Origin of the sequence: Lysobacter sp. GCM10012299, assembly GCF_042649405.1 — a bacterium.
In the GTDB taxonomy this organism is placed as follows: Bacteria; Pseudomonadota; Gammaproteobacteria; order Xanthomonadales; family Xanthomonadaceae; genus Lysobacter_J.
In genome coordinates this window covers 1-192887 of record NZ_JBHRZC010000006.1, presented here as the reverse complement: position 1 = coordinate 192887, position 192887 = coordinate 1, and the positions used below count along the sequence as shown (strand labels likewise).

The 192887-nt window shown below is 65.7% G+C and carries 171 protein-coding genes, 3 tRNA genes and 1 pseudogene; 101 read left to right on the top strand and 74 right to left on the bottom strand.

What is annotated here, in order from left to right; genetic code table 11:
• The 8 genes and pseudogenes from ACFOPO_RS15845 to galE form a co-directional block, all read left to right on the top strand.
• Positions 1 to 812 (top strand): annotated as a pseudogene (locus ACFOPO_RS15845) (UDP-glucose dehydrogenase family protein); the annotation flags it as partial.
• 21 nt (positions 813 to 833) lie between these two features.
• A complete protein-coding gene (locus ACFOPO_RS15840; RefSeq protein ID WP_386704443.1) occupies positions 834 to 1865 on the top strand; it encodes a glycosyltransferase in 1032 nt (343 codons plus the stop codon).
• Between the two features lie 46 nt (positions 1866 to 1911).
• Positions 1912 to 3060 carry a hypothetical protein gene (locus tag ACFOPO_RS15835; RefSeq protein ID WP_386704434.1) on the top strand — a complete coding sequence of 383 codons (1149 nt, stop codon included), beginning with the start codon at positions 1912 to 1914 and terminating at the stop codon, positions 3058 to 3060.
• On the top strand, positions 3053 to 4150 hold the full coding sequence (locus ACFOPO_RS15830) for a glycosyltransferase (protein ID WP_386704432.1): 1098 nt from the start codon (positions 3053 to 3055) through the stop codon (positions 4148 to 4150). The genes ACFOPO_RS15835 and ACFOPO_RS15830 overlap by 8 nt, the downstream gene beginning before the upstream one ends.
• Positions 4134 to 5279, top strand: a complete 1146-nt coding sequence (locus ACFOPO_RS15825) for an O-antigen ligase family protein (RefSeq protein WP_386704430.1) — start codon at positions 4134 to 4136, stop codon at positions 5277 to 5279. The genes ACFOPO_RS15830 and ACFOPO_RS15825 overlap by 17 nt, the downstream gene beginning before the upstream one ends.
• Complete coding sequence (locus ACFOPO_RS15820) at positions 5279 to 6493, top strand: glycosyltransferase family 4 protein (RefSeq protein ID WP_386704429.1); 1215 nt, start codon at positions 5279 to 5281, stop codon at positions 6491 to 6493. Before ACFOPO_RS15825 ends, ACFOPO_RS15820 begins: the two co-directional genes overlap by 1 nt.
• Positions 6494 to 6660: 167 nt before the next feature.
• Positions 6661 to 7077 (top strand): acyltransferase, encoded by a 417-nt coding sequence (locus ACFOPO_RS15815; RefSeq protein ID WP_386704428.1) that lies wholly within the window; start codon positions 6661 to 6663, stop codon positions 7075 to 7077.
• Positions 7078 to 7129: 52 nt separating this feature from the next.
• Positions 7130 to 8143: a UDP-glucose 4-epimerase GalE gene (galE, locus tag ACFOPO_RS15810; RefSeq protein WP_386704426.1), complete on the top strand. Its 1014-nt coding sequence runs from the start codon at positions 7130 to 7132 to the stop codon at positions 8141 to 8143.
• 71 nt (positions 8144 to 8214) lie between these two features.
• On the opposite strand, the gene ACFOPO_RS15805 is transcribed toward galE, so the two are convergent.
• Both ACFOPO_RS15805 and ACFOPO_RS15800 read right to left on the bottom strand, forming a co-directional pair.
• Positions 8215 to 8868 (bottom strand): phosphatase PAP2 family protein, encoded by a 654-nt coding sequence (locus tag ACFOPO_RS15805; RefSeq protein WP_386704424.1) that lies wholly within the window; start codon positions 8866 to 8868, stop codon positions 8215 to 8217.
• Between the two features lie 31 nt (positions 8869 to 8899).
• Positions 8900 to 10609: a histidine kinase gene (locus ACFOPO_RS15800; RefSeq protein WP_386704423.1), complete on the bottom strand. Its 1710-nt coding sequence runs from the start codon at positions 10607 to 10609 to the stop codon at positions 8900 to 8902.
• Between the two features lie 97 nt (positions 10610 to 10706).
• On the opposite strand from ACFOPO_RS15800, the gene ACFOPO_RS15795 reads away from it, so the two are divergent.
• Positions 10707 to 11330 carry a response regulator gene (locus tag ACFOPO_RS15795; protein ID WP_386704422.1) on the top strand — a complete coding sequence of 208 codons (624 nt, stop codon included), beginning with the start codon at positions 10707 to 10709 and terminating at the stop codon, positions 11328 to 11330.
• Between the two features lie 95 nt (positions 11331 to 11425).
• Here ACFOPO_RS15795 and ACFOPO_RS15790 read toward each other — a convergent pair whose 3' ends face one another.
• Positions 11426 to 12280, bottom strand: a complete 855-nt coding sequence (locus tag ACFOPO_RS15790; protein ID WP_386704420.1) for a hypothetical protein — start codon at positions 12278 to 12280, stop codon at positions 11426 to 11428.
• Positions 12281 to 12443: 163 nt separating this feature from the next.
• Between ACFOPO_RS15790 and ACFOPO_RS15785 the strand changes: the two genes are divergently transcribed.
• Positions 12444 to 12716, top strand: a complete 273-nt coding sequence (locus ACFOPO_RS15785) for a hypothetical protein (RefSeq protein WP_386704419.1) — start codon at positions 12444 to 12446, stop codon at positions 12714 to 12716.
• 162 nt (positions 12717 to 12878) lie between these two features.
• Here the strand turns inward: ACFOPO_RS15785 and ACFOPO_RS15780 are convergent, their stop codons facing one another.
• Both ACFOPO_RS15780 and ACFOPO_RS15775 read right to left on the bottom strand, forming a co-directional pair.
• The gene (locus ACFOPO_RS15780; protein ID WP_386704417.1) at positions 12879 to 13505 is read right to left on the bottom strand and encodes a TetR/AcrR family transcriptional regulator; all 627 of its coding nucleotides are present in this window, start codon (positions 13503 to 13505) and stop codon (positions 12879 to 12881) included.
• Between the two features lie 61 nt (positions 13506 to 13566).
• The gene (locus ACFOPO_RS15775; protein ID WP_386704416.1) at positions 13567 to 13824 is read right to left on the bottom strand and encodes an acyl-CoA-binding protein; all 258 of its coding nucleotides are present in this window, start codon (positions 13822 to 13824) and stop codon (positions 13567 to 13569) included.
• Positions 13825 to 13977: 153 nt separating this feature from the next.
• On the opposite strand from ACFOPO_RS15775, the gene ACFOPO_RS15770 reads away from it, so the two are divergent.
• Entirely contained in the window at positions 13978 to 15969 is a 1992-nt protein-coding gene (locus ACFOPO_RS15770) for an SDR family oxidoreductase (RefSeq protein ID WP_386704414.1), read from the top strand.
• A gap of 9 nt (positions 15970 to 15978) precedes the next feature.
• Here ACFOPO_RS15770 and ACFOPO_RS15765 read toward each other — a convergent pair whose 3' ends face one another.
• The 3 genes from ACFOPO_RS15765 to ACFOPO_RS15755 all read right to left on the bottom strand — a co-directional run bounded on the left by ACFOPO_RS15765 (position 15979) and on the right by ACFOPO_RS15755 (position 19030).
• The gene (locus ACFOPO_RS15765) at positions 15979 to 16947 is read right to left on the bottom strand and encodes a restriction endonuclease (protein WP_386704413.1); all 969 of its coding nucleotides are present in this window, start codon (positions 16945 to 16947) and stop codon (positions 15979 to 15981) included.
• A 203-nt stretch (positions 16948 to 17150) separates the two neighbouring features.
• Positions 17151 to 17690: a phasin family protein gene (locus tag ACFOPO_RS15760; RefSeq protein WP_386704411.1), complete on the bottom strand. Its 540-nt coding sequence runs from the start codon at positions 17688 to 17690 to the stop codon at positions 17151 to 17153.
• Between the two features lie 98 nt (positions 17691 to 17788).
• Positions 17789 to 19030, bottom strand: a complete 1242-nt coding sequence (locus tag ACFOPO_RS15755; protein WP_386704409.1) for a patatin-like phospholipase family protein — start codon at positions 19028 to 19030, stop codon at positions 17789 to 17791.
• A 112-nt stretch (positions 19031 to 19142) separates the two neighbouring features.
• Between ACFOPO_RS15755 and ACFOPO_RS15750 the strand changes: the two genes are divergently transcribed.
• Positions 19143 to 19892, top strand: coding sequence for a hypothetical protein (locus tag ACFOPO_RS15750; protein ID WP_386704407.1), 750 nt, complete (start codon positions 19143 to 19145; stop codon positions 19890 to 19892).
• A 13-nt stretch (positions 19893 to 19905) separates the two neighbouring features.
• Here ACFOPO_RS15750 and ACFOPO_RS15745 read toward each other — a convergent pair whose 3' ends face one another.
• Entirely contained in the window at positions 19906 to 20181 is a 276-nt protein-coding gene (locus ACFOPO_RS15745) for a polyhydroxyalkanoic acid system family protein (protein ID WP_386704406.1), read from the bottom strand.
• An 82-nt stretch (positions 20182 to 20263) separates the two neighbouring features.
• Here ACFOPO_RS15745 and ACFOPO_RS15740 point away from each other — a divergent pair, with 82 nt between their 5' ends.
• A complete protein-coding gene (locus ACFOPO_RS15740) occupies positions 20264 to 21061 on the top strand; it encodes an FHA domain-containing protein (protein ID WP_386704404.1) in 798 nt (265 codons plus the stop codon).
• Here ACFOPO_RS15740 and msrQ read toward each other — a convergent pair.
• Complete coding sequence (msrQ, locus tag ACFOPO_RS15735) at positions 21030 to 21677, bottom strand: protein-methionine-sulfoxide reductase heme-binding subunit MsrQ (RefSeq protein ID WP_386704402.1); 648 nt, start codon at positions 21675 to 21677, stop codon at positions 21030 to 21032. The genes ACFOPO_RS15740 and msrQ overlap by 32 nt on opposite strands.
• A gap of 13 nt (positions 21678 to 21690) precedes the next feature.
• Complete coding sequence (msrP, locus tag ACFOPO_RS15730) at positions 21691 to 22659, bottom strand: protein-methionine-sulfoxide reductase catalytic subunit MsrP (protein WP_386704400.1); 969 nt, start codon at positions 22657 to 22659, stop codon at positions 21691 to 21693.
• 196 nt (positions 22660 to 22855) lie between these two features.
• Between msrP and serC the strand changes: the two genes are divergently transcribed.
• From serC to ACFOPO_RS15705, 5 genes are all read left to right on the top strand, one after another.
• The gene (gene serC, locus ACFOPO_RS15725; protein WP_386704398.1) at positions 22856 to 23941 is read left to right on the top strand and encodes a 3-phosphoserine/phosphohydroxythreonine transaminase; all 1086 of its coding nucleotides are present in this window, start codon (positions 22856 to 22858) and stop codon (positions 23939 to 23941) included.
• 26 nt (positions 23942 to 23967) lie between these two features.
• On the top strand, positions 23968 to 25164 hold the full coding sequence (pheA, locus tag ACFOPO_RS15720; protein WP_386704396.1) for a prephenate dehydratase: 1197 nt from the start codon (positions 23968 to 23970) through the stop codon (positions 25162 to 25164).
• The gene (hisC, locus tag ACFOPO_RS15715; RefSeq protein ID WP_386704394.1) at positions 25161 to 26336 is read left to right on the top strand and encodes a histidinol-phosphate transaminase; all 1176 of its coding nucleotides are present in this window, start codon (positions 25161 to 25163) and stop codon (positions 26334 to 26336) included. Before pheA ends, hisC begins: the two co-directional genes overlap by 4 nt.
• Positions 26333 to 27655: a 3-phosphoshikimate 1-carboxyvinyltransferase gene (gene aroA / locus ACFOPO_RS15710; RefSeq protein ID WP_386704392.1), complete on the top strand. Its 1323-nt coding sequence runs from the start codon at positions 26333 to 26335 to the stop codon at positions 27653 to 27655. The genes hisC and aroA overlap by 4 nt, the downstream gene beginning before the upstream one ends.
• 69 nt (positions 27656 to 27724) lie before the next feature.
• Positions 27725 to 29254, top strand: coding sequence for an O-antigen ligase family protein (locus ACFOPO_RS15705; RefSeq protein ID WP_386704390.1), 1530 nt, complete (start codon positions 27725 to 27727; stop codon positions 29252 to 29254).
• Here ACFOPO_RS15705 and ACFOPO_RS15700 read toward each other — a convergent pair.
• Positions 29232 to 29855, bottom strand: a complete 624-nt coding sequence (locus ACFOPO_RS15700; protein ID WP_386704388.1) for an energy transducer TonB — start codon at positions 29853 to 29855, stop codon at positions 29232 to 29234. The two genes, ACFOPO_RS15705 and ACFOPO_RS15700, sit on opposite strands and share 23 nt — an antisense overlap.
• Before the next feature lie 184 nt (positions 29856 to 30039).
• On the opposite strand from ACFOPO_RS15700, the gene serS reads away from it, so the two are divergent.
• Positions 30040 to 31332, top strand: coding sequence for a serine--tRNA ligase (gene serS, locus ACFOPO_RS15695; RefSeq protein ID WP_386704386.1), 1293 nt, complete (start codon positions 30040 to 30042; stop codon positions 31330 to 31332).
• Between the two features lie 238 nt (positions 31333 to 31570).
• On the opposite strand, the gene ACFOPO_RS15690 is transcribed toward serS, so the two are convergent.
• Positions 31571 to 32152, bottom strand: coding sequence for an FMN-dependent NADH-azoreductase (locus ACFOPO_RS15690; RefSeq protein WP_386704385.1), 582 nt, complete (start codon positions 32150 to 32152; stop codon positions 31571 to 31573).
• A 104-nt stretch (positions 32153 to 32256) separates the two neighbouring features.
• Here ACFOPO_RS15690 and ACFOPO_RS15685 point away from each other — a divergent pair, with 104 nt between their 5' ends.
• Positions 32257 to 33273 carry a LysR family transcriptional regulator gene (locus ACFOPO_RS15685; RefSeq protein WP_386704441.1) on the top strand — a complete coding sequence of 339 codons (1017 nt, stop codon included), beginning with the start codon at positions 32257 to 32259 and terminating at the stop codon, positions 33271 to 33273.
• A gap of 80 nt (positions 33274 to 33353) precedes the next feature.
• Positions 33354 to 33443, top strand: a tRNA-Ser gene (locus ACFOPO_RS15680).
• A gap of 78 nt (positions 33444 to 33521) precedes the next feature.
• Here the strand turns inward: ACFOPO_RS15680 and ACFOPO_RS15675 are convergent.
• Positions 33522 to 33827 (bottom strand): helix-turn-helix transcriptional regulator, encoded by a 306-nt coding sequence (locus ACFOPO_RS15675; RefSeq protein ID WP_386704384.1) that lies wholly within the window; start codon positions 33825 to 33827, stop codon positions 33522 to 33524.
• Between the two features lie 111 nt (positions 33828 to 33938).
• Between ACFOPO_RS15675 and ACFOPO_RS15670 the strand changes: the two genes are divergently transcribed.
• The gene (locus ACFOPO_RS15670) at positions 33939 to 34607 is read left to right on the top strand and encodes a hypothetical protein (protein WP_386704382.1); all 669 of its coding nucleotides are present in this window, start codon (positions 33939 to 33941) and stop codon (positions 34605 to 34607) included.
• Positions 34579 to 36477, top strand: coding sequence for a caspase domain-containing protein (locus ACFOPO_RS15665; RefSeq protein WP_386704381.1), 1899 nt, complete (start codon positions 34579 to 34581; stop codon positions 36475 to 36477). The genes ACFOPO_RS15670 and ACFOPO_RS15665 overlap by 29 nt, the downstream gene beginning before the upstream one ends.
• A gap of 102 nt (positions 36478 to 36579) precedes the next feature.
• Here the strand turns inward: ACFOPO_RS15665 and ACFOPO_RS15660 are convergent, their stop codons facing one another.
• From ACFOPO_RS15660 to ACFOPO_RS15645, 4 genes are all read right to left on the bottom strand, one after another.
• Positions 36580 to 37125, bottom strand: coding sequence for an HNH endonuclease signature motif containing protein (locus ACFOPO_RS15660; protein ID WP_386704380.1), 546 nt, complete (start codon positions 37123 to 37125; stop codon positions 36580 to 36582).
• The gene (locus ACFOPO_RS15655; RefSeq protein WP_386704379.1) at positions 37122 to 37670 is read right to left on the bottom strand and encodes a hypothetical protein; all 549 of its coding nucleotides are present in this window, start codon (positions 37668 to 37670) and stop codon (positions 37122 to 37124) included. Before ACFOPO_RS15655 ends, ACFOPO_RS15660 begins: the two co-directional genes overlap by 4 nt.
• 208 nt (positions 37671 to 37878) lie before the next feature.
• Complete coding sequence (locus ACFOPO_RS15650) at positions 37879 to 38172, bottom strand: hypothetical protein (protein ID WP_386704377.1); 294 nt, start codon at positions 38170 to 38172, stop codon at positions 37879 to 37881.
• Between the two features lie 88 nt (positions 38173 to 38260).
• The gene (locus ACFOPO_RS15645) at positions 38261 to 38929 is read right to left on the bottom strand and encodes a recombinase family protein (RefSeq protein ID WP_386704439.1); all 669 of its coding nucleotides are present in this window, start codon (positions 38927 to 38929) and stop codon (positions 38261 to 38263) included.
• Positions 38930 to 39909: 980 nt separating this feature from the next.
• On the opposite strand from ACFOPO_RS15645, the gene ACFOPO_RS15640 reads away from it, so the two are divergent.
• Entirely contained in the window at positions 39910 to 40881 is a 972-nt protein-coding gene (locus tag ACFOPO_RS15640; RefSeq protein WP_386704376.1) for a DUF2806 domain-containing protein, read from the top strand.
• Here ACFOPO_RS15640 and ACFOPO_RS15635 read toward each other — a convergent pair.
• Together ACFOPO_RS15635 and ACFOPO_RS15630 are read right to left on the bottom strand one after the other, a co-directional pair.
• Complete coding sequence (locus ACFOPO_RS15635) at positions 40871 to 42043, bottom strand: tyrosine-type recombinase/integrase (protein ID WP_386704375.1); 1173 nt, start codon at positions 42041 to 42043, stop codon at positions 40871 to 40873. The genes ACFOPO_RS15640 and ACFOPO_RS15635 overlap by 11 nt on opposite strands.
• A 173-nt stretch (positions 42044 to 42216) precedes the next feature.
• Positions 42217 to 42852, bottom strand: coding sequence for a hypothetical protein (locus ACFOPO_RS15630; RefSeq protein WP_386704374.1), 636 nt, complete (start codon positions 42850 to 42852; stop codon positions 42217 to 42219).
• 167 nt (positions 42853 to 43019) lie between these two features.
• Here ACFOPO_RS15630 and ACFOPO_RS15625 point away from each other — a divergent pair, with 167 nt between their 5' ends.
• The gene (locus tag ACFOPO_RS15625; protein WP_386704373.1) at positions 43020 to 43367 is read left to right on the top strand and encodes a GFA family protein; all 348 of its coding nucleotides are present in this window, start codon (positions 43020 to 43022) and stop codon (positions 43365 to 43367) included.
• A 113-nt stretch (positions 43368 to 43480) separates the two neighbouring features.
• On the top strand, positions 43481 to 45031 hold the full coding sequence (locus ACFOPO_RS15620) for an arylsulfatase (protein WP_386704371.1): 1551 nt from the start codon (positions 43481 to 43483) through the stop codon (positions 45029 to 45031).
• 48 nt (positions 45032 to 45079) lie between these two features.
• Here the strand turns inward: ACFOPO_RS15620 and ACFOPO_RS15615 are convergent, their stop codons facing one another.
• Complete coding sequence (locus ACFOPO_RS15615) at positions 45080 to 46105, bottom strand: AraC family transcriptional regulator (RefSeq protein ID WP_386704370.1); 1026 nt, start codon at positions 46103 to 46105, stop codon at positions 45080 to 45082.
• Positions 46106 to 46259: 154 nt separating this feature from the next.
• Here ACFOPO_RS15615 and ACFOPO_RS15610 point away from each other — a divergent pair, with 154 nt between their 5' ends.
• The 6 genes from ACFOPO_RS15610 to ACFOPO_RS15585 all read left to right on the top strand — a co-directional run bounded on the left by ACFOPO_RS15610 (position 46260) and on the right by ACFOPO_RS15585 (position 51828).
• Entirely contained in the window at positions 46260 to 47240 is a 981-nt protein-coding gene (locus ACFOPO_RS15610; protein ID WP_386704368.1) for a quinone oxidoreductase family protein, read from the top strand.
• Between the two features lie 11 nt (positions 47241 to 47251).
• Positions 47252 to 48100 carry a TauD/TfdA dioxygenase family protein gene (locus tag ACFOPO_RS15605; protein WP_386704366.1) on the top strand — a complete coding sequence of 283 codons (849 nt, stop codon included), beginning with the start codon at positions 47252 to 47254 and terminating at the stop codon, positions 48098 to 48100.
• Positions 48101 to 48183: 83 nt separating this feature from the next.
• Complete coding sequence (locus tag ACFOPO_RS15600) at positions 48184 to 49239, top strand: 3-keto-5-aminohexanoate cleavage protein (protein WP_386704364.1); 1056 nt, start codon at positions 48184 to 48186, stop codon at positions 49237 to 49239.
• Positions 49240 to 49283: 44 nt separating this feature from the next.
• Positions 49284 to 50609: an MFS transporter gene (locus tag ACFOPO_RS15595; protein WP_386704362.1), complete on the top strand. Its 1326-nt coding sequence runs from the start codon at positions 49284 to 49286 to the stop codon at positions 50607 to 50609.
• Positions 50606 to 51259: a DsbA family oxidoreductase gene (locus ACFOPO_RS15590; protein ID WP_386704361.1), complete on the top strand. Its 654-nt coding sequence runs from the start codon at positions 50606 to 50608 to the stop codon at positions 51257 to 51259. The genes ACFOPO_RS15595 and ACFOPO_RS15590 overlap by 4 nt, the downstream gene beginning before the upstream one ends.
• On the top strand, positions 51256 to 51828 hold the full coding sequence (locus tag ACFOPO_RS15585) for an RBBP9/YdeN family alpha/beta hydrolase (RefSeq protein WP_386704360.1): 573 nt from the start codon (positions 51256 to 51258) through the stop codon (positions 51826 to 51828). The genes ACFOPO_RS15590 and ACFOPO_RS15585 overlap by 4 nt, the downstream gene beginning before the upstream one ends.
• 91 nt (positions 51829 to 51919) lie before the next feature.
• On the opposite strand, the gene ACFOPO_RS15580 is transcribed toward ACFOPO_RS15585, so the two are convergent.
• From ACFOPO_RS15580 to ACFOPO_RS15550, 7 genes are all read right to left on the bottom strand, one after another.
• A complete protein-coding gene (locus ACFOPO_RS15580) occupies positions 51920 to 53560 on the bottom strand; it encodes a 3-(methylthio)propionyl-CoA ligase (RefSeq protein WP_386704359.1) in 1641 nt (546 codons plus the stop codon).
• A 1-nt stretch (position 53561) separates the two neighbouring features.
• Positions 53562 to 55967, bottom strand: coding sequence for an RND family transporter (locus ACFOPO_RS15575; RefSeq protein ID WP_386704357.1), 2406 nt, complete (start codon positions 55965 to 55967; stop codon positions 53562 to 53564).
• A 25-nt stretch (positions 55968 to 55992) separates the two neighbouring features.
• Positions 55993 to 57075: a WD40/YVTN/BNR-like repeat-containing protein gene (locus ACFOPO_RS15570; protein WP_386704356.1), complete on the bottom strand. Its 1083-nt coding sequence runs from the start codon at positions 57073 to 57075 to the stop codon at positions 55993 to 55995.
• A gap of 85 nt (positions 57076 to 57160) precedes the next feature.
• On the bottom strand, positions 57161 to 58519 hold the full coding sequence (locus tag ACFOPO_RS15565) for a DUF1329 domain-containing protein (RefSeq protein WP_386704354.1): 1359 nt from the start codon (positions 58517 to 58519) through the stop codon (positions 57161 to 57163).
• 31 nt (positions 58520 to 58550) lie between these two features.
• On the bottom strand, positions 58551 to 60416 hold the full coding sequence (locus ACFOPO_RS15560) for a DUF1302 domain-containing protein (protein WP_386704353.1): 1866 nt from the start codon (positions 60414 to 60416) through the stop codon (positions 58551 to 58553).
• A 360-nt stretch (positions 60417 to 60776) separates the two neighbouring features.
• Positions 60777 to 61586: an isocitrate lyase/phosphoenolpyruvate mutase family protein gene (locus tag ACFOPO_RS15555; protein WP_386704352.1), complete on the bottom strand. Its 810-nt coding sequence runs from the start codon at positions 61584 to 61586 to the stop codon at positions 60777 to 60779.
• A gap of 62 nt (positions 61587 to 61648) precedes the next feature.
• Entirely contained in the window at positions 61649 to 62599 is a 951-nt protein-coding gene (locus ACFOPO_RS15550) for a M28 family metallopeptidase (protein WP_386704351.1), read from the bottom strand.
• Between the two features lie 140 nt (positions 62600 to 62739).
• Here ACFOPO_RS15550 and ACFOPO_RS15545 point away from each other — a divergent pair, with 140 nt between their 5' ends.
• Positions 62740 to 63387: a response regulator gene (locus ACFOPO_RS15545; protein ID WP_386704350.1), complete on the top strand. Its 648-nt coding sequence runs from the start codon at positions 62740 to 62742 to the stop codon at positions 63385 to 63387.
• A gap of 105 nt (positions 63388 to 63492) precedes the next feature.
• Here ACFOPO_RS15545 and ACFOPO_RS15540 read toward each other — a convergent pair whose 3' ends face one another.
• Positions 63493 to 66621 carry an Rne/Rng family ribonuclease gene (locus tag ACFOPO_RS15540; protein ID WP_386704349.1) on the bottom strand — a complete coding sequence of 1043 codons (3129 nt, stop codon included), beginning with the start codon at positions 66619 to 66621 and terminating at the stop codon, positions 63493 to 63495.
• A gap of 430 nt (positions 66622 to 67051) precedes the next feature.
• On the opposite strand from ACFOPO_RS15540, the gene ACFOPO_RS15535 reads away from it, so the two are divergent.
• Positions 67052 to 68047, top strand: a complete 996-nt coding sequence (locus ACFOPO_RS15535; RefSeq protein WP_386704348.1) for an RluA family pseudouridine synthase — start codon at positions 67052 to 67054, stop codon at positions 68045 to 68047.
• A 53-nt stretch (positions 68048 to 68100) separates the two neighbouring features.
• Here the strand turns inward: ACFOPO_RS15535 and ACFOPO_RS15530 are convergent, their stop codons facing one another.
• Together ACFOPO_RS15530 and ACFOPO_RS15525 are read right to left on the bottom strand one after the other, a co-directional pair.
• Complete coding sequence (locus ACFOPO_RS15530; protein WP_386704346.1) at positions 68101 to 68535, bottom strand: energy transducer TonB; 435 nt, start codon at positions 68533 to 68535, stop codon at positions 68101 to 68103.
• Positions 68536 to 68595: 60 nt separating this feature from the next.
• Entirely contained in the window at positions 68596 to 68937 is a 342-nt protein-coding gene (locus ACFOPO_RS15525; protein WP_386704345.1) for a 4a-hydroxytetrahydrobiopterin dehydratase, read from the bottom strand.
• Positions 68938 to 69045: 108 nt separating this feature from the next.
• On the opposite strand from ACFOPO_RS15525, the gene ACFOPO_RS15520 reads away from it, so the two are divergent.
• Complete coding sequence (locus tag ACFOPO_RS15520) at positions 69046 to 69642, top strand: NfuA family Fe-S biogenesis protein (RefSeq protein WP_386704344.1); 597 nt, start codon at positions 69046 to 69048, stop codon at positions 69640 to 69642.
• A gap of 19 nt (positions 69643 to 69661) precedes the next feature.
• Complete coding sequence (locus tag ACFOPO_RS15515) at positions 69662 to 71452, top strand: hypothetical protein (RefSeq protein ID WP_386704342.1); 1791 nt, start codon at positions 69662 to 69664, stop codon at positions 71450 to 71452.
• A 201-nt stretch (positions 71453 to 71653) separates the two neighbouring features.
• Here the strand turns inward: ACFOPO_RS15515 and ACFOPO_RS15510 are convergent, their stop codons facing one another.
• Positions 71654 to 72088 carry a c-type cytochrome gene (locus tag ACFOPO_RS15510; RefSeq protein ID WP_386704341.1) on the bottom strand — a complete coding sequence of 145 codons (435 nt, stop codon included), beginning with the start codon at positions 72086 to 72088 and terminating at the stop codon, positions 71654 to 71656.
• 11 nt (positions 72089 to 72099) lie between these two features.
• A complete protein-coding gene (locus tag ACFOPO_RS15505) occupies positions 72100 to 72480 on the bottom strand; it encodes a c-type cytochrome (protein WP_386704437.1) in 381 nt (126 codons plus the stop codon).
• 305 nt (positions 72481 to 72785) lie between these two features.
• Here ACFOPO_RS15505 and ACFOPO_RS15500 point away from each other — a divergent pair, with 305 nt between their 5' ends.
• The 10 genes from ACFOPO_RS15500 to ACFOPO_RS15455 all read left to right on the top strand — a co-directional run bounded on the left by ACFOPO_RS15500 (position 72786) and on the right by ACFOPO_RS15455 (position 87451).
• Positions 72786 to 73925 carry an efflux RND transporter periplasmic adaptor subunit gene (locus ACFOPO_RS15500; protein WP_386704339.1) on the top strand — a complete coding sequence of 380 codons (1140 nt, stop codon included), beginning with the start codon at positions 72786 to 72788 and terminating at the stop codon, positions 73923 to 73925.
• An 18-nt stretch (positions 73926 to 73943) separates the two neighbouring features.
• Positions 73944 to 77414 carry an efflux RND transporter permease subunit gene (locus ACFOPO_RS15495; RefSeq protein WP_386704337.1) on the top strand — a complete coding sequence of 1157 codons (3471 nt, stop codon included), beginning with the start codon at positions 73944 to 73946 and terminating at the stop codon, positions 77412 to 77414.
• 13 nt (positions 77415 to 77427) lie between these two features.
• Positions 77428 to 80535, top strand: a complete 3108-nt coding sequence (locus ACFOPO_RS15490) for an efflux RND transporter permease subunit (RefSeq protein ID WP_386704336.1) — start codon at positions 77428 to 77430, stop codon at positions 80533 to 80535.
• A 131-nt stretch (positions 80536 to 80666) separates the two neighbouring features.
• The gene (locus tag ACFOPO_RS15485; RefSeq protein WP_386704335.1) at positions 80667 to 80909 is read left to right on the top strand and encodes a Tfp pilus assembly protein FimT/FimU; all 243 of its coding nucleotides are present in this window, start codon (positions 80667 to 80669) and stop codon (positions 80907 to 80909) included.
• Complete coding sequence (locus ACFOPO_RS15480; RefSeq protein ID WP_386704334.1) at positions 80906 to 81268, top strand: hypothetical protein; 363 nt, start codon at positions 80906 to 80908, stop codon at positions 81266 to 81268. The genes ACFOPO_RS15485 and ACFOPO_RS15480 overlap by 4 nt, the downstream gene beginning before the upstream one ends.
• Positions 81249 to 81731 (top strand): type IV pilus modification protein PilV, encoded by a 483-nt coding sequence (gene pilV, locus ACFOPO_RS15475; protein ID WP_386704332.1) that lies wholly within the window; start codon positions 81249 to 81251, stop codon positions 81729 to 81731. The genes ACFOPO_RS15480 and pilV overlap by 20 nt, the downstream gene beginning before the upstream one ends.
• Complete coding sequence (locus ACFOPO_RS15470) at positions 81728 to 82711, top strand: PilW family protein (protein ID WP_386704330.1); 984 nt, start codon at positions 81728 to 81730, stop codon at positions 82709 to 82711. The genes pilV and ACFOPO_RS15470 overlap by 4 nt, the downstream gene beginning before the upstream one ends.
• Complete coding sequence (locus ACFOPO_RS15465; RefSeq protein ID WP_386704328.1) at positions 82708 to 83307, top strand: PilX N-terminal domain-containing pilus assembly protein; 600 nt, start codon at positions 82708 to 82710, stop codon at positions 83305 to 83307. The genes ACFOPO_RS15470 and ACFOPO_RS15465 overlap by 4 nt, the downstream gene beginning before the upstream one ends.
• A gap of 66 nt (positions 83308 to 83373) precedes the next feature.
• Complete coding sequence (locus ACFOPO_RS15460; RefSeq protein ID WP_386704326.1) at positions 83374 to 87015, top strand: pilus assembly protein; 3642 nt, start codon at positions 83374 to 83376, stop codon at positions 87013 to 87015.
• A 4-nt stretch (positions 87016 to 87019) separates the two neighbouring features.
• On the top strand, positions 87020 to 87451 hold the full coding sequence (locus ACFOPO_RS15455) for a type IV pilin protein (RefSeq protein ID WP_386704325.1): 432 nt from the start codon (positions 87020 to 87022) through the stop codon (positions 87449 to 87451).
• Positions 87452 to 87475: 24 nt separating this feature from the next.
• On the opposite strand, the gene ACFOPO_RS15450 is transcribed toward ACFOPO_RS15455, so the two are convergent.
• The 8 genes from ACFOPO_RS15450 to ykgO form a co-directional block, all read right to left on the bottom strand.
• Positions 87476 to 88696, bottom strand: coding sequence for a TraB/GumN family protein (locus ACFOPO_RS15450; RefSeq protein ID WP_386704324.1), 1221 nt, complete (start codon positions 88694 to 88696; stop codon positions 87476 to 87478).
• A 204-nt stretch (positions 88697 to 88900) separates the two neighbouring features.
• A complete protein-coding gene (locus ACFOPO_RS15445) occupies positions 88901 to 89827 on the bottom strand; it encodes an alpha/beta fold hydrolase (RefSeq protein WP_386704323.1) in 927 nt (308 codons plus the stop codon).
• Between the two features lie 20 nt (positions 89828 to 89847).
• Positions 89848 to 90459: a TetR/AcrR family transcriptional regulator gene (locus ACFOPO_RS15440; RefSeq protein ID WP_386704322.1), complete on the bottom strand. Its 612-nt coding sequence runs from the start codon at positions 90457 to 90459 to the stop codon at positions 89848 to 89850.
• 75 nt (positions 90460 to 90534) lie between these two features.
• A complete protein-coding gene (locus tag ACFOPO_RS15435) occupies positions 90535 to 91077 on the bottom strand; it encodes a GNAT family N-acetyltransferase (RefSeq protein WP_386704320.1) in 543 nt (180 codons plus the stop codon).
• Positions 91078 to 91082: 5 nt separating this feature from the next.
• The gene (locus ACFOPO_RS15430; protein ID WP_386704318.1) at positions 91083 to 91970 is read right to left on the bottom strand and encodes a carbon-nitrogen hydrolase; all 888 of its coding nucleotides are present in this window, start codon (positions 91968 to 91970) and stop codon (positions 91083 to 91085) included.
• A gap of 102 nt (positions 91971 to 92072) precedes the next feature.
• Positions 92073 to 93107 carry an agmatine/peptidylarginine deiminase gene (locus ACFOPO_RS15425; RefSeq protein ID WP_386704317.1) on the bottom strand — a complete coding sequence of 345 codons (1035 nt, stop codon included), beginning with the start codon at positions 93105 to 93107 and terminating at the stop codon, positions 92073 to 92075.
• 4 nt (positions 93108 to 93111) lie between these two features.
• Positions 93112 to 93447: a hypothetical protein gene (locus ACFOPO_RS15420; protein ID WP_386704315.1), complete on the bottom strand. Its 336-nt coding sequence runs from the start codon at positions 93445 to 93447 to the stop codon at positions 93112 to 93114.
• Positions 93448 to 93628: 181 nt separating this feature from the next.
• Positions 93629 to 93754 (bottom strand): type B 50S ribosomal protein L36, encoded by a 126-nt coding sequence (gene ykgO, locus ACFOPO_RS15415; RefSeq protein WP_010342887.1) that lies wholly within the window; start codon positions 93752 to 93754, stop codon positions 93629 to 93631.
• Between the two features lie 154 nt (positions 93755 to 93908).
• Between ykgO and cmk the strand changes: the two genes are divergently transcribed.
• The 9 genes from cmk (at position 93909) to ACFOPO_RS15370 (ending at position 102676) form a co-directional block, all read left to right on the top strand.
• Entirely contained in the window at positions 93909 to 94595 is a 687-nt protein-coding gene (cmk, locus tag ACFOPO_RS15410) for a (d)CMP kinase (RefSeq protein WP_386704313.1), read from the top strand.
• Positions 94596 to 94808: 213 nt separating this feature from the next.
• Positions 94809 to 96497, top strand: coding sequence for a 30S ribosomal protein S1 (gene rpsA, locus ACFOPO_RS15405; RefSeq protein WP_386704311.1), 1689 nt, complete (start codon positions 94809 to 94811; stop codon positions 96495 to 96497).
• A 116-nt stretch (positions 96498 to 96613) separates the two neighbouring features.
• Entirely contained in the window at positions 96614 to 96916 is a 303-nt protein-coding gene (locus ACFOPO_RS15400) for an integration host factor subunit beta (RefSeq protein ID WP_158731172.1), read from the top strand.
• A 107-nt stretch (positions 96917 to 97023) separates the two neighbouring features.
• Complete coding sequence (locus ACFOPO_RS15395) at positions 97024 to 97296, top strand: LapA family protein (RefSeq protein ID WP_386704309.1); 273 nt, start codon at positions 97024 to 97026, stop codon at positions 97294 to 97296.
• A gap of 3 nt (positions 97297 to 97299) precedes the next feature.
• Complete coding sequence (gene lapB, locus ACFOPO_RS15390; RefSeq protein WP_386704308.1) at positions 97300 to 98478, top strand: lipopolysaccharide assembly protein LapB; 1179 nt, start codon at positions 97300 to 97302, stop codon at positions 98476 to 98478.
• Between the two features lie 3 nt (positions 98479 to 98481).
• Entirely contained in the window at positions 98482 to 99462 is a 981-nt protein-coding gene (locus ACFOPO_RS15385; RefSeq protein WP_386704306.1) for a lipopolysaccharide biosynthesis protein, read from the top strand.
• 31 nt (positions 99463 to 99493) lie between these two features.
• The gene (locus ACFOPO_RS15380) at positions 99494 to 101404 is read left to right on the top strand and encodes a polysaccharide biosynthesis protein (RefSeq protein ID WP_386704304.1); all 1911 of its coding nucleotides are present in this window, start codon (positions 99494 to 99496) and stop codon (positions 101402 to 101404) included.
• Positions 101404 to 102303 (top strand): UTP--glucose-1-phosphate uridylyltransferase GalU, encoded by a 900-nt coding sequence (gene galU, locus ACFOPO_RS15375; RefSeq protein WP_386704303.1) that lies wholly within the window; start codon positions 101404 to 101406, stop codon positions 102301 to 102303. Before ACFOPO_RS15380 ends, galU begins: the two co-directional genes overlap by 1 nt.
• 31 nt (positions 102304 to 102334) lie before the next feature.
• On the top strand, positions 102335 to 102676 hold the full coding sequence (locus ACFOPO_RS15370; RefSeq protein ID WP_386704301.1) for a tRNA-binding protein: 342 nt from the start codon (positions 102335 to 102337) through the stop codon (positions 102674 to 102676).
• Positions 102677 to 102748: 72 nt separating this feature from the next.
• Here the strand turns inward: ACFOPO_RS15370 and ACFOPO_RS15365 are convergent, their stop codons facing one another.
• The 3 genes from ACFOPO_RS15365 to ACFOPO_RS15355 are packed head-to-tail and all read right to left on the bottom strand — an operon-like array spanning position 102749 to position 107035.
• Positions 102749 to 103957, bottom strand: coding sequence for an acetyl-CoA C-acyltransferase (locus tag ACFOPO_RS15365; RefSeq protein WP_386704300.1), 1209 nt, complete (start codon positions 103955 to 103957; stop codon positions 102749 to 102751).
• Positions 103958 to 103983: 26 nt separating this feature from the next.
• On the bottom strand, positions 103984 to 106359 hold the full coding sequence (locus tag ACFOPO_RS15360) for a 3-hydroxyacyl-CoA dehydrogenase/enoyl-CoA hydratase family protein (protein WP_386704298.1): 2376 nt from the start codon (positions 106357 to 106359) through the stop codon (positions 103984 to 103986).
• 43 nt (positions 106360 to 106402) lie between these two features.
• Positions 106403 to 107035: a TetR/AcrR family transcriptional regulator gene (locus ACFOPO_RS15355; RefSeq protein ID WP_386704296.1), complete on the bottom strand. Its 633-nt coding sequence runs from the start codon at positions 107033 to 107035 to the stop codon at positions 106403 to 106405.
• A 269-nt stretch (positions 107036 to 107304) separates the two neighbouring features.
• Here ACFOPO_RS15355 and ndk point away from each other — a divergent pair, with 269 nt between their 5' ends.
• The 10 genes from ndk (at position 107305) to moeB (ending at position 117161) form a co-directional block, all read left to right on the top strand.
• A complete protein-coding gene (gene ndk / locus ACFOPO_RS15350) occupies positions 107305 to 107730 on the top strand; it encodes a nucleoside-diphosphate kinase (RefSeq protein WP_386704294.1) in 426 nt (141 codons plus the stop codon).
• A gap of 19 nt (positions 107731 to 107749) precedes the next feature.
• The gene (rlmN, locus tag ACFOPO_RS15345; protein WP_386704292.1) at positions 107750 to 108997 is read left to right on the top strand and encodes a 23S rRNA (adenine(2503)-C(2))-methyltransferase RlmN; all 1248 of its coding nucleotides are present in this window, start codon (positions 107750 to 107752) and stop codon (positions 108995 to 108997) included.
• Positions 108984 to 109856, top strand: a complete 873-nt coding sequence (pilW, locus tag ACFOPO_RS15340) for a type IV pilus biogenesis/stability protein PilW (RefSeq protein ID WP_386704290.1) — start codon at positions 108984 to 108986, stop codon at positions 109854 to 109856. Before rlmN ends, pilW begins: the two co-directional genes overlap by 14 nt.
• Complete coding sequence (locus tag ACFOPO_RS15335; protein WP_386704289.1) at positions 109853 to 110659, top strand: RodZ domain-containing protein; 807 nt, start codon at positions 109853 to 109855, stop codon at positions 110657 to 110659. The genes pilW and ACFOPO_RS15335 overlap by 4 nt, the downstream gene beginning before the upstream one ends.
• Positions 110660 to 110768: 109 nt before the next feature.
• Positions 110769 to 111398 carry a YfgM family protein gene (locus tag ACFOPO_RS15330; protein ID WP_386704287.1) on the top strand — a complete coding sequence of 210 codons (630 nt, stop codon included), beginning with the start codon at positions 110769 to 110771 and terminating at the stop codon, positions 111396 to 111398.
• Entirely contained in the window at positions 111398 to 112597 is a 1200-nt protein-coding gene (gene bamB / locus ACFOPO_RS15325; RefSeq protein WP_386704285.1) for an outer membrane protein assembly factor BamB, read from the top strand. Before ACFOPO_RS15330 ends, bamB begins: the two co-directional genes overlap by 1 nt.
• A 166-nt stretch (positions 112598 to 112763) precedes the next feature.
• On the top strand, positions 112764 to 114164 hold the full coding sequence (gene der, locus ACFOPO_RS15320; RefSeq protein ID WP_386704284.1) for a ribosome biogenesis GTPase Der: 1401 nt from the start codon (positions 112764 to 112766) through the stop codon (positions 114162 to 114164).
• Between the two features lie 39 nt (positions 114165 to 114203).
• Complete coding sequence (locus tag ACFOPO_RS15315) at positions 114204 to 114770, top strand: molybdenum cofactor guanylyltransferase (protein WP_386704283.1); 567 nt, start codon at positions 114204 to 114206, stop codon at positions 114768 to 114770.
• 27 nt (positions 114771 to 114797) lie between these two features.
• The gene (gene glp / locus ACFOPO_RS15310; RefSeq protein ID WP_386704281.1) at positions 114798 to 116018 is read left to right on the top strand and encodes a gephyrin-like molybdotransferase Glp; all 1221 of its coding nucleotides are present in this window, start codon (positions 114798 to 114800) and stop codon (positions 116016 to 116018) included.
• A gap of 18 nt (positions 116019 to 116036) precedes the next feature.
• On the top strand, positions 116037 to 117161 hold the full coding sequence (gene moeB, locus ACFOPO_RS15305; protein WP_386704279.1) for a molybdopterin-synthase adenylyltransferase MoeB: 1125 nt from the start codon (positions 116037 to 116039) through the stop codon (positions 117159 to 117161).
• Between the two features lie 14 nt (positions 117162 to 117175).
• Here moeB and ACFOPO_RS15300 read toward each other — a convergent pair whose 3' ends face one another.
• On the bottom strand, positions 117176 to 117946 hold the full coding sequence (locus tag ACFOPO_RS15300; protein ID WP_386704278.1) for an alpha/beta hydrolase: 771 nt from the start codon (positions 117944 to 117946) through the stop codon (positions 117176 to 117178).
• Between the two features lie 2 nt (positions 117947 to 117948).
• A complete protein-coding gene (locus ACFOPO_RS15295) occupies positions 117949 to 118260 on the bottom strand; it encodes a DUF1244 domain-containing protein (RefSeq protein WP_386704276.1) in 312 nt (103 codons plus the stop codon).
• Positions 118261 to 118332: 72 nt separating this feature from the next.
• On the opposite strand from ACFOPO_RS15295, the gene folD reads away from it, so the two are divergent.
• From folD to tadA, 4 genes are all read left to right on the top strand, one after another.
• Positions 118333 to 119232 (top strand): bifunctional methylenetetrahydrofolate dehydrogenase/methenyltetrahydrofolate cyclohydrolase FolD, encoded by a 900-nt coding sequence (gene folD, locus ACFOPO_RS15290; protein WP_386704275.1) that lies wholly within the window; start codon positions 118333 to 118335, stop codon positions 119230 to 119232.
• Between the two features lie 102 nt (positions 119233 to 119334).
• Complete coding sequence (guaB, locus tag ACFOPO_RS15285; RefSeq protein WP_386704273.1) at positions 119335 to 120792, top strand: IMP dehydrogenase; 1458 nt, start codon at positions 119335 to 119337, stop codon at positions 120790 to 120792.
• A 79-nt stretch (positions 120793 to 120871) separates the two neighbouring features.
• Positions 120872 to 122437 (top strand): glutamine-hydrolyzing GMP synthase, encoded by a 1566-nt coding sequence (gene guaA, locus ACFOPO_RS15280; protein WP_386704271.1) that lies wholly within the window; start codon positions 120872 to 120874, stop codon positions 122435 to 122437.
• Positions 122437 to 122940 carry a tRNA adenosine(34) deaminase TadA gene (gene tadA / locus ACFOPO_RS15275; protein ID WP_386704269.1) on the top strand — a complete coding sequence of 168 codons (504 nt, stop codon included), beginning with the start codon at positions 122437 to 122439 and terminating at the stop codon, positions 122938 to 122940. The genes guaA and tadA overlap by 1 nt, the downstream gene beginning before the upstream one ends.
• 57 nt (positions 122941 to 122997) lie before the next feature.
• Here tadA and ACFOPO_RS15270 read toward each other — a convergent pair whose 3' ends face one another.
• The gene (locus ACFOPO_RS15270; RefSeq protein WP_386704267.1) at positions 122998 to 123483 is read right to left on the bottom strand and encodes a DUF2721 domain-containing protein; all 486 of its coding nucleotides are present in this window, start codon (positions 123481 to 123483) and stop codon (positions 122998 to 123000) included.
• Positions 123484 to 123563: 80 nt separating this feature from the next.
• On the opposite strand from ACFOPO_RS15270, the gene orn reads away from it, so the two are divergent.
• Positions 123564 to 124121, top strand: a complete 558-nt coding sequence (orn, locus tag ACFOPO_RS15265) for an oligoribonuclease (protein WP_386704265.1) — start codon at positions 123564 to 123566, stop codon at positions 124119 to 124121.
• Between the two features lie 94 nt (positions 124122 to 124215).
• Here orn and ACFOPO_RS15260 read toward each other — a convergent pair whose 3' ends face one another.
• Positions 124216 to 125094, bottom strand: a complete 879-nt coding sequence (locus ACFOPO_RS15260) for a mechanosensitive ion channel family protein (protein WP_386704263.1) — start codon at positions 125092 to 125094, stop codon at positions 124216 to 124218.
• Between the two features lie 103 nt (positions 125095 to 125197).
• A complete protein-coding gene (gene ppsA, locus ACFOPO_RS15255) occupies positions 125198 to 127585 on the bottom strand; it encodes a phosphoenolpyruvate synthase (protein WP_386704261.1) in 2388 nt (795 codons plus the stop codon).
• Between the two features lie 159 nt (positions 127586 to 127744).
• On the opposite strand from ppsA, the gene ACFOPO_RS15250 reads away from it, so the two are divergent.
• The 12 genes from ACFOPO_RS15250 (at position 127745) to ACFOPO_RS15195 (ending at position 141207) form a co-directional block, all read left to right on the top strand.
• Complete coding sequence (locus ACFOPO_RS15250) at positions 127745 to 128566, top strand: pyruvate, water dikinase regulatory protein (protein WP_386704259.1); 822 nt, start codon at positions 127745 to 127747, stop codon at positions 128564 to 128566.
• A gap of 169 nt (positions 128567 to 128735) precedes the next feature.
• A complete protein-coding gene (locus tag ACFOPO_RS15245; RefSeq protein WP_386704436.1) occupies positions 128736 to 129251 on the top strand; it encodes a DUF1249 domain-containing protein in 516 nt (171 codons plus the stop codon).
• Positions 129252 to 129298: 47 nt separating this feature from the next.
• Positions 129299 to 129374, top strand: a tRNA-Ala gene (locus ACFOPO_RS15240).
• A gap of 54 nt (positions 129375 to 129428) precedes the next feature.
• Positions 129429 to 129504, top strand: a tRNA-Glu gene (locus tag ACFOPO_RS15235).
• A 243-nt stretch (positions 129505 to 129747) separates the two neighbouring features.
• Positions 129748 to 130464 carry an FkbM family methyltransferase gene (locus ACFOPO_RS15230; protein WP_386704257.1) on the top strand — a complete coding sequence of 239 codons (717 nt, stop codon included), beginning with the start codon at positions 129748 to 129750 and terminating at the stop codon, positions 130462 to 130464.
• Between the two features lie 59 nt (positions 130465 to 130523).
• Positions 130524 to 131045, top strand: coding sequence for a redoxin domain-containing protein (locus ACFOPO_RS15225; protein WP_386704256.1), 522 nt, complete (start codon positions 130524 to 130526; stop codon positions 131043 to 131045).
• Between the two features lie 7 nt (positions 131046 to 131052).
• Positions 131053 to 131583 (top strand): DsbA family protein, encoded by a 531-nt coding sequence (locus ACFOPO_RS15220; protein ID WP_386704255.1) that lies wholly within the window; start codon positions 131053 to 131055, stop codon positions 131581 to 131583.
• A gap of 142 nt (positions 131584 to 131725) precedes the next feature.
• Positions 131726 to 132502, top strand: coding sequence for an alpha/beta fold hydrolase (locus tag ACFOPO_RS15215; RefSeq protein WP_386704253.1), 777 nt, complete (start codon positions 131726 to 131728; stop codon positions 132500 to 132502).
• Between the two features lie 212 nt (positions 132503 to 132714).
• Positions 132715 to 136014: a YadA-like family protein gene (locus tag ACFOPO_RS15210; RefSeq protein ID WP_386704251.1), complete on the top strand. Its 3300-nt coding sequence runs from the start codon at positions 132715 to 132717 to the stop codon at positions 136012 to 136014.
• Positions 136015 to 136085: 71 nt separating this feature from the next.
• Positions 136086 to 137864 carry a S8 family peptidase gene (locus ACFOPO_RS15205; protein WP_386704249.1) on the top strand — a complete coding sequence of 593 codons (1779 nt, stop codon included), beginning with the start codon at positions 136086 to 136088 and terminating at the stop codon, positions 137862 to 137864.
• 85 nt (positions 137865 to 137949) lie between these two features.
• Positions 137950 to 138723 (top strand): protease inhibitor I42 family protein, encoded by a 774-nt coding sequence (locus ACFOPO_RS15200; protein ID WP_386704247.1) that lies wholly within the window; start codon positions 137950 to 137952, stop codon positions 138721 to 138723.
• A 117-nt stretch (positions 138724 to 138840) separates the two neighbouring features.
• Entirely contained in the window at positions 138841 to 141207 is a 2367-nt protein-coding gene (locus ACFOPO_RS15195; RefSeq protein WP_386704245.1) for a tetratricopeptide repeat protein, read from the top strand.
• 4 nt (positions 141208 to 141211) lie between these two features.
• On the opposite strand, the gene cueR is transcribed toward ACFOPO_RS15195, so the two are convergent.
• On the bottom strand, positions 141212 to 141691 hold the full coding sequence (gene cueR, locus ACFOPO_RS15190; protein WP_386704243.1) for a Cu(I)-responsive transcriptional regulator: 480 nt from the start codon (positions 141689 to 141691) through the stop codon (positions 141212 to 141214).
• Positions 141692 to 141716: 25 nt separating this feature from the next.
• A complete protein-coding gene (locus ACFOPO_RS15185) occupies positions 141717 to 143921 on the bottom strand; it encodes a heavy metal translocating P-type ATPase (protein ID WP_386704241.1) in 2205 nt (734 codons plus the stop codon).
• Between the two features lie 121 nt (positions 143922 to 144042).
• Here ACFOPO_RS15185 and ACFOPO_RS15180 point away from each other — a divergent pair, with 121 nt between their 5' ends.
• The 5 genes from ACFOPO_RS15180 to ACFOPO_RS15160 are packed head-to-tail and all read left to right on the top strand — an operon-like array spanning position 144043 to position 146469.
• Complete coding sequence (locus ACFOPO_RS15180) at positions 144043 to 144384, top strand: ArsR/SmtB family transcription factor (RefSeq protein WP_386704239.1); 342 nt, start codon at positions 144043 to 144045, stop codon at positions 144382 to 144384.
• Positions 144381 to 144872, top strand: coding sequence for an ArsI/CadI family heavy metal resistance metalloenzyme (locus ACFOPO_RS15175; protein WP_386704237.1), 492 nt, complete (start codon positions 144381 to 144383; stop codon positions 144870 to 144872). The genes ACFOPO_RS15180 and ACFOPO_RS15175 overlap by 4 nt, the downstream gene beginning before the upstream one ends.
• Positions 144873 to 144884: 12 nt before the next feature.
• Complete coding sequence (gene arsN2 / locus ACFOPO_RS15170; RefSeq protein ID WP_386704235.1) at positions 144885 to 145322, top strand: arsenic resistance N-acetyltransferase ArsN2; 438 nt, start codon at positions 144885 to 144887, stop codon at positions 145320 to 145322.
• Complete coding sequence (locus ACFOPO_RS15165) at positions 145319 to 145717, top strand: arsenate reductase ArsC (protein ID WP_386704234.1); 399 nt, start codon at positions 145319 to 145321, stop codon at positions 145715 to 145717. The genes arsN2 and ACFOPO_RS15165 overlap by 4 nt, the downstream gene beginning before the upstream one ends.
• On the top strand, positions 145717 to 146469 hold the full coding sequence (locus ACFOPO_RS15160; protein ID WP_386704232.1) for an aquaporin: 753 nt from the start codon (positions 145717 to 145719) through the stop codon (positions 146467 to 146469). Before ACFOPO_RS15165 ends, ACFOPO_RS15160 begins: the two co-directional genes overlap by 1 nt.
• On the opposite strand, the gene ACFOPO_RS15155 is transcribed toward ACFOPO_RS15160, so the two are convergent.
• From ACFOPO_RS15155 to ACFOPO_RS15120, 8 genes are all read right to left on the bottom strand, one after another.
• On the bottom strand, positions 146400 to 147251 hold the full coding sequence (locus ACFOPO_RS15155) for a copper resistance protein B (protein WP_386704230.1): 852 nt from the start codon (positions 147249 to 147251) through the stop codon (positions 146400 to 146402). The two genes, ACFOPO_RS15160 and ACFOPO_RS15155, sit on opposite strands and share 70 nt — an antisense overlap.
• Before the next feature lie 2 nt (positions 147252 to 147253).
• On the bottom strand, positions 147254 to 149050 hold the full coding sequence (locus ACFOPO_RS15150; RefSeq protein ID WP_386704228.1) for a copper resistance system multicopper oxidase: 1797 nt from the start codon (positions 149048 to 149050) through the stop codon (positions 147254 to 147256).
• Positions 149051 to 149183: 133 nt separating this feature from the next.
• Positions 149184 to 149612 (bottom strand): CopL family metal-binding regulatory protein, encoded by a 429-nt coding sequence (locus ACFOPO_RS15145; RefSeq protein ID WP_386704227.1) that lies wholly within the window; start codon positions 149610 to 149612, stop codon positions 149184 to 149186.
• Between the two features lie 39 nt (positions 149613 to 149651).
• Entirely contained in the window at positions 149652 to 151766 is a 2115-nt protein-coding gene (locus ACFOPO_RS15140; RefSeq protein ID WP_386704225.1) for a glycogen debranching N-terminal domain-containing protein, read from the bottom strand.
• 9 nt (positions 151767 to 151775) lie between these two features.
• Positions 151776 to 152831 carry a glycosyltransferase family 4 protein gene (locus tag ACFOPO_RS15135; RefSeq protein WP_386704223.1) on the bottom strand — a complete coding sequence of 352 codons (1056 nt, stop codon included), beginning with the start codon at positions 152829 to 152831 and terminating at the stop codon, positions 151776 to 151778.
• Positions 152832 to 152939: 108 nt separating this feature from the next.
• Positions 152940 to 154766, bottom strand: coding sequence for an ATP-binding protein (locus ACFOPO_RS15130; protein ID WP_386704221.1), 1827 nt, complete (start codon positions 154764 to 154766; stop codon positions 152940 to 152942).
• A 1-nt stretch (position 154767) separates the two neighbouring features.
• Entirely contained in the window at positions 154768 to 154977 is a 210-nt protein-coding gene (locus ACFOPO_RS15125; RefSeq protein WP_386704220.1) for a hypothetical protein, read from the bottom strand.
• Entirely contained in the window at positions 154974 to 156299 is a 1326-nt protein-coding gene (locus ACFOPO_RS15120) for a sigma-54-dependent transcriptional regulator (RefSeq protein ID WP_386704218.1), read from the bottom strand. Before ACFOPO_RS15120 ends, ACFOPO_RS15125 begins: the two co-directional genes overlap by 4 nt.
• Before the next feature lie 276 nt (positions 156300 to 156575).
• On the opposite strand from ACFOPO_RS15120, the gene ACFOPO_RS15115 reads away from it, so the two are divergent.
• Entirely contained in the window at positions 156576 to 156929 is a 354-nt protein-coding gene (locus ACFOPO_RS15115; RefSeq protein ID WP_386704217.1) for a hypothetical protein, read from the top strand.
• Positions 156930 to 156994: 65 nt separating this feature from the next.
• Here ACFOPO_RS15115 and ACFOPO_RS15110 read toward each other — a convergent pair whose 3' ends face one another.
• The 5 genes from ACFOPO_RS15110 to ACFOPO_RS15090 all read right to left on the bottom strand — a co-directional run bounded on the left by ACFOPO_RS15110 (position 156995) and on the right by ACFOPO_RS15090 (position 163885).
• Positions 156995 to 157408, bottom strand: coding sequence for a CBS domain-containing protein (locus ACFOPO_RS15110; protein WP_386704215.1), 414 nt, complete (start codon positions 157406 to 157408; stop codon positions 156995 to 156997).
• Between the two features lie 185 nt (positions 157409 to 157593).
• A complete protein-coding gene (locus tag ACFOPO_RS15105; RefSeq protein WP_386704213.1) occupies positions 157594 to 158217 on the bottom strand; it encodes a response regulator in 624 nt (207 codons plus the stop codon).
• Between the two features lie 133 nt (positions 158218 to 158350).
• Positions 158351 to 161797: an SbcC/MukB-like Walker B domain-containing protein gene (locus ACFOPO_RS15100; protein WP_386704211.1), complete on the bottom strand. Its 3447-nt coding sequence runs from the start codon at positions 161795 to 161797 to the stop codon at positions 158351 to 158353.
• Positions 161784 to 162449, bottom strand: coding sequence for a DUF4194 domain-containing protein (locus ACFOPO_RS15095; RefSeq protein WP_386704209.1), 666 nt, complete (start codon positions 162447 to 162449; stop codon positions 161784 to 161786). Before ACFOPO_RS15095 ends, ACFOPO_RS15100 begins: the two co-directional genes overlap by 14 nt.
• Complete coding sequence (locus ACFOPO_RS15090) at positions 162446 to 163885, bottom strand: Wadjet anti-phage system protein JetA family protein (protein ID WP_386704208.1); 1440 nt, start codon at positions 163883 to 163885, stop codon at positions 162446 to 162448. The genes ACFOPO_RS15095 and ACFOPO_RS15090 overlap by 4 nt, the downstream gene beginning before the upstream one ends.
• Positions 163886 to 164559: 674 nt before the next feature.
• On the opposite strand from ACFOPO_RS15090, the gene ACFOPO_RS15085 reads away from it, so the two are divergent.
• From ACFOPO_RS15085 to ACFOPO_RS15070, 4 genes are all read left to right on the top strand, one after another.
• Positions 164560 to 167796 (top strand): TonB-dependent receptor, encoded by a 3237-nt coding sequence (locus tag ACFOPO_RS15085; protein WP_386704207.1) that lies wholly within the window; start codon positions 164560 to 164562, stop codon positions 167794 to 167796.
• Positions 167797 to 167987: 191 nt separating this feature from the next.
• Entirely contained in the window at positions 167988 to 168731 is a 744-nt protein-coding gene (locus ACFOPO_RS15080) for a SapC family protein (RefSeq protein ID WP_386704205.1), read from the top strand.
• A 5-nt stretch (positions 168732 to 168736) separates the two neighbouring features.
• Positions 168737 to 169762: a cupin-like domain-containing protein gene (locus ACFOPO_RS15075; RefSeq protein WP_386704204.1), complete on the top strand. Its 1026-nt coding sequence runs from the start codon at positions 168737 to 168739 to the stop codon at positions 169760 to 169762.
• A 39-nt stretch (positions 169763 to 169801) separates the two neighbouring features.
• Complete coding sequence (locus ACFOPO_RS15070) at positions 169802 to 171322, top strand: tryptophan halogenase family protein (RefSeq protein WP_386704203.1); 1521 nt, start codon at positions 169802 to 169804, stop codon at positions 171320 to 171322.
• 22 nt (positions 171323 to 171344) lie between these two features.
• Here ACFOPO_RS15070 and ACFOPO_RS15065 read toward each other — a convergent pair whose 3' ends face one another.
• The 8 genes from ACFOPO_RS15065 to ACFOPO_RS15030 all read right to left on the bottom strand — a co-directional run bounded on the left by ACFOPO_RS15065 (position 171345) and on the right by ACFOPO_RS15030 (position 177001).
• Positions 171345 to 172670, bottom strand: a complete 1326-nt coding sequence (locus tag ACFOPO_RS15065; RefSeq protein WP_386704202.1) for a sensor histidine kinase — start codon at positions 172668 to 172670, stop codon at positions 171345 to 171347.
• On the bottom strand, positions 172667 to 173407 hold the full coding sequence (locus ACFOPO_RS15060; RefSeq protein ID WP_386704201.1) for a response regulator: 741 nt from the start codon (positions 173405 to 173407) through the stop codon (positions 172667 to 172669). The genes ACFOPO_RS15065 and ACFOPO_RS15060 overlap by 4 nt, the downstream gene beginning before the upstream one ends.
• 27 nt (positions 173408 to 173434) lie before the next feature.
• Positions 173435 to 173983, bottom strand: coding sequence for a thioredoxin family protein (locus tag ACFOPO_RS15055; protein WP_386704200.1), 549 nt, complete (start codon positions 173981 to 173983; stop codon positions 173435 to 173437).
• 2 nt (positions 173984 to 173985) lie between these two features.
• Positions 173986 to 174708: a cytochrome c biogenesis CcdA family protein gene (locus tag ACFOPO_RS15050; RefSeq protein ID WP_386704199.1), complete on the bottom strand. Its 723-nt coding sequence runs from the start codon at positions 174706 to 174708 to the stop codon at positions 173986 to 173988.
• Between the two features lie 85 nt (positions 174709 to 174793).
• A complete protein-coding gene (locus ACFOPO_RS15045; protein ID WP_386704198.1) occupies positions 174794 to 175213 on the bottom strand; it encodes an organic hydroperoxide resistance protein in 420 nt (139 codons plus the stop codon).
• Positions 175214 to 175367: 154 nt separating this feature from the next.
• Positions 175368 to 175661: a hypothetical protein gene (locus ACFOPO_RS15040; RefSeq protein ID WP_386704197.1), complete on the bottom strand. Its 294-nt coding sequence runs from the start codon at positions 175659 to 175661 to the stop codon at positions 175368 to 175370.
• Complete coding sequence (locus ACFOPO_RS15035) at positions 175658 to 176350, bottom strand: NAD(P)H-binding protein (protein ID WP_386704196.1); 693 nt, start codon at positions 176348 to 176350, stop codon at positions 175658 to 175660. The genes ACFOPO_RS15040 and ACFOPO_RS15035 overlap by 4 nt, the downstream gene beginning before the upstream one ends.
• 78 nt (positions 176351 to 176428) lie before the next feature.
• Positions 176429 to 177001 carry a TetR/AcrR family transcriptional regulator gene (locus ACFOPO_RS15030; protein WP_386704195.1) on the bottom strand — a complete coding sequence of 191 codons (573 nt, stop codon included), beginning with the start codon at positions 176999 to 177001 and terminating at the stop codon, positions 176429 to 176431.
• Between the two features lie 164 nt (positions 177002 to 177165).
• Here ACFOPO_RS15030 and ACFOPO_RS15025 point away from each other — a divergent pair, with 164 nt between their 5' ends.
• From ACFOPO_RS15025 to ACFOPO_RS15000, 6 genes are all read left to right on the top strand, one after another.
• Positions 177166 to 177684, top strand: a complete 519-nt coding sequence (locus tag ACFOPO_RS15025; RefSeq protein WP_386704194.1) for a DUF2975 domain-containing protein — start codon at positions 177166 to 177168, stop codon at positions 177682 to 177684.
• Positions 177685 to 177699: 15 nt separating this feature from the next.
• The gene (locus tag ACFOPO_RS15020) at positions 177700 to 177930 is read left to right on the top strand and encodes a helix-turn-helix domain-containing protein (protein ID WP_386704193.1); all 231 of its coding nucleotides are present in this window, start codon (positions 177700 to 177702) and stop codon (positions 177928 to 177930) included.
• Between the two features lie 228 nt (positions 177931 to 178158).
• Positions 178159 to 183546, top strand: a complete 5388-nt coding sequence (locus ACFOPO_RS15015; protein WP_386704192.1) for a HAMP domain-containing protein — start codon at positions 178159 to 178161, stop codon at positions 183544 to 183546.
• Complete coding sequence (locus ACFOPO_RS15010; RefSeq protein WP_386704191.1) at positions 183531 to 185249, top strand: response regulator; 1719 nt, start codon at positions 183531 to 183533, stop codon at positions 185247 to 185249. Before ACFOPO_RS15015 ends, ACFOPO_RS15010 begins: the two co-directional genes overlap by 16 nt.
• The gene (locus tag ACFOPO_RS15005; RefSeq protein ID WP_386704190.1) at positions 185246 to 185929 is read left to right on the top strand and encodes a sensor histidine kinase; all 684 of its coding nucleotides are present in this window, start codon (positions 185246 to 185248) and stop codon (positions 185927 to 185929) included. The genes ACFOPO_RS15010 and ACFOPO_RS15005 overlap by 4 nt, the downstream gene beginning before the upstream one ends.
• Positions 185930 to 186011: 82 nt before the next feature.
• Positions 186012 to 186761, top strand: a complete 750-nt coding sequence (locus tag ACFOPO_RS15000) for a response regulator transcription factor (protein ID WP_386704189.1) — start codon at positions 186012 to 186014, stop codon at positions 186759 to 186761.
• Here the strand turns inward: ACFOPO_RS15000 and ACFOPO_RS14995 are convergent.
• Positions 186758 to 188707, bottom strand: coding sequence for a PAS domain S-box protein (locus ACFOPO_RS14995; protein ID WP_386704188.1), 1950 nt, complete (start codon positions 188705 to 188707; stop codon positions 186758 to 186760). The genes ACFOPO_RS15000 and ACFOPO_RS14995 overlap by 4 nt on opposite strands.
• A gap of 381 nt (positions 188708 to 189088) precedes the next feature.
• On the opposite strand from ACFOPO_RS14995, the gene ACFOPO_RS14990 reads away from it, so the two are divergent.
• Together ACFOPO_RS14990 and ACFOPO_RS14985 are read left to right on the top strand one after the other, a co-directional pair.
• The gene (locus ACFOPO_RS14990; protein WP_386704186.1) at positions 189089 to 189403 is read left to right on the top strand and encodes a hypothetical protein; all 315 of its coding nucleotides are present in this window, start codon (positions 189089 to 189091) and stop codon (positions 189401 to 189403) included.
• 300 nt (positions 189404 to 189703) lie between these two features.
• Positions 189704 to 190174, top strand: coding sequence for an Hsp20/alpha crystallin family protein (locus ACFOPO_RS14985; RefSeq protein WP_386704185.1), 471 nt, complete (start codon positions 189704 to 189706; stop codon positions 190172 to 190174).
• Between the two features lie 511 nt (positions 190175 to 190685).
• Here ACFOPO_RS14985 and ACFOPO_RS14980 read toward each other — a convergent pair.
• On the bottom strand, positions 190686 to 191528 hold the full coding sequence (locus ACFOPO_RS14980; protein ID WP_386704183.1) for a cupin domain-containing protein: 843 nt from the start codon (positions 191526 to 191528) through the stop codon (positions 190686 to 190688).
• Positions 191529 to 191642: 114 nt separating this feature from the next.
• Here ACFOPO_RS14980 and ACFOPO_RS14975 point away from each other — a divergent pair, with 114 nt between their 5' ends.
• Entirely contained in the window at positions 191643 to 192416 is a 774-nt protein-coding gene (locus tag ACFOPO_RS14975; protein ID WP_386704181.1) for an alpha/beta fold hydrolase, read from the top strand.
• Positions 192417 to 192887: the final 471 nt, after the last annotated feature.

Genomic DNA, 192887 nt, shown 5'->3' with positions numbered 1-192887 from the left:
TCGGTGCCAGCAGCGCCGCGGCGGTGGACAAGCTCAAGCGCCTGTACGCACCGTTCAACCGCAACCACGAGCGCATCGTGGTGATGGACGTGCGTTCGGCCGAGCTGACCAAGTACGCCGCCAACGCGATGCTGGCGACCAAGATCAGTTTCATGAACGAGATCGCCAACATCGCCGAGAAGGTCGGTGCCGACGTGGAGATGGTGCGCCAGGGCATCGGCTCGGACCCGCGCATCGGTTGGCACTTCATCTACCCGGGCGCCGGTTACGGCGGATCGTGCTTCCCCAAGGACGTGCAGGCGCTGGCGAAGACGGCGCAGCAGTACGGCTACGACGCGGAGCTGCTGGGCGCGGTCGAGTCGGTCAACGACCGCCAGAAGGCGCACCTGTTCGAGCTGATCGGCCGCCATTACGACGGTGCGATTGCTGGCAAGACCTTCGCGGTGTGGGGCCTGGCGTTCAAGCCCAACACCGATGACATGCGCGAGGCTTCGAGTCGGCGCTTGTTGCAGCTGCTGTGGGACGCGGGCGCCAAGGTGCGCGCGTACGATCCGGAGGCGAGCGAGGAAGCACAGCGGATCTTCGGCGATCGCGATGACCTGGTGCTGTGCGATTCCGCGCGGGCGACCTTGGCCGATGCCGACGCGCTGGTCGTGGTGACCGAGTGGAAGCAGTTTCGCAGCCCGGATTTCCAACGCCTGGGCCAGTCGCTGGCCGACCGCGTGATCTTCGATGGGCGCAACCTCTACGATCCCCGTGAGGTCGAGTCTGCTGGGCTCGTTTACTACGGCGTTGGACGTGGAAGGAGCGTTAAGGATCACCAGCCAATTGCGGTGAGCGAGCGCGGTCAGCGACCGTGCGTGCTGTCAGTGTTGGTTCCGGTGTTCAATGAGCGCCATCATATTCGCGCCTGTTTGGATTCAATCTTGGCGGCGCGACTTCCTGCCGGGAGCGAGATACTGCTAATTGACGGCGACTCGACGGACGGTACTTCAGAGATTTTGCGAGAGTACGCGGATAACTTCTCTTCAGTCCGAATTGTTCGTAATGATCGCCGCAAGCAAGTGTATGGCCTCAACGTGGGTCTCGGTGTGGCTCGCGGTGAGTACATCGTCAGGTGTGATGCCCATTCGACCTATCCTACCGACTACTTTGCCAACTTCATCGCGTTCTATCTCGCGAACGGAGATGGCTACGGAAACATCGGGGTCGGGTGCATCACGAGGAACGAAGCCGACGGCTTGCGGGCCGGTATCGCCGACGCCATGCAGAGCGCGTTCGGAGTCGGCGGCAGTCATCGCGTTGGTGGCTCGGCCGTGAACGAGCCGCGACCCGTGGACACGGTATTGTTTGGCGCGTGGCCGGCGGCAGTATTCGCGGAGGTGGGAGTCTTCGACGAGAAGTTCGTGCGCGGCCAGGACTACGAACACAATCTGAGGATTCGCCGTTCGGGTCTATTGGTAGCGCAGGTTCCCGGACAGGCGTTCACCTACTACACCCGCAGTTCATTCCGGAAGCTAGCAAGAATGATCTATCAGTATGCGTACGTTAAAGGGCAGTTGGCTGCACGTGATAGACGGTTGACCAACGTCCGATCAGTAGTGCCTGCTGCATGTATGGGCATCGGCGCGCTGCTCGTATTGCTATCGCCAATTCTGGCTCTCGGGCTGGGAGTGACCTACGCAGTTTGCGCCATTGGGGTCGGCGTTCGCAGCTACATTCAGAACGGTGGGCTGCTGAGATCGCTTGGCATGTCCGCCGCCTTCCCGGTAATGCACCTGGCACACTCTATCGGCTTCAATTCTGGACTCCTTCAGGCGTTCGCATTGGGACGTGACACGAGCAATATGGAATCCACGAGGTGATGAGATGCAACACCTCGAGTTACGCTACGGACCTCGGTGCGTTCTGTTGAACAGGAAGGTCGTCACCATAATCCTGTTTTCCGGCATGCAGAGCGCTGCCGCATTTCTGGCTGTCACCTATCTTTCGTACTTCCTAGGCGCAGAGGCGTATGAGCCGATTGCCTGGCGCCTCGTGATCTTCCAGATCGCAGCGTTGGGCTTGGACCTGGGATTGAACTCGTTGGCATTGCGCCTCCTTGCCCGGACTGGGTCGGCCGGGGCGACGCGATCGGTATTGCAGATCAAGTTTACAATCTTGGCCGCCCTCGGCTTGGTTGCGGCAATTCTGCTGCCGTTTGGTGGTTGGAGCCTGCTACCGGTACTCGCAGGAGCGCTTCAAAGTTTCTCGGTCAGTGCGCGCGTTCTATGGGCGGGGGAGAAACGCTTGGTAGACGCGCTGCCAGGCATCGCCATGCTGTGCTCGGCGGCAGTTCTTGTTCCGGCAAGCTCGCTAGTCGATGGAGCAGATGCCAAGTTTGCGATGGCGTTCTTGTTACCGCACGTTGTTCAAGCCATCACGTTCGCATTGGTCTGCCGAGTCGGGATGTCTCCAGCTTCACTGCTGCGTTTGAAGGGTATTCGCTTTGGCGAATGGCTAGGTGTGTTCGTGTCCGGAATCGGCTTCGCGATGGCACCTCAGATTCTGGCGCTAATTGCGAAGGATTCCAACAAGTCATACTTCGTTGAGCTTAGCTTGGCCTTGAGCTTATCGGCGGCCCCGGCTCTGCTCCTGAACTCGTATAGGCTTGCCAAGTACGTCGATGTATCTGGAAGGACGTCAAGTCTAGTCGCGGCGGCAGAGCGACTAAAGGTGGTTCTGGCAGACTTGCGCAACTTCGCGGTCATTTACTTTTCCGCCGTCGTGGCAATGACCATTGGGGCGATGGTCGTCTACTCGGGTCGTTACGGCGACATGCCATTAGCCCTGTTGGTGATTTGCCTTGGCACGTTCTCAGTGTTTACGGTTGGCTTGATAAATGTAAAAGCTCAGGTCGACGGGATGGTGGTTGCAGATGCTTTGGTTAACGTGCTCAGGGTTGCGCTGGCGGCGCTACTTGCGCTCGTGATCGACCATCTGCTGATTCTGTTGATCTGCTACTACACTATGATGGTTTGTGGGGAGATGTTGATTGCGACGGTCAGGCGAAATGTTTAACGATCGGACCGTCTTGCAGGTCATTCCGACACTTGAAGTGGGTGGCGCAGAGCGGGTATGCATCAACTTGCATTCTGGTCTGGAGCGGCTTGGTGTTCGAGTCAAACTGATCACTCTGGTTGAGGCTAAACGCGCGACATTCTCCGCCGTCCCAGAAGTCCTGGGGCTCGGGGGGGCGCGCGCTAGGAACGCGTTAATCTCTCTGACGCTGCAACTCCGTTCTTCAGAAGCAGTCGGCGTGATCTCGCATCTGCATCACGGCGTCGCTGTATCTCAAATTGCGATCTTGCTTTGCAGGCTCGTCGGCCGAAGGTTCCGGCATGTGGCTGTTCTCCACTCTTGCATAATTTCCACTCGCGACGCTTATTGCCGGACGTTTCGTGGAAGGATTGCTTGGCGACTATTGGCATACCTTTATAGGCGTGCGGATGTCGTGGTCTGCGTGTCGTCTGGTGCGCGAGATCAGGCGCGGGCTACGCTTCGGCTAAAGGAGAGTCAACTGCGGCTGATATACAACCCGGTGATCGATGAAAGGTCCGCGCCCTTCCGTGCCGCCGTTCCCGGGCGAGGGTGTAGTTTTGCTTTCCTCGGTCGCCTTGAGCATGTCAAGGGATGCGATCTCTTGCTCGATGCGTTCTCGCTGGCGAGGTTCACGAGTGCGCCTCGTCTGCTGGTGGGTGGGGACGGTTCCATGCGCGCCGAACTGGAGCAAATGAGCGTGGACCGCGGAATTTCCGGCCGCGTTGAATTCTGCGGGATGGTTGATGCGAGTTCGTGGCTGGAGGGGGTGTCGGCCCTGGTAGTTCCCTCAAGGTCCGAGGCGCTTCCCACTGTCATGATCGAGGCTGTCGCCAGAGGTCTGCCAGTCATCGCATTTGACTGCTCACCTGGAGTGCGCGAGTTGGCGCGGATGTACCCAAGCATCGTGCTTGTGCAGAATGGTGATACCGCCTCGCTTGCAAAGGCCATGGAAGAGCTAGAGGTGAGCCTCTCGGCGGCTGGGAACAGCGCAGATGATGTCCTTGCTACCTTTGGTTTCGACGTGGCTGCAAGAAAGTACTTAGAGGCTCTCGGTGCGTCCGGTCATTAAGCTGCGACACCTCCTCTATCTGGTGCTCTTCTGCGTTCCTTGGGCAGCGGGAATAGAGCTTCCTGTTGTCGGGAACAGTCTAAAACTAGCATTTGCAGTTCTGCTTGGCGGCTATGCTCTCGTCGCGCTGGCGGGCAGGTCGCGTCCCTCTGTCCCGGGCATCGGGTGGTGGGCCGGAGCACTGGCTGCGTGGTCCCTGGTCTCTTGCTTCTGGGCGATCAGCCCGGAAGATGCCCTAACCAAGGCGGTCAGCCTCGCGCAGTGTGCGCTGCTCCTAATACTGCTGCGTACGCTTCTTTCCTCCAGTAGCTACACAATGAATGCATGCCTTGCGCTGATCGCAGGCGGGTTGGTCACGCTGGCTTTAACTCTCAACCAGTTCGGTGCTAGCGAGCATCTCGGAGATTACCGATACTTTCCCGAAGGATTCGATCCGAATGAGTTGGCAGTCAGCTTCTCGACGCTGGCGATGTTGTCATTCGCAATAGCGACCGTCCACGAAAGTAGGATCTCGCGCCTCTTCTGTTGGCTGATCGGGATCGGCCTTCTGGTAGGCACGCTATTCACCGGATCACGAACCGGTTTGATCGTAATCGGTGTAGGTATTCTCACACACCTGGCAATCGCCCTACGAGGCGCGAAGGTGTCCGTGATCGTCGGCGTTGCAGTTGGACTGTTCGCATTGGTGGCTGTAATCGCGAACATCCTGCCTGAAGAAACCATTGCCAGACTCTCCTCCATTGAAGGTGAGGTTCAGGGCGGTACCCTTAATCAGCGCTCGTCGCTGTGGCAGGTGGGGATCAACTCGTTTCTGAATCACCCTTTCTTCGGGGTCGGTAGCGGAAGTTTCCCCCGAATTTCCGAGCGAGACTATGGCATTGCCTTCGTTGCTCATAACACTTTCATTTCCGTGCTGGCCGAGTTGGGCGTGATTGGGTTGCTTCTTCTGCTCGCGGCGGTCACCTCCTGCTTCCGGACCTTCTTTGTAGAACGTCAGACGCTTGTGATGCTCCCAGCGGTCCTTTGTCTGCTTGTTGGAGCACTTGGTTTGACCTGGGAGCACAGGCCGATCTTCTGGGTAGTTCTGGCGCTTCCTTGTTTGGTGGTAGCAAGACGCAGGTTTGGCTGATGCGCATCCTATACATTACGTCCGGCTTGCCTTTCTCGAATGGCGAGACTTTCATCTATCCTGAACTGGATGCGCTAGAGCAGCTAGGTCACTCAGTTCATGTATGTCCGAGAGATCGAGGCCGTGGTTCCTCGGCGCATGGTCGGTCGACTCATTGGAGTGAGCGAGCTTGGCGTGCGGGCCTGCTGTCGCTAGAGGTGATAGTTGCTGCGGTTCGCGTCGGCGCAACCCGCCCAAAGGCGGTCGCGAGGGCGCTCGGATTGATACTCCAAGATCCGAGGCCCAGGGTTCTGGTCAAGAATCTTGCAGTCTTGCCAAAGGCTCTTTGGCTCGGTGCCCGAGTGCATTCGGAGAGGATTGATTTCATTCACGGCCATTGGTGCGCGACAACCGGAACCATGGCTGCTGTCGCCTCTTTGGTATCCGAAGTTCCGTATGGGATAACTTCGCATCGATGGGATCTGGTAGAGGGAAATCTTCTGGATGAGAAGGTTAGGACCGCGAGATTCTTTCGGCTCATCTCCAAAAGTGGCCGAGCTCTTGTCTCAGCACATGGCGTGGACCCGGTGCGTACCACGCTTCTGCATATGGGGGTCGAGCTCTGTTCGAGTTCTGCTTCAGTACCGATTTCAAGGTCGCGGATAGAGATTGTCTGCGCGGCAAATTTCTTGCCAGTTAAGGGCTTGGACATCCTCCTTGAGGCGGCCGAGCGAATGAAGAGAGCAGGGTTGCACTTTGGGGTCACTATTTTTGGCGACGGCCCTTTGCAGGGCCAACTGGCGGCTATGCGCGACCGTCTTGGAATCGACGATGTTGTTAGTTTCCCTGGCAGGATTGATCATTCTGATCTATGTGCGCGCATGAAGGGTGGGGAGTTCGATATTGCGGTTCTCCCAAGTCGCGACCTAGGCGAAGGCCTGCATGAAGGTATTCCGGTTTTCCTGATTGAGGCTATGGCCGCGGGACTGCCTGTTGTATCGACGCACACGGGTGGCATTCCGGAGCTAGTCGTGCCTGGTAGTGGCCTGCTCGTCGCGGATGGAGACAGTGCCGAGCTTGCCAACGCCATTGGTGACCTGATCGGATCCCCGACGCGAAGGGCTGGCATGGGGCAGTGCGGGCGTGAACTGGTTGGACATAAGTTCAGTGCTGCCAGCGTTTGTAGGGAGCTCGCGAGCCTCATGGCCGCGGGCGCTAGCAGTGGGTGCTCATGAGGCACCCTTTGCTCAGCTGTTTCCCATGTATGGAGGCATTGCTATGAGAATGCTGACGAATCTCCTGCGGCACATCCGAGCTCGGCTTCGACCTTCCCCGTTAGGTCATTCGTTGACTAGAGGTCTTGATTGTAGGCGGGACTTCTCGATGCAGTCCGAGGTGATCGTTGATCACCTGGCTTATCGAAATTGGAGACGATGTGACGCTCGCACCCCGGGTTCATGTCCTGGCTCACGACGCCAGTACGAAGCGAGCGCTCGGATTCACGCGGATTGGTCGAGTCAGGATCGGCGAGCGGGTCTTTGTAGGAGCCGGTTCGATTATCTTGCCAGGCGTGTCGATTGGTGACGACGTGATTGTTCGGGGCGGCAGCTTCGTTACAACAGACATACCCGCTGGATCCGTTGCAGTGGAAATCCTGCGAGGTCATATCCACGACCGCGCTGTATCTGGACAAGCGACGAGCCGAGATGGATTCGCCCCAAGATTCGATGCGGCCTATACCCTCCGAGGCGGGGTGACCGCGGCAATGCGACGTGAGATGAACGAGGCGATTGAATCTGGGTTTGGCTACATCGAATGAATTGGATTGACCGTGTCTAGGACGCTGCGATGCGGACGGGAAAGGAGTTAGCGTGAAGATTCTGGTTTGCGGTGGTGCAGGGTACATCGGGAGTCATACGTGTGTTGCGTTAGCCGCGCGAGGCCATGAGGTTGTGATATTCGACAACTTGAGCAACGGCTCGGAGGACGCGGTTCAAAGGGTTCGGAAGTTGTCCGGACGGCCATTGGCTTTTGTCGAGGGTGACGTCCGCAGCCTGGAAAGCCTGAGGATGGTCTTGAGTGACGGAGTCGACGCCGTTATCCACTTCGCGGCTCTCAAGTCTGTCAGCGAGAGCTGTTCGGAGCCGCTGGCATACTTCGACAACAACATCTGCGGCACCATTAGGCTCTTACAGGCGATGGATGGCGCCGGAGTTCGAAATCTCGTGTTCAGTTCGTCTGCGACGGTTTATGGGGATCCTCAGGTTGTTCCAATACACGAAGGGGCCGTGTTGCAGGTGACTAATCCGTATGGACGCTCAAAGTTGGTCGCGGAGGATTTGATCCGAGACTTGTGTGGCGCCCGGAAGGATTTCAATGCCACATTGTTGCGGTACTTCAACCCAGTTGGCGCACACCCTAGCGGGTTGATCGGCGAAGATCCGTTGGGCACCCCATGCAACCTAATGCCCTACGTGAGTCAAGTGGCTGTGGGGCGTCGTCCCCGTCTGAATGTGTTCGGAGGTGACTACTCCACGCCCGACGGAACCGGTGTTCGGGACTACATTCATGTCATGGATCTCGCAGACGCCCATGTGAAAGCTGTTGAGCAATTGAACTCAAGTTCGGGTTGCCAAGCGATCAACCTTGGTACGGGGCATGGTGTGAGTGTGCTGGAGCTCGTTCGCGCCTTTGAGCAAGCTTCTGGACGCGATATTCCGTACACAATCGTGGATCGACGTCCGGGGGATGTTGCCGCCTGCTGGGCGGATCCGTCTAAGGCTTTTGAGGTACTTGGTTGGAAGGCGAAGTACGGCGTCCGAGCTATGTGTGAGGACGCGTGGCGGTGGCAGTTGGCCAACCCGAATGGCTATCGAAGGCATTAGGGTGTGACCTTGTGGGAGATTGAGGCTACTAAACGCACGCCGGAGAACGACGTCGATATCCCGTCAGCAGGCTAATTCGCCCGATCGCGTCCTGCTTTGTTGTTCCATGTATCCCGGTGAACGGGCTTGTCATTGCCCGAGAGACTTGTGCCCCAGTTCGCGAGCCAACGCTCGGTGGGGAAGTTAGGAAGAATGCTCCCTACCCAAACGCCAATCGAAACCGTAAGTGATACTGCGATCAGGACTTTTCTTGCATTGAGGTAAGCCTTATCCAGTGCATTCCAGGGCAATGTCGCCACCGCGAGTCCGAGTGCCAGACCGGCCATGATTTCCGACGTCGGATGGGTGTCGAGCTGCACGCGCGAAATGCCTACGAGAGAACCGATCAGACTACCCGCTAGCCAGGCGACGCGACGACCTCGTGCGAACCGCAGCGGAACTAATAGCGCGACGAGCACCGGCCAGAATCCCATCGCCAACACACTATGCCCACTGAAGCAGGTCAGATTCCACGCACGGATGCCGGTTCCCCAGCCATAGAAGGCGATTTTGCTCGCGCCAACCAGCAACGAAGCGACGGCCATTGATCCCAGCCAGATCGAGACTCCACGCAAGTTCGCAGACCCGTTCGGACGCGCGACAAGCAATGCCGCAATCGCAACCATCAGCGGCCACACCACGGCGATATGTCCTAGCGGCGTGAGCCAGTTCCAGTCCCAGCTCATGCCGCGCATCCGTCGCTGAGAGCCCACGCCCTCACTCAAACTCCGCAAACGGCTGCCGAATCAACGCATGCACCCGCAACCCGGGATGCATGTCCGCCAGCTTCAACGACCCGCTCAACGCCACCACGCGGTCAAAGATGTTGGTCAGGCCATTGTTCGCCCGCATGCCATCGACACCGCCGACGCCATCGTCGCGCACATGGATGAACAACCAGATCGCGTCGTTTCGCAGGTTGATGCGCAACCGAACTTCGCAGCGACTTGCACGGGCATGGCGGACGACGTTGGTAACGGCCTCCTGCACCACGCGATAAGCGGCATGCCGATGCACCGGCGCCAGCATCGACAACAGCCGCGCGTCACCTTCCAGGTGCGCATCAAACTCCAGCCCAGCCTCCTCGACCAAGCGCCGAATCTGCCCGCGCTCGATCGACGCATACAACCCCAGCTCGTCCAGCGCCGCCGGTCGCAATGACTCAAGCACGGCGCCGATGTTGCGGCGCATATTGCGGGTCAGTTCAAGCAGGTTATCGACCACGGCAGTGCGACCGCTCGCGACAAAATCCCGCTGGGCCAGCTTGAGGTGGGTCTGCAACGCGGTGAGGTTCTGACCAAACTCATCGTGCAGGTCGGCGGCAAGACGCCGGCGCTCCCGTTCCTCTGCCTGCAGGTTGCGCAGTGCCGATGCGTGAAGCTTTGTGGTCAGCGCTGCTGCCTCAGCATTGGCCTGGCGGAGCAGGGCGGTGCTGCGGCGCATGTCGTCGACGGTGACGCCGAACAGCAGCGCCATCGAGCCGGTGATGGCGATGAACATCTGCAAGCGCAGTGGTGTGTAGACGGGCAGGCCGACATGCTCTTCCACCGCGATCGCGATGCTGGCCACCAGCACTGACACCGCCGCGCCACGCCAGCCGTGGCGCATGGCGAACACGACCACCGCGACCATCAGCAGCAGCCGCAACAGTTCGCCGAGGTTGCTGCCGGGGCGGCTGAGGCTCAGCACCAGGTACAGCGCCATGGTCGGCAGCAGGTAGCGGATGGCGCTCTTGATGATCGGCTTGGACGGCGAGTAGTGCGCCGGCTCGCAGATCCATGCGCCAAACGGCACGATCAGGATGAATCCGATGAAGTTGCCGAGGAAATTTTTCAGCATGAATGCCGCGAGCATGGCGCCAAGGCTCGGGCCCACCAGCGGTTCCATGTCGATGATGCGGTCCAGGCGTACGTCGCCGATGCGGCCGTCGACCAGCACGTAAGCAAGATCCTTGCTGACGACCGCCAGCGCGGAGAGGGCGGTGGCGATGTGGATCCGTGTCATGGAATCCAGGCTCATCGGTTCCCTGGGGGAAACGCGCCACTGCTGCAGCAGTACCACGCCGGTGGCGAGCAGGACAGGTTCAAGGACATTGGCGAGCACGAACTGCACCGGCCCCGGCCAGTAATGCAGGAAGACGCCGGGGTCGCCCGAATTGGCGCTGATGAATGCGGAGGTGAGTGTGCGCGCGAGGATGGTGCCGGCGAACAGCCAGGGCCACCAGCGTCGTGGCATGCACCACAGTGCCGCGAACAGGACGCCGTTGGTGATCTTCCAATGGAAGAAGGCGCCCAGGCCCAGTGGTACGTGCACCGCCACCAGCGCGGCCATCACCAGGATGCCGAGGCCGAACTCGCGCAGTGCGCCGTTCAGACGCGCCGGAGCGGTTGGCGATGCGGGCAGGCGAGGCAGGTCGGACGGGCGCAATTTCTGATCCATCGGCAGGCAGGGTACCCGGGTCCCCATACGCCAGGACGGAGACTTTTTCTAACCCGCGGGGCGCGAGGGCTGTCAGACTAAGGGCATGGTCAGGGTATTGCTAGTCGACGATCACGCCATCGTCCGAGAGGGTTTCAAGCGCCTCTTCGAAAACACCGAAGGTTACGAGGTCCTCGCGGAGGCTTCGACCGTGTCCGATGCGGTTGCGGCCGCTCGTGCCCATTCGCCCGATATCGCGGTCCTGGACCTGAGCCTGAGCGCCGGCAACAGCGGCCTGACCCTGCTCGGTCAGTTGGCCGCGGTGGTGCCGGACGTGCGACGGGTGGTGCTGAGCATGCATGACGACCCGGGCCTGGTGCTGCGTGCGCTGGACCTGGGCGCCCATGGTTACGTGACCAAGGCCGCCGCCGTCGATGAGCTGGTCGGCGTGCTCGACCGGGTCATGCAGGGCGAGGTGGTGCTGAGCAGTGACCTCAACGCCACTGTCCACCGGCCGCTCGCCTCGCGACTGACACCGCGCGAAGCCGAAACGCTGCGCGGTTTGCTGTCGGACCTGCCGCCCAAGGCGATTGCCAGTGAACTGGGCATCAGCGTGAAGACGCTGTACCGCCACCGCGCCAACCTGATGGAGAAGCTCGGCGCGCGCACCGTCGGCGAGCTGGCACGCATCGCGCGCGAGCGCGGCCTGCTGGCCATGTGGGGCCATTGAGGCTTCTGGTTCCCGGGTGCGCTTCGCTTACCCGGGCTACGGTTGGCGGCGAGTAGGCCGGGTAAGCGAAGCGCACCCGGGGTCCACCGCCGCGCCTACTCCAACTGCGACGCCGCAAACGCCGCATCCAGCGCTTCCATCGCATCCACCGGCTTGAGCTTCGCAGCCTTCTCGTAAGCCGCCGCCGCAGCGTCTTCCTGCTTGTCACCGTGCAGCAGCATCAGCACGTTGCCGTGCTCGATATGCGCGATGGGCGAATCGGGCGTGAGCTTGAGCGCGGTCTTGATGTGCTTCTCGGCCTCGGCGGTTTTGGCGCCGTAGGTCAGGCCGCCAATCATGCTGCCCACCTTGCCAATGATCTCCGCGTGGTACAGCGCCATCGCCGTATGCGCCTCGGCATGCTTGGGCGACAACTCCAGCGTCTTGTCGAGCGCGCCGCGGACCTTGCCGGCGATGCCGGCCTTGAGCGCCTTGGCGATGCTCAGTCCCTGGCTGTAGCGGCCCAGTGCAAAGGCATGGCGATAGTGGCTGTTGGCGTCGTCTGGCAGCGCCTTGACCGCGCCTTCGGCCAGCTTCGCTGCCTGTTCGAAGCGCTTGAGTTTTTCCGCGTCGTCATCGACCAGATACGTCGCGTGGATGCCGATCGCCTTCACCGCGACCGATGCGCCCACCGCACCCAGCGCTTCACCGGCGTCGAAGGCGGCCTTGAAGTCGCCATGGTGGAACTTGCGCCAGGCGTCCTGCAGGGCGTCGGCGAGGGCGTCGGCGTCGAGGCCCTTGGGCGCGGCCTTGCCTGCGGCGGCGATCAGGGCCGCGGCGCGCTTGCTGTCCGGGTAGGGCTCGGTGTCGCCGGCATGCAGCCTCGGCCAGGCCTTCTTGAGCGCGTCGCCTGCGTAGGCGTAGCCCTTGGCGTCATGCGGAAACGCTGCCCAGCTGGATTTGGCGGCCATCTGCGGTCCTTGTCGGCGGGTCGGGACGGGCAGCATCTCGCTTGCGGCCGGAACATGGCAAGAGGGGCGCGCAAGTCGGGCAGGGCCTAGTGTGTTTGCTCGATCGCCCGCCCCGACAGTGTGCACCTGAGCCGGACTTCCGTCCGGAGGTGGAGTCCCCCTGATGGCGGCTGTGAAGCGTAAATCCAGCGCAGCGAGCAAGACCACGTTGCGTCATGTCTGGTTGGCCGGCCTCGGCCTGGTCGCGGTGTCCCGGCGCCGTGTGCGGGCGTTGGTGGGTGATGCCGGGGCGCGGGTGCGCCAGGTCGAGCCGTGCGTGGTGCAGTTCAGCAGCGATGTCGAAGCGCGGCTGGCACCGGTGCTTGACAAGTTGGGGTTGAAGCAGCAGGCCAAGCGTCCGGCGCGCAAGGCGACGAAGCGGGCGGCGCGCGCGTAAGGCGTGGTTGGCGGTTTAATTGCAATTCCCGGGTGCGCTTCGCTTACCCGGGCTACACCACTGGATTGACGTTGCGGGACCCGGGTGCGCTGCGCTTACCCGGGCTACGGGATGGGTGTAGCCCGGGTAAGCGAAGCGCACCCGGGGCGAACGCGTCCGACCTCAATCCAGATACGCCCGCGTAAGCGTATTGAGATGCACCCGTTCCGCATCACGCAGGAACGGTGCCAGCAGCATCATCACCTGCACGATGCCGTCGCGGATCGCCGCATGCTCGTCCTTGTCGCCGCGCGCGGCGGCATAGTTCAGCCAGAACGTGGCGATCACCAGCACGTTGGTCGCGGTCGCGGCCACTTCGTCCTTTGAAGCACGCATGATCCCGGCCTGCACCAGGCCGCGCATGACTGCGTGCGCCTGTTCGTCGGCGCGCCGAAGGATGCGGGCGAAGCGAAGTCGCAGGCGGCGATTGCGGCTGAGAATCTCGACCAGGTCGCGGTGCAGGAAGCGGTAGTCCCAGATGCACTCGAACACCAGGTGCAGCTGCAACCAGATGTCCTCCAGGCCGGGCAGTCGTCCCTGCGGCGCGGCGAGCGCGCCGTCCATGCGCTCCTCGAAGCGCGCGAACAGCTGCTCGATGATGTCGTCCTTGTTGCGGAAGTGGTAGTACAGATTGCCCGGGCTGATCTCCAGCTCGTCGGCGATATGGTTGGTGGTGACATTGGGCTCGCCCAGCGCGTTGAACATGGTCAACGCGCTCTCGAGGATGCGCTGGCGGGTCTGCTTCGCCATCAATCAACTCGTCGGGCGGGGAGGGGGGCGCGACGCGTCGCGCGTGATTGCCAGGTGAAAATCAGGACCGCAGCCTTTTTACCAGGTCGATGTACTTCTTCTTGGCGTCGTCGCTGCCGGTGCCCTTGAGCTTGGCCCAGGCCTCGTACTTGGCCGTACCGACGAAGTCGAAGAAACCCGGTTTGGGGCCGCTGACATCGCCCTCGGAGCCTTGCTTGTAAAGCGCGTACAGGCGCAGCAGCGTGTCGTTGTCGGGGCGCTCGGTGAGCGTCTTCACGTCCTTGGCGGCTTGCTCGAAGTCAGTGTGCAGATCGGACATGGGTCGCCCCTCCTGGCGGCCAAGGTGGTGGCGGCATTACCGCATCAACCGCAGGGGTGGTCAATACGCCCGGGAATTGTGGCGCGACACCGGCTCTGGCAACGTAGGCGCATTACGCCGCCCAGCGGCATGCTCAAGGTCAGGGAGAGGGACATGAGTTATTTCGTCACGGGCGCGACCGGCTTCATCGGACGCTTCCTTGTCAGCAAGCTGCTCAAGCGCAAGGGCACCGTGTACGTGCTGGTGCGCAAGGACTCGCACAAGAAGCTCGAAGCCATCGCCAAGAAGATGGGTTGGGACAGCAAGCGGGTGGTCCTGGTCGACGGCGACATGACGCAGCCCAAGTGCGGCGTCAGTGCCGCGCAGCTGCGCGCGCTCAATGGCAAGGTCAAGCACTTCTTCCACCTGGCGGCGATCTACGACCTCACCGCCAATGCGGAATCGCAGCGTGCGGCCAACATCGACGGCACGCAGAACGCGCTCGACCTGTCGGTCGCGCTGAAGGCCGAGGTGTTCCACCACACCAGTTCGATCGCGGCAGCGGGCCTGTACCAGGGCGTGTTCCGCGAGGACATGTTCGACGAGGCCGAGGGCCTGGACGATCCCTACCTGCGCACCAAGCACGAGTCGGAAGGACTGGTGCGGCGCGAAACCCGGATCAAGTGGCGCGTCTATCGCCCGGGCATGGTCGTGGGCCACTCGCAGACCGGCGAGATGGACAAGATCGACGGGCCTTACTACTTCTTCACCTTCCTCAAGAAGCTGCGCGAAATGCTGCCGCCGTGGATGCCGATGCTCGGCCTGGAAGGCGGCCGCATCAACATCGTGCCGGTGGATTTCGTCGTCGATGCGATGGACCACATCGCGCACAAGCCGCGCCTGGACGGTCATTGCTTCCACCTGACCGACCCCGAGCCGATGCGCGTCGGTGAGGTACTCAACACCTTCGCCCGCGCCGGCCATTCGCCGGAGATGACCATGCGCATCGACGCGCGCATGTTCGCCTTCATCCCCGGCAGCGTGCGCGGGATGGTCGGCAACCTGCCGCCGGTGCGGCGTTTCGTCGGCATGCTGCTGCGCGACTTCAAGATCCCCAAGGCGACGCTGAAGTTCCTGACCTATCCGACCCGCTTCGACAATCGCGAGGCCGAGCGCGCGCTTAAGGGCAGCGGCATCCACGTTCCGAAGCTGGATGGCTACGCCTGGCGCCTGTGGGATTACTGGGAGCGCCACCTCGATCCGGACCTGTTCATCGACCGTTCGCTCAAGGGCAAGGTGCGCAACAAGGTCGTCGTCATCACGGGTGGTTCGTCGGGCATCGGCCTGGCGACCGCGCAGCGCGTGGCAGAAGCCGGCGCGATCACGGTAATCGTGGCGCGCGGCGAGGACGAGCTGTTCAAGGCGCGCGACGAGATGAAGGCCAGGGGCGGCAAGGTGTTCGCCTACACCGCGGACCTGGCCGACATGGAAGACTGCGACCGGCTGGTGAAGACGGTGCTCGAGGAGCATGGCCGCGTCGACGTGCTGGTCAACAATGCCGGCCGTTCGATCCGCCGCTCGATCGAGCTCAGCTACGACCGCTTCCATGATTTCGAGCGGACCATGCAACTGAATTACTTCGGCAGCCTGCGCCTGATCATGGGCGTGATGCCGGGCATGGTGCAGCGGCGCAAGGGCCACATCATCAACATCAGTTCGATAGGCGTTCTGGCCAATTCGCCGCGCTTCTCGGCCTATGTCGCCTCGAAGGCGGCACTGGATGCTTGGAGCCGCTGCGCCCAGGGCGAGCTGTCGGGCAAGGGCATCAGCTTCACCACGATCAACATGCCGCTGGTGAAGACGCCGATGATCGCGCCGACCAAGATGTACGACTCGGTGCCGACGCTGACGCCGGACGAGGCCGCCGACCTGGTGGTGAAGGGGATCATTGAACGTCCCAGCCGCATTGCCACCCGCCTGGGCATCACCGCGTCGGTGCTCAATGCGCTCGCGCCGAAGGCTTACGAGGTGATCATGAGCACGGCGTTCGAGCTGTTCCCGGACTCGGCCGCCGCGCGCGGCGACAAGCAGGCGCTACGCGGCGAGGTCAAGCCGAGCAACGAGCAGATCGCCTTCGCGTCGCTGATGCGCGGCGTGCACTGGTAGGTCTGAGCCTCAGTAGCTCCGGCACTGCAGGAAGCGCACCGTCCGCTGGCTACCGGCGGGCGGCTGCAGCTGCAGGCGTGAGGCGCGCAGCGAGTCGTAGCGGTTGAGCACCGCGCAGACTTCGTCCACGTGCACCTGCTCGACGTCTTCGCTCTGCTGGATCACCAGCGTGGATGCCGTCGACCACATCACCCGTTCGACCCAGGGCAGGGCGGAGACGGCGTGGATGACTTCGCCGCGTTCGAACTGCTCGCGGTTGGGGTCCGCCGGTGCTGCCGCGGTCAGGGCCGGATCCGGCGCCGGTGCGGCCGAGGAGGGCTTGGCCGGGCTGGACGTCGGAGCCGGTGCGGCATCGACGACCGCTTCGGACTCGCTCCCGCCCTTGATCATGCCGGGGACCAGGCCGACCGCCAGGCCAAGCAACAGAGCACCGCCCCAGGCCATGGCAACCTCGCGGACGCTGCGCTTGCGCGCGTTCGCGGTGAGGTCCTCGCGCAGCGAGGACGGCAGCATCTGGCTGACCAGCGCCCACAGCGCGGTGCCGTCGTAGAGGTCCAGGTCGCCGGCCAGCTTGCGTGCGTCGGCTTCGATCCGGGCCGGCGTGGCGAGGATGCCGCCGGCGGCACCGTTGAAACGCACCGCTTCGCTCAGCTCGCGCACACTCGCCGCGCCCAGGCGTGACTTGGCCCCGGCCTGCTTGCAGGCCAGCAGCCAGGTACGGCCTTCGCGCAGGAGGCGGATCTCGGCCTGCGGCCCGTGTTCGAGCGTCTGCTCGACCGATTCGGCGACAAAACCGCGGGCATGCAGGGCTTCGATCACCAGTCGAGTGAACTCGCGCCAGCGCATCGCGGCCAGTGCCTCGATGCCGGCTGTCGTTTCTGCCTGGCGCTGTCGCACCAGCCACAGGTATGCCGTCGCCAGGGCGCCGGAAAGGACAACGACGACGGTCGCAATCAACGGTGAAAAGCCGGCCAGCATGCGCAACTCTGTTGGGTCAGGGCCCGCGAATATACGCCAGCTTCATGCCGTCTCGTGTGGCGACGATCACGCCGGTGGCGGCGCCAATGGAAAGCCCGCCAGTCCGAAACCGTAAGGGGAGGGGAGCATACGGAAGCACGGACTGGCGGGCTTAGGTTGTACGCGCGGCGGTCGGCCGCGCGCTAAAGCGTTGAAGCGTCAGCTCAGGTCGCAGCGGACTTGCGCGGCTTGCGCGCGGCCGGCGCCTTCTTTGCTGCCTTCTTGGCCGCCGGTGCCTTGCGTGCGGCGGCCGGCTTGCCGCCCTGGCGGCGCAGTTCGGCGGTCAGCGCATCGACCTTGCGGCTGAGCTCGGTGAGGTCATCGCGGCCCGGGACGCCAAGCTTGACCAGGGCGCGGTTGACGCGCTCCTCGAAGACCTTTTCCAGACGGTCCCAGGTGTCGGCGGCGCGGTCGCGGGCCTGGCCCACCTTGGACTCGACCGCATCGCGGACGACATCGGCCTGGCCGCCGGCGAACTTGCGCGCGGTCTGCTCCAGAGTCATGCCTTCCTTGATCAGCGCATCGAACAGCTTGGTGCCTTCGGCCTGTGCGCGCGAGAACGCGCCGACGCCGGCCAGCCAGATCTGCTGCGCCGATTCGCTCAGGCTGCGAGAGAGCTGCTCGGCCTGCTTCTGGGCATCGGCCTTGCTGGCCTTGCTGCGGCCGGCGCTGGTCTTCTTGGCTGCCTTCTTGAACTTCGCCATGCGGGTTCCCTCGGTGGGAGTGGCTGATGTGCTCCCACCTTCGCGCCGCGCTCTAGAGCTTTCACACCAGCGAGGGGCTGCACCAGCGAAGGCTGCACTCAGCGCCGGCGGCGGGTAGCGACCAGGCGGCCGACGTCGTCCAGCGCACGTTCCAGCCGGGCGGTGGTTTCGGTGTGGCGGGTCGCGGTGTCCAGGCCGTCGAGGATCGAGCGCCCGCTGTCGGCGATCAGTTCGGTGCGCAGCCGGATGCCGTGGGCGGCCAGCTGCGGGCCGAGGGTGTCGGCGCGGCGGTGCAGGTCGGCCATGGTGTTGCGGTAGGCGATCTCGCAGATGCGCCGGCGCGCCGAGAAACTGAAGGCGTTGGTGAAGAACAGCTCGCCGTCCTCGGCATTGGGCTCGAAGATCAGCTGGTCGATGTCCGGGTACTGCTGGGCATAGCGGGCCAGGCCGACCTGCATGCGCGACTGCAGCAGGGTGCGGAAGGTCTGCGACAGCACCGCCGGCAATCCGCCGGCGGCGAGGCTGCGCTCGCGGCTGACGGCAACGCCGGCATCGCCCTGGTTGAAGGGCACTAGCGGGTTGACGCCGATGAGCAGGTCGATGCCGCGGTCCAGCAGCACCGAGGCGTTCATGGTCCGGCGCAGGGCGCCATCGACGAAGTGGCGACCGCGAAGCTCGACCGGCGGATACAGGCCGGGCAGGGCGGCACTGGCCTGGACCGCGGTGGAAATCGGCACGTCCTTCCAGCCTTCGCCGCCGAAGCGCACGACTTCGCCGCTGTCGAGGTCGACGGAGATCACGTAGAGGGCGGCCTCGAGGTCGCGGAAGTCGTTGCTGCGCCCGCGCCGGGTGAAGACGTCGCGCAGGAATTCCTCGACCCGGCTGTTGTCGAACAGGCCCGTCGGCACCAGCCCGCCGAAGCGCATCAGCAGGTCCGACCAGCGCGCTTCCTTGCGGGAGAACAGCATGTCCTGGCCCCACTGCGCGGCCAGGCGCGGCAGGCCGGCCGCACGGCGCAGGTACTCGAAGATCGCCGGGCGCAGGAAGGTCTCCGGGCGGAACTGGACGTCGTCGCTGTCGCCGGTGATGAAGATCCGGCACATCTGCGCGGTGTCCATGCGGTTGGCCAGGCCGGCCGCGAGGAACGCGCCGCTGCTGACGCCGACATAGCTGTCGAGGCGGGTCAGGTCGAGGCCTTCGAGGGCTTCGTCGAGCGCGCGCAACGCGCCCAGCTCGTACATGCCGCCGATGGGGCCGCCGCCGGCGACCGCCAGGCCTATGCGGCTCGGGCGATCGGAATGGTTGCGCGGCCGGTGCCGGGCGGAATGGACTGACAGCATGGAAGCACGTGTCGCGGGAATGACCCGAGTGTAGCCGGGTTCGGCGGGCCGGGTGCCGCCGTCAAGGAGCGCTCACAGCCCCTGGGCGGGCCGAAGGTATCATCGCCCCCCGATGCCCCCGCACACCCCCCAAGGCCGCCACCGTCGCCGTCCACTGGCGCAGCGGTTGCAGTGGCTGCTGAGCGAGCACCACGCACTGCACGACCCGGCGCAGGAGCCGCGCAACAAGCTGCGCTGGCTGCCGGAAGTGAGGCGCTGGCAGGCGCGGCGGCTGGAAGCCAGCTTCGACCGGTTCCTGAGCGACCCAAAGCGCCGGCCGGCGGCCCAGTTCTTCCTCAGCGACATCTACAACGACCACGACTTCAGCCGCCGCGATGCCGACATCGCCAAGGTGTTGCCGATGATGCAGCGCCTGTTGCCGACGGGCCTGCTGGAGACGGTGGCCGATGCGATCGAACTGGGCCTGCTGACCCATGCCTTCGACCTGCGCATGGCCCGGGTCCTGCAGGAGGTCGGCGGGCAGCGGCGCAAGCTCGATGCCGGCCTGTATGCACGGGCCTATCGGGAGGCGGGGCTGCCGCGGTTGCGCTCCCACCAGATCGACCTGATCGCCCGCGTCGGACTGGGCCTGGGGAATGCGCTGCGCCTGCCGGGCATTTCGATGCTGCTCAAGCTCTCCCACGGGCCGGCCAGGGCGGCCGGTGTGTCGGAGCTGCAGGGGTTCCTCGAACGGGGCTTCGACGCCTTCTCCAAGCTCGGCGACGTGCGCAGCTTCATCGCCGAGATCGAGGCCGACGAACGCGACGTCTCGCGGCGGCTGTTCGCCGGCGATCCGGATCCGTTCCGCGGCCAGATTGTCTAGCCGCACTGCCTGGTCAGGCGAAACGCTCGTCGAGCACGCGCTTGATCTCGGCCTCGATCGGGCCTTTCATCGTGCTCAGCAGGAAGCCCAGCTTCGCCGTGACGTGCAGCTGATCCGGTTCCAGCGCGATGTGGCCGTCGACGCCGCTGCGGTTGAAATTGAGGACGTCGCCGTCCCAGGCGTACTCCATGCCAAAGCGCTCGGACAGTTTCTCGGCGACCTCGGTGACGGCCTGGCGGGCCTGGTCGGGCGAGAGCGAATGGGCGTGGTGGATATCGATGTTCGACATGGCTGGGTCCTCCGAAGTGCCGGTATTGTGCGGGCACCACCCCCTGCATCCAAGTGTGTGACGCATGCTAGATTGCGCGGGCGTGAATTCCCTCAGACTGCGATTCCAGAACCGAGAACATGCCGACCTGGCGCTGAGCCCGGGTGTGCATGCCATTGGCTACGACAGCCAGGGCGCGCTGCGTCCGGGCTCCATCGATGCTGCCCTGGTGCAGTTCTGCGTGGACCGCCGCGGGGTCTGGCTGCAGGTGCGCGAAGGCGCGCGCGGCCTCCACGTCAACGGACGCCCGGTGCGGCGGATGGCGATGCTGCGGGTCGGTGACGCCATCTTCGTCGACGGCATCGAACTGCTGCTGCTCGCCGCCGATCCGCTGCCGGCACCGGTCGACTACGGATTCTCCGGCGGCGCCGACACGCGCATGCTGCTGCGCGGGGTCGGTGGCCCGCACCATGGCCGCAGTTTCACCCTCGACCGTGCGCGCACGGTAGGCCGCGCCGGCGAGTGCGACATCCGCATCAACGAAGCCTCGTTCGCCGATCGCCATGCCCGTCTTGAGGCCCATGCCGACGGCGTCGTGTTGCGCGACCTGGGCTCGGTCGAAGGCAGCATCGTCAACGGTCGGCCGGTACGGCACGCGCTGCTGCAGCCCGGCGACCAGCTGGTGTTCGGCAACCAGCACCGCTTTGTGGTCGAGGCCCCGGTGCAACGCCTTGCCGGCGTCGAGGCCAATGCGCCGACGCCGGTGCGGTCCTTGCCGGTGGAAGAGGCGCGGGCACCTTCGGCCTTGCCGCGTTCGGTCCGGCGCATGCCGTGGCTGCTGCTGGCGGCGCTGCTGATCGCCGCCGCGCTCAGCCTGCTGTTGCTGTACGGCGCGCGTTGATCGCCCGCAGCTTCTTCCACGCACGCCAGCCCAGCAGCACCGCCAGGATGCCGGCGTACAGCGCCGGTTCGCGGATGTCGGATTTCACCAGCCACCAGAAGTGCAGCACCGCCAGCACGGCGATCACATACACCAGCTGGTGCAGGCGGGCCCAGTTGCGGCCGAGCCTGCGGATCGCCGCCTGCGTCGAGGTGATTGCCAGCGGCAACAACAGCAGCCACGCGGCGAAGCCGACGGTGATGTAGGGGCGTTTGACGATCTCCTCGAAGATCTGGGTCCAGTAGCCGCGCAGGTCGAGCACGAGGTAGGCGCTCAGGTGCAGCGTCGCGTAGGTGAAGGCGTACAGCCCCAGCATCCGGCGGAAGCGCAACAGCGCCGGCTGGTTGCTGAGCTGCCGCAGCGGTGTGATCGCCAGAGTGATCATGAGGAACCGCAGCGCCCACAGACCGAGCCGGTGCTCGATCGCCGCCACCGGGTCGGCGCCGAGGCCGCCGCTGCCGGTCAGGAACTCGTCGCGGATCTGCCACGCCAGGATCGCCGCCGGCGTGAGCGCCAGCAGGTGCACCAGGGTCTTGCTGGCGAACAGGGCCCGCGGGCCGGGTCGCCACACTTTCATGCCAGCCACGCCGTCAGAACCACTTCTTCAGGTCGAGACCGGTGTACATGCCGGCGACCTGCTCGGCGTAGCCGTTGAACATGCGTGTCGGGATGCGTTCGGCGAACAGCTTGCTGGCGGTGCCGGCGATGCGGCGCTCGCTCTTCTGGCTCCAGCGCGGATGGTCGACGCTCGGATTGACGTTGGAGAAGAATCCATATTCGCTGGGCTGGGCCTCGTGCCAGGCCGTTTCCGGCATCTTCTCGACGAAATCGATCGCGACGATCGACTTGATCGACTTGAAGCCATATTTCCACGGCACGACCAGCCGCAACGGCGCGCCGTTCTGCTGCAGCAGCGGCTTGCCATAGAGGCCGGTGGCCAGCAGCGTCAGCGGGTTCATGGCTTCGTCGATGCGCAGCCCTTCGCGGTACGGCCAGTCAAGCGCGGAATAGGCCACGCCCGGCATCTGTCGCGGATCGGCCAGGGTGGTGAAGGCCACGAACTTGGCCTGCGAGGTGGGTTCGAAGCGCTTGAGCACCGCGGCCAGGGGAACGCCCAGCCATGGGATCACCATCGACCAGCCCTCGACGCAACGCAGGCGGTAGACGCGTTCCTCGGGAGTGAGGCCCTTGATCAGGTCGTCGAGCGACAGTTTGCCGGGTTTGGCGCAATGGCCGCCGACCGTGACCGACCACGGGCTCGTGCGCAGGGTGCGCTTCGCCTTTGACGGGTCGGCCTTGCCGGTGCCGAACTCGTAGAAATTGTTGTAAGTGGTGACGTCCTCGAAGCGGGTCAGTTCCTCGCCGGTCCGGAAGCCGCTGCGCGCCTGCGCAGGCGTGATGGCGGTCTTCGGTGGCGGCGGTGGCTCTGCTTCGGAGCAGCCTGGCAGGGCCAGCGCCGGTACCGCGGCGAACGCCGCGAGGAATTGCCGCCGATCGCGGTAAACCGCTTCGTCGGTGATGTGCGATGAGGGGATCTTCAATGCGTCACGCAGCGACATGTCCTGCTCCGGATCGGTACGGCGGTGCGCGGGGGAGTGCACCGTTCGTTGACTATAGAGGGCGCGAACGGGGGAAAAGTTGCGCGGGTAACCATGAATCCGTTACCTGTTGCAGTGCGGCATACTTGGCCGGGCCACGCCATCGGCGTCTGGCTGTCGTGCCTTCCAACCCCCTGTTTTCCTGACTGGAGCGTTCATGTCCCGAGCCTTCAACTTTGCCGCCGGCCCCGCGACCCTGCCGGAGCCGGTGCTGCGACAGGCCCAGGAAGAAATGCTCGACTGGCACGGCGTGGGCGCTTCGATCGTCGAACTGAGCCATCGCGGCCCGGAGTTCATGAAGGTCGCCGCCGAGGCCGAAGCCGACCTGCGCAGGCTGGTCTCGATCCCGGATGACTACGCGGTGCTGTTCCTGGCGGGCGGGGCGACCACCCAGCAGGCGTTGATGGCACTCAACTTCGCCTCGCCGGGTCAACGCGTCGACTACGTGGTCACTGGCCACTGGGGCAAGACCGCAATCCGGCAGGTGCGGCCGTACTGCGATGTCAACGTGGCCGCCGACGGCGAGCCCGGCGGATTCCGCGACATCCCGGCACGCGACACCTGGCAGCTTTCGCCCGACGCGGCCTACGTCCACTACACCGCCAACGAGACCATCCATGGCGTCGAGTTCCGTGACATCCCGGACGTTGGCGACGTCCCGCTGTTTGCCGATTTCAGTTCGTCGATCGCCTCCGAGCCGCTGGATGTCTCGCGCTTCGGGCTGATCTACGGTGGCGCGCAGAAAAACCTCGGCCCGGTCGGCGTCTCGGTGCTGATCGTGCGCCGTGACCTGCTCGAGCGCAGCGGCCAGCCGCGCGCCGACATCCTCGATTACCGCGCCCACCTCAAGGGCGAATCGATGCTCAACACGCCGCCGACCTGGAACTGGTACCTGGCCGGCCTGGTGTTCAAGTGGATGCTGGCCGAAGGCGGCGTCGAGGAGTTTGCCCGGCGCAATGCGCGCAAGGCCGGTCTGCTCTATGACGTGATCGACCACTCCGGTGGCTTCTATCGCAACGAAGTGGCGCTGGCGGCGCGCTCGCGCATGAACATTCCGTTCTTCCTGCATGACCCGAAGCTCGACGCCGCATTCCTCGAGCAGGCCGCGCAGAACGGGCTGATTTCCCTCAAGGGCCATCGCGTGCTGGGTGGCTTGCGCGCATCGATCTACAACGCGATGCCGGAAGAGGGTGTGCAGGCACTGGCCGCGTTCATGCGCGACTTCCAGGGCCGTAATGGTTAGCTAGAGAAACAAGGCGACACATCGACATGAGCAGCAACAAGAAGACGCCGGCAAAGAAGCAGGCAACCAAGAAGGTGCCGGCCGCAACGAGCAAGGCCGCCAAGCCCGCCAAGGCGGCAGCCACTGCCGCCCAGGCCACGCCGGCATCGCCGGACCTGCTCGCCCTGCGCGAGCGCATCGACGGTATCGACCGCCACATCCAGCAGCTGATCGCCGAGCGCGCGCAGTTTGCCAACCAGGTCGGCAAGGCCAAGGGCAAGCTGGCCGCGGCCGTCGACTACTACCGCCCGGAGCGCGAGGCGCAGGTCCTGCGTCGCGTGGTCGACCGCAACGACGGCCCGCTCAACGACGAAGTGCTGGTGCGGCTGTTCCGCGAAATCATGTCGGCCTGCCTGGCCCAGCAGGAGCCGCTGAAGATCGGTTACCTCGGTCCTGAAGGCACGCACTCGCAGCAGGCGGTGTACAAGCACTTCGGTCATTCGATCCATGGCCTGCCGCTGAGCAGCATCGAAGAGGTCTTCCAGGAAGTGGAAGCCGGCCATGCCGACTTCGGCGTGGTGCCGGTGGAGAATTCCACGCAGGGCACCATCCAGTCGACGCTGGACATGTTCCTGACCTCGAACGTGAAGATCTGCGGCGAAGTCGAGTTGCGCGTGCACCAGCACCTGCTGTCGCGCAGCGGCCGCATGGAGGACATCGAGCGTGTCTACTCGCACCCGCAGTCGTTCGCCCAGTGCAAGGCCTGGCTGCGCCAGTACCTGCCCAAGGCGGAGAAGATCGCGGTGGGCAGCAATGCCGAGGCGGCGCGGCGCGCGCGCAACGCCGATGACGCGGCCGCCATCGCCGGCATCAGTGCCGCCAATGTCTATGGCCTGAAGTCCATTGCCGGCCCCATCGAGGATCGGCCGGACAACACCACCCGCTTCCTCGTGCTCGGTCGCGAGCTGTTCCCGACCTCGGGCAACGACCGCACCTCGCTGCTGGTGTTCATCAAGGACCAGCCCGGCGCCCTGCATCACGTCCTGGCGCCGTTCGCCAGGCACGGCCTGAGCATGAACCGCATTGAGTCGCGCCCCGGCCATACCGGCCTGTGGCAGTACGCGTTCTTCATCGATGTCGGCGGCCACGTCGACGACGAGGCGATGCGCCGGGCGCTGGACGAGCTGGACGAGTACGCGCAGGAAGTGAAGGTGCTCGGCTCCTACCCGGTGGCGATCGCATGAGCCTGGCGGCTGGCCGCAATGGGGCAGGGCAGGCACGACCGGCGTTTGACGAGGCCTGGTTCGCTTCGCGCGCGAGTGCCGGCGTGCAGCGTTTGCGCGCATACGACCCCGGGCACGACCTCGTCGCCCTGCGCAAGCGCTTTGGCGAGGCCAACCTGGTCGAACTGGGTTCCAACGAGAATCCCTACGGTCCGTCGCCGGCCGCCCGCGCGGCCATCGTGGGCCAGCTCGACTCGCTGCACCGCTATCCCGACCCGCTTGGCGCCGACCTGAAGCGCGCGCTGGCCGCGCGGCACGGCGTCGACACCACGCAGATCCTGCTGGGCAACGGCTCGCACGAGCTGCTGATGCAACTGGGGCAAGTGTTCGCCGGGCCGGGCGATGAAGTCGTCTGCTCGCGCTATGGATTCGCCGTGTTCGCTTTGGCCACCCAGGCGGCCGGTGCGACGCTGCGCATGGTCGATGCCCGTCCGCGCGACGATGCGTCGATGGCGCTGGGCCATGACCTCGACGCGATCGCCCGGTCCATCACCGCGACGACCCGACTGGTCTATCTGGCCAATCCCAACAATCCGACCGGCACCTGGTTCGGTCGCCAGGCATTTGCAGCGTTCATGGCGCAGGTGCCCGACGAGGTGATCGTGGTGATGGACGAGGCCTACGCCGAGATGGGCGATTCCGACGCCGATGCGGCCACGGCGTTGCCGCTGCTGGCCGCCCATCCGAACCTGCTGCTGACGCGCACCTTCAGCAAGGCCTACGGGCTGGCCGGCCTGCGCGTGGGCTACCTGATCGGTGCACCGGGGCTGGTTGCCGTGATGGAGCGCCTGCGCGAGAGCTTTAACGTCAACGGCCCTGCGCTGGCTGCCTGCGAAGCCGCACTCGGCGACGAAGCGCACCTGCAGTGGGCCTGCGCGCGCAACGCCGAACAGCGCACCGCGTTGGCTGCGCAACTGGGCCAGCGCGGGCTGCGCGTCTATCCGTCGCAGACCAATTTCCTCCTGGTCGAGTTCGGCGACCGCACACCCCGCATCGAGGCCGAGCTGGTGGCGCGTGGCGTCGTCCTGCGGCCCATGGGCGGCTACGGATTGCCCGATTGCCTGCGCATCACCGTCGGCACCGAAGACGAGAACCGCCGCCTGCTCGCGGCATTGGACGCGGTGCTGGCATGAGCGGAGTTCACGGCAGGCAGGACTGGATCGCCCGGGCGGGCCAACCGCTGCGTGGCAGCGTGCGTGTTCCCGGCGACAAGTCGGTGTCGCACCGCGCGATCATGCTGGCAGCGCTGGCCGAAGGCTCGACCCGCATCAGCGGCTTCCTCGAAGGCGAGGACACGCGTGCGACGGCGCGGGTGTTCGAACAGCTGGGCGTGCGTATCGAGACGCCCAGCGCCAGCGAGCGCGTCGTCCACGGCGTGGGCCTGCACGGCCTGCGCGCCGCACGCGACGCGCTCGACTGCGGCAACGCGGGCACCGGCATGCGACTGCTCGCCGGCGTGCTCGCCGGCCAGGCGTTCGACAGCGTGCTGGTCGGCGATGCTTCCTTGTCGAAGCGGCCGATGCGCCGCGTGATCGACCCGCTGGCGACGATGGGCGCGGTGATTGCCTCCGAAGAGGGCGGCCTGCCGCCGTTGCGAATCCAGGGCGGCGCAGAGCTGCAAGGCATCGACTACACATTGCCGGTCGCCAGCGCCCAGGTGAAATCGGCGTTGCTGCTGGCCGGCCTGTACGCGCAAGGCGACACGGTCGTGCACGAACCGCATCCGACGCGTGACTACACCGAGCGCATGCTCGCCGCGTTCGGCTGGCCGATCGAGTTCTCGCCCGGATACGCGCGCCTGCCAGGCGGACACCACCTGCGGGCGACCGATGTCGCCGTGCCGGCGGATTTTTCCTCGGCGGCGTTCTTCCTGGTGGCGGCCAGCATCATTCCCGGTTCCGAACTTCGCCTCGAAGCAGTCGGCATGAACCCGCGCCGCACCGGGCTGCTGACCGCGCTGCGGCGCATGGGTGCCGACATCCGCGAGGAGAACCCCAGCGAGCAGGGCGGCGAACCCGTTGCCGACCTGGTCGTCCGCCATGCGCCGCTGCACGGCATCGAGGTGGGCGGAGACCTGGCGCCGGACATGATCGACGAGTTCCCGGCGCTGTTCGTCGCGGCCGCGTGTGCCCAGGGCAATACCACCGTCCGCGATGCCGCCGAGTTGCGGGTCAAGGAGTCCGACCGCATCGCCACGATGGCGACGGGGCTGCGTGCGCTCGGCATCGAGGTGGAGGAGCATCCCGACGGCGCGACCATCGTGCCGGGGCCCATCGGAGCGGGAGAGGTGGACAGCCATGGCGACCACCGCATTGCCATGAGTTTCGCCGTGGCCGCGCAGCGGGCCTCCGGGCAGGTCCGGATCCTCGACGTTGCCAACGTGGCGACGTCCTTCCCGGGTTTCGACGCGCTGGCCACCGGTTCAGGCATCTGGCTGGTTCAGTCGCGCTGACTTAGACTCAGACTTGTCTTGTCTGTGCCCACAACTACGCAAGTGTCCCAACAGACTTTTGACACGGACATGGCCGACCGCCGCGATGGCGGGTCGATCCCCGTGGCGCCATTGACCCAGATCGACGTCACCCCGCGCCTGCTGCGGGTGGCGCTGTGCGCCCTGGGATTCCTGGCGTTCTTCGCAATGACCGATTTCGACCTGTACATGCGGCCGGAATTCGGCGCGCTGGCGGCCCTGGTGGCGATGTTCTTCGCCGGTCGTACGCCCTGGCGGGAGCTGGCTGCGCTGCCGGTGGTGCGCATGCTCGGGATCTTCATCGCGTTCCTGATCGTGCACAGTCTCTACGCGACCTGGGTCGTCCCCGACATCGGCTACTCCGATCAGCTCTCCACCGCCGCCAAGCTGGTGCGGCTGGGCGTGTTCTGCTGCGTGGTGGGCTGGTGGCTGTCGGTGTGCCCGCGTGCGATACCTGGGCTGCTGGGATTGATGGTGCTCGGTCTGCTGGTGGCCGTGCTGTACCACATGCCGTGGCATTCGTTGCCGGAGATTTGGGACGGCAAAATGCGTCCGCGCTTTGGCATTCCCGAGAACCTGAGCGGGCAGCTGGCCGCGGTGGGTGGCTGGCTGGCGCTGTGCCTGTTGATCGGCATCTGGCGCGACCATCCCCATGGCAGTCGCCGCAACTGGTTGCTTGCCGTCGGCTTCGTTGCCTATGCCGGAAGCTTCTGCGTCCTGCTGTTTTCGCAGTCACGCGGCGCGTGGCTTGCGTTCCTGTCGGCCACGCCGCTGGCGATCCTTGGCTATTGGTTGACGCGACGCCCGCGCGGGATCCGCACGCTGCCCTTGCAACCTCTGGTGCTCGCGACCGTCATATCGGTCCTGCTCGTGCTCGGCGCGCGCGATATCTTCGCGACCCGTTTCGCCGGCGCCGATCGCATGTTGCCGGCCGCCGAGGAGGCGGCCGAACAGGCGGCCGAACAGGCGGCCGACTCCGTTCTCCCCGCCGATGCCCAGCCCGTTGTCCACGTCCCGAAAAAGGCATCCAGCGAAACCGCGGCACCCGCGCAATCCGCTGCAGTGGCAGAACCGGCGCCGGTCGCGGATGTAGGCTCGACCATCGACATGACGGTTCCTGGCAACAAGGCGATCGGTATCCGTGTCCGCCTTTACGAGCTGGGCGTGGAAAAGTTCAAGGAGCGTCCGTGGCTCGGCTGGGGCCTGGACTCGACGGGATCTCTGATCGAATCCGCGCACCTTGACCTCGCCGGCGAGCGCCATGTCCACCTGCACAACTCATACCTGGACGCGCTGGTGGGCATGGGACTGGTCGGCTCGCTGCTGCTGTTGACCCTGTTCGTGCTGGTCATGCGCGAGCTGGTGCTGGCCTGGCGCGGTGGGATCATCTCCACTGCCAGCTTCTGGGCGCTGGCCGGCTGCGTGGGCATCGTGCTGGTGGCCAATGCATTCGATTCGCTGCTGTGGCGCTTCGAGTACGCGCGTGCGCCGCAGGAACTGCTGTTCGGCTGCTGCATCGCCTACGCATTGATCCGGCGCCGCGGCGCGGACGCCGCGGTCACCGCTGCGCGTCGAACCTGATCGGAACGATCACCGAGCCGCTGACCGGCTGGCCGTTGCTCATTGCCGGGCGGAAGTGCCAGCGCCGTACCGCATCGACGGCTGCGCGATCCAGATACCGCGAGCCGCTGCTGCCTTCGACGCTGACCTGTGCCGGCGCGCCGTCGGGGCCGATCTCGACGCGGACATTGACCGTGCCGCTTTCGCCCCGGCGAAGGGCTTGGGTGGGATACCGGGGCGCAGGCGTCTGCCCGGCGATGGGCTCAGGCCGGCTGGTCGCAACCGCGGTTGGCGCGGGAGCCGGAGTTGACTGCGGCAAGCTCGGCGGCGGTACCGGCGGTCGCGTTTCGACCAGCCGGGGCCGTTCCTCACCCTCGCCAGAATCCGTACCCGTCGGCTTGGCCGGACGGCTGGCGCCACCCGCCCCGGCAGCGGGCAGTGGCGCGGGCAGGGGGGCGTATTGCGGTGATGCCGCCGTCGGCAATGACGCTCCGCCACGCTCCGCCGTACGGTCGCGCCCCAGCGACAACACCAGGACGAACAGCAACAGGCCTGCGACAAAAGCGCCCAGCACCCATAACAGCGAGCGTCGGCCAGGCAGCCATCTGGACAGGGAAGCCATCACGGAGCCTGCCGAGCCTGCCGATATGGGGTGCGGTGTCGCAGGTGCGGATAGGGACATGGGCCGTCCGGCTGGGATTCTCAGGCGATTCTGAGGGTCGGGTCGTTAATGATTCGGCAACCGGTCGCCGTTGCAGGCGGTTACACGCGATAATCGCGAACTCGATCACCCCACGCCCCTGACAATGCTCGATCCGAACCTGCTGCGCCAAAACCCCGCCGAACTCGCGCAGCGCCTGCGCCAGAGCCGGGGTTACGACCTCGACGCCGGTGCCCTGGAAGCGCTGGAAGCCGAGCGCAAGCAGATCCAGATCCGCACCCAGGAGCTGCAGAACCTGCGCAATACCCGCTCCAAGGCGATCGGCATGGCCAAGGCCAAGGGCGAGGACGTCGCGCCGCTGATGGCCGAAGTCGCCGGCTTCGGCGACGAGCTCAAGGCCAGCGAAGCGCGCCTGGAAACCATCCGCGGCGAGATCGAGGCCCTGGCGCTGACGATCCCCAACCTTCCGCACGAGTCGGTGCCCGCCGGCCAGGACGAAAGCCACAACGTCGAACAGCACCGTTGGGGCACGCCGCGCTCGTTCGGTTTCGCGGTCAAGGACCATGTCGAACTGGGCGCGCGCAATGGCTGGCTCGACGGCGATACCGCCGCAAAGCTCAGCGGTGCACGCTTCACCGTGTTGCGCGGCCAGCTCGCCCGCCTGCACCGTGCACTGGCGCAGTTCATGCTCGACCTGCACACCAACGAACACGGCTACCAGGAAACCAGCGTGCCGCTGCTGGTCAATGCCGACAGCATGCGCGGCACCGGCCAGCTGCCGAAGTTCGAGGACGACCTGTTCGCGACGGTGGTCGGCGATGGCGAGAACGCACACAAGCGCTATCTCATCCCGACGTCCGAAGTGCCGCTGACCAACATCGTGCGCGACGAGATCGTCGAAGCCGATGCGCTGCCGTTGCGCATGACCGCGCATTCGATGTGCTTCCGCGCAGAAGCCGGCAGCCACGGCCGTGACACGCGCGGCATGATCCGCCAGCACCAGTTCGAAAAGGTTGAGCTGGTCACCATCGCGCAACCGGAAGAGAGCTACGCCGAGCACGACCGCATGACGCGTTGTGCCGAGGTGGTGCTGGAGAAACTCGGCCTGCCGTACCGTCGCGTGCTGCTGTGCACCGGCGACATGGGCTTCGCCGCGACCAAGACCTACGATCTCGAAGTATGGCTGCCCTCGCAGGACACCTACCGCGAGATTTCCTCGTGCTCGAACTGCGAGTCCTTCCAGGCGCGCCGCATGCAGGCCCGCTGGCGCAATCCGGCGACCGGAAAGCCGGAGCTCGTGCACACCCTCAACGGTTCGGGCGTGGCCGTCGGTCGCGCGCTGATCGCGGTGATGGAGAACTACCAGAACGAGGACGGCTCGATCACCGTGCCCGAAATCCTGCGGCCGTATATGGGCGGCCAGGACAATATCTCCTGATCGTTTCCAGGAACCCGGGTGCGGCCTTCGGCCTTACCCGGGCTACGTAGCCCGGGTAAGCGCAGCGCACCCGGGACGGCGTCACGCAAAAAAAAAACGGGCCCGCACTGCGGGCTTCGCAAAAAAAACGGGCCCGCAATGCGGGCCCGTTGCGTTCCCCCGGCCCAAGCGGGGAGGGATGGGCCGGGAACGCCTAGTCAGACAGCCTGAATCAGGGAAGGGGAGTCCCCGGGGGTTATCAGGCGGCCTGTGCCAGAGGCGAACGGATGGACGCATGGGCAGCGGCCAGCGCGTCGGTGCGGTGCTGCTCCGAGTAGGCCACGCCTTCGGCGCGGACGATCTCCAGCTCGGTCACGCCGAGGAAGCCGAACACCTGGCGCAGGTAGGCCTCCTGGAAGTCAGCCGGGCTGACATCGCCATAGATGCCGCCACGACCGCTGGCGATGATCACGCGCTTGCCACCGGCCAGGCCCTCGGGGCCCGCTTCGGTGTAACGGAAGGTGCGGCCGGCGACGGCGACGCGGTCGATCCACGCCTTCAGCGTCGAGGGGATGCTGAAGTTGTAAAACGGGGTGCCAATCACCACTACATCGGCATCCAGGAACTGCTGGATCACGGCTTCGCCGGCGTCCGCCTCGGCCTGGTCGGCCTTGGACAGGATGCGGCCGGTAAGGTGCGGGATCGGATCAGCGTCCAGGTCGCGATACTCGACCGACAGGTCGGCGTGCGATTCCTGCCAGCGCTTGACGATGGCGGCGCTGATCTCGCGGGTGATGGAATTGGCGCCCAGGGCGCTGGAGTCGAGGTGGAGCAGTTTCATGACGGCCTCTGCAGCTGGATTCGGCGGGGGTGCCGGGTTGGACGCCAATCTATGCCGTTGCAAATGTGGGATAAAGCTGGTCAACTATCACTAACTGTTCTGGAATTGGAATTATCGCCATGCAGGACCTGAACGACCTCTACTACTTCGCCATGGTGGTCGAGCACGGCGGCTTTGCCGCCGCGGAGCGCGCACTGGGCATCCCCAAGTCGCGCCTGAGCCGCCGCATCAGCCAACTGGAGACCGACCTCGGTGTCCGGCTGTTGCAGCGTTCCACCCGCCGGTTCGCCGTGACCGACGTCGGCAACAGCGTCTACCGCCACGCGCAGTCGATGCTGGCCGAAGCCCAGGCCGCCCACGAAGTGGTCGATCGACTGAGCGCCGAGCCGCGTGGCGTGATCCGCGTCAGCGTGCCGGTCGGCATGGCCCAGCAGCAGATGCCCAAGCTGCTGCCCGAATTCCTCGCACGCTTCCCGCAGGTGCGGGTGCAGTTGCTGGTCAGCAACCGTCGCGTCGACATCATCAACGAAGGCATCGACGTCGCCCTGCGCGTGCGAGCCAAGCTCGACGACGACGGCAGCCTGGTGATGCGCAGCTTCGGCCAGATCCAGGAACTGCTGGTCGCCAGCCCCGATTACCTGCGCCGCATGGGCCGGCCGAAGAACCCGGATGAGTTGGGCGACCACGTCACCCTCAGCATGAGCGAGGACGACGCGCGCCAGCGCTGGGAGTTGCACGGCCCCGATGGCGACGTGCGCCGGGTCGAACTGAAGCCGCGGGTGATGGGCTTCGACTTCCCGATGCTGATGTCGCTGGCCCAGCAGGGCGTGGGCATCACGCTGCTGCCGGAAACCGTCTGCGCAGAAGCCGTGCGCCGCGGCGAGCTGGAAGTGGTGCTGCCGAACTGGCGATTGCCGCAGGGCATCTTCCACGCCGTGTTCGCCTCCCGCCGCGGCCTGCTGCCAGCGGTGCGGGTGTTCATCGACTTCATCGCCGAAAAGGCCCCGGGCCTGGTCGAATCCGCGCGACTGCAGTGCAAGGAGATCAAGGGGATGTCGTGCCCGGAGGACGGCACCGCGCCGGTACCGCCGGCGGAGATCCGGATTCCGACGCAAGCGTGAGCGTGCAGGCGTGAGAGCTTGCCGGGCGGCTATGCGACAATGCGCGGCCCGCCAGGCGGGCCAGCAGTCGCCAGACAATCGGAGAGATGGCCGAGTGGTTTAAGGCAGCGGTCTTGAAAACCGCCGTGGTAGCAATACCACCGTGGGTTCGAATCCCACTCTCTCCGCCATATTCTATAGAATGTCGTGAATAATCAAATAGTTACGTGTTCACGTCCGTAACTATCCACAAGATCATTCCACAGAAATCAGCTCGCTGTCGCGTCCTCTATCCACGCGGCAACTTCGCCCTCGCGCCATCGTTTTGCGGTTGTCCCTTTGACTGACACTGGGGGAGGGAAGCTGCCTTCTTTGACCCGCTGATAGATCGCCGATTTCTTCAGGCCTACCAGCGCCTCGACTTCTTCCAGCTTAAGCAAGCGCGAAGGGTAGGATGAATTCTGCTGCGCCATCTCCATCGCCTTGGCCAGCATGGGGAGGTCGGACTCCTCAAGCTCTATCCGGTCCGGCTGGTCGCCTTTTCCTTTGAGAATAACTAGTTCGCGCCTACTCACTTTCTACTCCCTTCATTTGCGGAACTGCTTCGTTCACGTGCCAGGCGTTTGGTGCTGAGCGCGGTTGCCAAAATCATGCGATAAGTCCTCCAACTTCAATCCGAAATGCCGATGAATAAAGACGAGAAGCCCGTAACCCGGGTGTATGTCCCAATGCCACGACAATTCAAGGAGTTCATGTCGGCGGTCTCCGAGAAGATCGGTGAGATCCACGAGGCCAACACACAGCTGTACGTAGCACCAGAAAACATACAACGGCTCCGTCACGGGAGATCCTGGAATGTGCATCCAGCCGAAACTGGAACGGCTGGCAGCTTCCATTCGCTGTCAACCACCCACGAAATAAAGTTCGACGATCTGCTGGCGAACAACATAGAAAGGCTGCCTCAAGCGGTGGCGCAATGCGCAGAAGGGATGCATTCGGAGATTGCAAGGAGCATCTATTCAACCATAGGGGAAGCGGCTGACGCGGTGGGGAATAGCGTTTCCTCGGCGGATCACGGCAACAACTTGCTTGAGGCCATCTATGCCGTCATCGAGAAGGTCGAGTTCAGCGTGGACAAGTTTGGCAACGTGTCGCCTCCAACGCTTCACGTACCACCGGACATCGGTCGAAAGCTGGAAGAGTTGAAGAGTCAACTGAATCCGGAGTTCGAGGCCCGATTTGAAGCGCTTATGGCTGCTAAAGCCGAGAGTGCGTTAACCGCAGAGGAGGCTAGAAAGGGAAAGTTCATCAACTATGGGGGGTCAGATGAGGCTTCTGTTGGCAATCGGCTGTGACACTTACGATCATGTGTCGTCGCTAAATGGGGCAGAGGTGGATGCCAATCGAATATTCGAGCGTCTAACATCTCCTTTAGTCGGAGCATACGATCCGAGCCTTTCCCGCCTCCTCCGCTCCCCAACATCGGATGACATTCGCTCGGCGCTCCGCGAGCTCCTTCTTATTGGAGCCTCAATTGATGAGTTGACGATCTACTTCGCCGGTCACGGCTCCGTGGGGCCGGCAAGCTTCTATATGGCGACCCGGGATACTCGGCTGGACGCGCTCTCCATGACCGCACTTTCTCTTGGAGACGTTTTGCGGGCGGTTGCAGAGTCTAAAGCGCTGCACACGAACATCATCATCGATGCCTGTCAGAGTGGAGGATTGATTGAGGATCTGAATGTGATCCTTAAGAGCACCTTGATTGGAGGTTCGGGGTCACCTGGAATCACGCTTCTCGCAGCTTCCGCTAGTAACGAGTACGCAGCGGAAACGACTTCCGGTGGGCTTGCGACCAATGCATTGCTCGAATGCATTTCAGGTACTCAGCTTGTTCGGGATGACGTTCCGACTCTGGAGTTGGTCGAGATTGGCCGCGTAGTTGCCGCCAGATTGGTCGATTCAGGGCAAGCGCCTGTCGTATGGGGGTTGAATCTGCATGGTCCGTCTCGGTTCTGTTCCAATCAGTTGTATTCAAAACAAGATGTCGACTTGCGAAATGCGCTTACTAAGAATGCCGGTAGTTCGCACGTAGTCGCATCGAAAGATTCGGCAGAGCTTTGGAAGCTGTACTACTCCGTGCTAGATGATTGGGATGCTCGAAGGTATGCGCTTTCACTTCGCAAAGCGCTCAAAGGCATCGAGTCGAGCTCCGTTGGGCAAATCAGTGACTTAGCTTATCGGTTCTGCACATCAGTGCTCTCGCGTTCCTCAGCATCGACGGATGCGCTGCTTCAGTTAGAAATTCGTGGTGCAACCCTGTCGTCCCTGTTGCCGTGGATGCATCAGCCAGAGGTTCGCGTCACGGCCTCACTAATTGCAACGGATTTGGTGTCGGCATCTCGCGAGGTGTGCGCCAAGCTGCTTGCAGATCTTGCCGTGGATAGGTATGTGCTGCTGTACGGTCGAGGAGGGCTTCCTGACTTGTACTATCTTCCGATTAGGGTGTCCCAGATTGTTGGCTGGCTGGCTCTCTCGATCTTCGATAAGAGTTCCTTCGATCCAAAGGAGTCGCCAGACTCTTCGCGGTATCTAATGCTTTGCCGTCAGGTGCTGGACCTTTATCCAGGTGCATTCACCGCAATGAGCGAGTCACAAGCTCCGTTCTTGGTTGTTGCAGTTCGAGCAACAGAGGAAGCAGGGTCGCGCGAAACTAGCGAAGAGATGCTTGGATACTTTGTGAAATCGGCTATTGAATGCAACGCGTTGTTTGGCGATGCCGAGCTAAGCGGTGGTGACGCGTTCACCTATCTCTATGCGCGGGCATCCGATGAGTTGGCGACTGTGCGAGATCTCGTGTCCAATCCGTCGGAACTCTTGACTGTGATCTTGCGTCTTGGGCAAGTTCTCGGGTTGGACGATGTTTTGGATCAAGAGTTATGGAGTCTTGACGGTAGGTCGTGTGTGGCATTTGTCAGCGACGCGCTCTCTGAGTACGGCGACGAGAAGATCGAGTCAGGCCAGAACCAGGTTTGGCAGGTTGGAAGGAATATCTTCCGGGTTGCAGATTTTGGGGGCGCTTGGTTGCCGCCGAAATCTGTTGATCCAGACGCTCTTGTCTCACTGAGCATGGCTTGCGCTTGCTTAGTGCTCAAGGATCGGGTTCCTTGGCAGCTAGTTGATGAGATCCTCGTAAGAGACGGAGTGGCTGAACTGCCATCCTAGTTGCAGGGCGGCCGAGCCTCAGCCTAAGCGCGATGGGCGGCGTTGATTTGAGCCACGCGGTGCAGCGTGCGGGAGCCGGAGCCCCCGCGCGCTGGACGTGCCTTAGTGGGTTCTCCTGGAAACTTTCGCATCGGGCCTTTGCTTGAAGTACCACTGCGCTTCACTCTTGTCTGTTAGCGCAACGTCTGCGTACTGCCGAACAAGAAAAACAGTCCAAGGCGAAACGTCCAGTTCTTCGCCCCATTCCCATTCCGTTTTCAGATGCTCCGTCTTGATGATTTCCAGGCGTTCGCGGAAGCACAACCGCGCGACTTCCTTCTTAGCGCGCGCCATTCCGAATGCCAGAGATGCATTCTCGGCCCGAGTTACGAGTTGGAGGTTAGATAGGCGGTTGTCAGCCTTGATCCCATTTCGATGGTCAATCTCTTGCCCTGTGGGAACTGAGACCCCATTCGCGGCTTCCCACACAAGGCGATGTACCGTTACAGACGTAGTGCCACCTTTAGGGCCGACTGGAACGACCGCATAGCCCGAATTGTTGAGAGTCATCGCAAGCGGCACCAAACCCTTGCGAATGTACTTCCGGTAGATGATCCCGCGTTCCACGTCCACCGGGTGCCCGGTGCGGAAGTGGGTAATTACGGTCATGAGCGCTTCTCCGTCGCCAGCGAGAGGGAACTGGCGATCAGATGAGCGTCCAGCTTGAGCGCGTCGTCCATCCCCAGCTTACGTAGCAGGTCGTGCTTCGTTCCGAGCACATCGCACAGCACATGCGTTGCCACTAGATCAGCAGGCATCTCGTCCTCCAGGCGCATTAAGGTGTCAGCCGATCCCTTAGGAACGTATGCCCAGCCATAGCGCTCATGTGGGATGACGCAGTGCTGCCAACCCTCGCGCTGGCTGTAGCCTTGCCGGCCACGGACAAGCAGCGATTCCAAAGAACTGAACGCTTGGAGCGTGCGGCCAATGCTCAGCGCCTCCCCATCAAGCTCGGAAACATCGGGGGTGCTCTTGGATAATGCCTCCATGAAAGCCCGATTGACGCAGCTAGCGGAGCCGATGCCGGTGGACGATGCCAAGGTTGCCGCTAGCTCCGAACCGTCGCCTGTCGAAACAATCACCGCCGACCGCACACGCGTGTTGCCAAGACCACATTTCGAGTGATGCGCTTTGACGCTGTAGATCACAGTCAACGAGGGTCTAGCTTGGAGCCTCCCTTCCTCGGATGTGATTGCCCCGCGCTTCCAAGTGGCCGTCCAGTGATCGGAGCCCGTAGCCTTCGGTAACTTGCTCACCTTTCCTGCCTCTGCTACCGTCATAGTTGAGTCCTCCGGTGTTTGCGCATAGGTTGATTTGTCAGAGAGCCTCCGGCTGCAACCGGGGGCTTTCGCTTTGTTGGGGTTAGGCATTCCAGATGTCCTCCCCGCTGCTTGCATCTCCATCCAGCGCCTTCAGCACAGCGGCGTGAGCTTCGGGGTCAGTCTCTGCCAGCCTGCGCAGCTTCTCGGCCAGTTCCTGCTCATTTCCGGTCGCCTTTGCTGTGTCGGGGTTAGCCTTCCGCCATCGCTCAGTCAATGGACTGCTGGTGTTCTTTCGCCAGGTCTCGTTGCACTCCTGCTCTGTCCTCTGTCCGGCACTTCGCCATGCGGCAAGCAGGCCTTCCGTGGTCGACTTTTTGAACCTTTCACTACTCATCTTTGTCTTCCTCTTGTTGGTATTGGAGCCATCACGTTGCGACCGCAGTCGCTGCTAGCCACCGGCTCCACCGTGGCGTAGCAATCCCTTAGGCGCAGCTAGCACCAATTGCTCGCGCCACGCTGGTGGGGTGCCAACGTTTGCCTGTCGCGGTTTGGATGCCTCTAGCGTTCAACTCATCGGCAATCGCACGAAGGGTTGTCAGCCCTCGCTGCCTTATCTCTTCTATGACCGGAGTGAGCGTGGCCGCCCTCACCGCAGCCCGTCGCTGCTTTGCTGCTGTGGCTGCGTGGTTGCCCTTGCCAGCCCGTCGCAGGGCTGCTGCCCCGTTGGGGTTGCCCAAGGTTTGCCCGCGCCTCTTGGCGGCTGCTAGAGCGTCCCTTGTGCGTCGGCTTATTGCCTCGCGCTCTTGCTGAGCCACGAGCGCGAGGACTCCAATGGTTAGGGAGTCTGCGTGCGGCATGTCCGCGCACACGAAGGACACCCCGCTATCGCGAAGCGTGAGAAGGAAGGCTGCGTTACGGCTGAGCCGGTCTAGCTTGGCGATGACAAGGGTTGCCCCTGTCAGCCTGGCGAGCCTCAGAGCCTTGGATAGCTCGGGCCTGTCGTCCCTCTTGCCACTCTCCACCTCTGTGAAGGTGGCCACCAACTGCGCGCCATTTGTCCTGGCGTAGTCCTGTACGGCTGCCTGCTGCGCCTCAAGGCCCAGCCCCGAGGCTCCCTGCTGCCTCGTACTGACCCGGTAATAACCCACCATCTTCATGTTTACACCTCACCTAACGAGCGTTAGGCGAAGTGATACAGGGCGGATCAGATTAATTGAATTGCACTAATGACACTAGGCAAGTCATTGAAAAGACTAAGAATGTGTAATTATGTGGCGTTTAGTGTGACCCCCGGTAGGGCGGGGGATGGGGGGTGTCGAAAGGGTATGAAATAGGGGGCGGGATTACGACAAAAAAACTATACAGTTAGGCGATCTCATACCCAGAACCCTTATTACACAGCGTTCCTAAGAACATTCCGGCTTGCCGCTAGCTGGCCGGGCCAGTGTGGCAGGGGCTCGGATGCAATTCAACAAGGCGGAATCGCACAAGCGATTGATATAAATGGAAAATAACCCTAGAAAAGACAAAGGGCCGGCTTGTATGCCGGGAAAGACGGCAAAACAAGCCAAGCCCCTTGGAGCTAGGCGTCACCTTTGGTGAAAGTGCAGCCTGCTACTCGTTAACCGTGAGTCTTTCCCATCACGGCTGATTGTTTATTGGTGGTTTTGTTGCTGATGTGCGTCGCATCCTCTGGTCGGGATGCTCGCTAAGAGTGTTTTTAATAACGAACTAAGCTAGAAGCTTGTTCCTTCGTCTGTTTTGGACAGACTCGGGACAGGGGAGAGAACCTGGGCCCCACCTAGCTAAGTTGTCTTCGCCTCTCTCGATCTGTCCGACCCGCGTTTACGGCTCTAGCCGATGGTGCGTCACTCCGCGCCGTAGCGCTCTCTGTCGGATTTAATCGCGACCCCTGTCATAACCGCTGAGGGAGACGTAGCCAGTAAACACGCCCTACTGGTGGCGTTATTCCCCTAATACTATGATTATATACACACCGTCTCAATAAGTCAAGAGACGAGCTGTAAGCTATTGATTATAAACATAGACTTAGGCCTAACGTGCATGCTATAACAGGCAAACTGCGCGAAACCTGAACGGGTGCAAGATGGTCGATGGGCCTTACGAGAAGATGATCATTCGTCTCTGGGAAACTGTCGAGAAAGGCGGGGCTGGGTTATTCGGTCCTTGGCAGGCCCGCCGGGCTGGTCGAGCGGCATCAGAGGTTAGGCGCGATGAGCTCCTGATGCTGGCTCAGGCGGAGAAGGACGCCGAGGCGATCCGAAACGGAGAGTTGCGTTTTGATCCGACGAACCATGTCTTGCGGCTCTCTCACTACAAAAGTCAACCTCCTTCGGGTGAGGCCTCCTCCCTGCTACTAGCAGCTGCTGCTTCTGCCGATGTGGCAGATCGTCTACGGCGTGAAGTGAACGTGGCCAAGGCTCTTCACCATGCTGAGGCGGCGCTTGAGAGTGATGTACAAGAGCCGCCACAGGAGCGGCCAGACGAGGATTGGTTTTTCAGGTGGCGTGAGAACGCGAGTCAGGTGGGAGCGGAGGAGCTCCAGTACCTCTGGGGACGCGTGCTTGCCGGAGAAGTAAGCGCTCCAGGCAGCTATTCACTTCGAACCCTTGAGTTCCTCCGAAACCTCTCCAAGCGGGAGGCTGAGACTGTGGCTGTTGCGTGTCGCTATGCAGTGGAGGGATTCATCTTCAATGAGCTTGGTAGCGACCGCCTGGAGAAGGCGGGGCTCGATTTCGACTCCCGTTTGGAGCTCGAAGCGATGGGTTTTCTGGCTGCGGCGCAGGACGGCATTTCAACAAACATCGGCGGGACCAGATCTGATAGGAGAATCCTCCTCCGATGCAATGACCTTGGCCTAGTTGTAAAGCTTAAGGAGGGGGGCGACTCGTTCTCTGTTCCTAGCCATCCTCTCACTCAAGTTGGAAAGCAGATATCGAAGCTCGGCGACTTTAGTGCCGATCAGGATTACGTGCGCGCACTTGGGGAGCAAGTGAAGTCGCAGGGTCACGAGGTCATGCTTGCTCGATGCAAGTCAGTCGGTCCCGACGAAGTGTCCTATACCCATCTTTTCACTTTGTAGAAGTATAAGTTGCCCAATCCTGCATCAGTCTCTTGCGTTTCTCTAGCAGACCACCGCGTCTATAGGCCGCTTCCGACCTATTCTTGATCGTATGGGCTAGGGCAGCTTCACTAACCTCGTTGGCGTAGCTGGTCGTTTCACTAGCCCAGTCTTTGAACGTGCTGCGGAATCCGTGGACTGTCACGTCCACTTTCATGCGCCTGAGCACTGCCGGCATTGCCATATTGCTCAGATGCCCCTCGCTGCCTCCGGGAAAGATGAATTCCTCGGGGTTGTGCGGCTTGGGAAGCTCCTTGAGCAGCTTCAATGCCGCTTCTGGCAATGGCACTACATGCTCCTTGCCAGCTTTCATCCTCTCGGCGGGGATGGTCCATAGCTTTCCGTCGATCTCCTTCCACTTCGCGCCAATAGTCATGCCCGTGCGGGCAGCGGTGAGGATGGTGAATGCCAGGGCGATGGATGCAACACCCTCCTGCTTATCAAGCTTGGTCATAAAGCCCGGAAGCTGCTTGTAGGGCAGGGCGGTGAAGTGCTCAACCTTCTTCACCTTGGACGGCTTAGGGAGTTTGTGGCTCAGGACGCCTCTCCATTGAGCGGGGTTGGGCTTGGCCCATGCTTTGCCTACGCTGGCGCTGCTGATGACTGCCTCCACGCGCATGCGGACACGGCTGGCCGTCTCGTTCTTTGTCTCCCAGATGGGGGTTAGTGCCTTGAGCACGTCATCAATGCCAATCTCGTTGATTGGCAGGTGCCCTATGTAGGGCTTGGCGTATTCCCGTAGGGTGCTGGTCCATTGAGCGACGTGCTTGGGGTTAGCCCATCCCGCTTTGTGGCTAGTGATGTGTGCCTCTGCCGCCTCCCAGAACGTGGGAATCTCGCTCTGTGCGGCCTTCTGCGCTGCGCGAACCTTCAACGGGTCTTGGCGCTTGGCCGTCTTATCGCGTGCCTCCTCGGCCTTCTGGCGAGCTTCTGCGAGGCTGACAAGCGGGTAGGAGCCTAGCCCCATCTCCCGCGCCTTGCCTGTCTGCATGTAGCGGAAGACCCATGACCGGCTGCCAGTCGGGGCGACGAACAAATAGAGGTTCCCTCCTAGTCCGTGCTTGCCGGCAGCGGCTACCTTCACCTGCTTGTCTGTGGTGATTGGTTTCTTCTTGGTGGCCATGTTCCACAACTCAGTTCCACAAATTGTTGTGGATGGTAGCGGAAGCTGGTGGAGCGTGGTGGAAGGCTTAGTGAACTAGGTGGCTGTTTTTGTAAGATTTTGCGGAAGGCAACGGACGGCTATGGACAGTCTATGGCAGACACTCTCTCCGCCAATGCTTCCTTTGGCGCGACCTACTTGGCGCGCTCCGAAACATTGATCGAGTTCCACTCCCAGGTCTTGCCCTCGTCAGCCGAGAAGGCCTGGCTCCAGATCGGGTGCTGGGGATCGCGGACGTCCCAGCGGAACACCACGATGATCTTCTTGCCCTGGTAGGTATCGCGGGCGAAGAAGTGGCCGATCTTGTTCTCGAACGAACCGACGACCGGCGGATCCAGCTTGCCGGAATTGCCATCGGCCCAGTAGATGCTCCACAGCCGCGTCTTCGGATCGAACAGGCGCAACGCCACGCCCTCGTATGGCTTGTCCGCGGACTGTTCGGTGTACTTGTCGATGTTGCCGATGCCGTCGAGGATCTGGTGCATCTCCACGCGCGACTCGAAGTCGATCCATTCCTTAGAACCGGTGAGCCGGGATTTCAGCTTGCGATTGCGCAGGTTCCAGTTCCCGACGAGGTAATCGAAGTCGTGTGGCGAGGAAGTTGCCGACGGGGTGATCGCGAGCGCTCCGTCGCTGTCGAAATGCAGCGCCGGGATCGCGATCGTCGTGTCGGGAACCAGCGGGTCACGTGCAGGCGTTGCAGCAGTGCACAAGACGGGCAGCGAGGACAGCGCCAGTGCAATCCAGACGAGTATCGTGCGTGCTCTCATGGTGCGTGCCCTCATGGGCCTTCCTCCGATGTCGGCGCGATATCACACACCCTTGCCGTTGAGATACTGTGAAGGATGGCCGTCTTGCCTGTTCCGCGCGGAGAGGAATCATGATCACGGGTCGATGCCTTTGCGGTGCCTCCGGATACGAATCGCCCGGACCCGCCTTGTTCTCCACCGTCTGCCATTGCAGGGATTGCCAGCGCGCTTCGGGAAGCGGCGGCGTACCCGTGCTGGGTGTTGCCCGGTCTTCGTTCGTCTCCCGGGGCCCAATCAAGCAGGTGCGTACGAAAGGCGGAAGCGGACATGCCGCGGTACGCAACTTCTGCATGGAGTGTGGAAGCCTGCTGTACGGAACGCCGGAATCGGCACCCGAGCTGGTGACCATCTATGCCGGAACGCTGGATGACCCGGCGGATTTCCACCCTCACGATGCCATCTTCGTCGCCCATCGGCCAGCGTGGGCGAAGCTGGCGATGGAGCTTGTCGAGCATTCGGAATTCCCGGGCACGTAGCCTGTAACTCCATCGACCTTCATCCTTCACGCTGGGCAGACGCCATCTATAAACAATCCATGAACCGCTCTCCTCGGCCCGATGTGAGCGGCTGACCCGCATCGGAGATCGTCATGGCCCAGAAGAAAGCCCCCGCCAAGAGCGGGCGAAGCGCATCCAAAGCCGCATCCTCCAGCAAGCCCAACATCCTCGTCATCTTCGGCGATGACATCGGCATTCCGCAGATCAGCGCCTACACGCGCGGTCTCATGGGCTACCAGACGCCCAACATCGACCGCATCGCCAACGAAGGTGCGCTGTTCACCGACTCCTACGGCCAGCAGAGCTGCACCGCCGGGCGCGCCTCGTTCATCCTCGGCCAGGAGCCATTCCGCACGGGCCTGCTGACCATCGGCATGCCGGGCGACCCGCACGGCATCACCGACTGGATGCCGACGATTGCCGACGTAATGAAGACCCAGGGTTATGCGACCGGACAGTTTGGCAAGAACCATCTCGGCGACCAGGACCAGCACCTGCCGACCAATCACGGCTTCGACGAGTTCTTCGGCAACCTTTACCACTTGAATGCGGAAGAAGAGCCCGAGGGCTACTTCTATCCCAAGGATCCGGCGTTCAAGAAGAAGTACGGTCCGCGCGGCGTGATCCATTCGCATGCGGGCGGCAAGATCGAGGACACCGGTCCGCTTAACGTCAAGCGCATGCCGACGGTCGACGAGGAATTCCTTGGTGCGGCGCAGAAGTTCATCAAGAAGAGCGTCAAGGACGACACGCCATTCTTCGTCTGGTTCAACACCACGCGCATGCACGTCTTCACCCACTTGAAGAAGGAATCGCTGGGCAAGACGGGCAAGGGCCTGCACGCCGACGGAATGGTCGAACACGATGGCCACGTCGGCCAGCTGCTGGACTTGCTCGACGAGCTCGGCATCGATGACAACACGATCGTCGTCTACACCACTGACAACGGCGCCGAGATCGCGCTGTGGCCGGACGGTGCGATGACCATGTTCCGTGGCGAGAAGGGCTCGACCTGGGAAGGCGGCTTCCGCATCCCGATGGCGATCCGCTGGCCGGGCGTGATCAAGCCGGGCACGGTCATCAACGACCCGATCTCGCTGCTCGACATGTTCCCTACCTTGTGTGCGGCCGCAGGCGCGCCCGACATCAAGGAACAGCTGGCCAAGGGCACGACTTTGGGCAAGAAGAAGTTCAAGGTGAAGCTCGACGGATACAACTTCATGCCGTACTTCCAAGGCAAGGAGAAGAAGGGGCCGCGCGACGCCATCTTCTATTTCGACCAGGCCGGCAACCTCAATGCCCTGCGCTTCCAGGACTGGAAGCTCAGTTTCGCCGCGCAGGCGCACGGAAACATTGCGACAGGTTCACGCACGGTGACCAACTGGGCCATGATCTACAACCTGCGCATGGATCCCTACGAGCGCGGACTGGAAGATGGTGGCGGCGCGATCGATTTCCTGGCCAGGCAGATGTGGCTGATCGTTCCGGTGATGGGGGCAATCAAGACCTTCTTCTCCGACTTCATGGACTACCCGTATCAGGCAGGCAGCAATCTCAATGCCGGCTCGATCAACTACGGGCTGTTGAAGCAGGCCGACGCGCTCAAGCGTTTGAAGCAGATCGAATCCCTGCATCCCAACTGATGGCGCTACTGCCCCGGGCGCGCCTTGCGCCCGGGGCAGGCCGGGCCATCAACGATTCTTCGGCAGCTCGCTGCGCGAGCGAAGGTCCTTGCGCCATGCCCGTGGCGCCATGCCGAACTCGGCCGAGAACCAGCGCGTGAACGAACTGGGCGCCGAGAATCCCAGTAACCGCCCGACCACCTGCAACGAGTAGTTCCGGTTCTCCATGTAGCGGACCGCCAGGTCGGTGCGGACTGAATTGAGGATGTCGGAGAACGTCTCGTTGGCTTCTTCGAGGCGGCGCTGCAACGTCCGTACGTTCATGCCGCGGCCGTGCGCGACCTGCTCGATGGTGGCCTGGCCCATCGGCATCAGGATGTAGAGATCCTTGCGTACGTCGGTGGTGATGGAGTTCTTGTCGGGGGTTGGCAGCGACTCCACGAGGCGTTTGACATACACGGCCATCGCCGGGTCGGCGGATGGATTGCGGTAGGTGAGGTCGGCGGCGTCGCAGACGATACCGTTGAAGTCGCGGTTGAACTCGGTGGCACAGCGGAACACGCGGCGGTGGACCAGCAGGTTCTCCGGCGGGCCGTGGGTGAAATGCACGCTGTGCGGCTTCCAGTGCGGCCCGAGCAGGAACCCGCACAGCCGGTACAGCGCGCCCATCGCCAGTTCGATGGCCTGGCGCGAGGTCGGGCCCGGGCCGGGCACGAACTCCTCGCGGATCACCACCGTGCGCCCTCGCTCCTCGACATGGATCGCCAGCAGCTCGTTGAGCAGGTGCCGGTACTTCATGGTCGTCATCAGCGCATCGCGCAGCGTCGGCTGGTGGATCAGCAGCAGGCTGACCACGCCGAAGTCCGACAGCTGGCGCGATTCGGCCATGCGCAGGCCAAAGGTGTCGCACTCTGACTGCCGGGCGGAATCCTCCAGCAGCTTGACCGCGGCGGCGGCGGGGATACGCCGCTCGGGGTCGGACAGCATGGTCCGGCTCAGTCCGGCCGTGCGCAGTAGCGGCTGCGGATTGAGGCCCAGTTGCTGCGCCACTTCGAAATAGTTTTTCAGCGTGGCGGCACGGATGAGGCTGCTCATGGACCGGTTCCAGGGCTCGGACGCCTTGTCATGATATGAGAAATCGGTGTCGCCGTTTGGAAAGATTTGCGCCCCTCCGCCTGCCTATAGTCGAAGCCGTCAGCCCCCTTGAGGGGTGCCCCGATTCATAGTTGAGAGGTTGCAGAAAACTGCCATGGCCCACGCTGTTCGATTCCATGAGGCCGGCGGCCCCGAGGTCCTGCGCTACGAGTCCGTCGCGGTCGGCGAGCCCGGCCCGGGCCAGGTGCGGCTGCGCCACGTCGCGGTCGGCCTGAACTACGCCGACACTTATTTCCGCAACGGCACGTACGTGATCCCGCTGCCGGCCGGCATCGGTGTCGAGGCGGCGGGCGTGGTCGAGGCCGTGGGCCCTGACGTCGACCAGGTCGGCGTCGGTGACCGCGTCACCTATACCGGTTTCATCAACACGCTGGGGGCTTACAGCACCGAACGCCTGGTGCCGGCGGCGCCGCTGATCAAGCTGCCCGAGGCCATCGCCTGCGAGACCGCGGCCGCCATGACCATGCGCGGCCTGACTGCGGCCTACCTGATGCGCCGCATTCATCCGTTCAAGGCGGGTGATTCGATCCTGCTGCATGCCGCCGCCGGTGGCGTCGGCCTGATCGTCGCGCAGTGGGCGAAGCTGCTTGGCCTGACCGTGATCGGCACCGTGTCGACCGAAGCCAAGGCCGAGATGGCGCGTGCCCATGGCTGCGACCATGTCATCAACTACAGCCACGAGGACGTCGCCAAGCGCGTGCGCGAGTTGACCGCCGGCGAAGGCGTGTCGGTGGTGTTCGATAGCGTCGGCAAGACCACCTTCGAGGCCTCTATCGATTCACTCAAGCGCCGCGGCCTGATGGTCTGCGTCGGCACCGCATCGGGACCGATCCCGCCGTTCAATCCGCAGCTGCTGGCCATCAAGGGTTCGCTCTACATGACCCGTCCGGCGCTCGCCGATTACATCGCCGACCCGGCCGAGAAGGCCGAACTGGCCGCTGAACTGTTCGACCACGTTGCCGCTGGCCGCATCCAGATCGGCATCAACCAGCGCTACGCGCTGCAGGACGCGGTGCAGGCGCATCGCGACCTGGAGTCCCGCAAGACCACTGGCTCGTCGATCTTCGTGATCTGAGGAAGGCCGACATGCGCGCCGAACTGCTGACCTGCGCCATCGGAGCCGAGCTGGTCGGCGTCGACCTGGCCGATGCCATCCACGACGACGGCCTGTTCCAGGAATTGCGCCGCTTGCTGGTCCAGCACAAGGTGCTGTTCCTGCGCGACCAGGACATCACCCGCGCCGAGCACGTCGCGTTCGCGCGGCGCTTCGGCGAGTTGGAGGATCACCCGGTCGCGGGCAGTGACCCGGAGCACCCGGGCCTGGTGCGCATCTACAAATCGCCCGAGCAGCCCAACGAACGCTACGAGAATGCCTGGCACAGCGACGCGACGTGGCGCGTGGCGCCGCCGTTCGGCTGCGTGCTGCGCTGCGTGGAATGCCCGCCGGCGGGCGGCGACACGATGTGGGCGAACATGGTGCTGGCCTACGAAAAGCTGCCGGAGCACATCAAGCAGCAGATCGACGGCCTGCGCGCCCGGCACAGCATCGAGGCAACGTTTGGCGCGGCGATGCCGGTCGAGAAGCGTCTCGCCTTGAAGCAGCAGTTTCCCGATGCCGAGCATCCGGTGGTGCGTATCCATCCGGACACTGGCGAGAAGATCCTGTTCGTCAACGCCTTCACCACGCACTTCACCAATTTCCACACGCCCGACAACGTGCGTTATGGGCAGGACTACACGGCCGGTTCGCAGCAACTGCTGCAGTACCTGATCAGCCAGGCCCATGTCCCCGAGTACCAGGTCCGCTGGCGCTGGACGCCCAACAGCATCGCCATCTGGGACAACCGCAGCACCCAGCATTACGCAGTGATGGATTACCCGCCTTGCCATCGAAAGATGGAGCGCGCGGGAATCATCGGCGACGTGCCTTGTTGAGCGGGCCTTCAACGTCCTGCACCTGACCCATCCGGCACCGCCGATCCGACTGCACCACCGCCGCGCATTTCACGGAGATACCCATGAACTTCCTCGATGGATCGTTGTTCCCCGAGAACCAGCCCAAGCTGGTGATCACCGCCGCGCCGTACGGCCCCGAGTGGCTGCCGGCGGACTTCCCGGAAGACATCCCGGTGACGATGGAGGAGCACATCCAGAAGGCGGTCGACTGCTACAACGCCGGCGCCACCGTGCTGCACCTTCACGTGCGTGAGCTGGACGGCAAGGGCTCCAAGCGCCTGTCGATGTTCAACGAGCTGCTGGCCGGCATCCGTTCGCGCGTGCCGGACATGATCCTGCAGGTCGGCGGTTCGATTTCGTTCGCGCCGGAAGGCGAGGGCAATGTCGCCAAGTGGTTGTCGGACGACACCCGGCACATGCTCGCCGAGCTGACGCCGGCGCCGGACCAGGTGACGATCGCCATCAACACCAACCAGATGAACGTGGTCGAGCAGATGTGCGAGGCCGACCTGGCCGGCACCAGCCTGGGCACGCCGGAGGGCTACCGCGCCTATCGCGAGATGACCATCCCGGCCGGTCCGGAATGGGTCGAGGAGCACATCCGCCGGCTGTCGGCCAATGGCATCCAGACCCACTTCCAGCTCGCCAACATCACCCAGTTGGAGACGGTCGAGCGCATGATGCGCAAGGGCACCTGCAACGTGCCGCTGATCCTGACCTGGGTGGCGATCGGTGGCGGCTTCGACGCGCCGAACATCTACAACCTGGCCAACTTCGTCCGCGGCTGCCCGGATGGGTCGGTGCTGACGCTGGAGTCGTCGATGCTCAACGTGCTGCCGCTGAACATGATGGCGATCGCGATGGGCCTGCACGTGCGTTGCGGCAACGAGGACAACATCTGGACCCAGCGCCGCGACCGCAAGATGGGCAGCGTCGAGCAGATCGAGCAGCTGGTGCGGATCTCGCGCGAGTTCGGCCGCGAGATTGCCACGCCGGCGCAGGCGCGCGAGATCTACAAGATCGGCACGTTCTACAAGAGCGCCGACGAGACGCTGGCGGAGAATGGTTTTGCGCCCAATCGCCGTCCTGTCTGGAAGGGCGTGCCGCAGCCTGCCTGACGCACACCGCATGACCTCCGCCTACTGAACTGCAGGTTCGAACCATGGCCTACCACTCCCTTCCGGATCACGGCAACGACGACCCCGGCGCACGGATTCCGCGACGGTACGCCTGGGTCGTGTTTGGCCTGAGTTTCGGCCTGCTGCTGTCGGACTACATGTCGCGGCAGGTGCTCAATGCCGTGTTCCCGCTGCTCAAGCAGGAGTGGGCGCTGACCGATGCACGGCTCGGGTTGTTGAGCGGCATCGTGGCGTTGATGGTGGGCGTGCTGACGTTCCCGCTGTCGCTGTTGGCCGATCGCTTCGGGCGGGTGAAGAGCCTGGCGCTGATGGCGGGCATCTGGAGCCTGGCGACGCTGGGCTGCGCGGTTGCGCAGCAATACCCGCAGATGCTGATCGCCCGTTTCTTCGTGGGCGTGGGCGAAGCGGCTTACGGCAGCGTCGGCATCGCCGTCGTGCTTTCGGTGTTTCCGAAAGACATGCGGGCAACGTTGACGGGTGCCTTCATGGCCGGTGGCATGTTCGGCTCGGTGCTTGGCATGGCGCTCGGTGGGGCCGTGGCCGCGCACATGGGCTGGCGTTGGGCATTCGCGGTGATGGCGCTGTTCGGCCTGGCGCTGGCGCTGCTGTATCCGATCGTCGTCCGGGAGAAGCGCATAGCGCCGCCCGTGCCGACGACCAAGGCCGATCTTGAAGCGCTACCGGCTGCACGCGTTCCGCTGCGCAGCCTGGTCAACAGCCGCTCGGTGGTGGGGGCCTACATCGGCAGCGGCCTGCAGCTGTTCGTCGGCGGTACGGTCATCGTCTGGATTCCGAGCTACCTCAATCGCTATTACGGCATGGCCACCGACGTCGCCGGCGGTGTCTCGGCGATCATCGTGCTGGTCAGCGGCATCGGCATGATCGCCTGCGGCATGCTCAGCGATCGCATGTGCCGCAATGCGCCGCAGCACAAGTTCAACCTTGCCATTGCCTACGCCCTGGGCAGCTGCGTGTTGCTGTCGCTGGCGTTCGCGCTGCCACACGGCACGCCGCAGCTGGTCATGATCGCCATGGGCATGTTCCTGGCGGCCGGCACCAGTGGGCCGGCCGGCGCGATGGTCGCCAACCTGACGCCGCTGCCGATCCATGGCACGGCATTCGCGACGCTGACGCTGGCCAACAACCTGCTTGGCCTGGCGGCCGGGCCGCTGGTCACCGGCCTGCTCGCCGATGCACTGGGCCTGGCGAAGGCCTTCCAGCTGGTGCCGCTGATCAGCGTGGCCGCGGCCGCGGTGTTCTACTTTGCGAAACGCCATTACCTGAACGACGTCCAGCACGTCGGAACCCAATCGCGCAGCTACGGGGCTGGCATGCAGGCGCAGACGTGAGCACCGGCAACAAGCTCACGATCGGCATCCACTTCGACCTGATCTGCCCCTGGTGCTTCATCGGCAAGCACCAGTTCGCGATGGCGCGGGGCAAGTACACGCAGATGTTCCCGACGGTCAACGTGGAAACCTTGTGGCACCCGGTGCAACTGCTGCCCGATGTGCCAACGTCCGGCCTGCCATTCGCCGAGTTCTACGAACGACGGCTGGGCTCGCCGGAAGCGGTGAAGCGCCGCCAGAAGCAGGTGGCGCAGGCGGCCAGCAGCGTCGGGCTTGAACTCGACCTGTCCGCCATCAAGCGCATGCCCAACACCGCCAGGGCCCATCACCTGCTTCGCCGGGTTGCGACATCAGGCGGGTTGGCGGTGTACGAGGCGCTGCTCGATCGCCTGTTCGCCGCGTACTTCCAGCGTGGCGAGGACATCGGCGACGCGGCGACGTTGCAGGCGCTGGCGACCGAAGTTGGCGTGCCTTCGCATGTGGTCGACGCGGCGCAGACGGACGTGGGCAATGTCGCCACCACCGCCGCCGTCGAGGGCGTGCCGCATTTCGAGTTCAACGGGCGCCTGTCGCTGTCCGGCGCGCGCGATGCCGCGATCCTGCTGATGGCCATGAGCAAGGCCATGCCGGGCACGAAGGAGCTGCCATGAGCATTCAATCGACCATACTGATCGTTCCCGGGCTGCGCGAGCACGTGCCGGAACACTGGCAGACGCTGCTTGCCGCCGGGCTGCCCAAGGTGCACACGGTGCCGCCGCTGGAGCAGGACAAACTCAGTTGCGCCGCGCGGGTGGAGGCACTGGATCGTGCGTTGGCCGCCATCGACGGTCCGGTGATCCTCGTCGCCCACAGTGCCGGCGTGATGATGGTGGCGCACTGGGCGCTGTCGTCAGCAGGGGATCGGCCGATCAAGGGCGCGCTGTTGGCCACGCCTGCCGACGTGGAGATCCCGTTCCCGGTCGGCTATCCGACACTGGACACGTTGCGCGAAAACGCGTGGTTGCCGATTCCGCGCAGCAGGCTCGGCTTCCCGAGCCTGCTTGCGGCCAGCCGCAATGATCCGCTGTGTTCGTACTCGCGCGCAGAATCGCTGGCGCACGACTGGGGCAGCGAACTGGTGGACCTGGGCCAGGTCGGCCATCTCAATCCGGCCGCAGGTTTCGGCAAGTGGCCGCAGGCGATGGAACTCATCGCCCGCCTCGACGACCAGTACCTGTAGCGCCGTAGCCCGGGTAAGCGAAGCGCACCCGGGTTGATGCATGTCCGATCCCGGGTGCGCTTCGCTTACCCGGGCTACCCCGGGCTACGGGTCAGGCCTCTTCGGGGAAGCGATAGTCGCGGTACTGCTCGCGCAACACCGCCTTGTGCAGCTTCCCGGTCGCCGTATGCGGCAGATGGGGCACGAACAGCACGTCGTCCGGCAACCACCATTTGGCGACCCGGTCCTCCAGGTAGCGCAGCACGGTCTCGCGTTCCATCGTCTGGCCAGGCTTGACGACCACCAGCATCAACGGCCGCTCCTGCCATTTCGGGTGGGCGATGCCAATCACGGCCGCCTCGGCGATGGTCAGATGCCCCATCGCGGCATTCTCCAGCGCGATCGAAGAGATCCACTCGCCGCCGGACTTGATCACGTCCTTTGCACGGTCGGTGATCTGCATGTAGCCGTCGCTGTCGATCGTCGCGACGTCGCCGGTGTCGAAGTAGCCCTCGTCGTCGAGGATCGAGCCGCTGTCGTCACGGTAGTAGGCGCCAGCGATCCACGGGCCACGGATCTTCAAGTGCCCGGCAGCCTGTCCGTCGTGTGGCAGGCGACGCCCTTCCTCGTCGGTGAGCTTGAGGCTGACGCCGAACACCGGCCGACCTTGCTTGGCCTGCACCTGCAGGCGTTCGTCGAGGGGCAGGGCAGTGTGCTTCGGCAACAGGTTGCACACGGTGCCCACCGGCGAGGTCTCGGTCATGCCCCAGGCATGGACCACGAATGCACCAAAGTCGCGTTCGAATGCTTCGGCCATCGCCCGTGGTGCCGCGGCGCCACCGATCACGACCCGGCGCAGCGCCAGTTCGGCGGACGGCTGCAGGCCTTCGGTCGCCACATGCTGCAGCAGCATCATCCAGACCGTGGGCACGCCCAGGGCGAGAGTGACCCGCTCGTCGCGCAGCAGCTGATAGACGCTGGCGCCGTCGAGGGCCGGACCCGGCAGGACCAGCTTGGCGCCGCTCATGGCGCCGGCGTACGGCATGCTCCAGGCGTTGACGTGGAACATCGGCACGACCAGCAGTGCCGTTTCGTTGCGCGATACCGCAAGGCTGTCGACGGTGCAGGCGCCGTAGGCGTGCAGCACGGTGGAGCGGTGCGAATACAGCACGCCCTTGGGCATTCCCGTGGTGCCCGAGGTGTAGCACAACGATGCGGCGGCGCACTCATCCAGGTCCGGCCAGGCAAAGTCGCCGGTCTGCGCCGCGAGAAGTTCCTCGTAGCACAGCAGGTCGGGAATGGCGGATTCGGGCATGTGTGCGCGATCCGTCATCACCACGAAGTGGCGAACGCTTGCCAGCTTCGGCAACAGCTTCTCGACCAGTGCCACGAAGCTCAGGTCGAAGAACAGCACCGTGTCTTCGGCGTGGTTGATGATGTACTCGAGCTGTTCGGGGAACAGACGCGGGTTTGCGGTGTGCAACACCGCGCCCATGCCGGAGACGCCGAAGTACAGCTCCGTGTGGCGATAGCCGTTCCACGCCAGCGTGCCGACGCGATCGCCGCGCTGGACGCCCAGGGCGGTGAGGGCGCTTGCGGCCTGGCGCGCGCGCCGATGGACATCGCGGTAGGTGCAGCGGTGCAGCGGGCCTTCGACCGTGCGCGAGACCACCTCCGCATCCGGGTGGCAGGCCACCGCGTGTTCGATCAGGGACGAAACCAGCAGCTTGTGGTCCTGCATCAAACCCAGCATGTCATGCCTCCACTTTGCGCAGCAGGAAGTGCGAGAGCGCGGGAATCAGGACCAGCGCGCCGATCATGTTCCACAGGAACATGAAGGTCAGCAGGATGCCCATGTCGGCCTGGAACTTGATCGGCGAGAACGCCCAGGTGATGACGCCCGCGGCCAGGGTGATGCCGACCAGGGCAACAACCTTGCCGGTGAACATCACCGCATGCCGGTAGGCGGCGGCGAGCGGCACGCCCGCACGCTGCTGGCCCAACTGCACGCTCAGCAGGTACAACGCATAGTCGACGCCGATGCCGGCACCGAGCGCGATCACCGGCAGCGTGGCGACCTTGACGCCGATGCCCAGCCCCACCATCAGCGCCTCGCACAGGATCGAGGTCAGGATCAGCGGCAGCACCGCCACCACGACCGCGCGCCAGCTGCGGAACGCGACGAAGCAGAGCAGGGCGACCGCGCCATATACGTACAGCAGCATCGAGCGGCTGGCGGCGTGGACCACTTCGTTGGTGGCCGCCTCGATGCCCGCCGAACCGGCGGCCAGCTTGAACGTCACGTCGCGGTCGTTGTGGCGCGCGGCGAAGTCCTCGGCAATGGCGGCAACACGCTTGAGCGAATCGGCCTTGTGGTCAGACAGGTAGGCGATCACCGGCAGCACCGAGCACTCGGTGTTGAACAGGTCCGGGTTGAGCACCGTGGCCTGCTGGCCGGAGTAGTTGATGACGTCCTGGTTGCGATTGATGGTCAACCACTTGGGATTGCCCTCGAACGAACCGGCGGTGATGTTGCGTACCGCGTCGACCAGCGACACGGTGGTCTGCACCGCCGGGTCCTGCTGCAAAGCCCAGCCCAGGCGGTCGGCCTGGATCAGGGTCTTGTAGTTGAGGCAGGCATCCTTGGGCGTCTTCACGATCACCGCGAACAGATCGCTCGACAGTGCGTAGTTGGCAGTGATGAAGGCATTGTCCTGGTTGTAGCGCGAGTCCTTGCGCAGCTCCGGCGCGCCCGGATCGAGATCGCCGACCTGGAGGCCGCGGCTGACCCACAGGCCACCGGCCGCGAGCAGCACCGCGCCGGTGATCGCCGCGATCGCCCAGCGCCGTTCGGTGAACTTGTCCAGTACGTTCCAGAAGGCGCCAAAGCCGCGTCCGCTGGCTTCCTCGCGCTCTTCGCGCAGGCTGCGCGTGGCGGCCGCCGGGCTGACGCCGACGTACGACAGCAGCACCGGCAGCAGGATCAGGTTGGTGAACACCAGCACGCCGACGCCGATGCTGGCGGTCAGCGCCAGCTCCTTGATCACCGGGATGTCGATGGTCATCAGCACCGCGAAACCGACCACGTCGGCCAGCAGCGCGGTCAGGCCGGCGAGGAACAGGCGGCGGAAGGTGTAGCGCGCGGCAACGAGGCGATGCGTGCCGCGACCGACGTCCTGCATGATGCCGTTCATCTTCTGTGCGCCATGGCTTACGCCGATGGCGAAGATCAGGAACGGCACGAGCACCGAGAACGGGTCCAGCTCAAAGCCGAGCAGGCGCACCAGGCCCAGCTGCCAGATCACGGCGACCACCGAGCAGGCGACCACCAGCACGGTGCTGCGCACGCAGCGGGTGTACAGGAAGATGATGAGTGCGGCGATCAACGCTGCACCGAGGAAGAAGCTGGCGACCTTGACCAGGCCTTCGATCAGGTCACCGGCGAGCTTGGCGAAGCCGATGACGTGGATCTTGACCTTGCCCTTGCCGGCGGCCTCGTACTTGGCGCGCACGCGCTGCTCGAGCTGCTGCGAGAACGCGTGGTAGTCCAGGCGCTCGCCGGTCTCCGCATTGCGCTCGAGCAGTGGCACGAACACCATCGTCGAACGGAAATCGTTGGCGACCAGGTTGCCGACGATGTTGGCGCGGCGGATGTTGAGCTTGAGCGCATCCACGGATGCGGGCGTGCCGTCGTAGTTGTCCGGCATCACCGGCCCGCCGACGAAGCCTTCCTCGTTGACCTCGCTCCAGCGCACGGCCGGGGTCCAGATCGACTTCATCCAGGCGCGGTCGACGTCCTGCATCAGGAACACTTCGTCGTTGACCTGCTTGAGGACTTCGAGATATTGCGGATCGAAGATGTCGCCTTCAGTGTTCTCGACCACCACGCGCACCGAGTTGCCCAGGCCGCGCAGGCTGCCGCGGCTCTCCAGGTAGTTCCTGATGTAGGCGTGGCCGTGCGGAATCATCTTCTCGAAGCCGGCATTGATCGCCAGCTTCGTCGCCTGGAATCCGAGCAGCACGGTCAGCAGCGCACAGGCGACGACGATCAGCAGCCGGTGGTTGAAGATGGCGCGCTCGAAGAACTGGCCCGAGCGGTGGTCGAATTCCTCGATCGAGCGGACGACCGGCATGTCGAGGGGGGTGTCTAGCTTGTTCAAGCGCAAATCCTCTCGGACAGTCGGTTTACAGTTCAGGGCGTACGACGCGCACGCCACGAAGTCCGGTGAGGACCACGGCATCGCCGGAAACGGCCAGGCCGGTGCAGGGCATGGCGCCCTTGAGATCCAGGCGACGGAATGACGCGCCGTCGTCGCTGCTAGTCAGTACGTCACCCGCCATCGAGCACAGCAGCAGGCGCCCGTCGGGCATGACCTGGCCGGCGGTGATCGACGCGGTGGTGCCGGTGTTCACAGGTTCCCAGGTCTTGCCGCCATCCAGCGAGCGAAAGGCGGTTCCCTTCAGCCCATAGGCGAGCACCAGCCCGGGCTTGGTGAGCAGGCCGAAGTAGCTGCCTTCGTACGGCGTATGCAGCGCGTTGAAACGCGACGTTGCCGGATCGAAGCGCAGCGCCAGGCCCAGTTCGCCGACGATGTACAAGCCGTCACTGCTGCCGCGGATGCCGTACAGGTGGTAGAAGCGATCGTTCTGGGTGTGGTCGATCCATGGCTGCCAGGTCTGGCCGCCGTCGCTGGTGTGGAAGATCAGGTTGTAGGCGCCCACGACGAAGCCTTCGTTCGCGTTGGCGAACCAGACATCGAGGAACGGCCGGCTGGGGCCCTCCGTTGATGCACGGTCGGTCTCGGCCTTCAGCGCGTCGAGCAGGGAAACGTCGGTCGTCGCCGGCAGCTGCCGCACGTACGAGAGCATCAGCGTGTTGGCGCGACGGCCATCGAGCTGGACAGACCAGGATGCGCCGCCGTCGGCGGTGTGCAGGACCACGCCTTCGTGGCCGACTGCCCAGCCCTGGTTCGCGTCGACGAAGTGCAGCGCGGTCAGGTCGGCACTGACCGGAACCTTCGCCTGGTGCCACGACGCACCGAGGTTGTCTGAGTAGACGATGTGCCCGCGTGCACCGGCAACGACCAGGCGCTTGCCGGCCACGGCGCTTGCCTGCAGCGTCCGCTGCGTGGTGAGCGCGCTGGTCTTTGCCGGCTGGTCGAGCACATCGGTGAACGTGGTGCGGCCCGTGGCCGACGACGCGGTGGCGGTGACCAGCAGGGTCGCCAGTGCGGCCAGGGCGACGTGTCTGTAGCGAAGATGGTTCATGACTTGGTTTCGTTCAGCGACAGGACTTTGAAACGCTGACCTCCGGCGGCGGAAGAGCGCCGCCGGAGATCGTGTCCGTCAGGACTCAGCGCACGCCGGCGCCGGCCAGTGCGTCGGGCGACCACTGGTTGACCGGCAGCGGGTTGGTGTAGCGGATGCCGTCGTACGGACCCATCAGGAAGCTGATGTTGTACACGCCCGAAGTCAGGTCGTAGAACACCTGGGTCTCGGCATTGGGCGTACGCGTGTCGTAGCTGGGCGACATGTGCGCGAACGATGCACGGTACAGGCGGCCGTTGGCGTCGTACTGGTCGGCGGCCAGGGCGGTCCAGCTGTCCTCATCGAGGTAGAAGGTGCGCTTGGCGTAGATGTGGCGCTTGCCCGGCTTGAGCTTGGCTTCCACGACCCACACGCGGTGCAGTTCCCAGCGCACCAGGTCCGGGTTGACGAACTGCGGCGTGGTCACTTCCGCGGCCTTCTTCGCGTAGGTCAGGCGATAGGTGTTGTACGGGACCAGCACCTCCTTCTTGCCGACGAGATTGAAGTCGTAACGGTCCATCGAACCATTGAAGATCCAGGCGTCGTCGTAGGTGGCCGAACCGGCGGTGCCGGGGTTGGGCGTGTCGTAGGAGATGTCGGGTGCGAGCTTCACGCGGCGCTGGCCGGGCAGGTACAGCCAGGCGCGGCGCGGACGCTTGAACGGATTGACCACGTCGACCGCCATCAGCGCTTCGCCTGCGCGGCGCGCCGGTGCGTTGTAGAAGATCTTGGTGCGGAAGTAGACGTCGGTTTCTTCCGCCGGCTTGGTGGCGGCCGGATCGTAGTAGGGGTATTCGACGAACAGCTTGCCGCTGGTGGCCAGCGCCGGCGTGCCGGACGAATCGACGTTCCAGTTGTCGTACTTGAAGTTGCTGGCGACGCCGACATAGCGCAGCAGGTGGTTCCACATCGCCTCGTAGCCGCTCTTCGGGATCGGGAACGGATAGCCGCCGATGGCGCCGGAGATGCCCAGTCCGCCGTCCTTGGTGCTGGCGCGGGTGGCATTGGCGGCAGTGTTGTCGAGCACGCGATCGGGCAGGGCGACGGTGCGGTGGGTCGGGTACACGTCGATGCGGTAGTTCGGGTACTTCTTCAGCAGTGCACGCGCGCCGACGGTCAGCTGGCCCTCGTACTGGGCCATGTTCTTCGAGGTGATCGTGAGGCGCGGCTTTTCGCTGGCGAACGGATCAGGACGGATCGAGGTGCCGGCCTTGAAGCCGGCCGGTGCCGTGATCAGCCCGCCGGTGTAGGCGGGGATGGTGCCGTCGGCGTTGGCGCCGGTCTCGGCGCCGACGCGGGTCAGGCGGGTGCCGAGCTGCTTGGCCTCATCGGCGGTCACCGCGGCTGCTGCGTTGCCGATTACGGCCAGCAGTGCACCGGCGAGGAGGGTCTTGGCGAATGTCATGGTGTGTTCCTCTGCAAATGTCTGGAGTGCTTCAGAGCGTGGTCTTGAAGGTGAAGACCACGAAGCCGCGATCCGTCAGCAGCGAGTTGGCGCCACCGTACGAGGTGATGGCGTTGGCGGGATTGGTGGTGGCGTTGCCGAGGAAGTCGACGTACTTCAGGTCGAAGCGGTACTTCGAATGAAGATCGACCGCGACGCCGACCGAGTAGCTGCCGGCGCCTTCGTTGCCACCCAGCAGCACCGCGGAATTGCCGCTGATGCCCTGCGAGTAGCTGATCGGCACCGACAGGTCGGCACCCGGGAACACCTGGTACTTGGTCGGCGTGAAGTTGACCGCCAGGCCGTAGTAATCCTTGGTGACCTTGTCTTCCGGCGTGACCGGCGTGCCGCCGGGGCCAATGACGGTGTAGTTGCTGCGGCCCTTGAACACGGCAGCGCCTTCCTTGACGTCGCTCCAGTGGTTCCAGGCCAGTTCGACGATCAGGTTCGCGGCATCCCAGACCGGGGTGTCGGCGAAGCTGGCGAAACCGTTTAGCACGCCGTGCCAGGTCGAGCCGCGCGCGCCGCCGGTTTCGCCTTCGGTGGGCGGAGCGAACAGGCTGCCTGGCGGCAGCGAGGCGGCCAGCGGTGCCAGCGATGCCGGCAGCACGCTGACGGTGTCGCTCAGCAGCGGCATGTTCTCGCGGTAGTTCAGGTCGGCACCGACGCTGACGCCCCACAGGTTCTTCGACAGGCTCAGGCCGTAGATCTTGATGTCATCGGCGTAGGCAGCGGCATAGCGACCGATGGTGCCGCCGAGCACTTCCGGAACCGTCGCGGCCGTCGGATTGATGTAGCAGGTGGTCGCGTTCAACGGCACCAGGCCCAGTGCGCGGCACAGCGTTGCCGGCGTGCCCGGGCGCACCGCCGGAGTGGCGTTGCCCTGCGGCAGCACGTCGGCCGTCTCGCGGTAGTAGGCACCCAGCGTGCCGTCGAGCCACATCGGGCTCCAGCGCGCGGACAGGCCGAAGTCGCCGTGCTTGTCCGGCTCGCTGTCTTCGCCACGCACCAGGCGGTTCACGCCCAGCGGGTTGGCGGCGGTCACCGCCGCGGCACTGAAGATGAAGGACTCGCCGCCGCGCAGCAGGTGGTCGTTGAAGCCCAGGAACGAACCGGCCTCGGGAATGCGGGCCTGTTCCCAGTCGAAGAAGTACTGGCCGGCGAAGGAAAGCTCCGGCGTGACCTGCATCTGCGCCGACAGCGCTTCGCGCGGCAGGAACAGTTCCTTGGCTTCGGTGCCGGGCACCGAGAACAGCTTGCCCAGGTCCAGTGCCGACTGGCCGTAGCTCAGGCTGTGCACCGGGCTGAGCATCGCCTCGCCCCAGAACACGGTGTGGCGGCCGAGCTTGACGTTGACCGGCATCGAGCCGACGTCGAACTTGCCGAACACGAATGCATCGAGGATTTCCCCCGACGGGCCGTGGAAGTAGCGGTCGGTTTCATCGCTCAGGCCGATCGCGGCGCGGCCATCGCGCATGTGGTTGGACGAGACGAGGTGCGTGTTGTCGATGTCCTCGTAGGCCAGGTCGTACCAGCCGGCGGCGCTGACGCGGAAGCCGAGGCGGTCCTGGTAGACGAAGTCCAGTTCGCTCAGCAGGTCGAAGCGCTCCGAAACCATGCCAGTGTCGAAATTGCGGTCGCCGTCGTCGTAGTTCGGGCTGTTGAGGATCTTGGCGTCCGGGCTCTCGACGCGATTGGCCAGGTTGACGCGGATGGTGTTGTCCCAGCGGAGGACGATGTCCGGATTGCCGGTGTTGATCTCCACTGCGCCTGCGCTGCCGGCAGCGGCCAGCGTGGCCGTGATGATGGCGCTGAGCAGGCGCCTGGGCGCCTTCGATACTGCCTTCGTTGCGTTCATTGACTTCACTGCACCCCGCCCCCGTGGTTGTGTTCGAAAGTCCATCGGGCCGACCGTTCTTTCGCGGCGGCAACCGAATGGAGCGATCGACTATAGGGAGGCAGCGGGCTGCAGATTTTTACAAACAGCGTCAGCGACTTGTCATTTCATGACAAGGCCACCGGAGCGTTTTCATGAATAGCGACGGCGTGCAGCGGCGCCTGTCCACACATGCGCCATGTGCGAAAACGGCTTGAATTCAAGGGTATTCCGGGTCGCCCGCGACACGGTGGATGGGCCCCGGAAACACCCGTTCAGGGAGCCAGAAACCGCCCTCGACGGACTTTGCGTCGACGGGCGCCTTTACCAGGTCCGCGGCGCTCAGCGATCCGCGAAAAGTCCGTTGATCGCCCCATACCCCATGGCATCCGTCGACGCAGGACTGCGACCGCTGCGCAGGAACTCCCGTGCGCCGGCGCGCGTGTGGGCGAACGCCTCTTCGGAGAGGTTGGACCCGGCACTGAGCCGGCGCACGCCCAGCGACTCCAGCGTCGCCGTATCGGGCAGGTTGGGGCGCAGCATCACGTTCAGCGGCATGCCGGCGCGGGCGGCTACCGCACCGATATCGTCGGCCTCCGTCAGGCCCGGCACGAACAAGCCGTCGGCGCCGGCGTCGCGGTACTGCGCGGCGCGGGCGAGGGTGGGCTCGACACGCTCGCCGGCGGGCGCGAGCCCCCGCAGGTACACGTCGGTCCTTGCGTTGACATAGACCTCCAGCCCGCGCTGCGCGCATTCGCGCTTGATCCGCTCGATCTTGGCGCAGAGCAGTTCCGGCGCGCCGGCGCCGTCCTCGAGATTGATGCCGACCACGCCGTTGCCCGCCAGGCGCACGACGTTGTCGGCCACGGTCGCCGGATCATCGGAGTAGCCGCCCTCGACATCGACGCTGAGCGGAATCGCGATCACGCGCGCGATCGAGGCCGCCGTGGCCACCAGTTGCGCAACAGGCAACTGGTCGCCGTCGGCATAGCCGTTCGCCCAGGCAACGCCGGCACTGGTGGTGGCGATGGCCTTGGCCCCCAGGCTCTCGATCAGCCGCGCACTGCCGGCATCCCAGGCATTGGGCAACAACAGCAGTCCAGCTGCATGAAGTTGACGGAACCGCGCTGCGTGGCTGGCGTTGCTCGACATGGAAGCCTCACGATTGAATGGGGGCGAAAGCGTTGGACCAGAGTGGCAGGAACAGCTGGCGATTACTGGCCGTTTGCGGACGTCGTAGTGCCTGCCGCCGGTGCCGTCGCGTCCCAGCCACGCAATGCCTTCTCGACGGCATCCACGCCGCGCACGGCAGCGGTCGCATCGACCTGGTCGACGGTGTCCTTGTCGCTGTGGATGACCTCCATGACTTTCGCAGGCGCGGTCGGCTTCTTGCCGGCGTAGGCCTCAAGCACCAGCTTGATCTCATCGGCGCCGACCAGCGAATACGACACCGCCGGCCAGCCTGCGCGGATGAAGGGCAGGTGGTCGGTGGGCGGGTACTGCTCGCCCGGCGAGAAGCCGATGCCAACCGCCTGCGTTGCGGTTTTGCTGCTGTCGACCAGCGCCTGCTGGCCCGTTGCCGGCGCCATCATCCACAGCGTGTCGCCCCAGCCGAACACGTCGAAGTTCACGTACAGCGCGGGCTTGGTCTTGCCGGCCGCGACGTATGCCTTGGAGCCGAGCAGCCCGAGTTCTTCCAGGTCCCAGAATGCAATCGCGACGCGATGGTGCTGCAGCGGTTGCGCACGCAGTCGCTGCGCGAGCGCGAGCACGGTGGCGCTGCCGGAGGCGTTGTCGGTGGCGCCCTTGCCGTGTTCGACGCGGTCGGAGTGGGCGCCGATCAGCAGCAGCGGTGCACCTTCCGGACCACCCAGATCGGCAATCAGGTTCTCGCCTTCGCGCTTGCCGTCGACGAAGGCTTCCTTGCGCCAGGCGATGCCCATCGCATCCATCCGCTGTGCGATCGCGGCGCGGCGCTGTGCGTTCTCGCCGGCGTCGGAAATCGCCTGGACGTCGCCGAGCCACTGCCTTGCCGCGGCGGGCTTGGCTGCAGGAGTAACCGGCACGGGCGCAACGACCGCGGCGGCGCTTGCGCGCGTTGCCTGCGAAGTCGGCGCACATGCGGCAACGAGGAGCACGGCGAGAGCGGGGGCGAGCTGACGCATCTGGTGGAATCCTTGTCGGGAAAACCCGCAGTGTGCCCAAGCTTGCGCCCAGTGCAATGGGCCATTGGGCCTGGCGGGTTGCGCCCCCCGAACGTGGCGCGTAGCCTCGGGACCCGGCGAGAAACTGCCCGGGGAAAAGGATGAGCATCCGAGTTTTCATCGTAGACGACCATGCGCTGGTCAGGACGGGCATGCGCATGATCCTGTCGGCTGAGACCGACATCGAAGTAGTGGGGGACGTGGAGAACGGCGAGCTGGCATTGCCGATGATCCGCAAGCTGCAACCCGACGTCGTGCTGTGCGACCTGCACCTGCCCGGACTGAGCGGGCTGGAGGTCACCGAGCGCGTCGTGCGTGGCGATCACGGCACGCGCGTGATCATTGTTTCCGTGCTCGAGGATGGGCCCATGCCCAAGCGCTTGCTCGAGGCCGGCGCGTCGGGATACGTGGGCAAGGGCGGCGATGCAAGCGAGCTGGTGCGGGCCGTGCGCGATGTCTCGCGCGGCAAGCGTTACCTGGCCAGCAGCATCGCGCAGAACCTGGCGCTGTCAGGCATCGCCGGCGATTCGTCTCCGTTCGACGAGCTGTCGCCGCGTGAACTCGAAGTGGCGCTGCTGCTCGTGCAGGGCTTGCGCCAGGACGACATCGCCAAGCGCCTGAGCCTCAGCGCCAAGACCGTCAACACGCACAAGGCACGGCTGTTCGAAAAGCTCGAGATCCACGACAACATCGCGCTGGCACGCATGGCCAGTCGCTATGGCCTGGTGGATCCGGTCAACGCGCTCTAGAAAGTCGCGCCTGCACGGCAGGCGCTGATTCGTACCGCTGAAACAAGACTGGCCGCCAATGGCGGCCAGTTTTGCTGGTGCGAAAACCGGGAAGGCGAACGCCGGTCAGGCGTGGCCTTCCTCGTGCTTGGGCTCGCTGCCGCGCTTGTCGGGTTCGTGCGCGGCGACGTCGGCAGGCTCTTCCACAGCAGGCTCGACCGCGGTCTGCTCGACAGCGTCCGCTTCCGCGGTGGCATCGGCACCCGCGACGGCGGCATCGGCCGCAGCGGCGACCGGTTCCACTTCGACCGGTGCAATGCCTTCCTGCGGCAGGGCGTCGAACAGGCCGGCCGTGCGCGGAATGTCCGCGACCGGGGCAACCGGTGCGACCGGGCGCGAGTCGGTGATCTGCACTTCGTCGACGCGGGCCGGCTCTTCCTGCACGTGATCCTGCAGGGACGGCGCTTCCGGCTGTACCGGTGCGACCGGCGCTTCGACCACCGCCGGCGCTTCGACAACGACCGGTTCCGGCACGGTTTCGACGACTGTTTCTGCTACCGGTTCGGCGACAGTTTCTGCGACAACGTCGGTCACCACGACAGGCGCTTCGACGACCGGCGCTTCGACCACCGCAACCGGGGCAGGGGCCACATCAGCAACCGGTTCGGCCTTCACGGCCTCGACCACCGCCGGCGCAACCGCTGCCACTGCCGCAACCGCGACCGCGGCCGGAGCGACGGCGGCGGGCCTGGTCGCCTGCGTGCCGACATCGGCTTCGTCATCGAAGTCGAACTCGGGCTGCGAACGGTTCGCGGCGACGGCCGGCGCCGGAGCGTGCTCGCCGCCAGCGTCGTCTTCGTCATCGAGCAGATGCTCATCCTGCATGCCGGCTTCTTCACCGCCGGCCGTGCCTTCACCACCACCGCCACGACGACGGCGACGACCACCACGACGACCGCGGCGACGACGACCACCGCCTTCACCGGCGGCTTCGCCAGCGGCAGCGTTCTCACCCGGGGCGGCAGCGGAAACAACGCCTTCAACCTTGGCGGCTTCGACGGCTTCACCCGCCACTGCGGCGGCGGCGATCGCCGGTGCTGCGGCAATGATCGCGGCTTCCGCTACCGGTGCTGCTTCCGGCTTGGCTGCGGCAGGCCTGGGCTCGCGCGGCGGACGCGGGGCGGCTTCGCCCTGTGCCTGCTGGCGGTCATCGGCCTGCGGCTTGGGCGGCCTGGGCTGCTGCTGTTGCTTGGGCTGCTGCTGTTGCTGCTGCTTGGGCTGTTGCGGCTGCTGCGCCTGCTTGGGCTGGTTGCCCTGGGCCTGCTGCTTGTCGCGGCGCTGCTCGTCCCGACGCGGCTGCTCGTCACGGCGTGCCTCGTCGCGACGCGGCTGCTCGTCACGGCGGCCGTCGCGGCCACCCTGCTTGCCATTGCGGCCGTCGCGGCGCTGCGCGCTGCGGTCATTGCGCTCGTTGCGACCGCGACCGTCCTGCGGACGCGCGGCCGGAGCCGGTTGCGCCGCAACCGGCTGGCTGCCACGGAAGAAACGCAGGATGCGCTCGACCACGCCGATCGAATGCGTCGGCGTGGCGACCACCGGGGCCGGTGCCTGGACCTGCTCGACCGGCTGCTCACGCGGCTCGCGCAGCGGGGCAGGCTGGGCCGGCTTGACGTTGGTCACGGCCGGGGTCGGCGGGATGTTGAGGTGGGCCTTGGTCAGCGCGTGCGTCGGCAGCTTGCGCGGCGTGCCGCGCTGGTAGCTGGGCTTGCTCGACTCTTCGCCCAGCTCATTCTCGCGGATGCGCGTGACTTCGTAGTGCGGGGTGTGCAGCTGCTCGTCGGCGACGATCAGGATCGGCGCGTCGTGGCGCTTCTCGATCTCGCTCAGGGCGCGGCGCTTCTCGTTGAGCAGGTAATTGGCGATCTCGGTCGGAGCCTGCACCAGCACCTGGCCGGTGTTTTCCTTCATCGCATGCTCTTCGGCCAGGCGCAGGATCGACAGCGACAGCGACTCGACGCTGCGCATGCGGCCATGGCCTTCGCAACGCGGGCAAACAATCTGGCTCGACTCGCCCAGCGACGGACGCAGGCGCTGGCGGCTCAGTTCGAGCAGGCCGAAGCGCGAGATGCGGCCGATCTGCACGCGCGCACGGTCCTGCTTGAGGGCGTGGGCGAGGCGGTTCTCGACGTCGCGCTGGTGCTTGTTCGACGCCATGTCGATGAAGTCGATCACCACCAGGCCGCCGAGGTCGCGCAGGCGCATCTGGCGTGCGACTTCCTCAGCCGCTTCCAGGTTGGTGTTGAACGCGGTTTCCTCGATGTCGCCGCCCTTGGTGGCGCGCGCCGAGTTCACGTCGACCGCGGTCAGCGCTTCGGTCTGGTCGATCACCAGCGCGCCGCCCGACGGCAGGCGCACTTCGCGCTCGTAGGCGTTCTCGATCTGCGATTCGATCTGGAAGCGGTTGAACAGCGGGGTGTCGTCGGTGTAGTGCTTGAGCTTGCGCAGGTTGTGCGGCATCACCTGCTCGACGAAGTCGCGCGCCTCGGAGTACATCTCGGGCGTGTCGACCAGGATCTCGCCGATGTCCGGGCGCATGTAGTCGCGCAGGGCGCGAATGATGAGGCGCGATTCCTGGTACAGCAGGAACGGAGCCGGCTTGGTCAGCGCGGCCTCGGCAATGGCCTTCCATACCTGCAGCAGGTAGTCGAGGTCCCACTGCAGCTCTTCGGCATCGCGGCCAACGCCGGCGGTGCGGATGATCACGCCCATGTCGTCGGGGATGTCCAGGCTGTCCATGGCCTGCTTGAGCGCGGCGCGGTCATCGCCCTCGATCCGGCGCGAGACGCCGCCGGCGGTGGGCGAGTTGGGCATCAGCACCATGTAACGGCCGGCCAGGGAGATGAACGTGGTCAGGGCGGCGCCCTTGTTGCCACGCTCTTCCTTGTCGACCTGGACCACCACTTCCTGGCCTTCGCGCAGCAGTTCACGCAGGCCGGCCTTGTTGTGGTCGACGCCAGCCTGGAAGTAATCGCGGGAAATCTCCTTCAGCGGCAGGAAGCCGTGACGCTCGCCGCCGTATTCGACGAAGGCGGCCTCGAGGGAGGGTTCGAGCCGGGTAATGCGGCCCTTGTAGATGTTGGACTTCTTCTGTTCTTTCGCCGGTTGCTCGATGTCGATGTCGTACAGCGTCTGGCCATCGACGGTGGCGACGCGCAGTTCTTCTGCCTGCGTCGCATTGATCAGCATTCGCTTCATTGTTGCGTTCCTCGCGCGCTCCTGCGCGTGGTCGGCGCAGGACGCATGCGTCCTGCAGCCGCGGAACGCCGTGGGCGTTTCGCCTCTGGATACCGCAAGCCTGCCTCTGCCAGGGAATGTTCCGGGCGCGGCGGCTTCAAGTTTTCCAGCGCTACGACACCACGGCACGCCGCGGGAGCGCTTATCTCGTGTTTTCTGGTACTAGGGCCGGCGGCGCGAACGCCGCACGGGACGTGTTCATCACAGGTGGTTTGACCCACCGGGCGGGAACCGGTTCCGCCGGACCATCGCTGCTAACATGGCTACCCCGGGGGCAGTGGTTAGACGCGGACCGGAATCGCAGGACAGGGGCTTTCGGCCTTTGAGTGCAAGTTCCTGCGAAATCAAAACCTTATCTCGCGTCGCGAGTGTATCAGATAACCTCCCCCGGATGACCCATTCAGCTCCCCCCAACCCCGGCCCGGCGCCTCGCCAGGACGCCAGCCAGGTCCGCACCGTCCGTGTCCCCGAAGATCGGGACGGGCAGCGCCTGGACAATTTCCTGCTCGGCCAGCTCAAGGGCGCGCCGAGATCCCTGGTCTACAAGCTGGTCCGCTCGGGCCAGGTCCGGGTCAACGGTGGCCGCGCCAAGGCCGAGCGCAAGCTCGAGGCCGGCGACGAAATCCGGATCCCGCCGGTTCGTCTCAGTGAGGTCGGCGACAAGACTCCGCCGCCGAAGGGCCTGCTCGACGCCCTCGAGGCGGCGATCGTGTTCGAGGACGCGCGGCTGCTGGCCCTGAACAAGCCGGCCGGCCTGGCCAGCCATGGCGGCAGCGGCATCAGCCACGGCGCGATCGAATCGCTGCGGGCGCTGCGTCCGAACCAGAGCCTGGAGCTGGTCCACCGCCTCGACCGCGATACCTCGGGGTTGCTGGTCGTGGCCAAGAAGCGTTCGGCCCTGACCGAGTTGCAGGCGCTGATGCGCGAGGACCGCGACTACGACGGCATCGGCATCCGCAAGCGTTACCTGGCCCTGCTGGCCGGGCGCATGCCCGACGGCGTGATGACCGTCGATGCCCCACTGCACGTCGGCCTGCGCCAGGGCGGCGAACGCCACGTCCAGGTCAATCCCGCGGGCAAGGCGTCACTGAGCCATTTCAAGGTGCTCGAGCGCCGCGGTGGTCAGTCCTATTGCGAGGTGCGGATTGAAACCGGCCGCACCCACCAGATCCGCGTCCACGCCCAGCACATTGGCCACGCGATCGCCGGTGACGACAAATACGGCGACGCCGAGGTCAACAAGCGGCTGCGTGATCAAGTGGGCCTGAAGCGGATGTTCCTGCACGCCTCGACGCTGGAGTTCTCGCTCGACAACGGCAAGACGCCGTACCTGCTCAATGCGCCGCTGGCGCAGGAGCTGATCGACGTGCTCGATCGCCTGGCATAGCCGCTACCGTCATCGCGGCGAACGCCGGGACCCACTTGCCCTTGCGGTCGCGACTACTTCCCGCCAGCCCGGCGCCGCTGCTCATCCAGCACGAAGCACGCCTGCGGCCGCACCGCCGGCGGCCTGAACGTCACCGGCACCTGCAGCTTCGAAGACTGCGCCACGCCACCGCGCGTGGCCGGCTTGAACTTCCAGTTGCGCACGCCTTCCTGTGCGGCCTTGTCCAGCGCCGCGATGCCGCTGCTGCGGAACACGTCGGCCGCGCCCGGCTTGCCGTCCGGCCCGACCGTCAGCAACAGCACCACCTGGCCACCGACGTTGTCGCAGGCGAGCTCTTCGGGATAACCCGGCGCCGGCGTGTCGACCGCCATCAGCTCGGTCCGTGCAATGGCGGCGGGCGCGTTGGTGTCCGGCCCCTTGTGGCAGGCGCCGAGGAGCAGGGGCAGGGCAACCGAGGCCAGGGCCGCGGAACGATAACGACGAAACATGCTCATCTTGTCCATGGCTGTCTGCCTCCGGTGAGTTAGGGTTGTCGCGCCTTTGCTGGATCAGTCCGCCAGGGTGTCGGCCTTGGCCGCGCAGATGAAGTCGTTCTCGCTCAGGCCACCGACGTCGTGGGTCGAATAGCGCACCACGCAGCGGTTGTAGTGCACGCCAAGGTCGGGGTGGTGGTCTTCGCGGTGGGCCATGAATGCCAAGGCATTCACGAACGCCATGGTTTCGTAGTAGTTGCCGAACGAGTAAGTCCTGGAGAGCGCATGCCCGTCTTCGACCAGTTCCCAGCCCGGAACCTGCGGCATCAGCTCGCGGACGCGCGCTTCACTGAGCCGGTGTTCGCTGCCACGGCGGGCGAGGCAATGGGCCTGGGCAAGGGGGACGAGGTCGTTCATCGGCAATGATTCCTTTACACGTCCCGCCGACTGAACGGAAGCCATCGTCGGCGGTCATTCCAGAGGGGCGCACCATCGTGCTGCGCGGACCCCGGTAGAATAGCCCCCATGATCAACATTTCCGAATCCGCCCAGCGCCACTTCCTCAAGCTGATCGAGCGCGAGGCCCTGCCGGGCCTGGGCGTGCGACTGGCCGCCGTCCACGCCGGCACGCCGCGCGCGGACGTGCGCCTGGAGTTCGCCGAGCCCGGTGACCTCCAGGGTGACGAGTGGGCGGTGGACTGCGAAGGCTTCACCGTGTGGCTCGATGCCGCCAGCGTGAAGTACCTCGACGGCGCCCAGATCGACTACGAAACCCAGGCCACCGGCGGCCAGCTGCAGATCCGCGCGCCCAAGATCAAGGGCGAGGAGCCGGCCGAGTCGGCCTCGCTGGTGGAGCGTGTGCACTGGATCGTCGAGCACGAGATCAATCCGCAGCTCGCCTCCCACCGCGGCAATGTCGCGGTGCAGGAAGTCACTGCCGAGGGCGTGGTCGTGCTGCGCTTCGGTGGCGGCTGCCACGGTTGCGGCATGGCCGACGTGACGCTGAAGCAGGGCATCGAGAAAACGCTGATGACCAAGGTGCCCGGAGTGACGGCCGTGCGTGACGCCACCGATCACGAGACCGGCGACGCACCCTACATCCGTCGCGATTCGGCGGCCTGAGCAGGGCGCGGCGACGTAGATGTTCTCCGCCGCCGACCTGATCCACGCCCTGCAGCGACGGCTGCAGCTGATTTCGCCGCACCTGCGGCGCGCACCGGGTGAGTTTCCGCCAGGCTGGCAAGCCTGGTTCGCGAGCATGCACGAGCGCACCGGTGCGGTGCGCGGCGCGACCGCGCAGGCGTTCATCGAGGTGTTCCTCGCGCGGCCGCTTGCGGTTCCGCCGCCCAAGCGCATTGGCGACCTGACCCGCTGGCAGTCGTTCGCCACGCTGTGGCGGCAGGACTGGCACGGCGACGTGAAGCACGACCGCATCGACCGTCGTGTGCACTGGTTCGCGACGGTTTTCACCGTGCTCTGGCACGTGTTCTTCGCAGCGATGCTGCTGTACCTGATGTACCTGCGTTTCCTCGCCGTCAGTTCGTTGCCGCCGCAGGGCGAGGACGTCGTGATGGTCGAGTACGTCGGCAAGGGCACACCGAAGGAACCCGGCGGTGGTCCGGGCGAGCCGGGCGAACCGGTGCAACAGCAGGCCCAGCCGACTCCGCAGCAACCGGCGGCTGCCGCCCCGGCCGAGCTGGCTGCGTCGGCGTCGCCGACCGCTGCGCTCAGTCCGCCCGACGTCGCGACGCCTGCGCCCGCCGTGGATGCACCCGTCCCGGACGTCGCGCAGCGGGACGTTCCCGAACCGCAGGTGCCGCCGCCGGCACCGACGGTCGAGCAACCGGTCGTGGTCAGCGAGCCCGCGCCCAGTGAGCCGACCGTGTTCGTCCTGCCGCCGACGCGGCGCCGTCCGCCGGAACCGTCAGTGGCGGCGCCCGAACTCAGCACCACGGCGCCAACGGTGCGCACGACGGAGGTGGCCGAACCGGTGCAGCCAATCCGGCCGAACATCACGCCTCGCGAGACCGCTGCGCCTTCGGTAGAGGCACGCCAGCGCGAGGTCGCCGTGCGTGAAGTCCCGGCACCCGTGCAGTTGCCGTCACCGCCGGTGCGCACGCTGCCGACTCCAGTGCTGCCCACGCCTCAAGTGCGCTCGACCGCGCCCGGCATCCGCACGGCCGAGATTCCGTCCCCTCCGACGCCTGCGCCGGCAGCGCCAGCCGCAACCGCGGCGACCGCGGCGACCGCGCCTGCGGCCAGTGCGACGACCACACCGCCGTCGCCAGGCCCTGCCGCGGCTTCCACCGCCGCGCCGGCCGCGGCGTCCGGTACGCCCGGGTCCACCCAGGCGCGTCCGGCTGCGCCAGCGGGCAGCGGCACGCAGCCGGTGGCCGGGGCGGGGGCAGGTCCGAAACCGGCGCCTGCGCCGGGAACCTGGTCCACACCGACCCGCGGCGACGATTGGGGCGAATCCACGCGCAACCGCCCTGGCGGGCAGCGCGGCGAGCAGCCCGGCCTCTATAACAGTGATGGCAGCGTCCGCATCGCCGACGCGCCCGGCTCGGCGGCGCCGGGTCAGCCGCCGGGCACGATTACCGAGGAGATCAAGGACCTCGATCGTGCCGGCACCTGGTTGCGACGCAAGCCCAATGATTACGAGCCGACCAGCTTCGAAAAGTACTGGGTACCCAACGAATCCCTCCTCGCCGAGTGGGTGCGCAGGGGGGTGAGGAAGGTGGCGATACCGATCCCGGGCACCGGCAAGAGCATCGAGTGCGTGATCTCGATGCTGGCCCTGGGCGGCGGCTGCGGCATCAGCGACCCGAACCTCAACGACCAACCGGCGGGCGCGCGACCGCCGCCGCCGGTGCCGTTCAAGCCTGCGCTGCAGGAAGACAATGGCTCGGTGAAGCCGCCGCCAGGCGGCTGAGAGGCAGCCGGAAATCCAGCGGTCACCGTTCGTCCTGAGCGTAGCGCAGCGAAGTCGAAGGATGGTGCGGCGCGGGCTTCCTTCGACTTCGTGCCTGCGGCACTACGCTCAGGACGAACGGTTACCTGGTTGGGGCACGCTTTCAGTGCCCACAAAAAAGCCCGCCGAAGCGGGCTTTTTCGCCATCTCGAGTGCCGCCGATCAGTGCGCGTTGTGCAGGTCGCGCAGGTTGCTCTGGCGCGAACCGAAGTAGGCGGCCAGGTCGGCGATCTGCTGGTCGGTCAGGTCCTTCGCCTGGCTCGACATCAGCGCGTGCTCGCGGTCGCCATCGCGGTAAGCCTGCAGGGCGTGGGCGATGTAGTCGTAGTACTGGCCGGCGAGCTTCGGGTAGGTCCCGTCGATCGGGGCATTGCCTTCGGCGCCGTGGCAGTCGACGCAGGACTGGCCCGTGGCCTTGCCCTTGGTGCTGGCCAGCTGCTCGCCGGCGGCGATGTGGCCGGCCGGCAGGCCGGCGGACGAGGAGGTGTGGCCTTCGCCGCGGTCGGCGGCGGAGTGCTCGGCCGGGGTGTCGGAGCTGGAGCAGCCGACGACCGCGAGCGAGGCGAGCAGGGCAATGGCGAGGAACTTGTTCGTCATGGTCTGCTCACTCACTTCAGGGACGAAAGGAAGGCGGCGATGTCGGCGATGTCCTGGTCGGAGAAGCTCTGCGACTGGGCCTGCATCGTCGGGTGCTTGCGCGCGCCCTTCTTGTATTCGGTCAAGGCATTGACCAGGTATTCCGCCGACTGCCCGCCAATCTTCGGCACGTGGTAGTTCGGGTAGGCGTTCTTGTAGCCGGTGATGCCGTGGCAACCCTGGCAGGTGTAGGTCAGCTGGTGTCCCTTGGCGGCATCACCCTTAACAGCGGCAGGTGCCGTGGTTGCGGTGGCAGCGGCCGGGGCAGCGGCGGGGGCCTGGGTTTCCTGGGCCGATGCGACGGACGCAGCGGTGGTCAGCAGGAAGCAGGCGGCGATCATCAGCGGTCGCATCATGTCGTAGTCCGCAATCTCGAATGGCTAGCGAAAGGTTCTGAAGCTGGCTGCGCGTGGCCATCCCCTCTTCAGGAGGGCCGCGCATAAGTGCGCAAGTATAGCCTGCGATATCGATGCAACGAAGCGGTGCCATTTTGCATCGATGGTTGTTGCGGCTGATGAGAACTCTCCTTAGGGTTCCGCCCCGCGACATGGCTCCAGTCACCATGACCTTCGGCGGATGTTGGTGAACGGGGCAGGTGATATACCTATCTACAACACCGGCATACGGTCCGGTAAACAGCCACCTTGGGGTTCAATTCATGCGTCATCTCTCCCGAAATCGCAGCCGTGGTTTTGCCCGCGCCGCTCGCGTCCTGCTGCCCTGCCTGGCACTGTCGAGCGCCCTGCTGCTGGCCTCCTGCAAGGGCGGTGGCGGCCCTGGGGAGGCCCAGGCCAAAGAGGGCGAGAAGGGCCCGGAGGCCGTCCCGGTCGAGGTCGCCAAGGCCTCGCGTCGTGCGGTCGCGGCCAGCTACACCGGCACGGCAGCCCTGGAACCGGTGGGTGAGTCGCAGGTGGTCGCCAAGACCTCGGGCGTGGCACTGAACGTGCTCGTCGAGGAAGGCCAGCAGATCCGCGCCGGCCAGACCCTGGTGCGCCTGGACGCCGCCCGCTCGCAGCAGCAGGTCGCCCAGACCGACGCCCGCATGCGCAAGCTCGAGGCCAACTATGCCCGCGCCAAGCAGATGGCCGAGCAGAAGCTGCTCAGCGCCAATGACAACGACCAGCTGCGCTTCGACCTCGAAGAGGCCCGCGCCGCCAATCGCATGGCCAACCTGGAACTGTCCTACGCGAACGTAGAAGCGCCGATCTCCGGCGTGATCGCCTCGCGCTCGATCAAGACCGGCAACTTCGTCCAGATCAATACGCCGATCTTCCGCATCGTCGACACCTCGCGTCTGGAAGCCACCCTCAACGTGCCCGAGCGCGAGCTGGCCACGCTGAAGGCCGGCCTGCCGGTGCAGATGCAGGTCGATGCGCTGCCGGGCAAGGTCTTCACCGGCACCGTCGACCGTGTTGCGCCGGTGGTGGACTCGGGCAGCGGCACCTTCCGCGTTGTCTGCGCGTTCGCCGGTGGCGGCGTGCTGCAGCCCGGCATGTTCGGCCGCATCAAGATCGACTACGACCAGCGCGCCGACGCCCTGGTGGTGCCGCGTGTCGCCCTGCTCGAGGACGACGGCGACCCGGCGGTGTTCGTCGTCAAGGGCGACAAGACCACGCGCGTGCCGGTCAAGCTGGGCTACACCGACGGCTCCTGGGCCGAAATCCGCAGCGGCGTGAAGGTGGGCGACCAGGTCGTCGTTGCCGGCAAGACCGCGCTGCGTGACGGCACGGTCGTGCAGGTGCTGGGCCAGCCGGCGAAGAAGGTCGCGGCCGCCAAAACCGAAGCCAAGAAGCAGTAATCATCGCGGAGAGCGAACGTGACGCAACCTGCGAACGAATCATCCGGCTTCAACCTGGTCGAGTTCTCCACGCGTCGCCGTGTCACGGTGATGATGGTGACGCTGACCTTCGTCCTGTTCGGGTTCATCGCGCTGAGTGACCTCAAGGTCAACCTGCTGCCGGACCTGAGCTATCCGACCCTGACGGTGCGCACCGAGTACACCGGTGCGGCGCCGTCGGAAATCGAAACCCTGATCAGCGAGCCGGTCGAAGAGGCCGTCGGCGTGGTCAAGGGGCTGCGCAAGCTGAAATCCGTCTCGCGTACCGGCCAGAGCGACGTCGTGCTCGAGTTTGCCTGGGGCACCGACATGGACCAGGCCAGCCTCGAAGTGCGTGACAAGATGGAAGTCCTGCAATTGCCGCTGGAGGCCAAGGCTCCGGTGCTGTTGCGCTTCAATCCGTCGACCGAACCGATCCTGCGCATCGCGCTGTCGTCCAAGACCGCTGCGACCAACGATACCGAGGCCATGCGCGAGCTCACCGGGCTGCGCCGCTATGCCGACGATGACCTGAAGAAGAAGCTCGAGCCGGTCGACGGCGTGGCCGCGGTCAAGGTTGGCGGTGGTCTCGAGGACGAGATCCAGGTCGACATCGACCAGCAGAAGCTTGCGCAGCTGAACCTGCCGATCGACAACGTCATCCAGCGCCTGCAGCAGGAGAACATCAACATCTCCGGCGGTCGCCTGGAGGAAGGCTCGCAGCGTTACCTGGTGCGCACGGTGAACCAGTTCGCCAGCGTACCGGAGATCCGCGAAATGCTGGTCACCACCCGCAGCGGTGGCGACAACGCGGCCGCCAACGCGGCTGCGCAGATGGCGGCGATCGCCGCGCAGACCGGCTCGGCCGAAGCCATGGCCGCGGCCGCGTCCGTGCAGAGTGCCAATTCCGCTGGCGGTGGCGCCGTGGCCGGCGGCATGCCGGTGCGCCTGAAGGACATCGCCGAAGTCCGCCAGGGCTACAAGGAACGCGAGGCGATCATCCGCCTGGCCGGCAAGGAAGCGGTCGAGCTGGCGATCTACAAGGAAGGCGATGCCAACACCGTCGCCACCGCAGATGCCATCACCAAGCGCCTGGAAGAGATCAAGGCGCAGATCCCGCCGGACGTGGAACTGACCACGATCGACGACCAGTCGCTGTTCATTCGGCACGCCATCAGCGACGTCAAGAAGGACGCGGTGATCGGCGGCATGCTGGCCGTGCTGATCATCTTCCTGTTCCTGCGTGATGGCTGGAGCACGTTCGTCATCGGCCTGTCGCTGCCGGTATCGATCATCGCCACCTTCTTCTTCATGGGCCAGCTGGGCCTGAGCCTCAACGTCATGTCGCTCGGCGGCCTGGCGCTGGCCACCGGCCTGGTCGTGGACGACTCGATCGTGGTGCTGGAAAGTATCGCCAAGGCGCGAGAGCGAGGGCTTGGCATCCTCGATGCCGCCATCGCCGGCACCCGCGAAGTGAGCATGGCCGTGGTTGCGTCGACGCTGACCACCATCGCGGTGTTCCTGCCGCTGGTGTTCGTGCAGGGCATCGCTGGCCAGTTGTTCCGTGACCAGGCGTTGACCGTGGCCCTGGCCATCGGCATCTCGCTGATCGTGTCGATGACGCTGATCCCGATGCTCAGCGCGCTGAAGGGGCGGCCGCCGATGGCGTTCCCGGAAGAGGCGCCGCATCCGCGCTGGCAGCCGACCTCGAAGCTGCAGAAGCCCCTTGCTGCCGTCGAACATGGCATCGGTGTCGGCACCCGCGGCACGTTCTTTGGCATCACCTGGCTGATCGTGCGCGCCTGGCGTGGCCTGGTCGCGGTCGTCGGACCGGTGATGCGCAAGGCCAGCGATATCGCCATGGCGCCGTACGGACGTGCCGAGCGCGGTTACATGAAGCTGTTGCCGACCGCGCTGCGCAAGCCGTGGCTGGTGCTGGGCTTTGCCGCAGCGGCATTCGCGCTGACCTTGCTGGCGATCCCGATGCTGGGTGCGGACCTGATCCCGCAGCTGGCACAGGACCGCTTCGAGATGACGGTGAAGTTGCCGCCCGGCACGCCGCTGCGCGAGACCGACACCCTGGTGCGCGAGCTGCAGCAGAAGCACGCCAAGGACGACGGTATCCGCACGCTCTACGGCGTCAGCGGCAGCGGTACCCGACTGGACGCCAACCCGACCGAAAGCGGCGAGAACATCGGCAAGCTGACGGTGGTGATGGCCGACGGCGGCAGCAAGGAAGTGGAGGCGCGCGAAACCGAGCGCCTGCGCACGACCATGCAGTCGCACCCGGGCGCACAGGTGGACTTCAGCCGTCCGGAGCTCTTCAGCTTCTCCACGCCGCTTGAAATCGAACTGCGTGGCCAGGACCTGGAAAGCATCCAGGTCGCCGGCCAGCGCATGGCGGCGATGCTGCGGGCCAACCCGCACTATGCCGACGTCAAGTCGACGGTCGAGGAAGGCTTCCCGGAGATCCAGATCCGCTTCGACCAGGACCGCGCCGGTGCGCTCGGCCTGACCACCCGCCAGATCGCCGACGTCGTGGTGAAGAAGGTGCGCGGCGACGTCGCCACGCGCTACAGCTTCCGCGACCGCAAGATCGACGTGCTGGTGCGTGCCCGCGAAACCGACCGCGCCTCGGTCGACAACATCCGTCGCCTGATCGTCAACCCGGGCAGCACCCGCCCGGTGACGCTGGACGCGGTGGCCGACGTCGTGTCGACGACGGGCCCGAGCGAGATCCACCGCGCCGACCAGGTGCGCGTGGCGATCGTCTCGGCCAACCTGCGCGACATCGACCTCGGCACCGCCGTGCAGGAAGTGCAGGAGATGATCGCCGAGCAGCCACTCGGTGCCGGTGTCGGCATGCACATCGGTGGCCAGGGTGAAGAGCTGGCCGAGTCGGTGCGATCGCTGCTGTTCGCATTCGGCCTGGCGATCTTCCTGGTCTACCTGGTGATGGCGTCGCAGTTCGAGTCGCTGCTGCACCCGTTCGTGATCCTGTTCACCATCCCGCTGGCCCTGGTCGGCGCGGTGCTGGCATTGCTGCTGACCAATTCGCCGGTCTCGGTGGTGGTGTTCATCGGCCTGATCCTGCTGGTGGGCCTGGTGGTGAAGAACGCCATCATCCTGGTCGACAAGGTCAACCAGCTGCGCGAGCACGGCGTGGCCAAGCGCGATGCACTAATCGAAGGTGCCCGTTCGCGACTGCGTCCGATCATCATGACCACGATGTGCACGCTGTTCGGCTTCCTGCCGCTGGCGCTGGCGATGGGCGAGGGCGCGGAAGTGCGCTCGCCGATGGCCATCACCGTGATCGGTGGCCTGCTGGTGTCGACGCTGCTGACGCTGGTCGTGATCCCGGTGGTGTACGACCTGCTGGACCGTCGCGCCGACGACTACTACGTCGAGCGTGCCCGCCGTACGCATGGCAAGGTCGCGTCGGACGACGACGGCCAGGTCGAGCCGGCTTGAGCGGAGCACTGACATGACGATTGCAGAGCTCAGCATCAAGCGGCCCGTCACGGCGATCATGTTCTTCGTGTCGCTGTTCGTGATCGGCCTGATCGCGGCGATCCGGCTCCCGCTGGAAGCGTTCCCGGAAGTGTCGCCGCCCTTCATCTTCGTGCAGATCCCTTACGAGGGATCCACGCCGGAGGAAGTGGAGCGGACGTTGCTGCGGCCGGTGGAAGAAGCGCTGTCGACGATGACCGACGTCAAGCGCATGGATGCCAACGCCCGTTCCGACGGTGCCGAGATCTTCATGCAGTTCTCGGACTGGGACCGCGATGTCGCCATCGCGGCGTCGGAGGCGCGCGAGCGCATCGATGCCATCCGCGACGACCTGCCGGACGACCTGCAGCGTTACAACGTGTTCAAGTTCTCCACCACCGATGAACCGGTGTTGCGCGTGCGCCTGGCCAGTTCGACCGACCTGACCGGTGCGTACGACATGATCGACCGCGAGTTCAAGCGGCGCATCGAACGCATCCCGGGCGTGGCGAGGGTGGAGGTGACCGGCGCGGCGCCCAACGAGGTCGAGATCGCCATCGATCCCGACCGCCTGACCGCGCACAACCTGAGCATCAACGACCTCAACACGCGCCTGAAGGCGGTCAACTTCTCGGTGTCCGCCGGTCAGATCGACGACGGCGGGCGGCGCCTGCGCGTGCAGCCGGTGGGCGAGATCACCGATCTGCAGCAGCTGCGTGACCTGATCATCGACACCAAGGGCACGCGTCTGGGCGACATCGCCGAGATCCGCCTGAAGCCGGCGCGCATGAACTACGGCCGCCGCCTCGACGGCAAGCCGGCGATCGGCCTGGACATCTTCAAGGAGCGAAGTGCCAACCTGGTCGAGGTCTCCAGCAACGCGCTCAAGGAAGTCGAGGCGATCCGCGACCAGCCGGAAATGGCCGGCATCCAGATCAAGATCATCGACAACCAGGGCGACAACGTCACCAGTTCGCTGCTCGAGCTGGCCGAAGCCGGCGGCATCGGCCTGTTGCTGTCGATCGCGGTGCTGTTCTTCTTCCTGCGCCATTGGCCATCGACGCTGATGGTGACCCTGGCCATCCCGATCTGCTTCGTGATGACGCTGGGCTTCATGTACTTCACTGGCGTCACGCTCAACATCCTGACGATGATGGGCCTGCTGCTGGCGGTGGGCATGCTGGTCGACAACGCCGTGGTCGTGGTGGAGAGCATCTACCAGGAACGCGAACGCATGCCGGACCAGCCGACGCTGGCCTCGATCATCGGCACCCGGCACGTCGCGATCGCGCTGTCGGCCGGCACGCTGTGCCACTGCATCGTGTTCCTGCCCAACCTGTTCGGCGACCGCAACTTCCTCAGCATCTACCTGTCGCAGATCGCGATCACGATCTCGGTGTCGCTGCTGGCCTCGTGGCTGGTCGCGGTCAGCCTGATCCCGATGATCTCGGCGCGCATGAAGACGCCGCCGGCGGTGCGCTCGGACCGCGGCCTGATCCCGCGCCTGCAGAAGGGTTACGCCCGTTTCCTGCGCTGGACGCTGGAGCACCGCGGCAAGGCCGTCCTCGGCATCGTGCTGATCATCGCCGTCAGCATCGTGCCGATGATGCTGACCAAGAAGAACATGTTCGGTGGCGACGACGGCACCGAGACCAATATCTTCTACCAGTGGAAGGGCGCCTACACCAAGGAACAGATGTCGGCGGAAATCCTCAAGATCGAGAAGTTCCTCGAGGCCAACCGCAAGCGCTACAACATCACCCAGATCTACTCGTACTTCAGCGAGCAGGGCTGGGGCGGCACCCGCATCACCTTCGACACCGACAAGATCGACGAGACCAAGGCGACGATCGAGAAGCTGCGCAACGACCTGCCCAAGTCCGCCCGTGCCAACATCGGCATCGGCAACCAGGGCGGCGGTGGCGGCGGTGGCGGCCCTGGGCAGAACATCCAGGTGCAGCTGGTGGGCGACTCCACCGAGACGCTGGTGGAACTGGCCAACGACATCGTTCCGATCATGTCCAAGCGCAAGGAACTGCGCGACGTCCGCGTCGACATCGGCGACCAGAACAGCGAGTTGTCGGTGCACGTCGACCGGGATCGTGCGGCCGCGTTCGGCTTCAGCGCGCAGGAAGTGGCCAGCTTCGTCGGCCTGGCCCTGCGCGGTGCGCCGCTGCGCGAGTTCCGCCGCGGTGAGACCGAGGTACCGGTCTGGGTCCGTTTCGCCGGGGCCGAGAACTTTGGCGTCGAGGACATCGACAGCTTCACCGTCCGTGCCCCGGATGGCCGCACCGTGCCGTTGCTGGCCATGGTCGATGTCGCCGTGAAGCCGTCGGCGACGCAGATCCAGCGCGCCAACCGCCAGACCACGGTGGCGATCCAGGCCAACCTCGCCGACAAGGCCACCGTGCCCGACGCGCGCAAGGCGATGGAAGAGACGCTCAAGTCGGTGGCATTCCCGGCCGGCTACAGCTTCACCTTCGACAGCGGCGCGTTCGAAGACGAGGCCGATGCCAACAAGCAGATGATGTTCAACCTGCTGATCGCCCTGGTCATGATCTACGTGGTGATGGCGGCGGTGTTCGAGTCGCTGCTGTTCCCGTCGGCGATCATGAGCGGCGTGCTGTTCTCGGTGTTCGGCGTGTTCTGGCTGTTCTGGCTGACCGGGACCGAGTTCAACATCATGGCCTTCATCGGCATCCTGGTGCTGATGGGCGTGGTGGTGAACAACGGCATCGTCATGATCGAGCACATCAACAACCTGCGTCGCCGCGGCCTGTCGCGGACCGATGCGCTGGTCGAGGGCAGCCGCGAGCGACTGCGCCCGATCCTGATGACGATGGGCACGGCGATCCTGGCGATGGTGCCGATCTCGCTGACCAACACCCAGATGGGTGGCGACGGCCCGCCGTACTACCCGATGGCACGCGCCATCGCCGGTGGCCTGGCGTTCTCGACGGTGGTCAGCCTGCTGTTCCTGCCGACGATCTACGCGATGCTCGACGATCTTCGCAACGGCACCACCCGCATGGTGCGGCGTGCGCGTGGCAAGGGCGACGGAACGGTGCCGGCAGCGGCAGTGGCTGCACTCAAAGCGGACTGACCGCCAAGTCGGAAGGGAGAAACGGGAAGGCTTGCCTTCCCGTTTTTCTTACGTGGAGGCTTCCAGTTTCCTGATGGTGTCCCTTTCGCCGGGCACTTAACGTGACAGCGTCTGTCACGGGGAAAGCAACGATGTTCGTCATTCCGGCCGCCCTGTCGAGGTCGGCGCCTGCTTGCGCGCGTCTTCGCCGCGGGTCGGGTTTCACTCTGCTGGAACTCATGGTGGTGGTCTCGCTGGTCGCCATCCTGGCGGCGATCGGCTACCCGGGGATGAGTGCCCTCATCAACGGCAACCGCCTCGGCGGGTCGGCGAACGAAATGGTCGCCACGCTGCGTTCGCACGGATGGAGGCGGTTCGGCTCAATCGCACGGTGACGGTGTGCCGCAGCGGCGATGGCATTCGTTGCACGACGGGTGACGTCTGGAGCACATGGATCGCCGTTGTCGATTCCGACCGGGATGGGGCGGTCGACGATGTCCTGCGAGTCGGCACCGTCGCGGCCCCGGTACAGCTCAGGGGCAGTTCCTCGATCCGTGATGGTCGCATCGACTTCCGTTCCGACGGCCTGGCGCGAACCATTGACAGCGAACTGCTGAACGCATCGTTCGCGGCCTGCCTGCCGACGAGCTCGCCCGTCGACAACGTCAGGCGCATCAGCATCGTGTCCGGCAGTCGCATTTCCACGCACGCGGAGAGCGGGGGAGGGCGATGTGATGCAGCAGCCAACCTCTAGGCGTACACGGCAACGGGGCGTTGGCCTGATCGAGGTGTTGATCGCGGTCCTGGTGATGGCCATCGGCCTCCTGGGCGTTGCAGCACTGCAGGCGGCCGCCCTGCGAAACAGCCAGAGCTCGCTGGAGCGCAGCCAGGCGGTCGTCCTGAGTTACGCCATCCTCGATGCCATGCGTGCGAATGTCGTCGAGGCGCGGGCCGGGCTTTATGACATGGGCATGTGTGCCGCCACCGGGAAGTCCGGCGCCGATGCAGCCGGCGGAGCGCAGCTGGGAGCCGCTGATCGTTCGGCCTGGGTGGCCGCGCTCCGGGCCGAGCTGGGTGCAGCTGCCTGTGCACAGGTCAGGTGCACCGCCGTAGCGGGCACCGATGCCACGGAGTGCGCCGTCACTGTTCGCTGGGACGATTCGCGCGGCACCGGGAGTAACACCCGGCACCAGATCAGGACGGTGGTGAGGGTATGAGTGAGGCGCGCCCCGGGACGAGGCCACGCCGGGGGAGCGAGGCCGGCTTCAGCCTCGTCGAACTGATGATCTCGCTGGTGCTTGGCCTGCTGGTATCGGCAGCCGCAGTGGGAATCTTCCTGTCGAACCAGCGGACCTATCGTGCCACCGAGAGCCTCGCGCGAATCCAGGAGAGCGCGCGGGTGGCATTCGAACTGATGGCACGCGAGATTCGCCAGGCGGCCGGCAATCCCTGCGCGATGGGTCTCCCGGTGGCGAACGTCCTCAACGGTGCCTCTGCAAAGGCGGTGCCCTGGTGGATGAACTGGGAGCGCGGCATTGTCGGGTATGAAAACGGCGGACTCCCTGGCGCCGCTGCAGGCACCGACGCGATCGAGTTCCTTTCGTCCGGCGAAGGGGCCGTCACCGTGACTCGTCATGACCGCCAAGCGGTTCGATTCAGGAGCGCCACGGCCTTGCAGGGTGTGCGTGCAGGCGACATCGTCCTGGTCTGTGATTACACACAGGCCAGCATCGTCCAGGTCAGCGCAGTCCACGACGGCAACACAACGATCGAGTACGGCCCGGGCAGCGACTCGCCGGGGAACTGCACCAGGCACCTGGGTGTTCCGGTGGTGTGCTCGGCCCAGGGCAATAGCAAGACCTATCCGCCAAATGCATTGATTGCCAAGCTTCACGCGGTGCGATGGTTTGTCGCCGACAACGGTCGTGGCGGTCGGTCGCTGTATCGCGTGCCGCTGGGCCGGGGCGGCGCGCAGTCGCGTGAGGAAGTGGTCGATCGCATCGAGAACATGCAGATCACCTATCTGGTCGCGGGCGCCGCCCGGTACGTCGACGCCGGCGCCGGGGTCGACTGGAAGAAGGTCATCGCCGTGCATGTCGTAGTGACGCTGCAGGACACCGGGCGCGCCGGCACGGAGCGCTCGCCGCTGACGCGGACGCTGGTGCACACCGTCTCGTTGCGGAATCGCACCTCGTGAGTGGGGTGTGCCGCCATGCCAACCGTGTGACCTTGCCACGGCAACGCGGTGTGGCGTTGATGATGGTCCTCCTCCTGCTGATTGTCGTGACCCTGCTTGGCCTTGCAAGCCTGCGCGGTGCCCTGCTGGAAGAACGGATGAGTGCTGGCATGTTCGACCGCAGCCTGGCCTTCCAGTCCGCGGAGACAGCGCTTCGGGTCGCGGAGCAGAAAGTCCGCGAGACCGCGTTGACGGGGCGATCCATCGGCGTGAACTGCGCGACCCTGCACGCCATATGCACGAGCACGCCCGCCGGCATGGATGCAGCCACCGTCGCTGGTTGTACGGCGGGTGCCCCGGGCTGCTGGACCAGCGTCGCGGAGAAGTCGTCCTATTCCGATGCAGCCGCGGGTGCGCCCCAGTACTACATCGAGTACATGGGGGAGTTTTCCGGGAACGCCGAGGATGACGGGGCGGGGCGCGGCGCATCTGCGTACCAGTACGGCGCACCACCTGTCACCCACGGCAAGTCGATCTACCGCATATCCGCGCGAAGCCACGATCCCCGGGGCGATCGTGCCGTCGTCGCACTGCAGGCGACGATCGAGGTGCGCTGATCGAGTCGGGTTGCTTGGCCCCGGCGGATCGCCGGCCATGATGGGTACTTGTTCGGAGTGTGGGCAATGGAAGGTCGACGCTGCAGCCGCAGTGGTAACAGGAAGTGGGTTTCGTCGTTGATCGTCGCGCTCATCGCCATTGCCGCGATCACCGGAGCGGCCAATGCCCAGGTCCAGATATCGCAGGCGCCCTTGTACGTAGGTCCACGCGTGCCAGGCAATCTTGCGCTGGTGCCATCGGTCGAGTATCCGACGATCAACAGCCAGGCCAACATCGGCCGCTATGACGTCAATCGCACGTACCTGGGCTACTTCGACGCTGACAAGTGCTACAACTACCATTACGCCGCGATCGAGTCCCAGCGGCACTTCTACCCGGTGAGATTCACCCAGGGACATGTGTGCAGTTACTCCAGGAAGGAATGGAGTGGCAACTTGATGAACTGGGCGGTCACGCAGACCGTCGACCCTTTTCGTCTTGCGCTGACAGGTGGCTACCGCGTCGTTGATACGCCCACCGAAACGTGGCTCGAGAAGGCGCGGCACGACCGTGGTTACGGCTTCTCCGACCGTCGCGTGCCGGACGGCGGGCCGGGCGACATCAATGCACTGCGCGCGGCGACGCCTGCCTCGTGGAACTGGATGTGGGTGCAGGTCGCGGGCCGCGGCAACAAGATGCGCTTCACCGGCCGCAACTTCTGGGGCGCGCTGGTCGCCTATGATCCTGCCACGCACGACCTGGTTCTGGACAATCGCGGTAATGCGACTCCCGGGAATGCGTTCGAGGTGAGCGTCCGCGTCAAGGTGTGCGTGGCGAACCTGCTGGAAGCCAACTGCAAGCGCTACAGCCAGGGCTGGAAACCGGAAGGGCTGGTCCAGGCGTACTCGGACCGCGTTCGATACAGCATCTTCGGTTACCTCAACGATTCAAGCGTGCGGCGCGACGGTGGGGTGCTGCGCGCCGAGCAGAAGTTTGTCGGACCACAGACACACGATCCGGCGACGGGTCCGGCCGCGAATGCCGCGAGGGAATGGGACCCCGACACCGGTGTGATCTTCACCAATCCGGATCCCGGCGCGGCTGCGGCAACGCCCGGTGGCGTCCGGGACAGCGGCGTCATCAACTACCTCAACAAGTTCGGTCAGCTGACTTCGCAGTTTCACAAGGGCATTGATCCGGTAAGCGAGCTCTACTACGCCGCGATCCGATACTTCAAGAATCAGGGCAATGTCGCGGCTTACTCGACCATCACCGGCAACGCGTACGACCAGGTCGATGGTTTCCCGGTCATCACCCGATGGCGCGATCCGGTGCAGTATCGATGCCAGGCCAACGTAATTCTCGGAATTGGCGACGTCAACACCCACCGCGACAAGAACCTGCCTGGCAACACCAACCTGTCGGAAGAACCGGCAACGCCGCCGGAGGTGAGAGCGGACCGGACCGTCAACGTGGTGACCGCCACCAACAAGGTGGCCGAGCTGGAGAAGCTGAGAATCGGAACCCCGTTCTCGGGTCGCAACAACTCTGCATACATCGCTGGTCTCGCCTACGACTCGCACACGCGCGACATCCGCCCGGACCTGGATGGCTTGCAGACGGTCGCTACGCATTGGGTCGACGTTCGCGAGAACGCCACGCTGGCGCCCCGGGAATCCAATCAGTACTGGCTCGCTGCCAAGTACGGCGGCTTCCGCGTGCCGAACGGCTACAGACCCTACGAACGGACAGACGCGCTGCCCGAGGCGTGGTGGTACGAATCAGGCGACATCCTGGCGGCAGGCTACAAGCGCCCGGACAACTTCTATGTCGCCAGCGAAGCCGACAAGATGGTCGAGAGCCTGACCAGGGCGTTCCGGCGCATCGTGCAGGAAGCCTCGGGTTCGGCTGCCTCGCTTGCGGCGAACACGACGCGACGCGAAATCGGGGCGATGATCTACCAGGCGCGCTTCCAGAGCCCGTCCTGGCGCGGCGAACTCAGTGCGTATCCGTGGGATCCCGCCACCGGCGCATTCTCCGTCGAGCCCGCCTGGAATGCCGGGGACAGGCTTTCGGCTATGCCGTGGGCGCGACGGAAGATCCATGTCCACACTCGCCAGGCGGCAGCCAATCTCCGCTACCAGCCCCTGACCTGGAATGCGCTCGGACCTGAGCAGCGATCAGCGCTGGGCGACGAAGCCACCGTCGACTACCTGCGTGGCGATCGCAGAAGCGAAGGGCGCCTGCGCACCCGGCTCGGCATCCTTGGCGACATCGTTCATTCCCAGCCTGTCTTCGTCGGCCGGCCGGAGGCACTTCTTTACTCTGGCGGCACGTTTGCCGGGGCTTCGTCCTACGCGCACTTCGCCGATAGCCAGGCGAACAGGCGTGGCGTCGTCTACGTCGGCGCGAACGACGGCATGTTGCATGGGTTCGACGCCGAGACTGGCGACGAGGTCTATGCGTTCATGCCGGCTGCGGCGATCAATGCGTATCTGAAAACACTGGCGTCGCCCGATTACGAGCATCGCTTCTTCGTCGACGGCGAGTTGTCGGTGGCGGACGTCTATGCCGCCGCTGATCGACGCTGGAAGACGATCCTGGTGGGCAGCATGGGGCGCGGCGGCAAGGCCGTGTTCGCCCTGGACGTCACCGATCCGGACAACGTCAACTTCCTGTGGGAAAAGGACGCCTCAGACATCCCGGCATTGGGCCATGTGCTGGGCAAGCCCATCCTCGCCCAGGTCGCCAATGGCGATTGGCGGGTGTTGCTCGGGAATGGACCCAATAGCGCCGGTGGCACCGCCCAGTTGATCACGATCGGGATCGAGTCCGGTGTCGCGCAGGTCATCACCACCGGAACCGCCGGCAACAACGCGCTGTCTGCCGTGGATGCCTGGGACACCAACCGCGACGGCTTCTTCGAGACCGTGTACGCAGGCGACCTCGCAGGCAACCTGTGGCGGTTCTCCGGGGTTGGCGGCGCGGCGGCGTCCGTCGGCAAACTGTTTACCGCGGAGGGCAGCGACGGCAAGCGGCAACCCATCACCGCCGCGCCGCTTGTGACAAGGAACCCGAAGACACGCGCCGTCTGGGTGTTTTTCGGCACCGGCCGTTATCTCGGTGACGCCGATGTTGCCGACAAGAGTGTGCAGGCCTGGTACGGCCTGGTCGACGACGGTGATGAAGTGAAGGGGCGAACGGCCCTCGTCCGTCACCGCATCCTGGCCGAACTGCCCGCTGGCAAGGGGCAGGTGTTGCGCGTAACGACGAAGGCCACGGCGGAAGACTTTGTCGGCAAGGACGGATGGGAGCTGGAGCTGGTTTCACCGGTCAATGGCCGGGAAGGCGAGCGAATGGTGGTTCCCAACCAGTTGGATCGCGGCATGCTGATTGGCACAACACGCATTCCGGATGCCCGGGACATCTGCAGCCCGGGGGGTAGGGGCTTCATCATGGCGCTGGAGCCGTTCACCGGCTCACGGCCTTCGTCGAGCTTCATCGACGCCAACGGCGACGGTCTGGTCGACGAGCGGGACATGGTCAAGGTGGACGGCGTGATGGTTCCCGCATCCGGCACAGGCTTCGGAAGCAGTCCCATCGGCCCGACCATCCTGGACGGCAGCATCCAGGTGAATCTGGAAGACGGCACCGTGCAGGATCTGCGCACGCGAAACACGGGCACCCGCGCTAGTCGTGTCTCGTGGCGAGAGCTGCTGCTGGATTGACGCAATGAAACTGCGCAGGCACGTACCCGGTTTCTCGCTGATAGAGCTGATGATCGTCGTCGCTGTCGTGGCGATACTGGCCGCGATCGCTTACCCGAGCTACCAGAACCATGTCATCAAGACCCGGCGCTCGGCTGCGGCGGTCTGCATGCTGGAAGTGGCGCAGTTCATGGAACGCCATTACACGACGAACCTTCGATACGTCGAAGGCTCGGGTGCGGCGCCTGCGATTCCCGGGATGCAATGTCGAACCGATCTGCGAAGCCACTACGTCATCGGCCTGGCTGACGGCACTGCAGCCAACGCGTACACGGTCCAGGCCGTGCCCCAGGGTGTGCAGGCATCCCGGGACACCCGGTGCGCAACCCTCTCGATCGACCAGCAGGGCGCCCGACGCGAATCCGGTACTGCGGCCTCTGCGGCGGAATGCTTCTAGCGTTCCGCCGCAGCGCGGGCGGCCTCAGCCGACCAGCTTGCCCAGCATTCGCAAACCGCCCGTCCACACGCCGATCGCGGTGCCCAGGCTGGTCAGGAAGAAATTGAGCAGAACGCGTGCGACCCGGTTGCGCCACCAGCCGCGCCAACTCTGCACGTCGTCGCGCAGGGCCATGAAGTCGGCATAGGTTGGCTTGCGTACCCAGGCTTCGGTCAATGCGCTGAGCGTGCCCGACGCAAGCGCCGGATGGAGCGGCGTGATGGGCGACGCGACGAACGCGACGAGGATGCTGAGCGGATGGCCGCCGGCCACGGCGCATCCAATCGCGCCAAGCACGCCGGTGGCCAGCACCCATTGCAGCAGCAGATCGGAGCCGACGTCGATGCCACCGCGCCAGAATCCCCAGGCGAAGCCGCCGAGCACGAAGGTGGAAAGGATGATCGTGAACCAGGGCACGTCGCTCTTCTTCGGCAGCGCCTCGAGTTCCTCGCGGATGGTGTCCGGTGCACGGACTTCTTCCTTGAGATGGCGTGCCAGTCCCTGCAGATGCCCGGCGCCGACCACGGCCAGCACTTCGCGCGCATCGCCATGGGTTTCACGCAGGCGAGCGGCCATGTAGCGGTCGCGCTCGGCGATGACGGTTTCGTACAGTTCCGGGCTGTCGCTGGCGAATTCGCCGAAGCTCGATTCGAGCATGTCGCCCTGCTTTAGCTTCTCGATTTCGTCGGCACCGACTTCCTCGTCGACGAACAGTGCGGCCATCAGGCCGCCGCCGAGCTTCGCCCGCGACCACCAGCCCAGGCGGTTGCTGGCGCGCTTGAAGGTCAGGCCGACATCGCGGTCGATGAGGTGCACCGGCAGCTCGCGCTGGCGCGCTTCGAGCACGGCGCGCTTGAGTTCGGCGCCGGGTTCGATGCCCAGCTGTTCGGCAAGGCGGCGCTGGTAGGCGGCCAGTGCCAGGTTGGCGGCGAACAGCGCGGTCTTGCCCGTGCGGATGACCTGCACCAGGTCGAGCTTGGCCAGTGCATCCGGGTCGGTCAGCGCCTGCAGGCGCTGCGGGTCGAGTTCAACCGCGACGGCATCAAATGCGCCGCTGTCGATCGCATCGCGGACCGCTTCGACACTCGCCTGCGAGACATGCGCCGTGCCCAGCAGCGTGTAGCGCACGCCATCACGTTCGACGATGGCATGGGGCTGTGCTGCCAGTACGGCATCGAGCGCGGCCTGTGCGGAGGACTCGATCATGGCTGCACCCGACGGTCGCTGTGCGGATCGGACTTCGGTACTGATTGCGGTGCTGCGGGCATGCGGCGTTGCCTTTCGGGTTTGCGCAGCAAGACGGCGCCGATCAGGCGCCGTCTTGCCGATATGCAGGAGGTCAGGAGCAGAGCTTAGGGCCAGACCACCACCGGGGCAACGCAAGGCTGGTTCAGGCCAGGGCCCGTTTGTTCAGGCCACGCCGAACGGGAGGTTGGTGCTCGACACGATGCGATCCCCGACGCTTTCGCCGTGCAGGAAGCGCATTCCTGCGTCGATCACGCCGTCGTCGTCGAGCACGCGGCGATGGCCGAGCCCGCGCGTGGTCAACAGGCGGGAGTCAGGCCAATAACGTGCGTAGCGCTCGCCTTCCTCCCACGGCACGTCACGGTCTTCGAGGTCGTGCACGATCAGCGCCGGGCGGCCGATCACCGGTGCGTTCAGATGCGCTTGCTGTTCGGCGAACGTGATGCCGATCCGGCCTTCGAAGTAGGCAAACATCCGCTGGAACAGGCGACGGCCGATCCACATCACGCGTGCGAATCGTTCCGCTGCGGCGACAGGGTCGGCGGCCGGGGCGATCAGCACGGCGCGTGACGCCTGCAGTCCGTGCGCCATCGCCAGCAGCGTCGCGGCGCCGCCGAGGGAATGGCCGATCACGGCTGCGGCCGGACCGTAGTGGTCGCCGACCGCGAGCAGGTGGCGGGTGAAATCCGGCAGCGTGGCCTGCGTGCCGGGGCTGCGGCCATGCGCTGGCTGATCGAACGCGACCACCGCGTAGCCCTCGGCGAAAAGGGCGGGCAGCCAGCGCGCAATGCGCGTTCCATGGCTCGACCAGCCGTGTGCGAACAGCACATAGGGCTGCTTCGCCGGATCGCCCCAGACATAAGCCGCGATGGCATGCCCATCGACTTCGAGCTGCTCCTCCCGTGCACCCTGCGTGGACGCAGCGAGCGCACGGCTCCGGGTCGACGGCATTGGCGTAGAAAAAACGCGTGCCGCGCGGCTCACCGCCGCTTTCGGCGCCAACGGAGCGGCAAGGGCGAACCCCAGTCGAAGGCCGTACAGTCGCATGATATTACGAACGGTCGTGCTAATTGTGGCGATGAGCGGGTACACGGGAGGCCTCCGGTAGGGAGTCAGAGGGTGGGGGAGTACGAGCGGAACAGGCGCTCGAGTGCGCGCCGGCCGCGGGTGTGCGCCAGTTCGAATCCGAACAGGCCGGCATCGTGGTGGACGATCAGGGCCAGGCTGTAGACCTCGAATGCCATCTGCTCGGGGTCGGTGTCGGGGGCCAGATCGCCGGTGTCTACAGCCAGTGCGATCGCGCGCGCCAGTTCACGGCGCCAGCGCAGTTCATGGGCGACGACGCGATCGCGGATTTCGCCCGGACGGTCGTCGTATTCGCTGGCGGCGCTGAGCAGCAGGCAGCCCCCTTCGGAGGACTGCCGGGCCCAGTCGAACCAGGCTTCGACGATGGCGCGCAGACGGGGCAGGCCGCGCTGCAACTTCAATGCCGGCAGCAGGACATGGGCCACGAAGCGCTGGCCGGCCGCATCCAGGACCGCCAGCTGCAGGTCTTCCCGTGAACCGAAATGGGCGAAGACGCCGCTCTTGGACATGTTGACCGCCTGCGCCAACGGCCCGATCGAGAGGCCTTCCAGGCCGGCCGAGCAGGCGATGTCGTAGGCCCGATCAATGATCGCTTCGCGGGTGGCGGCGCCTTTGCTGGTGGCGGTGAGTGCGGACATGGGACGGAAAATAGCACGTCCGTTCGTTTTAATTTTGACCGTTCGTCGGTCGAAGAATCTCACCGCATTGGGAGATCAATCTCGGTCTGTCTCGGGTGGAGAGGTCCGCCCGGCCCCCAGCGCCAGTTGCATCTGCACGGTGTCCAGCCAGCGCCCGTGCTTGCGGCCGAGCCCCGCAAACACGCCGACGGTGCGGAATCCCAGGCGCTCGTGCAGCGCGATCGAGGCCGCATTGCTGACGTCGCCGACCACCGCCACCATCTGCCGGAAGCCAAGCGCCGTGCAGTCTTCGATCAGTCGTTGCAGCAGCGCGCGCCCGACGCCGCGCCCCTGGAGCTCGGGAACGATGTAGACCGTGTCCTCGACCGTCCATCGATAGCCTTCCCGCGTGCGGTAACTGCTCGCATACGCATAGCCGGCGAAGCGGCCGTCGAGTTCGGCAACGATGTACGGATAGCCCTGCGCAACGATTGACTGCCAGCGCCGCGTCATCTCGGCCTGGTCCGGTGCGTCGTACTCGTACGTTGCAACGTGTTCGTCGACTTCGCGCGCGTACAGCGCGGTGATCGCCGGCAGGTCGCCGGCGACGGCAGTGCGGATCGTCGGCGCGGTGGCCAAGTGGCTCAGTCGCGGTAGCGCTTGAGCAGGTCGCCGTAGGCATCGATGCGGCGATCGCGCAGGAACGGCCAGATCCGCCGCACGTGCTCGCTGCGCTGCATGTCGACCTCGGCCATCAGGATTTCCGGCTCGGCAACGGTCGACTGCGCGAGGAACTCGCCCTGCGGGCCCAGCACATGGCTGGTGCCCCAGAAGTCGATGCCGGCCGCGTCGAGCGGAGACTGCTCGTGGCCGACGCGGTTGCAGCTGAGCACGGGCAGGCCGTTGGCCACGGCGTGGCCGCGGTGGCTCAGCACCCAGGCATCGCGCTGGCGGTCCTTCTCGGCTTGTTCGTCGGTGGGGTCCCAGCCGATCGCGGTCGGGTACAACAGCAATTCGGCACCGGCCAGCGCCATCAGGCGCGCGCCTTCCGGGTACCACTGGTCCCAGCACACCAGCACGCCCAGGCGGCCGACCGACGTCTGGATCGGCTCGAAGCCGATATCGCCCGGGGTGAAATAGAACTTCTCATAGAACCCCGGATCGTCCGGGATGTGCATCTTGCGGTACTTGCCGGCGGTCGAACCGTCGGCATCGAAGACGACGGCGGTGTTGTGATACAGGCCGGCCGCGCGCTTCTCGAACAGCGAGCTGACCAGCACCACGTCATGCTGCTTCGCCAGCGCACCCAGCCGCTCCGTGCTGGGGCCGGGAATGGTTTCTGCGAGGTCGAACTCGTTGACCGACTCGTGCTGGCAGAAGTACGGGCCGTTATGCAGTTCCTGCAGCAGGACCAGCCTCGCGCCACGCTTGGCGGCCTCGGCCACGCGCGCCTCGATGTTGGCCAGATTGGCCTCGCGGCTGCCGTGGTCGCGGTCCTGGATCAGGGCGACGGGGAGGGTGGTCTTCTTCATGGCGACTGGTTCATGGCGACAGGAAATCCGGGCGCAGGGGACGGCGGATATTGTAGGCGTGGTCAACGACGCCCATTCGCGATTGGCGCTCGGTGGCGTTGTTTACGCCACCACGCCCTGGGGCAGCTGCATGGTGATGCAGTGCAGGCTGCCGTTCTGCCAGATCAGCGGGCGGCAGGGCACCGGCACGATTTCGCGGTCCGGGAAGGCTTCCGCCAACACCGCCTGTGCACGACCGTCGGCCTCGTCGCCATAGGCCGGCATCAGCACGGCGCCATTGACGATGAGGAAGTTGGCGTAGCTCGCGGCGAGGCGACGGCCTTCGTCGACGATGGGCCTTGCCCACGGCAGCGGGAACAGGCGGTACGGCTTGCCGTCGCGAGTACGCAGCGCAGCCAGCTCCTTGCCCATCGCCTGCAGCTCGGTGAAATGGGAATCGGCCGGATCGTCGCAATCCTGATAGACGATCGCGTCCCGCGAGGCGAAGCGGGCGAGGGTGTCGACATGGGCGTCGGTGTCGTCGCCTTCCAGGTAGCCGTGGTCGAGCCACAGCACGCGCTCCTGGTGCAGCCAGGTTGCCAGCTTGCTGGTCAGGTCCTCCCGCGAAGTCTCCGGGTGGCGCTCGTGCAGGCACTGCCAGGTGGTCAGCAGGGTGCCTTCGCCGTCGCTGTCGATCGCGCCGCCTTCGAGAGCAAAATCAACCGGATAGCGCGAACTGTTAACAAACGTTCCAGCATCGTGCAGGCGCTCTACCAACAGGTCGTCCTGGCTGGCGTCGAACTTGCCGCCCCAGCCGGTGAAGCGGAAATCGAGCAGGCGGAATCCGCCTTCGCGGCGCAGCGTGATCGGTCCGGAGTCGCGCAGCCAGGTGTCGTCGTAGGGAACATCGACGAAGCGAACCCGGGTCATGTCGACGCGCGCCGAGGAGAGCCGCGCGCGCGCATACGCTTCCACGTCCTCGTCGGCCACGCAGATGACAGCCGGCTCGAAGCGGGTGATGGCGGCGACCAGGGCGATGTAGGTCTCTTCGACCTCGCCCAGGCGATCAGCCCAGTCGGTGTCGGCGGTCGGCCACGCGATCAGGACCGCGGACTGGGGTTCCCACTCCGCGGGGAAGCGCAATACAGGTTCGTTCATAGCCTCAGCGAATGGGGGGCTTCGGGCCGACTTCCTCGGCACTGGCCTTGTTGGCAACCACGTCGATCACCTTGCTCTTCTCGAAGTACACGGTGAAAGCGGGGTAGACCCAACGGTTGATGGTCGGCCACTGACGCTTCTGGCCGCCCTGGGATTCGAGCTTCTCGCTCGGCGCGCCGTAGCTGGCTTCGACCTGGGCCATGGTCTGGCCACGGGCCGGCATCGCGGCGCGGTTTTCTTCCTGCACGCGCTCGACCAGGAGGGTGTCGGCGGCAGCGGTACCGGCCACGGCCAGCAGTGCGAACAGCGGTACAGCAACGAAGCGCTTGTTGACGTTCACGGCGAGCCCCCTCGGTGGATGAACACGGTCTGGTAAGGACGCGATTGTACGCACAAGGTGTGAAGCGGCGGCAGCGCGCCGCCGTCACGTTTTGGCGAAGCAGCCATGCAAACCAGACAGCCCGCCACAGAAAAGGCCGCCTTGCGGCGGCCTTTCGATTTGCACGGCGTTGCCGGGCTTCTTAGCGCTGACGCGCCTTGAAACGCGGGTTCGACTTGCAGATCACGAAGACCTTGCCACGGCGGCGGACGACCTTGCAGTCGCGGTGACGGGCCTTCGCCGACTTCAGAGAGGACAGGACCTTCATGACAGACTCCGGCAAACGGTTGGTTAAAGAACGAAGCCCGCGATTCTAGCTTGTAATTCCTTCCTCGATCAAGCGCTTGCAGCAAAAAAGTTCAAAGCCGGGCAAATCGGGATGGCAAAAGCCAGTCGCGGTCGGCTCACCCCATAATGTTCGCATGAACAGCGCAGACCCCCACAGCAGCATTCCCGTCCTGACCATCGATGGCCCTTCGGGCTCCGGAAAGGGCACCATCAGCCGCCTCGTCTCGCAGAAACTGGGCTGGCACTACCTCGATTCCGGTGCCCTGTACCGCGCGGTCGGCGTCGCCGCCGGCTGGGCCGACCTCGACCTGGCCGACCCGGCGGCCCTGGTCCGCTGCACCTTCGATACCCGGATCGGCTTCCGCGACGACCCTTCGGGGGAGCTGCGGGTGCTGGTCAACGACATCGACGCCACCGACGAGCTGCGCACCGAGACCGCCGGGGCGGCGGCATCGGCCATAGCCGCGATCCCGGAAGTCCGGGCCGCCCTGAAGGACCGCCAGCGCGCTTTCCGCCAGGCCCCGGGCCTGGTCGCCGACGGCCGCGACATGGGCACGGTCATCTTCCCGGATGCCCCCTTCAAGGTGTTTCTGACCGCCAGTGCCGACGAAAGGGCGGAAAGGCGCTATAAGCAGTTGAAAGACAAGGGGGTTTCAGTTAATTTAGATGGTCTGCTGCGGGAGATCCTTGCCCGCGACGCCCGCGATGCCAGTCGCGCGGTGGCTCCGTTGCGCCCGGCCGATGACGCCGTTCGCATCGACACCACCGGCCTTGGCATCGATGCGGTCGTCGAGCGCGTGCTGCAACTGGTGACGCCGTAAGGCGCCATCGAATGCAGTCGCGTTGAACGAACGTAGCAGGACGATGTTGCAAACCAAACGCCATCGCAATCCCGCGATGGTCAATCAACCAACACATGGCGTGGCTCCATCGCGCCACATAACGGGTGGGTCGACCACGTGCTGCTTGAAGTCATCCGACGTGGATGGCCATGACAGCCGGTGCGGCCCGTGTGTTCAACAGAGTATTTTTCAATGACCGAATCATTTGCCGAGCTGTTCGAACAAAGTCAGACCAATCTGGCCAAGCTGAAGCCGGGCGCAATCGTCACCGGTGTTGTCGTGGAAGTCCGCGGCGACGTCGTGGTGATCAACGCCGGCCTGAAGTCCGAAGGCATCGTGCCGATCGAACAGTTCCGTAACGACGCGGGCGAGATCGACGTGGGCGTGGGCGACGAAGTCAAGGTCGCACTCGACTCGATCGAGAACGGCTTCGGCGAGACCGTCCTGTCGCGCGAGAAGGCCAAGCGCGCCATGGTGTGGGACGAACTCGAGCAGGCGCTCGAGAAGAACGAGACCATCACCGGCCGCATCTCCGGCAAGGTCAAGGGCGGTTTCACCGTCGACATCAAGGACGTGCGCGGCTTCCTGCCGGGCTCCCTGGTCGACGTGCGCCCGGTCCGCGACTCCGCGTACCTGGAAGGCAAGGAACTCGAGTTCAAGCTCATCAAGCTTGACCGCAAGCGCAACAACATCGTCGTCTCCCGCCGTGCGGTGGTCGAGAGCGAGTACAGCGTCGAGCGCGAGCAGCTGCTCGAGAAGCTGCAGGAAGGCGCGATCCTCAAGGGCGTCGTCAAGAACCTCACCGATTACGGTGCGTTCGTCGACCTCGGCGGCATCGATGGCCTGCTGCACATCACCGACATGGCGTGGAAGCGCGTGCGTCACCCGTCGGAAGTCGTGGAAGTCGGCCAGGAGCTGGACGTCCGCGTGCTCAAGTACGACCGCGAGCGCAACCGCGTCAGCCTCGGCCTGAAGCAGCTGGGCGAGGATCCGTGGGACAACATCGCCCGTCGCTACCCGGCCAACACCCGCGTGTTCGGCAAGGTCTCCAACGTCACCGATTACGGCGCGTTCGTCGAGATCGAGCCGGGCGTCGAAGGCCTGGTGCACGTGTCCGAGATGGATTGGACCAACAAGAACGTCAACCCGTCCAAGATCGTGCAGGTCGGTGACGAGGTTCAGGTCATGGTCCTGGACGTCGACGAGGAGCGTCGCCGCATCTCGCTGGGCATGAAGCAGGTCACCAGCAACCCGTGGGAAACCTTCGCCGCCATCCACAAGAAGGGCGACAAGGTTTCGGGCCAGATCAAGTCGATCACCGACTTCGGCATCTTCATCGGCCTGGACGGCGGTATCGATGGCCTGGTCCACCTGTCCGACCTGAGCTGGGCAACCACCGGCGAAGACGTGGTCCGCAACTTCAAGAAGGGCGACAACCTGGAAGCCGTCGTGCTCGCCGTCGATCCGGAGCGCGAGCGCATCAGCCTGGGCGTCAAGCAGCTTGAGCAGGACCCGATGGGCCAGTACGTGGCGACCAACGCCAAGGGCTCGATCGTCAAGGGCAAGGTCAAGGAAGTCGACGCCAAGGGCGCGACCGTCGAGCTCGACAATGGCGTGGAAGGCTACGTGGCCGCCCGCGACATCGCCAAGGAGCGCGTCGAAGACGCTTCGCAGTACCTCAAGGTTGGCCAGGAAGTCGAAGCCAAGATCATCGGCACGGACCGCAAGGGCCGTTCGATGCAGCTGTCGATCAAGGCCAAGGACGAAGCCGAGCAGCAGGAGGCGCTGGCGGACTACAACCGCTCGTCGTCCGATGCTTCCAGCGGCACGACCAAGCTGGGCGCGCTCCTGCGCGAGCAGCTGGGCAACAAGTCCGAGTAACCGAGCTGTATGGAGCCCGGTTGTAACGGGCTCCAGGTGGTAACCGCGAAGGCGGTCCGGCTCGTTCGGACCGCCTTCCTTCTAAGTCCGAGCCGTCGCGAGAATCCGTTCCAGCCATGACCAAATCCGAGCTCATCGAGATCCTTTCGCAACGTCAGGCGCACCTGAAGGGCGAAGACGTGGATCTGGCGGTGAAGGCACTGCTCGAGATGATGGGCGGATCGCTGTCTGGCGGAGAGCGGATCGAGATCCGCGGGTTCGGAAGCTTCTCGCTGCACTACCGTCCGCCGCGCCTGGGTCGCAATCCCAAGACCGGCGAATCAGTCGCGCTTCCCGGCAAGCACGTGCCGCACTTCAAGCCCGGCAAGGAACTGCGCGAGCGCGTCAGCGGCGTGGTGCCGCTGGACGAAGCGGACTGAGGCTGTTCCCGGGAAGGCACGCATCCACGCGTGGCCTACTCAATAACGTTGTCAGGCCCTAAGCTACTGCTGGTCATCGCGGTCTTCGCGATCGTATGGAGGGCTGCATGCGCCTGCTTCGTTTTTTCATCGCCATCGCCTGCCTGGCCGTCGGTGCCATCATTGGTGCACTCAATCGCGCCCCGGTGCTGATCGATCTTGGTTTCGCCCGACTGCCGAGCAACCTCGGCGTCGCGCTGATCGTCGCCGTGCTGCTGGGTGTGCTGATCGGCGGACTGGCCATCAGCGCCAGCGTCGTCCTGCCGTTGCGTCGCCGCCTGGCTCGCGCCGAGCGCCAGGTTCCGTCGCCCTCCCTACCGACCGCTACCTCCGGGGCCTGACGCATGGCGTTCATCAGTGAGTGGTTCTGGTTTTTCCTCCTGCTGCCGATTGCGGCAGTCAGCGGCTGGATCATTGGTCGCCGCGGTGGCGAGCGCCACAGCGACACCCAGGTCAGCCGCTTGTCGACGACCTATTTCCGCGGTCTGAACTACCTGCTCAACGAGCAGCCGGACAAGGCGATCGAGCTGTTCCTGCATATTGCCGAGCTCGACAAGGACACCTTCGAAACGCAGGTCGCGCTGGGCCATCTGTTCCGCCGTCGCGGCGAAGTCGACCGTGCCATCCGCCTGCACCAGGCCCTGGTGCAGCGGCCTGGCCTGAGCGACCAGCAACGCGTCCAGGCGCTGCTTGCGCTGGGCGAGGACTACATGCGTTCGGGCCTGCTCGATCGCGCCGAGACGGTGTTCAGTGACCTGGTTTCGCTGGACATGCGCGCACCGCTGGCGCTGCGTCACCTGATCGGCATCTACCAGTCCGAACGCGACTGGGACAAGGCCATCGAAAACGCCCGTCGCTACGAAGAAGCCACTGGCGAGCCGATGGGCAAGCTCATCGCGCAATTCGAATGCGAGCTCGCCGAGCGTCACCGTGCGGCAGGCGACAACGCCGCTGCGCAGGCAGCGGTGAAGCGTGCCTACGAGGCCGATGCCAACTCGGTGCGCGCCGGCATGATCGAGGGCAGGCTGGAAGTGGAATCCGGCAACGACGCAGGAGCGATCCGTGCGTTCGAGCGCGTCGCCCGCGTCGATCCCGATTACCTGCCCGAGATACTGCCGCCGCTGCTGGCCAGTTACGAGCGCGTCGGTGACGCACCGGGTGCGCGCGCCTTCCTGGCCGAGATGACCGAACACTACCGGGGCATTTCGCCGGTATTGGCGCTGACCAGCATGGTCGAGCACGAAGAGGGCGTGCCGGCAGCGCGTGCGTACCTGGCCCGCCAGTTGAAGGATCGTCCGTCGGTCCGCGGCGAAGCGGCGCTGATAGATCTGACGCTGGCCGAAGGCGCCGACCCCGCCGCGACGCTGCACGACCTCAAGCACATCACCGACCAGCTGCTGGTCCGCAATCCCAGCTATCGCTGCAACCGGTGCGGGTTCGGCGCGCGCAGCCACCACTGGCAATGCCCGAGCTGCAAGGAGTGGGGAACGATCAAGCCGCTGCTGAACTACGCGGTGGTCTGACGCATGTGGCAGTGGTTGTTGATTTATTTCTGCATCGGCGCGGCTGGCACCTGGCTGGCGCGCCACTACGCCATCAGGCAATCGCTGATCGACCAGCCCGGAGAGCGTCGCAGCCACGATGTCGCGACGCCGCGGGGCGGTGGCATCGCGATCGTGATCGCGGCCCTGGTGGCGGCCTGTGCACTGGGCTTGCGCCGGCCGATGGATGCTCCATTGCTTGCCGCTTTCGCCGTAGGCCTGGTGCTGGTCGCCGGGGTTGGCTGGCTGGACGACCACCGTCCGCTGTCGCCGTGGTGGCGCCTGTTGGTGCATGCCGTTGCGGCCGCATTGCTTGCGTTCGCGGTGGCCGATGTCTACCAGTCGCCTTGGTTGGGCCTGGTCGCATTCGTGGCCGCGATGACGTTGACCAACGTCTGGAATTTCATGGACGGCATCAACGGACTGGCGGGCAGCCAGGCGGCGATCGCCGCCGCCGGGCTGGCGGCCATCGCCGGCGGTACCTGGGGCCTGCTGGGCTTGGCCATTGCCGCGGCCTGCGCCGGCTTCCTGCCCTTCAATTTCCCACGCGCGAGAATTTTTCTCGGTGACGTGGGCAGCGGCGCCATAGGATTCTGTCTGGCGGCGCTGGCAGTGGTGGCAAGTGCCCGGCTCGGAGCGCGTTTCTGGGTCGTGTTGCTACCCCTGGCGGTGTTCCTGGTCGATGCCGGCCTGACACTTCTGCGGCGCCTGCTGCGCGGTGAGCGCTGGTGGACTCCGCATACCCAGCACGCCTATCAGGTATGGGCTCGCCGGGTCGGTCACGTCCGGGTCACGCTCGCTTGTGCGGCCGTGTCGGCTGTGGCGCTGGCGGCGGCTTTCTGGCTTGCGTCACAAGCTGATGTGGCCTTCATCACCGGTATCACACTCGCGTGGTATACCTGCTGCGCTTTTTTATGGGTCGGGCTGCAAAAGGCCGGGACTTCCCGGGTTCCGACTCAAAATTGATTCAGGTTTGCATCCACAAGAGGCGCATGGAATGAGCTCATGGCGTGATCGTTTGAAGAGCGGCCTGCCGCGATTGGCGGTGGTCGCCCACGATCTCGCAATGGTGTGGGTCGTCTGGCAGGCCCTGCATCGGTTGCGCTGGGGCATTGAAGCCAATGCGCCCGCCATCCCGCTCTGGTCGGCCGAGATCATGCTGGTGCTGGCGGCCCAGGGCCTGGTGTTCTGGCAGGTGGGCCTGTATCGCGGCCTGTGGCGGTTCGCCGGCGTCCCCGATCTGTGGAATATCCTGAAGGCATCGATCCTGGGTTTGTTCGCGATCGTCCTGGGGTTGTTCCTCTACAACCGCCTCGACAGCGTGCCGCGCACGGTGCTGGTGCTCTATCCGCTGGTGCTGATGGGCATGCTCGGCGCGCCCCGCCTGATGTACCGGGCCTGGAAGGACAGCCGCGTCGACGCGTTCGGCAGTAACTCGGTCCGCATCCTCATCCTCGGCGCCGGCCATGCCGGCGAGGCCCTCGTCCGCGACCTGCGTCGCTCGGGCACCTACCAGCCGGTGGGCTTCCTCGACGATGCCGCGCGCCTGCGCGGCAGCAAGGTCCAGGGCGTGCCGGTGCTGGGCCGTGTCCAGGACGTTGCAGAGATTGCCCGTGAGACCGCGGCCAAGCTGCTGGTCATCGCGATGCCGGCGGCCGATGCCAATGCGCTCCAGCGCGTGGTGGTGTCGTGCGAACGCACCGGACTGCCGTTCCGCATGGTGCCCAAGCTGCAGGACGTGCTGGAAGGCCGTTCGCTGCCTGGCGAGCTCAAGGAGGTCGCGATCGAGGACCTGCTGGGCCGCAAGCCGGTCATGCCCGACTGGAAGGCCATTCGCGCCTGGCTGGGGTCGCGCTCGGTGCTGGTCACCGGTGCCGGCGGCTCGATCGGTTCGGAACTGTGCCGGCAGTGCGCGCGCCACGGTGCCCGTCGCATCGCGCTGATCGAGATCGACGAACTCGCGCTGACCACGACCGAAGCTGCGCTGCGTCGCGATTTCCCTGATCTGGAATACATCGCCATCCTCGGCGATTGCGGCGACCCTGCCGTGATCGCGTACGCGTTGTCGCGTGCCGAACCCGATGCGGTGTTCCATGCCGCCGCCTACAAGCAGGTGCCGCTGCTCGAGTTGCAGTTGCGCGAAGCGGTGCGCAACAACGTGCTGTCGACCGAGACGGTGGCGCGCGCGTGCCGCGGCGCCGGGGTTGGCACGTTCGTGCTGATCTCCACCGACAAGGCGGTCGATCCGGTCAACGTGCTGGGCGCGACCAAGCGCCTGGCCGAAATGTCGTGCCAGGCGCTGGCCGACCAGCGTTCGACGCGATTTGTCACGGTGCGCTTCGGCAACGTGCTCGATTCGGCCGGCAGCGTGGTGCCGCTGTTCCGCGAACAGATCCGCGCCGGTGGACCGGTCACGGTCACCGATCCGGAAGTAACGCGATTCTTCATGACGATCCCCGAGGCGTGCCAGCTGATCCTGCAGGCGTCGGCGATCGGCACGCACGAGGCGATCTACACCCTCGACATGGGCGAGCCGGTGCCGATCCGGCTGCTGGCCGAGCAGATGATCCGCCTGGCAGGCAAGCATCCCGGCCGCGACATCGCGGTGGTCTATACCGGCCTGCGTCCCGGCGAAAAGCTGCATGAAACGCTGTTCCATGCGGACGAGCGCTATCGCCAGACCGCGCATCCGAAAATCCTGCAGGCGGAGCCGCGCGACGTTTCGCCCACGCACATCGAGAATGCAGTGTCGCAATTGCGCGAAGCCTCGATTCGTTATGATCTCGACGCGCTCAGCCACCTGTTGCGAAGTGCGGTTCCCGAGTTCCAGCCGGTAGGTGCACATCCGGATTACCAGGAATCGGCGACGGTGGTGGCGTTCCCCGCCCGTAATGCAAGGAAGATTTGATGTCGGTTCGGATTCGCAAGGCAGTGTTCCCGGTAGCCGGTCTCGGCACGCGCTTTCTCCCGGCGACCAAGACGGTTCCCAAGGAAATGCTGCCGATCATCGATCGCCCGCTGATCCAGTACGCCGTTGACGAGGCGGTGGAAGCCGGTTGCGACACGCTGGTGTTCGTCACCAACCGCTACAAGCACGCCGTTGCCGACTACTTCGACAAGGCCTACGAGCTGGAACAGAAGCTCGAACAGAGCGGCAAGCTCGAACAGCTGGAACTGATCCGCAACGTGCTGCCCAAGGGCGTGCGCGCGGTGTTCGTGACCCAGGCCGAGGCGCTGGGCCTGGGGCATGCCGTGCTTTGTGCCAAGCCAGTGATCGGCGACGAGCCGTTCGCGGTACTGCTGCCGGACGACCTGATCTGGAACCGGGGCCCTGGCGCGCTGTCGCAGATGGCCGATGCCGCGGAGGCAACTGGCGCGAGCATGATCGCCGTGCAGGACGTGCCGCGTGACCAGACCGGAAGCTACGGCATCGTCGCGACCGACTCGTTCCAGAACCGGCAGGGTCGCATCAATGCGATCGTCGAGAAGCCCCAGCCTGAAGTCGCGCCGAGCACGCTGGCCGTCGTCGGACGCTATGTACTCAATCCGCGCATCTTCAAGCTGCTGGAGACGACCACGCCGGGTGCCGGTGGCGAGATCCAGCTGACTGACGCGATCGCATCGCTGCTGCAGGAAGAGGCGGTCAACGCCTATCGCTTCAAGGGCACGCGCTTCGACTGCGGCACGCACATTGGCCTGGTCGAGGCGACGATCCGATACGCGCTCGATCACGAGAAGCTCAGCGACTCGGCGCGCCAGCTGATGCAGAACGCATTGGCCGAGCTGGGCGTCGAAGAGCTCGGCTGAACCTGCTGCGCGATAGGGGTCGGAGCCGCTCATGAGCGAGCAGGGCACCATTACCTGGGGTGACTTCGAGAAGGTGATGCTCTGCGCCGGCACGGTGCAGCGCGTCGAGCCGTTTCCGGAAGCGCGCAAGCCGGCATGGAAACTTTGGGTCGATTTCGGCCCGCACGGCGTCCGCAAGACCAGCGCGCAAATCAAGGACCTCTACAGCCCCGACGATCTCGTCGGGCGGCAGATTGTGGGCGTGATCAACTTTCCGCCAAAGCAGGTCGGCCCCTTTGTGTCGGAGTTCCTGCTGACCGGATTTCCCACGGAAGAAGGCGTCGTGGTCACCGCGATCGAGCGACCGGTTCCGAACGGGACGCGCCTGGCCTGACGCCAGCCAGCAGCCACGAATGAAAACGGGCAGCCCAAGGGCTGCCCGTTTCTTTTTGCAGGTAATCGCGACTCAGAGCGCTTCGAAGATACCCGCCGCGCCCATGCCGGTGCCGATGCACATGGTCACCATGCCGTACTTGAGCTGGCGACGACGCAGGCCGTGGACGATGGTCGCGGTGCGGATCGCACCGGTGGCGCCGAGCGGGTGGCCGAGTGCGATGGCGCCGCCGAGCGGGTTGACCTTGGACGGGTCCAGGCCGGAATCGCGGATCACCGCCAGCGCCTGCGCGGCGAAGGCTTCGTTGAGCTCGATCCAGTCCAGCTGGTCCTTGGTCAGCCCGGCCTGCTTGAGTGCCTTCGGGATCGCCGCGATCGGGCCGATGCCCATCACTTCCGGGCGCACGCCGGCGACCGAGAAGCTGACGAAGCGGGCGAGCGGGGTCAGGCCGTAGTCCTTGATGGCCTGCTCGGAAGCGAGCAGCACCGCGCCGGCACCGTCACTCATCTGCGAGCTGTTGCCGGCGGTAACGCTGCCGCCGAACTGGGCGTTGCGGAACACCGGGCGTAGCTTGCCCAGGCCTTCGATCGACGTGTCCGGACGCGGGCCCTCGTCGATCTCGACGATCGACTTCTTGACGCGAATGGCATTGCCGCCGAGATCGGGAATGCGCGAGATCACTTCATACGGGCTGATCTCCGACTTGAACTCGCCGGCCTGGATCGCCGCGATGGCCTTCTGGTGCGACGCCAGGGCGAACGCGTCCTGGTCCTCGCGCGAGACCTTCCATTCCTCGGCGACCTTCTCGGCGGTGATGCCCATGCCGTAGGCGATGGCCACGTTCTCGTCCTTGGCGAACACCTGCGGGCTCAGTGCGACCTTGTTGCCCATCATCGGCACCATGGACATCGACTCGGTGCCGCCGGCCAGCATCAGGTCGGAGTTGCCCAGGCGAATCTGGTCGGCCGCCATCGCCACGGCCTGCAGGCCGGACGAGCAGAAGCGGTTGATGGTCTGGGCGGCGATGGTGTTGGGCAGTCCGGCCAGCAGCGCGCCGATGCGCGCCACGTTCATGCCTTGCTCGCCCTCGGGCATGGCGCAGCCGATGATCGCGTCATCGATGCGGCCCAGGTCGATGCCCGGCGCCTGCGCGACGACGGAGCGCAGCACGTGGGCGAGCATTTCATCGGGACGGGTGTTGCGGAAAACGCCGCGCGGTGCCTTGCCGACCGGAGTGCGGGTGGCGGCAACGATGTAGGCGTCCTGGATTTGCTTGGTCATTTCGATATGTCCTGTGTCGTCGTCGCTTAGTTGCGCAGCGGCTTGCCGGTCTTGAGCATGTGCGCGATGCGCTCCTGCGTCTTGGGCATCTGCGCCAGTGCGACGAAATGTTCGCGTTCGAGCTTGAGCAGCCATTCCTCATCGACCAGTGCACCGCGGTCGACTTCGCCGCCGCACATGACGGTGGCGATGCGCGTGGCGATCTCGTAGTCGTGCGGCGAGATGAAGCGGCCTTCGAGCATGTTCACCAGCATCATCTTGAAGGTGGCGATGCCGACGTCGCCGGCCACCTGGATGCGGCGGGCGGGCAGGGGCGGGCGGTAGCCGGACTGGGCCAGGGCACGTGCCTGCTCGCGCGCCACGTGCAGCAGCTCGAAGGCGTTGAAGACGACGCTGTCGCTGTCGCGTGCGAGCTTGAGCTCACGCGCTTCGAAGGCCGAGGTCGAGACCTTGCCCATCGCCACGCTCTCGAACGCGGTCTTGAGCTGGGCGAACACGTCGCCGCCCGGACCCGCCGCTTCGGAAGCGCGCACGGCGAATTCCTTCAAGCCGCCACCGGCCGGCAGCAGGCCGACGCCGGCCTCGACCAGGCCGATGTAACTCTCCAGCGCGAACACGCTGCGCGCCGCATGCATCTGGAACTCGCAGCCGCCGCCCAATGCCAGGCCGCGCACGGCCGCAACCACCGGCACCAGCGAGTACTTGATGCGCTGGCTGGTGGCCTGGAAGTTGGCGACCATCGCCTCGAAACCCTTGACGTCGCCGGCCTGCAGCAGGCCCAGCGCACCGGCCAGGTCGGCACCGGCGGAGAAGGGTTCCTTCGGCTGCCAGATCACCAGGCCGGCGAAGTCACGCTCGGCGATGGCGACGGCTTCCTGCAGGCCGTTGAGCACGTGGTCGTTGACCGTGTGCATCTTGGTCTTGAAGCTGACCACGGCGATGTCGTCGCCCTCGTCGGCCCACATGCGGATGCCGTCGTTCTCGAAGACCGTGCGGCCCTGCGAGAATTTCTCGCCCAGCAGCGGATCCGGGAAGCGCTGGCGCGCATACACCGGGTTGGACGAACGCGGAACGTTGGCGTTGCGGGCCGGGCTGAAGCTGCCATCGGCCGAGTGCACGCCGGCGCGGCCGTCGAACACCCAGTTCGGCAGCGGCGCGCTGCTCATCGCCTTGCCTGCAACGATGTCCTCGGCGATCCAGTCGGCGACCTGCTTCCAGCCGGCGGCCTGCCAGGTCTCGAACGGACCGAGCGACCAGCCGTAGCCCCAGCGCATGGCGAAGTCGATGTCACGCGCGGTGTCGGCGATCGATTCGAGGTGGAATGCGCTGTAGTGGAAGGTGTCGCGGAAGATCGCCCACAGGAACTGCGCCTGCGGATGCGCGCTGGCGCGCAGCGCGGCGAACTTCTTCGCCGGGTCCTTTTCCTTCAGCAGGCCAGCCACTTCCGGATCGAGCTCGCCGGCCGAAGCGCGGTAGTCCTGCGCCTTCAGGTCCAGCACCAGGATGTCCTTGCCGCGCTTGGTGTAGACGCCGGCGCCGCTCTTCTGGCCCAGCGCGCCCTTTTCGATCAGCGCCGACAGCCACTTGGGTGCCTTGAAGTAGTTGTGCCACGGGTCTTCCGGCAGCGTGTCGGCCATGGTCTTGATGACGTGGGCCATCGTGTCCAGGCCGACCACGTCGGCGGTGCGGAACGTCGCCGACTTCGGCCGCCCGATCGCCGGGCCGGTCAGCGCGTCGACGGTGTCGAAGCCCAGGCCGAACTGTTCGGTGTGGTGCATGCCGGCCAGCATCGAGAACACGCCGATGCGGTTGCCGATGAAGTTCGGGGTGTCCTTGGCGATCACCACGCCCTTGCCCAGGGTGGTGGTCAGGAAGGTTTCCAGCGACTCGAGCACGTCGTCGTCGGTGGTCTTGGCCGGAATGAGTTCGGCCAGGTGCATGTAGCGCGGCGGGTTGAAGAAGTGCACGCCGCAGAAGCGATGGCGCAGCTGCTCGGGCAGCACTTCGGCCAGCTTGTTGATGCCCAGGCCCGAGGTGTTGCTGGCCAGCACGGTGTGCTCGGCCACGAACGGGGCGATCTTCTTGTACAGGTCCTGCTTCCAGTCCATCCGCTCGGCGATGGCCTCGATGATCAGGTCGCAGCCGCGCAGCTGCTCCAGGCCGGTCTCGTAGTTGGCGGCCGTGATGCGCTCGGCCAGGGTCTTGCTGGCGAGCGGGGCAGGGCTGAGCTTGCCGAGGTTGGCGATGGCCTTGGCGACGACGCCGTTGGGGTCGCCTTCCTTCGCGGGAAGATCGAACAGCACCGTGTCGACACCGGCATTGGTCAGGTGCGCAGCGATCTGCGCGCCCATCACACCGGCGCCGAGGACGGCCACGCGGCGTACAAGCAGCTTCTTAGGCATGTGTTGTAAATCCTTGTTGTTGCACAGATTTGACGCTTCGAAATTAACGCTTTGGCTCGACCTTGAAGCCGGCGGCCGCGAAATGGATCAGCTCGCGGGCCGCACGCTCACGGTGCGCCGCTTCGGTGACACCGGCGGGACGCTTGATCAGGCCGAAGTCCGCCATGGCATAGGTCAGGGCGCCGGCCAGGAAGTCCAGACGCCAATAGAGTTCTTCCTTGCTCAGTTCCGGCACGCAGGCGCCAATCGCCTTGCCGAAATCGCGCAGGACGTGGCCGTAATGGTCGGAGAGGAACTTGCGCAGGCGGTCGTTCTTTTCCGCATAGGCACGGGCCACGACACGGACGAAGGCGCCGCCGCCGTGGCGGTCCTGGGCCATCGCCAGGGCCGGCTGCACGAACGCGGCCAGGATGGGTTCCAGCTCGCCCGGATGCTGTTCCATGGCGGTTTTGAGCGCGCCCAGCCGCTGCGCGCTCATGTCGTCCATGCGTCGGCGGAAGACCTCGTTGACGAGGTTCTCCTTGCTGCCGAAGTGGTAGTTGACCGCGGCGATGTTGACGTCTGCCCGGCTGGTGACCTGGCGCAGGGAGGTCCCGGTGAAGCCGAACTGGGCGAACAGCTCTTCGGCGGCGCCGAGGATGCGGTCCTTGGTGGAGAAGTGGGCGGTGGCGGCCATGGCGGGTCCTGCTGCTGAAACGACGGGCTGGATCAAAAGGGTCTGATCAAAGCGACCTTAATCAAACGCTTGTTTGATGCTAGTCGCGGGCGGCTGAACCGTCAACGTCGACTTCTTGAAGGAGGGTCTGGCGAGAGGTGCAAATGGGGCCTCTAATCCGTTAGAATTACCGGAGCCTTGTGGGCTAAACCCGCGTTCCGACGCGGGTTTTTCTGTTATCCTCGGGCGCGAACCCACGGTTCGGCTGCCCGCCTACCCGGAGAAATTCCATGGCGCTGGAGCGCACCCTTTCGATCATCAAGCCCGACGCCGTCGCCAAGAACGTCATCGGTGAGATCTACACCCGCTTCGAGAAGGCAGGCCTCAAGGTCGTCGCCGCGAAGATGAAGCACCTGTCCAAGCAGGAAGCCGAAGGCTTCTACGCCGTGCACCGCGAGCGCCCGTTCTTCAACGCGCTGGTCGAGTTCATGATCTCCGGCCCGGTGATGATCCAGGCGCTCGAAGGCGAGGGCGCAGTGCTCAAGAACCGCGACCTGATGGGCGCCACCAACCCGAAGGACGCCGCGCCGGGCACGATCCGCGCCGACTTCGCCGACAGCATCGATGCCAACGCCGTGCACGGTTCGGACAGCCTGGAGAATGCCGCGATCGAGATCGCGTACTTCTTCCCGGCCACCAGCGTCTACGCACGCTGATAGCGACACCGAGAAGGCCATGACCACGCAACGCGACACCATCGAACTCCAACTCGCTGACGCAGGCACCGCGGCGGCGACGGAGTCGGCTGTCGCGACTGCGCCGGTCACGGCCGGCAAGCGCGCGGTCGAGAAGACGAACTTGTTCGATCTCGACCGCGTCTCGCTCGAGCGATTCTTCGAGGAATCGCTCGGCGAGAAGAAGTTCCGTGCGCACCAGGTGATGAAGTGGATCCATCACCGCTACGTCACCGACTTCAACGACATGACCGACCTGGGCAAGGTGCTGCGCGCCAAGCTCGAGCAGCACGCCGTCGTGCAGGTCCCGCAGGTCGTGTTCGACAAGGCGTCCACCGACGGCACCCACAAGTGGCTGCTGGGCATGGACCCGAAGAACGCCATCGAAACGGTGTTCATCCCCGACAAGGGCCGCGGCACGCTGTGCGTGTCGTCGCAGGTCGGCTGCGCGCTCAACTGCACGTTCTGCTCCACCGCGACCCAGGGCTTCAACCGCAACCTGTCGACCGCCGAGATCATCGGCCAGGTCTGGGTGGCGGCGCGCCACCTCGGCAATGTCCCGCACCAGCAGCGCAAGCTGACCAACGTGGTGATGATGGGCATGGGCGAGCCGCTGGCGAACTTTGAAAACGTGGTCCGCGCGATGAGCATCATGCGCGACGACCTCGGCTACGGCCTGGCCAACAAGCGCGTGACGCTGTCGACTGCCGGCATGGTGCCGATGATCGACCGCCTCGGCGAGGAGAGCGACGTCTCCCTTGCGGTCTCGCTGCACGCACCCAACGACGAGCTGCGCAACGAACTGGTGCCGCTCAACAAGAAGTACCCGATCGAGCAGCTGATGGAAGCCTGCGTGCGCTATGCGCTGCGCAAGCGCGGCAGCTCGGTCACGTTCGAGTACACCCTGATGAAGGGCGTCAACGACCAGCCGCAGCACGCGCGCCAGCTGGTGCGCCTGTTGCGCCAGTTCGACAACGCGGTGCAGATGAAGGATGCCGCGAAGGTCAACCTGATCCCGTTCAATCCGTTCCCGGGCACGCGCTTCGAGCGCCCCGACGAGGTCGCCATCCGCGCCTTCCAGAAACTGCTCAACGACGCCGGCATGATCGCGCCGGTGCGTCGCACCCGTGGCGACGACATCGATGCCGCCTGTGGCCAGCTCAAGGGCCAGGTCATGGATCGCACGCGTCGCCAGGCCGAATTCCGCAAGCAACTGCAGGCGCAGGGGCTGGGCGATGAAGCAGCCTGACGCCCTGCGCGAAGGCACGACCCACGGCGGCGATGGCCGCCGGACATTCCGTCTTTTCCCGCTGGCCGTCGTCGTCGTGGTGCTGCTTGCCACCAGCGCCTGCAGCAAGCTGACGTTCGTCCGCCAGGATTTCAGCCGTGGCGACTATGACCAGATCGCGCGCAAGGTTGACGTCAGCGACGACAAGCGCGACAAGGCGTCCAGCGCCCGCGTGCACCTGCAGCGCGCCCAGGAGAAACTGCTCACGGGCGATTACCCGGGCACCGAACGCGAGGCGCGCCAGGCCCTCAAGATCGATCCGAAGTCGGTAGACGCCTACACCCTGATGGGCGCTGCTGCCGAGCGTAGCGGCGCCACGGCGCAGGCCGGCGAGCACTACCGCCGCGCGGCCGAACTGGCACCCACCAGCGGTGGAGTCCTCAACAATTACGGCGTCTGGCTGTGCGGCCAGGGGCAGGCGGCGCAGTCGCTGGCCTGGTTCGACCGCGCGCTCGCCGACAGCAGCTATCACACTCCTGCGATGGCCCTGGCCAATGCCGGCAGCTGTGCGCTCAGGGCCGGCCAGGACGTGCGCGCCGCCACCAACCTGCGCGACGCGATTTCCCTGGATCCAGCCAACCCGGTGGCGCTGGGCGCCATGGCCGAGCTGGAATTCCGCCAGGGCAGGGCATTCGAGGCCAGGGCATTTTCCGAGCGCCGCCTCGCGGCTGCCCCGGCAGACCGCAATGCGTTGTTGCTTGCGTCACAAATCGAGCAAAAACTCGGCGACACGGCTGCCGCCGCGAGATACGTTCAGCGAATGAGGGCGGAGTTCCCTGAGACGCAGGGCTCCGGCATGGGGGATGACGGAAGGCGATGATGGGCTCTTCTAATGACACTGCGCCCGAGATGGGCGCCAGCTGCGGCGTGCGCCTGAAGCAGGCCCGCGAACAGGCGGGGCTGTCCCAGGAAGAAGTGGCCGCGAGCCTGAAGATTCCGCTGCGGGTGATCCGCCAGCTCGAATCGGGGGATCCGAGCCAGCTCGGCGCGCCGGTTTTCGTGCGCGGCCAGCTGCGCAGCTACGCGCGCCTGCTGGGCATCGACCTGGAAGACCAGCTGCGCCAGAACACGGTCGTGGCGGTCGCTCCGTCCGAACTGGTCAGCCATACCTATACGCCGCGCTATCGCCATGTGTTCGAGCAGGTGACGCGCCGGGCCATCTACATCGTCCTGACCGCGGCGATCGCGGTGCCGGTCTGGCTGGCGACGCGCTCGCCGCACCAGTCCACGGTGCAGTCCCTGGAAGTGCCGGTCACGCCGGCCTCGCAAGGCGAATCGCCTGCCACCGCGCCGGCGCCGACGGGCGTGCAGCGGACCCCGCTGATCGCATCGATGGCGCCCATGCCGTCGGCGGCACAGGCGGATCTGTCATTGACGTTCACCGGCGACAGCTGGGTCCAGGTGATCGGCAACAACGGCACCACCCTCGAGCAGGGTCTGCTCGGTGCCGGGCAGCAGCGCAGTTACGGTGCGGGCGAGGTTTCCCGCGTAGTGCTGGGCAATTCCACCGCCGTGGAAGTACGGCAGTCGGGCAAGACGGTCGATCTGACGCCGTTCAGCCGCGCGAACGTGGCGCGCTTTACGCTATCCTCTGACGGTTCCCTGACGCCGGTCGCAGACTGACCCGCGCGCGGGTCATCCCTCGTCACCGGTCCATGCGGGCCGGTGTTCCTCATTGGGTTCCCGCCGAAGGGCGGGGGCGACACAGCAGCTTTGGAATGGCAGCTCCCGAATGGCAATAGACGACCTTCTCGACGAACACGAACAAAGCGAGCGCGTCCTGCAATGGCTGCGCAACAACGGAGCCGGCCTGATCGGCGGCATCGTGCTCGGCCTGGCGGCCATCGGTGGCTGGAAGTGGTGGGAACATCGCGGCGAGCAGGCCCAGATGGACCTGTCCAACCAATACCAGGCTGCCCTCGACGCCATCCAGGCGAAGGACAAGTCGGCCGAGGCGAAGGTCAAGGCGCTGGCTGACGGCACCTACCACGACCTGGCCGCGCTGGAACTGGCCCGCTCGCAGGTCGGCGCCAACCAGAACGATGCCGCCATCGCCACGCTGCGCGCGATCAAGAGCAACGACCCGGCCATTACCGACGTCGTCAACCAGCGCCTGGCGCGGTTGCTGATCGAAGCCAAGCAGGCCGATGCCGCCCTCAAGCTCGTCGCCCAGGGCACCACGGCAACGGCCATGGAAGTGCGTGGCGATGCGCATTTCGCGCTCGGCCAGCTCGACCAGGCACGCACCTCGTACTCGCAGGCACTGGCGAAGCTTGATGTCGCCTCGCCGCAACGCCGCCTGATCGAACTCAAACTCAACCAGGTCGGCGGCGCGCCGGCCACGCCCGAGGCCAAGTCCTGATGAAGCACCGCTCGATGCTGCTGCGTACCTCCCTCGTGCTGCTGTGCGCGGCATCGCTCGCGGGCTGCTCGACGATCAAGGGCTGGTTCGGCGGCGACAAGAAAAAGGACGATGGCAAGCCCAACGAGCCCACCGAACTGACCGACATCACCCCGTCGGTGACCGTCTCCAAGCTGTGGTCGGCCAACGCCGGCAAGGGCGAGGGACGCATGGGCGTGCGCCAGGGTCCGGTCGTGGCCGATGGTCGCGTCTACGCCGCTGCGATCGAAGGTGGCGTGCATGCATTCGACCTGCAGACCGGCAAGTCGGTCTGGGAATACCGCGCGGACAAGAAGTCCGAGCTGGGCGTCTCCGGTGGCCCGGGCGTCGGCGAAGGCCTGGTGGTCGTCGGCGGCCTCAACGGTGAAGTGATCGCGCTCGACGCGGCGACCGGCGAGAAGAAGTGGGAGGCCAAGGTCCCCAACGAAGTCATCGCTGCGCCTGCTGTCGGCATGGGCTCGGTGTTCGTGCGCTCCAACGACGGCCGCATCACCGCGTTCGATGCCGCCAACGGCGAACGCCGCTGGTTCTGGGCGCAGGAAGTGCCGATGCTGTCGGTCCGCGGCAACGATGCCCCGGCACTCGGCCCGGGCTACGTCTTCGTCGGCAACGACGATGGCTCGGTGTCGGCGCTGTCGGCGACCGACGGGCGTCCGTTGTGGGAGCAGGCGGTGGGTCAGGCTGAAGGCCGCACCGAGCTCGACCGCATGGCCGACGTCGACGGTACGCCGGTGCTGGAAGGCACCACGCTGTACGCGACCAGCTTCAAGAAGCAGACCCTCGCCATCGACGCGCCCAGCGGCCGTCCGATGTGGCAAAGCGAGCACGGCGGCGCCGGACGCATCGGCATGGGCGGCGACCGCCTGGTCGTGACCGATGCCAGCAGCGTCGTGTTCGGCCTCGACAAGTCCGGTGGCAGCGCCCTGTGGCAGCAGCCGGGCCTGGCGCGCCGCAACGTGACCGGCGCGGCGGTGCAGGGCGATTACGCCGTGGTCGCCGACTTCGACGGCTACGTCCACTGGCTCAAGCTCGACAACGGCGAGTTCGCAGCCCGCGAACGCGTCGGCGGCAAGGCCGTCCGGGCCGCACCGGTGGTGGCCGACGGCATCGCCATCATCCAGAACGTGTCGGGCGAGCTGACGGCGTTCCGCCTCCAGTAAAGTCCGCCTGCGGCAAGGCTGACCCGCCTGCTTGATCACGGATCGGCCCAGTGCCTTGTGGCGCTGGGCCGTTTCCCTTTTTGCGACCGGGCAGTCATCATGCGCTGCGGCCCCCAGCCCTCGCAGCGGCTCACTGGCCCCTCCACCCCCCATTCGGCTGTCTCCCATGCTTCCGCTAGTTGCCCTCGTTGGCCGCCCCAACGTCGGAAAATCGACCCTCTTCAACGCGCTCACGCGCAGTCGCGACGCCCTCGTCCATGACGAGCCGGGCGTGACCCGCGATCGCCACTACGGCGTCTGCCGGCCGGAAGGCAAGCAGTCGTTCGCCGTGGTCGACACCGGCGGCATCGCCGGCGAAGACGAAGGGCTGGCCGGCGCGACCGCGCGCCAGGCCCGGTCCGCGGCCGAGGAAGCCGACCTGGTGTTGTTCATCGTCGACGGCCGCGAAGGCGCCTCGGCCCTGGACGACGAGATCCTGGCCTGGCTGCGCAAGAGTGCGCGGCCGACCACGCTGGTGATCAACAAGATCGACGGCATTGACGCCCAGGCGGCGCGCAACGATTTCGCCCGCTATGGCTTCAGCGACGTCATCACCGTGTCCTCGGCGCACCGCCAGGGCATCGACGAGCTGATCGACCACAGCCTGCAGCGCCTGCCGGAAGAGGGTGCGGCCACCGAACTGGATTCGGACCCGTCGCGCATCCGCATTGCTTTCATCGGCCGCCCGAACGTGGGCAAGTCGACGCTGGTCAATCGCCTGCTCGGCGAGGAGCGGATGATCGCCTCCGAGGTGCCGGGCACCACCCGCGATTCGGTCGCCATCGACATGGAGCGCGACGGTCGCCTGTACCGCCTGATTGACACCGCGGGCCTGCGTCGCAAGTCGCGCGTCGACGAAGCGGTGGAGAAGTTCTCGATCATCAAGACCCTGCAGGCGATCGAGCAGTGCCAGGTAGCGGTGATCATGCTCGACGCCGGCGAAGGCGTGACCGACCAGGACGCCAGCGTGCTCGGCTACGCGCTCGATGCCGGCCGCGCGCTCGTCGTGGCGGTGAACAAGTGGGACAACCAGACCGACTACCAGCGCCAGCAGGCAGAGCAGTTGCTCGCCCGCAAGCTGGGATTCGTCGACTGGGCCGAAGCGGTGCGCATCAGCGCCAAGCACGGCTCGGGCCTGCGCGAGCTGTTCAAGGCGATCCACCGCGCGCATGCGTCGGCGACGCACGAATTCAGCACCAGCGAAGTCAACAAGGCGCTGGAAGTGGCGTACGAGACCAACCCGCCGCCGGTGGTGCGCGGCCACGTCCCGAAGCTGCGCTACGCCCATCCGGCGGCCAACAATCCGCCGACGTTCGTAGTGCACGGCACGCGCCTGCGCACGCTCAGTGATTCCTACAAGCGCTATCTGGAAAACTTCTTCCGCAAGCGCTTCAAGCTGGTCGGCACGCCCGTGCGTTTCGTGTTCAAGGAAGGCACGAACCCATACGAAGGCAAGAAGAACGTGCTCACCGAGCGCCAGGTCGTCAAGAAGCGCCGCATGATCCGGCACGTGAAGCGCGGGAAGTAAAACCGCGGGCCGATGGCGACCCCGCTGCCAGCATCCCGGGTGACACTCGGCATCCTTGCCGGTGGACGCGCCTCGCGACTGGGCGGTACTGACAAGGCCTGGCTCGAGCGCGACGGCATCGCCCAGGTGGTCCGCTGGCAACGGCGTTTTGCCGGCGAGACAAGCACCGTACTGGTCAGCGCCAATCGCGATGCCGGACGCTATGCCGACGTGGGACTGCGTGCCGTCGCCGATCGGGCGGCCGGCGACCTGGGTCCGCTGGCCGGCATCGACGCGCTGGCCGCCGCCTGCACCACGCCGTGGCTCCTGACGATTCCCGTCGACCTGGTCGGCGTCAACGAGTGCCTGCTGCCGACGCTGGCGTCCGCGGCAGGCGGCACCGGCGCGTACGCCGTGGACGATGACGGCCCGCAGCCGCTGGTTGCCCTGTGGTGGCTGGCGACGCTGCAACCGGCCGCCGCGGCTGCGCTGGCGCGTGGCGACGTGGCGGTGCACGCGCTGCAGGCGGCCCTTGGCATGGCGGCAGTGCGACTGGAGGGCGTACGCTTCGGCAATCTCAACACGCCCGATGACCTGGCTGCGGCCGGCATCGCACGCCCCACATGATCACTCCCCCATGATCACGCCGCCGAAATGACATCGCCCCCAACTGGATTGCGGTTCGACGACGCGCTGGCGATCGTCCGCGACGTGGCGGTCTCGCATCGCCTCGAGACCGAAACGCTGGCCCTGTCGCGCACGCACGGGCGAATCCTTGCTGCCGACGTGCACGCGCCGCTGTCGTTGCCGCCCTTCGACAACAGTGCGATGGACGGATTCGCCCTGCGCCACGCCGATCTGCAAGACGGCGAAACGACGTTGCAGCTGGCAGGCGAACAGTTTGCCGGGCGCGCATTGGGGCTGGCGGTCGCGCCTGGCCAGTGCTTGCGCATCACCACGGGCGCTCCGATGCCGGCGGGTGCCGACACGGTGGTCATCAAGGAAAACAGCCGGGTCGACGGCGATCTGGTGACGTTTGTCGCAGGCGCAGTGCCACCGGGATCGAACGTGCGCCGCGCAGGCGAGGACGTGGCTGCCGGCGAACTGGTGCTGCGCGCCGGTTCGCTGCTGACGCCTGCACGCGTGTCGCTGGCGGCCTCGATGGGGCTGGCGTCATTGCCGATCGTGCGGCGACCGACGGTGGCGGTGTTCAGCAGTGGCGACGAACTGGTCGAGCCGGGCATGGCATTGGCGCCGGGCGAGATCTACGACAGCAACCGTGAACTGCTGATGGGGTTGCTGCGTGCGGACGGCCTGGAACCGACGGCCTGGCCGCGCTTGCCCGACGACCCGAAGCGCGTCGAGATCGCCCTGCGCGATGCCGCCTGTGCCTTCGACATCGTGATTACCTGCGGCGCCGTCTCGGCCGGCGAGAAGGACCACATCCCGGCGGTGCTGGCGCAGTTCGGCCAGACCCACTTCTGGAAAGTGAAGATGAAACCGGGCATGCCGCTGTTGTTCGGCAGCCTCGACCAGGCGCGCGTGCTCGGCCTGCCGGGAAATCCGGTGTCGGTGTTCGCTACGTACCTGTCGTTCGGCCGTGCCCTGGTCGATGGACTGCAGGGCCGCAGCGAAGCGCGCCTGGCAGAGCGGGCGCAGCTGGTTGCTCCTGTCGACAAGGAACACGCGCGTCGTGAGTTCATCCGCGCCCGGGTGTTCTGCGATGACCATGGCGTGCTGCGTGCCGACCCGAACCCGGCGACCGGTTCGCACCGGCTGCGCGCGGTCGCCGACTCCAATGCGCTGATCGTCATTCCCGACGGCCCGCAGAGGCTGGCCGCAGGCGAAGTGGTCGAGGTGCTGCGGTATGCGTAGTGGAGCGATAATCACCGCATGAAGATCGAAGAAATTTCCCCGGCCGAGGCATTGCGCCGCCAGCGGTCCGGCGCGGTGCTGATCGACGTGCGCGAATCGCACGAGCGCGCCACGGGCTTCGCCGAAGGTGCCCGCGGGATCGCCAAGGCCGAACTGGAGGCGCAGCCGCGGGTCGAGCTTCCCGATCTCGACGCGGAAGTGATGCTGATCTGCCAATCCGGCCGTCGCTCGCTGCAGGCCGCGCAAGTGCTGCACGACGCGGGCTATGCACGCGTTGCATCGGTCGAAGGCGGCACCACCCGCTGGATCGCCGAAGGCCTGCCGCTGACGCGTCCGGAGGTTGATGTCGACTTTTACGACCGCTATTCCCGGCACCTGCGCCTGCCGGAAGTGGGCGAGGCAGGGCAGCGTCGACTGCAGGCCGCGCGTGTCGCCATGGTCGGTGCGGGCGGGCTGGGATCGCCCGCGGCCTACTACCTGGCCGCGGCCGGCGTCGGCACGCTGGTGCTGGCCGACGACGACGTGGTCGATCGCAGCAACCTGCAGCGGCAGATCCTGCATACCGAAGACCGCATCGGCGTGGCCAAGGTTGAGTCGGCCCGAATCGCGCTGTCGGCGCTCAATCCGACGGTCAGTATCGAGGCCTTCCCGGAACGCATCACGGCAAGCAATGTCGAGCGGCTGATCGCCGCTGCCGACGTCGTCATCGACGGCGCCGACAACTTCCCGGTGCGCTACCTTCTCAACGATGCCTGCGTGAAGCTGGGCAAGCCGCTGGTGTACGGCGCGGTGCATCGCTTCGAGGGCCAGGTCAGCGTGTTCGATGCCGGGCGCCATCGTGGCCAGGCGCCTTGCTATCGCTGCCTGTTCCCCGAGCCGCCGCCGCCCGAAGCCGCACCCAACTGCTCCGAGGCCGGCGTGCTGGGCGTGCTGCCCGGCGTGATCGGCATGCTGCAGGCGACCGAGGCGGTCAAGCTGATCCTGGGCATCGGCGATCCGCTGGCCGGGCGCCTGCTCAATTTCGATGCGCTGGCGATGAAGTTCCGCGAGACGCGGCTGTCGGCCGATCCCGAGTGCCCGGTATGCGCGGCCGGGCGTGAATTTCCCGGCTATATCGACTACGTGCAGTTCTGCGCGGCGTAGTCACGCTCGCAGCGCTACAGCATGAACTGATGCAGCGCCTGCTCGAAGCCCGGATCGCTGCCGATCGTGTTGTGGTTGGCCTCGGGCAGGTCGACCACCTGCGGCGGTCGCCCCAAGGTTGCGATCAGGCGATTGGTGCTGGCGGCCGGAATGACCTGGTCACGCCCGGCGCGAATCACCATCACCGCGCCCTGGTAGCCGTGCAGGTAGCTGGCTGAATCGAAGCGGTCCTTGACGATCCAGCGCACCGGGAAGATCCGGTAATGCGATTGCGCGACTGCTGCCAGGCTGTCGAACGGCGCGACCAGCACCAGCCGTGCCACCGGCCGCTGCGAGGCGACGTAGCTGGCCACGCCGCTGCCCAGGCTGGAGCCGATCACCGAAACCGCTTCACCGGGATGGCGCGCCTGCACTTCGTCGAACACCGCCAGTGCATCGGCAAACAGTGCCGATTCGCTGGGCGCGCCATCGTTGGCGCCATAGCCGCGATACGCGATGAGGTAGACGCTGCGGCCCGGCAGCACGCGACCGAGCTGCTCGCGCCGGTTTTCGACGCGCTCGGCGTTGCCGCCGAAGTAGATCACTGGCTCGTGGCGATCGGGATTGACGACCCAGCCGCGCAGGCGCACGCCGTCTCGTTCGATGGCGAAATTGGTCTGCGTCGCATCGATGCGCGTTTCCTGCGGCAGGTAGATCAGTTCTCGTTGCTTGGCGAACAGCCACGCGCAGATGCCGGCGTAGCCAATCAGGGGCAGGGCGGCCCAGCCGAGCAGTTGTTTGCGCATGCTCAACCCTTGTGGTTGCGTTGCGCCGCTTCGAAGGCGGCCAGCTGTTCGGGGGTGGCGTCTTTCTGGTGCTCGGCCTTCCACTGCGCAAAGGGCATGCCGTAGATCGCCTCGCGGGCCTCGTCCTTGGTCATGGTGATGCCGCGGTGCTCGGCGGCTTCGCGGTACCAGTCGGACAGGCAGTTGCGGCAGAAGCCGGCGTTGATCATCAGGTCGATGTTCTGCACGTCGGTGCGCTCGACCATGAGGTGCTGGAGCAGGCGGCGGAAGGCGGCTGCCTCGATCTGGGTGGTTTCGAAGTCGGTGTCGGTCATGGGGCCTCCCTTCGGCGAACACGTCGCCGAATAAGCGATAATGCGCGGCCTCGACTGTAACGCAGCGACCGCATGACCGCCTCCACGCCCAGCGCACGCATCCTCGACGGCAAGCGCATTGCCGACGACCTGCTCGACAACCTCAAGGCCCGGGTCGACGCGCGGGTCGCGGCCGGCAAGTCGCGCCCCGGCCTGGCGGTGGTGCTGGTCGGCAACGATCCGGCGTCCAGTGTCTATGTCCGCAACAAACGTCGCGCCGCGGAAAAAGTGGGCATCCGCGCCATCGACTATGACCTGCCGGCCGACACCGGCAACGACGAGCTGCTGGCCCTGATCGACCGCCTCAACGCCGACCCCGAGGTCCACGGCATCCTGGTCCAGCTGCCGCTGCCCGATCGCCGCGATGCCACCGGCCTGATCCACCGCATCGACCCGCGCAAGGACGTCGATGGCTTCCACCCCGAGAACGTCGGCCACCTGGCCCTGCGCCAGTTCGGCCTGCGCCCGTGCACGCCGCGCGGCATCACCACGCTGCTGGCCTACACCGACCGGGCCGTGCGCGGGCAGAGCGCGACGATCGTGGGCGTGTCCAACCATGTCGGCCGGCCGATGGCGCTGGAGCTGCTGATTGCCGGCTGCACGGTCACCAGTTGCCACAAGTTCACCCCGCCGGAGGTCCTGGAGGCTTCGATCCGCAACGCCGACATCCTGGTTGTCGCGGTCGGTCGCCCGGGCCTGATTCCGGGCGAATGGGTGAAGCCGGGCGCGGTGGTGATCGACGTCGGCATCAACCGCCTCGACGACGGCCGCCTGGTCGGCGACGTCGGTTTCGCCGCCGCGGCTGAACGCGCCAGCTGGATCACCCCGGTCCCCGGCGGCGTCGGCCCGATGACCGTGGCCACGCTGATGCAGAACACGCTGGAGGCCGCGGAGGCGGCCGATTCGGGACGGGGCTGGTCGCCGGTGTCCTGAGCATGGTGACCCGGGCTGTCCACAGCGTTCCAGCGGTGACATGCGCATCAGGGCGGCCTTCCGGGTTACAATTGCTTGCTTCATCCTTTCTGGCCCTTGCCCATGCTGCGCATCCAGGCTGAAGCACTGACCTACGACGACGTCTCGCTCGTCCCGGCCCACTCGGTCGTCCTGCCCAAGGACGTCTCGCTCACGACCCGCCTCACCCGCGACCTCAACATCCGTCTGCCGATCCTGTCGGCGGCAATGGACACGGTCAGCGAAGCCCGTCTCGCGGTCGCCATGGCACAGCTGGGTGGCATCAGCATCATCCACAAGAACATGAGCGTGCAGGCGCAGGCGGCGCAGATCGCCTCGGTCAAGAAGTTCGAGGCTGGCGTGATCAAGGAGCCGTTCACCGTCGGCCCCGACACCACGATCGCCGAAGTGCTCAAGCTCACCCGCGCGCGCAACATCTCCGGCGTGCCGGTGGTGGAAGGCGGCCATCTGCTTGGCATCGTCACCAGCCGCGACATGCGCTTCGAGAAGAAGCTCGACGATCCGGTCCGCCACATCATGACCAAGAAGGACCGCCTCATCACGGTGCGCGAAGGCGCCACCGACGAGGAAGTCCTGAGCCTGCTGCACAAGCACCGCATCGAGAAGGTGCTGGTGGTCAACGACGGCTTCGAGCTGCGCGGCCTGATCACCGTCAAGGACATCCAGAAGAAATCCGACAACCCCAACGCCGCCTACGACAGCAGCGAACGCCTGCTGGTCGGCGCCGCCGTTGGCGTCGGTGGCGACACCGAGGCGCGCATCGAAGCGCTGGCTGCAGCCGGCGTGGACGTGGTGGTGGTCGACACCGCGCACGGCCATTCGCAGGGCGTGCTCGATCGCGTGAAGTGGGTGAAGAAGACCTTCCCGCAGTTGCAGGTCATCGGCGGCAACATCGTCACCGGCGATGCCGCACTGGCGCTGATGGACAACGGCGCGGACGCGGTCAAGGTCGGCGTCGGCCCGGGCTCGATCTGCACCACGCGCATTGTCGCGGGCGTCGGCGTGCCGCAGATCACCGCCGTGGCGATGGTGGCCGAGGCGCTGCAGGACCGCATCCCGCTGATTGCCGACGGCGGCATCCGCTACTCGGGCGACATCGGCAAGGCGCTGGTTGCCGGTGCCTCCACGGTGATGGTCGGCGGCCTGTTCGCCGGCACCGAGGAAGCGCCGGGCGAAGTCGAACTGTTCCAGGGCCGCAGCTACAAGAGCTACCGCGGCATGGGCAGCCTCGGCGCGATGGAGCAGGGCTCCAAGGACCGCTACTTCCAGGACGCGTCGGACGCCGACAAGCTCGTGCCGGAAGGCATCGAGGGTCGCGTGCCCTACCGCGGCCCGCTGCGCAATGTCGTCCATCAGCTCGCCGGCGGCCTGCGCGCGACGATGGGCTATGTCGGCTGCGCGACCATCGAGGACATGCGCAAGAAGCCCAGCTTCGTGCGCATCACCAATGCCGGTGCGCGCGAGAGCCACGTGCACGACGTGCAGATCACCAAGGAACCGCCGAACTACCGCGCCGGTTGATGTGTGATTGTCATTCCCGAGTGTCCATGGATTCCCGCCTGCGCGGGAATGACGGGCACCAGAACCAACTCGTGATTCCATGACCGACATCCACAGCGACAAGATCCTGATCCTCGACTTCGGCGCGCAGTACACGCAGCTGATTGCCCGCCGCATCCGCGAGATCGGCGTCTACTGCGAGATCTGGGCGTGGGACCACGACCCGGCCGAGATCGCGAAGTACGGCGCCAAGGGCATCATCCTGTCGGGTGGTCCGGAGTCGACGACCGAGCACGGCGCGCCCGCCGCGCCGCAGGAAGTGTTCGATTCGGGCCTGCCGATCCTGGGCATCTGCTACGGCATGCAGACCCTGGCCGCGCAGCTGGGCGGCGCCACCGAGGCCGCCGACGCCCGCGAGTTCGGCCATGCCGAAGTCGAGCTGGTCGCGCGTGACGCACTGCTGGGCGGCCTGTCCGACCACGACGGCGAACCGCGCATCGACGTGTGGATGAGCCACGGCGACCACGTCGCCAAGGCGCCGCCGGGCTGGACCGTCACCGCCGTCACCGACCGCATCCCGGTCGCGGCCATGGCGCTGGAATCCAAGCGCTGGTACGGCGTGCAGTTCCACCCGGAAGTGACCCACACCAAGCAGGGCACGACCCTGCTGCGCCGCTTCGTCACCGAGATCTGCGGCTGCAAGACGCTGTGGACCGCCGCGCACATCATCGACGACCAGATCGCCCGCGTGCGCGAGAAGGTCGGCTCCGACGAGGTCATCCTCGGCCTGTCCGGCGGTGTCGATTCCTCGGTCGTCGCGGCGCTGCTGCACAAGGCAATCGGCGAACAGCTGACCTGCGTGTTCGTCGACACCGGCCTGCTGCGCTGGAACGAGGGCGACCAGGTGATGGCGATGTTCGCCGAGCATATGGGCGTGAAGGTCGTGCGCGTGAATGCCGCCGACCGCTATTTCAAGGCGCTCGAAGGCGTCAGCGACCCGGAAGCCAAGCGCAAGATCATCGGCAACCTGTTCGTCGAGATCTTCGACGAGGAGTCGTCAAAGCTCGCCAACGCCAAGTGGCTGGCACAGGGCACGATCTACCCGGACGTGATCGAGTCGGCCGGCAGCAAGACCGGCAAGGCGCACGTGATCAAGAGCCACCACAACGTGGGTGGCCTGCCGGAAGACATGAAGCTCGGCCTGGTCGAGCCGCTGCGCGAGCTGTTCAAGGACGAAGTGCGGCGCCTGGGCGTCGAGCTCGGCCTGCCGCGCGCGATGGTGTACCGCCATCCGTTCCCGGGCCCGGGCCTGGGCGTGCGCATCCTCGGCGAGGTCAAGCGCGAGTACGCCGAGCTGCTGGCCAAGGCCGACCACATCTTCATCGAAGAACTTCGCAAGGCCGATCTGTACGACCGCACCAGCCAGGCGTTCGCCGTGTTCCTGCCGGTCAAGTCAGTCGGCGTGGTCGGCGATGCCCGCGCCTACGAATGGGTGATCGCGCTGCGCGCGGTCGAGACCATCGACTTCATGACGGCGCATTGGGCACACCTGCCGTACGACTTCCTCGGCAAGGTTTCCAACCGAATTATCAATGAGTTGCGCGGTGTTTCTCGCGTGGTTTATGACATCAGTGGCAAGCCGCCCGCGACCATCGAGTGGGAGTGATGTCCTCGTTCCAGCCGCCTGCGGACGCTGACACGCTCGTTGCGGCAGACGAGCGCTGGATGCGGCATGCGCTGGCGCTGGCCGATCGCGCCGAGCATGAGGACGACGAGATTCCGGTCGGTGCCGTGCTGGTATCTGCCGACGGCGAAGTCCTCGGCGAAGGCTGGAACCGCAACATCACCGAGCAGGACCCGACCGCGCACGCCGAGATCGTGGCGATGCGCCAGGCCGGGCGCAGGCTCGGCAACCACCGCCTGCTTGGCGCGACGTTGTACGTGACCCTGGAGCCGTGCGCGATGTGCGCGATGGCGATGGTGCACGCACGGGTGGCGCGGGTGGTGTACGGCGCGACCGACCCCAAGACCGGGGCCGCGGGCAGTGTGTTCGACCTGCTCGCCGATCCGCGCCACAACCATCGCGTGCAGGTGCACGGCGGCGTGCTGGGTGAAGAGGCCGGTGCGCGGTTGACCGCCTATTTCCGCCGCAAACGCGGAAAAGTCTGAGCGCCCTCATCCGCCCTTCGGGCACCTTCTCCCGCGAGCGGGAGAAGGGGAGGTCAGTCAATCGTTGCGCAGGTCGATCCTGTCCTTGGCCAGTTGCTCGTTGAGCTCCAGGTCGAGCATGTGCAGGCCGAGCTTGGCCTCGCGCCCCAGGCACAGCGACGCGGCGAACATCAGCAGCACGCCGATCATGGCCAGGCCGGTCGGCAGCAGGTCGAGCCGATAACCCAGGAACGCATCCACGGCGATGCCCAGGCTGGTGCCGACAAAGGCGCTGATCGACGCGTACAGCATCCGCACCGACGCCAGCACCAGGTAGGAGCGGCGGCGGTGGGTGGCGATGCGTGCTTCCAGCGCGACCCGGGCCGGCCCCTGTTCGGTGGCGCTCAACACCTCGATCTCGCTGCGCATGCGATCGACCACACGCGCCAGGCGGTTGTTCGATGAGATCAGCAGCGAGCTGGCGGCGGTCAGGAAGAACGCCGGCGTGATCATCGCCGAGACGACGGCGTAGTGCGACGGGTCGATCGCGACGGGTGAGGGCATGCGGATTCCGTGACTGCGTTGCGGGGGCGCGGGTGCGGGCTGGCTGTATGATGCTACCGACATCCCTTCAGTGCGAGCCCATGGCAGCGACCAACGACGAGCATCTGATCTGGATCGATCTGGAAATGACCGGCCTGGATACCGACAACGATTCGATCCTCGAGATCGCCACGTTGGTGACCGACAAGCAGCTCAACATCCTGGCCGAAGGGCCGGAGCTGGCCATCGTGCATCCGGTGTCGCGCCTGGAAGCCATGGACGAATGGAACCGCAACCAGCACGGCAAGTCCGGGCTGTGGAAGCGCGTCGTCGAGAGCAAGGTGACCCTGGCCGAGGCCGAAGCGAGCACGCTGGCGTTCCTCGCGCACTGGGTGCCGGCCGGCCGTTCGCCGATGTGCGGCAACTCGATCTGCCAGGACCGCCGCTTCCTGCATCGCCTGATGCCGCGGCTGGAACGCTATTTCCATTACCGCAACCTCGACGTCAGCACGGTCAAGGAACTGGCCCGGCGCTGGGCGCCCGAGGTGCTGGCCGGCGTCGCCAAGGATGCAAGGCATACGGCGCTCAGCGACGTGCATGACTCCATTGCCGAGCTGCGCCACTACCGCATGTCGATGGGCAAGCTGGGCGGCCTGTAGCGCCGTAGCCCGGGTAAGCGAAGCGCACCCGGGGCCCTGCGTAGTCGGACATGCATCAACCCGGGTGCGCTTCGCTTACCCGGGCTACGGGGTGTCAGTCGGGTTTGGTCACTACCACTTTCACGCCCTGGTCCGCTGCCACGTGGTGGTACATGCGGACGTCGCGCTGCGGGTAGGGAATGCTGATGCCGTCGCGGTCGAAGGCGGCCTTGATGCGCTCGTTGAGATCGCACTTGGTGCTGAAGTGGTCGGTATTGCTGACATGGCAGCGGATGCCCAGCTTCACCGCGCTGTCGGCCAGCTCGTAGACCACCACGTCCGGCGCGGGCTCGGCGTGGATCCGCTTGTCGGCATGCATGATCGCCAGCACCGCCGCGCGTGCCGCCTCGATGCTGTCGTTGTAACCGATGCCGATGATCAGTTCGATCCGGCGGACCGTGTCCGGCGTGAGGTTGATGATCGGCGCGGTCGTGATCAGGCTGTTGGGCAGCACGATCGTCTGGTTGTCGGCGCCGCGCAGCTTGGTCTGGAAGATGCTGACCGATTCGACCCGGCCGCTCTTGCCGCCGATGTCGACGATGTCGCCGACGCGGAACGGCTTGAGGGTCACCAGCATCACGCCCGAGGCGACGTTGGACAGCGAGTCCTTCATGGCCAGGCCGATCGCCAGGCCGGCCGCGCCGAGCAGGGCGAACAGCGACGTCGGCTCGACCTTCAGGCAGATCTGCAGGATCGCCAGCACGAACACCATCAGGATCAGCACGTACGTGACGCGGCTCAGGAACTGCTGCGCCGTGGGCTCGACGTGGGCGCGCGTCAGTGCGCGCGAGACGGCACGAGCGAGCCACTTCGAGACCTGGATGCCGATGTAGAGCGCCAGCAGCGCGGCGCCCAGGCGCACGCCCCATTCGACGGCGACATCGGTCCAGTCGTCGGCGCGTTGCAGTTGGTTGGCCAGTTGTTCGAGCGTCAAGGTTCGCCTCCTTCAAAATGCGACGCCCCGCATGAGCGGGGCGTCAGGTTTAAGACGATTCTGACTTCACGGGCGTTAGCAGTTCGTCATTTCGCCGTGGACTTCAAGCGGCCTTCGACTTGGCCTTGGCCTTCGCCAGACGCAGCCAGGTGTCGACGACGGTGTCGGGGTTCAGCGAGACGGACTCGATGCCCTGGTCCATCAGCCACTCGGCAAGATCCGGGTGATCGCTCGGGCCCTGGCCGCAGATGCCGACGTACTTGCCTTTGGCGCGCGCGGTCGAGATGGCCATCGCCAGCAGCTTCTTGACTGCCGGGTCGCGCTCGTCAAACAGTTTGGCGACGATGCCCGAGTCGCGGTCCAGGCCCAGGGTGAGCTGGGTGAGGTCGTTGGAACCGATCGAGAAGCCGTCGAAGATCTCGAGAAACTCGTCCGCGAGCAGTGCGTTCGACGGAACCTCGCACATCATGATGATCTTGAGACCGTCCTTGCCTTGTTCGAGGCCGTTGGCCTTGAGCACGTCGACCACCTTGCGGCCTTCGTCGAGCGTGCGCACGAACGGGATCATGACCCAGCAGTTGGTCAGGCCCATTTCCTCGCGCACCTTCAGCACCGCCTGGCACTCCAGTGCGAAGGCGTCGGTGAAGCTCGGGTCGACGTAACGGCTGGCGCCGCGGAAGCCGATCATCGGGTTCTCTTCGTGCGGCTCGTAGCGGCTGCCGCCGATGAGGTTGGCGTACTCGTTGGACTTGAAGTCCGACAGGCGCACGATCACCGGGTTCGGCGCGAACGCGGCCGTGATCGTGGCGATGCCTTCGGCCAGGCGGTCGACGTAGAACGCGACCGGGTCGCCGCCGTAGCCGGCGATCTTGGCGTCGATCTGCTTCTTCGTCGCGGCGTCCTGCTGGCTGTATTCGAGCAGGGCCTTGGGATGGATGCCGATATGGCTGGCGATGATCATTTCCAGGCGCGCCAGGCCGACGCCGGCGTTGGGCAGCATGGCGAAGTCGAACGCGCGCTCGGGGTTGGCGACGTTCATCATCACCTTGAGCGGCGCCTCGGGCATCTTGTCCAGGTCGGCGGTGTGGCGCTCGAAGGGCAGGGCGCCGTCGTAGATGAAGCCGGTGTCGCCTTCGGCGCAGCTGATCGTGACTTCCTGGCCGTCCTTGATCGTGTCCAGCGCGTTGCCGGTGCCGACGACGGCCGGAACACCGAGCTCGCGGGCGATGATCGCGGCGTGGCAGGTACGGCCGCCACGGTTGGTGACGATCGCCGCCGAGCGCTTCATCACCGGCTCCCAATCGGGGTCGGTCATGTCGGCCACCAGCACGTCGCCGGGCTGCACGCGGGCCATGTCGGCCAGTGAGCGGACCACGCGGGCCACGCCGGTGCCGACCTTCTGGCCGATCGCGCGGCCTTCGCAGACCACTTCGCCGCGCCTGGTGAGCTGGTAGCGCTCGATCTGGGTGGCCTTGCCACGCGACTTCACGGTCTCCGGGCGGGCCTGGACGATGAACAGCTTGCCGCTGACGCCGTCCTTCGCCCACTCGATGTCCATCGGGCGGCCGTAGTGCTTCTCGATGACGAGCGACTGCTTGGCCAGTTCCTGCACGTCCTCGTCGCTGATCGAGAAGGTGTTGCGCAGGTCGGCCGGGGTCTCCTCGATGCGCACGCGCTCACCGGGGGTGTCGGAATAGACCATGCGCTGCTGCTTGGCACCGATGCCGCGGCGCAGGATCGCCTTCTTGCCCTGCAGCAGGGTCGGCTTGTAGACGTAGAACTCGTCCGGGTTGACCGCGCCCTGCACGACCATCTCGCCCAGGCCGTAGCTGGAGGTGATGAACACCACGTCACGGAAACCCGACTCGGTGTCGAGCGTGAACAGCACGCCGGAGGAACCGACGTTGGAGCGCACCATCAGCTGCACGCCGGCCGAGAGGAACACGTCCTCATGCTTGAAGCCGTGGTGCACGCGGTAGGCGATGGCGCGGTCGTTGTAGAGGCTGGCGAAAACTTCCTTGACCTTGTGCACGACGTCGTCGGCACCGGTGACGTTGAGGAAGGTCTCCTGCTGGCCGGCGAACGAGGCGTCGGGCAGGTCTTCGGCGGTCGCCGAGGAGCGGACCGCAACGGCGACTTCGCCGCCGCCGTTCTCGTCGCACAGCTGCTTGTAGGCGGTGCGGATGTCGGCCTCGAGCTGCGGCTGCAGCGGTGCATCGATCACCCACTTGCGGATCTCGCCACCGGCCGCGGTCAGCGCCGGCACGTCCTCGACGTCGAGCGTGGCGAGCTTGTCGAAGATGCGCTGGTGGAGGTTGTTGTGCGCGATGAAGTCCTTGAAGGCTTCGGCCGTGGTCGCGTAGCCGCCAGGGACGGAAACACCGAGCCCCGCAAGGTTGCCGATCATCTCGCCGAGCGAGGAATTCTTGCCGCCGACACGTGCCAGATCGGTAAGGCGCAGCGCGTGCAGCCAGAGGATGTTCTCGTTCAAGCGGGCGGTCTCCAGGGGGTGGGGCGCATGCCTGCGCAGGGGGCGGCGCACATGCCTGCGCAGTGATCCGGATATGATCGCCTCTGCGTCGGATGCATACAAGCTTGATTCGACGGGGTTTTTCGTATTGTGAACGGCCAATTCAGACGGAGTGGGACCATGGCAGGCGTGCGACCGGTGTTCTACGTATCAGACGGAACGGGCATCACCGCCGAAACCATCGGCCACAGCCTCCTCACCCAGTTCACCGAAACCCGGTTCGTGACCGACCGCATCCCCTTCGTCGACAGCATCGAGCGAGCCCGGGAAGTGGCGGAGAAGATCCGCGGCGCGGCCGAGACCCACGGCGTCCGGCCGGTGGTGATCAACTCCTGCATGGATGCCGACGTCAGCCTGGCGCTGGCGGAGAGCGGTGCGCTGATGCTGGACGTGTTCGCGCCCTTCATCGAGCCGCTGGAGCGCGAGCTCGAGCAGACCCGCCAGCGCTACGTCGGCCGCGCCCACGGCATGTTCGATTTCGACACCTATCACCGCCGCATCAACGCGATGAACTTCGCCCTGACCCATGACGACGGCCAGGCGGTCGACTACGCCGATGCCGACCTGATCCTCGTGGCGGTGTCGCGGGCGGGAAAGACGCCGACCTGCGTGTACCTGGCGCTGCACTACGGCATCCGTGCCGCCAATTACCCGTTGACCGAAGAAGACCTGGAGCACGACCGCCTGCCGCCGCGCCTGCGGCCGTACCGCAACAAGCTGTTCGGGCTGACGATCGACCCGGTGCGCCTGCAGCAGATCCGCCAGGAGCGCCGCCCGAACTCGCGTTATTCGCAGCTGGAAACGTGCAAACGCGAGGTTTCCGCGGCAGAAATGATGTTCCGCGCAGAGAGGATCCCGACGCTGAGCACGACCCATACCTCGATCGAGGAGATCTCGAGCAAGGTGCTGACGACGCTGGGAATCCACCGCGAGATGTTCTGAAGCGCCGTTGCGGCGCGCAAACCCCGGTGGGAAGGCCTGCAAAGCGGCCCGGGAATACCTTCGCAAACGGCTTCGAAAAAGCAACGCGAGGAATGCTTACCGTAGGCCTACCGGGGCAGGGCGTCAACGCTGCCGCACAGGCGTCGTGGCGTGTAGGATCGAGTGCATGATGACGTCCCTGGCCACACGCAGCGCACGCATTCCCCGCCTCAGCCGCTTCGGCTGGCTGATGGGTCTTTACGCGGAAAACCACCACCGGTTCATGCGGATGTTTCCGCTGGCGGGATTGCCGGTCGGAACCTACCGATCCAGTGCCGGCGACTATCTGGACCTGCAGCTGGACGTGATCGAGCAGCACCGCTACACCACCGAACTGCGCATGACCTACGCGATGCGCGATCCGGTCACCGGCGAGCCCGATCCCTCGGCATTCCTGCGCCTTTACCACGACGCCCGCCAGCTCGAGGTCACCCATTGCTACGTCGGGCGGCGCTGGCAGGACGCGATCGGCATGTACCCGCCGCCCGCCGAAGTGCTCGACCACCGCACGCAGATGAACACGTTTCTCGGAAAGTGGCTCGAGTATCTAGCGGAGCGGGGACATGGTGTGGCAACATTGCGCCCCGTTGACGCCGGCACAGCCGCTGGCGGACACGACGAAAAAAATCTGGCAGCGAACGCTTGACGACATCGCTGAACGCCCGCTAGAATTTTCGTCTTTCCAGCACACGTGGGGCCATAGCTCAGCTGGGAGAGCGCCTGCATGGCATGCAGGAGGTCGGCGGTTCGATCCCGCCTGGCTCCACCATCTCTTCGACCTCTTCGATGGGATGTGTGCCAAAGAGTTTTACAACCAAGTTTTGTCCCCATCGTCTAGAGGCCTAGGACATTACCCTTTCACGGTAGCGACCGGGGTTCGAATCCCCGTGGGGACGCCAATTAGAACAAGCACTTAGGGCTGCCGAGAGGCGGCCCTAATTGTTTTGGGCGATCTTTGGCTCTGATGCCAAGCCAGTTCGAGTGGGTTACGCTGCGGCAGCTCCAGGGGCGTTCACGGCGGCAACCGCGTCAGCACAAGTGTTGGGCGTGGACGCGCAAATATTTCTTCCGTGTTTGCGCGCGCCGTTGAAGGCGTGCGATGTGTGCCGGCTCGCCAGCGCACACCTGAAGCTGCATCCCGAATGGAACTGGCCAGGACACTGATCAGAATTGAGGAGACGGCGATGAGCGATTTTGAGGGAATGCTGGAAGCAACCTATCGGCGCTTCCTGCAGCCAGGCGATGTCTGCGTCGACGTTGGCGCGCATGCCGGGCGCCATACGATTCCGCTTATGGAGTGCTGCGGCCCCTCCGGCCGGGTGCTGGCCTTTGAGCCCCTTCCCGCATTGGCGGCGCATCTGCGTGAGAGGATCAACAACGACTCGCGCTCGGCCAGGGTCGAGCTGCATCAATGCGCCCTGGCCGACAGCACTGGCCAGGCCGAGTTCGTCATGGTGGTCGAATCCCCCGGTTACTCCGGGCTTCGCGAACGTACCTACGACCAGGTCGTGACCACGGAGCGACTGACGGTCGCCGTTCGCAGGCTCGATGAGTTCACCGACGAACTGGGCGACCTGCGTTTCATCAAGATCGACTGCGAGGGTGGTGAGCTTGGGGTGCTGCGCGGCGGACGCGAAGTGATCACGCGCTACCGGCCTATCGTCAGCTTCGAATGCGGCGACGCATCGTTGATCAACTACGATCATACGAGCGCGGACATCTTCGATTTCTTCGCATCCCTTGACTATCGAATCGTGTCCATCACTGGCATCGAACTCGATCGCGACGGGTTTGTCCTCGCATCAGCGAAGCAGGAGTATTGGGACTACCTGGCGCACCCGGCCTACGCAAGCCTTTAACAACGGCCGGGGCATATTCGGCAGCAATGCCGCGATACGCCGATATGCAGGACGTTGCCATGTCAGCTGCCGAGTCCCGTCCGAATCCGACGCCTGAAACCATCTTGCCTGCCGGCACGATGGCGCCGGACTTCACCCTCAATGCCACGCCCGACCAGACATTGTCGTTGAGCGAACTGCGCGGGCGTCCGGTGATCCTCGCGTTCTATCCAGCGGACTGGAGCCCGGTCTGCGGCGATCAGATGGCGCTGTACAACGAAGTGCTGCCAGCGTTCAAGGAAGCGGGCGCGACGTTGCTGGGAATTTCCGTCGACAGCGTCTGGTGCCATCAGGCCTTCGCCCAGGACCGCCATCTCCGCTTCAACCTGCTGGCGGACTTCGAGCCGAAAGGGGAAGTGGCGCGACGCTACGGTGCCTACGATGCGCAGCACGGCATGACGCGGCGGGCGTTGTTCGTGGTGGACAAGGACGGCGTGATCGCCTGGAGTTACCTCTCGCCTACCGCGGTCAATCCGGGTGCCGACGGCATCCTCGATGCGCTGGACAAGCTCCAGGCGCAATCATCCGGCAAGGCAGGGTAGGCACGTCATGGCAAACCTCAAGATTCCGGTAGGCCCGGACGATCACATCCAAGGCAACGAAGATGCTGCGGTGACGCTGGTCGAGTACGGGGATTACCAGTGTCCCTATTGCGGCGATGCGTATCCGCAAGTGAAGGCGCTGCAGGCGGAATTCGCGCAGGACCTGCGTTTCGTGTTCCGCAACTTCCCGATCACCCAGATACATCCCAATGCCGCCAGCGCGGCCGCCACCGCGGAATTCGCCGCGAGCAAGGGCCGCTTCTGGGAAGCGCACGACATGCTGTACGAGAACCAGGAGGATCTTGGCGCGCCGTTGTACGTGGAAGTGGTCAGTCGGCTCGGGCTGGATCCGGTCGAGCTTCGCGACGCCATCCAGGCCGATGCCTTCGGCGAGAAGATCCGCAACGACTTCAACGGCGGCGTGCGCAGCGGCGTCAACGGCACGCCATCGTTCTTCCTCGACTCGGTGCGCTTCGACGGGCCGGTCGAGGCGCTGCGCGATGCCATTGCCGAACGGATAGCCGCCGCGAAGCGATGACGCATTGGCAGACCGTGCGTCCCGGGAACCATGGCGTTGCCATCCGCGCAGGTTCCGGGCGTCGCGACGGCGTGCTCGAATCAAGCCGTGCTTTTTCCCACGTGCTTTCCCCCACCTGTAGTTCAGCCTCGGGAGTTCCGCAATGAAGACCTTGTTGGTCGCGCTGGCCTTGGCCGCCGGCAGCCTTGTAGCCGGTAGTGCCGCGGCGCAGGCGACGAAACCCACCGTCATCCTCGTGCACGGCGCCTTTGCCGATGCATCGAGCTGGAACCGCGTCATCGAGATACTGAAGAAGGATGGCTATCCGGTGGTGGCCGTGGCCAATCCGCTGCGCGGTGTCGCCAGCGATGGCCAGTACGTGTCCGACGTCGTGGCAAGCGTGACCACGCCAGTGGTCCTGGTGGGGCACTCCTACGGCGGCAGCGTCATCTCCGCGGCCGCGCGGGGCCACGGCAATGTTCAGGCACTGGTGTTCGTCGCCGCGTTCGCTCCGGAAGCGGGGGAGACGGCGGCCGGGCTGTCCGGCAAGTTCCCCGGCAGCACGCTGGGTCCGACGCTGGCCCCGCCGGTGAAGCTGACCGGCGGTGGCGCCGATCTCTACATCCAGCAGGACAAATTCCACGCGCAGTTCGCCGCTGACGTGCCGGCGGCCGAGGCGGCACTGATGGCGGCGACGCAGCGTCCGATCACCGAGGCCGCGCTCAACGAGAAGGCTGGCCCGCCCGCCTGGAGCAGCGTCCCGTCGTGGTTCATCTACGGCGACAAGGACAAGAACATTCCGCCGCAGGCCCTGGGATTCATGGCCAAGCGCGCCGGCTCGAAGCAGACCGAGGTCGTTGCCGGGGCATCGCACGTGGTGATGGTCTCCCACGCCGCGGCCGTCGCGAAGATGATCGAGCGCGCCGCGCAGGCGCGTTGACCGCGAGGCCTGGCGGCCGGTCCAGGGCGTGAAAGCCAATGAATTCATTGGCTTGTTGTGGCTTTGTCATCGCTTTGTTATGCGATGGGGGTGGTTTGTAAGGCGACTTTCATGTTCGCCGGGCAGGGGCTTGCCACGGTGGGGACGGGGATTTTCGGCAGGGGGGCGCAATGGCGCCGCGCCGACCCCGTCCAATCCACTCGAGAGCCGTCATGCCAATCCACAGCAACCAGCAGCGCCGACTGCAGCGCCGCGTACTGACCATCGCCCTGTTGTCCGCCCTGTCCGCACCGGCATTCGCCGGCGCCAATTGCCAGCTGGTCGACGCAACGGGGGCCACGATCCCGGTCGACAGCACCGCCCCGGGCGCAGACGCGCTTGCCTGCGGCCCGCGTGCCAAGGCCATCGGCGACCGCGCCACCGCCATCGGCGACGAGTCCAAGGCCAGCGGCAAGAACACCACCGCCCTGGGTTCGTGGGTGGACCTCGATGGCGACGGCCTCGTCGACCCGAACGAAATCACCTGGGCCAACGGCGACAACGCCACCGCGGTAGGCGCTGCCACCCAGGCGCTGGGCAAGGGCACGGTCGCGATCGGCGTGCAGTCGGTGGCCAACACCGACAACAGCATCGCCATCGGCAACCAGTCGCAGACCCAGGCCCAGCGCACGACCACCACCACCACGGTCCAGGGCACGCCGAACACGGTGACCACCACGACCACTGCGCCGACCCCGGCGGCCGGCAACCAGGCCAACAGCGTCGCGATGGGCAACCAGGCGCGCACCAACGGCGCCAACAACATCGCCCTGGGCACCGGCGCCACTACCGAAATGGTGATCAGTGGTGTCTCGGCGACGACAACCGCCGGCGTCACCACGATGACCCGCACCGATCTCGCCGGTCCCGTCGCCAACGCCATCGCCATCGGCAACGGCGCCCGCGCCAACGGCAACGGCACGATCGTGATGGGCACCAATGCACGCGCCGAAGCCAAGGTCTCCTCGGTCGTCACCGGCTTCGGCCAGGCATTCGTGGTCAACGTCCCGGGTCCGGCCACCAACTCCACCGTGATCGGCACCAGTGCCGCGTCGCAGGGCACCAACAACGTCGTGATCGGCAACGGTGCGCAGACGATGGGCGACACGATCCTGCCCAAGGTCGACCCGGTCAAAGGCACCTTCCTCGTCGACCCGGTGACGGGTCTGCAGCTGTACGATCCGGTGATCAAGGACCAGAACTCGACGGTGGTCGGCGGCACTGCGGTTGCGGTGCGTGGTTCGGGCACGGCGCTGGGCTACAGCGCCTGGGCGTACGGCAACAAGTCCACGGCGATCGGCCTGAACTCCTATGCCATCGGTCCCAGTTCGACCGCCATCGGCAGCTACCTCGATATCGGCGCGGCCTTCGGCAACGCCCCCAAGCCCGACGCTGGTACCAGCCCGTATGGCCGCGCGGTCGCGCTCGGCATCGGCTCGCAGTCGTTCGGCGGCGGTTCCTACACCTGGGCCAACTACGATGTCGCCGTCGGTGGCGGTTCCAGCACCGGCGACCGTGACACCTCCAATCCGAACCAGCCCACCGGCGCGTACGGCTCGACCGACCCGACCGTGATCAACGGTTCGGTGGCATTGGGCTTCGTCGCCAACGCCGGCGGCCATGCCAGCGTTTCGATCGGCCAGCAGAGCCAGGCCCACGACGCAAGGGCAATCGCCGTTGGCCAGCAGAGCGTGGCCTGGGGCATGGACAGCCTGGCCATCGGCAACTTCGCCATCGCCACCTGGAAGGAAGACATTGCCATCGGCATGAATGCCGAGGCCTGGGGCGGCTTCGGCACCGGCAACACCGCATTCGGCAACGGTGCGCACGTCGGCAGCAGCGGTGGTACCGCCGACATCAACAACGCCATGGCCATTGGCGGGCAGGCTGCGGCCATGGCCGACGGCGCGATAGCGCTTGGTACCGGTGCCGACGCGGAAGGCATCAACGCCATCGCCAGCGGCAACGCCAGCATCGCCGCAGCTGATTCGGCCACCGCGTATGGCGATGGCAGCCAGGCGTTAAACCAGTACTCGAGCGCTCTGGGCGCCTACGCCATGGCGTCGGGCGACTACGCCACGGCCGTGGGCACCAATGCATTTGCCGTCGGCACCAACAGCCTGGCATCGGGCTACAACAGCTTTGCCGGTGGTGCCGACAGTGTCGCCGTCGGCGCATCGGCCGCAGCCGTCGCCGACAACAGCGTCGCCATCGGCAGCGGTTCGATTGCCGACCGCGACGGCTCGGTTTCGGTGGGCGCGCTGGGAGCGGAGCGCCAGATCACCAACGTCGCTGCCGGTACCGAAGCGACGGATGCCGTCAACAAGGGCCAGCTTGATGTCGCCATTGCCGGTATCGGCGGAGCCGTCGGCGACCTTGATGCCGCTGCAGTGAAGTACGACGACGCTGCAGGCAAGGAGCGCGTGACACTTGGCGGCAGCGCCGGAACGGTCATCGCCAATGTCGGCAATGGCATCAATGCCGGTGACGCAGCCAACATCGGCCAGCTCGAGTCGATCGCATCGCTGATCGGAGGTGGTGCCACCCGCAGCGGGACGGGGCTGTGGAGCGTGCCGACGTTCGCCATCCAGGGAGGCAGCTTCCACACCATCGGCGATGCGCTCGGTGCAATGGACGCAGCGCTGACCGGCCTGGGAAATCGCTTCAACGTCATCGAGCAGGCGTACCACGCAGGCGAGGGTGGCGGGGCACCGATGGGTTCGGGCAACGGGCTGGCGGTCGGTCAGGGCAGTGTCGCAACCGACGCGGGCGATACCGCGATCGGCACCGGCGCCACGGTGGCCGCCGATGGCAGCACGGCGGTCGGCAGCAACGCCACGATTGCCGCAGCCGCCACCAATGCCGTGGCGGTGGGTGCCGACACGTCGGTCACCGCCGCTTCCGCAACGGCGGTCGGCCAGGGCGCTTCGGCCACGGCCGCCGGTTCGGTGGCACTGGGCCAGGGCTCGGTCGCCGACCAGGCCAACACCGTGTCGGTCGGAAATGCCGGCAGCCAGCGTCGCGTCACGAACGTCGCCGCCGGCACTGCCGCGACCGACGCGGCCAATGTCGCCCAGGTTCAGGCGGGGGATGCGCAGACGCTGGCCACTGCGAATGCGTACACCGACACCACCGCGACGCAGACGCTGACCCGAGCCAACAGCTACACCGACAGCCGCCTGCAGGGCCTGTCGGATCAGTTCAGCGATCTCGACTACCGCATCGGCAAGCAGGACGAGCGCATTGATCGCATGGGCGCGATGAGCGCGGCCATGATGAACATGTCGATCAACGCCGCCAACTCGCGCAGCCCGCATGGCCGCGTCGCCGTGGGTGCCGGCTGGCAGAACGGCGAAAGCGCGCTGTCGGTGGGCTACTCCAAGGCCATCGGTGATCGCGCCTCGATGAGCATCGGCGGCGCTTTCAGCAACGACGACAGCTCGGCCGGCGTCGGTTTCGGCATCGATCTCTAAGCCTCTCCACGGAAATGCACGGCGCCCGTCGAGGGCGCCGTGACCTCTCTTCGCATTCGTAGGAACACACCATGACTCTCCGCCGTACCGTTCTCAGCCTGCTGATCGCAGGCGCCTGCGCGCCGGTGTTCGCCGGCACCGTCGACCTGACCTCGATCGACGATGCCGCCGTCTCGCCGCGCTTCATCGTCAAGTATCGCGACGGCAGCGCCGAGCGCGTCCAGCCGGCCGCGCGCCAGCGCGCTCTCGACGCGGCCGCCGGCCGCGCTCGCCCGCAGATGGGCGCCAAGGTCGCCGGCCTGAAGGGCACCGCCGCGCTGCGCGTGAATACCCTGCGTGCGACCTTCGGTGGCAAGCATGTCGTCAAGGCTTCGCAGCCGTTGCAGCGGGCCGAAGCCGAAGCGCTGATGCGCGAGATCGCCGCCGATCCGAACGTCGAATCCGTCAGCGTCGACGCGATCATGCATCCGGCCGCGATGCCCAACGACCCGATGCTCGCCACGCACCAGATGTGGCACTACGGCACCGGCGCCGGCGGTGCGCGCGTGACCTCGGCCTGGGATGCAGGCGCGACCGGCGCCGGCATCGTCGTCGCCGTCATCGACACCGGCGCGACCGCGCATGCCGACCTCATCGGCAACCTGCTGCCGGGTTACGACTTCATCACCGATGGCTTCATGTCGCGGCGTGGCACCGACGAACGCGCACCCGGCGGCTGGGACCTGGGCGACGCAACCGCCGCCGGCGACTGCGGTGCCGGTTCGGCCGCCAGCAACAGCAGCTGGCACGGCACGCATGTGTCCGGCACCATCGCCGAAACCACCAACAACGGCGTCGGCGGCGCCGGCATCGCCTACAACGCCAAGGTCGTGCCGGTGCGCGCACTGGGCCGTTGCGGCGGTTACACCTCCGACATCAACGACGCGATCGTGTGGGCAGCCGGTGGCACTGTCGACGGCGTGCCGGCCAATCCCAATCCGGCCGAGGTGATCAACCTCAGCCTCGGCGGCGAGCATGCCTGCGAAGTCGAAACGCAGGCAGCAATCGACAAGGCGGTGTCGCTGGGCGCAACCGTCGTGGTCGCCGCGGGCAACGACAACTCCGACGTCGCCGGGCACGCGCCGGCCAGCTGCGCCAACGTGGTCACGGTGGGGGCAACGGGGTATTCCGGGCAGCGCGCCAGCTACTCCAACTACGGTCCGGGCGTCGACCTGGCCGCCCCGGGCGGTGCCGGCACCGAGGGCACGCCGAACGGTTACATCTGGTCGACGCACAACACCGGCGCGACCACGCCGGAAGGCGATCGCTACGTCGGAATGACCGGAACGTCGATGGCGACGCCGCACGTTTCGGGCGTTGTCGCGCTGATGCAGAGCGTGGCACCGCAACCGCTGACGCCTGGCGTGATCGAAGGCATGCTCAAGGCATCGGCGCGGCCGTTCCCGGTCAAGCCCGATGCGACCAAGACCATTGGCGTGGGCATCCTTGATGCCGCCGCTGCCGTGCAGCGGGCCAAGACCTTCGGCCAGCCGCTGGTCGCACGTCCGCTGACCGCCAATGCGATCGAGTCGCTGCCGCCGATGGGCGCAGGCCAGAGCGAGCTGTATTCGATCGACGTGCCGGCAGGCAAGTCCCGCATCGAGATGCTCACCTTCACCGGCAAGGGCACGCTGCAGGCCTATGCGAACTTCGCCGCGGAACCGACGGCGACGCAGAACATCGGGGCGTCGGTGCGTCCTGGCACCAACCAGTCGATCGTGATCAACGCACCGGCTGCCGGTCGCTACTACTTCGCGATCGTCGCCGCAGCCGATTCGTCGGGCGTGAAGCTGCAGGTCAAGGTCAACTGAGACCGGAATGCGGCCGGGGCCCTCCGCCCCGGCCGCCTTTACCATCTGCGTGAATGCAATGACTTTGCGGTACTGCAGCTTTCTGGTGCTTCTGTTCCTGATCGGCGTCGCGGCCTTCAGCGGCGAGCATGATCAGCCACTTCCCGTAGGCCCCGACCGAGCGGCCGCAGCGCACGAATACGTGCTGGGGCGCTACATCGGCTGGTTGCCGTGCGGCGATTGCACGGCGGTACGTGCCGACCTGCAGCTGTACGCGACCGGTGAACCGGCCGTGCCCACGCGCTATTCGCTGCGTCGGATCCACGTGGCCGCAGCGGAGACGGTGCTCGGCTACGAGGAACGGGGGCGCTGGCGCATCCTGCCGTCACCTGATCACGGCGACGGCATGGTTTTTCGGCTTGATCCAGGTGGCGGGCAACCGGCGTTGGACCTGCGTCGGCTAGATGACGGCAGGCTGTGGCTGGCCGGCCCGAAGACGGGCGTCCAGGCCGATCCGGTGCTGTACCGCATCCCGGCGGCAAGGCAGGAGGGCGTGGTCGATATAGGTGCAGGCGATGTGGCGATGCCAGTCGCCCTCGAACAGGGCCAGCAGTTGCGCGTGAACCTCAGTGGCAGCCCCGCGTCGGGGCGTCGCTGGGAGCTTGCCGACGCCGGGGCAGGTCTGTTGCGCATGGAGCAGGACCCTGGCGGCGGCGCCATCGATACCGCCGGCACGACTGCCGGGCAGGGCGGGACCCACAGCTGGCAGTTCCGCGCCGTCGGAAAGGGCTCGACCCGCCTGCGCTTCCTCTACCGGCGCGATTGGGAATCGCCCCAGGCGCCAGCGCAGGTCGCCGAGTTCAGCATCAAAGTGCTCTGAACCGTGCTCTGAGCCAGAATCCGGGAAACATGCTCCCGGGCGTATGTCTTAGGATGGAAACCGACGCTGCCCGGTGCTGCGAGGGACACCGGGGCGAACAAAAGGCAGGTCGGGCGCATGCGCCTTACGCGGTACCGGTTTGGCGAATTCGAGCTTGATCCTGCAGCCCGCGAACTCAAGCGCCTTGGGACGCGGGTAGCGCTGCCGCCAAAATCGTTCGATTGCCTGGCTTACCTGATTGCCCATCGCGAACGCGCGGTGGGCAGGGACGAACTCATCTCGGCGGTCTGGGGCAAGCTCGACGTCAGCGACACGGTGGTCGCCCAGACGCTGCTGCGCGCACGCAAGGCGCTCGACGACACCGGCAACCGGCAGTTGATCGTGCGAACGGTGTCCCGTTTCGGGTACCACTGGATCGCGCCAGTCGAGGAAATCGAGGCCGAGGTCGCAGCGCCGACCGCGCCGGCACCGGTTGCCGTCGAGGCGGTCGAAATCGAACCGGATGTCGTCGACCTCGCAAGCACCCCCGTCACCCCGACGTCGGAGGGGTTGCGTCGCCGCGATCGCCGATACCTCACGGCGATAGTCGTCGCCGCGCTGGTCGTCGCGGTCGTTGCCGCCGGATGGATCTGGTACTCGTCGCGCACGCCGCCTGCCGCCACCGACGCGAGAGCCCCGCTCGCCGGCAGCGTGATCGTGCTGCCGGTGCTGGTGACTCCGGCGGAAGCCGAATCGACCTGGGTGCGACTGGGTGCGATGGACTACATTGCCAGCCGCCTGCGCGTCAGTGGCCTGAAGGTGTTGCCCAGCGACCAGGCCCTGCACCTGAGCACGCAGAGCGGTTACCCGTCCGCCGACAATGCGTCTGCGCTGCGCAAGCTTGCACAACATAGCGGCACGCAATGGGTGCTGGCGCCGGAGGCCATCCACGACAATCGCGGCTGGCGCATCCGCCTGCGCGTGCTGCAGACCGGCCAGGAGCACGTCATCGACGCGCAGGGCAACACGCCACTGACTGCGGCTGCGGCGGTAACGGATTCCTGGCTCCAGCGAACCGGACGCCGTAGCGGCAACGCCGGTTCGCCGAGCCCGCTGGTCGAACGCGTGCAGCGAATCGATGCGGAACTCAATTCCGGCCAGCTCGCGGCCGCGCGCCAGCTGATCGAAACCGCACCGGGCGATCAGCGGCGCGACCCGCACCTTCGCGTTCGCGAAGGACAGCTGGAGTATCGGGCCGGTCGCGTCGACGAGGCCGCAGCGATCTTCGCTTCGGTCCTGGATGCGCGGGCGATCGACCGTGAAACCGAAGCCAGGACGCGAATGGGCCTGGGTGCCGTCGAGATACGCCGCGGCAACTTCCCCGCGGCGGAAACGCGTTATACCGAAGCGCTGTCGGTGCTCGAGACGTCGCGGGATGTGTCGATCGACCCAAGCTTGCTCGGCAACGCCTACAACGGTCGTGGCGTGGCCCAGGTCGAGCAGGACAAGATGTCCGGCGCTGTCCAGGACATGGGCCGCGCCCGCATCGCCATGCAGCAGGCGGGCAACCTGGTGGAAGCGGCGATGGTCGACTCCAACCTCGGCATCATCGAAACCAGGCGCGGGCACTACGAGCAGGCGCTGCAGGAGTTCGATAGCGCCATCGCCGTGTACGAGCGTTTCGAAGTCCGCGACTACCTCGCGGCGACGCTGAGTTCTCGGGCGGTGACCCAACTCAAGCTTGCCCAGCCGGCGGCGGCGCTGGCGACGATCGAACGTTCAGTCGAACTGTCCAGATCGCTGGAGGACACAGTGCTGGCCATCTCGATCGGCGCGACCCGGACGCGCGCCTTGCTCGCGAACGGCCGGCTTGACGAGGCCGCGCGCAGCCTCGAGCGCCTGCGTACGCTCAAGGGCAGCGATGGCAGCAATGGGCTGCTGGAAATGCAACTGCAATTGCAGCTGTGGATGGCACGGGGCGAGAAGGCAAAGGCTGCCGACCTGGCCAGGCACTTGCCGCCACCATCGCCGTCGACGAACGGAGGCCTGGTGCTTGCTGCAGTGCAGGCCGCGCTGCAGACCGGCGATATCGCCACCGCGCGGCAATGGACCTCGCGCAGCCAGGGCAACAGCGCCATCATCGAAGGTGACGCAGTGGCCTGGAGCATCGCGCGGGCGCTCGTTGCGAATGCCGGCGGCGACCGCGCAGGATCGATCGAGGCAATGCAACATGCGGCCGACCAGGCCGAACGGGGCGGAAGCCCCGACGAGCGCGTCAGTGCGGGCGTCGCCCACGCGATGGTGCTGCTCGATGCCGGCCAGCCCCAGCCTGCCTCGGCGGTGCTGGGCGACCTCAGCGCATTTGCCACCAGCGACTATCGCGTTGCGTGGTCGATGCTTGCCCTGTATCGGGCGCTGGGCGACCGGGCACTGGCCGAACAGGCGCTGGCTGGCGCACAGGCCCTGCGTGGGGAGCGTGACCTTTCGGTGCGGCCTGTGCTGTAGCGCTTCAGCGCAGGTCGCTGCCGGCCGGCCCGTTACGGGCGAGATCGGCGCGGGCGAGATCGTCGAGGATCGGGCATTCGGGCCGATCGTCGCCATGGCAACGACGGGCGAGGTCCTGCAGTGTGCGTTGCATGGCCTGCATCTCGCTGATCCTCGCCTCCAGTTCGTCGACATGGGCCTGCGCCAGCTTCTTCACTTCGGAGCTGGCGCGGCTGCGATCGTCCCAGAGTCCAAGCAGGACCTGGATCTGCTTCATCGGGAAGCCCAGTCGGCGCGCCCGGTGTATGAAGCCCAGGCGATGAATGTCGGCGTCACTGTAGATGCGATAGCCGGCAAACGTACGGCCGACCTGCGGGATCAGGCCTATGCCCTCGTAGTGGCGGATCATCTTGGCGCTGACACCGCTCAGCTGCGCCGCTTCGCCGATGTTGTGCAGGCCTTGTTGGCGGGCATCGGCGAGTTCGGGACGTGGAGGCCTGGGCATCGCGGGATTCCTCGGTTCGTGCGGTTCAATGGTGCGGGTGCCAGCGTCGCAACAGCAGGGTATTGGACACTACGCTGACCGACGACAGCGCCATCGCCGCGCCAGCCACGACCGGATCGAGCAGGCCCAGTGCCGCCAGCGGAATGCCCACCACGTTGTAGACGAACGCCCAGAACAGGTTCTGGTGGATCTTGCGCGTGGTGCGGCGGGAGATGTCGATGGCGTCGGCGACCAGGCCGGGCTCCGATCGCATCAGGGTAACGGCCGCCGCGTGCATGGCGACGTCGGTGCCGCTGCCCATGGCGATGCCGACGTCGGCCGCTGCCAGTGCCGGGGCATCGTTGATGCCATCGCCGACCATCGCCACCACACCGTGGTCGCGCAGCGATGCGATCGCCGCGGCCTTGTCGGCGGGGGCAACGTTGGCGCGAACTTCGTCGATGCCGACCTGCGTGGCTATCGCTTGCGCAGCGCCATCGTTGTCGCCCGAGAGCATCACGGTGCGCACGCCGATGCGATGCAGCCGTTCAATTGCCACGCGGGCCCCTTCCCGGGGCTGGTCGCGGAACGCGAGCAGTCCGAGCAGGCGCAGACGGTCAGCGTCGCCAAGCCAGGACACCGTGTGGCCGGACATGGCCAGTGCATGCGCGCGGTCGCGCAATGGGGCGATGTCGATGCCGCCGTCTTCCATCATCGCGCTGCTGCCGATCCGCAGCGCGCGGCCACCGACGGTTCCGCGTAACCCCCGGCCTGGCACCGCGCGCATGTCGACAGCCGCAGGACCGCGCGTCAGGTTGCGTGCAGCCTCGACCACGGCCTTTGCCAGCGGGTGCTCGCTGCCTTGCTGCAGCGCCGCGGCGAGCGCAAGCAATCCAGGCACGTCGCCGTCGACGGCGACCGTATCGGTCAGCACCGGCCGTCCTTGCGTCAGCGTGCCCGTCTTGTCGAACGCGACCGTCGCGATGCGGTGTGCGCTTTCCAGTGCCTGCGCGTCCTTGATGAGAATGCCCGCGCGGGCCGCGACGCCGGTGCCGGCCATGATCGCCGTCGGCGTTGCCAGGCCGAGCGCGCACGGGCAGGCGATGACGAGCACGGCGACGGCGTTGAGGATGGCCTGGTCCCAGTCACCCGAAAGCAGGCCCCACCCGAGCAGTGTCGCCAGTGCGATCACCAAGACGACCGGCACGAACACCGAGCTGACACGGTCGACCGTTCGCTGGATCGGCGCCTTTCCGGCCTGCGCGTCCTCGACCAGGCGGATGATCCGCGCCAGTGCACTTTCGGCGCCGACCGCGGTGGTTTCCACGACCACCGCGCCTTCGCCGTTGACCGCGCCGCCGGTGACGCGGTCGCCCTCGGCCTTGGCCACGGGCAGCGATTCGCCGGTGACCATGGATTCGTCGGCATGCGTGCGGCCTTCGGCGATTACGCCATCGACCGGGAAGCGTTCACCCGGGCGAACGATTACCCGGTCCGCGATCCGCACGTCGTCGATGCGGACATCGACATCACCATCTGCGCGGCGCACGCGTGCGGTGGTCGGGCGCAGGGACTGGAGTGCACGAATCGCCTCGGTGGTCTGGCGCTTGGCGCGTGATTCCAGCCACTTGCCCAGCAGCACCAGCGTGATCACCACGGCGGAGGCTTCGAAGTAGAGCGGGGCAGGGCCGTGGTGGGTGCTCTGGCTGAGCAGATGAAAGACGCTTAGTCCGTAGCCGGCGCTGGTACCGAGCGCAACCAGCAGGTCCATGTTGCCGGTGCGGGCCTTGAGCGCGAGCCATCCGGCCTTGTAGAAGCGCGCACCGAGCCAGAACTGCACCGGCGTAGCCAGGGCGAACTGCAACCAGCCCGGCAGCATCCAGTGCTGTCCGCCGATCATGCCGACCATCGGCAGGACCAGTGGCAGCGACAGCGCCACCGCAAGCAGCAGGTGGCGTGTTTCGCGGGGCATGGGCTCGCGCGCGGCGGTCGTAGCCGCGGTTGGCGCCGTGTCGAGTCGCTTCGCGCTGTAGCCCGCTGCGCTGACCGCCGATTCCAGCTGGCCAGGCGTGACGCCGTCGATCGCGTGCACCTGGGCCCGTTCCGTCGCCAGGTTGACGCTGGCGTCGAGCACGCCGGGTACCGCGCGCAGCGCCTTCTCGATGCGCCCCGCGCATGAAGCGCAGGTCATGCCGGCGACGCTGAGGCGCCAGTCGTGGGTCGCGGCAGCGGCAGGGTGGGCTGGGCTCATCTCGGACTCCTTCCAGATCAATCGGTTGGGGTGAGCCTGAGGGTTCCCATGATGGGAAGGTCAATCCGGTCGCTCTCCTTGGCCATTGACATGGCCAAAATAATTCGTAAATTCTCGAAGTATGGAAATGACATCCGCCCTCGCAGCCCTCAACGCCCTAGGTCACGAGTCGCGCCTCGCCGCATTTCGCCAGCTGGTACAGGCCGGGCCCGATGGCATGTCCGTCGGCGAGTTGCGCGAACGACTGGGGCTGGCCCCGGCCACGCTAACCGCGCATCTGAACGTGCTGCGCGCCGCCGACCTGGTGCATGACCAGCGCGAGGGCCGCGTGATCCGGATTCGCGCCAACTACCTGCAGATGAACGACCTGCTGGCTTACCTCACCGAAAACTGCTGCGCCGGCGTCGCCCAGTGCGAACCGGCCGCCGCATGTGCCCCCCGCAGAACAGGAGCTTCGAAATGAACCGCTTCCACGTGCACCTGAATGTTGCCGACCTGGCATCGAGCATCCGCTTCTACACCGAACTGTTCGCGGCCCCGCCGTCCGTGGTGAAGGGTGACTACGCCAAGTGGATGCTGGACGATCCTCGCGTCAACTTCGCCATCTCCAACACCGGGCGCGCGCCCGGCGTCGACCATCTCGGCATCCAGGTGGAGCGCGCCGAAGACCTCTCCGACCTTGGACGGCGCCTTGACGCTGCCGGCGGCGAGGTCGTGCCCGAACCGGGCGCCATCTGCTGCTATGCGAACTCCGACAAGATGTGGACGCACGACCCGCAAGGTACGCGCTGGGAGACCTTCCACACGCACGGCGAAGCCACCAGCTACTACGCAGCCGACACGTCCTGCAGCACCGGCGCGGCCAGCTGCAGTCCTGGAACGAGCGCGCCGGCGCCCGCCGTGCGTGCCAGCACGGCCGCGTGCTGTGCGCCCGCGTCCGGTTGCTGTTGAGCCGGAGGCGACATGGACCTGCGCAATGGCGGTGAATCGGATGCAGCGCGTATCCGGACGTTGCTGCTCGATTGCGGCTTGCCGGTGGAAGATCTCGATACCGCAGCCGTGGACTTCCTCATTGCCGGCGAGGGCGCCGAAACCTTCGGTGTGATCGGTCTGCAGTCGTTCGGCGACGTCGGGCTGCTGCGATCGCTCGCGGTTCATGCGGACGGTCGCGGCAAGGGCACCGGCGGCGCGCTGGTCGACGCACTGGAGTCCCGCGCGCGTGCCGCCGGCATGCATCAACTCGTGCTGCTCACGCAGACCGCGGAGCCGTTCTTCGCGGCCCGTGGCTACCTGCCGATCGCCCGCGACGCCGCGCCGCCGGCGGTGCAGGGCAGCGCCGAATTCCGCTCGATCTGCCCGGCGTCCGCCACCTGCATGAGCAAGGATCTCCAGACTCGATGAGCACGGCCATGAAGAAACGCGTGTTGTTCGTATGCGTGGAGAACGCCAATCGAAGCCAGATGGCCGAGGCGTTCGCCCGCATCCATGGCGGCGACGGTGTCGAAGCATTGAGTGCGGGGTCGCGGCCATCGGGCCAGATCAACCCCAAGGCCATCCGCTTCATGTCCGAGCTGGGCTACGACCTCGGCGGGCACGCATCGAAGTCGCTGGACGAGGTCGAAGGCGAGTTCGATGCCGTCATCACCATGGGCTGCGGCGACAACTGCCCCTGGGTGCCGGCCAGGCGCCGCGAGGACTGGGCCTTGCCCGATCCCAAGCACATGGACGACGACGGCTATCGCGCCGTGCGTGACGAGATCTCGTTGCGGGTGAAGAACCTGCTGGCGCAGCTGTGATGCAAGCGACGCTGCTGCAGAAGCTGACCGCTGAGTTCATCGGCACTTCGCTGCTGCTGGCGACAGTGGTGGGCTCGGGGATCATGGGCGTTGAGCTGTCGGCCGGTAACGACGGTGTCGCGCTGCTGGCCAACGCCGCTGCCACGGCCGGGGCGCTGTACGTCCTGATCGTGTTGTTCGGCCCCATCTCCGGCGCGCACTTCAATCCCGTGGTCACGCTGGCGATGCGGGCGCGTGGCGAGATGAGCAGCGAGGCTGCTGCGAGCTATATCGTCGTGCAGGTTGGCGCGGCCATCGTCGGCGTGGTGCTTGCGCACGCGATGTTCGGGGTGGCATTGATCCAGCCAGGCGACCATGTTCGCAGTGGAGGTTCGCAGTGGCTCAGCGAGGCCGTTGCGACGTTCGGCCTGCTGCTGACGATCCTGCTCGGCATCCGCCATCGGCCGGCGGCAGTGCCGGCGCTGGTGGCCTGCTACATCTTCGCGGCGTACTGGTTCACTGCCAGCACATCGTTCGCAAATCCGGCGGTTACCGTGGCGCGGGCATTGACCCGCACCTTCGCCGGCATCCGGCCTGACGACATCCCTGGTTTCATCGTTGCGCAACTGGTTGGTGCACTGGCGGCACTCGCGGTCTCGCACGTGTTGGCCGGCCCATCGGTTGAAGGGCCGGCCACCTCCACTCAGAACCAGAGCCTGAGGCCCGCGACGAAGCGTGTGTCGCGCGAATTCTCGCCCTCGGCCCGCCGATAGTCGGCGGTGTCGCCAAAGGCGCGCTCGTGGCTCACGCCGATGTAGGGCGCGAACTGTCGCGTGACCTCATAGCGCAGGCGCAGTCCCGCTTCCGCCGTGCTCAGGCCCGAACCGATGCCACGGCGAGGGTCGTCCTTGCCATGCAGCTCGACTTCCAGCAGAGGCTGCAGGATCAAGCGATTGGTCAGCAGGACGTCGTACTCGGCTTCGAAACTGGCGGCGCTGCGACCGTCCTCGCCCAGGTAGGCGGTGGCTTCGATCTCGAACTTGTACGGCGACATACCCTGGACGCCGAACGCCGCCCAGGTCTGCGAGTCGCCAGGTTTGAAGTCGTGCTTCACGCCGGCGACCAGGTCCCACCACGGCGATACGCTGTGGCCGTACAGCAGCTCCACGTCCGCTGATTCGGTGTGGCCGCGAGCGCGTTCGCCTTCGCTGCGGAACCAGAGGCGATCGATGTCGCCGCCGACCCATCCCTGCAGTTCCCAGGCTTCGCCACTGCCGCGTTCCAGATCGACCGCCTCGAGGCGATCGACCAGCACGTAATGGTTGATGCCTGCGCCGTGCTCCATCGAGTGGGCGAGGTCTGGAAACGCTGCGGCGCGATCGGCGTCGGCCACCGGCGGAACGGGTTCGACCGGCGAACCGGCGTGATCGGCATGCCCTGCCTCGACCTTGGGGGAAGGCTGCGCGTGGTGCGCATGGTCCTGGGCCAGAGCCGGCGGTGCCAGTACAAGCGCGAGGGCAACGGCGAGCGCGGAATGATGCAATGACGTCGGCATGCTCATTCCTCCACCCGTACTTCGCGCATCATTCCCGCTTCCATGTGGTAAAGCAGGTGGCAGTGGTAGGCCCATCGGCCAAGCGCGTCGGCGCGAACGCGATAGCTGCGCTTCGTGCCGGGCGGCATGTCGATGGTGTGCTTGCGCAGCTGGAAGTTGCCGTGCTCGTCCTCCAGGTCGCTCCACAGGCCGTGCAGGTGGATCGGGTGGGTCATCATGGTGTCGTTGACCAGCACGATCCGCATGCGCTCGCCGTAGTTGAGCCGCAGCGGTTGCGCATCCATGAACTTCTGGCCGTTGAACGACCAGGCGAACTTCTCCATGTGGCCGGTCAGGTGCAGCTCCAGCGTGCGGCCGGGCTCACGGCCGTCGGGATCGTCGAACAGGCTCTTCATCGCGGCGTAGGTGAGCACCGTGCGGCCGTTGTCGCGAAGCCCGATGCCGGGATCGTCGAGTTTCGGCAGCGGCGCCATCGTCTGCATGTCGACCAGCGGATTGCCGGTTTCGCTTGCGGGGTGCGACTGCATGGCGCCGCTGGCGTGGTCCATGCCGGGCATGTCGTGGCCCATGTTCGCGCCGCATCCGCCTTCCATGCCCTTCATGCCCGTGCCCATGTTGGCGCCACATCCGCCTTCCATGCCCATGCCATGGCCTCCGTGGCCCATGTCGGACATGGTGAGGATCGGGCGCGCGTCCAGCGCTGGCAGCGGCGCTTCCAGCCCCTGGCGCACGGCCAGCGTGCCGCGTGCATAGCCGGTGCGGCCCATGTCCTGGGCGAAGATCGCGTACGCATCCTGGCCCGACGGTTCGACGATGACGTCGAACGTCTCTGCCACCGCGATGCGGAACTCATCGACGGTCACCGGATGGATGTACTGACCGTCGGCGGCCACAACGGTCATCTTCAAGCCCGGGATGCGCACGTCGAAGTAGCTCATCGCCGAACCGTTGATGAAGCGCAGCAGCACCTTCTCGCCGCTGCGGAACAGTCCGGTCCAGTTGCCGGCCGGCGCTTGGCCGTTGAGCAGGTAGGTGTAGGTGTTGGCGTTGACGTCCGACAGGTCGGTCGGTGTCATCCGCATCCGACCCCATTCGCCGCGGTTGCGCAGCGTGGCCGACAGGCCATCGCGATCGGCATCGCGCAGGAAATCGCCGACGGTGCGCTTGTGGCGGTTGTCGTACTCCGACATCTTCTTCAGGCGCCGGAACAGCGCGGCAGGATCCTTGTCGGTCCAGTCGGACAGCAGGATCACGTGTTCGCGGTCGTGACGGTACGGCGCGGGTTCGCGCGGGTCGATGACGATGGCACCGTACAGCCCGGCCTGTTCCTGGAACAGCGAGTGGCTGTGATACCAGTAGGTTCCCGACTGCCGGATGTCGAAGCGGTAGGTGAACGTTTCGCCGGGATGGATACCGTCGAAGCTCATCCCGGGCACGCCGTCCATGTTGGCCGGCAGCAGGATGCCGTGCCAATGGACGGAGCTGGGAACGTCGAGGCGGTTGGCCACGCGCAGCGTCACCGTGTCGCCTTCGCGCCAGCGCAGGATCGGCGCGGGCAGCGAGCCGTTGACGGTGACGGCGGGGCGCGTGTGGCCGGTGAAGTTGACCGCCGCGGTGCCGATGGACAGGTCGAACTGGGTGCCTGTCAACGACAGCGGCGCGGTGGCGGCGCCCGGGCTGGCGGCCATCGCGGGCAGGCGCCACAGGCCCAGGCCCGCGGCAACGCCACCGGCAGACAGGCCGGTGACGAATCGGCGGCGGGACTGGCTGGGCGCCGGGGAAGAGGGATCAAAGGACATCAACGAGGCTCCGTGAATTGCGATCGAGTGCAGGCGCGAAGTGCGCATCGCGACGCGATCCCCGCAGGACAGGGTGGGTCACGCCGGTGCAACAACAACGCCATGGAACATCGGCACCAGCGGTGCCGGGCACTCAGGCAATAGGAGGTCGTATCGGGTTTGCCAGCGCCGGTGCGACGTGGCTGGGGCTCAACGCCTGGATTTCCGCTGCACGTTCGATCATCGCGGGCAGGGGGCGGACATCGGCGAGGGTGGCCGTCGCGTACTGCAGGCAATCACATGCGCAATGCGAGGACTGGCAGGAATCAGCCGCGGCCGGGCTGCCGTGGCCGTCTTCGCAGGCGGTGGACGATGCCATGTCCGCCATCACGTGCAGGGTTGCTGCGGCGCGCTCGGCATGGCGCTGTTCGTGGCAGGGCGGACTGGTCTGCGCAGCAAGCGAAGCCTGCGTCGCTGCCACGTGCATCAGCTGCATCTGCGTGGACGCGACTGCGAAGCCGGATCCGTTGAGGACCAGGCTGAGGCAGAGCAGCGCACGAAGCAGGAAGGCACGCAGGGGCATGGCCGCAGTTTAGCGCGGGGATGCCATGGGCGCGACCCGTCAGCCCTTGATCCGCACCGACACGCTGTCCGTGCCGGGTCCCTCAACGAACACGCCGACGCGCTCGTTCAAGCGTTTCAGGACCAGATGGACGTGGGTGGCGGCGATAGGCAACCGCCGCACCACGATCTCGTCGATGCCGATGGGCAGCTGCGGACGGTCGAGCAGGATCTCCGCGTGCGCCCCATCGATGGTGATGCCCAGGCAGGCCTGCACCAGCATGAACGCCGAGCCGGCCGCCCACGCTTGTGGCAGGCAGGCGACGGGGTAGGCAACCGGGGCACTGCCATGCGAGCGCGGGAACCCGCAGAACAACTCGGGCAGGCGCATGTTGAAGTGCACCGCCGCCTCGAACGCACCGCGCAGCAGGCGTACGGCCCCCGAGCGCGGACCGTAGGCGGCGATTCCGGCGGCGCAGATGGCCGAATCGTGCGGCCAGACCGAACCGTTGTGATACGACATCGGGTTGTAGTGGACCTGGTCCTGCGCCAGCGTGCGGATTCCCCAGCCACTGAAGAACGGCGAATCGAGCAGTTGCGACGTCACTTGCGCTGCCCGCTGGTTTCCGACCAGGCCACTAAATAGCAGGTGGCCTGCGTTGCTGGAGCGCACCGCGCACAACTCGCCGGCACCGTCGATGGCAATGCCGTAGAACTCGCAGTCGGGCATCCAGAAGCGCCGTTCGACTTCGGCGCGAAGGCGCTCTGCGCGCTGCGTCCAGGCATCGGCCTTGCCGTGGTCGCCGCGCATGCGTGCCATCGCGGCCATGGCGCGCAGCGCGGCGAATGCATAGCCCTGCACCTCGACCAGGGCGATGGGCCCCTGCGGCGAACGGCCATCGGCATGGAACACCGAATCGGAGCTGTCCTTCCAGCCCTGGTTGGACAGCCCGCTGGCCTCGCCCCGTGCGTAGTCGAGGAAGCCGGCCGGGTTGGCATCGCAGACGCGCTCGATCCATGCCGTGGCCGCTTCCAACGCCGGCCAGATCGCGTCGATCAGGATGCGGTCGCCAGTACGCTCGAGGTAGGCCCCGGCCAGGCCGACGAACAATGGCGTGGTGTCGACGCCACCGTAATAGTGCCCGAATGGCAGTTCGCCGAGTGCCGACATTTCGCCCTTGCGCGTCTCGTGCATGATCTTGCCGGGCGAGGAGTCCATGAACGACGACTCTTCCTGCGCCTGGTGCCGGGCCAGGAACGTCAGCACTCCACGCGCAAGCTCCGGATCCAGCCACAGGGTCTGCAGCGCGGTGATGACGGCATCGCGGCCGAACGGCGTCGAGAACCAGGGGATGCCGGCATACGGATAGGGTCCAGTATCGAGCTCGCTGGTGAGCATGGTCAGGTCGGCCCGCGAGCGTTCCATCCAGTCGTTGAACAGCGGGCCCTCGCTGCACACGCGGGCGCTGCGCCGGTTGCGTTGGCGCATGCGCTTGCGCGCATGCGCGGCGGCGGTGCGGAAACGGCTGCGATCCGCCGGCGCCTGTTCGCTGCCTACTTCAACGAACATCACCCGTCGCCCGCCCGGGGCGAGCGTGACGACAAAGTTGGCCTCGGAGGCATCGTGGCGATCGGGCAGGTCGGAGAAGGTGACGCAGGACGTGCGCAGCTGTTCGTCGAGACCGCGATAGCGATAGACCTGGCCGCGCTCGAGCACTTCCACGGGCAGCAGCTCGCCGCGGCGCTGGCGAAGGCTTCCGCGCACTTCGAACATGTCGGAGAAGTCGGCGGCGACGTCGAAGCACAACGGCACGTGCGCCGGCATGCTGCCGTAGTTGAGCAGCTTGATGCGCTCGTACATGCGGTCCTCGTGGAGGAAGCGCACGCGCTTGATGTAGACCAGGCCCTCGCCGGTGGACGTGCCGCCCAGCGGGGGCAGCAAGCGGTTGGTCATGTGCGCGACGAAGAACACGTTGTCGCGCGTGACGTAGGAGCTCAGCAGCACCGGGTTGGTGTCGCCGAGGCGAAGCCGGAAGCGCGACAGGATCCGCGTGTCGTTGTGGAAGTGACCGTCGGCGCCACCTTCGATGTCGCCCTGGCGGTTGGCGACCACGAAGGTTTCGCCGTCCTTGAGGACGTAGCCAGTGTTGAGCGAGGCCGCGGCGCCAGGATCCATCCCCGTTCCTCAGCCGGTGCGCCGATGCTGTGCGGCCTCCCGCAACAGGCGCCAATAGACTTCGATGTACGTGCGTGCCATCACTGTCGAGGTGAACCGCCGCTCGAAGACCTTGCGGATCGCCCGCCGATCCAGCGCAAGCAGGGCGGGCAGGGAGGCGACTGCTTCCTGCTCGGAGGCCACGATGAATCCCGACAGGCCCGGATCGATGACCTCGGGAACCGATCCGCAGTTCCAGGCCAGGACCGGCGTGCCGCACGCCATCGCCTCGATCATCACCAGGCCGAAAGGCTCGGGCCAGTCGATCGGGAACAGCAGCGCGAGGGCGTCGCCGAGGAAGCGGTTCTTCGCGGTGTCGGAAATCTCGCCGACGAACTCGATGCCCGGGGAATCCAGCAGCGGCTCGATCTGCGCATGGAAGTAGGCCTGGTCGACGGCATCCACCTTTGCGGCGATGCGCAGCGGCAAGCCTGCGGCCCGGGCGATGGCGATCGCGCGATCGACGCGCTTCTCCGGCGAGATCCTGCCGAGGAAGGCGAGGTAACCGCCTTGCGGAGCGGGCGAGCAGTCGTACAGCGACGCAGGAATTCCGTGATGGATGGTCTCGACCCAGTTCAGGTCCTCCATCGAGTGGCGCTGGCTGTCGGATATCGACACCAGCGGAAACCGCGGCCAGCGGCCGTGGGCGCCTGCCAGGTCCTTGAGGTCGAGGCGACCGTGCAGCGTGGTCACGGTCTTCTCCGCGCAGCGTTCGAAGAACGGGTAATGCAGGAGGTCGACGTGGAAGTGCAGCACGTCGAACTCATCGGCGCGCCGGCGCACTTCATGCAGCATCGAAAGGTGCGCGGCCAGGTCCGACTTCAGGGGCGCCGGGTCCAGTCGGATGGCCTGGTCGCGCATGGCCACCAGCTCGGCGCGAGTGCGGGTATCGGCCGAAGCGAACAACGTGACTTCATGGCCCTCGTCGACGAGGGCATCGGTGAGGTGTGCCACCACCCGCTCGGTTCCGCCATAGAGCAGGGGCGGGACGGCCTCGTAGAGAGGGGCGATCTGGGCGATGCGCATTGCGGAAAAGCTACGCCCCGCACGGTGTACACGGCGTGGTGCCATGAATGAGCGGGGATCGAATGCGACACGCTTAACAGGCGCGCGGCCGTGTCGCGGAGAAAATCGCTAGGACACAAGACTCCGGCCAGTTGCAGCCATGTCCGGACCTTGTCGCAGACCTTCATCGATGGCACCCAGGATCTCGCTCATGGTCGCCGGTTTCACCAGGTGCTTCTGGAACCCGGCCAGGCGGGTCCGGTCCCGGTCGCTTTGCTGGCCATAGCCGCTGTAGGCGATGAGGTAAGGGGTCTGGTCGTAGGACTGCAGCATCCGTGCCACGTCGTAGCCCGACATCCCGTCCTTGAGTTCCAGATCGCACAGGACGATGTCGGCCGGGTCCTCCCGCGACATCCGCAGCGCGCTTTCCGCATCGGTGGCGATGCTGGCGCGGTGCCCTTCGAGTTCAAGCAGCGTCTGCAATGCCTCGGCGTTGTCGAGTTCGTCCTCGACGATGAGGACGTGGGCGCGCATTGCGGGTGCGATCCGCACAGGGCCCTCATCGCAGCCGCACTCCTCGGTCGGTGATTCGCACGGCAACTTCAGCGTGAAGGACGCCCCGTGGCCGAGGCCATTGCTGTGCGCGCTGACCTGGCCGCCATGCAGTTCGGTGATGTGCTTGACGATGCTCAACCCAAGCCCCAGCCCGCGCGACTGCCATGCAGGGGATTGCACGAACGGTTCGAACATGCGCGCGACGAAGTCCTGATCGAGCCCCTGGCCTTCGTCGCTGACGGTGAGCGTCGCTTCACCATCGCCCTCCGTCACCGACATGAACACGCGTTGGCCGGGCTCGCAGGCCTTGATGGCGTTGGACACGAGATTGTCGAGCACCTGGCGGAGGCGGGCATGATCGCCGCGCACGTGGCATTTGATTTCATGCTCGGGTGGCACCAGCACCACGCCGTGCTGCTGCGCGACGGGCAGGTTGTCGCGGTGGACCTCGTCGATGAGTTCGCTGATCTCGACCAGGGTGCGACGCAGTTCGACCTTGCCCTGGGTAACGCGCGAGATGTCGAGCAGGTCATCGACCATCCGCCGAAGGTGCTGGCTCTGGCGGTGGAGGGTGGCCAGTGCCTGCTGGCGTTGCTCGGGTCCGGCGCTCTGGTGGTGGAGCAGGTCGCTGGCGGCGGTCACACCCGCGAGCGGATTGCGCAGTTCGTGGCTGAGCACCGCCAGGAACCGGCTGATGCGCTGGTTGGCCAGCGCCAGCGTTTCCATGGCCCGCTTCTGGTCCTCGATATCGGTGCTGGCGCCGTACCAGCAGTGCACCTTGCCGTCGGCGCCAATGATCGGTACGCCCTTGACCAGGTGCCAGCGGTAGTTGCCGTCGGCGCGGCGGAAGCGCATTTCCAGGTTCAGCGGCTGCGCGGTCGCCATGGAGTTGCGCCAGGCCTCGGCGCCTGCCTCGAAGTCTTCGGGATGGACGATCGCTTGCCAGCCCTCATCGCCGCTGAGGCCGGTGTACTCGTACCAGAAGCGGTTGTGGTAGCGCATCGTGCCGTCAGGCTCGGCGACCCAGACCATCTTGGGAAGGTGATCGAGCAGTGCGCGCTGGTCGCGGTCGGCCTGGAAGCGCTTGAGCACGTCGGCGGGCTTGCGGCTCGATCTCACCTCTGCGGCGAGCCAGGCCAGGATGCCGGCAACCGCGACAAAGGCGGCCAGGTCAATCGCGCCCGCGGCTGCATGGCCGCGCACGATCACCGCCGTCACAATCGCAGCGATGGTGAGAAAGCCGCAGCGCCTGCCGAAGATGGCCGCGGCGAGGAGCACGGCCGCGTAACCAAAGGTCATCGGCAATTGCTGCGAGGGCAGGCCGTAGGCGAACGACGAAAGCGCGCCCAGCAGGATTGCCACCACGACGTCGCCAATGAGAAGCGCGATATGCGCAGGCATCTCAGCCGCCGTCCGGCCAGTCCCTGACAAGTTCGGCGCAACGCTGGCACGCGGCCTCGGCCCGGGCCAGGTGCTGCCGGACGCGGTCCAGGGCTCCTCCGTGCTCCAGCAGGCTGGCCGCAGTCGAGGTGGCCATGGTGATGGTGTTGAGTTCGTTGCGCAGGCTGTGCCGCCAGCGGCGGGTCTCCTCGCTGACCGGCACGTCGTTCACGTGGAATTATTCTCGCGGTTGCGCAGGCGCGCCAGCTGGTTCTGGATGGTGCGGACACTGACACCCAGTGCGAGCGCCGTGCGTGTGCGGTCATTGCCGTAATGGGCGAGGGTCCTGAGCAGCATCTCCTGCTCGATCTCCGCGTAGCTCATGCCGACGTTGAAGCCGACCGCGCCGCCGCCCATCGCCATGGCACGCGGCCGGTGCGAGAGCGGCCGCACGCAGACGAGGGCCCCGTCGCTGGACAGATACCCTCGCTGGATCGTGCTGTGCAGCTCGCGCACGTTGCCCGGCCAGGCGTGGCGCATCAGGATGCGGTCAGTGCCTTCGGCAAAGCGCCGGCTGGTGCCGTGGCGGGCATTGAGGCGATCGAGGAAGTACCGTGCCAGCAGCACGATGTCGTGGCCACGCTCGCGCAGCTCCGGCATGGCGATCTGGTAGTCGGCGAGACGGTAGAAGAGGTCCTCGCGCAAGGTTCGCGCCTCGACCGCCAGGTGCGGGTCACGATTGGTCGCCGCGACCACGCGCACGTCGGTGGCAATGGCTTCGGTGCCGCCGACGCGGGTGACGGTTCCGGTCTCGAGCACGCGCAGCAGGTAAACCTGCAACGCCAGCGGCATCTCGGTGATCTCGTCCAGGAACAGCGTGCCACCGTGCGCCTGCTCGAAGTAGCCGGCGTGGCGGTGATTGGCGCCGGTGAAACTGCCACGCTCGTGGCCAAACAGATGGCTTGCCAGCAGCTCCGGCGCGACGGCGCCGGCATTGACGGCGACAAACGGGCCGGTGCGGCCGCTGGCATCGTGGATGGCGCGTGCGACCAGCTCCTTGCCGGTGCCGCTGGCGCCGGTGATCAGCACCGAGGCGTCCGACGTCGCGACGCGGTCGATCGCGTCGTGAACCCGGCACATCGCATCGCATTGGCCAATCATTCCGTGGCGCAGGTTCGCCGACGGCAGGCTCTCGCGCGCGGCCGCGGTCTGCTTCAGCAGTGCATCGAACTGCAGCGGACAAAGGGGCTTGAGGAGGTAGTCGACCACAGGCCGCGACACGGCCTGGATCGCCGTCTCCACCGAGGGCTGGCCGGTGACGATGATGGCCTGGCCGTGCTCGGGCATCGACGGGTCGTCCAATAGCTCCAGCCCGCTGCCATCCGGCAGCTCCAGGTCGAGCAGCAGCAGGTCGACAGGGGGCAGGTGGGCGAACTGACGCGACTGCTCCAGCGAATGCGCCACGTACGGGCGGAAGCCGCGCAGGCGGGCGAAGTCGGAGGCTGCCTCGGTGAAATCGCGGTCATCGTCGACGATGAGCAGTGACGCGGGCATGGGACGTTCTCCGGCATGCAGTGGCCAATCAGGCAGTGGCCGAAGCCTATGCCGTGCGCAGTGAACGCGCATTGAAGGCGCCAGGGACCCCTAGTCAGGAAAGTTTTTCCGCCCGACGACAAAACCTTCGCAGCGATCACAACGACGCGTGAACCGCGAGGCCTGCGGCCCTCGCTTGGGGCGTCGCTGCGCTGGCACGGTAGTTGCGTGCTGTTTGATGCCGGCCTCGTGGACTCTCCACGGCGGAATGCAGCAGCCCCGATACAGGAGTCAGGCATGAACACCAATCTGTTTTATGGGACGCGCTCCAACGTCGTCGAAGTCGTGGACATCGAGCGGGAGATCGCGTCATGGATGCGCCATTACCGGCAGTACGTTGCCGTCTTCCGCAGTGATGACTACCTGCCTGCGGTGAAGCTGGGCCTGAGCGCGTACCTGCGCGGCCAGTCCTTCGACGATTGCGTGGAAGAGCTCGAGCAGAGTTACCAGCGCGTGCGCGGTGCCTCTCGCCTGGACTGGTACGAGGCCCTTCCGGTTGCACGGGCCGCATGGACGCGGCTGTCGGAACAGCAGGCAGGCAACTCAGCGGCCAAGCAGTCTGAGCTGTGCGGCTTGGGCAACGCAGCTTAATCCGATTGCCGGGGTGTGGGGTCGGTGCATGCGGCGGCTTCGGCCGCCGCATGCGTCGTATGGCCTCAGTGCGGCTTGGCGACGCCCTTGAGCAGTTCTTCCGACGAGTCCTCATCGCCGCTGTAGGCGAAGTCGGCCAGCGACACGAAGCCGACCAGCTGGCGCTCGCGGTTTATGACGGGAAGCCGGCGGATCTGCAGGTCGGCCATGTTGCGGGCGACGTCGTCGACTTCGTCATCGTCGTAGCAATAGTGGATCGCCTCGCTCATCACGTCGCGCACCAGGGTTTCGGCGCCGAGTCCGTTGGCGACGGCGCGAACGGTGATGTCGCGATCGGTGACGATGCCGACAATGCGGTCGCCGTCGCCGACGGGAAGGCTGCCGATGTCCATGCGTTTCATCGTCTCGGCGGCTTCGCGGATGCTCTTGGCCGGGTCGGTCAGGAACACGTCGGTGGTCATGATCTCGCCTACCTTCATGGTGTCTACTCCTCGAGTGGTTGCATTTGCAGCCTGCGTGAGGGCTCGTTGCGGGGACGTCAAGGAATGACGCGCCCGCCGCCCACGAAGTGCGATGAACCCGCAAAATGAACCGACATTGTCACGGTGACGTAACGACTCGCTGAACTCCACCTTGCCGTGCGCAATCGATGGCGTCTTTGCGCCTACAGCAATCCGTGTTCGCGAGCGTAGGTGTACAGGTCGATGTCATTGCCGATGCCGAGCTTGGCCATGGCGTCGACCTTCTGCCGGCTCACGGTCTTCACGCTGCGGTTGAGTTGCTTGGCGATCTGCGAGACGGTCAGGCCCGAGGAGAACAGGCGGAACACCTCGGCTTCGCGAATGGAAAGGATGACCTTGTCGTTCATCGCTTCGGATGCATGCAGCGATTGCTCCATGGCGGCGCCGACATAGTTGCGGCCCTGCGCGACCGCCGTGACCGCCTGCGGCAACTCACCCAGTGCCTCGGACTTGTTCACCAGTCCGCGCACGCCCGTCGCCATGATCGAGCGGAGCACGCCCGGGTTGCTGACGATGGTCAGCACGATCACCGGCAACGTCGGCCATTTGCGGTGGAGCATTCCGAGCAGGCTCAGGCCATCGGACATGCGCCCGCCGGGCATGTTGAAGTCGGTGATGATCAGGTCGCACGGCGATGCGTCGAGTGCCCGATGGAGGTCGTCCGCCGAGGCGGCCTCGGCGACGACTTTAAGGTTGTGATCGCGCTCCAGCAGCGTGCGAACACCGTTGCGAATGATCGGGTGGTCGTCGGCCAAGACGATGCGCATGTTCGCCTCGGATGGCTTTGGCAGCGGTCGAAAGGATAAGACATTTCCTCGCAACCTGTGTGACGCTTTTGCAGAACTTGGCCGCGGCTTTGTTGATTATCGGCAAAAAGGCGCGAATGCGGTCCGAAATGCGTTATGCAGGCTCCTTCTGCGGCGTGTGCTGCGCGATGCGTTCGATCTCCGCATCCAGCAAATGCGGGTGCAGCTGGAACTGATCGCTTTCCAGCAGGGTACGGCCTGCACCTCGCACCACGACACGTTCGAGTTGGAGCAATGGTCCGTCGCGGAACAGTTCGATGTAACTGTCGAGCACGCCGCTGAGCGTTCCCTGCGCGGTGTCCGGCGCCGCCACGATCAACTGCAGGCCGAGCGAGCGCAGGTAGTTGGTCGTGGCGCGTGCGTTCTGCGCATCGATCTTGTCGCCGAACTCGTCGAGCATGATCACGCCCAGGCCACCCTGTTGCCCTTCGGACTTGCCATAGGCCGCCGCCAGCGCTGCACCGGCGATGACATAGAGCGGCGCGCGGTGTTCGCCACCCGAGCCGGAGCGCATGCGCTCGCTGAGGGTGCCGATGACGGTTTCTTCCTGCTTGATGACCACCTCGAAGCTGAAGAACCGGCGGTAGTCGTCGAGCGGGGACGGCGAGGTGGCGCCCTTGCTGCCAACCTTGTCGTCGATGATGTCGCGGAACGCTGCCGGCACTTCGCCGGCACTGCCGAACAGCGTGTCGGTCTGGCCCACATCGGCCGCCTTGTTGATGAAGCGGTGCAGCTCGCGGAACTCCGGCGCGACGTCGTACTTGAACTGGTAACGCTCGTTGTTGGAGAACGCGGGACTGCGCTGCAGCGTCCGGTTGAGCGTGTTGATCTGGTGCCGCAAGCGGGTGAAGTTGTCGTACAGGGCCGAGGCCACGTTGGAACGGAACGTCTCCACGGCCGTGGTGTAGGCCTCGTCAGCAGCGGCCTGGTGCTGGACCAGCTCGGTGCCCTTGAGATGTTCGATCTCCTTGTGCAGCAGTGCATTGGCCTGGCGCCACTGGCCGGGCTCCATGTCGAGCACCAGCGCATGGTCCTTGCCGTACTGCGCCAGGCCACGCCAGGCTTCGGGCAGGAGGCCGTTGAGAATGCGATCGCTCTCGTCGGCGCGGGCCTGGCAACGCTGCACGCGGCCGGGAAGGTCGGCGATCTTTTCGTCGAGTTCCTCGCGCTGGTGTTCGACCAGGTTGGCATCGACGTCGGCGTGCGAGAACGCTTCGCTGGCACGCCGGGCGATCGCGTCGCTCTGCTCGCGCAGCGCCTGAAGTACGGTCTCGGCCTCGGCGCACTTGCCCGTGGCGACGGCCTCTTCGCCGACCAGGCGCTCCACCAGGGCTTCAAGTTCCCGGCGACGGTGCTCGGACGCCTGCGCCTGTTCGCTCAGGCGAATCAGGTCGGGATCGCTGGCGGCGTCCTGGTTGTCCTTGAGGGCGCGGTAGCGTGCGGCCGCCTGGCGGTGCTTGAGCAGCAGTTCATGCGCATCGCGGGCCATGTCTTCGGCACTGCCGATGCGTGCCAGGCCGGTGGCGCTGGCGTGCACGGGGCGCCATTGTGATTCGAGCTCGCCGATGCGGCGCTCTGCGGCGTCCAGTTCCTCGCGCAGCAGCTTCTGCCGCTCGCGGCTGCTGGAGGCGCCGATCTTGAGTTCGCTGGCGGCAGGCAGGCGCAACCGTTCGACGCCGCCGCCCTTGGCGACCAGGCCGTCCTGGCTGAGACCGTGGCGGCTGCGCACGACTTCGGCCTCGGTGGCGACGCAACGCAGGTCGCCCAGCTGGCGGCGCAGGTAGGCGAGGGCGTCGCTGTTGTCGCCGGCGAGCAGCGCGGCCACCTGGCCGGCAGCAGGCGTTGCATCGCCGCGGGACTGACGAGCGTGACTGCACAACGCCAGCTTGACCCCGTATACGGATCGCGCGCCCTGCAGCGAGCGGTACAGGCGCACCGCCTGCTCCTCGTGCTCGGGCGCGATCAGCAGCGCTTCGACATGGGTGCGCAGGTAGCCTTCGATGGCCCGCTGCCAGGCCGGGTTGGCCACCTGGACCAGGTCGCAGACCGGTTGTGCTTCGACGCCGGCATCGGCGAGGTAGCTCATCAGCCGGGCCACGTCGGGGCGCAGCTCCGATTGGCCGGCGTTGAGTCGGGCCAGGTTCTGTCGCGCCGTCAGGGCGCCCTGGCGGGCCTGCTCGAGCGCGTTGTGGCGCTCGCGTTCGTAAGCGCTGACCGCGGCGATGATCGGTGCCGCGTGGCTGGTCGCCTGGCGCAGCTCGTCGTGGAGCGTTTCCGGCGATACCAGGATGTCGGCATCGGCCACCAGTACGGCCAGCTGGTCGTACAGCGACTGCCACGGCGCCAGGGCGGTGGCGAGCAGATGGGCATCGACCCCTGGCAGGCCGAGCTTGCCGGCCGCCTGCAGCTGGTCGCGGACAAAGCCCGCGCTGCGCATCAGCTCCTTCTTCAGGCGCGCCAGTTCTTCCTGGTAGGGCGCGGCGAGCTGTTCGAACGACGCCTGTTCGCTGTAGCCGCGCGTGCCCTGCAGGCGTTTGCTTGCCTCGTCTGCTGCCAGGCGTGCGTTCTCGCGGTCGCTGCGCGCCTGGGCCAGTGCAAGGCGCTTGCCGCGCAATGCGTCCTGCGAGGCGGTCAGTGCATCTTCGGCCGCGTCCACAAGTTCGGAATGGAGGTCGCGCTGGTACTCGGCGCCCAGCGCGCGGTATGAAGCGGCCCGCGTGGCCTGGTGCGCGACCTTCTTGTATTGCTGCTCGACCAGTTCGGCCTCGTCGATCCTGCGCGCGACCTGCTCGATCTTCTCCTTGATCAGGCGGAAGCCGTCCAGCAGGGCGCGGAACTTGCCGATCTCGGTCGGGCGCTCTTCGGCCACCAGCGTGCGCACGAACAGATCGACGTCGCTGACGCGCTGCAGGTTGAGTGCGTTCTGGAAAGCCTTGCGGTAGGCGACGGCATCGAGCTGCGCGTTCGGGCCCGGCCGCAGCCGGAACAGCAGGTCCTTGACGAACCGGTCGCTGCTGCTGTGCAGCTCGGCCTTGCTGCCGGCCTGCTTGCAGCGTCGTGCGATCAGTTCGCGGAAGCGTGCCCATTCCTGCGGCAGCTGCTCGCCGTTGACCGTTTCCAGATGATCGTCCAGCGACAACGCCACGCGCGGCAGCAGGTACAGGCCATTGACGCGGTGATCGGGTTCGGCCGCCGATGCCGCCAGGGCGATGCCCGCGGTCAGCGATTCACCGCTCTCCTGGTCTTCGAACACCAGGCTCAGGTAGGTCGTGGCGGTTTCGCGGTCGCGGCCGTCGTCCCCGGAGCGGTACACGCCCAGGCAGTAGTCGCGGATGGTGCGGGCGCGATGGCTGCCGCCGGCCTGCGCATTGAACCGGATCTGGTTGCGGTCACCGCCGAGCATGACGATCTGCAGGGCATCGAGCAGCGCGCTCTTGCCGGCGCCGTTGGGCGCGATGATCGCCGTGCTCAGGTCCAGCTCCAGTGTCTGCGCCTGGAACAGGAAGAACTGGACGAGGTGGGCGCGCTTAAGCTGATACATCGTCTGGCTCCATGGTCTCGTCGGTGCCGCTGTCTTCCGCGCTGCTTGCTTCCATGCTGGCGTCGCCGTCGTCCTGGTTGTGCTGGTCCAGGCGCTGCAGCCAGTGCGCGCCGACGATCTCGACGATCGCCGGCCGCACCAGGATGCGGAACGGTTGCGGGTCACCGGGCTCGCTTTCGGTGGTGCGGCACACCGACCAGCGCTTGAGCGCGCGCAACTGGCTGCGCAGCGCGCCGGTCTCGGGCAGCTCGCGACCGGTCAGGGTCTGGTAGGCGTCCTGCAGTTCCGGCAACTCGACCAGCACGTCACCGTGATCCTCTACCTGGCCCTGGCGCATGGCCTCGTCGTAGCGCTGGCGCAACACCAGGATCAGCAGCGTCTCGTCGAGGCTCACCGCGGTGCCTTCGCCGTGCGTGGGCAGGGCGGTGACATAGCGGAAATGCGCGTTGCGCTCCAGGCGGATGCCCAAGGGCTCCAGCGCGGCCGCGAAGTCGGCCAGCCAGGTCTCGACCAGGTGGTAGGCATTTCGCGATTTGCGGTCGGTGCTGTACAGCACCTGCTCGGTGACCAGGCGGTAGGCCGCCCGTTCGAAATCCTGCGCGGTGTACATGCCACCGGAGAGCTGGCTCAACGTGGCCCAGGAGCGTTTCATGAAGCATTCCTTGTGCGGTGCAGGACGAAGCGGGGCGATTCGAGGTAGTCGTTGGCGGTGTGCTCGCCATCGCACAACTGGATGCGGAAGCCCCGCAACATCCGGTGGATCGGGTCGTCGCGACGCAGGCCACCCTCGCGGCGGCTGCGCAATGCGAGCGTGATCAGGGTCTGGTAGGCGCGGAAATCCTCGATGCTCCCGATTTCCATGGTTTCCGATTCGATGCGGTCGTTCGCGTCGAGATGGCGATCGACATAGCGCGCCAGGTCTTCGGGCTTGACCAGTCGCGCGCGTGTCATCTGCCGCAGCAGGTTCAGTCGCGCCAGCTGTTCTGGCGTGGGCTCGCGGCTGGTGTTGGCCGTGCGCGGAATGGGTTTCTGCCGCTGCTGCGGCGCGCGCAGGCGCTGCTCGTCCATCAGCGGCCCGGGCGCGACCGGCAGGCGCAGCGCTTCCTCCGGCGCCGTCAGTACGCCACGGCAGGCGCGGCGCAGCAGCACGTCGAGCTTGTCCGGCGCGCGCAGGCGATAGTCGAGGAAGGCGAGGGCGCGGCGGTTGGCCTGGCGGATGTCGTCGTCCAGGCGCGCCAGGTACTCGTCGATGCGGTCGATCTCGTACAGCCGGCGCAGGCTGCGCTGCAGGCGCTGCTCGGCGCGGTCGCGGTCGCCGCCGGTGGCGCGTTCCTGGTACCAGGCCACGAGCTGGCCACGAACCGGTGTTTGCTCGATGTCGCGGACCATGCCGAGGATCGAGGTGCGGCGGGCGAGGGGGTGATCGGCGTTGTGAAGCTGGGCGTAGTCGCCGACGAACAGTTCGCCCACGTAGCGTTCGAACAGCTGGCGGGCGAACTGCGCGGTGCTCTCGGCCTTGATCAGTTCCGGCATCAGGTCACGCACCTGCACGCTGATCGCAGAGACGTACGACAGCAGTTGTCGCGACTGCTCGGCAGCCTCGTCCAGGCTGTCGCCGCCGGCGTTGCCCGCGACGACCTGCTGCAACTGCAGTTCGATCGAGCGGACCTTGGCGCCGAAGAAGGCCGGCCCGCGCTCGGCGAAATCCATCAATGCCGACAGCAGCTGCGCCACGGCATGGGTCATCGACACCATCTCGCGCGCACCCACGCGCTCCTGGCGCAACCAGCCGGCGGCGCGGAAGCGTTCATGGATGGCATTGGCGCGCATGGCCAGCGGCGCATCCGGGGCGTGGCCGTCGTCTTCCCAGGGGTCGTCGGTCAGCAGGTAGCGCTCGATCGCCGAGGTGATCTCGCGGCGCGGGAACCCGACGCTGGGGGGCATCGGCGCGTCCGGTCCGAAGAACTCGGCGAACAGCTGGCACAGCAGCTGCCAGTAATGGAGTCGGTTGGAAGAGGCGAGGGGTCCGAACAGACCATCGGGAACAACAGCGAACAGCGGCGGTGCCGGCGAACTGTACTCAGTCAAAAAACACTCCGATGCCGGTCCTGGTTGCTGGTGCTGGGTCCTGTCGCGTGCGCCCCGGGTAAGGGCCCTGGGGCCCGGGCGTCGCGTGGAGGGAAATGTATCCCGGGACCGTCCGGGTGGGAATGAGCAGCGGCCTGCGCTGGCCTGTTCTGCCGCCCGGGCACGTACGCGGCTGATAGCGCTCTCAGTAATCCCGCGAGGCGCAGGGGGGAAGTTGCGAATGCAACTATCGCTATCACGTCGTTGCGGCGTGCGGCTTATCGCCGCGTGGCGAATTAACAGCCAAATTTTGCTGCACTGCACGGTGACATGTATGGAAACTTAATGTTTAGTTTACGCCCAGATGATAGCGCTATCACTTCTGCCCGCCATCGGCGGGTTCCTGGAGGCCCATCGCACCACCGACCCACGTGAACTGCATCGAACGAAAGTACAGAGCCAAAGAAGTGCTGCACGGGCGGTTCGCTTGACGCTCGTATTCGGGAATAGGCAGGCCGGGGCCTGCAGGTGCCCTTGAAAGGGCGACACATCCATCGATCGAAGTTGAGGGGGTAAGGCCATATGAGTCGGTTTCGGTGCCACGTTCTGTGGGCGTCCTTGGCGCAGGCGACAGCCGGGCGTCGTGCCGTGAGTACGGCAATGGACGGTTCCCCTTCTGCCGGGAGGAGCTTGCAATGAGCCAGCTGTCCAAGCGCTTCAAGAAGCAGTTCAAGTCCACTGCCATGTTCACCTTCGTCGGTGGCGTGCTGGTCATCAATCCGGCGTACGCGCAGGATGCCAGTGCCGCGACCGCGCAGGCCACCACGGCGCAGACCACCACTGCACAGACCGCCACCACTGCACAGTCAACGGCGGCTCAGGCCACGACCGCGCAGTCGTCCTCTGACCAGGCCACGACGCTGGACACGGTCACCGTGACCGGCATGCGCAACAGCCTCAACCAGTCGATGGAGATCAGGCGCAACGCCGACGGCATCGTCGATGCGATCAGCGCCGAGGACCTCGGCAAGTTCCCCGACACCAACCTCGCCGAATCCCTGCAGCGCATCACCGGTATCTCGATCGAGCGCCGCGATGGCGAAGGCGCACAGGTCACCGCGCGCGGCTTCGGCCCGCAGTTCAACATGGTCACCCTCAATGGCCGCACGATTCCGGGCGCCGACGCGTTCGGCGCGCCGGGGCAGGTGCCGATCGGCGGTGTGGACGGCGGCACGCGCGCGTTCAACTTCGCGCAGCTGGCGTCGGAAGCGATCAGCACGCTGCAGGTCTACAAGACCGGCCAGGCCAGCGTGCCCAGCGGCGGCATCGGCGCGACCATCGACATCGAAACCGATCGTCCGTTCAACCACCAGGGCATCGTCGCCACTGCCGGCGCCAAGGCGGTGTACGACGATTCGCAGCCGTTCGACACCGACCTGACGCCGGAAGTGTCCGGCATCTTCAGCTACACCAACGATGACAAGACCTGGGGCGTCGGTATTTCCGGCAGCTACCAGAAGCGCCACGGCGGATCGGTGCAGGCCACCGAGAACGCCTGGAACATGCAGCGCTGGACCGGCACCGACCCGGCCCTGCGCCCGGATGCGGTGGTGACCAACGCACCGGCGATCGGCCAGCTGTACGGCATGCCGAACGACCTGCGCTATGCCTTCGCCGACTTCGAGCGCGAGCGCATCAACGGCCAGGCAGTGTTGCAGTTCGCACCGATGGATTCGTTGACGTTCACCCTCGACTACACCTACTCGACCAACGAGATCACCGAGGACCGCGCCGAGCAGACCATCTGGCTGCAGCGCGCCAACAGCTTCACCGATCTCACGTTCGATACCGGCCAGGCGGTGGCCACGCCCGTCTACCTGCGCGACATCGTCGGCACCAAGGACTTCGGTTACGAGCAGCAGCACCAGGAGCAGGAATACAAGCTCGATTCGCTGGGCCTGAATGCGGCCTGGGACGTCACTGATCGCTTCCGCCTGACGTTCGACGCCCACGACACCACGTCCGAGAGCGTTCCCAACGATCCGGTCACCGGCGGTGGCTCGACGTTCTTCAGCATCGCCGGCACCAACAACTGCACCGTGGGCCCGTACTGCGGTGGCAATTGGGCGCAGGAGCTGTCGTTCAACAGCGGCCTGCCGATCGGCGCACGCACCTGGTACCCAAACTCGGCCGCTGCCATTGCCGGTACCAACGGCACGCTGAACCCGGATTTCCCGCCGGAGCAGATCGGTTCGCAGGTGCTGCGCATCAACTACCAGCGCCAGGAAACCGAGATCAAGCAGGGCCGCATCGACGGCGAGTACGTGTTCGACGACGGCCGTTTCCAGTTCGGCGTCGATTCGGCACAGACGACGATGACGCGCAAGCAGGCGACCGAGGCCTATTCGACCCTGGGCGACTGGGGCGTGGCCAACACCGGCAACGAGCCGGGCCTGCAGGAGTTGATCCGCCCGATCGACATCGTCGGCATGTTCGACGACTGGAGCGCTCCTGGTGCGGCCCACGGTGCATGGCTGGGCAGCGCTACCGCAGGTGCCTTGTGGGCTGGCGACTTCTACGGTGCGCAGACGCGCTACAACCCGCAGCTGGCCGCCGACAACAAGGTGAAGGAAGACACTGACGCAGCGTACGCACAGGTCGACCTGGAAGGCACGCTGGGTGGCTTCGCGACCAACACCCGCATCGGCGTGCGCTACGAGAAGACGTACCTGACCTCGACCTCGCAGGTTGCGTTGCCCACTGCCATCCAATGGCAGGCCAACAACGACTTCCGCATCATTCGCGGTGACGACCAGGTTCCCTTCAGCGAGACGCACAGCTACGACTTCGTCCTGCCGAACCTCGACTTCGCCATCGACTTCACCAGCGAGATCAAGGGCCGCGCATCGTTCAGCAAGACCATCGCGCGCGCGCCTTACGGCAATCTCTACGCGGGCCCGACGCCTAACCAGCCGACCGGTTCGATCCTGATCAACCCGTCCACGCGTGCCAACGGCGACGCACAGAACCCGCTGCTGGATCCGCTGGAATCCGACAACCTCGACCTGGCGGTGGAGTGGTACTTCGCCGACGCCAGCTTCGTCCAGGTGACGTTCTGGAACAAGGACGTGAAGAACTTCATCGGCACCTCGGTGGTCCGCCAGCCGCTGTACGGGCTGACCGATCCGACCTCCGGTCCGGACGCTCAGGCAGCGCTGGCCTTCCTGACCAGCGGCGCGTGTGCGACGCAGGTGGGCGCGGCCGGCAACGACGTGTCGCAGGCCTGCTCGGCCAACGACACCGCGTTGTTCGCCGCGCTGGCCATGCTGCGCAATCCCGAGACCGGCGGCCTGGCGGCCTACAACGGCAGCTCGGCGCAGTCGCTGCAGATGGAGAACACCTACGACCTGGTGGGCGAGTCCGACGATCCGCTGTACCAGTTCGACGTCAACCAGCCGGTCAACCAGAACGACGCCAACCTGCACGGTTGGGAAATGGGTGGCCAGTACTTCTTCGGCGAAACCGGCTTCGGCGTGTACGCGAACTACACCCTGGTGGACGGCGACGTCGCCTTCGACAACACGGTGATCGAACGCGACCAGTTCGCCCTGCTGGGACTGAGCGATACGGCCAACGTGATGTTCATGTACGAGAACTACGGCTGGTCCGTCCGCCTGGCCTGGAACTGGCGTGATGAGTACCTGATCCTGGCGAACCAGAACGGTTCCAACCGTAATCCGTACTACGTCGAGGAATACGACCAGTGGGACATGAACGTCGGCTACGACTTCAACGACCATTGGTCCGCCAGCTTCGAGGCGATCAACCTGACCGGTGAGGACGTGCGCTGGCACGGCCGCTCGGACAAGCAGATCATCAAGCTCGTCGACCAGAGCCCGCGCTACATGCTGGGGGTGCGCTACAAGTTCTGAGGGACCCTCCCAGGGTTTTGAACCAAGGGCAGGGCCGCTGCGAAAGCAGCTGTCCTGCCCGTTTTTTTTGTACCTCCGGGGGCGCCCCGGGACGCAGTGGGCAGGACCGGTACAAGGGCCTTTCCTTATTCGCCCGGCAAGCGCATAACATCACGCGAACCGGTCCCAGGTCTGATTACTTGTCCCGCCCAATGGCCCAATACGAACTGCTCAACAACATCCAGCACAAGGACCTGCGGGTCGTCACCCGTTTCGGCCGCGAGTTCGGCGACGAGACCGGCATGGTGGTGGCCTTCCCGACGGAATTCGCCGAGTTGCAGCGCGAGTACCCAATCTTCTTCCGCAAGGACGGCGAGAACGGGCAATGGCAGGCAGTTGCGCTGCTCGGATTCGAGCGCAACGAAAACCTGTTCCTCGACGACAGTCGCTGGAACGCCAGCTACCTGCCTGGTGCGATCGCCAAGGGGCCGTTCCTGATCGGCTTCCAGGAGCAGCGCGTCGATGGCGAACTGCGCCGTGAACCGGTCATCCACGTCGACCTGGACAACCCGCGCGTCAGTTTCGCCGAGGGTGAACCGGTGTTCCTCTCGCACGGTGGCAACAGTCCTTACCTCGAGCACATCTCCGCGGTCCTGCGCGGCATCCGCGACGGCGTGGAAGCGGGCGCGGCGATGTTTGCCGCCTTCGACGCGCTCGGCCTGATCCAGCCGATGAAGCTGGAACTGCAGCTCGACGAGCAGCATCGCGTCAGCCTCGCCGGACTGCACGGGATCGACCGCGAGCGCCTGGCCGCGCTTGACGCGCAATCGCTGCACCAGCTGCATCAGGCCGGCTACCTGGAAGGCGCTTACCTGGTGCTGTCGTCGCTGCACAACCTGCGCCGGCTGATGGCCGAGAAGCAGCGTCGCCTGCGACTGGCGGCGGAGCACCGGTGACGGGCATGGCAGTGGACGTGGCAAGCCGGATTCGCGAGATCGACTGCGCCGGTACCGGTTCGCTGCCGATCGATGAGCTGCTCGCATCCGGGCAACCGGCGGTACTGCGTGGCGTGGCGGGCAACTGGGGACTCGTGCAGGCCGCATCGCGCTCGATGCACGATGCCATGGAGTACCTGCGCGGCTTCTATAACGGCCAGCCGGTGACTTATTCATGGGGCGGGCCCGAAGTTGCCGGCCGGCCGTTCTACAACGCCGATTTCACCGACTTGAACACGCAGGTGCGGCGCAGCGAGCTGGGGCAGGTGCTCGACGAGATTGCCGCGCACGCCGACGATCCGCAGCCGCCGACCTACTACGTCGCGTCGCTGCTGGTCGATTCGCGCCTGCCGGGAATGCGCGCCGAGAACGATCTCGACCTGGCGGCACACGGCATCCAGGCCCCGCCCAGCATCTGGATTGGCAACCGCGTCACCGCGTCGTGCCACTACGATGCCCTCAACAACATCGCCTGCTGCGCGGTCGGCCGCAGGCGCTTCACGCTGTTCCCGCCGGAACAGATCGTCAACCTGTATCCGGGGCCGCTGGAGCCCACGCCAGGTGGCCAGGCGGTCAGCGTCATCGACTTCGCCGCGCCGGATTTCGAACGCTACCCGCGTTTCCGTGACGCGCTCGCTGCGGGGCAGAGCGCCGTGCTCGAGCCGGGCGATGCGATCTTCATCCCGAGCCTGTGGTGGCACCACGTGCAGGGACTCGAGCCATTCAACGTGCTCGTCAATTACTGGTGGAGCAGTGCCGCGGCCTACGTGCCAACGCCCATGCACGCCCTCTACCACGCACTGTGGACCCTGCGCGACCGGCCCGAGCGCGAGAAGCAGGCCTGGCGCGACATCTTCGACTATTACGTCTTCGGTCCGGCCGACCGGGCCGGCGAGCATCTTCCCGAAGCGGCGCGGCAGGTGCTCGGGCCGCTGGATGAATCCATTGCGCGGCAGTTGCGCGCGATGCTGATCGGCAAACTCAATCGTTGAGCCGGCGATGCCGGCGTCCATTGCAAGCGGGGGCTAGAAATGCAGAACGGCAGGATTCGCAAGGTGGTGATCGCAGGCGGCGGTACCGCGGGCTGGCTCGCGGCGACGGCGCTGACGCACCAGTTCCGCGAGCAGCTGGAGGTGGTACTGATCGAGTCCGAGCAGATCGGCACGGTCGGCGTCGGCGAATCGACGGTGCCGCCGATCCGCAACTTCCACCGCTTCCTGCAGATCGACGAACAGGAGTTCCTGCGTTCGGTCGCCGGTACGTTCAAGCTGTCGATCTCGTTCGAGAACTGGCGTCGCCATGGCGAGCGCTACATCCACCCCTTCGGCATCACCGGGCATGGCACGCTGGTCTGCGGCTTCCACCATTTCTGGCTCGACAGCCTGCGCCGCGGCATGCCGTCGGAGCTGGGTGACTTCTGCCTGGAAACCGTGGCCTCGCGCGGCGACAAGTTCGCGCTGCTGGAGTCGCCGCAGGTCAACTATTCCTATCACCTCGATGCCGGGCTGTATGCGCGCTTCCTGCGCGGCAAGGCCGAGGGCTACGGGCTCAAGCGGATCGAAGGCAAGATCCGCGAGGTCAGGCAGAACGGCGAATCGGGCTACGTCGAGTCGCTGGTGCTCGAAGACGGGCAGGTGATCGAGGGCGATCTGTTCATCGACTGCACCGGCTTCCGCGGCCTGCTGATCGAACAGACGCTCAAGACCGGCTACGAAGACTGGAACAACTGGTTGCCCTGCGACCGCGCGGTCGCACTGCAGACCGAATCCGTCGGCCCGCCGGTGCCGTACACGCGGGCCATCGCGCACGAGGCCGGCTGGCGCTGGCACATCGCGCTGCAGCACCGGGTGGGTTGCGGCCTGGTGTATTCCAGCCGCCACATGTCCGACGACGAAGCCCGCGACAAGCTGCTGCGCGATGCGGCCGCGCCGGTGATCCGCGAGCCGTGGCCGGTGCAGTTCCGCACCGGTCGTCGATTGATGGCCTGGAACAAGAACGTGGTGTCGCTGGGCCTGGCAAGCGGCTTCATCGAGCCGCTGGAGTCGACCAGCCTGCATTTGTCGATGACCTCGATCGTGCGGCTGATCGAATCGTTCCCGCACGACGGCATCCCCCAGTCGCTGGTGGACCTGTACAACGCGACCGGTCGCGCCGAGATGGAACACGTGCGCGACTTCATCATCCTCCACTACCACGCCAACCAGCGCGAAGAAGCGATGTGGAAGCAGTGCCGCGAGATGGAGGTGCCGGACTCGCTGAAGATCCGCCTGCGTGCATGGCGCGAGCGTGCGCATGCCTGGCAGGGCGCGAACGAGCTGTTCCGGGTGGATTCGTGGACGCACGTCATGCTGGGGCAGGGAATCGTGCCGGAGCAGCATCATCCGTTGTCGAGTGGCCTGTCCGACGACGACATGCGCAAGCTGCTCCCTGGCATCCGCAGGCCCATCGACGAGGCCGTCGCGCGCATGCCGTCGCAGCAGGAGTTCATCGACCGCTATTGCAAGGCGTCGCCCGAGGTCTGGGCGGCCGGCCGGCCCAAAGTGTCGGCCTGAAGTGCCGGCCTGACCGGGGCCGTCAGGCCGCGGGCAGCGTGATCGTGGCGACGAGTCCACCGCCGTCACGACCACGCAGCTGCAGGCTGGCGCCAATCGCCACGGCCAACTGCTGAGCGATCGCCAGTCCGAGCCCGGCGCCGCCGGTGTCGCGGTTGCGCGACGCTTCCAGGCGGTAGAACGGCTCCATCACCGATTCGAGTTCGGCATCGGCGATGCCGGGGCCGCGATCGAGCACGCTAATGGTGACGACGCCGTCCGCGCCGACCTGCGCGGCCACTTCCGCGGCACCGGCATACTTCACGGCGTTGTCGATCAGGTTGCCGACGACCCGGCGCAGGGCGCGCGGTCGCGTGGTGACCGGGACGCCAGCGTGCGCCGTGACGGTGACCGGTTTGCCGGTGTCCTGGTAATCCCAGACGAGGCTGTCGAGGAATGAATCCAGATCGACCTTGAGCGCCGGCTCGACGCCACCGTGCGCACTGCGGGCATAGGCAACGCCATCGCGCACCAGGTGCTGCATCTCGTCGATGTCGGCCAGCAGCTTGTCGGACGTGGGTGATGGATCCATCGCTTCGACGCGCAGCTTCAGCCGCGTGATCGGGGTCTGCAGGTCATGCGAGATCGCGGAGAGGATCTGCAGGCGTTCCTTCAGGTGCAGGGCGATGCGGTCCTGCATCGCATTGAATGCCGACACCGCCTTGGCCACTTCGACGGGGCCGCCTGCCGGCAGTTGCGGACTGCCGCCGGTGGGACTCAACGCATCGGCGGCATCCGCCAGTTGCGCCAGGGGCCGGGTGATCTGGCGCACCGCCAGCCAGGCACATGCCAACAGCAGCACCAGCTGCACGCCGAGCACGAATGGCAACCACTGCGCGACCGGCATGACCGAAGGCGTGAGCTCGATGGTGACGGGCGCGCCATCGCCCAGCGTCAGGTGGACCTGCAGCCGTTCGGGGTGGGTGGAGGTCGTGTTGCCATGCACCTTGTAGCGCTCGCCGAGCACGCCGCCGATGAGGCGGGTGATCTCACGCGCCCGCTCGGTGGCCAGTTCGCCGCCTTGTTGGCCTGGGCCCAGGATGTAGCGGTAGGTCCTGCGCTCGAACTTGGGGATCCACGGTGGCCGCTCGGCGGCAGGCAGGCGGTCGAGCATGGCGATCGAGGTGGAGACGTCCTTCTCGAGGTTGCCCATCATCATCGACGTGGACGACTCGTAGCGCTCGTAGAACAGCATCCCGAACGACAGGCCGTGCGCCAGCAGCAGGCCGGTGAACAGGATCAGGTACAGCCGCGACGCGATCGTGCGCGGCAGCAGTCGCGACCACATTGAGGGCCCTGTTGCGGTCATGCCCCGTCGTCCAGCAGCGTCACCGGCATGCTGAACACATAGCCTTCGCTGCGCACGGTCTTGATGTAGGCCGGTTCGCGGGAGTCGTCCTTCAAGCGCTGGCGCAGGCGGCTGACCAGCAGGTCTATCGAGCGGTCGAACAACTCGGCCTCGCGTCCCTGGGTCAGGCTCAGCAGCTGGTCGCGGCTCAGTACGCGCTGCGGATGGTCGAGGAACACCCGCAGCAGCCGGAACTCGGCGCCGCTGAGCGCCACGGCCGTGCCCTCGGGATCGAGCAGGTGGCGGGCCGTGGTGTCGAGCCGCCACTGGCCAAACTCGAGCAGGCGACTGGCCTCGGTGACCTGCAGGTTCGGCGGCAGCATGCGCGTGCGGCGGATGACCGCGTTGATGCGTGCCAGCAGTTCGCGCGGCGAGAATGGTTTGGTGACGTAGTCGTCCGCGCCCATCTCCAGCCCGATGATGCGATCGGTGGCGTCGTCGCGTGCGGTCAGCAGGATGATGGGAATCGCCTTGTGCTTGCTGGCGCGCAGGTTGCGGCTCAGCACCAGGCCATCGTCGCCGGGCATCATGATGTCCAGCACGATCAGGTCGATGGCGTTGGTGTCGAGGATGGCGCGCATCTCGCGGCCATCCGCCGCCAGCGACGTGCGGAAGCCGTTCTTCTGCAGGTAGTCGGCCACCATGCCGCGAATGTCGTGGTCGTCATCGACGACCAGGATGTGGTCCGTGTGATCCATGTGATTCCTGAAGCCTCGCCCGTTGCCTTATTTTGCTTCGAGAAGACGGCGCACCTTGTCTTCGGTTTCGGCGTAGTTGCCTTCGCCGAAGTGGTGGTAGACCACGTGTCCCTCGCGGTCGACCAGGTACAGCGCCGGCCAATAGCGGTTGTTATACGCTTCCCACGTGTCGTAACCGTTGTCCTGCGCCACCGGGTACTCGATGCCGAAACGCTTCACGGCGTCCTCGACATTGCCGCGGATCTTCTCGAAGCCGTACTCCGGTGTATGCACGCCGACCACGACCAGGCCCTGGTCCTTGTAGCGCTCGTGCAACTGCTTCACATGCGGCAGCACGTGCACGCAGTTGATGCAGGAGTAGGTCCAGAAATCCACGAGGACCACCTTGCCGCGCAGTTGCGCCATGGTCAGCGGGGCGCTGTTGATCCAATGATCGATGCCCTGGAATTCCGGGGCAAGCGGTGCCGGGGAAATGCTGGTGCCCGGTACAGGATCGGCAGCACTGGCCCCGGGTGTGCAGGCGACGGCGAGCACGCTCATGCAAAGGGCGGTGAGGATGGGCTTGATCACATTCATGGTTATAGACCTGTCGAGACAGAGGGGAGCCACTGCGTGGCCCAGGCGGAGAACAGGACGTCGTACTGGAAGAGCTGGAGCGTGGCGACGGCTATGGCGATGGCACCAAATGCTCGTCGGATCAGCTCGGCGCGACGGTTGAGGAAGGCCAGGCGCGCGGTGATCCAATGCCCGCCGTAGGCAATGGCGAGCATCGGAAGCCCAGCGCCGACGGCGTAGATGGCGAGCAGCGAGGCGGCTTTTCCTGGCGCCTGCGAACTGGCCGCGAGCGACAGCACCGAGGCCAGGATCGGACCTGCGCAGGGCGTCCACGCCAACCCGAGCGAGGCACCCACCAGCAGCGCCGCGACAGTGCCGCTGCGGTGCTGGCGCGGCGAGGATGTGGTCGCCCGCGCGGACCGCCATTGCTGCACCCGCGCCACCAGCCAGTTGAACGGCGCCGGCCACAGGCAGGCCAGGCCCGCGGTCAGCAGCAACCAGATCGATCCGGTGCGGATGATCTGCTGCAGCTCACCCGACGACGACGACAGCGCGCCGATCAGGATGCCGCTGGCCGCGAACGTAACCACGAAGCCGGCGACGATCAGCGCTGGTTCAAACCGGCTGCGCCCCGTGGTGGTGGCCAGCACGATGGGCAGCACCGGCAGGATGCAGGGCGACAGAATGGTGGCGATGCCGGCTGCGCCTGCGAGTGCGAACTCGAGCGCCATTGCGTGTTCGATCATGATTTCAGCCCCGTGCTTGCCCGGTGGCCCGGGCGACGCTGCGTGTCGACAAAGGCCCGCCTGGAACCAGGCGGGCAGGGCAGGGTCAGACGAGGTTGATGGTCACGCCGATGTTGCCGCGCGTGGCCTTCGAGTACGGGCAGGTCTGGTGCGCGGTCTCGACCAGTTCACGCGCGGTCGCGGCGTCGATGCCCGGCAGGCTGACGTTGAGGCGAGCCTGCAGGCCGTAGCCGTCGGCGTTCTGGCCCAGGTCGACTTCCGCATCGACGGCGAGATCGGCCGGCAGCTTGATCTTGCGGCTGGCCGCTGCCTTGCCGATGGCACCGATGAAGCAGGCCGACCAGCCAGCCGCGAACAGCTGTTCCGGATTGGTGCCCGGACCGGACGAACCCGGCGTGGAGAGCTTGATGTCGAGGCGTCCGTCGGAACTCTGCGAGGCGCCGTCGCGGCCGCCGGTGGTGTGGGTCTTGCCGGTGTAGATGACGTTGTCGAGCTGGGTGGTCATGGCGATACCTGATGGGGGAGGTGTTGGACATCGGCTTGTGAATCCGATGGCGCAATTCTTCCCGCGACCTGTTCGCCGGATGTGTCAGGTATCGCTGCTAATGCAAGTTTGTGTGGCCGTCAGGCGGGCCGACACAGTTCGTTACAAATCGCCGTCAGGGGGCGGCCAACCGCGGTCGCTGCGGCGCGTGCGCAGGCGGGACGGTCGCCAGGACGACGGTTCGCGGCCTCACGTTCACTGAGTCGACCTGGCATCCGGTCGCCTCGATCGCGCTGACGACATCGTCGCCCCAGAACCGGCCTTCGATGCGCACGCTTCGGCGTTGCAGGTCGATCTGGATCCTTGCGCCAAGGTCGACCCGGAGCAGGGCGCGCAGCAGTTCGGCTTCCTCCGCCGCGGTCGTGGCGAGGGTGAGTTCCAGATGCGAATCGGGTTTCTTCGTGCTCATTGCATGGCCTCCTGAGGTTCGCCCCGTCGTGCGGCTTCTTCGATGTCGCGGCTCTCCAGCACTGCGTTCGCGGCACCGCTGCGGGCGACTTCGAGCATCGCCTGGCCTATGCGTTGCGTGGAGAGGATCGTGTGCGGAAACAGAGAGCGTGCAAGCGACAGCAGCGGGCTGGTCACGGTGTATGTCCGCTGGATCCAGCCGGTTCTCGATTGCACGCCATGCAGCGGCTGGATGACGCCTGGGCGGAACAGGTAAACCGCCTTGAACGGCAGCTGCTTCAGCGCGTTCTCGGTGCGTCCCTTCACCCGCGCCCACATGATGCGACCGCGCTCGCTGCCATCGGTGCCGGCGCCGGTGACATAGACGAAGGTCATCGCGGGATTCAGGCGGGCGAGGGCGGTTGCCGCCGCCAGGGTGAAGTCGTAGGTCACGCGGGTGTAGTCGGCTTCGGTCATGCCCAGCGACGACACGCCCAGGCAGAAGAAGCAGGCGTCGAATCCCTGCAACTGGTCCTGGACGGCGGCGTAATCGAGGAAGTCGCGGTGGACCAATTCGCGCAGTTTGGGATGTGCCTGGCCGGTGGCGGTGCGGCCGACGGTCTGCACCACGCTGACGTCATCGGCCAGCAGGCATTCGCGCAGCACGCCTTGGCCGACCATCCCGGTGGCGCCGAAAATCAGGACCTTCATGGGATTTCACTCCGAAATCTAGGGGGAGGGAGCGTTACTGAGTGTCCACGCACTCATTAATTGGGGCAAAAAAAGGCATCAGGCGGACGCAACTGCCCGCCAGAACGCTTCGAAACCGGCCGCGCGGTACTGATCGGCGGCAGCCGGCTCCTTGAGCATGAAGTCCATGGTGGCCTCGGCGATCGCTACCAGGATCGCGCCCACGTAGGCCGGCGGATGCTCGCGCAACACGCCCTTGGCCATGCTCTCCTGCAGCATCGACTGGAACTCGGCGAAGCCTGCCGATGCGATGGCGCGGGTGTCGTCGGTGATGCGGTCGGACACCGCCAGCTGCGCCACGACCTTGCGCTTGTCTACGTTGACCAGGCCCCAGTCGACGTACTCGCGCCAGACATGGCTTGCACGCTGCTTGATGTCGGCGGCGCGAGGGTAGGTGGAGAGCATCGCCTCGCGCAGCTCGCGCTTGATCTCCATGTAGAGCTGGTTGAGCAGCTCGTCCTTGTTGCTGAAGTAAGTGAACAGCGTTCCTTCGGCGACGCCTGCGACCTTAGCGATCCGGGCGGTCGGCGCGCTGATGCCGTCCTCGGCGAACACCTGGACGGCGGCGGCGAGCAGGGCGTTGCGTTTGTCTTCGCTGCGGGGACGGGCCATCGGGATCGGTCGGTACTTAGGTGAGTGCGTGCTCAATCATAATCCCATCTTGCGCCATCGCGCAATTGCCCAAGCGGAGCAATGGGAGATCGTATGACGATATGCATATTGCCGTTAAACAATAACGAGAATATCGTCACGCAATATCCCGACGGAGAGGTCCCATGTCCCAAGCCGACTCCACGGCGCTGAGCGCCTCCCGAATCCTCCTCAAGGTCCTGCGCGTCCTCAATATCGGCATGGCCGTGGGCCTGGTCCTGGCCGTGCCTGCCAGCTTCTTCTTCGCGCCGACGTTCTTCGAGTTCTTCAGCAAGAAGCCGCCTCGCATCGATCCGTCGATGCTCCTGCCGACGCTGCGCGTGTGGCTGGTGATGGCGCTGCTGATGGTTGCCCTGATCCATGTGCAGCTTTCCAGGCTGCTGGCCGTGGTCGCGACCGTGCCTGACGATCCCTTCGTGCCCGAGAACGCGGTGCGGCTGAAGACCATTGCCTGGTGCATGCTGGGCATCGAGCTGCTCAGGCTGGTTTTCGGCATCCTGGCCGGCACCATGAATGCCGCCGGGTCGAACATCGACTGGAAGTTCTCTGCCAGCGGATGGGTCGCCGTGGTCCTGTTGTTCGTGCTGGCGCAGGTCTTCGAAGCCGGTGCGCGCATGCGGGCCGACCTGGACACGTTGATCTGAGGCTGATGACCCGACATGACCATCTTCGTGAAACTCGACGAGGTGCTGCACGTTCGGCGCATGACCCTCACCGAACTGTCCGGGAAGGTCGGCATCACCCTGGCCAACCTGTCCATCCTCAAGACCGGCAAGGCACGCGGCATCCGCTTCAGCACATTGCAGGCGATCTGCGAGGCACTCGATTGCCAGCCCGGTGATCTGCTGGTGAACCGGCCGGACCCGGCAAGCGATTCCGAGGCCAGTTGATTCGCTTTCCCGCTTTACTTCGCACCGCCAGTCAATGCCTTGTGAATGCACGGTCACCCCGAATCAGCTAGGGTTGCCGATGGCTTAGGCATTGGGGGGTGTCTGGTGAGTAAGGTGGGAAAGAAGACTGGCGTCTCGACGGCTGCAAAAAAGCCGGCGGTGAAGAAACAAGCGACGCCCAGTCAGGCTCGTGACACGCCAGCTCGTGACACGTCGCCACGCGACACGATGGAACTGCTGATCGAGAGCATGAACGCCGTTCTCGAGGGCGATTTCGGCGTGCGCCTGCCACTGCATTGGGAAGGCCCGGAAGGCAGGCTCGCGCACATCCTCAACGGCATCATCAGCCATAACCGGCGCCTCGCGGCAGAGCTGTCCCGCGTGGGCGAATCGGTGGGACGCGAAGGCCAGACCCGGCAGCGCATCGCCCCGGCCAATCGCCAGGGTGAATGGGCGGGCATGGAACTGTCGGTCAACCATCTCATCGACGACCTGGTGCGTCCGGTCGAGACCATGACCGAGGCCATGGCCGGTGTCGCCAAGGGCGACCTGACCCGCACCGTTCCGCTGGAAGCCGATGGCCGCCCGCTCAAGGGCGAGTTCCTGCGCTCGGCGAACATCGTCAACCGCATGATCGAGCAGATGGGCGAGTTCAGCTCCGAGGTCACGCGCGTGGCCCTGGAAGTGGGCACCGCCGGCCGCCTCGGCGGCCAGGCCAAGGTCAAGGGCGTATCGGGCGTCTGGAAGGACCTGACCGACTCGGTCAACCAGATGGCCAGCAACCTGACCGCGCAGGTGCGCAACATCGCCGACGTGACCATCGCCGTGGCCAACGGCGACCTGTCGCGCAAGATCACCGTGGACGTGCGCGGCGAGATCCTGCAGCTGAAGGAAGCCATCAACACGATGGTCGACCAGCTCAACGGCTTCGCTGCCGAAGTCACGCGCGTGGCGCGCGAGGTCGGCACCGAAGGCAAGCTCGGCGGCCAGGCGATCGTGCCCGGCGTGGCCGGTACCTGGAAGGACCTGACCGACTCGGTCAACGCGATGGCCTCCAACCTGACCTCGCAGGTGCGCAACATCGCCGAGGTGACCACGGCCGTGGCGCGCGGCGACCTCTCGCGCAAGATCACGGTGGACGTGCGCGGCGAGATCCGCGAACTCAAGGACACCATCAATACGATGGTGGACCAGCTCAACGGCTTCGCCGCGGAAGTGACGCGCGTCGCGCGCGAGGTCGGCACCGACGGCAAGCTCGGCGGCCAGGCCGAAGTGCCCGACGTCGCCGGCACCTGGAAGGACCTGACCGACCACGTCAACTCGATGGCGTCGAACCTGACGCTGCAGGTGCGCAACATCGCCGACGTGACCACGGCGGTGGCCAAGGGCGACCTGTCGCGCAAGATCACGGTGGACGTGCGCGGCGAAATCCTCGAGCTGAAGAACACCATCAACACGATGGTGGACCAGCTCAACGGCTTCGCGGCCGAAGTTACGCGCGTGGCCCGCGAAGTGGGCACCGAGGGCAAGCTCGGCGGCCAGGCGCTCGTGCCCGGCGTCGACGGCACCTGGAAGGACCTGACCGACTCGGTCAACGCGATGGGTTCCAACCTGACCTCGCAGGTGCGCAACATCGCCGAGGTGACCACGGCCGTGGCGCGCGGCGACCTCTCGCGCAAGATCACGGTGGACGTGCGCGGCGAGATCCGCGAACTCAAGGACACCATCAATACGATGGTGGACCAGCTCAACGGCTTCGCCGCGGAAGTCACGCGCGTGGCGCGCGAGGTCGGTACCGAAGGCAAGCTCGGCGGCCAGGCGCAGGTGCCCGGCGTGGCCGGTACCTGGAAGGACCTGACCGACTCGGTCAACCAGATGGCGTCCAACCTGACGCTGCAGGTGCGCAACATCGCCGACGTGACCACCGCGGTGGCAAAGGGTGACTTGTCGCGCAAGATCGGCGTGGACGTGAAGGGCGAGATCCTGGAGCTCAAGGACACCATCAACACGATGGTGGACCAGCTCAACGGCTTCGCTGCGGAAGTGACGCGCGTGGCGCGCGAAGTGGGCACCGAGGGCAAGCTCGGCGGCCAGGCGCAGGTACCCGGTGTGGCCGGCACGTGGAAGGAGCTCACCGACAACGTCAACTCGATGGCGTCCAACCTCACCACGCAGGTGCGAAATATCGCCGAAGTGGCGACCTCGGTGGCGCGCGGCGACCTGTCGCGCAAGATCGCGGTGGATGCGCAGGGCGAAATCGCCCAGCTGAAAGACACGCTCAACACGATGGTGGACCAGCTCAACGGCTTCGCCGCGGAAGTCACGCGCGTGGCGCGCGAAGTGGGCACCGAGGGCAAGCTCGGCGGCCAGGCCACCGTGCCCGGCGTGGCCGGTACCTGGAAGGACCTCACCGACAACGTCAACTCGATGGCGTCCAACCTCACCACGCAGGTGCGCGGCATCGCCGCGGTGGTGACCGCGGTGGCCAAGGGCGACCTGGACAAGAAGCTCACGGTGGAGGCCAAGGGCGAGATCGCCGAACTGGCCGAGACCATCAACGGCATGACCCAGACCCTGGCAATCTTCGGCGACCAGGTCACCACGGTGGCGCGCGAGGTGGGCGTGGAAGGGCGCCTGGGCGGCCAGGCGAACGTGCCCGGCACCGCCGGCATCTGGGAAGACCTCACCGCCAACGTCAACCAGCTCGCGGCCAACCTCACCACGCAGGTGCGCGCGATCGCCGAGGTGGCAACGGCGGTGACGCAGGGCGACCTGACGCGTTCGATCCAGGTCGACGTGCGCGGCGAAGTGGCCGACCTGAAGGACAACATCAACGCGATGATCGGCACCCTGCGTGCCACCACCGAGAGCAACCGCGAGCAGGACTGGCTGAAGACCAACCTGGCCAAGTTCAGCAGCATGATGCAGGGCCAGCGCGACCTGATCACGCTGGGCCAGATGCTGCTGTCGGAACTGGCGGGGCTGGTCGATGCGCAACAGGGTGTGATGTACATCGTCGAGGAAGGCGTCGAGGGCGACACGCCGCACCTGCGCCAGCTCGCCGGCTATGCCGATACCACGCCCGCCAGCAAGCGCACGCTGGAATTCGGCGAAGGCCTGGTGGGGCAGTGCGCCAAGCAGGCGCGCCTGATCCTGATCCAGAACGTCGGCACCGATGTGGTGCAGATCCAGTCGGGGCTGCTGCAGGCCGTGCCGCGCAGCGTGATCGTGCTGCCGGTGTCCTTCGAAGACCAGATCAAGGCGGTCATCGAGCTGGCCACGCTGGGCGAGTTCACGCAGTCGCAGCTGGCCTTCCTCGAGCAGCTGTCGGGCAGCATCGGCATCGTGCTCAACACCATCGAGGCGACGATGCGCACCGAGCGCCTGCTGGCGCAGTCGCAGCAGCTGGCGGGCGAGCTGCAGTCGCAGCAGGACGAGTTGCAGCAGACCAACGAGGAGATCGCGCTGAAGGCCTCGCTGCTGGCTGCGCAGAAATCCGAGGTCGAGCACAAGAACCAGCAGATCGAGCAGGCGCGTCGTGCGCTGGAAGAAAAGGCCGCGGAGCTGGCGCAGACCTCGCGCTACAAGTCCGAGTTCCTCGCCAACATGTCGCACGAGCTGCGCACGCCGCTCAACAGCATCCTGATCCTGGGCCAGCAGCTGGCGGAGAACCCGGACGAGAACCTGACCCCGCGCCAGGTCGAGTTCGGCAAGACCATCCACGCCGCCGGCACCGACCTGCTGCACCTGATCAGCGACATCCTCGACCTGTCGAAGATCGAATCGGGCACGGTCACCATCGACATCGAGGACATCAGCTTCCTGCACCTGCGCGAGAACCTCGAGCGCGGATTCCGCCACGAGGCGGAACGGCGCGGGCTCGAGTTCGGCATCGACATCTCGCCCGATCTCGGCCCGAAGCTACGCTCCGATCCCAAGCGCCTGCAGCAGATCCTCAAGAACCTGCTGTCGAATGCCTTCAAGTTCACCGAGCAGGGCAGCGTCTGGTTGCGTGCGCACGCGGCGACGCGCGGATGGAGCGACGGCCACCCGGTGCTGTCGACCAGCCCGGTGGTGCTCGCGATCGAAGTCAGTGACACCGGCATCGGTATCTCGCCGGAGAAGCAGCGCATCGTGTTCGAGGCTTTCCAGCAGGCCGACGCCGGCACGTCGCGCAAGTACGGCGGCACCGGCCTGGGCCTGGCGATCAGCCGCGAAATCGCCGGACTGCTGGGTGGCGAGCTGCGGCTGCACAGCGTGGAGGGGGAGGGCAGCACCTTCACCCTGTACCTGCCGTTGCGCCATTCGGGCACCCGCGACAGCTCGCCCAGCGCCCAGCCGGGCCACCTGCGCGCCGAGCTGGTCGAGACGGCCTGGAGCGAAGCAAACGCCGCCGCCAGCGCGGAAGCCATCGATGACGATCGCCACAACCTCAACGTGCAGACACCGACGCTGCTGGTGGTGGAAGACGACGCCCACTACGCGACGGTGCTGCGCGACCTGGCCCGTTCGCGCGGGTTCCAGGTGCTGGTGGCCAGCCGCGGTGCCGATGCGTTGCGCCTGGTCCGCGAGTACCGCCCGAGTGCGATCACCCTCGACATCTACCTGCCCGACATGCTCGGCTGGACGGTGCTTGCGCGCCTCAAGCAGGACCCGTCGACGCGACACATCCCGGTGCAGATCGTGACCATCGAGGAAGGCCGCCACCACAGCATCGAGCGTGGCGCGTTCTCGTACCTGCCGAAGCCGTCGTCAACCGAATCGATTGCCGACGCGCTGCAGCGGATCAAGGACTACACGGTGCCGCGGGTCAAGCGGCTGCTGGTGGTCGAAGACGATGCCGCCGAGCAGCTCAGCATCGTCGAGCTGCTGCGCCATGACGACGTGGACATCGATACGGTGGGCACCGGCGAGGACGCCCTCGAAGCGCTCGGCCAGGGCCAGTACGACTGTGCGGTGCTCGACCTGCGCCTGCCGGACATGAGCGGTTTTGACCTGCTCGACCGCATCCACAACGACGAGCGCCTGCGGCAGATGCCGATCGTGGTGTTCACCGGCAAGGACCTCAGTGCCGAGGAAGACGAGCGCCTGCGGCGCGTCGCCAAGAGCGTCGTGCTCAAGGGCGTGGAGTCGCCCGAACGCCTGCTGGACGAGACCGCATTGTTCCTGCACCGCGTGATCGACAACCTGCCACCGGCGAAGCAGCGCATGGTGCGCAGCCTGCACGAATCCGACCAGGCCCTGCGCGGCAAGAACGTGCTGGTGGTCGACGACGACATCCGCAACATCTTCGCCCTGTCGAGCGTGCTGGAGCGCCACGGCATGACGGTGGCGACCGCCTCCAACGGCCGCGAGGCCATCGAACGGGTGGTGGAGGGGGCCGAACTCGACCTGGTGCTGATGGACATCATGATGCCGGGCCTGGACGGCTACGACACCATGCGCGCCATCCGCGCGCAGCCAGACCGCCGGACGCTGCCCATCATTGCCCTGACCGCGAAGGCGATGAAGGGCGACCGCGAGAAATGCCTGGAAGCCGGTGCCTCCGACTACCTCGCCAAACCGGTGGTGACCGACCAGCTGTTGGGAGTGCTGCGGCAATGGCTTCAGCGCTGACCGTCCCCGAGCCGTCGCGCGCCAAGATCCTGCTGGTCGACGACCAGCCCGGGCGCCTGATGACGTATCACGCGATCCTCGATCCGCTCGAGGAGGAACTGGTCGATGCCCGTTCCGGCCTGGATGCGCTCAAGCTGCTGATGCAGGACGAGTACGCGGTCATCCTGCTGGACGTGAACATGCCGGGCATGGACGGCTTCGAAACGGCCAGCCTGATCCACCAGCATCCGCGTTTCGAGAACACGCCGATCATCTTCGTCACCGCGGTCAACGTCAGCGACCTGGATCGGCTGCGCGGCTACAAGCTTGGTGCGGTCGACTACATCATGGTGCCGGTCATTCCGGAGATCATGCGCAGCAAGGTGTCGGTGCTGGTCGAGCTGTATCGCAAGCGACGCGAGCTTCAGGCCATCAACGACAGCCTGTCGGCGGCCAACCAGACGCTGCAGCTGGAAAAGGCGCGCGAGCTGGAACAGCTCAATGCCTCGCTGCGCGAAGCCAACGAAGCGCTGGCAGCGCGAAACATGCAGTTGCTTGCCGAGAATGCCGAGCGGGTGAAGGCCGAGGAACGCCTGCGCGAAGCCGACCAGCGCAAGAACGAGTTCCTCGCCACCCTGGCGCACGAGCTGCGCAATCCCCTGGCGCCATTGCAGAACGCGCTGGCGTTGCGACGCCTCGGTGCACCGGGCGAAGCCGATCCGCTGTTGGGACTGATGGAGCGCCAGGTCGCTCTGCTGGTGCGCCTGATCGACGACCTGTTCGACATCGCGCGCATCTCCCGCGGCAAGCTCCAGCTCAAGCGCAGCCGCGTGGTCCTGCAGGACGCCATAGCCGTCGCGATCGACAGTGCCCGCCCGTGGATCGACCAGGGCAGGCACGAGTTCAAGGTGCAGATGCCCGAAGAGCCCATCTACCTGGATGCGGACCAGGCCCGCCTGTCGCAGGTGTTTGCCAACCTGCTCAACAACGCGGCCAAGTATTCCGATGCCGCAGGCCGGATCGAGCTGGGCGCGGAGCGCGACGGCGATGGCATCCGGGTCTGGGTGTCCGACCAAGGCATTGGCCTGGCCGCCGATCAGCTCGACCGGGTGTTCGACAGCTTCCACCAGGTGGATGTGGCGGTCGAGCGCAGCCAGGGCGGTCTCGGCATCGGTCTCACCCTTGTGCAGCGACTGGCGGAGATGCACGACGGCCGCGTCGAGGTCACCAGTGAAGGCATCGGCCAAGGATGCACCTTCACCGTGCGATTGCCGGACAACGCACGCGACGTTGCGCCGCCTGCAGCAGCGCAAGCCGGGCCTGCCAAGGCGGCGACGGCACCGCGGCGGATGCTCGTGGTCGACGACAACCGCGATTCCGCCGACACGCTGGCAGCGATGCTGCGAATGCTCGGCCAGGACGCCAGGGCCATCTACGATCCAATGCAGGTGGAAGATGTGCTGCGCAGCTTCGACCCGGCGGTGATGTTCCTCGACGTGGGCATGCCCGGGCGCAGCGGTTACGACATCGCGAGATCGGTCCGGGAAGCAGGCGCCAGCGAGCTGGTGATCGTCGCGGTAACCGGTTGGGGCCAACCCGAAGACCGCGAGCGCACCTCGACGGCCGGCTTTGACCACCACCTGGTCAAGCCACCGGAAATCGCCGCCATCCAGGACATCTGCCAACAACGCGGACGACCACCGCGCCCGGAGAAATCACCATGAGCCAAACGACTCCGGCGTGGATGGGGAAGTGGGCCCACGACCTGCGCGAACCCCTGTCGCCGATCCAGTCAGCGCTGTACCTGCTTCGCCACGGCGGCGGCGAGGGTGCCGAGCGTGACGATCTGTTCGACCTCATCGACCGGCAGATCCGCCGCCTGGTCTCGATGATCGATGAAGTCAACGACTGGGTACGCGCCGACCAGGGACGCCTGCTGCACATCCGCGGCCCCGTCGACCTGATGCTGATCATCGAGGGCACGCTCAGTGTCGCGGGCAGCGGCGGCATCCAGGTCGAGTACGCGCCCGGTGCCGAGCAGGCACGCGTCCAGGGCGATGCTCCCCGGCTCGCCAGCCTGTTTTCCACGGTGTTCTGGCTGATGTCTTCGCCTGACGTGGATGGCGGCAGCGGCAATGCGCGTGCCACCGTTTCGGTCGATCGCGACGCTGGCGTGGTCCGTCTCGAAGGCGCACTGGGTCCAGCGTCGACGGTGCACGGACCGGTCGAGACGCTGTTCGCCCAGCCCCATCCGGCATCGCTGGGCGACGGCATGGGCTTGCGCGCGCTCATCGCATTGGCCATCGCGCGGGGCCACGGTGGCGACCTGGTCATCCTCGACCAGGGGCCATCCGACCCGCGAATCCAACTGACCTTGCCCCTGCACGACGAGGGCTCGGCCTGAGCAATACCACCCGGCGCAAAGGAGATGCAGCCACCAACATGAACTGCCCGCGTATCGCGGGCGCTGCACAGGGGGACATGAGATGCGTATCAATGAAGGCTGCCTGATCCTGGTCGTCGAAGACCACCCGGCCATTGCCGAACTGATTGGCGAATGCCTGGAGATCGGCGGTTACGAAGTGGATTTCGCCCGCGACGGCGTCGAAGCGCTGCGGCTGCTGGGGGAGTCCAACTACGATCTGGTCATCCTCGACCGCTCGTTGCCGCGACTGGACGGCATCAACGTCTGCCGTCGCATCGGCGAGAAGCAGGGCAAGGCGCCGCCGATCCTGATGCTGACCGCGCACGATGCCCTTGAGGACAAGGTGACCGGCCTGGAAGCCGGTGCCGACGACTATCTCACCAAGCCGTTCGCGGCCGACGAACTGCGCGCACGCGTGGCGGCACTGCTCAAGCGCAGTCGCAGGGAGGTCGCCGGTTCAGTGCTGAAGGTGGCCGACCTGGAACTCGACGTCGAGACCATGCAGGTGCGCCGCGGTGGCCAGGAGATCCACATGACGCCCACGGCCCTGCGCATCCTGACCTTGCTGATGCGCCAGGCACCGCGCGTGGTCAGCCGCGAAGAGATCGTACGCGCCGTCTGGATGGGCGAAGAACCCGAGTCGGACAGCCTGCGCAGCCATGTCTACCAGGTTCGCAGGGCCATCGACGGGGATTCGGATCGGCCGTTGCTGCATACGATGGTCACGGCCGGCTACAAGATTGCCGACCTCGGGCCAATGGTCGCGTCCAGCCCGGACGCATCAGGCTTGGCGGAGAGCGGCGCGCGCTAGGCGTTGCCGACGAGTGCTTCGCTCCCGGCCTCGCCGAACAGTTGCGACAACGCGCGCTCTATTTCATCGGGGCGCAGCGGCTTGGTCAGGTGGGCACGGAAGCCCGCCGCCTTCGTTGCGGCAAGGTCGGACTCCTGGCCGTAGCCGGTGACCGCGATGAAAGGCGGTGGGTCGGCCAGTATCTGGCCAAGTTGGCGGGCGACCTCCAGGCCACTGACGTCGGGCAGTCCCAGGTCCAGCAGCACCGCATCGAAGCGGGTTTGGCCAATGGCGGTGATTGCGCTGCGACCGTCGTAGGCGGTCGCGGTGCGATAACCGCAGGCCTGCAGGCGCTGCTGCAGGGTGTCGGCGGCATCGCGATTGTCGTCCACGACCAGCAGGTGGCGTGCACGGGCCCGCGGCGCGGGTCTTGGCGAGTCTGTCGATTCGACGGGTCCGGCCACCATCGGCAGGACGACGAGGAACTCAGCGCCTTTGCCAGCTTCGCCGGTACTGAACGCACTGACTTCGCCCTCGTGCAGCGTAACCAGTTGCTGCACCAGGCTCAGGCCAAGGCCGAGCCCGCCCTGCGTTTGCGGCGAATGGGGTTCACCCTGGACAAACAGGCCGAAAACATCGGCCAGGCGTTCGGGCGGGATGCCCGGGCCGGTGTCACTCACCCGAACCTGGGCATGGTCGCCATTGGCCACCATGGCGGCGGAGATGGTGCCACCCACCGGGGTGAACTTCACCGCATTGCTCAGCAGGTTGCCAAATACCTGGAGCATGCGCGCCAGATCGCCTCTCACCCATACCGGGTCATCGGGCAAGTCGATGCGGAGCAACTGGCCCGAGCGTTGAGCCTCCGGGGTGATGGTCTCCATCGCCTGCGTCATTGCGATGCGCAGGTCGATCACGGCACGCTCGAGCTTGATCTTGCCACTCGTGATGCGGCTGACGTCGAGCAGGTCGTCGACCAGGCGGGTCAGCTGCGCGGCCTGCCTGCCGATCACGTCGCGACAGAACCGCAGCGATTCCGACTCGATCGGCTGGCCCTGCATGATCGCCACCGAGTTGGCGATCGGCGCGAGCGGGTTGCGCAACTCATGCGCCAGCATGGCCAGGAAGGTGGTCAGGCGCTGGCCTTCGTCTTCCAGCGTGCGTATCCGGCGGCGATCGGTGAGGTCGCGCACTACCTTCGCAAAGCCGAGGTGGTGACCTTCCTCGTCGAACAGTGCGGTGATCACCACGCTTGCCCAGAAACGCGTTCCATCCTTGCGGACGCGCCAGCCCTCGTCTTCCATGCGCCCTTCGGCTAGCGCGATCTGCAGTTCGCGGTCCGGCCAGCCGCTGGCAATCACATCGGCGGGGTAGAACCTCGAGAAGTGCTGGCCGACGATCTCGTCGTGCACGTACCCCTTGATCTGCTGCGCGCCCTTGTTCCAGCTGGCGACATGCCCTTGGGTGTCGAGCATGAAGATGGCGTAGTCGCGGACGTTGTCGACCATCAGCCGGAAACGCTCCTCGCTGCGGGCGAGGTTCTGTTCGTGGGCGCGTCGCTCCGTGAGGTCGCGCGTGATCTTGGCGAAGCCGCGAATGGTTCCGTCCGGATGGTCGACCCGCGTGAGGACTATGTTGGCCCAGAACCGCGTCCCGTCCTTGCGCAGCCGCCAACCTTCGTCCTCGAAGCGGCCGGTTGATTGCGCCACCTCGAGCTCATGCTCGGGCCAGCCCTGGTCGATCCGCTCGCGCGGATAGAACACGGAGAAGTGCTTGCCGATGATCTCGTGCGGCTTGTAGCCCTTGATGCGCTCCGCGCCGCGGCTCCAGCTGCGGATATAGCCTTCGTGGTCCAACAGGAAGATGGCGTAGTCACGCACCGACTCCACCAGTTCGCGATAGGCGGCGTCTTCGAGGTCATCTTGCCAATCCCCATGCAGCCGGGGGATCTCGCCACCTGTGCTCACTCCACTCTCCCGCGGTACGACTGTAGGGGCCGATTATGGTCTCTCGCGGACCCCGCCGCATACTTTGGAGGCGGGGGAGGGCGTGCAGGCGCCCTTGAAGCGCGCGCCACGCAGGGCGATTCATTCCGGCTGGTTGAGCCCTAACAATTCATTCAAGCCGAAGCCCCTTCGCGGCTCGGCTTGATTCAGGCGTTGGCGAATGGCCGCTTGTGGCCGATAGCGGTCATTGGGGTAGGGCGGTCGGCTCGGCCAGTGCCAATGTCCGCCTCCCAAAGTGGACATCGCCACCGTTGGGGAAAGTGCATCCACGATCGCGAACCTTGCAGGTCGAGGACCCGGAAGGGAGGCATCACGGATATCAATCGGGAGCCATCAATTGCTGTGGCGGTGCTGGACATTGATCTCGGAGGCGAGACGGGTGCCGACGTCGCCATCCTGCTCACTGAACGAGGGATTCCGAACAACCAGCGCTCCCTAACCCGCCGGGGCTTGGTCGCCGTTCTCGCGTTGCTGGAGAATCTTGGCAGCCTGCGCATCGGCGGCAGCCCGATGTTGGAGGGATTTGCACATCTCGATGCCGGCCGACGTCAGACCCAGCCCTTCCTCGTCCTCAACCACCAATCCGCTCTCGATGAGCCGGTCCCGAACGACGGAGTCATCATCGGTCAGCGCAGTGTGCTGAGAGATCCTTTTTAACACCTCCAGTAAAGCGAGGTCTTCAAGCGAAATTGGATCCATGGCCGTCGGCGTGGGCGCGGCGTACTGCCGCCAGAATCGAGACTATACCAACTGATCGGTCCGGACTGCCTGAGCGCTGGGAACGGTTTCGGCCCACGGCGGACATTCCTGAAGGGTAATTTCTACGAACTTTTGACGACCCTTAAGAATCGCCAACGGACCTGCATCCCCCGCTTGAAAAGACGCGTCGGCGCGCTATTTTTCAGCCCGGATGGGACCTGCCACATCCGGAGATCAACGCTTTTTGGGAGAGATGCGATGAATCAGATGGCTCGCTTTCCGCAGTGGGGCGGACAGGGAACCACAGACCCAGTCCGTCAAATCATCGATCGCCTTTTTGAAGGCAACTTTTTGCAAGGCGGCTCCAGGGACGAATCGTCAGTCGTGACAAGCCAATGGATTCCGTTAGTAGACATCAAGGAAGAGCAGGACCGCTTCATCCTCTATGCCGATATTCCCGGCGTGGACCCCAAGAACATCGATGTGCAGATGGATAGGGGATTGCTCACCATTAAGGGAGAGCGTACCTCCGAGATCGAAGAAAGCGAACGCTTCTCCCGCATCGAGCGCCAACACGGAAGCTTCCACCGCCGTTTTGCCCTCCCCGATAGCGCCGACCCTGAAGGGATTACGGCGACCGGTCACAACGGCGTGTTGCAGATCATGATCCCGAAGCGTCCCGAGACGACCCCTCGCCGCATCCAGGTGGGATCAACCTTCAACAACTGATCTAGTAGCGCCCCGCAGAGGCGGGGCGCTTTCTTTACCTCAATGTTGGTGGGCGCCTATGGACCGACTGACGGAGGAAGCGCTTTGCGATTTGCAGGCTCAGGTTCTTGTCCTTCGCATGGCACTACGGGCTTTGATTCGTACGCATCCAGATCCGGACGCCTGCTTGGCTGCATGGCGCACGACAGTTCCGGATATCGCGTCCGGTCCTGCGGTGCTGCCCGTCTACGCTCGTGGCAGCGAATACGTCACCGAGAGGTGCTTTGCGTTTGCTGAGGACTGGACAGCCGAGTTGGTCGAACACGCGGTTGCATGCAAGGGCAATTAGTGCGTCTCCATGCGCCAGGGGAGACCGGATGACGGCGGGGATGTCCGCTTCTGGCCGATAGCGGTCATAGAGTCGGGCGGGCGTTCGAGCTGGTGGTAATGTCCGCTTCCGACTGGCGAATCCATACTCCTGGCAATCTGGGCGCGCGCGACACACGACTGTCCGCTTGTGGCGGTTAGCGGACTAGTCAGGCCTGCGCTGCACTTTAGTTCGCCCCTTCCACTCCCTGGGCGTTACCCCCACCTGGGCCTTGAAAGCCCGCGACAGCGCCGACTCGCTGGCGTAGCCGGCGTCATCGACCAGTACCTTCAAGGGCTTGCCGCCGCGCAACCCCTTCTGCACCAGCAGGATCCGCCACCGCTGCAGATATTCGCCCGGCGTGCATCCGACCGTGGTGCGGAACGTCTGCGCGAACGAACTGCGCGACATGCCCGCCACCGCCGCCGACGCTTCCAGCGTCCACTCCTCACGCGGCCGTTCGTGCATCGCGGTGATCGTGCGCCGCAGGCGCGGGTGCGCCAAGCCCGCCATCAGGCCGGTCTGCAACTGCTCGCTTTCCATCTGGTGACGCAGCACCTGGATCAGCACCAGTTCGAACAGGCGGCCCAGTACTTCGCGGCGACCGCAGCGCTGTTCGAAGGCTTCCTCAAACAGCAGGTCCAGCAGCAGGCGGGCGCCCGTCAGCTGGTCCAGCGGCAGGCACAGGTAGGCCGGCAGCGCGGACACCAGCGGATTTTCGGTGGCGGATTCGAAGCCCAGGGCCGCGCAGGCCAGGTCGGCGCCTTCCTCGCCTTCCGCCACGAAGCGGTGGCCGCAGGGCCGCGGGTACAGCAGCAGGCTAGGCGTATCGATGGTGATCGACTTGCCCACGGAGTGGTGCACGACCACAGTGCCGCGCCTGACCAGGTGCAGCTGGCCCAAGCCGTCTTCTGTCGCCAATTCATGGGTGCCGCAGATGGTGCCTGTGTTGCGGACCGTGGCCCGCACCGAGAAATTGCCCAGCAGGGCATCGAGCCTGTCGGTCATGTTTGGACTCCATGGCAAGTTTTCTGGACTTTACAGCACATGACGTGCGGTCGACTCCGGGATAGTGGCCTCACCGGGAACGACCCGGCCCACTCACTCCCAAGGAACTCCGCCATGAACTTCCTCGCCCCGCTGGTCCTTGCCTGCGCCCTCGGCCTGAGCGCCGCCGCCACCGCCGCGACCCCTGCTCCGATCGCCGACACCCGCCCGACCGTAGTCCTGGTGCACGGCGCCTTCGCCGATGGTTCGTCCTGGAACAAGGTCATCCCGCTGCTGCAGGCCCAAGGCCTGAACGCGGTCGCGGTGCAGAACCCGCTGACCTCGCTGGACGACGACGTCGCCGCCGCCAACCGCATCATCAACGCCCAGACCGGTCCGGTCGTGCTGGTCGGCCATTCCTGGGGCGGTGCGGTCATCACCCAGGCCGGCGGCAACGCCAAGGTGAAGTCGCTGGTCTACGTCGCGGCCTTCGCACCGACGCTCGGCGCCCACTCGGCCGCCGACACCACCGGCTTCCCGGCGCCCCCGGGCTTCGCGCACTTCATCGCCGACGCCGACGGTTTCCTCACTCTGCCAGCCGACGCAATCGCCCGCGATTTCGCCCAGGACGTGAGCGCCGCCGAAGCCAACCTGATCCACGCCACTCAGGGGCCGGTGCGCGGTGCGAACTTCGAACAGCCTGTCACCGTGGCCGCGTGGACCGCGAAGCCGTCGTGGTACATCGTCGCCGGCCAGGACCGCATGATCGACCCGGGTGCGCAGCGTGCGCTCGCGAAGAAGATCGGCGCCACGACCACCGAGTTGCCGACCAGCCACGTGCCGATGGTGTCGAGCCCGGAAGAGGTAGCGAAGGTGATCATCCAGGCGGCTCGCGCGGCCGCGAAGTAATCCTGCCCGCGGGGTCGGTCGGGAAGTCCGCAAGGGTTTCCCGACGAACTGCGTTGATCAGTCGTCGAGCGACCTGCGGAAAAGCGGCCTGAAGCCTATCCAGCTGCGACCGCGCCAAGTCTGACCGACGCGATCTACGAAAGCGCGATTCACGGCGCGTTCCAGTCTAAGGATTTGCCGTTGTCGATGTCCGTTCTTGGCCGCAAGCCGGTCACCGGGGGCGAGCCCCGTCAGGTGCTAACGTCCGCTGTCGACCCACTGCGGACATTCGGTCTACGTCCGCAGGGCGGCCACCATGACACCTTCCCTGTTGCGCTGGCTCGACCCGGTTATGACTTACGATGCGTTGGGATTCCCGGGATGGATGCACGGCAATGAACAGCGGGCTGGCGGACTTCATCGAGCATCACGCCGAAACGATCATCGAGCACGCGATCACGTTCGCGAAGACCGTGGAAGTCGGTACGCCAC

Excerpts from the sequence above, each read along its gene's own strand:
- pilV (WP_386704332.1), top strand. The coding sequence starts at position 81,249 with ATGCAGCAGCCAACCTCTAGGCGTACACGGCAACGGGGCGTTGGCCTG.
- moeB (WP_386704279.1), top strand. The coding sequence starts at position 116,037 with ATGAAGATCGAAGAAATTTCCCCGGCCGAGGCATTGCGCCGCCAGCGG.
- ACFOPO_RS15045 (WP_386704198.1), bottom strand. The coding sequence starts at position 175,213 with ATGACCACCCAGCTCGACAACGTCATCTACACCGGCAAGACCCACACC.
- ACFOPO_RS15385 (WP_386704306.1), top strand. The coding sequence starts at position 98,482 with ATGTGGCAGTGGTTGTTGATTTATTTCTGCATCGGCGCGGCTGGCACC.
- ACFOPO_RS15025 (WP_386704194.1), top strand. The coding sequence starts at position 177,166 with ATGTCCCAAGCCGACTCCACGGCGCTGAGCGCCTCCCGAATCCTCCTC.
- ACFOPO_RS15540 (WP_386704349.1), bottom strand. The coding sequence starts at position 66,621 with ATGAAGCGAATGCTGATCAATGCGACGCAGGCAGAAGAACTGCGCGTC.
- ykgO (WP_010342887.1), bottom strand. The coding sequence starts at position 93,754 with ATGAAGGTCCTGTCCTCTCTGAAGTCGGCGAAGGCCCGTCACCGCGAC.
- ACFOPO_RS15080 (WP_386704205.1), top strand. The coding sequence starts at position 167,988 with ATGGCCCAATACGAACTGCTCAACAACATCCAGCACAAGGACCTGCGG.
- ACFOPO_RS15635 (WP_386704375.1), bottom strand. The coding sequence starts at position 42,043 with ATGGCCACCAAGAAGAAACCAATCACCACAGACAAGCAGGTGAAGGTA.
- ACFOPO_RS15440 (WP_386704322.1), bottom strand. The coding sequence starts at position 90,459 with ATGTCCGCACTCACCGCCACCAGCAAAGGCGCCGCCACCCGCGAAGCG.
- cueR (WP_386704243.1), bottom strand. The coding sequence starts at position 141,691 with ATGCCCAGGCCTCCACGTCCCGAACTCGCCGATGCCCGCCAACAAGGC.
- ACFOPO_RS15515 (WP_386704342.1), top strand. The coding sequence starts at position 69,662 with ATGTTCTCCGCCGCCGACCTGATCCACGCCCTGCAGCGACGGCTGCAG.
- ACFOPO_RS15075 (WP_386704204.1), top strand. The coding sequence starts at position 168,737 with ATGGCAGTGGACGTGGCAAGCCGGATTCGCGAGATCGACTGCGCCGGT.
- msrP (WP_386704400.1), bottom strand. The coding sequence starts at position 22,659 with ATGTCGCTGCGTGACGCATTGAAGATCCCCTCATCGCACATCACCGAC.
- guaA (WP_386704271.1), top strand. The coding sequence starts at position 120,872 with ATGACCGACATCCACAGCGACAAGATCCTGATCCTCGACTTCGGCGCG.
- pilW (WP_386704290.1), top strand. The coding sequence starts at position 108,984 with ATGAAGCAGCCTGACGCCCTGCGCGAAGGCACGACCCACGGCGGCGAT.
- pheA (WP_386704396.1), top strand. The coding sequence starts at position 23,968 with ATGAGCAGCAACAAGAAGACGCCGGCAAAGAAGCAGGCAACCAAGAAG.
- ACFOPO_RS15175 (WP_386704237.1), top strand. The coding sequence starts at position 144,381 with ATGAACCGCTTCCACGTGCACCTGAATGTTGCCGACCTGGCATCGAGC.
- ACFOPO_RS15105 (WP_386704213.1), bottom strand. The coding sequence starts at position 158,217 with ATGCGCATCGTCTTGGCCGACGACCACCCGATCATTCGCAACGGTGTT.
- ACFOPO_RS15830 (WP_386704432.1), top strand. The coding sequence starts at position 3,053 with ATGTTTAACGATCGGACCGTCTTGCAGGTCATTCCGACACTTGAAGTG.
- ACFOPO_RS15395 (WP_386704309.1), top strand. The coding sequence starts at position 97,024 with ATGCGCCTGCTTCGTTTTTTCATCGCCATCGCCTGCCTGGCCGTCGGT.
- ACFOPO_RS15400 (WP_158731172.1), top strand. The coding sequence starts at position 96,614 with ATGACCAAATCCGAGCTCATCGAGATCCTTTCGCAACGTCAGGCGCAC.
- ndk (WP_386704294.1), top strand. The coding sequence starts at position 107,305 with ATGGCGCTGGAGCGCACCCTTTCGATCATCAAGCCCGACGCCGTCGCC.
- ACFOPO_RS15250 (WP_386704259.1), top strand. The coding sequence starts at position 127,745 with ATGGCAGGCGTGCGACCGGTGTTCTACGTATCAGACGGAACGGGCATC.
- cmk (WP_386704313.1), top strand. The coding sequence starts at position 93,909 with ATGAACAGCGCAGACCCCCACAGCAGCATTCCCGTCCTGACCATCGAT.
- ACFOPO_RS15215 (WP_386704253.1), top strand. The coding sequence starts at position 131,726 with ATGAAGACCTTGTTGGTCGCGCTGGCCTTGGCCGCCGGCAGCCTTGTA.
- ACFOPO_RS15020 (WP_386704193.1), top strand. The coding sequence starts at position 177,700 with ATGACCATCTTCGTGAAACTCGACGAGGTGCTGCACGTTCGGCGCATG.
- ACFOPO_RS15805 (WP_386704424.1), bottom strand. The coding sequence starts at position 8,868 with ATGAGCTGGGACTGGAACTGGCTCACGCCGCTAGGACATATCGCCGTG.
- ACFOPO_RS15095 (WP_386704209.1), bottom strand. The coding sequence starts at position 162,449 with ATGAAACGCTCCTGGGCCACGTTGAGCCAGCTCTCCGGTGGCATGTAC.
- bamB (WP_386704285.1), top strand. The coding sequence starts at position 111,398 with ATGAAGCACCGCTCGATGCTGCTGCGTACCTCCCTCGTGCTGCTGTGC.
- ACFOPO_RS15450 (WP_386704324.1), bottom strand. The coding sequence starts at position 88,696 with ATGATCGAGTCCTCCGCACAGGCCGCGCTCGATGCCGTACTGGCAGCA.
- ACFOPO_RS15555 (WP_386704352.1), bottom strand. The coding sequence starts at position 61,586 with ATGTCGAGCAACGCCAGCCACGCAGCGCGGTTCCGTCAACTTCATGCA.
- ACFOPO_RS15665 (WP_386704381.1), top strand. The coding sequence starts at position 34,579 with ATGAGGCTTCTGTTGGCAATCGGCTGTGACACTTACGATCATGTGTCG.
- serC (WP_386704398.1), top strand. The coding sequence starts at position 22,856 with ATGTCCCGAGCCTTCAACTTTGCCGCCGGCCCCGCGACCCTGCCGGAG.
- msrQ (WP_386704402.1), bottom strand. The coding sequence starts at position 21,677 with ATGAAAGTGTGGCGACCCGGCCCGCGGGCCCTGTTCGCCAGCAAGACC.
- ACFOPO_RS15585 (WP_386704360.1), top strand. The coding sequence starts at position 51,256 with ATGAGCATTCAATCGACCATACTGATCGTTCCCGGGCTGCGCGAGCAC.
- ACFOPO_RS15245 (WP_386704436.1), top strand. The coding sequence starts at position 128,736 with ATGACGTCCCTGGCCACACGCAGCGCACGCATTCCCCGCCTCAGCCGC.
- ACFOPO_RS15605 (WP_386704366.1), top strand. The coding sequence starts at position 47,252 with ATGCGCGCCGAACTGCTGACCTGCGCCATCGGAGCCGAGCTGGTCGGC.
- ACFOPO_RS15630 (WP_386704374.1), bottom strand. The coding sequence starts at position 42,852 with ATGAGAGCACGCACGATACTCGTCTGGATTGCACTGGCGCTGTCCTCG.
- ACFOPO_RS15525 (WP_386704345.1), bottom strand. The coding sequence starts at position 68,937 with ATGAACGACCTCGTCCCCCTTGCCCAGGCCCATTGCCTCGCCCGCCGT.
- ACFOPO_RS14975 (WP_386704181.1), top strand. The coding sequence starts at position 191,643 with ATGAACTTCCTCGCCCCGCTGGTCCTTGCCTGCGCCCTCGGCCTGAGC.
- ACFOPO_RS15110 (WP_386704215.1), bottom strand. The coding sequence starts at position 157,408 with ATGAAGGTAGGCGAGATCATGACCACCGACGTGTTCCTGACCGACCCG.
- ACFOPO_RS15690 (WP_386704385.1), bottom strand. The coding sequence starts at position 32,152 with ATGAAACTGCTCCACCTCGACTCCAGCGCCCTGGGCGCCAATTCCATC.
- ACFOPO_RS15765 (WP_386704413.1), bottom strand. The coding sequence starts at position 16,947 with ATGCTGGCCGGCTTTTCACCGTTGATTGCGACCGTCGTCGTTGTCCTT.
- ACFOPO_RS15505 (WP_386704437.1), bottom strand. The coding sequence starts at position 72,480 with ATGCGACCGCTGATGATCGCCGCCTGCTTCCTGCTGACCACCGCTGCG.
- ACFOPO_RS15270 (WP_386704267.1), bottom strand. The coding sequence starts at position 123,483 with ATGCCCTCACCCGTCGCGATCGACCCGTCGCACTACGCCGTCGTCTCG.
- ACFOPO_RS15195 (WP_386704245.1), top strand. The coding sequence starts at position 138,841 with ATGCGCCTTACGCGGTACCGGTTTGGCGAATTCGAGCTTGATCCTGCA.
- ACFOPO_RS15430 (WP_386704318.1), bottom strand. The coding sequence starts at position 91,970 with ATGAAGAAGACCACCCTCCCCGTCGCCCTGATCCAGGACCGCGACCAC.
- ACFOPO_RS15330 (WP_386704287.1), top strand. The coding sequence starts at position 110,769 with ATGGCAATAGACGACCTTCTCGACGAACACGAACAAAGCGAGCGCGTC.
- ACFOPO_RS15050 (WP_386704199.1), bottom strand. The coding sequence starts at position 174,708 with ATGATCGAACACGCAATGGCGCTCGAGTTCGCACTCGCAGGCGCAGCC.
- ACFOPO_RS15770 (WP_386704414.1), top strand. The coding sequence starts at position 13,978 with ATGAGTTATTTCGTCACGGGCGCGACCGGCTTCATCGGACGCTTCCTT.
- ACFOPO_RS15165 (WP_386704234.1), top strand. The coding sequence starts at position 145,319 with ATGAGCACGGCCATGAAGAAACGCGTGTTGTTCGTATGCGTGGAGAAC.
- orn (WP_386704265.1), top strand. The coding sequence starts at position 123,564 with ATGGCAGCGACCAACGACGAGCATCTGATCTGGATCGATCTGGAAATG.
- folD (WP_386704275.1), top strand. The coding sequence starts at position 118,333 with ATGACCGCCTCCACGCCCAGCGCACGCATCCTCGACGGCAAGCGCATT.
- ACFOPO_RS15150 (WP_386704228.1), bottom strand. The coding sequence starts at position 149,050 with ATGTCCTTTGATCCCTCTTCCCCGGCGCCCAGCCAGTCCCGCCGCCGA.
- ACFOPO_RS15015 (WP_386704192.1), top strand. The coding sequence starts at position 178,159 with ATGGAACTGCTGATCGAGAGCATGAACGCCGTTCTCGAGGGCGATTTC.
- ACFOPO_RS15485 (WP_386704335.1), top strand. The coding sequence starts at position 80,667 with ATGTTCGTCATTCCGGCCGCCCTGTCGAGGTCGGCGCCTGCTTGCGCG.
- ACFOPO_RS15745 (WP_386704406.1), bottom strand. The coding sequence starts at position 20,181 with ATGTCGAACATCGATATCCACCACGCCCATTCGCTCTCGCCCGACCAG.
- ACFOPO_RS15615 (WP_386704370.1), bottom strand. The coding sequence starts at position 46,105 with ATGAGCAGCCTCATCCGTGCCGCCACGCTGAAAAACTATTTCGAAGTG.
- ACFOPO_RS15225 (WP_386704256.1), top strand. The coding sequence starts at position 130,524 with ATGTCAGCTGCCGAGTCCCGTCCGAATCCGACGCCTGAAACCATCTTG.
- ACFOPO_RS15205 (WP_386704249.1), top strand. The coding sequence starts at position 136,086 with ATGACTCTCCGCCGTACCGTTCTCAGCCTGCTGATCGCAGGCGCCTGC.
- ACFOPO_RS15135 (WP_386704223.1), bottom strand. The coding sequence starts at position 152,831 with ATGCGCATCGCCCAGATCGCCCCTCTCTACGAGGCCGTCCCGCCCCTG.
- ACFOPO_RS15040 (WP_386704197.1), bottom strand. The coding sequence starts at position 175,661 with ATGAGCACGAAGAAACCCGATTCGCATCTGGAACTCACCCTCGCCACG.
- ACFOPO_RS15085 (WP_386704207.1), top strand. The coding sequence starts at position 164,560 with ATGAGCCAGCTGTCCAAGCGCTTCAAGAAGCAGTTCAAGTCCACTGCC.
- rlmN (WP_386704292.1), top strand. The coding sequence starts at position 107,750 with ATGACCACGCAACGCGACACCATCGAACTCCAACTCGCTGACGCAGGC.
- ACFOPO_RS15070 (WP_386704203.1), top strand. The coding sequence starts at position 169,802 with ATGCAGAACGGCAGGATTCGCAAGGTGGTGATCGCAGGCGGCGGTACC.
- rpsA (WP_386704311.1), top strand. The coding sequence starts at position 94,809 with ATGACCGAATCATTTGCCGAGCTGTTCGAACAAAGTCAGACCAATCTG.
- ACFOPO_RS15660 (WP_386704380.1), bottom strand. The coding sequence starts at position 37,125 with ATGACCGTAATTACCCACTTCCGCACCGGGCACCCGGTGGACGTGGAA.
- ACFOPO_RS15365 (WP_386704300.1), bottom strand. The coding sequence starts at position 103,957 with ATGACCAAGCAAATCCAGGACGCCTACATCGTTGCCGCCACCCGCACT.
- ACFOPO_RS15565 (WP_386704354.1), bottom strand. The coding sequence starts at position 58,519 with ATGACATTCGCCAAGACCCTCCTCGCCGGTGCACTGCTGGCCGTAATC.
- ACFOPO_RS14980 (WP_386704183.1), bottom strand. The coding sequence starts at position 191,528 with ATGACCGACAGGCTCGATGCCCTGCTGGGCAATTTCTCGGTGCGGGCC.
- ACFOPO_RS15705 (WP_386704390.1), top strand. The coding sequence starts at position 27,725 with ATGGCCGACCGCCGCGATGGCGGGTCGATCCCCGTGGCGCCATTGACC.
- ACFOPO_RS15065 (WP_386704202.1), bottom strand. The coding sequence starts at position 172,670 with ATGACCGCAACAGGGCCCTCAATGTGGTCGCGACTGCTGCCGCGCACG.
- ACFOPO_RS15300 (WP_386704278.1), bottom strand. The coding sequence starts at position 117,946 with ATGCGCAAACAACTGCTCGGCTGGGCCGCCCTGCCCCTGATTGGCTAC.
- lapB (WP_386704308.1), top strand. The coding sequence starts at position 97,300 with ATGGCGTTCATCAGTGAGTGGTTCTGGTTTTTCCTCCTGCTGCCGATT.
- ACFOPO_RS15220 (WP_386704255.1), top strand. The coding sequence starts at position 131,053 with ATGGCAAACCTCAAGATTCCGGTAGGCCCGGACGATCACATCCAAGGC.
- ACFOPO_RS15140 (WP_386704225.1), bottom strand. The coding sequence starts at position 151,766 with ATGGATCCTGGCGCCGCGGCCTCGCTCAACACTGGCTACGTCCTCAAG.
- ACFOPO_RS15130 (WP_386704221.1), bottom strand. The coding sequence starts at position 154,766 with ATGCCTGCGCATATCGCGCTTCTCATTGGCGACGTCGTGGTGGCAATC.
- ACFOPO_RS15650 (WP_386704377.1), bottom strand. The coding sequence starts at position 38,172 with ATGAGTAGTGAAAGGTTCAAAAAGTCGACCACGGAAGGCCTGCTTGCC.
- ACFOPO_RS15185 (WP_386704241.1), bottom strand. The coding sequence starts at position 143,921 with ATGAGCCCAGCCCACCCTGCCGCTGCCGCGACCCACGACTGGCGCCTC.
- ACFOPO_RS15530 (WP_386704346.1), bottom strand. The coding sequence starts at position 68,535 with ATGTTTCGTCGTTATCGTTCCGCGGCCCTGGCCTCGGTTGCCCTGCCC.
- ACFOPO_RS15535 (WP_386704348.1), top strand. The coding sequence starts at position 67,052 with ATGACCCATTCAGCTCCCCCCAACCCCGGCCCGGCGCCTCGCCAGGAC.
- ACFOPO_RS15620 (WP_386704371.1), top strand. The coding sequence starts at position 43,481 with ATGGCCCAGAAGAAAGCCCCCGCCAAGAGCGGGCGAAGCGCATCCAAA.
- ACFOPO_RS15640 (WP_386704376.1), top strand. The coding sequence starts at position 39,910 with ATGATCATTCGTCTCTGGGAAACTGTCGAGAAAGGCGGGGCTGGGTTA.
- ACFOPO_RS15490 (WP_386704336.1), top strand. The coding sequence starts at position 77,428 with ATGACGATTGCAGAGCTCAGCATCAAGCGGCCCGTCACGGCGATCATG.
- ACFOPO_RS15100 (WP_386704211.1), bottom strand. The coding sequence starts at position 161,797 with ATGTATCAGCTTAAGCGCGCCCACCTCGTCCAGTTCTTCCTGTTCCAG.
- ACFOPO_RS14985 (WP_386704185.1), top strand. The coding sequence starts at position 189,704 with ATGAATCAGATGGCTCGCTTTCCGCAGTGGGGCGGACAGGGAACCACA.
- glp (WP_386704281.1), top strand. The coding sequence starts at position 114,798 with ATGACATCGCCCCCAACTGGATTGCGGTTCGACGACGCGCTGGCGATC.
- ACFOPO_RS15455 (WP_386704325.1), top strand. The coding sequence starts at position 87,020 with ATGAAACTGCGCAGGCACGTACCCGGTTTCTCGCTGATAGAGCTGATG.
- ACFOPO_RS15115 (WP_386704217.1), top strand. The coding sequence starts at position 156,576 with ATGAACACCAATCTGTTTTATGGGACGCGCTCCAACGTCGTCGAAGTC.
- ACFOPO_RS15470 (WP_386704330.1), top strand. The coding sequence starts at position 81,728 with ATGAGTGAGGCGCGCCCCGGGACGAGGCCACGCCGGGGGAGCGAGGCC.
- ACFOPO_RS15000 (WP_386704189.1), top strand. The coding sequence starts at position 186,012 with ATGCGTATCAATGAAGGCTGCCTGATCCTGGTCGTCGAAGACCACCCG.
- ACFOPO_RS15035 (WP_386704196.1), bottom strand. The coding sequence starts at position 176,350 with ATGAAGGTCCTGATTTTCGGCGCCACCGGGATGGTCGGCCAAGGCGTG.
- ACFOPO_RS15785 (WP_386704419.1), top strand. The coding sequence starts at position 12,444 with ATGGCGGCTGTGAAGCGTAAATCCAGCGCAGCGAGCAAGACCACGTTG.
- ACFOPO_RS15230 (WP_386704257.1), top strand. The coding sequence starts at position 129,748 with ATGGAACTGGCCAGGACACTGATCAGAATTGAGGAGACGGCGATGAGC.
- ACFOPO_RS15460 (WP_386704326.1), top strand. The coding sequence starts at position 83,374 with ATGGAAGGTCGACGCTGCAGCCGCAGTGGTAACAGGAAGTGGGTTTCG.
- ACFOPO_RS15750 (WP_386704407.1), top strand. The coding sequence starts at position 19,143 with ATGCCCCCGCACACCCCCCAAGGCCGCCACCGTCGCCGTCCACTGGCG.
- ACFOPO_RS15295 (WP_386704276.1), bottom strand. The coding sequence starts at position 118,260 with ATGACCGACACCGACTTCGAAACCACCCAGATCGAGGCAGCCGCCTTC.
- der (WP_386704284.1), top strand. The coding sequence starts at position 112,764 with ATGCTTCCGCTAGTTGCCCTCGTTGGCCGCCCCAACGTCGGAAAATCG.
- ACFOPO_RS15510 (WP_386704341.1), bottom strand. The coding sequence starts at position 72,088 with ATGACGAACAAGTTCCTCGCCATTGCCCTGCTCGCCTCGCTCGCGGTC.
- ACFOPO_RS15005 (WP_386704190.1), top strand. The coding sequence starts at position 185,246 with ATGAGCCAAACGACTCCGGCGTGGATGGGGAAGTGGGCCCACGACCTG.
- ACFOPO_RS15700 (WP_386704388.1), bottom strand. The coding sequence starts at position 29,855 with ATGGCTTCCCTGTCCAGATGGCTGCCTGGCCGACGCTCGCTGTTATGG.
- ACFOPO_RS15780 (WP_386704417.1), bottom strand. The coding sequence starts at position 13,505 with ATGGCGAAGCAGACCCGCCAGCGCATCCTCGAGAGCGCGTTGACCATG.
- ACFOPO_RS15645 (WP_386704439.1), bottom strand. The coding sequence starts at position 38,929 with ATGGTGGGTTATTACCGGGTCAGTACGAGGCAGCAGGGAGCCTCGGGG.
- ACFOPO_RS15160 (WP_386704232.1), top strand. The coding sequence starts at position 145,717 with ATGCAAGCGACGCTGCTGCAGAAGCTGACCGCTGAGTTCATCGGCACT.
- ACFOPO_RS15775 (WP_386704416.1), bottom strand. The coding sequence starts at position 13,824 with ATGTCCGATCTGCACACTGACTTCGAGCAAGCCGCCAAGGACGTGAAG.
- serS (WP_386704386.1), top strand. The coding sequence starts at position 30,040 with ATGCTCGATCCGAACCTGCTGCGCCAAAACCCCGCCGAACTCGCGCAG.
- ACFOPO_RS15335 (WP_386704289.1), top strand. The coding sequence starts at position 109,853 with ATGATGGGCTCTTCTAATGACACTGCGCCCGAGATGGGCGCCAGCTGC.
- ACFOPO_RS15595 (WP_386704362.1), top strand. The coding sequence starts at position 49,284 with ATGGCCTACCACTCCCTTCCGGATCACGGCAACGACGACCCCGGCGCA.
- ACFOPO_RS15010 (WP_386704191.1), top strand. The coding sequence starts at position 183,531 with ATGGCTTCAGCGCTGACCGTCCCCGAGCCGTCGCGCGCCAAGATCCTG.
- tadA (WP_386704269.1), top strand. The coding sequence starts at position 122,437 with ATGTCCTCGTTCCAGCCGCCTGCGGACGCTGACACGCTCGTTGCGGCA.
- ACFOPO_RS15155 (WP_386704230.1), bottom strand. The coding sequence starts at position 147,251 with ATGCCGACGTCATTGCATCATTCCGCGCTCGCCGTTGCCCTCGCGCTT.
- ACFOPO_RS15030 (WP_386704195.1), bottom strand. The coding sequence starts at position 177,001 with ATGGCCCGTCCCCGCAGCGAAGACAAACGCAACGCCCTGCTCGCCGCC.
- ACFOPO_RS15180 (WP_386704239.1), top strand. The coding sequence starts at position 144,043 with ATGGAAATGACATCCGCCCTCGCAGCCCTCAACGCCCTAGGTCACGAG.
- ACFOPO_RS15425 (WP_386704317.1), bottom strand. The coding sequence starts at position 93,107 with ATGAACGAACCTGTATTGCGCTTCCCCGCGGAGTGGGAACCCCAGTCC.
- ACFOPO_RS15610 (WP_386704368.1), top strand. The coding sequence starts at position 46,260 with ATGGCCCACGCTGTTCGATTCCATGAGGCCGGCGGCCCCGAGGTCCTG.
- aroA (WP_386704392.1), top strand. The coding sequence starts at position 26,333 with ATGAGCGGAGTTCACGGCAGGCAGGACTGGATCGCCCGGGCGGGCCAA.
- galU (WP_386704303.1), top strand. The coding sequence starts at position 101,404 with ATGTCGGTTCGGATTCGCAAGGCAGTGTTCCCGGTAGCCGGTCTCGGC.
- ACFOPO_RS15145 (WP_386704227.1), bottom strand. The coding sequence starts at position 149,612 with ATGCCCCTGCGTGCCTTCCTGCTTCGTGCGCTGCTCTGCCTCAGCCTG.
- ACFOPO_RS15550 (WP_386704351.1), bottom strand. The coding sequence starts at position 62,599 with ATGCGTCAGCTCGCCCCCGCTCTCGCCGTGCTCCTCGTTGCCGCATGT.
- ACFOPO_RS15500 (WP_386704339.1), top strand. The coding sequence starts at position 72,786 with ATGCGTCATCTCTCCCGAAATCGCAGCCGTGGTTTTGCCCGCGCCGCT.
- ACFOPO_RS15600 (WP_386704364.1), top strand. The coding sequence starts at position 48,184 with ATGAACTTCCTCGATGGATCGTTGTTCCCCGAGAACCAGCCCAAGCTG.
- ACFOPO_RS15120 (WP_386704218.1), bottom strand. The coding sequence starts at position 156,299 with ATGCCCGCGTCACTGCTCATCGTCGACGATGACCGCGATTTCACCGAG.
- ACFOPO_RS15755 (WP_386704409.1), bottom strand. The coding sequence starts at position 19,030 with ATGCTGTCAGTCCATTCCGCCCGGCACCGGCCGCGCAACCATTCCGAT.
- ACFOPO_RS15560 (WP_386704353.1), bottom strand. The coding sequence starts at position 60,416 with ATGAACGCAACGAAGGCAGTATCGAAGGCGCCCAGGCGCCTGCTCAGC.
- ACFOPO_RS15210 (WP_386704251.1), top strand. The coding sequence starts at position 132,715 with ATGCCAATCCACAGCAACCAGCAGCGCCGACTGCAGCGCCGCGTACTG.
- ACFOPO_RS15370 (WP_386704301.1), top strand. The coding sequence starts at position 102,335 with ATGAGCGAGCAGGGCACCATTACCTGGGGTGACTTCGAGAAGGTGATG.
- guaB (WP_386704273.1), top strand. The coding sequence starts at position 119,335 with ATGCTGCGCATCCAGGCTGAAGCACTGACCTACGACGACGTCTCGCTC.
- ACFOPO_RS15670 (WP_386704382.1), top strand. The coding sequence starts at position 33,939 with ATGAATAAAGACGAGAAGCCCGTAACCCGGGTGTATGTCCCAATGCCA.
- arsN2 (WP_386704235.1), top strand. The coding sequence starts at position 144,885 with ATGGACCTGCGCAATGGCGGTGAATCGGATGCAGCGCGTATCCGGACG.
- ACFOPO_RS15820 (WP_386704429.1), top strand. The coding sequence starts at position 5,279 with ATGCGCATCCTATACATTACGTCCGGCTTGCCTTTCTCGAATGGCGAG.
- hisC (WP_386704394.1), top strand. The coding sequence starts at position 25,161 with ATGAGCCTGGCGGCTGGCCGCAATGGGGCAGGGCAGGCACGACCGGCG.
- ACFOPO_RS15545 (WP_386704350.1), top strand. The coding sequence starts at position 62,740 with ATGAGCATCCGAGTTTTCATCGTAGACGACCATGCGCTGGTCAGGACG.
- ACFOPO_RS15060 (WP_386704201.1), bottom strand. The coding sequence starts at position 173,407 with ATGGATCACACGGACCACATCCTGGTCGTCGATGACGACCACGACATT.
- ACFOPO_RS15360 (WP_386704298.1), bottom strand. The coding sequence starts at position 106,359 with ATGCCTAAGAAGCTGCTTGTACGCCGCGTGGCCGTCCTCGGCGCCGGT.
- ACFOPO_RS15380 (WP_386704304.1), top strand. The coding sequence starts at position 99,494 with ATGAGCTCATGGCGTGATCGTTTGAAGAGCGGCCTGCCGCGATTGGCG.
- ACFOPO_RS15790 (WP_386704420.1), bottom strand. The coding sequence starts at position 12,280 with ATGGCCGCCAAATCCAGCTGGGCAGCGTTTCCGCATGACGCCAAGGGC.
- ACFOPO_RS15795 (WP_386704422.1), top strand. The coding sequence starts at position 10,707 with ATGGTCAGGGTATTGCTAGTCGACGATCACGCCATCGTCCGAGAGGGT.
- ACFOPO_RS15520 (WP_386704344.1), top strand. The coding sequence starts at position 69,046 with ATGATCAACATTTCCGAATCCGCCCAGCGCCACTTCCTCAAGCTGATC.
- ACFOPO_RS15580 (WP_386704359.1), bottom strand. The coding sequence starts at position 53,560 with ATGCTGGGTTTGATGCAGGACCACAAGCTGCTGGTTTCGTCCCTGATC.
- ACFOPO_RS15760 (WP_386704411.1), bottom strand. The coding sequence starts at position 17,690 with ATGGCGAAGTTCAAGAAGGCAGCCAAGAAGACCAGCGCCGGCCGCAGC.
- ACFOPO_RS15055 (WP_386704200.1), bottom strand. The coding sequence starts at position 173,983 with ATGAATGTGATCAAGCCCATCCTCACCGCCCTTTGCATGAGCGTGCTC.
- ACFOPO_RS15355 (WP_386704296.1), bottom strand. The coding sequence starts at position 107,035 with ATGGCCGCCACCGCCCACTTCTCCACCAAGGACCGCATCCTCGGCGCC.
- ACFOPO_RS15570 (WP_386704356.1), bottom strand. The coding sequence starts at position 57,075 with ATGAACCATCTTCGCTACAGACACGTCGCCCTGGCCGCACTGGCGACC.